Genomic DNA, 230,269 nt, shown 5'->3' with positions numbered 1-230,269 from the left:
GAAAATTTTCTGCATAAGTAATCATTATTGTATGCCATTTTCCATCTAAGTACTTTGTTGCATCTACATTTAAGCTAGTTGCATTGTCAATTGAAAGATTTAATGAATTATATCCCAAACTCAAATTAATTCCATTCCTTGATGATATGATATTATTTGTTTTTATTCCACTACCCGATGGAAATCTAACATCAAATTTCATGCTTATATTTTTAGATGGAATATCCTCACTACTAATTTCTATATTGCTATTATCACCACTAAATCTTCTAAATATTCTTCCATCTTCATTTACTACATCTGTATTATAAGCATATGCATAGTCCATTATGTTAGTTGACTTACTCCCCGTATCAATAACACGTGAATCCTTTGCATTATCGTTATCAAAATTATATTCATGTATTGGTATAACATTTTCTGCTTTAGATGTGTTTACAACTTTTACTGCTTTAGTACTTAAAGTATTCCTACCCTTGCAACCTCCCCCTAATGTATCCTTTGCAAAAACACTTGATGCACTTCCAAAAACAACAACCATAAAAGCTATACATGTACTTTTTAACTTCTTATTCATAAGTCCCCTCCATTTTAGTATATTTTTTAACTTTTTACTTATAGTTTATCGTATGTAAATTTTTATATATTAGTGACAAAAAATATAAATATGTAAAACATTTGCAAAATAATTGTAAAAAAATGTTGTAGAGCTAAACAAAATAGCTTTACAACATTTTTTTCTTAAATTCACCTTATAAACTTATCTAATTCCTTCGCCAACTCGTCTGATACAGTAACTAATGGCAATCTAACCTCAGAAGATTTTATTAAGCCTTGTTTATAAAGACAATGCTTAACTGGTGCTGGATTAGGCTCCTTAAATAGCATTGGTATTATATCTACAACTTCCTTCCAAAGCTTAAGTGCTCCTTCATGGTCATTTTGTTTTGCTTTATTGTATATTTCTATATATTTATCTGTATTTATGTGTGCAGATGCCATAACTCCACCGTCCCCACCAAGCATTAGTGTGCTGTAGAAGAAAGCATCTTCTCCTGTGAGTATAGAGAAATTTTCATCAGAAGGCTTATGAAGTAAAAGATCTGTAGTTTGGCTAAAATCACCACAAGCATCCTTTATTCCAACTATATTTTTAAGCTCTGCTAACTTTCTAACTGTATCATTTTCAATATTTCTACCTGTTCTATACGGTATATTGTATAACACTATGTCCAAAGGAGTTGCTTCAGATATTGCTTTAAAATGTTCGTATATTCCTCTTTGATCTGGTCTATTATAATATGGACATACAGATAATATGCCCTTTATGTTGAATTTTTCAAATTTTTTAATGTCCTTTGTCATCTTGCCAGTATTATTTCCGCCAAAGCCAACATATATTGGAACATTTCCTTCATTACATTCAATTGTCTTGTTTAGCACAGCTTCATACTCATAATCTGTAAGGGTTGGAGTTTCACCTGTAGTTGCAAGCGGCATAATTCCTGCTATTTTCTTTGAAGTATAATATTTTATAAGTTTTCCATAAGACTCTAAATCAACCTCTCCATTTATAAAAGGAGTAACAACTGGTATTAACACACCTTGAATTTTCATTTATATACCCACCTTCCTCTTACCTGGGAAACAAAATATCATCAAAAAAATACAGCAGCAAAGGAACACCTTTACTGCTGTTATTAACGTAATATTTAACAACCTTGCACGTGTACCTTGTAGCTCTCCACTATACTTTAGTGACAGTTTCATGCATATTCTACATAAAACCAGAAAACATCCTTGCCAAAATGCTTTCTTCGGCTGCTATTCCTTTCTTTGTTTCTAAAACGCTTGCCAGCTAAAAACAAATACTCATAATTACAGCACCTCTACCCTAGGTAAGAATTCAATTATTTTATATTTATACATAGTTTATCACATATTTATTTATATTTCAACTTGGCAAGCTACTCCAAATTGCTGTGATTTTTTATTGCTTCCTTATTGTCAAGTTTATCTTTATAGCTAAGCTTTAAACAAAGTGCATCTAAAACTATATGAAGGCTTTGATCAAATAATGAACTTAAAATTTGTATGGATTTTACATTATTATCTGACTTTACAGCTCCAGGAACTATTAAAAAGCTCGATGAAACCTTTATAAGCGATGACGCTTTCTTACTGCTCACCCCTATTATAGATGCACCTTTATCTTTAGCTTTTTTCACTAGATTTAAGACCATTGAAGTTTCTCCAGAACCAGATATGGCAATTATCATATCATTTTCATTAATTGCTGGTGTTATTGTTTCTCCAACTACGTAAACTGTGTAACCTAAATGCATAAGGCGCATTGCAAAGCATTTTCCAACAAGTCCAGATCTTCCTTCACCATATACAAATATTCTTTTTTCCCTAGATATAAGCTGAACAATATTATCTATCTCTTTCTCATCAACATTTTTTACTACACTATTTACTTCCTTTAATATTTCGCTTAGCACTTCCATTAATCTCATCTCCCGGTTGATTATCTACAAAGCTTCTTTAAATTTTCTAGCAGCTAATTCTATATTATTTGATTTTGTTATAGCTGAACCAATAACTAAAATTTCTGGATTAATAGTTAATATATCTCCTAGCATTTCTTCCTTTACACTCCCGCCAAGTGCAATTCTTTTAATTCCTTTATAAACCGTGCTCTTTTTGTTAAAATTATCAATTAGATTTCCACTTTTATTATCTTTAGGTAAATGAATAAAAAATATAGCATCATCAAGCTTCTTTAATTCTTCTATCCTATCCTCATTAGTTTCCATTAAATCTATCATAATATCTTTATTATATTTTCTTGAAACCTCATAGCATATTTCTATAGTTCCTAGTGGTGCATTTCCCATAACAGTAGCAATATCCGCTCCTGCTTCAAATGCAGCTTTAAACTCATATTCACCTTCATCACAGGTTTTTATGTCCGCTAGTATTACTTTATCCTTAAAATTTTCTTTAATGAAGTTTACAGATTTTTTTCCGTAATCTTTAATAAGTGATGTTCCAACTTCTATTATATCAATATAAGCCTGTGCTTCTTTAGCAATACTTTTAGCATCCTCTAAGTTGATTCTATCTAAAGCTAATTGCAGCTTCATTTAGCCTCACCTCTTAAAAAGCTTTCAAGCTCCTCCTTCGTTGGGTAGCCATCATTATCCCCAGGTGACATTACTGCCATAGCTCCTATTGCATTTCCACGTTTAACAGCAGCCTTTATACTTAAGCCTTCAAGCATTCCACTTATAACTCCAACCGCAAATCCATCGCCAGCGCCCACTGTATCTACTACCTTTTCTACCTTAAAGCCAGAAACTGTGTGCATTTCTTCCTTAGATTTAACAAATGCACCCTTTGTTCCAAGCTTTACTATTACAGTTTTAGCTCCTTTATTTAGATAGAAATCTGCAATTTCCTCTGGCTTATCGCTGCCAGTTAATATTAAGCCTTCACTTATGCCAGGCATTACTATATCACTCTTAAAAGCTATGTCATTTATAGTCTTTATCATTTCTTCCTTGCTCTTCCAAAGCTGCAATCTTAAATTTGGATCAAAGGTAATTCTTATGTTGTTTTCTTTAGCAAGCTCTATTAGTTTGTATGAAGCCTTTCTGCTGCTTTCAGATAACGCTGGAAATATTCCTGTTAGATGAACGTGCTTAACACCATTTAAATCCAAACCCTTAAGATCTTCTATATCAAAGTTTGCAGCTGCAGAATTTCTCCTAAAGTAAAATATCTTAGGATCGCCATCACTCACCTTTGATTTTAGCTGAAATCCAGTAAAAAATTTATCGGTAGAGTTTATATATTTCGTTCCTATGTTTTCTTTATTTAAGCTTTCCTTAATAAACGTGCCAAATGGATCTTCTCCAAGTTTTGTTATATATTCAACGGAATGTCCTAATCTTGACACACCAACGCATACATTAACCTCAGCCCCTGCTAAAAACTTCTTAAAATGCTCTACATCTTTTATTTCTTTATCAACCTCTGCTTCACCTTCTGCCGCAAAAAGAGCTAAAGGCTCCCCAATTGTTATAACTTCGCTCATTTGTAGACTTCCTTTCCTTTATATAAGCTTAATATTGAAGTAACTTTTTAATGCCTTCTTTAACAACCGAATTATTTTCACATGGATATTCTAATCCAACATTAATATCTTTAGGCAATATATCTAGTATTCTTCTCCACTCTATGTTTCCTTCATCCAGCGGAAAAGCCTCATTTCCGCTGGAGGTTTTTTTCACATCCTTTAAATGCACATACCTTGTAAAATCCTTTAATGTCGCTGCATTTTCTAGTTCATTTTCATTTACCCATCGCCAATTTCCAGCATCATATACATATCCAATATTAATTTTTTCAGCCTTACAATCGGTTAAAAATTTAATTATATTAACCAGCGTTCCACTTTCATAAGTTTGGTCGTTTTCCACATTTACATTAATACCATAATTCATAAATGTCTCTAAGGCTTTTTTTAAATTGGAATTGAAATTTTTATAGTCTCCTATGCTGAACTTTACATTTTTACAATTCATTGTTCTTGCTTCTTCAAAGTATCCATTTAAACTCTCTTCATCTACTTTTCCATTTTTGAATATGGTATCTGGAATACTATAAAAAATATTAAGCTTCATTTTTTTAGCTAAGTTTCTATATAGTCCTAACTCTTCATTAAAGTTTTTTATATACTCTCTTCTAACCTCAATATTTCTTACATCCATATTAAAAACAAAGTTAAAGAATTTATCCTGTGTATAGCCTTTATCAAAATAATCTTTAAAAACCAAAGTATTTATAACTAATAAATTCCTATCCATAATACAACTAAAGCCCTTTCATATTTTGCTTTTAGGTAATGATCATCAATTGCTATACCCTTAGATGAAAGCCTACTTTAACGCATCAAATATCTTTTTAACCCTTACATCTATATCTGATAAATTATCTTCTGTTATATTTTTTGTAAAATATCCACCCAAGCCAACTGCTACTACTCCATTATCAAACCATTCTTTTATGTTCTTTTCACTTACTCCACCTGTAGGCATAAAATTCATAAATGGGAAAGGTCCTTTTAATTCTTTTATATATGAAGGTCCAAAAGCACTTCCTGGAAATAGTTTTATAATATCTGCTCCCATCTTATACGCTTTAAATGCTTCTGTTGGAGTTGCTACACCTTGTGAACAGCATATATCATTTTTTACACAAAAATCACATACTTCTTCAACTATACAAGGAGAAACTATAAAATCTGCTCCATAGCCTACTGCTTCCTTCGCTTCTTCTAATTTTAAAACTGTTCCTGCTCCTATTAAAGTATCTGGAAACTGCTCCTTAAGATTTTTAATTAGCTTTCCAGCATCTTTAACTGAATACGTAACCTCAATAGCTTTTATTCCATCACTAATTAATCTCTTTGAAATTTTTTCAGCCAAATCAAAATCTGCACACCTAATAACAGCAACAACGCTGCCTTTCATTTTTCCTTTAACTTCATTCTTATTCATTTTCATTCTTCCCTTCGCATTTAAAATGTATTTTTGTAAACCGGTTTCTAAAAACCGTAAACTATATGTATTGTACTTTTATACAAATTCTAATTTATAGATAAACAAGCTGTAAGCTTTAAATTACTAATACCAAATTTATCCCTATAAACTGAAATTTAATTCAGAGTACAACTGACAGAGTACAGTGAATGTGGATTTACCTTTCGCTTCTCTTAGATAAATCTTAGAACTTATTAGTAGTAGCTACGCTAAATATTATATTTTAAGCTATGCGCGAACATTAAGTTTTCGATTTTTCGTAGCGCTAACGGAGAAAAATCATCCTTCACTGTACTCTGTGCTCTAAACCACATCTTAGTTTTCCAGGATAAACTTGAAGATTGTAATTTTAACATTCCAAGTTGTCTATCTATAATAAGCTTCATTTAGTATTTACAATTTTTAAGCTGCAAATCTTATATATTGGGTATAGTCGAGCCTCTTATCTCTAATTTAGAATTAAGCTGCTTATGTATTATATCTTTGGAAATCTCATTCTCAATTTTATCAACAAGCAATTTTGCTGCTTCAAAGCCCATTTCATAAGACGGCTGCGAAATAGTTGTAATTCCAGGCGGTATAAGTGATGCCCAACCCCAGTTGTCATATCCGCAAATCCCTAAATCCTTTGGAATATTTAAATTCAACTTATTTACTGCTGCAAGAGTATCTAATAATATCACACCATTTACAGCAAATACTGCCTTCCTGCCAGTGTAATTATTTAAAAACTTGCATAAATTAATTTCTAAATTTCCACCTTTACCATAATCGACTCTGCATACACTAAAATTAGCTTTACCTAGCCTTTTACTGCAAACATCTAAAAAAGCTCTTTCTCTTTCTTTTCTAGGCATTACGTTTTCATCTTTCTCTGTAAAAAAACATAAACTATCAAAACCAGCATCTATCAAGTAATTTATTGTTTCCGTAGTGCTGTCATAATTATTGCTAGTAACAGAATCTATTTTTTCTTCACTTAAAGTTCTGTCTACCATCACTATAGGAATATCTTTATTTTTAATATCAAGTAATAGTTCTTCATTATAACCTGTGCTATTTACTATAAGACCTTCTACTCGCTGATCTAAGAGAGATTTAATGTATTCCTCCTCCTCAGCTTTATCATTATCTGAATTGACGATAACCATATTATAGCCTCTTGTTTTGCACTCATCACCAATTCCCTTAATTAATATTGAAGAAAAAGGATTGGTTAAATCAGCTATAACAACACCTATTAATTTACTTTTATTTGATTTTAAACTTCTAGCTATATTATTGGGTCTATAATTTAACTTTTCAATTGCTTTGCTTATTCTTTCTCTAGTATTTTCAGACATATATTCAAATTTTCCATTTAGATATCTTGATATTGTCGCTTTAGAGACTCCTGCCATTTTTGCTACATCATCTATTACAACCTTTTTATCTCTGTCCATTTTAACCTTCCTTTAGTAACCGGTTTCTAAATATATATTACACCTTTAAATAAAGCTTTGCAATATTTTATTTAATATTTTACCATAACCCTTAGTAAGCTTGCCATATCACTTTCAGGATTGTCTGTTTTATTTACATATGTTAAAAAGCCTTACATTATTTAATTATAAAGCCGTAATAAAAGGCGACTGTAGCATTAAAAAATTATTCAACCGTATATTATGTTAAAGCTTAACTGATTACAAAGATTCATTCCTAAAATTCCGTAGGTACGAAGGAATTTTCTCCTTGAACTGCCCTTAAAAGAGAAGTAGCAGTGCTGAAGGAACAGTTTAAAAAAATCGCAAAATACTTAGATATTTCAATCTGTTTGAACATCTTCTCAGCGAGTAAACATGCACGAGGTTTGGGCTTTGCCCATTATCCTTCTATACCTTAAGCAAGCACTCGCTTAGAATCGCCACTTAGATTTATAGAATTTTTTTAATGCGACGAAGCATTGTTACTTGGCATTATTTTTATTTTACACCTGTGCTGCCAAATCCTCCACGATCAGCATTACCAAAGGATTCAACCTCTTTAAACTCTATTTCTGGCATAACTTCCATTATCCTAAATTGTCCTATTTTATCTCCTTGCCTTACCCACGTACCGTTTTGTTCTACTCCATCTAAAACTTCTTTATTCTTACCTTGAAGACAATACACTGGCATGTGCCACTGATCATTATCTCCTATATATGTATCATCAACTACACCTACTGAGTTCGTTTGAATTATTCCCCAGGTTTTAAAGGTTGAGCTTCTAGGAGCTAAATGAGCTTCCCACCCCTGAGGCAGTTCCAATGCAAAGCCAAGTGGAATCATTGCTCTTTCTCCTACCTTAACAAATACATCCTTATTTGCATACACATCAATCCAGTTACCTTTTTTTATTTTTTTTAATCTAGTCGCACCTTCAAAATATTTAACTCTAATTATCATGTTTGATCCTTCCCCTTATAATTCTTAGCATATTGGTTTTATTATACACTAATGATTAAGAAAACTCTATAAAGTAGACTCTTGTAAAAGAATTACAACTATAAAAATAATGCAATATAAATTCGAAAGTATTTACATTACATTATTTTTATAAAGCTAATTTTATATGAGCTCAATGAAAAACTCAAACACCATACTTTGTCCTTAAGCCAAATTCCACATGCATATAGTTAGTTTCACTATATTATGTTCATATGTGTAAAATAGTTTTTTTTATCTAAAATAACCTTGTAGCCGTCCTTTAAAACCTTAAGCGTGCCTTCATCTAGAGGTTTAGAAATCCATAATGGTGAAGTTATCCCAAACTCCACTTCCATGCCATCTTCATACCATGCCCTTATAGAAGTTACCCTGCCATAGTTTTCTTTTTCAACCTTTATTAATTTTCCAAAATCATTTACAAACTCCGCATCTTCAATTAACAATTTAGGTGTAGTACTAATTATGGTTAAATCGACATCGGAATCTTCCTTTTCCTCTCCTCTTGCATATGAACCAACTAATACAACTGCATTTATCATGTCATTTTCTTCTGCATATTTTTTAACCTTGTCCAAAAAATTCCAAACCGTCATAATTAAATCTCTCCTTCACCTGTCATGCTTATATAATTCTATTTTATTACTGAAAAAACATTTTTGCACTATAATAAAGTACCTTTTACTAAAATGTAACAAACTAAGCTTCTGCATTTATTTTATACTTTTTATCCAAATAGATTTAATGCCACCTTAAAGCACATCCACACTTGATAAACTTCTAAATAAGTATAAAGCTTAAAGTTCATATTTACGTAGCTACCAACGAATAATAGGATAAGTATGAAACTTCAAGGATTGGATTATGTGGCAAGCAAGTGTAGTTAGAATAGACAGCCTTCTTTATGAATATTCTAATTTAGAAAAGGGTTTCAAAAAGCTTTATAATTAGCCACAATATAATATATGATATTTCAAAGATAATATATCACTATTTTAAGTTATATATTCACTAAAACTTATACAAAAATGCAATTGGACTAGAATTTATCTCAAACTAATTTCCATATACTTATCTTCCACCTCATAGTAGTTACAATAAATCAATTCATTATTTTATTGATTTTAATTCTTTTACAAAATTGACACAACAATAACTAAACTTAGATACATATCACTTGTATAATATAAATTGTTGGTTACAAATTTTTGTTGTACTTAATAAACTACATAGTACCTAAACCCTGTTATGTAAGCTTATGCCCGAGCTTACAAGTAGAATAACAAAGTATCTTTCATCTACAAGATAAATTGTTATTCTACTTTTTTATTTATATAATTTACTAAGACAACAGATCCTTAACCTAATAAAATTACATTTCTTTGATGTTCTTTGAATATTCCCAATAAATTAGTTCGCTGTCTCTTCTTATTTCTTTCATTCCAAGCCTATCTAAAATTCTGGCAGATGGAATATTATTAATCAAACAATCTGCCTTTACTACCTTAACAGCTTCATGCGCAATAGCAAAATCCATAATTGCCCTTGCAGCTTCAAAACCAAAGCCTTTTCTTCTCTCATTCTCTACTAAACCATATCCAATTTCCACTTCACCATTTTCATCTGGCATACCGTGAAACCCTATATCACCAATTATTTCTTTACTATCTTTTCTTTCAATCATCCAGGTTTCAAAGCCACTCGGTTCATTTTCCTTCAAACTCTTCACTATTATAGGCAAAATATCATTAGTATCATTTGTGGGCCAAGCCTTGTTTGTCTTCATTCCAAGCTTTAGTATTTCACTATTGTCATTTTTCATAAGTGCCTCTGCTATTTGCAGTGTTATTGGCATTAATATCAATCTGTCCGTAACTATATTTTTTAATTTCATTTACACACTCTCCCAACTTATTAGATAATAAAGAAGCTAGATCATTTAAATAATGTACTATAAAGATTTACGCCAAAATTCTGTAGGTACGGAGGAATTTTTTCCCTTGCACTACTGTGAGAGTGAAGTAACAATGCTGAAGGAACGATTTAAAAAAATCCTAATAAATCTTAGTTCAAAAATCACATGGGCTAAACGCCCAAACCCTCATCGGTTTATGCGACGAAGCATTGTTACTTCACTAAATTCTTAACCATGATTAAACATGGATTTTCTTTACCCCATATTTCTTTTATTTCTTCTAATGGATAAAATCCAACCTTTTTATAAAACTTTCTTGTTTCATTGTAATTTTTATCTGGATGTGATTCTCCCAAAGTTTTTACCATGAGAAACTTTACTTTACTTTGAATCAACTGTTTCTCCGCTGCCTTTAACAAGCTTTTTCCAATTCCATTGCCGTGATATTCTTTAAGTATACCTACGATATAAATTTCTGAAGTATATTCGTTATTTGTTTTTATACTTATAAATCCAATAAGCTTATTTAAATCATATGCAGCATAAAAATCAGTGGTTTTTGATCCATCAACATATTCAATTAATGACTCTTCAATGCCAAACCATTCTGGAAGTCGTCTTAATATATGTTCTGTTATTCTTGACTTCTCAGATTTATCTAACACCTTAGATATTTTAATTTCTGTATTTATCATCTATTCATTCCTCTCTTCAACATGGATAAACAGCATGAAAAGATAAATCATCCTTAACTGTCAATTGTCCTCTGTCCACTGTCAACTGATTAAAGCATCCAAAATATTATTTGCAAAGTTTTAACATCAGCTATTTTAAACTTTCAGGTTGTCTATCTACAATATGATACGTATCATAGGGTCCTTCCATTACATATCCAAGCTTTTCTGCCAAATGAACAGAAATAAGATTTGCTGCATCCCAACTAGGATAAATTCCTCTATCAAGGCAATCTAAAATCAGCCCAGCCGCTGCAACGGTTGCTAGTCCCTGTCTCCTGTACCCTGGATGTGTGTCAATCTCAATTTCAATTCCATTATCATAAATACTATATGACGATGCACCACATACAACCTTGCCTTCATGTAAAATACAGAAGCCTATACCTCTATTTAAATAATCATCTATAGAATTAAATTGAGCCGTAAAATCTTCAGAAACCTCGTGAAAAGACTTATCATATGCTATAGCTTTATCTACTTTTCTTAATTCATATCCTTCAGGCAAGGTAGAAAGAAAACTTTTTATGTGATCATAATTTAAATACTTAATATCCTTTTTAAAAGCATATCGCTGAAATTTATCTGCATGCCCTTTATGAATCTCTTCTATAGAACTTTTCCATCCAACCGTACTTGCAACTACAAAGCAATCTTCTGGAAGATTATTAAGTAATTCCCCAGCAGCCTTCGCTTTCTCATCTCCAGCAAAAAACACAAACACGCCAACTATAATCTCTGCCGCTGTAGGTTTTTCAATATTATCAACATAAGCTTTCCCCATATATCCCTGCAAGCATGAAAGTATCATAGTATCATTTATACCTTTAAATATAGGAAATAACTTCTTTTTAACATCACTATTTGCTTCATAAATCATCTATACTCCACCTTACTTATAAATAAATTGCTTGGAATTTGAAGAAGAGTAGAGAGTAAGGAGTAGAGAGTAGAATGAATGTGGATTTGCCTTTCGCTTCTCTCAGGTAAATCTTAGAACTTAATAGTGTCAGCTCCGCTGAACACTATATTTTAAGCGCCTTGGGCGCAATAAGTTTTAGATTTTTCGAAGCATAGCATAGAAAAATCATCCTTCACTCTACTCTCTGCTCTCTACTCTCTACTCTTTCTTTCAACTTCCAGTTTAACAGTATACATTTGGTATTACCGATTTCAACATTCAATGTTGTTTATCCATATCAGCTCCATCTAAAATGTTGTTGTCCTAGCGCTTCATTTTTTATTTGACTGTAAAACTTAGTTCTTTGAAGTGCACTTACATATTCCTCATAGGTTCTAAAATCATCAGCTCTTACAAAAGGATTTACTATAAATCTATTAAATTTTACTCTCAAGTTTTTGGACTTAAATATACTTTTCCTTTTTTGAACACTATATTTCCTACTCAATTCTATACTTTTTAAAACTTTATCTAATTTATCAAGTTCTCTCTCATTATCTATCTTAATAACTATTCCATCATATTTTATTGTCATAATATAAAACCTCACTTTACTTTGCATCATCCGGATTTACATAGATGTGTCATCTTAACGAAAAATCATCCTTAAAATCCGGCTGAATGAATTATTTATTTTTCCGCTTATGAATCATCGATTCTGTCTTTTTGTTTTGAAACTTTCCTCCATCAATCTTGGTTAACGCTCGTAATTTTATACTCATTTTTTAATCAATCCTTTCTTTAGTGCACATTTCACAATTAATGTTGATCTTCTCCGCAAGCGGAAGAAAATCATACTTCACTGTGAACTGTAAATTGATTTTACACTACCTTTGAACTCTCTTCCTCTTTCTCCTGTAAAAGCTGGTTAGTGTACAATCTGTAGTAATATCCTTTGTTTCTAAGAAGTTCTGCATGGGTTCCACTTTCCTCAATTTTGCCTTTTCTTAAAACTATAATCTTATCTGCTGAAACTATAGTTGAAAGTCTGTGAGCAACCACAAAGCTTGTTCTGTCTGAAAGAACCTTTTCTATAGCATTTTGAATTACTCTTTCTGTTTCAGTATCTATTGAAGATGTAGCTTCATCCAAAACAAATATGGCTGGGTTTCCTACGATGGCCCTTGCAAAAGAAATCAACTGCTTTTGTCCCGTTGAAAGATTGCCTCCGTTTTCACCAACATCTGTGTTATAGCCATTTTCGGTTTCCATTATAAACTGATGTGCATCTACAAGCTTTGCCGCCCTTATGATTTCTTCATCCGTTGCATCAAGCTTTCCATATCTTATGTTATCTTTAATAGTTCCAGAAAAAAGATGTGGACTTTGAAGCACATATCCTAAATTGGATTGAAGCCACAAAAGTGAACGCTCTCTATAGTCTTTTCCATCGATTAAAATTTCACCACTTGTAGGCTCATAAAATCTACATAAGAGATTTACAATGGTGCTTTTACCAGAACCAGTTTCTCCAACTAAGGCTATGGTTTGACCGCTTTTAACCTTTAAATTAAAGTTTTCAAATACCTTTTCTCCATTTTTATAGGAAAAATAAAGATTTTTAAACTCGATATCACCTTTAATTTCTTCCCAATTTTCTTTTTTAGCATTAAATAAATCTCCATACTTTTCGATTACTTCTTGCTTATCCCATATGTCTGGCTCTGTTTCAACAAGTGATATTATTCTTTCTGCTGATGCCTGCGCCTGCTGAATTTCTGCTATAGTTCCGGCAAGCTGACTTACAGGATCGAAAAATTGTATTGTATATGATATAAACATTACGAAAACACCATAAGAAAGTCCGCCTATCATAACCTTATTTCCACCAAACCATATTGCAAAACCCGTTCCTATACTTCCAAGTGATATTACAATAGGTAAAAACAAGGATGAAAATATGGCTGCTCTTATTGATGAATACCTCATTTTATCTGCATCGTACTTAAATTCATTCAAATTTTCCTCTTCACGAACCAAAGTTTTAGTAGTTTTAGCACCTGCTACTTCTTCACTAAAATCCGTCGTAAGCTGAGAATTTAACTTTCTAACATGTCTATACGATTTTAATATCTTCTTTTGAAAGAATATACCGATTATAAACAGCGGTGGAACTACGCTCATGCTTATAAGTGTTAATTTAACGTTATAGAAAAGCATTATTGCTATGAAAAAAATCATTGTTGCAACAGACCAAACCATATCTATCATTCCCCAGGATATTAGTTCACTTAATCTTGCAACATCTGATGTCATTCTCGCCATGAGCCAACCTGATGAGGAAGTATCATAATAAGAAAAGGATAATTCTTGAAGCCTCTTAAATCCTAATTTTCTTATGTGATAAGCCAAAAAATTTTCTATTTTACCTGCCTGCCTTATAAATATCTTTACGTTTATAGCCTGAAAAATTACAATTGCAAAATATAGTACTGCAAAACCAAAAAGCTTATCTGTTGTATTTTTCACTACAAAATTATCTATAGCATAGCTAGTCAAAAGCGGCATTGCGGAATCAACTCCTGCAACTATAGCCATAAGAAGAACTAGCAATAATAATCCTTTTTTAAAATCAACCAAATATTTAAATAACCTTCTCCATATGCCAAGGTTTAATTTCTGAGTAACCTTTTCTTCTTCTATTCTTGCCACTAGTATCACCCCCTAATTTTAAACTAAGCAAGTTTTTCTTCGTTCTCTTCTTCCTTTGAATTTTGTATCTGCCATATTCTTTTGTACACTCCATCCTTCTGTATAAGCTCTTCATGTTTTCCTATAGCTTCTATTTCTCCGTGGTTCAAAACTACAATTTTATCTGCATCCATAACCGTTGAAATTCTGTGGGATATTATAAAGGTTGTAACTTCTTTACTTCTCTTTTCAAGTTCACCTCTTATTATCTTATCCGTTTCTGCATCAACAGCACTTAAGGAATCATCAAATATAAGAATAGGCATTTTCTTTATTAGCGTCCTTGCAATAGCAACTCTTTGCCTTTGTCCTCCTGAAAGTGTAACACCTTTTTCACCAACGATTGTGTCATAACCATTTTCAAAGGACTTTATAACATCATGCACCGCTGCCATTGATGTAGCTCTCACAATTTCATTATCACTGGCATCAAGCTTCGCCATTTTTATATTATCTTTAATTGTTCTTGAATAGAGAAAAGGCTCTTGAAGCACGATACCTATTTTGCTTCTTATCCATTTTCTTGATATATCCTTAAGCTCTATTCCATCTATCTTTATTGACCCATTTTTGTAATCATAAAGCCTAAGCAAAAGATGGATTAATGAAGATTTTCCCGATCCTGTAGGTCCTATGATTGCAACGGTTTCTCCTTTTTTTACTTTAAAGCTTATATTATTTAAAACAGATGAACCCTCTTCGTACTCAAAACTAACATTTTCAAAAGAAAGCTCTCCTTTAATTTCTGGCCTTAAACCTTCTCCAAATTCCTTTTCTTCCTCTTCCTCAAGTATATGGCTTACCCTTTTAAGTGAAACTGTCATCTTTCCCATGTCAGAAAGAATTCTTCCAAGCTGTCTTACAGGCCATATAAGCCTTGATACGTAGGTGTTAAAGGCAACAAGCATTCCAAGAGTTAATTGTCCATGTACTGTAAAGTAAATACCTGAAACTAGAACAATTCCTATCTGAACAGTACATAAAACGTCTGAAGATGCCCAAAAGGTTGATAATAACTTGGCTAAGTTAAAGCTTAAATCCCTGTACTTTTTGTTTTCTTTTTCAAATTTCTCAATTTCATATTCTTCTCTTCCAAAAGCCTTTACAACCCTAACTCCCGTAAGGTTTTGTTCAAGCATAGAAGTTAAAACTCCCTCCTGCTCATCGGCAATTTGAAAGGTATGGCTAACCTTGCGAAAAAATATGAAGGAAAATACAAATACGATAGGCACTGTTATGACTGATATAAATGTCATTTTTACATTCATTGAAAGCATCATGACAACTGCAAATAGAACCATAAATATTGCTCTTCCTATTTCCACCATTTGATTCGCAAAAAATCTTCTTATAGTTTCAACATCGGAAGTACATCTTTGTATTAAATCACCTGACTCAACAGCAACATGATACTTATAAGGCAAGTTCTGTATGTGATTGTAAAGCCTAACTCTAATGCTTCTTGCCATGTTCTCAGAGGCTTCAGCCGAAAGCTTTCCCTTCAAAAACAAGAACACACCTCTTAAGCTAGTTAAACAAACTAAGCATATAGCACATATCCATAAGTTTTTAGATAAAACACTTCTTCCACCCAGCCATTCCACAAAATTTACTACAGCAGCGTTTTCGTTTATTGGCTTATTCCCTATTATTGAATCTATGGTAATTTTAATAACTAAAGGTTCCAGCATAGATATAAAAGTTGCCACCCCTATTGCAAGTATTGCTAAAACGTATAATAGCCTATTCCCTTTTGTTAAATCTAAAAGTTTTTTCATTTAAATATTCCCCCTCATACTCAAAATTTTCAGTATTGCTACGCATAATGTGTAGAATCAAAGCTCCTTATCTTTCTAAAAATTTGTTTTTTACTCATTTTTAACACTCCTTTTTCTATTTTCCACAATCATATGATTGTTTTATCAGCCTTATGGCGATAAATTTATATTATAGATAAATCTCTATAAGCAAATTATATATAATGTAATATGACATCCTTATGTCATGTTTAAAGGACATAAAAAAACCATAGGATATAGATCCTACGGTTTTCAAACATAATATTGAATTTGAGTCAAACTTTTCCTCAAACAACATATAAAAAAACCATAGGCATACAACCTATGGTTTAACTTTCACAAAATCACTAATGTGTAAATTAAATTAACTCACCAAGGTCGTATATTTTTACATAATTATCCAATAATGTAGCTAAGCCATTTCCTACAAAGTTAGCTGTGCCAGCTGTTGCAATCATTATAAACTTATTCATTATTTGCGACCTCCTTTTCATTAATTTAAACTTACAATTTTCATTATACGCCTGCAATTATGATATTGCAATAAAAAATGTTAATTTTTATTATTTTTCCATAATTCACTCTAATTACTTTTAAACTGAAAATTTCACATTATGCAGTTCCTCTTATTATTAACTTAGATTTAAAGTTTATTTTTTTCTCCTTAACTTCTCCATTAATTATCTGTATAAGTAATTTAAAAGCTTCCTTCCCCATATCATAAATAGGCTGCTTTATGGTAGTAAGCTCCGGTTCTATATATTCACAAAAAGATATGTCATCATAACCTATAACTGATATATCTCCTGGAACTTTAAGTTTCTTTCTCTTTAGAACCTTTATTCCTCCAAATGCCATAACATCACTGCAATATATAATAGCATCTACTTTACTATTAAGTTTAAGTAATTTTTCTGTTGAATTTACTCCTCCTTCTATAGAGTAATTACCTTCACATACTAAATTTTCATTATATATTTCAAGTTTTTCTGCTACCTCTTTATACGCATCAAGCCTCAATTTAGATGTTTCAAGGGTCATAGGACCTGTTATAAGAGCTACATTTCTTCTACCTTTTTCATACAGGTAATTTACTGCCTCATGTATTCCTTCTCTATTTGAACAAAATACTCCACTGTACTCATCATATGGTTCTACATATCTATCTACTAAGACAACCGGAATACCATTATCTCTAAGAATTTCAAGACTTTTTTTACTGTTTCCTCCAGAAATAAAAATGCTTCCTGATACCAGTTTACTTACTAAAAGTTTAGAATACTTTTCCTCTTTAAAAGAATTACTATCAGAATTACATAACATAACATTATAATTCATCTTTCCCGCTGTATCTTCAATAGCTCTAGCTATCTCTGAGAAGAAAGGATTCACTATGTCCGGAAGAATCAATCCTATAGTTTCCGTTTTATTTGTACTTAAACTTCTAGCGATACCATTGGGAATATAATTTAATTCCTGTGAAATTTTCAGTATATTTTCTCTCGTTTCTTTACTAACATTAATTGGTTTATTATTTAGAACTAATGATACCGTTGCCTTTGATACACCAGCTTTTTGCGCTATATCTGATATCGTTATTTTTTTCATTCAATATCACATCCTGCTTAGAGTCTTTACTATTAATATTCTATCTTTGAAATAGCACAATGTCTATAGGCACAAATGCTTTAATACTCTTGCCATTTATTACTTTAATAGCGCTATCAACTGCTGTTTTACCTTCAACTACTGGCTGCTGTGCAATAGTTGCAGTCATATCACCGGACTTTACTGCTTGTTTTCCATCAAGTGTTCCGTCAAAACCTATAACAACTGCATGCTTATTAGCTGCTTTTATAGCCTTTACCGCTCCTAACGCCATTTCATCATTTTGGGCAAATACGGCATCAAAATCAGGTTTAGATTGTATTACATTTTCCATAACTGATAGCCCCTTCTGCCTATCAAAATTAGCTGATTGACTTGAAACAACTTTAACTTTTGAATTTTTATCAACAACATTGTGAAATCCCTTACCTCTATCTCTTGTTGCTGATGCTCCCGGTGTCCCTTGAAGTTCTACTACTTTTATAGTACTTTTATTTTTCAGCTTACTTAGTATAAAATTAGCTGCATCCTCTCCACCTTTAACATTATCTGATGCTATAAAACTTGTTATCTTGCCACCATTAGCCTGCCTATCAACTGTTAAAATAGGGATATTATTTTTATTAACTACCTTAATTGTGTTTGAAACAGCATCACTATCAGTTGGATTTATAATTATTGCAGAAGCTCCTGATTGTACCAAGTCTTCAACATTTGATCTTTCTTTTCCCGGATCATCCTGCGAATTAAGTACTACTAAATCATAGCCCATTTTCTTTGCTTCCTTTTCTGCTCCTTCTTTCATTGAAACAAAGAATGGATTATCTAAAGTTGATATAACCATACCTATCTTCTTTTTATCATTTTGTGCACCACAACCTGATAATAGTCCAACTACCATAGCTGAAGCAACCATAATGACTAATAACTTTTTCCTCATATTTGCACCTCCAAATTTATATTATAATTGCAAATTTACTTTGACTTTTTATCCGCAAGAACCGCTAAAAGTATTACCGCACCTTTAACTATTTGTTGATAAAATGGAGATACATTCATTAGATTTAATCCATTATTTAAAACTCCAATTATAAGAGCACCAATTATAGTTCCTATTACACTTCCTTCTCCACCTGCAAGGCTTGTACCACCTATTACAACAGAAGCTATTGCATCAAGTTCAAAGCCAGTACCTGCATTAGGCGAAGCTGAACCTATTCTGCTTGTTGCTATAATTCCACTTAAACCAGCAGCGGCACCGCAAACAACATATGCAGCAGTTTTAATTTTATTTGTATTTATACCCGAAAGTCTTGCAGAATCCTCATTTCCACCTAATGCATATAAATATCTTCCAAATCTAGTCTTAGTTAAGAAATAGTAGGCTATAACTAAAACTAATATAGTTATTATTACTGGAAGAGGTATTATTCCTATCATTTTATTACCTATAGAATTATAAGAATCCGGAAGTGATGATATTGGATTTCCATTTGTATAAACATAAGTTACGCCTCTAAAAATAGTCATAACTGCAAGTGTTGCTACAAAAGCTTGTATCTTTCCTTTAGATATAACAACACCATTTATAATACCTACAAAAATACCAATTATTATTGGAAGTACTATTGCTAAAACTATGCTTCCTGTAGATTTTATAGTTACAGCGGAAACCGCACCACAAATTGCAAGTATCGAACCAACAGAAAGATCAATTCCACCTGTTAATATAACAAAAGTCATACCAATAGCTATGATAGCGTTTACAGCTACTTGATTTAAAACATTAGTTATATTTGCTAAAGTTAAAAACCTCGGAGTTATTATTGATATTAAAATGCAAAGTACAATAAGTGCTAATATGGATTTATTTTTTAATAATTTACTTTTCAAACTTGTATTCATAATTCTTCACTCCTTTAATTATTAAGACCTACAGCCAGTTTCATAATTGATTCTTGGTTTGCAGCTTCTCTTTTTAATTCTCCAGATAAATGCCCTTCATTCATAACTATTATCCTATCACTTATTCCTAAAATTTCTGAAAGATCTGACGAAATCATTATTACTGCTTTACCCATTGACTTTAATTCATTTAACAACTCGTATATCTCTTTTTTCGCCCCTACATCTATTCCTCTCGTTGGTTCATCTATTATAAATACCTTAGGTGATAATAAAAGCCATTTCGCAATAATAACCTTCTGCTGATTACCACCACTTAAATTTTTAATTATCTGCTTTTCACTTGGAGTTTTTATAGAAAGCTTTTTTATGTAATCTTCTACATCCTTTAGCTCAGCTGACTTATTAATGCTCTTAAAAGAATTTTCATAGCTTTTAATATTTGCAATTGTCATGTTTTCTGCAACTGATAATCCAAGTATTAGGCCTTCTTTTTTTCTATCCTCCGGCAGATAGCATATTCCGCTTTTTATTGCATCTTTAATAGAATTTATATTTACCTTATTACCCTCTACAAATATCTCTCCACTGCTTTTTTTATATTCACCAAATATAGTCTTTGCAAGTTCAGTTCTACCGGAGCCCATAAGCCCCGATACTCCTAATATCTCTCCTGCCATTACCTTAAAGGATACATTTTCTATTTTTCCCTTGCAGCTTAAGTTTTTGACTTCCAAAACAGTATTTCCTTCACTTACCTTCTTATATGGAAATTGATCTTCTATTTTTCTGCCAACCATCATAGTTATGAGCTTATCATTATCCACATCCTTAATGCTGCATTCTCCTACAAACTTTCCATCTCTCAGAACTGTGATTCTGTCACATATTTCAAATATTTCTTCCATCCTATGAGAAATATATATAATAGCAAAATTTCTTGATTTTAGATTATTTATAACTTCAAAAAGCTTTCTTGTCTCTACATCAGTTAATGCTGTAGTTGGCTCGTCCATTATTATTACACTAGTATTTTTAGTCAATGCCTTTGCAATTTCAACCATCTGCATTTCTCCAACACTTATGTCCTTAACTAAAACATTAGGATCTATTTTACAGCCTACTTGATCTAAAAATGCCTTTGCTCTTTCGGCTTCAAGCTTTTTATCAATAGCTCTCGTTCCTTTATTAACCTTTTCATTGCCAAGAAATATATTTTCTGCAACAGTTAAATTTGGAAGTACACTTAGTTCCTGATGAATAATTGTTATTCCTAATTTTTCAGATTCTTTTATGCCATTTATATTTACTTCTTTTCCCGATATTTCTATTTTCCCTGTGTCCTTTGTATAGACACCACTCAGTATTTTCATTAAAGTGGACTTGCCAGCTCCGTTTTCACCTAGCAAGGCCATTACTTCTCCAGGATAAACTGTTAAATTTACATCTTCCAAAGCTTTTACACCTGGAAATGACTTTGATATACCTGTCATTTTTAATAACGGCTTTTTTTCCTCCATTTTTATCACTCCTTAAAAAAACACTCCAGATTTTAATATTATATTAGAGAATGGAGTTTGCTCTCCTGTTCTAATAACTGCTCTGCAATCTTTAAGTCTACTTTTAAGTTCTTCATGAGATATAAAATTAATTTTCACATCACCAACAGCTTCCAAAATCTTATCATAAACTTCTTTGCTTTCTTCTACTGTTTCCTTAGCTATAAAAACTTCTTCAATTTGAAGCTCTATTAAAACAGCTTTAAGTGTTTCAATAAAACCCGGCACATTTTTTATAAGTGCTAAATCTATTCTTCTTGTTTCATCTGGAATAGGAAGTCCACAATCTCCTATTGCAATAGTATCTGTATGTCCCATTTTTGATATAACTTCTGATATATCACTATTAAGTATTCCAATCTTTTTCACAATCAATCTTCCTCTCTAAAGATAAACCACCTTGAAACTTGAAATTTGTTTGTACCAAAATGCCGTCTTCTGGGCATCTTGGTGCACATAAATTTCAATAGCTGAAGCGGTTTATACATATTTATAAATTTCATTTACTTCCTTCAAATATGGAATAGATGGCTGTGCCCCTTTTCTTTGAACTGCTATAGAAGACACCTTGCTTCCAAATTTAACAGCTTCCTTTAGGTTTTCAAAAGAAATCTTTTCCGAACTTATTTTTGATACTACTGCACCTAAAAAGCTATCACCTGCAGCTGTAGTATCAACAGCTTTAACTTTATATGCTGGTATAAGTTCTGCATTTTCTTTTGTAACAATTACCGCTCCATTTTCTCCAAGAGTTGTTATCACAGCTTTAACACCCTTATCTAAAAAGAATTTTGAAGCTTCTTTAGCACTATCTATGTCTTTAACCTCTACCCCTGTAAGCTTATATGCCTCTGTTTCATTAGGTACTATAATATCTGTATTTTCTATAAGTTCATCACTTAAATCCTTAGCCGGAGACGGGTTAAGTACTGTCATTTTATTATACTTTTTAGCTATTTTAAAAGCTTCACAAGCTGCATCCATTGGTGTTTCTAATTGGGTAGCTAAAACGTCGCTATTTTTAATTGCATCCTGTGCCTGTATTATCTCAGCTTTTGATATATTCATATTTGAGCCTGGTACAACAATTATTGAATTATTGCCTTCTTTATTTACAGTTATAATTGCCATTCCTGTTGACTCATTATCATCTTTTAAAACATATTTTGTATTTATATTGTCCCCTTCAAGTCCCTTTAGTAAAGCATCCCCGTTTTCATCTCTTCCTATCTTTGCTATCATATATACTTCCGCGCCACTTCTTTTTGCCGCTATTGCTTGATTTGCTCCTTTTCCACCTGGAATCTTTTTTACATTACTACACAGTATAGTTTCTCCAACCTTTGGCATAGAATCCACTGCCACTACTATATCCATGTTCATACTTCCAAAAAAACAAACTTTATTCATTTTCTCACCTCTATTAATATTTTTAATTAGTAAAACGGTTTACTTCTCTTATAATTTAATAATAATTTATTCATGCTACTTTTACAACTGCTATTGTAAACGTTATATTGCTGTAGTAAACCGTTTTAGTCATTTAATGCTAACTTCTAGCAAGAATACTCTTTCAATCTCAATATTTTAGTTTTCCTTATAAAATCCTTATAAATACATAGTAAATTACATCATGAACAAAGAAAGGATGATTGCAATGTCAAATTATATTTTAGAAACAAAAAATCTTCAAAAACAATTTAAAAATCAATTAGCAGTAAGTAATGCTTCTCTTTCAATAGAAAAAAATTCTGTTTATGGTCTTTTAGGTCCAAATGGTGCCGGAAAATCTACCACTTTAAAAATGATTACTGGAATGCTTAGACCTACTTCCGGTGAAATTATTTTTGACAACCACTCCTGGAATAGAAAAGATCTTTTAAACATTGGAGCACTAATCGAAGCACCACCGTTATATGAAAATCTTACAGCAAGAGAAAACTTAAAAGTTCGTACTACACTGTTTGGACTCCCAGATTCCCGTATTGATGAAGTACTTGAAATTGTTGATTTAACTAACACTGGTAAAAAACGCTCTGGTCAATTTTCAATGGGGATGAAGCAGCGTCTTGGCATAGCCATTGCCCTTGTTAATCATCCAAAACTATTAATTTTAGATGAACCTACTAATGGACTTGACCCAATGGGCATTGAGGATCTTCGTAAATTAATTCGTTCTTTTCCAGAGCAGGGTATTACAGTTATACTATCAAGCCACTATTTGTCTGAAGTAAAACAAATTGCAGATCATATTGGAATAATTGCAAACGGAGTTTTAGGTTATCAGGATAAAATTTCAAAAGATCAGGATCTTGAAAAACTATTTAGGCAAGTTGTAAATGAAAATAGAAAGGTTGGTTAGTACTATGCTTAGTTGTATAATATCCGAACACATGAAATTTAAAAGAACATTTATAAAGAAATTAACCATCATTGCACCAATCATCTTAGTTTTATTTTGTGCAGCAGTAAATCAAGGTCAGTATATTGAAAGTGGAAGCTTTGGCTACTTTTATACAATAATATTTCCTGCTATTTTACCACTTATGTGCAGCGGCGTTATTAATAAAGACTTAAAAAAATCAAAATACAGGAACATTCTTTGCCTTCCTTTTGATCCAGCCAATTTGTGGACTTCCAAGCTTATTGTGTGCATGTGGTTTTCATTTTTATCCTGTATTATTTTTCTTATAACTGCTGCTATTGGTGGAGCCATATTTGGAACACAATTTTCATTTTTAACAGGTATTAAAGCAATATTTCTTATTTTTATTACAACCTTATGGCAAATACCCTTAAGCCTTTTCTTAACAGATAGATTTGGAATGATTACAGCCTTTCTACTTAATTTTATAGCTACAACAGTAGGTGTGGTTTTAGCTGTTAGTCCATCAATTTGGCTTGCTTTTCCATATGCAATTACAAGTAGATTAATGTGTCCAGTAATAAATGTACTTCCAAATTCACTACCCGTTCCAGTGGGTAGCCCATTAAAAGACAGCAGTGTATTAGTTCCAGGATTTATTGTATCCATTGCACTTTTTATAATTATCTCCGCTCTAACTGCATTATGGTTCAAGAAAAGGGAGGCAAAATAAATGGAATTTCTTTATAATTCTATTAAATCAGACTTCGAAAAAGTAAAAGGACAGCCACTATTAATAATGCATATTGTTATTCCTATCTTAGCAGTTATAGTATTTACGGTGTACTATTCACATACCCATTGGAAACCAACTTCCAAGGTTAGCGGATTTTTTCAAATGGCAGCACTTATATTTCCTGCCTTAATTGGAGTTGTTTCTGCTATGACCACAGACCAAGAATTTTCTGCCGGCAAATTTCAACAAATGCTTGCATCTCCTATGAGAACTGTAACATTTTTAAGTAAACTTCTTATAATCCTTTTGCTAGGCCTTAGTGCTATGCTAATTCTTGTATGCGGCTTTAGTGCATCACTTACTTATATTTTACATGAGAATCCCTTTGGCTTTTTATATTATATATGTGCTGCCTTTATCCTATTTTTTTCTAGTGTCTTTATTTATGTTTTACACCTTATTATAGGTTTAAAATTTGGAGGCACTGCATCTATTGGCTTAGGCATCTTTGAAACTCTTTTATCTGCCTTATTCAATACAGGTTTAGGTGATGGCAAGTGGATATTTGCTCCCTGCACCTGGGGAATGAGGTTCATTATGAATTTCCATAAATTCATGATCAAGGATAAAGACTTTTTGCAGAATATTTCAGAACTTCATTTAGGTATTATCTTATGTGTTGTAGGTACTATAGCTATTATTACACTTACCTGCCTTTGGTTTTCTAAATGGGAAGGACAACAAAGCCAGTGATAAGTTTTAAGTATTATAATGTTGTATAAAAGCTTAAATGCTATAATTAAAACAACAACAAAATAAGTATCAGTAGCCAATGGCAAGCGATAAGTATTAAGTTGCATTTGATTTTCTTCCACTCACCCGCATACTCGTTCATTCCAAAAATCTCTCAACTTATCCTCCATTTTGCCTCAGGAAAATGAAATAATTCTAAGTTGAGAAGTTTTTCGGAACTAAGTGGAGAAAAACTCACCTTTACTTGTCACTTATCACTTACCACTTGTCACTGTCTTTAAGTGGGGTGTTTATATGGCAAAAATATTAGCCGTAGATGATGACAAAGCAGTTTTAGTACTAATAAAAAATATACTTAAAAAAGACAATCATATTGTCACTATTATTTCTGATCCAAATAAGGTTTTAAGGGAGCAGTTAGGTGAATTTGACCTAATTTTACTTGATATTATGATGAGCGAAATGGATGGCTTTACTTTATGCAAAAACATCCGCAATAAAGTTGATTGTCCAATACTATTTCTCACAGCAAAATCCATGGAAAATGACATTATGTATGGACTTGGAATAGGTGCTGATGACTACATTTTAAAACCATTTGGAGCAGGAGAACTGAGAGCAAGAATTAATGCTCATTTAAGACGAGAAAAGCGTGAAAAGCGTACCACACTTTGCCTCGGTGATACTAACTTTAATTTATCTGGCAAAGAAATATCAATTAATAGCAATAAGCTCTCCTTAACCAAAAGTGAATACGAAATTTGTGAATTTCTTGCCCGTAATAGAGGACAGGTTTTTTCAAAGGAAAGAATATATGAAGCTGTGTTTGGGTTTGATGGTGAAAGTGAGCCCTCAGCAATTGTAGAACATATCAAAAATATAAGAGCTAAATTTTCAAAATTCAAAAATTGTCCTATAGAAACTGTTTGGGGGATTGGCTACAAATGGGCATAAAAAAACAGGTTAAATTACGTACAATATTTATTAAATATTTATTTGCATTTTGTATAAGTACTCTTTTTGTTATAATCTTAGCTATAACAGCAACCTTAACTTTGCCAAATTTATTCGGTACAATTCCCAATAAGGGGCTACTGCCTGCTAATTATGCTCAAAATGAACTAATGAAAGCAAAGGATAAAATTGTAGCAAGTAAAAAGGTAACTCCTAATTTAATTCCTGACTTATGTAAATATGCAGTATACACAAAAAACGGGAAAATGATTTCAGGAAATTTAAGTTCTAGAACTGCTAAAAAAGCCTGGGTACTTTCTCAAAATACTGATGACAGTAGCGATTTATTCTATCACTATCTAAAAATAAACCGAAAAGATGAAGTTTGCATTGTACAGTACTCATTTTATGTACAATTTGCCTCTTCAACTTTGCGTAAATTTTTACCAATTCCAGTAGTACTACTTATCATTTTATTTTGCTTTGGATTTATTTTAGAAACCATTATATTAACTAGAAGTTTTAGTAAAAAAATAATTCAAAAAATGAGTGGACTGCAAACTGCAGTTGATAAAATACAAAATCAAGATTTAGATTTTTCTATGGAACCCAGTGGAATACTCGAAGTAGATAATATACTTTCCTCAATAGATAAAATGAAAGAAGCCTTAAAAGCATCCATGAAAAAACAGTGGAACTTGGAGGAAGCTCGAAAAGCACAAATTTCTGCACTTGCTCATGATATAAAAACACCATTAACTATTGTAAAAGGCAATGCAGAACTACTTACCGAAACAGAGGAAAATGATGATCAAAAAGAATATACAAACTATATTATAGAAAGCAGTCATGATATGGAAAGGTATATTAAAGCATTAATTGAAATTTCAAAAGCTGAAACAGGCTACAGCATACATAAAGAAAACATTGATACTAAAAAGTACTTAGATGAACTTTTGAGTCATATAAAAGCTTTAACGTCTATAAAGAAATTGAAGCTTCAATTTAACGCTTATAATCTACCAAAAAGCTTTAGCGTTGATTGCAATTTACTTCAAAGAGCAATCCTAAATGTAGTATCAAACGCCGTTGATTATTCAAAAGAAAACAGCTCGATTGCTTTTTCTGTAGAAGGAACTACAAAACATATCAATTTTGTAATTTGTGATAGTGGAAGTGGCTTTTCAAAAGAAGCTCTTAATAAGGCAAAGCAGCAATTTTATATGGGAGACTCCAGTAGAGGTAGCAAGTTTCATTATGGAATGGGACTCTATATTGCAAATTCAATTGTAAAACAGCACGGAGGAAAAATGGAGCTCTCTAATTCAGATATTACTAAGGGAGCAGAAATAAGGATTTGCATTCCAATAGAAAAATAATTTTTTAATCCACTTAGTCTCCTATAAAACCAGCTCTTGGATATATTGAATATGAAAATCCCAATTTAGATGATTTTTTATAAGCTTAATACTTTGTCGACATTTTTCTAAATTCTCCAATTATCATGAATATGCTCATTACGCATATGATTCCATCTGTTAATGCTGGAGCTATAAATACACCATGTATACCAAGGCCATTTATTTTTGGCATTATAAATCACCTCTCTGCATAGTTAATGCTATATAATGGTATAATTTACTTAAAAAGCTTATAGATATAAAAGATATCAAAATAAATTTTTAGGGGTAATAAATTTGATTCAATTATGTATAATATTAATTATTGTTTTAATCAGAATAATAGCTGCTCATAGTATTTCTTATGGAGTAGTATACAAAACCAAACCATTCTCTAATAATATTTTTTCTAATTACAGCTGTAAAGCTAATCTTAAATAAACATCAAACAAGAATGGATTTCTTAAAAGCTCTTCTGCAATAACAACAAAGTTAATATATTCAGGTGAGCTAAAAACACATCTTTCAACTGCAATAAATCTAAAACATCCGTATTGTTCTGGATTGAAAGACAAGGAAGTATCTGTTCCAATTTTTACTTATTTAATTCACCACGAGAAGTTTGGATATTTCTTAGTTGATTCGGGTTGTGATTCTTCATACATAAATAATCCTTATGAGAGAATGAAAGTATCATTAATTAGTAGGTTTGTTCCAAAAATAATTTTAAAACCTGAAGATGCAATTGATATATTTGGTGATCATAGTTTTTGGGCAATATCTACTCCAGGGCATACAAAAGGGCATACTTCTTATTTTGTCAATATAAAAGAACATCCAATTCTTATAGCTGGTGATGCATGCTGTATCAGTTTAAGCATGGCGAAAGGTGTTGGTCCTTCAGGTTCAGATGTGACACTTGGGCAAAAATCATTTGAAAGAATTATGCAGTTTCTTAAAGATAATCCTGAGGTAAAGGTATGGATGGGACACGAATTTCCCAAATAATGTTCCTCTCCAGTTATAAATTTTTATTTAATTAAGTTCTCATTTTTTAAATTTTTCAAAGAAACAAGAAAGCATTTCTGCAAGATATTCCATATACTTTTCCTGCTTTTTAGAATCCTCTATAGAGGAAACAACTATAGCATTTCTACTGGTGGTTTCAACTATCAATTGTGCAATAACTTCTGAATCTTCACCTGAAAAATAATTCTCAATTTCTTTAATTATTTCTTCATCACGTCTTTTTATCAATTTTTTTATTTCAGGATAATCATCCATAATCCTGTCTCTCTCCATAAAAATTTTTATTTTTGATCTTATTTTTAATAATCCATCGTATAGATAGCTATAAATTTTTGTTTTTAAATCACCATCTTCGTCAAACAACCTTTTTAATAATTCTATAATTTTACTACTGTCATCATCATATCCTAGATTTAAACATTCGTAATAGATTTTACTTTTATCTTTAAAGTAATTATAAAATATTCCAATAGAAACCCCAGCTTCTTTTGCAATGTCTTTAGAAGTTGTATCATAAAATCCTTTTTTATTGAAAAGCTCTTCTGCCGCTGTAATTAACTTTTTTCTAGTTTCAAGTGCTCTTCTTTGTTTAGGTTTTTCATCATAATTTTTTTCCATAGAACCACCTTTTATATAAAAATTAATATTTAATAAGTTAATTATAAAGCTAAAAAAAATTAAGGTCAATAAATTTTGAACCGAAGTTCAATTTTGTATTGACAATAATTATTTGTGTATATATAATAAAAACTGAACTTTGGTTCAATTTTAAAAATATGTTGGAGGCTATTATGGACAATAAAAAAGATTACTTGGGTCTTGTAGGATTATTATTGGTTGGTTTCATAGGAAACCTAGATATTTCAGTAGTTAACATTGCTTTGCCATCTATAGAGAAATACTTTAATTCAGATTTAAACACTGTAATGTGGATAACATTAATATTTGCTCTAGTAAGTACAAGTACTTTAATTCCAATATGCAAATTGGGAGATATGTTTGGAAGAAAAAAAGTTCTCCTTATATGCTTAACTATTTTTTCAATAGCTTCAGTACTTTGTGCTGTTTCTAATTCTTTAAATATTTTAATATTAGGACGTGGACTTCAAGCCTTGGGTGCTTCTGCTCTGATGACTATTTCTATTCCACTCGCTTTAGATATTTTTCCAAAAGAAAAAAGGAATTTTATTGCAGGTATATGGGGAGCTATTTGTGCCTTAGCCATAGCAATAGGTCCATCTTTGGGAGGATATATTGTTCAATGCTCCAGTTGGAGATATATTTTCTTTATTAATATACCTATTTGCCTTATAAGTTTTATATTAATTTTTAGTTTTATAAAAGAAAGTTTTAACCAAAATAACAATAAAAGCATTGATTTTATTGGAACAATTATTTTAGCTGCTGCTCTCTCAACTCTTACCTATTCACTTACTGAAGGAAACACCTATGGTTTCACCTCTAAAAAAATACTTACTTTATTGATAACAAGTGCCATATGTTTTATTGCCTTTACACTTTTAGAAAAAGCAATTTCTAATCCTATAATAGATTTTTCATTGTTTAAAATAAGAAGTTTCTTTATTTCGTCTTGCACTATAGGTTTTATAACGATTATAAGCGTAATTTTTTCTAATTTTATTAATTTCTTTTTTAATGGAATATCAAATTATACCTCTTCAGAAAGTGGTAATATAATTTTCTTCTATGCTTTAGGCCTTATGCTTTCCTCAATTATTGCTGGAAAGTTAACTACAAAATTTAAAATATCCGCCGTGTCATTATTTTCCATAATCATATGTATAATTTCAATATTTTTAATAATACATATTGCTCCTAACACAACTAAAACAACTTTTATAATAATATTGTTTATTGCAGGTCTAGGTTCAGGTGCCCCTAGCAGTCAATTAGTGGCTTCTGCACTTTCTGATGTTCCAAATGAGAAATCCGGATTAGCCTCTGGTTTAACTAATTTAATAGCAAAATTATTTTTCATCGTGCTAACTGCTATTATGACTTGCAGTTTAACATATAAAGAAAATATTGCATTTAACAACACTAAGAAATATTTAATTAGCAATGTATCCTCTTCTCAAGTTTTAGATAAAAAAACAAAAGATATTATTGAAAGCAATTTAACTTCCCTAAATAAAAATAATTTTAGCTTAATACAAAAGAACATTACCTTAAAACTAAAAAAAGATGCCCAAACTATTATAAAGAATAGTTCAAGCATCAAAACAAGAGAAGCGCTTCTGAAAAAGGCAGCCCATATAAACAATTATTTAACTAAAACAATGAAAGCTACTAAAGTAGAAAGTATGAAATATTATTCTAATGCTTTTACAACTACCTTTAAGTTAAGCTTTATATTCCTTGGAATATCAATTTTATTCTGTCCTTTTGTAAATCCTAATCGTAAAAAAACTGAAGCATAAAATACAATGTGTTGGGATTGTCGTACTAAAAATTAGTGCAGCATTCTAAGCTTATGATTGAAATTTTCCTTTTTCAATATATAGTCCAACTATCCATAAAACTACAAGTACATAGTTTTCTAATGCTCCTACTAAACTCATATATTTTACGGGATTATTTAAATAAGCAATTAAATGATTTATATCAAATCCAATGCCTCCAATAATTAAAAATAGGATTGTACGCAAAAAATCTCGAATAGAATATCTATTCGAGATTTGAAATATACACTAATTAAATTGCGTTAATTTAGATAGCTGTAATATTTTCTGCTTGAGGTCCTTTTTGTCCTTGAGCAACATCAAAAGAAACCTTTTGACCTTCTTCAAGTGACTTATAACCTTCTGATTTTATTTGAGAAAAATGTGCAAAAACATCTTTTCCATCTTCTCCTGTAATAAATCCAAAACCTTTTTCTGAATTAAACCATTTTACTGTACCAGTCATATAACTGTACCTCCGAAATTTTATTATTCTTAAACTCATCGTACTAATTCACTAATAAAATTTCGATATCATCATACTATACGAAGAAAGTACTAACTGAAATATATTTTGTGGAACTATTAACTATCAATTTAAGTTATCCTAATAATAACACTCTTTTTTAGATAAAGCAAATTATTTCTTAATTTAAATTATCACGTTTATATATGGTTTCTATACTTAATTTTAACTCCTACAAGGGATTTTTCCATTCATATAACCAAGAAGCTTTAAAACTAATTACCATCTTAAATTAAGTATCGCTTTCATTTGACTTTTCAAACTATTAGTTCTCTAAAACATTTCTTAGTTTTATGTCTAACCTTTTTTATTTAGGAACGTGTCACACTATGGTAAAGTTCTCCGTAAACAATCCTAAATCTAATCGCTAATTCTATTTAAAAAGCTTTCTCCATTATCCACTTTCTCCGTACCTAAAATTTCTGCCACAGTCTGCCCTATATCTGCAAAAGTTTTTCTCGTGCCTAAATTTACATTACTCTTAATATCTTTTCCATACGCTATAAATGGTACATACTCCCTCGTATGATCTGTTCCATGCGCCGTAGGATCACAGCCATGATCAGCAGTGATAAATAAAACATCATTATCATTCATAGTGTTCATTATTTCTGGAAGCCTTGTATCAAAGTCTTCAAGTCCTTTTCCGTAGGCTTTAACATCTCTTCTATGTCCCCACTTCATATCAAAATCAACGAGATTAGTGTATATTAAGCCCTTTTTATTGGTTTTCATATAATCTATAGTCTTATCTACACCATCCATATTATCCTTAGTATGAACTGCTTCTGTAACGCCTTTTCCTTCAAATATATCTTCTATTTTGCCCACTGCCATTACATTGTTTCCAGATTTTTTTATTTTATCAAGCACTGTATCGTAAGGAGGTTCAAGTGAAAAATCCCTTCTATTTGGTGTCCTCGTAAATGCACCTTTCTTCTCTCCTACAAAAGGTCTTGCTATAACTCTTGCGACAGCATGCTTTCCTGTTAATATTTTTCTTGCTTTTCTGCATATATCATAAAGCTCTTCTGGCATCACAACAGCTTCATTAGCAGCTATCTGAAAAACACTGTCTCCAGAAGTGTATACTATAAGTTTTCCTGTTTTTATGTGTTCCTCTCCAAGTTCATCTAAAATAACTGTTCCAGAGGCCGGTTTATTCCCTATGATTTTTCTACCAACTGCTTTTTCAAAAGCATCTACTACTTCAGCCGGAAAACCATTTGGATATGTTGGAAAAGGAGTTCTTGAAATTATTCCTGCCATCTCCCAGTGACCTGTAGTGGTATCCTTTCCTACTGAAGCCTCTGCAAACCTCCCATATGAACCAAGAGGTTCGCTGCATTTTTCTATACCTTCCATGGTATCTATATCTCCAAGACCAAGCTTAACTAAATTAGGTATATTTATTCCTCCAAGGCTTTTAGAAATGTGTCCAAGTGTATTTGAGCCTTCATCTCCATACTTATCCGCATCATACATTTCTCCCATTCCCACACTATCAAGTACAATCCATATAACTCTATTTATCATAATGTCACTCAACCTCTTTCCATATACAAATATATCCCCATTATATCATTTTTCCATGAATTTCTGAATATCATCAAAAACATGCGCATTGTAATCATCATGAACAGTGACCTTACATATATCATAAAGCTTTTCAAGCTGCTTTACTATTTGTTCTAATTTATCATCATTTTTTACGAGCAAGTACATGCAACTTTCTTCTCCAGTACCTATTCTTGAACATAAAATTCCTTCAAGATTAAAGGCACGCCTTGCAAAAAGTCCCGTTATATGTGACATTACTCCCGGATGATTTACTACTACAAGTTCTATTATTACATTTTCAACACTATTCATGCATATTACCTCCCAACATTGTGCTATTGCTTCCTCCCGGTGGCACCATAGGCAGTACATTTTCAAAGGGATATATAGGAGCATTTATAAGGCATGGTCCTTGTTTTGCGAAGGCCTCACTTAAAACCTTATCATCATTTAAATTGTAGCCTTTAACACCAAAGCCGCTTGCTATTGCTGCAAAATCATGTCCCATAGGAAAATCACTTGCAATGTAGTTTTTATCATAAAAAAGCTCCTGCTGCTGTCTTACAAGACCTAAATGAGAATTATTCATAACAACTATAGTTACATTGAGGTTAAGCTCTGCAAGGGTGGACAATTCCTGAACATTCATTAAAAATGATCCATCACCGCTTATGCATACAACCTTTTTATTTGGATTAGCAAGTGCTGCTCCAATAGCTGCCGGAAGGCCAAAGCCCATAGTTCCAAGCCCACCCGATGTTAGAAAAGTTCTTGGCTTTCTAAATTTATAATACTGAGCTACCCACATTTGATGCTGCCCCACATCTGTCGTTATTATGGTGTCTTCATCAAGTAGATTATTTATAGCTTCCACTAAGTTTATAGGATGAGCTAAGCTTTTGTCCTTGTGTGGCCTATAAATTGGGTACTTCTCTTTAAGGTCATTTATGCGATTAACCCAATTTAACCTTTCATCTTCTTTTACTCTAGGTATGAGTTCTCTTAAAACCTCATTTATATTTCCTGCAATAGAATAGTCGCTTTTTCTAAGCTTATCTATTTCTGCCGGATCAATATCAACATGAACAAATGCTGCATTAGGACAAAATTTATCTATATTTCCTGTTGATCTATCATCGAATCTTATTCCAAATCCTAAAATAAGATCTGCTTCTTCCATTATTAAATTTGTATGCGCAGCTCCATGCATACCAAACATGCCTAAGTATAACGGATTTTCGGCATCCAAGGTTCCAAGTCCCATTAAGGTTGCTGCAACTGGTATATTGTTCTTATTGGAAATTTCCTTCACTAAATCTTCAGAGTTAGAATTTATTATTCCTCCTCCTATGCACATTACAGGTTTTTTAGCATTGTTAATCATTTTGGCTACCTTTTCAATTTCTGAACCCTTCAGACTGCTTTCCTTTGAATAATTGTTTAAATGTTCTGAAATTTCAAATTCTATTTCTTCCATTTGTACATCCTTAGGTATATCTACCACTACAGGTCCTGGCCTTCCCTCCTTAGCTATTTTAAAAGCTTCTGGTATAACTTTCTTTAACTCCTTTGCTGACCTCACAAGAAAATTATGCTTTGTTATTGGAAGCGTAAGTCCATAAGTATCCACTTCTTGAAAAGCATCTGTCCCAATGTCCTTATACGGAACCTGGCCTGTTATTGCAACAATAGGTATTGAGTCAAGCTTAGCATCTGCAATAGCTGTAATAAGATTTGTAACTCCTGGTCCTGAAGTTGCAAAGCAAACCGCTGCCTCTCCTGTTGTTCTTGCAATACCATGACATATAAAACCAGCCCCCTGCTCATGTCTTGCTAAAATGTGTTTTATGCTGTTCTTATGAAGTTCATTGTATATTGGCAAATTAGATCCGCCTGGAATTCCCGCTACAAGTTTCACACCCTCTCTTTCAAGAAGTCTTATTGTAATTTCAGCCCCACTACATTTCATTAACAACACCCCTTATATAATTTATATTAATATACTATCTTTAAGCTTTTTACTAGCTAAAAATTATTTTTCTCCAATTAACCCTTTTTCAGAGTAGAGAGTAAAGAGTAGAGTGAATGTTAATTTTCTGCTGCCGCCATTTCAAAATAAGCCCTGTTATATTCGTTTAGCAAAGCTGAACATCATTCTATTCTTTTATATAATATAGATTTATCTGACGAAAGGAAGATAAATCATCCTTCACTCTACACTCTACTCTATTATTTTAAAATTGCCTGTAAATACTTCATTCCTGCCCTCTAAGCATTCCCTGTAATTTCTCATATAGATAAAAAAAGCTTCATCCTAAAACAAAGGACGAAGTGTAAATTCGCGGTACCACCTAAATTCGTGTCTAAACACGCTCTCAATATAATACAGGCGCAAAGCCGATATTACTTTCCTTTTAACGGTGGAACTCCGTTGAAGTCTACTTACCACTAAGGCGTTCGGTTCAAAGCTCAAAGACTACCTTCCATGCATTCCTCATAGGAAATTTACACCCACATTCCTTCTCTTTATTTCAGAAATACACATACTCCTTCTTATCAAAGCTTTTAAATATTGAAATTATATTAACAAATATAGTTTAAAGCGTCAAGCAAGAAAATATACATTTGCTTTTTTTAAGCATAATACTATGAAATTTATTAAACTTATAAAAACAGCTTTTATTTTTTCCAAATCATGTTTTTAACTTCTATTGCATAAACTCAGGAAATTTTTTCCTCTTATAGCCTTTTTTGCGAAAAAATTTTCGCAAAATTTCATAAATGTTCCATATAATGAAGCTATATACCTTGATTTTTTTTATTTTTCCTATAAAATTTAAAATATAATAAATTTTAGAGGTGAAAAATATGAACTCAATAGGAATCGTAAGGAAAGTTGACGAATTAGGAAGAATAGTAATTCCAAAGGAAACTAGATCTCAATTAGCTATAAGCGAAGGTGACTCATTAGAAATCTTTATTGATGAGGAAGAAAACCATATCATCTTGAGAAAATACTCACCAGGCTGCACATTTTGCAATTCATTAAGTGATATCACATACTTCAAAGGCATACGTGTTTGTAAGGAATGTTTAGACAAGCTAGATTCATTACAAGAATAATCTATAATAAATTATTTACTTAAAAAGAGGTTAACAATTTAAATTGTAACCTCTTCTATTCTTATATCATTGCTTTTTCGAGAAAAATCTAAGTAATTATCTTCCACCTTAACAATAGGACTTAAAATATCATAGGGTGGTATGTACACTATTTTACCCTTTTCTCCATTACTTAGCAGCACATTGCTTCCTATATAGTATAAAGAAATATTACTTAAAAATACATTTAATACTTCAACATCGTAAAGTGAAAGACCCTCCGTTAAAAACATATTAAAGGCTCTAAATGGTGTAACCTTCCTTTTATATACTCTATTAGAAGTCATAGCATCATAAGTATCAGCTATGGCTATAACTTTTGCATATAAACTTATTCTATTCTCTGGCAAATTATATGGATATCCAGAACCATCCGTTCTCTCATGGTGAAGAAGTATTGCCTTTTTCGTATCCTCACTGATTTCCTGTGCTTCTTTTACTATATCATAACCATAAAGAGGATGCTTTTTCATTTCTTCAAACTCTTCATATGTAAGTTTAGCCGGCTTATTTAATATTTTATTGTCCACTTTCATTTTTCCTATATCATGAAGTATTCCAGCTTGAATAAGCTCCTTCATTTGCTCCTCAGACATTTTCATCCATCTTCCAATAAGCATTGAATAAAAAGCTACATTAACACTATGAACAAAGGTGTATTCATCTGTACTTTGCAAGTCCAACATATATTTCATAATGCAGTCCGTATCAAAAGCCTTATCATATATCCTATTTGTAATTGCTATAACTCTATTGCAATTAATTCCGCTCCCTGTAAATATATCAAAAATTAACTTTTGCGTAGATATAATAATATCCTCATATTCCTTCTTAAAATTAAGATATTTTATGTCTTTATTATAGTCCTCTTCATCACACTTACATATGCATACCTTAAAAATTCCGAACTCCCGAAGTCTTTTCTTTATATACTCATTTATAATTGTATTTTTGCTTACTATCTTGATACCATTATAGTTAAATATATCTTCCCCAAGCACGTCCCCAGTTTTGCACTTCGATATATTAACAATATTTTTTGCCATCACATCATACCTCCAATACTAAATGAAGTATATATATAATACACTTTATCTGAAATCTTCAATATTTTAACCTTCTGTTATATATCAGTAATTATAAATATATTGTAACATATCATGTCTAAAAAACAATTATTTTATATATTTATAAGAGTTTCACTTCACATTCAATTATAACTTATAAGCTAGTACAGGTTTAATAAACCAATATTACCTCAAAATATATCTAAAGTGGCTCTTTTTTTATTTATAAATTTATGTCACAATATATGTTGAGGTGTAAATATGATTTTTGATTTAAAGTTAAATGATAAGACTTCCAAAAAGTTGCAAATTGAAGATTATATAAAGAAACTGATTAATGAAGGGCTTCTTCAAAGCGGTGAAAAACTACCTTCAACAAGAGAAATGGGATTAATGTTAAAGGTGAGCAGAAACACCATAATAAAGGTATATGAAACTCTCTGTGATGAAGGTTTTATATCCACAACAAAGGGTAAGGGAACCTTTATATCTGGTAAAAAAATCCGTTCTAATACAGGTCAGCATCTTAAATGGGGGTCAATCATTAATGATTACACTAAAAAAGCAGAAAATTTAGACATAATAAAGCACGAAATGAGAAGTAAAAAAGGAATGATTTCCTTTGACAGCATTTCACCAGACAAGAATTTATTTGATTTAGAGGAATTTAAAAGAGATTTCTTAAACATACTTTCTCTTGAAGGAAATAACATATTAAATTACGGCTATGCAAAGGGATATAAACCTTTAATTGATTGTCTAAAAAAATATATGTCTGACAAGGGAATTGATTTTGAAAATAAAGATATACTTATAACCAACGGATTCACAGAAGGTTTTGATATTGTTTTATCCTCCATTACAGAACCTGGTGATAAAATAATTTGTGAAAATCCTACTCATAACACAGCAATAAAGCTTATGAAGCTCCACGATTTAAATATCACTGGCATAGCTATGGAGGAGGATGGAATAAATGCTTTTGAACTTGAAAAAGAATTAAAAGAAGGAAGACCACCTAAAGCCGCTTATTTAATACCATCCTATCACAATCCGACAGGCATAGTTATGTCTTCACAAAAACGTTTATCTGTGCTTAAATTATTAAATAATTATAAGGTTCCAATAATTGAGGATGGTTTTAACGAAGAACTAAGATACTCAAACTCAACTATAACTCCAATAGCAGCGTTAAATGGAAGAGGAAATAGTGTTATATATATAGGGAGCTTTTCAAAAATACTTTTTCCCGGAATGCGAATTGGATGGATAGCCGCGGACAAGGAGCTTATATCCTATCTCGAAAGCATAAAAAGGAGCCGAAACATTCATACCTCCTTTTTAGATCAGGCAATACTATATGAATACCTTATGGTAGGTAACTTCGATAAATATGTTAAAAAAGCAAAAAAGTATTACAAAGAAAAATATGAACTTGCAATAAAATATGCTAATTTATATATACCCTATACGAAACTATCTGGTGAGGGTGGACTTCATATTTTTATAGAGGTCAAAGGTGTAAACTCACGAAAGGTAATGAAAGAATGCTACAAAAAAGGAGTAATCTTTACCCCTGGTGATATATTTTTTACTAATAATAGCGGCGAAGATACCTTTAGACTTAGTTTTTCAAGAGTAAGCAAAGAAGAAATAGAACGTGGTTTTAAGATAATTGGAGATACTATTAAAGAATCTTTAAGGAGGATTTAAATTGAACTTTTCAAATAGAATTTTAGATATGGATTATTCACCAATAAGAAAGCTTGCTCCTTACGCAAAGGAAGCAGAAAATAAAGGTGTAAAGGTATACCATTTAAACATAGGACAGCCTGATGTCAAAACACCAGATACATTTTTTCAAGGTGTTACTGACTTTAAAGAAGAAATAATAAAATACTCAGATTCTCAAGGTATAGATAAACTTATAGAAAGTTTTATACAATCACTTGCAGATTCTAACATATATTTTGATAAAGACGAGCTTATGATAACTCACGGTGGAAGTGAAGCAATTCAGTTTGCAATTATGGCTACCTGCGACCCTGGCGATGAGGTTATATCTCCTGAGCCATTTTACTCAAACTACAGTAGTTTTGCAAAAGTAGCTGGAGCACATATAGTTCCTGTTGAAACAAAAATAGAAAACGATTTTCATCTTCCATCTAAAGAAGAAATTGAAGCTAAAATAACAGATAGAACAAGATGTATACTTATATCAAATCCTTGCAACCCAACTGGAACAGTTTATTCCTATGAAGAACTTAAAATGCTTGGAGAAATTGCAAAAGAGCACGACTTATTTATAATATCAGATGAAGTGTACAGACAATTTATCTTTGATAACGTTCCATATAACTCCTGTATGCATTTAACTGATATACTTGATAGAATCATACTTGTAGACAGTATTTCAAAACACTATAGTGCTTGTGGTGCCAGAATAGGTCTTGTTGCTTCTAAAAATAAAGAGCTTATGCATCAAATATTAAAATTATGTCAGGCAAGATTATGTGTTTCAACTATAGAGCAATATGCTGCTTCAAACTTAATAAACACTATGAATAGCTACATTACAGAAGTAAAAATGCAGTATAAAAAAAGAAGAGACATTATGTACAATGGTCTTTCAAGTATACCTAATGTAATATGCAGTAAACCAAAGGGAGCCTTTTATATGCTTGCAAAACTTCCAGTTGATGATGCAGAAACTTTTGCAAAATGGCTTTTAACAGATTTCTCCTACAATGGTGCAACTGTAATGTTCGCTCCTGGTTCTGGCTTTTACGCAACAGAGGGCCTTGGTAAAAATGAAGCTAGATTTTCATATTGCACAAACGTTGAAGACATACAAAATTCAATAGTTATTTTAGAAAAAGCTTTAGAAGAATACTGCGCGAAGTAACAATGCTTCGCTCCTACGGAATTTAGATATGAATATTTGTAGCCAACTAATCTTTATATTAACATCAATTTCTATTGGTTAAAGATAAACCTTTTCAATGTGGTTTATCTTTAACTATATTTACACTGTATTTTTCATAAAAAGGCCAAAAAAATTATCTTTTATAGAACTTTTTAGTATGACGAAGCATTGTTCCTTAGTATTTAACCACAGCAGTTATAATTTTAATTGCATTTGGAGAATTATTCATAATATCAATTTTTTCTTTCCAATATGAATAATCTATAAGAAATAAATCCTTTTCCTCCACATGAAACCTGTCATCCTTAATTTGAATTTCAATACTTCCTCCAACAGGATAAAAGTATTGGCTAACATTGAATCTATTCTCCCCATTTTCTAGCTTAATGCAAAGTTTATCTTTAACCTCAAAAACCTCCAAGCTTCCGCTGCAATCCTTTGAGGTCATTAAATTAAAATCCGAAGCCTTGCCAAAGCTTTTAGTAGTCCAGTCTCCCATGAAGCTATCTTTTTCAAATGTCCTTAAAGTAACCTTATGCTTACCCTCATGCTCTAAAGTAGTTTCACCATCAATAACCATGAGTTCTCTTGCAAAACCAGGCAAATGCGTAAATGTTGACTCTTCTATGTCCATTGTTGCAGAGCTTATTCTCCACATAAAATTTCTATCTTTGTATTTAGAGTTCTCTGGATAAATATAAAGCTCTGTAGTTTGTCCACCTGACCACTTAGAAATTGAATACTGGTCTTTTTTTATTATTTTTATTTTATAACCCACTGAATGCTCACAACCTTAATTTATATAATTAAAACTAATTAAAATGCCTTTCTAAGATACTGTTACTTCACCATTTTTTATTACTTTTTCAACAATATTAATTCCTGTATTGTACATAAGGTATTTATAACTTGGGTATTTTAATATGAGCATATCTGCCTTCTTTCCAATTTCAATACTTCCTATAGAGGTTTCCCTATCTAAAGCAGCCGCTCCATTTATAGTTAGCGCTGTTAAGATTTCTTCTGGTGTCATTCTCATCTTAATGCATGCCAAGGAAATTATAAGTGGTATTGAATTAGAGAAACAACTTCCAGGGTTATAGTCACTACCTAGTGCAATTGCACAGCCGCTGTCTATCATTTTTCTTGCATTTGCAAAAGGTTTATCCAGTGTAAATGCAGTAGCAGGAAGCAGCACCGATACGACTTCATTTTTTACCATCTCTCTTATTCCTTCTTCGGATACATTTAGCAGATGATCTGCTGAAATAGCACCAATTGAAGCTGCAAGCTCTGCTCCACCAAAAGCTGAAATTTCATCCGCATGAACCTTTAATTTGAAGCCTAATTTTTTAGCTTCTAGAAGCAGTCTTCTCGATTCTTCTATTGAAAACACTCCATCTTCACAGAAAACATCACAAAACTCAGAAAGCTTGTTTCTAACTATATACGGATAGAGTTTTTCAATCATAAAATCAATATATTCATTGGTCTTGCCCTTATATTCTTGTGGAATAGCATGTGCTCCTAAAAAGGTTGCTGCAATGTCAACAGGATGATTTTCATCCAGCTTTTTCATAACCTTCAGCTGCTTTGTTTCTGTATGAAAATCAAGTCCATATCCACTTTTGCCTTCTACCGTCGTTATTCCAAAGGCAAGCATAGAATTAAGTCTGTCAAAACCAAGCTCGTAAAGATCTTTAAAGGTCATATTCCTTGTCTTCTTTACTGTACTTTCTATGCCGCCATCATTATTCATGATTTCCATATAACTTATTCCATTGATCCTTTGAAAAAATTCCTCTTCCCTATAGCCACCAAAAATAAAGTGAGTATGGGCATCTACAAAGCCCGGAACTATAGCTTTATCCTTAGCATCTATAATATTATACTTACTTAGATTATACTTTTTAGTAATACTTGAAGTTGGTCCCACATCTCTAATGAGACCATTTTCAATTACAATAGATCCATTTTTTATAATGGAGATATCATTCATATCCTCTTTACCATATTTAGCTTTACTTCCAGTTGGTGTTGCTATTTCACTTGCATTAAAAATTATTATCTTATCCATTGTTCTCCTCTTTAAAATAACCTTCAATATTTTCTTTTAGTAATGTTTCATCTGTTAAATATGGCAAAGTTATGTGGCTTTCACCTTTGTATTTCTTATTAAATGTGATTACAGTTTCTATTGAATGTTCATTTCTAGCCCAGCTTCTTCTTGCTACGCCTCCCATTACATCCCACATAATAGCACTTTTTATAATTTCATCGGTTTTTTCACTTCCATCAAGTACAAGTCCAAAACCTCCGTTTATTGATTTTCCTATTCCAACTCCTCCGCCATTATGAAGAGCAACTAAACTCATGCCTCTTGCTGCATTTCCCGCATAACATTGAATTGCCATATCAGCCATTACATTACTTCCATCTTTTATGTTTGCTGTTTCTCTAAATGGTGAATCAGTTCCACTTACATCATGATGGTCTCTTCCAATCATAACTGGTCCTATCTCCCCATTTCTAACCATTTCATTGAATTTAAGAGCTATGTCTCTTCTGCCTTCTGCATCCTGATAAAGTATTCTTGCCTTAGTTCCAACAACTAGCTTGTTTTCTTCAGCATCCTTTATCCAATTATAGTTATCTCTATCTTGATATCTTCTGTCTGGATCAATACAGCTCATTGCTGCCTTATCAGTCTTTATTAAATCTTCATTTTTTCCGCTTAAACATACCCATCTAAATGGTCCATAACCATAATCAAAAAGCTGTGGTCCCATGATATCTTCAACGTAAGATGGAAGTACAAAGCCGTCTTTATCATCCACTCCATTTTTAGAAATTTCCTTAACGCCAGCATCATATACTGCCTTTAAGAAGGAGTTACCATAATCGAAGAAATAAGTGCCTTTATCTGTACATTTCTTTATGAGTTCATAGTGGTGTCTTAAGCTTTTATCTACCAGTTCTTTAAACTTCTCTCTGTCACTACTTAGTAATTCTGTTCTCTCTTCAAAGGTAAGTCCCTGCGGACAGTATCCTCCATCATAGGCAGCATGACATGAAGTTTGATCTGACATCAAATCAACTTTTATATTATTATTAACCACATATTCAAGTAAGTCAACTATATTTCCATGATATGCAATTGATATAGTTTCTTTTTTATCTAAGTATTCCTTTGCTAGCTTAAATATTTCATCTAAATCCGAAGATACCTTGCCTACCCAACCTTGATCAAATCTAGTCTTTATTCTCGATTCATCAACCTCTGCTATAATTCCTACACCTCTTGCTATTTCAACAGCTTTTGGTTGAGCACCACTCATTCCCCCAAGTCCTGAAGTTATGAATAAATGTCCTCTTAAATCTCCATCATTAGGTATGCCAAGCTTCATTCTCCCTGCATTTAAAAGAGTATTATAAGTTCCATGAACTATTCCCTGTGGTCCTATATACATCCAACCGCCTGCTGTCATTTGCCCATAGTTTGCTACGCCCATTTGCTCTGCAACTTCCCAGTCATGAAGGTTATCAAACATTCCAACCATAAGTGCATTTGTTATTATAACTCTTGGAGCTTCTTTTTTAGATTTAAATAATCCAAGTGGATGTCCAGATTCCACAACCAGTGTTTGTTCATCTGTTAATACTTCAAGATACTTTTTTATCAGCCTATACTGCATCCAGTTTTGGCATACAGAGCCTGTTTCTCCGTAGGTGACAAGTTCATAAGGATATAATGCTACTTCAAAATCAAGATTGTTATCTATCATAACCTGAAAAGCTTTGCCTTCAATACAATTACCCTTGTATTCATCTATTGACTTTCCGTATATTCTGCCCTCTGGTCTAAATCTATATCCATATATTCTGCCTCTTGTCGTAAGTTCATGTAAAAATTCTGGAATTAGTTTTTCATGATATTTAGGATTTATATATCTTAGTGCATTTTTTAGTGCTACCTCAGTTTGTTTTTTATCTAAACTGTAGCCTCTATCTGGTGCTCTTCTAATTCCTTCTACAAACTTAGGCATTTCTGGCAGTTCATCATCCAAGGTTATAGCCATAGCATCTTTAATAAGTTTATTATACTCCATTTTTATATACCTCCATTTATTTTAAAATTTTATCAAAAGCTAGCAGCGCTTTTATGAGAGCGTGGACTCCTATCTCAATTTCTTCATATGATGTGTACTCTTCTGGGCAGTGACTTTTGCCATCTTTACTTGGTACAAAAATCATTCCAACAGGTGCAATTTCATTTATGTGATTAGCATCGTGTCCTGCTCCACTAGGTAAGTACATGGTTTTTGCCACTTCCTCGCAGCTGTCCTTTAAAACCTTTTTTATACCTTCATCTATAATTACAGAACTAGATTTTGATATATTATCAAATTTAACTTTTATATTTCTTTCCTTTGATAATGCTTGAGCTTCATCTATAAATTGAGAAACAATTTCATCTATAATATCATTTTGAAGTGATCTAACCTCAAATTCAAATTCACATTTTCCGGGAATTACATTTGATGCATTAGGCTCTACATTTAGTTTCCCAACGGTTCCAACCACATCATCACGATTTTTATCTTTGCATAAACTTTGCAATTTTAATACAAGTTTACTTGTAAAAACCAGAGCATCACATCTCATATTCATTGGTGTTGTACCTGCATGGTTTGCTTCGCCATTTACTATAACCTTATACCTATGGATACCAACAATTCCAGTTACAACCCCAAGTGGACACTCTTTATTATCTAAAACAGGTCCTAACTCATTGTGCAACTCAAGATACAAAACTGCATCACCTTTTTTTCTTGCTAGTTTCTTTATGGATCTTGAATTCCCACCTAAATCATGTATAGCATCAGAAAGCACTCTTCCACAATTGTCTCTTCGTTGAAGCATTTCTTTAGTTAATTCTCCTATCATACCTTTACTGCCTATGGTGGACAATCCAAATTCACTTGGTTCCTCTGAAGTAAAATCAACTATTTCTAGTGGATGCCTAAGATTTACTCCATTTTCCTTTAAAATTCTAACTACTTCTATTCCACCTAAAACCCCTATAGTTCCATCATACATACCCCCATTTTCTACAGTGTCTGTATGTGAACCAATTATTATTGGTTTTAAGCTGTTATCACTTCCAGAAAGCCTTCCTATAATATTTGCAGCAGCATCTATAGAAGTTTCAAGCCCTGATTCTTCCATTTTTTCTCTTAGCCATACTCTTGCTTCTTTATATTCCTCTGTGAAGCTTCGCCTTGTATGTCCAAGTTTGCTTTTATCTATAAACGTAGATATTCTTTCAATATCACTCTTAAGTCTACCTATATTAGGCCTTACTCTATCCATTTTGGTTCCTATTATTCAGAGTAGAGAGTAAAGAGTAGAGAGTAGAGTGAAGGTTAACTTTCTGCTTGGGCAGAAAATTTTTAAACTTACTGCTGACGCTAATTTTTTTAAACCGCTTTGCTTAGCCATGCTAAGCCTTATTGTTTTTATAATTAAAGATTTTTCGTAGTAAAACGTAGAAAAATCATCCTTCGCTCTACTCTTTACTCTCTACTCTCTGTTCTTAACCTTTCTAATTTACTTGTAAAACATCATTAATTTACCTTTAAAAATTTCATGTAATTTTATTTTTGTAGTTTATTCATTAGCATCTGAACATTCTCTACGATTTTCTTTTCCGGTACGCTTAAAATATTTCCATTTCTAACTCTTTCTTTTCCATCAACCACAACATGATCAATTGCACATGGCTGCATTGAATAAACTATATTAGGCATAATTTGCTCACCAGAATTAAATATAGGCTGCATAGACATATCATTTTTATTAATTCCAACAAAATCTGCCTTATAGCCTTTTTCAATTTTTCCAACAGGAAGCTGAAGTATTTTTCCTCCAATTTCTGTTCCCATTGAGAAAACGTCCTTGTAATTAACACATAGTGAATCAAGCTTTGTTACCTTTTGAAGAAGTGCACACATTCTCATTTCTTCAAATATGCTTATTCTATTATTGCTGCAAGCTCCATCGGACCCAAAGCCTATTTCAACACCAGCCTTCATCATTGCTGGAATGTTAGTTACTCCGTCTGCTAGGAACATATTACTTGAAGGGCAATAAGCAAGCTTAGCTTTTGCATCTCCCATTAGTTTTATTTCATTATCATTAAGCCATACACAGTGAATTGCAACCATACTTTCATCAAGAACACCTATCTTATTTAAAAGTTCAACTGGTCTTAAACCAAATTCCTTTTGCACCTGCTCAACTTCAAAAGGTTCTTCTGCTACGTGTATGTGATAATTCGTACCAAGCTCTTTTGCTAACTTGTGACCAGCTTTAACCATATCTATTGATGCTGCATGCAAGCTGTGAGGCGCTGGCACTATTTTAACCATATCATTTCCATCATAGCGTGCAGCTAAGCTTCTAACATTTTTTACTGCCTCATCTATAGTTTCAACATATCCTTTTGGTGCTCCATCCCAATCATACATTGTTCTTGCAAGTACTAAACGTATACCTACATCCTTAGCTGCTTTTATAACTGCTTCATCACTTTCTACTCCTTCGTTATGTACATAGAAAAAATCACTTACAGTTGTAACTCCATACTTAAGCATTTCTCCAAAGGCAAATACCGCTCCAGTATATATATCCTCAGCGGAGAGCTTAGGGGAAAATGCATAAAGAGATTTATCTCTCCATTCCAAAAACGGTTTATCTGCTGCAATTCCTCTGAGCAAGCTTTGAAAGGAGTGGTTATGTATATTTGTTGTGCCTGGAACCATTATATTATCTGTCCACTCTACAACCTCTGCTTCCATATATTTTTTTGAAAGTATTTCAAAAGAAGCTACTTCTATGATTTCTCCGTCCTCTTCTACAATTCCCTTACCCTCTTGAAATTTTCCTTCATAATAAACAATGGCTGGTTTGTATATTTTTTTCATTCTATTAACCCCTTTACGATGATAATGATATTGATAATGCCTTTAACTTTTTAATTAGATAAAATATTCTTTTGACAATCAACCTTAAATCAGAGTGCAAAGTACGGAGCACAGTGAAGGTAGATTTACTTTTCGTTCCTCTCAGGTAAATCTTCGAACTTAATAGCATGAGCTGCGCTGAACTATATGTTTTACATCATGCGCAAGCATTAAGTTTTAGATTTTTCGCAGCAATAGCGGAGGAAAATCATCCTTCACTGTACTCTGTACTCTCAACCTTTATAAATTACTTGTATTCCTATTCTATTTGCACTCTTACTCTTTCAGCTATTCCCCCTATAGTAAGTGTTGTTTTCTTTTTCTATTTTTTCAAGTTTATCAAGTCTCTTATTAAGTCCTTCCATACAATTAGCTGCATCTTTTAAAAGCAAGTTGATAAGTAGCATTGGTGTACTGTATATATCGAAAATTGATGAAGTTGTTATTGGAACCGTTATTACATTATCAGCTATATCAGCTACTGGAGATATTGCACTGTCTGTAAGTGCTGCAATATAAAATCCCTCCTTTTTTAAAGCTCTTAGCTTAGAAATCAAATCATTTGGATACCTTGGAAACACTATTGTAAATATAAATGTAGTCTCTGGATTTCTAAGCTCTAAAGTATTCCATAAATGACTTTCTGCTGTAACTTCCTCAACATTGTTTCTAATTTTGCTAAGCAAATAGCCTGCGTATGGAAGAAGCGTTGCAGACATTCTAGATGACAAAAGCACTATTTCTTTAGAGGTTACTATCTTATCAACAAGCTTTTGATAAGAAGGCTCATTTAAAATGTTGTGGAGTTCATCTATATTGCTGTGTTCCATATTCAACACATTGGATAAATCTTTATTATGAGATGTATATTCAAGCCTCTGAGGTGCTGTTATTTCTTCTCTCATAAACTGCTGTAAATTATGTAAAAAATCGTTATATCCCCTGTATCCAAGTGCACTGCAGAACCTAGATACACTTCCCTGACTAACATCCGCTTCCTTGGCAACCTCTGATGCCGTCATAAAAATAATATGTTTATAATTTTTTTCTATATAATGAGCCAATTTTTCATATGCATATGACCCTTTAGATATTAGAGACATCTCTTTTTTCAATTCATCAAATTCCTTGATATTTGATCTAAATTCCATCCCTTAACATCCTTCCCCTTAATTTGATGAATAATGTTATCATTCACAATTCATGTTTCATGAATGGTTCTATTTAAATATATAATTTTATTTAATAAATGTCAATATTCTTTATTAATTTAATAATATCTTCAATTCTTAAATGTAATATTATCAAAATAGCTATTCTACTAAAAATAAACTTAGTACAACAGCTATTTTAAACAATATTAAATTTTAATGTTTTTAATTATTTGTCTTGAAAGTCTCAAAAATTCACTAGTATCTTTATCATCATGAAGTGCTTCTAAAATATCTTCATATACTATTCTTTCCATTTCTTCATGCTTGGCTTGAGCTGTTTTTCCTTCTTCTGTAAGTTCAAGAGCAAAAGATCTTCTATCCCTTTCGCTTATAACACGCTTCACAAGGTTTCTTTTTTCAAGCCTGTCTATTACCCCTGTAAGAGTACTTCTTGATACATTAAGATAGTCTCTAATCTCTTTCATTATGCTATTAGGCTTATATGTAAGTATATGCAACACTCCCATTTCAAGATCAGTAACATCCTCAAGCGTTTTAAATTTTTCATTATGCCTTACATTAAGCATTTTCGTGTAAAATAAATGATAAATTTCATCTATTACCTTTAGTTCTTCCTTTTTAAAGTTTCTACGCACTTTTACTCTCCTTTTTATTAAAATTTTTCTTGAAAAAATTAATCATAAACTTGTAGTAGCTCTTTCTTGGAAGTAAATTTAAAAATCCTATTAAAACCTTAGTTTTTTCTCCAGGTATACACACAACATTATCTTTACTTAACGCATCTAGTGAACAATCCACAATAAACTTTGGTGTATTCCACTTTATCATTCCCTTATCAACCTGCCTTGATTTATCCATTCCCATTTTTCCATGAAAATCAGTCCTTGTAAGCCCTGGGCATAGTGCTTGAAGTTTTACATTTTTTCCTTTAGTTTTCATTTCAAGATTAAGACATTCTGTAAAAGTTTTTAAAAATGCCTTTGTTGCTGAATATATAGTATTTTTAGGAGCAAGTAAAAAAGCACCATCTGAGGACACATTTATGATTGTACCATTATTTCTTCTTATCATACCCTTAAGCACAGTATGAGTAATTTTCATAGGGGCTTTGACATGTACCGCCTCCATTTTTAACAGTCCATCAATATCCTCCTCATCATAAAAAGCATTAAGTCCAAACCCTGCATTATTGACAAGAACATCAATATCTTTATTTTCCACTGTTTTAATTAATTTTTCAAGTTCATTAGCATCCGATAATTCTACAATTATAACTTCTACAGAAACATTAAACTCTTTTCTTATCTCCTCTGCGACCATATTTATTTTGTTTTCTCTTCTTCCTGTAATAATAAGATTATATGAAAGTGCAGCAAATCTCCTTGCAAATTCTTTTCCTATCCCACTTGTAGCTCCTGTTATAAGAGCTGTTTTTTCATTATTTCTCATCTTAATATCTCCTTTATTTTGTACTGTTCACGTACATTACTATATAAGTATAGTATATTATAAAGTATAATATTGTCAATGATGTTTTACCATAGCTTAATTAACGATAAAAGCAGTGACAAATTACTTGTCACTGCTTTTAAGTAGTTTAGCTGCTGCCTTATCAACTATAATATTAACATTATTGTGAAGCTGTAAAATTGAAGCTTGAACCTCTGGACATATCTTTCCATTAACAGTTTTTGCAATTGCCTCGGCTTTAGCCTCTCCATTTGCAAGAAGTACTATAACCTTAGATTGCATTATAGTTTTTATGCCCATGCTAAGTGCTGATTTGGGGACCTCTTCAATGGACTTAAAAAATCTAGAATTGGATTCTATAGTCTTTTGATCTAAATCAACAAGGTGCGTTTCTGATTCAAAATTAACGTTTGGCTCATTAAATCCAATGTGTCCATTTACACCTATACCAAGGACCTGAATATCAATTCCCCCTACCTCTTTAATTCTTTTCTCATAATTTAAGCATTCCAAAGCTACATTATCTGTTTTTCCATCAAGTATATTTATGTTTTCTTTTCTCATGTTAACGTGATTAAATAAATTATTCATCATGTAATAGTAATAGCTTTGATTATTTTCCTTTGAAATTCCATAATATTCATCTAAATTAAAGCTTCTTACATCAGAAAAATCTATTTTTTTCTCATTGTACAATTTTATAAGCTCTTTATACATACCAATTGGCGTATCACCTGTGGCAAGCCCTAGTACGCTATTATGTTTTAATATCATTTGGCTTGCAACCAAGTCAGCTGCCTTTTTACTCATTTCATCATAATTATCCACACGTATTATTCTCAATTAAAACACCTCTCAATCAATTTCACACTCTTGTTTTCATATAATCTGTATAATCATTATTAGCATTTACATTAGGATCGCATCCATTGAGCTCTGGAATAAATGCCGAAAGGATTTGAATAATAGTCGTCATTCCCAAAACCGATTCTGTTAATGGGTGATTTTTAATATTAATAGCCATCATGTCATCAATTTTATTTTCACTAGCATTAATTATTAATACTTTATCCGTTTTAGTCTTTAAATATTTAAAGGTCTTTTCCATTAATTCCGTACAAGCATGTTCACTATTAAGTATAATTACACTGCTGTTTTTATTTATCGCACGATGCATTCCATGAGAAAATTCTTCAATATCATTAAAAAGCGTTGGCACACACATAGTTTCCATCAACTTTAACTGTCCTTCTAATGCAGTTCCATAGTTCATTCCACAGCCAAGTACAAATACATTTTCCATTCCTTTGCCAAAGCCAGTTGCTTCACACCATTTAATAGTTTTTTCTATAATTTCTTCTAATTCTTCAACACAAGCTTTTAATTCACTAAGAATTTCTTCTGCTTTATTACTATTTATAGTACCTTTCTTTAGTGCAATAGCAACAGTTAAACGCATAAGCATAGCTAAAGTAGAACTATAACCTTTAGTCTTTGCATTGCTATTTTCTTCTCCACAATCAAGTCCCAATTGTACACTAGATAACTGCCCTAATGGAGAAGCTTTAAAATCTGTAATTCCAAGTATAGGGAAGCCCAGCTTTCTAGCTCTTCCAACTGCTTCTAAAGTTCCTCTGCTTGTCCCTGTCTGTGATATTGCCACTACCAAGGTCTTTGATGGATCTTCATAACTGATTGTATTGCAGTTATACAAAAAATTACCTGGTGTATAATAATAAACACGTACCTTAGCATATTTAGATAAAAAATCAGACACAACTATAGATGCGTTATAAGAACTGCCATGTGAAACAAAATAAATTGCCTCCACCTCTTGGTAAGTAGTATTAACTTTTTCCTCAATATCCTTACGTAGCAGCATATTCTTTAACACTGATGTTTCTTCGCTTATATATTTCCACATAATACTTTTTCTTTCCATAAAATTAACCTCCTATTGTAGATATAGATGAGCAACAACGTACCTTTGGCATATGGTTTATATGGTATATTATATATACCACTTATATAGGCAGAATTTATCCCTTGTAATTAAAAAATAAGAATGGTATCACTTAGCAAAGGAGATAACTACAATACCTAAAAATATAACAATTGCTCCAAATACCTTATTTTTTCTCCAGCCTTCCTTTAACAAAACAAGTCCTGCTATGCAAGTAAATACTACAGATATCTCACGCACAGATGAAACATACATAAGTTCACTATATTTTAAAGCAAATAAAACCATCAAATAAGAAACAATATATAATATTGATACTATTACAACAGATATTTTATTAGCCTTCCATTCAAGTTTAACTAATTCTTTCTTCTTCACCATTATATAAGGTGTGAGTAAGATTGAGCATATTAAAAATACAAAATACACATATGATATTGGATTTACATGTTCAACACCTAGTTTGTCCACTAGCGAGTAGCTGGCAGTAGTTAATCCTGTCAATAATGCTAATCGAGATGGCTTTTCCTTAAGTGCTGCAATTGGTGCGTACATATCTTTTAAACTTAAGGTTCTTAAATTTATAATATAAATTCCTAGTATAATTAAGATTATTCCTGATGCCCCTAATACTGTCATTCCTTCTCCTAAAAAAATAATAGCAAATATTGAGGACATGAGTATTCCAAACCCACGAGATATTGGATATACTAAAGAAATATTGCCGCATTCATAGGCGCCTCCAAGCAAAAGATGAAAAAAGGCTTCAATTACAGCAGATATTGTTATATACACCCATCCAGTAAGCGAAATGGGGGTAAAATAAAATAAAAACGGTATAAAGAAAATTACTGACATAGAAACTAGCACCAGATAAAAAAATACTTGTTTATCCCTGCTGATTTTAGCTAGTAAATTCCAAGTGCTAACAAACACTGCTGCTAATACCAATAGCAAAATAATTTTAATGTCCATTCTAATTCTTCTTCCGCTTATAAAATCAATGCACAGTTCACAGTCATCGTGTACTGTGCACTAAAAGTTCTGCTTTCTATAGTGAAGCTACTGGGAAACTTAAACTATTTATGTTCCAAAACACCAATTTTCAAGGGATTATGGTGCATAAATAGTTTGTAGTTAAGCTAGTTTCACTATAGATAAACCGCTTAAAATATTATCCTACAGAGCATCATCATCAGAATCTTTTACAGCATCAGCATTAAATACACCAATCTGAGTTTTACCTGTCTCAACTGCCTTATTAACTATTTCATCGGCTCCAGTGCCCATATTTCTGTTCATAACAGCTTCAACAAGCATTCCAAAATTCACTCCATAAACAACCTTTATACGTTCATCCTGTATTGCCTTCATAACAGCTGTATTGAAAGGGGAGCCGCTTAATAAATCAGCAAATACAACGATATTTTCACACTCTTTAAATTCATCAATCGCCTTTGTCATATTTTCTTCTAATTGAGTAGCTGTATCTCCACTTGGAAAATTAACATCAATGTACATTTCCTGTTTTCCCAAAACCAGTTCTAAAGCTGTAGTAAGACCTTGTGCAAACTTTCCATGTCCTGTTACAATTATTCCTATCATAATATTTTACCTCTCCTGAACTTCTATAATTTTTATTACATCCTTTAAAGAAGCTACTTTGTAATCCGCAGCTTCAACATCAAATTTTAGAATTGGATCTAGTACAGCAGCCACCTTTAACCCTGCTGCTCTAGCCGCTTGTACACCATAATTTGAATCCTCTATAACTAATAGTTCTTCCCTAGTTAAGCCTATTTTATTTACCGAATAATTATAAATTTCTGGATTAGGCTTAGTTTCTACAAACATTTCTCCGCTTACAACAATGCTAAAATATTTGGTGATTTTGCATTCCTCTAATACCTTAGTAATGTTGTCCATTTTTGAAGATGAAGCAAGTGCTATTTTAATGTTTTTAGAAACTAGGTATTCTAAAATTTCGTCAACATATGATTTCTTCAACTTTTCATAGTTAACAGGATGCTCATTAAAATATATTCTTTTTAATCTACAAGCCTCTTCAATGGAGGTGTTTAACTTTTTAGCAAAATACTCATTCTCAACCTTCTCGCAAGAACCCGAAAGAAAATTAAGTTCTTCTATTTCTATCTTAACTTCCTGACTTTTTAGAAAATCGTAAAATTGATCACGGTATACCACTTCGCTATTTATCAAAACCCCGTCCATATCAAAGATAACGCCTTTGATCATATTCTTACTCCTCTGGTATATGTGCTAATGGTTCTTTAAAAGGATTAATGTTAGTGTCAATTCCAATATCCTTTGCACCCTTTGCTGCAACAAATTGAAGAGGTATTGTGTACATGATTGGAGCAAGATATTTATTTGTTTTAATGCTAAATACTATATCTCTATCATCCTTGTCAATTTCCTTATAGGTTATTACATGCACTCTATCTGTATACTTTTTAAATGCTTGTCTAAATACCAGCATTCTCTCAAACTCTGCCTCATCAGAGCCAATAAAGAAAATTGTTTGACGCTTATTAAGGGACATAGTTGGACCATGTGAATATTCCTCAATTTCATATCCTAAAGTAGGAATACGAAGCATTTCTCCAATTTTAAGCATGCCTTCTAATGCAGAACCAAAATCAACTCCATAGCCTAAAACATATATTCTATCACTGTTTACAATTGTAGTTTTATTGGTTTCATACCAAGCTTCACTTTCTTCAATTATAGTTTCAAAATTATTTGCTAAAGCTTCAGCGTCAGCAATTGCAGCATTGTATTCATCCTCGCTGTAGATACCTAAAGCTTTTGCTGCAGAAACCACCCATAAATATAAAGTTAAAACTGTCACGGTATATCCACGTGTTTCAGGAGGTGTTAATTCCTTTCCACACAAAAGATGAACAACATTGTCAACGTGTTTAGTTATTTCGCTTTCTACGTTTTCTGTAAGTGCTAAAGTTATGTGTCCCTGCTGTCTTAGGCTCTCCATTACATCAACCGTTGATCTAGAAGTACCAGACTGACTAATACCAACGCATAGTATTTCTTCTTTTTTAAGGGTACCAGTCCAATCTGCCTTCTCATAATTTTTAAATACTGTTGGATAATGACCTACCGCATCAATACCCAATATTTGCTTGAAATAATGTGCTGCTATAATTGAAGCATTATAAGAGGTTCCTGATCCAAAGAATATAACCTTTTTTATATTGTGCTTCTTGAAAACTTCAACAAAAGGTGCCACAAATTCATCTTTGTTTTTTAAAGTGTCTCTTAATGCTCTTGGCTGATCTTTAATGTAGCCTATTACCGTAGCCTTCTCCATAATACCCCTCCTCCTATAAATCTTTAATTAATTGATTCAATTCCACTGGGTCTTCATTTGGAACCATCTGTGCAACCAATTTAACACTATGCTCAGATAAAACCTTAAAATCTTCCTTATCCTGCTTTGAAACATAAACAGTTCCTTTTATATGCTCAGTGTCTGGTCTGTTAGACATATTTCCAACTGTAACCTTAGAAATTGTATAACCTAAATCAACCATTTTTCTTAAAGGGGCAGGACCTGCTGCTAATATCATAACTCTGCTGCCTTTATCTAAGTTTCTTTTTAATTTATCTGCTGCTACCTCTGAGCTTAAAATTGATAATTTAACCTTTCCAGGGCAACCAAACTTTAAAGCAGTTTTGCGTACCTCATCATTACAAATCTTGTCATCAGGTATAACGATTTTCTCAACATTGTAATGAGGAATCCAAAATCCACAAACCTGACCGTGTATTAATCTATCGTCTATTCTAACTTCTACAATTGCCATAATATAAACCTCCTAAATATTATAAAATTCCAGCTACTCCTAAAATAAATCCAACAACAACTATTGTAAGTATGATATAAGTTACTTTAACATGCTTTTTAACAGCTTGGTATATTCCAAGAGTTGCAAGTAGTGGTAAAAGCTTTGGCATAATTTGATTTAAATACTGTTGAATAACTACCTTCTGTCCGGCTATACTAAATTGCAGCGGTGATGTTATAGTAATCTGAGTAGCAACCATGCATCCAATAGCCATTACTCCAACAATACCTGCGCAGTAAGTGAATAACTGCATTTTTCCTGACTCCTGTAATTCTGATAATAATTTGCTACCTTTTGTATATCCAATTTTAAGACCAAACCAACGAGTTAAGAAAGTTGGTATATTAAATAAGATTAGTAAAACAAATGGTGCTAAAACATTTCCCTGCTTAGCAAAAGAAATACCAATGGAGCAAGCAATAACACGAATAATACCCCAGAAAAAAGTATCTCCAATACCACTAAGTGGTCCCATTAATGCAACTTTAATAGCATTAATTGATGAACGATCAAATTTAGGATCAGCTTTAGCTTGCTCTTCCATAGCCACTGATATACCCATTACAAATGGAGAAGGTGCAACTGTCATATTAAAAGCTTCCATGTGGCGGTGATATGCTGCTTTTAAACCCTCATCATCGCCTTTATATATTTTCTTTAATTCAGGCATAATGGAGAACAAATATCCTAACGCCTGCATACGCTCGTAGTTAAAGGAATTCATCAAAGTAAAAGAACGCCAGAAGGTTTTTTTCAAATCTTTTTTAGTAATATTGTTTTCTTTGCTGATTACTTCATTACTCATAGTTCTTCATCCTCCTCATCACTAGCTCCTGCTTTAGCGAAGTTCTGTGCTCCAGCAATGCTATTTGTTGTAAGTAAGTATATAACCCAAGCTGCTGCTACAGCAATACATGTAACTGCTACTGTATTTAAACTTGTAAATGCAGCAATTGCAAATCCTGCAATAAAGAATGGAATCAAGTTTTTCTCTAGTAAAATATTTAATAATAACGCAAAGCCTAGTGCCGGAAGTATGGCTGCTACTGCATTTAATCCATTGTTAGCCCAAGAAGGTAATCCTTTAACTATTGCATTAATAGTGTTGTTACCAAAATACAAGGCAGCGAAAGTTAAAGCACCATACATGAAACCTGTAAGTAAACCACATGCAATGTGAATAAATATTATCTTTTTCTCCTCTAGCTTATCGATAAGACCGTCTACACGATGCATTAAAACTGAGTAGGAAGTAATTAAGAAAGTATTTAAAAACTGCATGATAACCGCAACTGGTAATCCAAAGGTAATTGCCACTTCAGGACCCTTTCCTGTTAATATAGCTACTGCAGTACCTATAGTTCCACCTGCACCTATATCTAATTGTGCTGTAGGTCCAATAGCAGTTGCCCCCATCCAAATAACCTGTAATGCTGCACCTATAATAAGTCCTTTTTGAACATCTCCTAGGATTAATCCTACTAAGAAACCAGTAATAATAGGTTCACGGAATTTCATTTCACCAAAGAAATTACCGTCTAAGTTAGATAATGCTGCTACACAACCAATAAGAATTGCTTGAACAATAGTAATATTCATGTGTCCCCCTCCTTTTATTTTGTACCAATGTATTTTAAATATTAATAGAGCATCTTATTCCTTTATCAAATCCTCAATATTGTAACCGGTTATGCAAACTTTATTAATTGGTAAACCTTTACTCTTGAATTATTAAAAAATAACTTTTAAATTATTATTAATTAATCAATTCTCAAGTTACAAAATTAAAAATAAGATAAATTGTAAGTTCTCTGCCAGTGGTAATGAGGTATATCATATATACCACTTGAGAACATTATATACCATCTATAATTCCGTTTCAATACTTTTATTTAAAATATAATAAAAATAATATATTTTTTTATTATATTTAAACATTATATGGAAAATATCCAATATAGTTAATAATATAATTAAATATTATTTCATAAATTCTACTTTTTGTGACAATAACTTATGGTATTGTAGGTATACCACTTATCAGCCATAAAAAGTGCGAAGTAACAATGCTTCGTCACATTAAAAAAATCCTATAAATCTTGGTGGTAATTTTAAACGAGTACCTGCTTGAGGTATAGAAGGATAATGGGCAAAGCCCATGCCCCGTGCATGTTTACTCGCTGAAAATAAGCTCAGACAATTGAAATATCTAAGTATTTTGTGATTTTTTTACCAAGATTTATTAGGATTTTTTTAAACTGTTCCTTCAGTATTGTTACTTCGCATTATTTTTAGTTCCACAGCCCTATTTTTATTCTATTTTCTTTGATGAAAAACGAAATGATGTATATTCTGGTTTATTATAAGAAAGTGTGTATTCAACCATTTTACCATCCTTATCAAATCCATGATAATTAAAAAAGAAGACCTTTTTACCAGCTTTAATTTTTAACAACTCCGCATACTTTTCTGGAACATCCTTAATTTGCAAATAGGAAATTAACTTTTCTGGTCTATGTCCCTGCATATCCATATAGTCATATAAGGAATCTTCCGCAAAATCATACCTTTCTGTCTCACTAAAATATGAACATGGAAGATAACACTCTTGAATGGCATAAGGCTTACCATTGGCAAAAGAAAGTCTAATTAGCTCATAGACCTCTGGAGAGTCAGGAAAGTATTTTTTTAATTCTCCAAAGGCATCAATCTTTCTAAGCGAAATAACTATTCTAGAAGGGTTCATTCCTCCTTTTCTAATGGACATGCTCAAGCTGACATCTCCACCGCCTAGCTCAACCTTGTCCTCAACATCTGGAATTTTGCTTACAAAGGTTCCTTTTCCCTGAATAGCTTTTAAGTAGCCTTCCTCTCGAAGATTCTTAATTGCATTTCTAACGGTAAGACGATTAATTCCATACATTTGAGCCATTTCTCTTTCTGACATTATTTTATCGCCAATTTTGTATTCCCCATCAATAATTTTCTTTTTTATATTGTTAATTAATTGCACATATAACGCTTCACTGTTCATGGTAAATATGTCACACTCCTAAACTTGTAGAAATCCGTAACCGCTATGCTTTCAAAGCTTTCTAATGGTTCATGATCATTTATATACGTGATTCCTTTTACTAATAGTACTTCTGAATCTTCTTTTAAATTTAATATTTCTTTTTCACTCTCATTTGCGTCCACAACTAAAATTTCTTCTTCTCTTTGATTTACTTCTAATCCGTACTCTCTTTTGAAAATTTCACAAAGAGAATCCTTAGCTAAATCTAGTTTTTCAATTCCAGGCACCTTGCTATAATTAATATAGACTTTTTCTATACATTTAGGCTCACCCTCAACAATTCTTACCTTTTGAAAATAAAGTACTTTAGAAGCAAGTGGTATATTTAATGCTTTACTAATAAAGCGATTAGCTTCCTGAACAGAACACTCTAATACCTTATATTTATATGAAAAATTATGATCTGAAATTATTTCTGTAACAGATGCAAAACTATCAATATCCCTTAAAACACAAACATCTTTTTTCACTGGTTTACCTCCCTATATACCACATATACCATTATTTTAATAAAATCTCGGTATAAACACAACAGTTATTGTAAACTTTTTAAATTTTAATTTAAATTGTTCTTGTAATTAGTATAAAAAACAAGAAATTGATGAATATAATTCTAGCCAAGAGTTATACACCCAAAAAAACAGCAGATAATTTCATGATTTCACAAAATTATCCGCTGACCTTAGAAATATAAAGAGCTTGATATTAGTAATCTCAACCTTTTATACTGATAGCTCACCCTTATCTAATTTTTTTTTTATTTCTTTATAAATAAGCTTATTTGGCACTCCGCCATAAAATCTTACAGTTTCGTTTATAGCAACTATAGGCAGCATAAATTTCTTTTTAAAGGCCTCCTGAAGATAATCATATTTATCTATATCAATGGCATCTGTATTTACAAACTCTATTTCAACTTTGTTTTTTAAATCTGTATTCTCCATATAATCCACGAGTTCTTTATACATCAAAAACATGTTCTTATTCCCCTCGCAGCTAGAGTGACCTGAACAAGAGGATGAACTCTCACACCCATTGCAGCCGCTGCAGGAGCCACCATTTTCGTGTACACATTCTCTTTCTCTGTTTAGTCCAAACACTTCTATAAGAACAATCTCATTATCCATTTGCCTCTCCTTTTTGAAGATAAACCTTCTTTGAACATAAATTTCGTTACTTAAAGTAGTTTACCTATATTTATTTTATACTCGAAATTATACAATAAAATAATGCAAATAAATAGTGCTAATAAATCAAAGTAGTTTAGCTGCTGCTTCATCAACTATAATATTAACATTATTGTGAAGCTGCAGAATTGAAGCTGGGACTTCTGGACAAATCTTACCTTTAACAGTTTTATAAATTGCTTCAGCCTTAGCTTCTCCATTTGCAAGGAGTACTATAACCTTGGATTGCATTATCGTTTTTATTCCCATACTTAAAGCGGACTTAGGCACCTCATCCATTGATTTAAAAAATCTTGAATTTGACTCTATCGTTTTCTTATCTAATTCTACAAGATGTGTTCCCGCTTCAAAATTTACGCTTGGTTCATTGAATCCAATATGACCATTTACACCTATTCCAAGAATTTGAATGTCAATTCCTCCTGATCTTTTAATCTTCTCATCGTAATTTGAACATTCCTCTTCAATATTATCTGTTACTCCACTAAGTATATTTATATTTTCAGATTTCATATTAACATATTTAAATAAATTGTTCATCATATAATAATGATAGCTTTCATGATTGTCATCAGATAGACCATAATATTCATCTAAATTAAAAGTCTTAACATCAGAAAAATCTATTTCTTTATCATTATATATTTTTATAAGCTCTTTATACATGCCAATTGGAGTATCCCCTGTAGCAAGCCCTAATACACTGTCATGTTTTAATATCATCTGACTTGCAACCATACTGGCTGCTTTTTTGCTCATTTCCTCATAATTATCTACACGTATTATTCTCAATTAAAACACCTCCAAATTAATTTTCATATACTATTCTTCCACCAACTATGGTTTCAAGAACTTCAAATTTATCGTTAAATATAGTTATATCAGCATCCTTACCTTTTTCAAGACTGCCCTTTCTACAATCAATCTTTATATCCCTTGCTGGGTTTATTGTTGCTAAATTAACAGCCTCATTTAGTGTTAAATTTGTATTTTCATATATATTTTTAATAGCCTTATTAAGCGTTAATATGCTTCCGGCAAGTGTTCCATCTTCAAGTCTTGCGGAATTATCCTTAACAAAAACCTTTTGACCTCCAAGCTCCGAAACTCCATCCTTAAGGCCACCCGCTCTCATACAATCAGTTATGAGCATCATTTTTTCTTTACCTTTAATTTTTATAAGCATGCTAAAAATTTTAGGATTTATATGAATTTTATCAGCTATAATCTCGCAGGCAACGTCACTATTAAAAGCAGCGCCTACAACTCCAGGCTTTCTATGATGTAAAGGAGACATAGCATTAAAAAGATGGGTAATGTGGCTTACTCCACACTCGATAGCTTCTATAGCCTCTTCATAAGTTGCATCAGAATGACCTATGGATAACACTATATTTGTATTTTCTTTTACCTTTTTTATAAATTGAAATTCATGGTCTTCCTCCGGTGCCATGGTTATAATTTTTATAATGTCCTTATACCTCTCAATAAAATCGTAGCTAGGTTTTATTATATAGTCTTTTTTTTGAGCACCCTTATACCTTTCACTTATAAAAGGTCCTTCAAGATGTGCGCCTATGACTGATGCTCCTGGAAGCTTTTTATGTATTGCTTCCCTTATGATGTCCAATGCCTTATATATTTTCTCTTTACTCATAGTCATAGTTGTTGGTAAAAATGCAGTAACCCCATTTTGTGAAACAAACTCACTTATAATTTCAAGTGATTTCATTTCTCCATCCATAGCATCCTTTCCATTAGAACCATGTATATGCACATCTATAAAGCCTGGTGAAACATAGTTTCCCTTTGCATCTATAACCTCTATACCTTCTTTATTAAAACTTTCATTGCTCACTATTTCATGAACCTTTTCATCAAATAGCAGTACTTTATTTTCTAATATTTCTTTCTCAGTTATTATTTTACCGTTAATTATAGCTTTCATATTTACACCTTCTTACTTATTTTAGGCTTTCTATAGCCTTTGAAATATTTCCTTGAAACTTATTTAAAAGTTCATTGGCTTTTTGAACTCCTTCTCCCATTACTATTGCAATGATTGATACTTTAGCATTATAATTGCACGCTTCAACCACTTTATTTACAGTAGAATCATCAGCATTAGTTGCAAGCTTAACTATTTTTTTTACTCTTTCTCTTAACTTTTCATTGATCGGTCTTACATTTACCATTAAATTCGAATATGTATTTCCAATTCTTATCATAGAGGTTGTTGAAAGCATATTTAATACCATTTTTTGAGCTGTTCCAGCTTTCATCCTCGTTGATCCCATTATTACCTCTGGTCCAACATTTACGCAAATAGTCACATCACATTTTTCATTTAAGCTTCCCTTGGAACAAACAACTCCAATGGTTTTACATCCAATTTCATTTGAATATTCTATAGCACTATTTACATAGGGTGTATTCCCACTTGCAGTAATTCCAACAACAACATCATTTTTGTTTACACCTTTCTCTTTAAGATCCTTTAATGCTAAATCCTTATTATCCTCTGTTTCTTCAAGCCATCCGCTTAAAGCATTATCTCCACCAGATATAATTCCCTGAACCATAGAATCATCAACACCAAAAGTTGGCGGACATTCCGACGCATCCATAATACCAATTTTTCCACTACTGCCGCTTCCTACATAAAAAAGTCTTCCTCCATTTTTAAAACCGTCTACAATCATATCTACTGCCTTCTCTATATTTAAAAGCTCAGCTTCAACGGCATCGGCTACTTTTTTGTCCTCTTCATTTATTTTTTTTAATATCTCAAATGTGCTTAAATTGTCCAAATCAATAGTATTTACATTTCTTTCTTCCATGCAACTCACCCCAATAACTTTTATGTTAAAAGTATTTCGTATTCATATTTATCACTTCTATTTATAGTATTTGTATATTCAATAGGAATATCATTTTCTGCATATGTAATTCTTTTAAACATAAGTGCTAGTGCATTCTCCTCCTGATTTAGAAGCTTAGCTTCAAATTCGGTTAGAGCTATAGGTTCAATGGTCTGCCTTGCTTTTTTAGGATGATAATTATATCTCTGCTTAAATATAGAATAAAGAGATTTTCCGTTAATCATATCCGCCGTCATTCCTTTAAATAAGTGTTCTGGAATCCACACAGTTTCAATTGCCACAGGATCCTCCTCCGTCAATCTAAGTCTTATTATTTCTATTACCTTGTTAAACTCTTCTGGCATTTTAAGCACACTTTTATTTTTCTTAGTGGCTTCCTTCACCTCAAAAGATATAATTTTAGTTGAAGTAGTTAATCCCTTTTCACTCATTTCTTCTGTAAAACTTTTAAGTCTATATATCTCCTGTTTTTCTTTTGGTTTAGCAACAAATGTCCCTCTGCCCTGCTCTCTATACAGCACTCCCTCATTTACAAGTGACATTATAGCCTTATTTATGGTCATTCTACTTACTCCCTGAATATCGCAAAGCTCTCTTTCAGTAGGTATCATATCCCCAGGTTTAAGTTCTTCATTTTCAATCATTTCTAAAAGAATTGTTTTTAGCTGATAGTGCAGTGGAATTGGATCTAATTTTGATATTTTTCTCAAGATACTACCTCCTAAGCTGAATTTATAATATTATTATATCATCATATTGACATGTTGTATATACCAATTTATGAAGTAATGTTGATTTGGGATGAATTTATTATTAGTCCTTTTTATATTGTTTCCCCATAAAAAGTTTCCCTTATCTTTACTCTCTACTCTAACTAATGTTATTATTAATTTAATAATTTACATTGGGGAGAATTTATTATGGAACAAGCAAATGAATTAAAGGTTTCTAATCAAGTGCATAACTTTGTTAGTTCTTTTAATGATACTTGGTGGAGTACCAAAAAGGACTTTCCAAACCTAAAAGGTGCTACTACCTATTGGCATAAAAAGAAGCAGGAAAAGCTAACAGATGCTTTTATAGATAAGTTTGTAAAAGCAATAGAAAGCTTTCCCTTAGGAAATGAGAACCAAAGAATATGGAAGAAAAATATAAATCTTTTAATTGATAACTTCGTAGCTAATTCGGATTTAATAAATAGTGAAGATAAAAATATTCTATTTAGCGAAGCTTTACTAAAAAACACTGAAGACTTCGTAAAGGAAGCTCAAGCTTTCGACTCGAATATTAACATTGAAAATGTAGGTCAAGCATTGAGAAATCTATGGATTATGAATATAATACAAATGCTGCTTGGGAAATTGCCTAAGCTTACCCCTTCTATATTCAGTTACAGCATGCTATATCCTTATACAGATAATTTTTTGGATGACAATGATATATCAAAATCAGAAAAAATAAAAATCAATGATACCTTTGAAAAGAAATTGTGTGGAGAAAATGTTCATCCAAGTTCACCTTATGAAAGACACCTTTTTACTCTTGTCGAAAAAATAGAAGGTGAATTTGATCGTTCTAAAAACAAAGAGGTTTTTGAAAGCTTACTTTGCATTCAAAGGGCTCAAATGAAAAGTTTAATACAACAGGGGAAACTAACCCTGCCCTACGAATCTGATATTTTAGGAATTAGTATGGAAAAGGGCGGCAGTTCCGTACTTGCCGATGCATATATTGTAAATGGAACTCTAACAGACAAAGAAGCTGAATTTTTCTTTGGATATGGAGTACTGCTTCAAATATGCGATGATCTTCAAGACGCAAGAGAGGATTTAAAGAATGGCCATATGACTATCGTATCCCAGTTATCTACAAAATGGCCTTTAGATCATATAGCAAACGGTTTAATTAATTTCACCTTTGAACTTTTAAAGCATGCAAATACCTTCGATTGTCCTAATATAAGCTTGCTTAAAGAGCTAATACAAAAGAACTGCCTTCAACTAATATTATTTGCTATTGCTAAAGACAAGCGCCTCTACAGTAAAAAATACTTTAAAAAAATCAAAATATACTTTCCATATACCCCTAGATATATGAAAAATATATACAAAAGACTAAAAAGAAAATATTCAAATATCAAGGAAAGCTATAACGGAGTGGCTACAAACGAGATTATAATGTATGCCTTAAAACCAGAATAGCTGCAAAAATAAATAACAAGCAAATAAGTAACTTGCTTGTTATTTATAATCTATTTATTACACAACTCTTTTGAACTTTCCACTATGTTTTGTATTGTAAAGCCATACTTTTCAAATAAAATATTTGCTGGTGCTGAAGCTCCAAAGTGATCTATACTTATCACTTTACCATCAATTCCAACATACTTATGCCAGCCAAATGAACTCCCTGCTTCTACAGCAATTCTATTCCTCACAGTCTTTGGCATTACCTTTTCTTTATAGTCTTCATTTTGACTATCAAATATTTCGAAGGATGGAACATTAATAACTCTAGCATCAATTCCTATCTTTTTTAGTTCCTTAGCTGCTTTATATATAAGTTCTACTTCAGAACCTGAAGCCATTAAGAGTAAATCTGGTTCATTTTTATCAGAATCCTTTAGTATATATGCCCCTTTATTTAGCTTTCCTCCAGTTTCCTCATATAAAGGTACTGTTTGCCTTGTAAGAATTAATGCTGTTGGACCATCACACCTACTAAGTGCATAGCTAAAAGCTTCCTCAGTTTCCTTAGCATCAGCTGGTCTTATGACCGTAAGATTTGGAATGCTCCTAAGTGAAGCTAAATGCTCTATAGGCTCATGGGTAGGTCCATCTTCACCAACTCCTATACTGTCATGAGTGAGAATATACATTACCGGTAGCCCCATAAGTGCTGACATTCTCATAGCACCTTTCATGTAATCGCTGAAAACGAAAAAGGTTGAAACAAATATTTTAAGTCCACCATGAATACTAATGCCATTAGCAATAGCAGCCATAGCATGCTCTCTCACACCGAAATGTAGGTTTCTTCTACTAGGGTTCTCTTTAGAGAAATCACCTTCGCCCTCCATATAGGTTTTATTTGAAGGTGCTAAATCAGCAGAACCACCTATCATGTTAGGTATAAGCTTTGCAAGTTTATTAATAACTGTATATGAAGCTTGTCTTGTAGCCACAGCCTTTTCAAATTCTTGGGTATTTATTGAGACCTCTTTACACTTACCGCTCATCCACATCTCATATTCCTTTGAAAGCTCTGGATAATCTTTAGCATAGTTCTTCTTAAGTTCATTCCATTTGTTTTCTTCTTGCTGAAGTTTGTTTTGAATATCCTTCATATAGTTCTTTACTTTTTCAGGTACGTAAAATTCTTCTTCATAATTCCAGTTTAAATTTTTCTTTGTGGCCTTTATTCCCTCTTTTCCTAAAGGTGCCCCATGAACTGCTGAAGTCCCTGCTTTTGGCGCTCCAAAGCCTATAATAGTTTTAATTTTTATTATACTTGGTTTATTTTTTTCTGCCTTTGCTTCACAAATAGCGTTATTAATTTCTTCAATATTATTTCCATCCTTAACTTCAAGGGTTTGCCATCCATAGGCTTTAAATCTCTCTAGGACATTTTCTCTAAAAGCTATATCTGTGCTTCCTTCTATTGATATGTTATTTGAATCATAAAGCAAAATAAGCTTTCCAAGTCCAAGAGTTCCAGCAAGGGATGCAGCCTCGCTCGAAATTCCTTCCATCATGCAGCCGTCTCCTGCTAGAACATACGTATAATGATTTACAATATCATAGTTTGGTCTATTGAATTTATTTGATAAATAGGCTTCTGCAATTGCCATTCCAACCCCATTGGCAACCCCTTGTCCAAGTGGTCCCGTACTTATTTCAACACCCTTAGTTACTCCATACTCAGGATGTCCCGGTGTCTTGCTTTCCCATTGTCTATAATTTTTTATATCCTCTATGGATAAGTCATACCCAAAAACATTTAACAATGAATATAAAAGCATCGATGCGTGACCAGAAGACAAAATAAATCTGTCTCTATCTATCCAATCTGGATTACTAGGATTATGCTTCATATTGTTAGCCCATAAGGTAAACGCTGCAGGTGCCGCTCCTAATGGAGTTCCGGGGTGACCAGAATTAGCTTTTTCTACACCCTCTATAGATAATATTCTAATTGTATTTATGGTTAATTCATCTATGTTCATTTTCAATCCCACCTAAACAATTAATTTATTTCCCAACTTTTTTATAGTCCTCTAAAAACTTCTCCATACCCTTATCTGTAAGAGGATGCTTTGTCATTTGTATTATTATTTTATATGGTATTGTAGCTATATCTGAACCTACTTTAGCTACCTCCAGTACTTGTATTGGATTTCTTATACTTGCTGCAATAATTTCTGTTTTAATATTGTATATTTTAAATATCTTAGCAATATCGGCTACAACCTCAATTCCACCATTACCTATATCATCTAATCTTCCTACAAAAGGACTAACGTAGCTTGCCCCAGCTTTTGCCGCAAGAAGTGCCTGCTGAGCAGAAAAAATTAAAGTCACATTAGTTTTTATTCCGATTTTATGGAGCTCTGCTACTGCTTTTAAGCCCTCTAATCCCATTGGTATTTTTACTATTATATTTTTATTTATCTTTGAGAGCTCTTTTCCTTCTTTAACCATACCTTCTGCGTCAGTACTTATAACTTCTCCACTTATAGGTCCGTCAACTATTGAACATATTTCATTTATGACTTCTTTAACATCTCTTCCTTCCTTAGCTACAAGTGACGGATTTGTTGTAACTCCATCAATGACGCCTAACTTAGCCGCTTCCCTAATTTCCTCTACATTTGCTGTATCAATAAATATTTTCATTATAACCTCTTCCTTTCGCTATTTCTTTAAAATGTAAATGACCAAGAGAACTCGGTCATTTACGTTTAATCTATGCATCAGCTTGTTTTTGTCCTTTAGCTTTTGATCCTATTGTAATTCCTATAAATACTATTGCTATTATAACTATCAAGCCATAAATGCCAGCCTTAGAAAATACTTTTCCTATATTTCCAACGACTATACCATCAAGACAAAAATCAGAATCACCGAAGGTTGAATTTGCATATCCTAAGCCTCCAAGCAATGGAAGTAAGAATGCTGGTATTGTATTTATGATTAATCCATTAACAAAACATCCTACTACAGTTCCTCTTAACCCTCCTTGTGCATTAGCAAGAACCCCTGCTGCCGCTCCAACAAAGAAGGCTGGTATCAAACCTGGTATTAGCACTGGCAATCCAACAACTGGCAATATTAAGAAGGATACTATAGCGCCTACTAAGGATGCTATGAAACCTATAATTACTGCATTTGGTGCAAATGGGAATATTACTGGACAATCAAGTGCTGGAACTGCATTTGGAACTAGTTTTTCTGAAATACCTTTAAATGCTGGAACTATTTCAGCAAGCATCATTCTAACACCTTGAAGCACCATTACAAAACCTGCAGTAAATCTAAATGCTGACATAATAGCAAATACAGTAATGTCTGTCCCACCTGAAAGTTTTGTTACAAGAGTAGTATCAGCTAAATGTAATGTAAGAACAAATAATATCAACATAACCAAAGCTGTAGATATTACATTATCTTTAAAAAAGCTTAATCCTTCTGGAACATATATATCTTCTGTAGAATGTTCTTTGTTACCTACCAATTTTGAAACTAAAGCTGTAATGGAATACGTTAAACCATTAAAGTGACCCATCGCAATAGAATCACTGCCTGTTACTTTCTTATAGAAAGGCTGAACCATTGCTGGTGTTATAACCATGGCTGCACCTAAAAGTAATGATGCTACAACTATAAGCTCAGGTCCTTTAAATCCTAAAACAGATAATATTGCTGCTAGTAGACCTGCCATGAATAGCATATGATGACCTGTTAAAAATATGTACTTCAATGAAGTGAATCTAGCAATTAAAATATTAACAATGAATCCGAATGCCATAATTAGTGCCATCTCTGTACCAAAGTTCTTTTGAACTAAAGCTATTACTGCTTCATTAGTTGGCACAACTCCTTGTATATGGAAGGCACTTTGAAATGCAGGTCCTAAAATATTGAGATTATCAGAAATTGCAGTTGAACCTAGCTGGAATATTATAAAACCAATAATAGTCTTAAATGTTCCAGTAACAATCTTGGATACTGGCTTTTTTAGGGCAATTAAACCTATCAATGCCATAATTCCTACAACGATTGCAGGTTGATCAAGAAAACTCACAATAAAATTAATCATTATTTTCCCCCCTATAGAATAGCTCTTTGCTATTTATTTAAATTTCTTATTGCTTCCATAACTGTTTCTTCTATTATTTTCTTATCAATTACATTCTTTACATAAACAGTGTTATAGCCTTTATCATCAATTTGAGACTTTAGTTCATAAGTTGTTATAACTAAATCTGCATCTTTACCTGTTAAAGACCCCAAATCACATGCCTCAACATTAGCACTTATTCCATTTTTCTTTAATATATCATCCATATTCATCTTAAGTATTAAGCTCGATCCCATTCCCATTCCACATACAGTTATAATATTCATTTTATTCTTCCTCCTTGTTTTTAATATAATTTGTTATTTCACTAGGCTCAGTTGAATTTAATGCAACTTCTACAAAATCCTTGTCCCCAAGAAATGTAACTAACTGAGACAAAGCCTTTAAGTGACTTGTATGATCCACTGCACATAAACATACTACTAATCTAACCGGATCATTGTCTTTATTTCCAAAGTTAACAGGTTCCTTTAAGGTTACAAGACTCATTCCTATCTTTTTTACACTTTCATCTGGTCTTGCATGGGGCATTGCAATTCCAGGCGCAATTACAACATATGGTCCTAATGTTTTAACACTGTTAATCATGCCTTCAATATACTCTTGCTTTACTACATCATTAGCTTTTAATATTTCTCCTCCAAATCTTATTGCCTGTTCCCAATCCTTTGCATCTACATTCAATTTTATAAAATCTTCTGTCAATACATCCTGTAACATCGGTTCAAAAACTCCTCTCTTAATGTCATTATTTATTGAAAAATAGCTTGCCAATTCTTGTGCTAAATTTTCATCATCTAAAATAGTACAGTTGCGTCTTATTATTTTCATTATTTCTTTTAGTGAAATCTTACGAGTATTATTCGTATAGCTACTATCATACTTTCTTAAAACTGAGCTTATATCATTTATATTTTTTTCTGTTAAAAAAGGATTTACTTCAATACATGGAATATTATTAATACCTAACCTTATAGGCACAGTAGTAATAATCAAGTCAATTTTTTCGCCTTTAAGTGCGTTATTTAAATCATGATATGATACAGTATCAATTATGTTTAAGTTGAAAAGGGACTGTATTTTTGATGACACAAGCCTTGAGGTTCCTATTCCTGTGGCACATACCACGATGACATTTATGTTTGAGCTATCTGCTTTCTTATTTCTTTCTATTGCTGCACCAAAATGTAAAGCTATATACCCTATTTCCTCTTCACTTAATTTACTTCCAGCATATTTTTCTATGCCATAGATAGACATCTTAACCGCATAAAATACTTTTTCATAGGATTCTTTTATTTCTTTTATCAACGGATTTTTTAGTGTAATATCATGCTTTAATCTATATATTGCTGGCCTAATATGCTGTATAAGTCCATTTAATAACTGCTTATCATAAGCCAAATTAATATTTAAAGCTGAACTAACCTTTTTAATTAAATCATTAGTAATAAATTCAATTGTTCCCCAATCTGCATCATCATTCTTTGATATAGAAACATTGCTTCCTAATAAATGAATAGTTATATATCCAATTTCATCTACTGGTATAACAATCTGGAACTTATTTTCAAGTGCCTTTGCAATGCTTGATGCAACAACAAATTCCTTTGTAATTTGAAGTGCCTTTAGCTCCTCTTTTTGCATTACAATGTCTTTTTCTTCTTTTATTCTTTTTATTGCAATAGCTATGTGAATAACTAATCCAGAATAAGCTTCATCCGTAAATTTTGTTTCTAGCTGTTTTTCTCCAAGGTGTAAGCAATCTTCTATATAAGAAATATCAATATCCTTAAAAAACTGCTTTTTGTACTTTTCTAAAGCAAATTCTGATTTTGAAACCTTGGGGTATTTTATTAAATTAAGCGCCTTATAAATATCAACATTATCTGTAAGTAGGTTCATTGCTGCCTTTCTCAAATACTTTTCTTCTCCAGCAATCATTACTCCATGCCTTTTACAAGGTTTAAGCTCTATACTTTTATCTTCTAGCCATTCTCTTACCTTGTCCATATCTTTTAAAATAGTGCTTCTACTTACAAGCAAGTCCTCTGCTAGTTTGTCCATTGTCACGTAATTCCTGCTTTCCAATAGCTCAATAAGAATCATGGTAACTCTTTCATCCTGAGATAGTGAATATTGATTTAAATCAACTTCACCAATTAAACTTAGTAAACTGCTTTTTTCTGTTGAACTGCATTTATAGGCTATGCCTTCATTAGGTTTTCTAATTAATTGTGGCAAATTACTACTTTTCAAGAAATCATCTATCTTGTCAAGATCATATCTTATAGTTCTGTTACTGACTCCAAAATTCTTTGATAAATTTGAAATGCTTATATATCCTTCAGCATTAATAACTTCATATAATAACTTTGAACAACGTTTATTCAGCATAGGTATACCATCTTTCTAACTTTAGTACTAAATTATATTTAATTTTCATTACAACCTTATTATAATATATCTATACGTTTACACAAGATTATAATCTTTCATTGAAATGTGGCAAAAAAATATTTATTTTTCCTTAGGCTCAATTTATAGTGCTATAATTTTAGTATTAAATAATATTTAGGAGCATGTGGAAAATATAGTTATCCCTTTTTAAGAGCCGCCAATAAGGCTTCATACCCGATATATTAAAATCTATAGAATACCTTTTTTCACCTCCTCCTATAAAAAGGAAGTGTATTTAATGACCGAGGACAGCAATTTAAACATATCTGAAATGCTAAAATTTTCAATGGATTTATGGGAAAAACATAAGGATGAATGGGCTCCAATGGAACCTGAAAAAGGCAAAAATTTTATATTGTATATGATTGAAGAAATAGGTGAGGTTATCGCTGTAATAAAGAAAAAAGGCGAAGATGAAATCATGAACAATCCTGCCGTAAGAGATCATTTCGTTGAAGAACTTTGTGATGTTATGATGTACTATATGGATACCCTTAACCGCTTCAAGGTATCTCCAGAAGAGTTTTCAAAAGCCTATGTTAAAAAATTTGAACATAACATGAAAAGAGACTACACAAAACAATATAAGGAAATGCCACAATAATAATTGTTGCGAACTAAAAATCAGAGAACAGAGTACAATGAAGGTTGATTTTCTTCCATTTCACTACAGAAAATCTAAAACTTATAAATGATACTATTTCAGTATAAGGATTTATATATAGTGGACTATACAAGTTTACATCCAAAATTCCGTAGGTACGGAGGAATTTTTTCCTTGCACTACCGTGGGAGCAAAGTAACAATGCTGAAGGAACAGTTTAAAAAAATTCTAATAAATCTTAGCTCAAAAATCATAAAATGCTTAGAGTTTTAAATCTGTTTGAGCTATCGGCGAGTTATTGAAATTTCTTAGTATTTTATGATTTTTGAGTCTTAGATTTATAGAGTTTTTTAACGCGACGAAGCATTGTTACTTTGCAATAAATTCTTTTCTTTTTTAGTAAGTCCTTTAAACACAAGATCATAAGAAATATCTATTAAAAACTTTACTTTCTCATCATCAAGATCTTCCCCTACCGTTATAGTATTCCAATGCTTTTTATTTAAATGATATCCCGCTTCCACAGCTTTGTAATCTCTTCTCAAATCTATAGACATAAACGGATCACACTTTAGGCTTATTTTCAAAATTGAGCTATGTATATTTGTAAGCAAAAACATTTTGGAGCCAACCTTCATAACAAGAGTTTCTCCATCAAAGGGAAAGGTTTCTGTTACACCTTTTTTTGCTTTGCAATATTTTTTTACATCCTCTAAATTCACATAAACACCACCTTATAAGGAACAAAAAATCCACTCTTTTAAGTATGCCCTAATTATAGCATCATGCCAAGCATTTTTTAACCCTTAAAACTCCCTTTTAACTAATAATAACTTTTACAGGAAATTAATTATTGATTAACTTTAAACAATATACTATAATAAAAATAAATATTTTATAATTAAAGGGGAGAATAAAATGAGTGTTAAAGAAAAAATATTAGAAGTAATGAAAGAAGCCGGCAAACCAGTAAGTGCTGGTGAAGTTCAAAAGCTATCTGGTTTAGACCGCAAGGAAGTTGATAATGCATTTAAAGAATTAAAAAAGGAAAATGCCATCGTATCACCTGTTCGCTGTAAATGGGAACCAAACTTATAAAACAATAATATTGCAGTATATTAAATAAAGGTCATAAGTCTAAGAGACCAATTACTAAAAGCCTAAGAAGTTTCAATAATACGCTGAACGCTCAGACAGATTGAAACATCTAAGGCTTTTAATAATTAGTTTCCAAGATTTATTGACCTTTATTTAAATTGTTCTGCAAAATCATAAAATCTTTATATAATATATAGGAGTATGAAAAAATAAAAATATAAATTATACTGACCTTTTGTTTCGATAAGTTGTTATACATAGTGAAAGGTACTTTTCAATTTATACAGATATACCATTTCAACTACCAAAATCAATTTGCACCACAATATCTAAAAGCCGGAATTTTAGAATAAATTAATTTTCAAGTTTCAAGAGATCTATCTCTACTACATAAGGAGGAAGCTTAGTGGACAAAGACTATTTTCTAATACGGAGAATGAAGCAGGGCGATGAAACCGCTGTTGATGATTTTGTAAAGCGATATTATAGCGATATATATAGCTATTGTTATTATAAGCTGCCCGATAAGTGGCAAGCTGAAGATATAGTGCAAGAGACCTTTACTAATTTCTTCAAGAATTTTAACAGCTATATTCATAAAAATAAGGCAAAGAATTATCTTTATGTAATTGCGGGAAACTTGTGCAAAAACGAATATAAAAAACATAAAGAAGTATCCGCCTTGGAAACAAAAGAATCACCAATAGCTGCAAAGGAAATTCAAAAGGAAATTAATCTTAAAATATCAATTGAGCAAGAAATATCTAAGCTTCCAGACGAATTCAAGGAAGTAGTCATCTTACACTATTTTCAGGAACTTAAACTTAGAGAAATTGCCAAAATACTAGGCATCAGCATTTCACTCGTAAAATATCGTCTCTCAGAAAGTAAAAAGATGCTAAAAAGCAGTATGAATAAGGAGGATTTTTATGAATACTCATTTGAATAAAAAAATTCCAGCTTATGACGAAGAAAAAATGCTTCATACAATTAAAGCTGCTAAAAAAGAATACCAAAAACAAATGCTTTTAAAACCAATGAGCGGCTTCGAGTTTCTATTTCAACAAATGTTATTCTTAAGCAAAAGATATTGGATTACACAACTTATTGTTTTTTTTGTATCAGCTTTTAGTTTGGGCTTCATGAACCTAAACAATGGAATAGGTGAAAACAAAATGATATATTGCGCGGTTTTTGCACCACTATTAATTATATTTTCAATACCTGAGCTTTGGAAAAACATCTCTTCTAATGCCTATGAAGTAGAAAATACTACCTACTATGATTTAAGAAAAATATATCTCTCAAGATTAATACTAGTAGGAATGTTCGACTTAATAATAGCAACCCTATTAACTGGAATAATAGCACATACAAATGGATTTTCAGCTTACGCGGCAATAATCTATTTCTTTGTACCGTTTAATTTTGACTGCTGCATATGCTTCTTTGTGTTATGCAGTACAAAAATGCGTTCAGAACTTATAGCAGTAAGCAGCTGCTTAATTGGAGCAGCTTTTTGGTATCTACTTGTAAGAGACTATCATGTATATGAATTATTGCAGATGAAAACTTGGTATCTACTTTTGATTCTTTCTTTCGTGTATCTTATTTTTACAGGAAGAAGAATTGTAAAATCCAGTAAGAATTATTTGGAGGTGTGCAGATGAAACTAGAAGTAAATGATTTATGTAAAAATTTTAAAGAAAATGCAGCCGTTAGTCATATAAACTTTATCCTAGAAAAAGGAGTATATGGACTATTAGGCGCTAATGGTGCAGGGAAGACAACACTTATGCGAATGCTAAGTTCATTAATTATGCCTACTAACGGAACTATACAGTATGACAATGAAAACATACAAGAAATGAATGAAAGATATAGAAGAATTATCGGCTATTTGCCTCAGGAATTTGGGTATTATCCTGGCTTCTCTGCTGAGGATTATCTATTATATATAGCTGCATTAAAAGGTTTAAGACCATTAATTGCCAAAAAACGTGTAAGTGAATTATTAGAAATTGTTTCATTAACAAAGGTCAGAAAAAAGAAAATCAAAACTTTTTCAGGTGGAATGAAGAGAAGACTTGGAATTGCCCAAGCAGTTTTAAATGATCCAAAAGTATTAATATTAGATGAGCCCACAGCAGGCTTAGATCCAAAAGAAAGAATAAGGTTTCGCAGCCTTATAAGCCATATTGCCAAAGAACGAATTGTCCTACTATCTACACATATTGTTTCAGATCTAGAATCCATAGCAAAAGAAATTTTAATCATGAAAGAAGGAAATATTATTGCACAAGGTAGCATAGAAAAATTACTATGTGAAATAAATAATAAGGTTTGGACTTGCCTCGTAGATTTAAAAAAGGCGGATGAATTACGTTCTATTTATATATTAAGCAATGAGAAAAACTGTAATGACAAAGTTGAACTTAGAATTATTTCTGAAACAAAACCATTAGCTTCAGCTATTAATGTTGAACCTACACTAGAAGACTTGTTCATATATTATTTTGGAGAGGTGAACGAATTTGCAGATTTTGAAATATGAACTTAAAAAAATATTTTATAGAAAAAGCTCAATAATTAGTTTAATACTGTTGGCTGCTTGCCTAGTATTAATGTTGTTCTTTTCTATATCAGATATAACCTATACCGATAAAAACGGAAATGACATCAAAGGAATACAAGCAATAAAGCCAATAAAAAGTGCCAAAATGGAATGGAGTGGCTATCTAACAATTGAAAAAATTGGAAAAGTATTAAAAGAAAATGAAAGCATAAATTCGGACAGTAAATATTCTGGCATGAAGGACGATAACATTAAGCTGTCAAATATGCAATATTCTAGAAAACAGGGTTTTGAAGATATACGTGATCTAATTAATTATTCTTATGGGAAACCTAATTCTTATGATTATAATGTTATTGATAAATTAAATCCTAAAGTTGCAGATACATTTTATTTAAATAGAATTAGTCAATTAAAAAACTTCTTATCTAGTAGTAAAGCAAGTAACCTTACCAAAAATGAAAAAGAATATTTATTAACTTCTGAAAAAACCTTAACTACACCACTTAAATATTCCTATGCTGACGGCTTTAGTAAGGTATTTGAAGAAAGTATATCAGTAAATTTCGCTTTAGCCTTTGTAATATGCATTTTAATAGCACCAGTATTTTCTATAGAGTATCAGACAGGTAGTGATTCAATTTTGCTCTCCACTGAACATGGAAAGAAAAAAGGAATTGTATATAAGCTTATTGCTGGATTCTTATCTACGTCTCTAGTTTACTTAATTGCTTCTGCTTTAGTATACGGCTTTATTTTTACCATATTTGGATTTAATGGTTGGGACTGTCCTATTCAAACATCTATGGATGGATGGAAGAGCTTTTATCATATAACAAATCTTCAAGCTCTTTGTATGGTATTACTGCTTGGTTATCTGGGCTGTTTATTTATAAGCGCTTTAGCTATGTTTCTTTCATCCAAAGTGAAATCATCTTTTTCAACTATTATTTTCTTAGTTTTATTTATTTTTATACCTTCAACAGTCGGGAAACAGATGTTTAAAGGAAGTGTATGGGATAAGCTCTTAAACTTATTTCCTCATCAGATGATACTGGGATGGCCCTTAATAACTTCTTATACCTTTTATGATGTAGGCAAAGTCATAACCCCTTTTAAACTTCTTCCTGTTTTATATGGTGTACTTGCAATTATATTATTGCCGCTAACTTATAGATCATTTAAGAACCATCAAGTAGCTTAAGCAGAGTACAATTGACAGTTAAGGATGATTTACCTTTTGCTTTGCTTAGGTAAATCTTAAAGCTTAATAATGTCAGCTGCGCTGAACATTATATTTTAAGCGCTTCGCGCGAATTAAGCTTAAGATTTTTATCAGCATAGAAAAATCATCCTTCATTGTACTCTGTCAATTGTTAACTGTCCACTGTTATAGCTTCGAGTTTAGTTCATCAGTCCTTTTATAGCACTATTCTTTTCATTTATATTACTTTGTATATTTTTATACGGTATACTGAATTCCGCATGATCCCCTAGTGCATGTGGGACATTTGTACTTATGACAATAGAATCCTTTGTTAAATAGCTAAACGTACTTGATGGATTAATATTTTCAACATCTGGACTATCAGCTCCATTAAAGTATTTAATTAGGTCATTCGTACTGATATTATCATTAACATACTTTATAATTTGTGCTTGCTCCTCCTTGGTATAATTACTCCCTGAATCTACATATTGACCTTTCTTAAAGGCATTTGCAAGATTTACATCTACATTAACTAAATCAGATAATCTAAGCTTTTTTGCATCCCTTATACTAATATTTGTAGTATAAAATATATTACTTGGATGGGCCGCATTAGGAGCACTTGCCACACCTAAATATTGAATGCTGAGCAAATCTGGAGTTTGTAATTTCACATTAAATTTAAGCTCCAGATTTGAATCCTCTGCAATATTTCTATTTATATATGCTAATACATCATTCTTGATCAATTGATTTATTGTGCTTTGCTTATTAGCATCACCCAAATTAGTAATCTCAGGATAATTCACGGTTATATTTTTATTTTTATATACATTCTGAGTTATACTATAAATCCTTGTTGACCCATTTGAACTTTGTGCAGTGGATTTGTTTTCATTTTCCTTACTACTAGTTGTATTTTCAGCTACACTCGCAGTACCAGGCTTCTTATTTTGTTCTACCCTGCTGCTCTGCATGTTATCCTTAGTGGAAGTAGCTTTAGTCTTCTGAGTATTTGTACATGCAACTGTAAAAAGACTTGCAGCTATTAATAATGCAATTTTAAGCTTTTTATTCATTAACATCCTATCCTTTCTATATAGTGAAACTAAACTTTACTCTTTTCTTACTATATGAATTGCGAAACCACCAATCTCCTGTTCCAGATAAATAAGCTTCATTTTTTTATCTTCACTATATTGTACTGATTCATGGTTGAATTTTATTCCTTTTCCTTCTAAATACTTAACAGCTTCTTCTACATTTTCTGTACCAAAGCCAATATGCCCATATGTTCCAAAACCCTTATACTTCATTATTTCAACCCCACTGCCAGCAAATACAGAAATCTTAGTTTCCTTATTATCAAAATCAAATATGCTGCATAACAGTGCTGCTACTTCCTTAGCCTTTGCTGCATCTTCTGTATTTATACCAACATGTGCAAGTGTAAATACTGGTCTTTTTATTTTTTCCATAAAACCACACCCCATTCTATTTTTATATATGGATAAAACCGCTTCAACTATTGGAATTCATGTTCACCATAATGCCTAGAAGACGGCATTTTGGTACAAATAAATTTCAAGTTTCAGAGTGGTTCATCTACAATTATATATTAATATTTTTATATTCACGTTTGCAATTTATTTTAACAAAGTTTTTAAATAAAAAAGCAGAGAGAACCATATAAAATATTCTCCCTGCTTTTATTTTTAGCCTTTTATTTTCTTAAAAAATCCTTTAAGTTTTGAACCACTTTCCTCTGATGCTTCTTCAATTTTTACGACCTCATAACCAGCATCTTCAACTGCAGCCTTTATTTTTTCATCTTCTACATCATTGCTTATTACTGCACATTTCTTTTTTAAATCCACCTTTACATCTGATGCTCCTATGCTTTCTAGAGCCTCCTTAGTATGCATTACGCAGTGCTGACAGCTCATTCCTTCAATTGATATTTTCTTTGCCATTTTTATCCTCTCCTTTATATATTATCTTATGGGTTTAAACCCTTTAAGTCTAAGTGCATTTGTAAGAACAGATACTGAACTAAAACTCATAGCAAGTGCTGCTATCATTGGATTTAGCAGTGGTCCATGGAACAAGTACAATATTCCCATAGCTACTGGTATTCCAAGAGTATTATATCCAAATGCCCAAAACAAATTTTCTTTTATATTTTTTATAGTTTTTTTGCTAAGATCAATAGCTGTACCAACATCCATTAAATCGCTTCTCATTAAAACTATATCGGCAGATTCAATTGCAACATCTGTACCTGAACCTATTGCCATTCCTATATCTGCCTGTGCTAAAGCTGGCGCATCGTTTATTCCATCTCCAACCATAGCAACCTTTCTACCTTCGTCTTGAAGCTTCTTAACTTCACTTGCTTTATCCTCTGGCAAAACCTCTGCAAGTACCCTATCAATTCCAACTTGTTTTGCTATGGCTTCGGCAGTTCTTCTATTATCTCCTGTTATCATTGCAACTTCTATGCCCATGTTATGAAGCTTTTCTATAGCTTTTTTACTATTTTCCTTAACAGTATCAGAAACAACTACTATACCAGCAATTTTATCATCAATAGCCTCATACATTGGAGTTTTTCCTTCTGCCGCAAGTTTATCTGAAACTTCCTTTAAAGCCTCTAGTCCCATATTTCTTTCATCCATTAATTTTTTATTTCCAAGTAAAACCTTTTTACCATCTATCACTGCTTCGATACCCATACCAGGTATAGCTTTAAAATCCTTAACCTGAAGAAACTCAATATTCTCTTCTTCTGCTTTTTTAACTATTGCCTCTCCAAGTGGATGTTCTGAATTTTTTTCAGCTGATGCGGCTATTTGAAGCAAATAACTGTTATTAATGCCTTCAGCAGTAACAATATCTGTAACCTTGGGCTTTCCTTCGGTTATAGTTCCTGTCTTATCAAAAACCACTGTCTCAATCTTATGGGTGTTTTCAAGTGCAGTTCCATTTTTTATAAGTACTCCATATTCTGCACCCTTTCCAGTTCCAACCATGATTGCAGTTGGTGTTGCTAAGCCCAGTGCACATGGACATGCAATTACAAGTACCGATATAAATATGGTAATTGTAAAAGTAATATCCTTTCCTGATAAATACCACGCTGCAGCAGACACAATTGCTAAAATAATTACAACAGGAACAAAATAACCGGATATTATATCTGCAAGCTTTGCAATTGGAGCTTTTGACCCTTGTGCTTCCTCAACAAGCTTTATTATTTGAGATAAGGCTGTATCCTTACCAACCTTAGTAGCCTCATATTTTATCGATCCGTTTTTATTTATACTAGCACCTATAATATCTGCTCCAACATTCTTTTCCACAGGGATGCTTTCCCCTGTAAGCATTGATTCATCAACTGATGTGTTTCCTTCTACAACTCTTCCATCAACAGGCAGCTTTTCTCCTGGTCTAACTACTATGATATCTCCTACTTTAACCTCATCTATAGGAATTTCTACTTCTTTATCCTGACGTATAACCTTAGCTGTCTTTGGTGCAAGTCCCATAAGCTTTTTTATTGCTTCTGAAGTTTTTCCTTTAGAAACAGCCTCCATGTATTTTCCCAAGGTTATAAGTGTAAGTATGACACCTGCAGATTCAAAATAAAGCTGAGCTGATTTGTTGGCAGCAAAAATTTCATATACCCCAAACAAGCTATATAAAAATGCTGCTGATGCTCCAATTGCAACGAGTGAATCCATGTTTGGACTTCTTTTAATAAGCGTTTTAAAACCAACCTTAAAAAACTTTCTGCCCTCAAACATTATTGGCAAAACGAGCAAAAGCTCTATAATTGAATAAGCCTTTTGATGCATCATTGGATCAATTGCTTCTGGAAGCATCATGCCAAAACCTTGAAGTATCATTGGCCCCATAGCTATAACTAAAAGTGGTACAGCAAATACAGCCGATATAACAAATCTTCTCCACAGTGAAGTTATATTCTTTTCCTTTGCTTCTCTATCCTCATCAACTGAAATTACATCTTCCGATGCCTTATATCCTGCTTTCTCTATTGCTTCCTCTATATCCAAAACACTTACTTTTGATGTATCAAAGCTTACACTTAATTTCTCCGTTGCTAAATTAACATTAGCTTCAGTTACTCCTTCCAGCTTTCCTGTAACCTTTTCTACAGTTCTAGCACAAGCTGCACAGGTCATTCCCTGTATGCTCAGAGTTTTTTTCGTTGTCTCTATAATTGCCTTATATCCTGCTTTTTCTACAGCCTTCTGGATATCTGGAATACTTAATTTGCTTTCATCAAAATCTATATTAAGCTTTTCTGTGGCTAAGTTTACATTTGCTTCTTTTACTCCATCTAATTTCCTGGATGCCCTTTCAACAGCTCTTGCACAAGCTGCACAGGTCATTCCTTGTATGTCTAATGTTTTGTTCACTATACCTCACCACCTTTACTTACTTGTCACTAATTTTAGAAAGTAATGCTATTATTTCATCAACCTTTTCTTCGCCATTATTATGCAAAAATGCTTCCTTAACGCAGTGATTAAGATGCTGTTTTAATATCAACATATTTGCTTTTTTTAACAGCGAACCGGCTGCAACTATCTGATTTGAAACATCAACGCAGTATCTTCCTTCTTCTATCATTTTTATTATTCCCTCAATTTGTCCCTTTGATGTTTTTAATGCTCTTATTGCAGCTTCTTTTTCTTCATTCATGTATACCCCTCCCCCGTACGGTGGTCTGCATCTTTAAAATACCACTTATTATTTTAAAAGTCAATAGATATTGATTATCTTTTTCATTAAGTATTGTTCCAAAATTATATTAATATATTCGTATGTAGAAGTTATGAAGAAATAATTGTAGGTAAACAACATGAAAGTGGTGATTCTAAGCGAGTGCTTACTTGAGGTATAGAAGGATAACGATCATATACGGGGTTTGGGATGTAATCCCATTATCCTTCTTTAACTTGTATTAATCATCTATATATTAGCCCAAGCCCCGTGTATGTTTACTTGATATTATATCACTAAGTTACTCAATTACATTGCCATATCTTCTATCTCTTTTAGAAAAATCATAAATTGCTTTTTTCAAGTCATCCTTTTTAAAATCTGGCCATAATACATCAGTGAAATATAATTCCGTATAGGCCATTTCCCAAAGTAAAAAATTAGATAATCTTTTTTCTCCGCCCGTTCTAATAAATAAATCTGGTTCAGGAATATCAGTTGTATCCATGTGTGAAGCAAACAAATCTTCGTTAATTTCTGAAGCATCTAACTTGTTATTTAAACATTCTAATGCTATTTTTTTAGTTGCACGTATAATTTCATCTTTTCCACCATAATTTAATGCAAGTTGAAGCTTTAGCCCTGTACAATTTGCTGTTGCCTTCTCTAAATTATTTATTAAACTTTGAAATTCATTATCCAAACTTTTCACATTTCCTATTATTTTAACTTGCATATTATTACTTATTGACATTTTAACAATTTTATTCAAATATTCCTTCAATAAAGTCATCAAGCCTTCAACTTCATCTTTCGGACGTCTCCAATTTTCTGTTGAAAAAGCATATACTGTCAAATATTCTACTCCCAAATCATATGTATCTTTACATATACTTTCTAATGTTTTGGCACCTTGTCTATGTCCAAACGTTCTTGGCATGAATCTCTTTTTTGCCCAACGACCATTTCCATCCATCATAATTGCAATATGTTTTGGAATTTTTATAGTATTCATCGTTTATATTCCCCCATCGTTTATTTTATATAAATAATCATTACTTCGCGCTTATCTACTATTGTTTATAAATGTAATAATAATATACTCCTGTATTTCAGTCTTAACTAATTCACATATAAAAATCTGATACATCTTATGAATATACTTCTAGTGTTCATTTTAAATCCCAACAAATATGACGATATATTAGATATTGGTTTTGTTTACACAGAATTAAAATCCAATAAATTTCAAATCACTCATTTTTCAGAGGATGAGATTATTTTAATTACATGTCCTAATAACAAATCAAAAGTTTTTTATAAAGAAGTATCAAATCTACCACTGCTCTATACAGATCTAGGCGAAAATTTCTTTGAATGGTTAAGCTCTATATTTGGAGATAGTCCATTATTAAAACTATCAACCGATGAAACTTCATATGTAATTGATTTTGTTAAAGCTGGCTTTGGCTATGCATTTGTCACTAAATCTTCGGTAAAAAGTGACCTTCTATCTGGGGAATTAATACAAGTGAAAATAGAAGGTTCTTTACCGCCTGAAAGACAAATATATATGATTATTAATAAAAGCAGAAAAGATTCTATTGCTGTAAAAAACTTTTTAAAAATAGTATAATATGAATTATTCTAATGAAGCTTCTAATAAATGCTTTCCAGTTTTATGAACAGAGCTAACCTCTCTATACATGCTTTCATAAAAATCAATGCTTGCCTTTCTACGCTTCTCCGCAATTGCCTTTGCACGATCAGTAAAAAATTTATCATACACATTTTTTAGTTTCCAATTATACTCTTTAAAAAATGACGGTGGCTCATCACCATTTCCATCAAGAACCTTGTCATTGCTATCAACAGAATACAGCGGCTCTGACACAATCCCCTTGTACATCATAGTTCTTGCTATTCCAATAGTTCCTGTAACATCTAGCTTGTCTGCATCAAATAAAATTTTTGCTTCAATTGTTCTAGGCAAATTATCATTTCTATATCTATGAGCAAATATGCAATTCCTCACATGATTAGCTTTGCTTTCCTTCCACCCTATTTCACATAAATACTTGTATGCCATATCAGCGCCAACAACAGCATGATCACATTCTGGATTTTTAAACTGTGCTTCACGCCCAATGTCATGCAAAAGACAAGCAGCAATTAATACGTCCTTATCAATATTGTACTCACTTGCTATATCTAAAGCAGAATACAGCACACGATAGATATGATGGCAATCATGTGCACCATCTCTCATGCACGTAAGCATATAATTTTCGATTTTTAAATACATTTCTTTTTCCATGTTTAACACTTCTTTTTTAATTATTTTTTTCTTTATCAATTTCACGCTTATAAAAATCAATCTTCCCATCTAATTTCATCAAATGTTCCTGCAATTTTTCTATTTCTTCTTTAAGTGCAAGCCTATGCTTTATGAGCATTTCCATTCTCTCATTCATTGTAGTCTTACCCATGGCACGCAGCTTTGCATATTTCTTAATTTCCTTAATGGGCATTCCTGTATCCTTTAATCTTTTTATGAATTCTATCCAGCTTATGTCGTCTTCACTATAAACTCGCCTGCCATTTTTCTTATGCTGGGGAGCAATCAATTCTTCCTTTTCATAATATCTCAGTGTAAAGGAACTTATACCTATAAGCTTTGAAAATTCTCCAATTGAATAATCCATATAAATTCTCCTCAATAAACACTTGACTTAGAGTTTACTCTAAATTGTACAGTATAAGTATATTATATAATTTTTATTAGTAAATCGCTATTTGCTTTCACAAAATTTAGATTTTACTCAAAATTTTATGAATATAAAGCAGCTGATTTACTAAAAAATTTAAGGAGGCATTTCAAATGAGAGATGATAATAAAAAATATATAACTATTACAGGTGCTAGTTCTGGTATTGGCTATGAAACAGCAAAGGCTTTTGCTAAGCGTGGAAAAAATCTAATCATTGTTGCCCGTCGTAAAAATAATTTAGAAAAGTTAAAAGAAGAAATCTTAAAAGAAAATTCAAAACTGGATATAATAATAAAAGCAATAGATTTATCTATAACAAAAAATATCTACAAGTTATATGAGGAGCTAAAAACCTATGAAATCGAGGCTTGGATTAATAATGCAGGCTTTGGTAACTATGATAGTGTTGCAAATCAGGATTTAACTAAAATTGAAAATATGCTTCATTTAAATGTAGAAGCTTTAGCAATTTTATCTTCACTTTATACTCATGACTACAAAGATGTTCAAAACACCCAATTAATTAATATTTCTTCCGCAGGTGGTTATACTATTGTACCAAATGCAGTCACTTATTGTGCAACTAAGTTCTTTGTAAGTACTTTTACTGAAGGATTATCACGAGAACTAAAAGAATGTCATGCTAAATTGCAAGCAAAGGTTTTAGCACCTGCTGCAACAAAAACAGAGTTTGGAAAAGTTGCTAATAATACCACTGAGTATGATTATGACAAAACTTTTGGTACTTATCATACCAGTAAGCAAATGGCTGATCTTTTACTTAAATTGTATGATAGCAATGAAAGTGTGGGATTTGTAGACAGAGAAAACTTTGAATTTAAACTTAGCTCGCCGCTGTTTCCTTATGCGGGAAATTCTATCCATAACCAAAAAATAAGTGATAAATAATGTGAAGTAACAATGCTTCGTCACATTAAAAAGATTCTATAAATCTAAGTCTCAAAAATTATAAAATCCTAAGAGTCTTCAATAACTCACCTATGGCTCAAACAAATTTAAAACTCTAAGTATTTTATAATTTTTGAGGCAAGATTTATTAGAATTTTTTTAAACTGTTCCTTCAGCATCATTACTTCACTCCCACGGTAGTGCTAGGAAAACGGAGAAAAATATACCTTGCATTTCCGGTTTAGCGAAGTAACAGTATTGAAGAGATGATTTAAATGAAAGCTAATAAATCTTAGGTGACGATTGTTAAAAGGCTTAAGACAAGAAGGATAATGGGTTAAAACCCAAACCCCACATATGTTTACTTTCAATCTGTTTGAGCCAAAGGCGAGTTATTGAAACTTCTTAGAATTTTAACAATCTTTAAATTCCATTATACTTATTAATATCATATTCACATATGAACAACATCTTTCAAAAGGTACTCCATAAGTTACTATATTATACATTAAATTTCATAAATAGTTCACAAAAAACACCTATAAATTATATCTACTATTCTAAAATGCTAATGCTTTCATTGTCATCAATTGTAAAGAGTGGAAGCTTTTCTATGTATATTATATCATCTCTGTTAGCTGCATCTCCCTCTGCAAGTATAGCAGCTTTTGCAGCAATTATGCCACCAGCTTTTTTAACTAAATCTTCTATTGTCTTAAGTGATTCACCTGTGCTTATAACATCATCTACTATAGCTACTTTTTTGCCTTTTATAGCCTCTCCATCACTTTTATCCAAGCATAGTACCTGCTTTTTTTGAGTTGTAATAGAAAAGACCTCTTCCACAATAGGGTCTTTCATGTACGGTTTTATGCTCTTTCTTGCCACTACATAGCTTTTCATATTAAGCTGTTTTGAAACCTCATAAGCTATTGGTATACCTTTAGCTTCTGCTGTAACTATAACATCTACATCTTTAAGCTTTTCTGCAATTAATGGAGCAACATTTTCTATAAGTTCAGTATCTCCCAAAATAACAAAACTGGCTATAGCAAGATCATCCTTTATCTTCATTATTGGAAGTTCTCTCTCTAAATTTCCTACTTTTAATTTGTACGTATTCATTCATGCACCTCGTAAAATATATTTACTACTATTATACAACGTACAAAATTAAATTTATAGTGCTTAATATTCGTATTTTAACTATTCAACACCAACATAATAACTGCTATTAACATTCATTTCATTTCCATTTATAAGAACTAATTTATCATCCTCCCATTTAACATTAATGTTTTTGGAATTTATACTCCATAATATATTACGTGAAGTTCCAGTTTCTTTGTTATATATTTCAACCCTTGCTGCATCACCATATAATACTGAATTACATTTATAGACTTTCATTATTTTCGTACTATCTTTAGAAGCAATCTGAGATAAGCACACGCCCTTTGGCAACCCAACCATTCCATTTGAACTCCATATTTTAATTGAATACATTAGAACTATAATTGCTATAATTGGAAATGCTATAATCAATTTCTTTTTACACTTCATAGTTTTAAGCACCTTTCTTAATATACATTTTTATCATAATTTAATTATATATTAACTTAATTAAATTAACAATTAAGTTAATATATTCAATAAAATTAGATTTTGTTTGTTATTCCGCAAATTTGTTTTATTTTTTTAATTATTGTTACTAAAAATAATTTGCACTTCTCAATCTCAAGTTTTCTTTTAAAATCTAATTCTAGTATTATTTTTCTGATTTTGACTTTCTTTGACCTTTAAGCTATTATATACATGTAAACAGAAATGAGGCAACAACATAGTGAAGCATATATGCTTTACTATGATTATATAAATAAAAAATATAAAATTATTAGGAGGTTGTTAACATGTTTGGAATGGTTCCTTTTAGAAGAAATAACAATAGTGTAGCAAAAAGAGGTGATTATTTCGAAGATTTCTTTAATAACTTTTTCTCAGATGATTTCTTTGCACCAGCAGTATTCAATAACAGCAGTTTTAAAGTAGATGTTAAAGAAGATGACAACCAATATTTAGTTGAAGCAGATTTACCAGGAATGAAGAAGGAAAATATTTCTCTTGAATATGAAAATAATTACCTAACTATATCAGCAAAAAGAGAAGATGTATTAGAAGATAAAAGAGACAACTATGTAAGGCGTGAAAGAAGCTATGGAGAATTTAAAAGAAGCTTCTATGTTGATAATGTAGATGAAAGCAAAGTAGATGCTTCATTTACTGATGGAGTTTTAAAAATAACTCTTCCAAAGAAAGAAAAAGGAAAAGAAAATAGAAGACAGATAGACATACACTAGAAAAGTAATAATGCTTCGTCATGTTAAAAAGCTTCTATAAATCTAAGGCTCAAAAGTAATAAAATCCTAAGATATTTCAATAACTCGTTGAAAAAACACTCAAGCAATTGAAATATCTAAGTATTTTATTACTTTTGAGCCAAGATTTATTAGAAGCTTTTTAAATCATTCCTTCAGCATTGTTACTTTTCCCTCACGGTAAGTGCAAGAAAAAAACTCCTCCGTATCTGCGGAATTTTGGATGTAAACTTGTACAGTCATTATATATAAATTCGTATAATACATTATATAAAAAACATTATTGTTGACCGAACAAATGCAATAATATCTTATCTACAAATGGTGCCAAAAATAAATTTTAAATTTTCTGTAGCAAAGCGGAAGAAAATCATCCTTAGCTGTGAACTGATTTAATTTACTTCTTGTTTGGATTCTTAGGAAACCAGCCTTTTTCAACTCTCTTTTCTTGGTTAAAAATTTCTCCAATGCTCCAAAAACAAGAAAATCCGATCACTCCAATTATGGCAGATAAAACTGTACTTTTAATATACAAAGAAGCTGCGGCAAATATTATTCCCAAGACCAAAAACAGCGGCCATATCTTTTTTGTAAAATAATATTCACACTTTATCACAATAGGGTGAAAAACTCCAATTATTAAAAACGAAGCAATTCCAATTATAATTCCATCTTTATTCAATATATCCTCTCCCCAAATTACTCATACATAAAAACGTATGAATAAATAATAATCAATTTAATTATACTGTAAATATCAAATAAATATTAAGCTTCAATAAAATTCTATTGAAATATTTTTTGTAAGTGGTAATATATAACTAAAGATAATATTTATTAAATAATATTAATTATTAAAGTTAGGTGGTGTATTCATGTTCGAAAATATATCCCAAAATAATGTTTATAAAAATCTCATTAACGGAAAATGGGTTGAAGCTAAAAATAAAAATACAATAGAAATATCTTCACCAGTAGATGGAAAATTCATAGGAAAACTTCAAGCACTCTCAAAAGAAGAGGTTGATGAAGTTTTTGAAGGTTCAAGAAAGGCGCAAAAGGCTTGGGCTGATACCCCTGTAAATGAGCGTTCTAAAATACTTCATAAAGCTGCAGATTTATTAGAAGAAAATGCAAAAGAGCTTGCAAAAATTTTATCAAGAGAAATCTCAAAAGACTTAGATTCATCACTATCAGAGGTTGTAAGAACTGCAGATTTTATAAGATTCACTGCTGATGAAGGGATGCATCTTGAAGGTGAAACCATAGGCTCCGATAGTTTTCCTGGTTTCAAAAAAAATAAAGTATCCTTAGTAACGAGAGTACCTTTAGGCGTTGTTCTAGCTATATCTCCTTTTAACTATCCTGTTAACTTATCTGCTTCAAAGATTGCCCCTGCTTTAGTTGGAGGTAATAGTGTTATATTAAAACCTCCTACCAATGGTGCTATAAGTGCACTTCATCTGGTAGAAATCTTTAATGCCGCAGGACTTCCAGCAGGAGTTTTAAATACTGTAACAGGAAGAGGCTCTGAAATAGGCGATTATCTAGTAACTCACAAGCTAGTTAACTTTATAAACTTTACAGGAAGCACAGAGGTAGGAAAGCACATATCAGAAATTTCAAAGATGGTTCCTGTACTTATGGAGCTTGGCGGAAAGGATGCTGCAATTATTCTTGAAGACGCCGACCTTGAAGAAGCTGCTGATAATATAGTTTCGGGAGCATACGGATATTCTGGTCAGAGATGTACTGCTGTAAAAAGAGTTTTAGTTTTAGATAAAGTTGCAGATAAGCTTACAGCACTTGTTTCCGAAAGAGTTAAAAAACTAAAGGTAGGAAAGCCAGAAGATGGAGGAAAAGTAACTCCACTTATAAGTAATAAATCCGCAGACTATGTTCAAGAACTTATTAATGATGCTTTAGATAAAGGTGCAAAGTTAGTTGTTGGAAATAAACGTGAAGGAAACTTAGTATATCCAACACTATTTGACCATGTTACAACAGATATGAGAATTGCGTGGGAAGAGCCTTTTGGACCTGTACTTCCTATTATTCGTGTAAGGGACATTGATGAAGCAATTAAAATAGCCAATGAATCAGAATATGGTCTACAAGCTTCAATATTTACTAAAAATATGGATGATGCTTTTTATATCGCTGGTAAACTTGAAGTTGGAACCGTTCAAATTAACAATAAACCAGAAAGAGGACCAGACCATTTTCCATTCCAAGGTGTAAAATCCTCTGGCATAGGAAGTCAGGGAATACGTTACAGCATTGAGGCTATGACAAGACTTAAAGCTATAGTACTAAATATAAAATAAAGAAATTATATGGATTATCACCCTGCCTTGTTATATAGTGTGTAACAAGGCAGGGTGATTTACAAGGAAACGCTACAATTTAATAACTTTGTTTAATCAAAGTGCCATTAAAAATATTCTAATACCCGCTAAAGCAAGAGCTGCTGCAAGACTTTTTATTATAATTTCTCCCTTAAGCCTCTTTGAAAGCTTTGCACCAATTGGAGCTCCAAAAACAACACCTATTGCTAAGGCTGCAATTTTTAGAAATCCCGGCGTAAGCACTCCACTAAACAAGTGAACAAGACTTCCTGATAAAGACATCATAACCAAAATAAAATGGGAGGTTGCCGTTGCTATATGAACAGGAAAGTTTAGAAGATTAACAAGTGCTGGTACATGTATTATACCTCCACCTATCCCAAGAAAACTCGATATGAATCCAACAATTACACTTAAGGCTATTCCTACTGTAGGATTATATGAATATACATACTTAACTCCATCAGCATCAATTAATGTCCTAGTAGTATAATTTTTTTTGCCTTTAAGCTCCTTTTTTTCATTGTTTCCTTTCTTAAGCATTAAAAACACACCGATTATAACCATCATTATTCCAAATATCTTATTAAACATTCTCCTTGGCACATACGATGTAACAAGAGAACCTACTATAGAGCCTGGCAGCGTTGCAATAGCAAATATTATACCTGATTTATAATCAATTTTTTTAAGTCTAGCATAGGTTATTGAACCAGAAAGAGAATTAAAAAATACTACTGCTAACGATATACCCGTTATTACATCTGCTTTTTCATGAGGATACAAAAGCAGTAAAACTGGTACAAGAATGAAGCCTCCACCTGCACCTATTAAAGTCCCAAATCCTCCAACTAATAACCCTATGGGGATTAAGAACAAAAAATTCATCATAAAGGTCACCTCTAAATATGGAATAATTTCAAAAATACTTACAAGCTTATAATCACAACATATTTAACCTTTTATTCCTTACTTATTAATTATCTGCTTTTGCTATGTTTTCACAAAACGCTCCTAAGTATACATTTAATAAAATAACAAACATATAAACTTAAACATAAAATTGTAAATATAGATAAACAAGCTGAAAGGTTGAAATCACTAATGTTATAATTTTACAAGTGATTTTTGAATACTTTAATCAGAGGACAATTGACAGTTAAGGATGATTTATCTTTCACTTCTCTCAGATAAATCTTTAATTATAACTAACGATTCTTAGCTTTGCTAAGCGAGAAAAGCAGGTAATTTTAAAAAATTGGCGCCAGCATAAGTTTAAGACTTTCTATAGTGAAACGGAAGAAAGTCAACCTTAATTGTACTCTGTACTCTAAGTTAAATTATAAGTTCTAAGGATAAACCTACAAACTGGAATTTAGCGAGGTGATATTGATTTGAGATATTAAATAAATCTAAGATGATAAACCCTTTAAATAATGGACTATAAAGATTCACACCTAAAATTCCGTAGATACGGAGGAATTTTTTCCTTGTTTTACGCCTAAAGAGAAGTAATATTGATGAAGGAACAATTTAAATAAAGCTTTATAAAGCTTAGATGATAAATCGTAAAAGTCTTAGAGATTTTAATCTGTTTGAGTGATAGCGAGTTATTAAATTCTCTTAGAATTTTAGGATTTATCATCTTAGATTTATTAGCATTATTTAATGTTCCAAGTCAATGTTACTTCTCTTTTTTTATTCCTTATTAAGCATAATATCTAAAATAATCTTATCTGCTTGTCTTGTACCTTCGTTAGCTAGCATACATACATTATCAATAGTTTTTTCCACATCATTTTCTATGATTCCGTCCGTTGACTTTATAGTATTTCCTCTAAGTGCAAGAATTGCAGATTGCATAGCTGCATTTGTACAAGTTGATACCTTTAATGCACAACCTGCTTTTGCCCCGTCACATAAGGTTCCTGTTATATTGCCAAGCATATTTTGAATAGTTGATTTTATTGTAGCTTCATCTCCACCGTAAAGATAAACTATTCCACAGCTTGAACCAGTTGCTGCAACCGTAGCACCACAAAGTGCAGATAACCTTCCAAACTTTATCTTTATATAAATAGTCATAAGATGGCTTAAAGCAACAGCTCTTATAAGCTTCTCATATGGCATGTCTAACTTTTCCCAAGCGGCCACTACAGGGAGCGTAGCAGTAATGCCTTGGTTTCCACTTCCAGAATTACTCATAACGCTTAAAGTACATCCAGCCATTCTTGCATCTGAAGCAGCAGCGGTTAGCGCCATAGCATAGTTTATTATATCATTTGAAATAATTCCGCTATCTATTTGATTTTTAATAGTCCTTCCAACTTCAAGACCATAAGAATTTTTAAGTCCTTCTAAGCCTATAGCCCTGTTAAGTGTTATACTTTGTTTTATCAAATCAAATTTGTCTATATCAAAATTATTTACAAAGTCATATATAACATCAATACTAAGCTTACTTCCTATTTCATCTTCCTCAGATGAGCAATTATTTGAACGATTATCTTTTATTACCTTTCCATCTACCTCAACAAATGCTATGTTAGTATGAGAATCCTCTATTATTACCCTAGCATAGGTTTTTGTAGTATGTACAATTACCTCAATATACAATTTTTTAGTGCTATCTGATAAATCAGCAGATATTATTCCATTCCTTATCATAGTTTTTGCAGCTTCTATCTGCTCCTTTGAAAGTCCACTGAGTACTTCAAGTCCCTTTTCATCATCAGAGACAACAACCCCAAGTGCTGTTGCAAGCTTTATTCCACAGCTCCCCGTGCCAGGAATATTCACAGACATTGCATTTTTTATTATATTACCACTAGCTAAAAGTTTAATATTTTCAATGTTATTTTCCTTTGTATTAGCATATTTAGCAGCAGCGGCAGCAGCAAGTGCAATGGCTATAGGTTCTGTACAACCAAGTGCTACTACAAGTTCTCTTCTAAGTAATACTGATATTTCTTTTTCTAACATGAATTTTCCCCCTTTGTTAAAAGCTACAAAAGACATTGTTTGATAATTTATAAGCAAATGTGCTTTTAAATTGCAAATTATCCATTATAACTAATTATATACTAAATAAATATTAATTGTTCAATAATCATTTATTTGCATGATAATTATTTATCACATAATTTAAATATATCATACTAGTAGGACATATTCAATGAATACTCCTTAACTTCACTTAATTAGGGGGTGCCATACATTCACAGTTGTTCCGCTGCCGTATTTACTTGAATATTCTATTCCATATTCGTTTCCATAGGTTAATTTTATCCTTGCATTTACATTAAATATCCCGTATCCCAAAGAACTATTATTTAAGCTGACAGTGTTTTTAATTACAGCATTTATTTCTTTTAGCTTCTCTGACTTAATGCCGATCCCATTGTCCGTAATTACAAAATTCAGCTTATTATTTTTAATTTGCCCTTTAATATAAATCATGCCTGCTCCTCTTTTTTCCTTTATTCCATGATATATAGCATTTTCTACTAAAGGCTGAAGGGTTATCTTTATTACCTTTAAATCTAGTATTTCCTCAGAAATATCCATTTCATAGTTTAACTTATCCTCATATCTCACCTTTTGAATTGCGAGATAGCTTTTAACGTGCTCTATCTCTTGTCTAACCTTAATAATTTCAGCTCCGCTGCTAAGTCCAATTCTTAAAATATTACTTAAATTGTTAACCATGAAAACAACCTCTGATGCCCTATGCTCCTGCGCCATCCACTGTATTGTGTCTAGGGTATTATACAAAAAGTGAGGTTTTATTTGAGCGTGTAGTATACTTATTTCTGCCTTTCTTTTATTTTTTTCCTCTATTTGAACAAGCTTTATAAGCTTTTTAATTTCTTTTACCATGTGATTAAAAGCACTTCCAAGCTCCCCCACTTCATCTTCATATTTGGGATTAAAATAAACATCAAAATCTCCGTGCTCTGTCCTTTTCATAAGCCCCTTTAATTCCGTAATTGGATTTACTATTGATTTGGTAAAAAATATAGCAAGCATTTCAGCAGTTATAAGCGTGATTAAAGCAATTACAAGTGATGAATATTTTATATTTTTAACTATCCTTTCCACACCTTCTATAGGAAAAACTCCTACTGTTCTCCATTTAGTATAAGGTGAAACTACACTCATAATTTCGTACTGATTTCCTTTTATATTCTTAACTAATATTTTATTTCCATCATTACCTATCCAAGCATCCTCTATTCTATAAACAACCTTATTTACAGGAGAATATATTATCTTATTATCCTTGTCTACAATATAAACGAATCCATTTTGACCAAGCCTTATATTTTCTATAACACTCTTTATAACATTAACCTTTATATCTACCAATATTACTCCAATGCATTTATCGTTTGTTTTATCAACTATAGCCTTAGATACAGATACCACATCATCCTCGCAGTATTGAAAAACATTATTAACATTTCTTCCAAGCGGCCTATTAAATATTTGAAGTTTATCTGGATTTTGAGCTGCTTTTGTGTACCATTCTTCATTTACAAGTGGATCCCTCGATATTCTATACATTATGTCGCTGGCGTAAGTGTCCTTGCTAGAAACAACCATTATACCTGCTATCTCCGGATGAAGGCAGGAAAACTTTAATATAGTCCTATTTGCCTCATCTTCAACTTCGTGATTTGGGGCCTTTAAATTTATAAAGCTTAAAATCCTAGGATCATCGGACAAATATGTAATTATATTTTCATTGTTCTTTATGTAAAAATCAATATTATTACTTATCTCTCGTATCATTTGTTTTGTGCTTGCATTTTGCTCTTCTATTATTGATTTTCTATACATCAAATTACCAAGGGTTGTTATGGTAACCGTTGGCACTAGTATTACCAATAAAAAATATATTGCAAGCTTGTTTCCTATTTTGCCGTTTAAAAATACTCTCCTAACAGTACTCAATTTAATCCTCCCAAATTTAAATAAATATGTATAAATACAGCTGAAAGATTAAAATTACATATAATACAATTTCACAAGTAATTTTTTAATATTAAGAGCAGAGAGTAGAGAGTAAAGAGTAGAGTGAATGTGGATTTACCTTTCGTTTCTCTCAGGTAAATCTTAGAACTTAATTGGTTCAGCTGCGCTAAGCACTGTTTTTTATGCCATGCGCAAGCATTAAGTTTTAAATTTTTCTAAGCATAGCGGAGAAAAATCATCCTTTACTCTACTCTTTACTCTCTACTCTAATCTTTTACGTATGGATTTCCTTCTTTTTTTCATTTCTAATTACTATAACTCTTTGAAGAGCAATAAATATAAAAAGAAGCATTCCTACTGCTATCTTTGTCCACCAAGAATTAAGTGTTCCGTTGAACATTATTAAGCTTTGTATTATTCCTGTGGTAAGTACACCAAATAGAGGTCCTATGACATATCCAAATCCCCCTGTAAGTATGATGCCACCTATAACACAGGCTGCTATTGCATCCATTTCGGTACCATTACAGTGAAGTCCATAGCCAGATAAAGTATATATGGTAAATAAAAGGCCACCTAAAGCGGAACAAAATCCAGAAAAGGTGTAAACAAGAATCTTGGTTTTTGCAACTGGAAGTCCCATAAGCATAGCTGAGTTCTCGCTGCCTCCAATTGCATACACTGTTCTCCCAAACCTTGTATACTTCAAAAGATACATAGCTCCTATTAGAACTACTAGGCTTATAATTACATTTATTGAAATAAACGCTCCAGGTGCAATTGGAATTCTAAGTCTTGAAATGGTTGAAAAAGTATAGTTATTTATAGTTATTGTGTTAATACTTATGAGATAACTTGCGCCTCTTGCAAAAAACATTCCTGCCAAAGTAACTATCCAAGGATGAAGTTTAAATTTTTGTATTAAAATTCCCTGTACCGTTCCAAAAACAATTCCTACTATTAATACAAACACTATTACCACAAAGGGATTGACTCCATTTTTTAGCATAGCTGCTGTAATCATGCTTACAAAAGCAATCATTGCTCCTACGGATAAATCTATTCCTGCTGTAAGTATTGTAAAAGTTTCCCCTATAGATATTACTATAAGGTAAGCATTATCTATGAACAAATTAGAAAATACCTGAAAGGAAAAGAAGCCTTGATATAGTGCAGAGCCAATAATAAATAATACTAAGAATAAAGCAACTGTAGCATAAATAGGTATATACGCAGTGTTTAATTTAAATCTCCTTTTTTTAATTGAAACCTCACTCATACTTGAGCCACCTTCTTTCCATTGTAATTATTACTTTTAGGTTTTGACTTTTTGGTAAGCATCTTTCTAAAGTCTGGCGACTGTATAAGGCACACTACAATTACAACAATGGCCTTAACCACAAGAATAACCTCTGGTGCTACTCCCATGCTGTACACTGTAGTTGTTAAGGTTTGAATAAATAAAGCACCTACTACTGTACCTCCAAGATAAAATCTTCCACCATTCATAGAGGTTCCACCTATTACTGTTGCCAAGATTGCATCAAGCTCCATCCAAAGTCCAGCATTGTTTGCATCTGCACTCTTAATATTGGAACATATTATTATTCCTGCTATCCCAGCAAGGACACCGCATATAACATAAAGTGAGAAAATAATTTTTTTTGAATTTATTCCAGAATATCTACTGGCAGTGTTATTTATACCTATGGATTCAACAAATAGTCCCAATGCAGTTTTTCTCATGATGTAGTACATCAAAAGTACACATACAATGGCTATATATACTGCAAAAGGAACTACAATATATCCAGTTCCAATGAATATGAAAGACTTATTAGTAAAGGTTAATATCTGCCCTCCTGTTATAAGCTGGGCAACTCCTCTACCAACAATGTACAGGATTAAAGTTCCTACCATAGGCTGAACTCCTATAAAAGACACCAGCATTCCATTCCACATGCCGCATATTATACCAACTATAATTCCTGCTATAACTGCTGCAAATACATTGCTAGTGCTTGCAAGTACCGTTGCCGCAACACAGGCACTAATTGCTATTATGGAGCCTACAGAAATATCTATTCCTTGTGTTGCAATAACTATAGTCATCCCTAAAGATATGAGCATTAAAGGTACAGAATGGTTTAATATATCGATAAGGTCTCCAAATAAATGCCCATTTTTAATTTTTATATTTAAGAAGCCAGGGTTTATAATAAGGTTAAATATAAGAAGTAGAACTAAGCACACTAAAGGCCAAAACACAGATGATTTATAGAATCTTTTAATAATACTAATTTGTTTTCCTTCCTCCATTTTATTTGCCTCCCTCTGCAATAGTTTCCATGATGTTGCTCTCTTCTATGTCATCGCCTTTTAATTCTCCAATGATTTTTCTGTCTCTTAGTACCAGTATTCTATCACAGCATCTTATCATCTCCTGCAGCTCTGATGATATAAATATAATTGTCATTCCTTCTTCTGCTAGCTTTAAAATGATATTTTGAATTTCACTCTTTGAACCTATATCTATTCCTCTTGTTGGCTCATCTAATATTAAAATTTGTGGGTTTGTAGCAAGCCATCTTGCAAGAATAACCTTTTGCTGATTACCTCCGCTTAAGTTATTTATTCTCTGTTCCATGCTTGGGGTTTTTACTCCTAAAAGCTTTATATACTTATCCGCTATTTCCTGCTGCTTTTTCATAGGTAAATACTTAAATATTCCCCTGTTTGCCTGAAGAGCTATTATTATATTTTCCCTTATGGTTAAATCTCCAACTATTCCTTCTACCTTTCTGTCTTCAGGACAAAAACCAAAGCCCTCCTGTATTGCCTTTTTGGGATATATATAAGAATACTTCCTTCCCCCTACGTTTATATAACCATGATCGGCTTTATCTATTCCAAATAAAAGCCTTATAAGTTCACTTCTCCCAGAACCAAGGAGCCCGGCAAGCCCAAGTATTTCCCCTTTTTTAATCTCAATGCTAAAGGGTTCAATGGAGCCTTTCTTTCCAAAGTCTTTGCTATCAATTAAATTTCCACTTTCAAATTTTCTATTTAGCTTCTTTGATATGTCATTAAGTTTTTCTATCTCCTTAATGTCCTTTCCTATCATTTTTGAAACTAAATCTATACGGCTTAATTTATCTGCCTCATATGTTCCAACTAGCTGACCATTCCTAAGCACCGTAATTCTATCTGAAATTTCGTATACCTGATCAAGAAAGTGTGTTACAAATATAATAGACATTCCCTCAGACTTTAATTTTCTCATTACATTAAAAAGCTGCTTTACCTCTTCACTGTCAAGACTAGAGGTTGGTTCATCCAGTATTAATATTCCTCTTGAAATATCTACTGCACGTGCTATGGCAACCATCTGCTGAATTGCAACAGAGTAAGAAGAAAGCAGTTTTTTTACATCTATCCTCAAATTTAATCTTTGAAGCAAAAGCTCTTCAGCATTCTTATTCATGGTACTCCAATCGATTCCAAACTTCTTCCTTGGCTCTCTTCCAATATAAATGTTTTCTGCCACACTTAAATTAGGGCATAAATTAACCTCCTGATATACTGTGCTTATACCATTTTTTTGAGCATCCTCCGTAGAATTTATAACTACATTTCTTCCATTCAACTCTATAGTGCCAGCATCTATTTTATAAACCCCTGTGAGAACCTTTATTAAAGTCGATTTTCCCGCCCCGTTCTCTCCCATAAGTGTGTGTATTTCACCTTTATTCAACGTAAAATCTACAGATGCTAAAGCCTTAACCCCAGGGAAAGACTTACAAATTCCCCGCATTTTTAAAACTTCTTTACTATCCATAAAAATTTCCTCCCTATATTTATTTAATAAAAGGACAATTGATTCAGTTCACAGTGAAGGATGATTTTTCTCCGCTACGCTTTGAAAAATCTTAAACTATAGTGCTCAGCGCAGCTGACACTATAAGTTCTAAGATTTAGCTGAGTGAAACGAAAGTTAAATCCCCCTTAATTGTGCATTGTGAACTGTGCATCATAAAATTTTCCACCCAAAATTCCGTAGGCACGGAGGAATTTTTTCCTTGAACCCCCGTGGGCGCGAAGTAACATTGCTGAAGGAACGATTTAAAAAAATTCTAATAAATCTTAGTTCAAAAATCATAAAATACTTAGATATTTCAATTGTCTGAGCATCTTTTCAGCGAGTATAAACATGCGCGGGGTTTGGGCTTCGCCCATTATCCTTCTAGAACCCAAAGCAACCACTCTTTTTAAATAACCACCAAGATTTATAGAATTATTTAAGAGAATACTTTTATCTAGTTCAAGAATCACATGGGCTAAACGCCCAAACCCCTATTGGTTTATGTTACTTCGCACTTTTAGTATTTTCTATTTGGCAATTCCTTTGCTGCTTGATCAGGTAAATATACACTCTCCTTAGATTTTACAAACTTCTCTACATGCTTTCCGTTTACTATAGCTTTAGCAGTTTCAGCAAGCTGAGGTCCAAGCAGAGGGTTACATTCAACTATACCGTTTGTCTTTCCGTCCTTCATCATCTGGAACATATCTTTAATACCATCAACAGATACTATAAAAATATCCTTTCCAGGCTTCTTGCCGTACTCCTCTATTGCCTGAATAGCACCAACACCCATATCATCATTGTGAGACCATAAACAATTTATTTTATTACCATCGGATTTTAGAAAAGCTTCCATTACTTCTTTTCCCTTAGCCCTTGTAAAATCTCCAGATTCTGATTTTATAATTTTAATATTTGTATAATCCTTAATGGTTTCATTAAAACCTTTTTGACGTCCTACCATTGCACTAGAACCAACAGTTCCCTGAAGTTCTGCAATATTGCATGGTTTATCCTTTCCAAAGTGATCTATAACTATTTTAGCTGCCTTCTTGCCCTCCTCTTCCATGTCTGAACCTAAAAATGCAGTGTACAGGGACTTAGAGGCATTTACACTTCTATCAACAATTATTACTGGTATCTTTGCATCCTGAGCTTCCTTTAAAACAGTATCCCAACCAGTTTCAACTACAGGATCTAACGCTATAACGTCTACTTTCTGAGCTATAAAGGATCTTATTGCCTTTATTTGATTCTCTTGTTTTTGCTGACCATCAGAAAATCTTAACTGTATGTCAGAATTATTTTTAGGTATGTCCTTTACAGAATTTGTTTCTGCAGTTCTCCATCCACTTTCTGCACCAACCTGAGCAAAGCCAAGAACTATTTTTTTCTTTCCTCCAGAGCTTGCACTTGTGGATGCACTTCCACAGCCCGTAAACAAGGCAGTGACCATAATCGAAGCAGTAACAAATGCCATTATTTTTTTTAATTTCATTGTAATTCCCCCTAATTTTATATTTTATTTGCAACGTTTACAGTTTCTATTATAGTCATCTGCCAAATTTTGTATTTGCAATATTCGGTGATTATTTATACTTTTCGTTTAAATATTTGTACACATTGCTTCTAGTTATTCTTTCACTTTTTAATATTACTGTTTTGGGTACATTGGACCTCCCCATCAAAATATTCATGGCGTAATCCACCGCTTCTTTTCCTCCTGTAGAACATGTAAAAGTACCCTCCAGTACTCCCTTTTCAACTAAGTCCAGTCCTCCATCCTTACCACTAAGCGCATCTACCCCGATAATCTTCACATTGTTTAAGCCATTGCTTTGTGCAGCTTTATAGGCTCCCAATGCCATATAGTCATTTTGTGCAAAAATAACGTCAATATCTCTATTGTCTCTTAATAAATTTTTCATATCATCTTCGACTTCATCTCTTTGCCATTCCCCTATAACTGTGTCTTCTATCTTTATGTTTGGATGCTTTTTTATTACCTCCCTAAAGCCCTGGCTCATCTCAAGTGAAGGTACGGAATCCAGCACTCCTTGAACTTCTATTACATTGCTTTTTTTATCTCCAACTAACTCAGCTACAAATTCTCCAGCCTTTTTTCCTATGCGCTTATTGTCAGGCCCTATGTAAAGAGTATAATCGCAACCTTCAATACCTCTATCAAGCACAATAACTGGAATCTCTTTATGTGCCCTGCTAACTACAGGTTCAAGCTTTTTTAAGTCATTTATAGATACTATAAGTAAGTCAACTCCACTGTTTAAAAGTTCATTTATATCATTTTTTTGCTTTTCTGCATCCCCTCCACCATCCTTATATATAACCTTTAAATCCTTGTACTTTTTTGCCTCACTTATTATTTCCTTATTCATCGATATTCTCCAAGGCTCTGTTAAATTTGCCTGAGACATTCCTATAACAAATTTAACGCCCTCAGCTTTTCCTTTAACCTTTACAGCTATAAAAGCGACCCCCATAACAAAAAACAAAATCATGCAAAGTACCTTTATGTGCATTTTACTTAAAAGTTTATTTAACACTTTAAAAATCACCCACTCCTATATTCTGTTGGAGAAAGACCTGTAACCTTCTTAAACGCCTTACAAAAATAATGCTGATTACTATAACCCACAAGCTCCGCCACCTGATAGATTTTTACCGTAGGATCATCCATAATGCTTATAGCCTTCTTTATACGTATACTTGTAACATAATCCACAAAAGAAAGGCCTGTCTCTTCTTTAATCAGCTTACTTAAATAAGAAGAACTTAAACAAAATTTCTTTGATATTATCTCCAAACTCAAATCATTTTTGTAATAATTGTTATCAATAAATCTTATAGCTAGAAGAACCACAGGCTTAAATTCAATTTTTTTGCTTATTTGTTTTACCATGTTCTTATACACAGCTCTAACCTTAAAAATGCCTCCCGTTACATTCCTCTGTTCCGTTACAATTGTATAGTGAAGATACTTAAAAAACTTTTCCTCAATTAAAGTTCCAACATTAACCCACTTGTTCATATTACTTATATTGACTATTACAATTACATTATTTTCATCATCAGTAAAGGTATATACAGGCTTAAACTTTTGAAGAAGCTCATAAGCTATGTTCTTTATTGCAAAGTTTAAAAGCATGCTGTCCCATTTCTTTGAAATAACCTCTGAATTGAGCTTTTCAATAACCTTTATTATTATTATTCCTATGTTTTCTCCAAGCTTAATCCTAAAGAAATCCATTTCCCGCTTTGCCTCTAAATCATCAATGCTTCCAGTAATTAGATTGTTAAAAAAATTCTCTATAAGTGAACTTAAGTTTTCATGAAGCTGTCTATTTGCCCAAGTGATATAGCTTGTCCTTTCATTGTTTTTACTCAGCTCCTGCAAAGCCTTTTCAATTATATTTTTTAACTCTTCTTTATTTATGGGCTTTAAAAGATAATCAAAAACCTTAAGCTTTAGTGCCTCATGAGTATACTCAAATTCATCATATCCAGTTATTATTATGATGATAAAGTTTTTATCTATATCCTTTATCTTTTTTATAAGCTCCAATCCATTCAAAAATGGCATGCATATATCCAGCAGTATTATATCTGGTCTAAGAGTTTCTACTAATTTTAAAGCTACTTCACCATCCTCTGCTTCTCCAGCTACCTCTATGTCTAATTTATTCCAGTCAATAACATTTTTTAGGCCTTTTCTTATTATTGCTTCATCATCAGCAATCAAAAGCTTATACATTACACTTTCCCTCACACAAAAATTGGCTTATAATAAATTTAGTTATTTTACTCCTTAATTTTATATTATATACATTTATTTACATTTTTCAATGATTATAATTTTAACCTTGCTAAGTCATAAAAAATTTTGATGCTGCATAGTATAATTAATTATAGATAACCAAGCTGGAAGATTGAAATTACCAATACCAAATTTATCCTCACAAACTGGAAGTTGAAGAAGAGTAGAGAGTAAGGAGTAGAGAGTAGAGTGAATGTAGATTTGCCTTTCGCTTCTCTCAGGTAAATCTTAGAACTTAATAGTGTCAGCTCCGCTGAACATTATATTTTAAGCGCCTTAGCGCAATAAGTTTTAGATTTTTCGAAGCATAGCAGGGAAAAATCATCCTTCACTCTACTCTCTACTCTTTCTTTCAACTTCCAGTTTAACAGGATAAACTTGGAGATTGTAATTTTAGACTTCCAAGTTGTATACCTATAATACGGAGGTGTTTTCATGTCATTTATTTATTCTTCTCAATTTGAATATTTAATTAGAATTTTAATCGCTGGATTTTGCGGAGGAATTATAGGCTACGAAAGAAAAAATAGGATGAAGGAGGCTGGAATTAGAACGCATTTTATAGTGTGCTTAAGCTCAGCTCTTATTATGATTGTATCTAAATATGGATTTCAAGACCAAGTAGGTATAAGTAATATATCCCTAGACCCATCGCGTATTGCAGCTCAAGTAGTAAGTGGAATTGGTTTTCTTGGTGCTGGCATGATATTTATGAGAAGGCAGTCTGTAAAGGGACTTACAACCGCTGCCGGAGTTTGGGGTACCGCTGGTGTTGGCCTTGCTATTGGCGCTGGGCTTTATTTTATAGGACTAATATCTGCAATTGTAATTGTAATAGCTCAAACTATCTTACATAGGGATTTTTCCTGGCTTTCAACACCAAGAACAGAGGAACTAACCTTAAAAATATCCAATGAATCCGAAGTATTAGAGTATATTGAAGAAATTCTAAAAAAAGAAGATATTGAAGTAATGAACTTTAAAGCAAAGAGGGGAAAAACTCACAGCGATATTGAAGCAAAATCAATTGAACTTGAATTAATATTAAAAGTACCAGAAGCTTATAATATATCTAAACTACTAACCTTAATGCAAAAAAACCCAAATATAAAGTACCTAGAAATTTAAAAAAATGCGAAGTAACAATGCTTCGTCGCATAAACATATGCGGGGTTTGGGATGTAATCCCATTATCCTTCTTTAACTTGTATTAGTCATATATATTAGCCCAAGCCCCGTGTATGTTTACTCGCATACGCTCAGACAATTGAAATATCTAAGCATTTTACAATTTTTGAGCCAAGATTTATTAAGACTTTTTTAAATCGTTCCTTCAGCATTGTTACCTCGCTCCCACAGTGGTGCAAGGAAAAAATTCCTCCGTACCTACGGAATTTTAGGCGTGAATCTTTGTAATTAATTAAATTTTAACAATCATCATGTTAGATTTATAGTTTTCATTTAACATCTCAAAATACTGTCACTTCGCACTTTTCCCTCTTATTTAATATTATTTTTATCCCTTTACTCCTCCAACGGTTAAACCAGATATGAAGGATTCCTGATTTGCTAAGAAAATTATTATTATAGGTAAAACCGATAATACGGAGCCTGATAATACTGCAGCATAGTTATTTCCATAAGGTGTAAGGAGTGACATAAGCCCTACTGGAAGGGTAAATTTGCTTCCTTCTCTCATTTCAATAAGTGGCCACAAAAAGTTATTCCAGCTTCCAACAGATATAAGTATTATCATAGCTCCAAAGGCTGGCTTCATAAGTGGTGCCATAACTCTAAAAAATATACCATATTCTGAGCATCCATCTATACGTGCTGCATCCATAAAATCCTTTGGTATACCTTCTGCATATTGTCTAAAGAAAAAGACAGCCGATGGTGATATTGCAAAAGGTAATATTATACCTGCATAAGTATTTATTATGTGCATTGATACTGTCAATTTATAAAGTGGAAGTATTAGTATTTCTACTGGTACCATCATTATAAACAGAACTAAAATAAATATAAGATTTCTTCCCTTAAACTTGTATTTTGCAAGTCCATAACCAACCATAGCAGATAGGAGCAAGGATAAAACTGTACTTATGAGAGTTATAAGTACACTATTTTTATACCAATCAATATACAAAATACTGTCATCATTAAAAAGAGGCAAGTAATTTTTAAAGTTCATGATATTAAAATCGAGTCTTAAATTGAGCCCATATCTAAAAAGTTCTGTTGCCGGTTTAAAGGATGCTAAAAGCATAGCATAAAAAGGAATAAGAGTAATTATGGCAAGTATTACGAAAAATAAAAATAGCAAAACTGATACTAGCCTATTTGAGCCTTTTCTTTTTTTCTTTATTTTTACTACAGGAGTTTTAGTTTCCAAAGGTGAATCCATTTATTCATCCTCCTTTTTAAATAAACCAAAGAATTTAAGTTGGATTAAATTTATTATAAGAACTATAGCTAAAAGCACTATACCAATTGCAGAAGCAAGCCCCATGTTGCTTGTCTCAAAGCCTTGTTGATATAAGTATCCTACAATGGTAAGCCCAGCATCACTTGGTGAATGATTTGACCAGAAAACATAACTTTGAGTAAACATTGCAAACCCACCATACACACTTATTGTTAAAACATATATTATAACAGGTCTAAGCATGGGTATAGTTATATATAAAAAACGTGATATAGGTCCAGCCCCATCTATTTGTGCCGATTCATACAACTCTTGAGGTATGTTTTGTAATCCGGATAAATAGTATATAATATTTATTCCCATCCAAGTCCAGGTTGCAAGTGCTACCATGAGCGTCATTGAATATCTCGAATCTCTTAACCATGCCTTAGCCCCAACGCCAAACATTGCCATAAGTGTATTAAATGGTGCTGCTGCTGTCTCTCCAAATATAAGTCTGAATACTATACCTGCTACTACAACAGATGTAAGTGTAGGCATAAAAAGTGCTGCCCTAAAAAATTTCTTTCCAACAAGTTTTTTAGAATTTAAGAAAACTGCAAGTACTATTGGAATAGGAACTAATATGAGAAGTGTCCAAAATGTATATCTAGCACTGTTCCATAATGCCGTGTAAAAATGTACATTTAATAAATCTTTATAGTTTTTTAATCCTATAAATTGAGATCCACCTGCTGGTTGAACATTTTGAAAACTCATTATAACTGTACTTATTAGAGGATAAAGAAAAAACATTAAAAACACAATTATAAATGGTAAAACAAAAACATATGGTGCTATCCTTTTAGAATACAGGAATCTATTTAAAATTCCACCTCTAGTCTTTTCCACGCTGCTCCCCCCCTATCTTAATTTTATGTAGCTTTAGGAGGTATAGCTAGGAAGGTTCAAAGCTATAATTTAAGCTTCAATTTCCAAGTCTATACAGCTCCTACAATTTAACTTTTAATTGGCTTTACCTTTTTTTCTAAGCTCATTAGCTGCAGCTTTTAAAGCAGTTGCTGGATCCTGTGTATTCTTCTGAAGTACTTTATAAAAGGCTTGAGTATTAAGAAGGTCATTCGCTGTTGGTGATAAAGACGTGCTTCTTTGAATATTGACACTGTCCTTCATTGGAACTAGCACTTTAAACAAGTCCTTACCGTTTGCAAAATACTCTGTATACTTACTATCCTTCATATTACTTGATATTTCATTCCAAGCATCCCATCTAGGTGGATCGAAACCAAGCTGTTCCCATATCTTTATACTTGCTTCTTTAGTTTCCTTAGCAAATTGCAGAAACTTTTTTGCAAGCTTAATATTCTTACCTTGTGACGGAATAACTGTCCCCGTTCCACCAAGCCCTGCTGTCATGTATTTACCACCCTGCTCTGCTGTAAATTGTGGTGGTGCGGTTACCAACATTTTTCCTTTTAAATCAGGCATATTCTCTAAAAATCTACTTGTATACCAGAAAGGCATTACAACGGCTGCTACTTTTCCTTTGTTTACAGCACCGTAGCCTTCTTCTGTATCAACTTGTCCTCCAGGCGATACCGCAGCAATTTTATCGACATATATCATGTCATGTAATTTTTTAAGTATATCTATGTTTGTTTGATTATCTAATGTTACATTGCCATTTTCATCAAAAACATCAGAGCCTTTTTGTGCAGTCATAAGAGTAAATTCCCAGGTAGCAGTTTGTGATACATAGCACATAAGCTTGCCAGTTTTAGCTTTAATTGTCTTACCTGCTGCTTCAAAATCATCCCACGTTTTTATTTTTGTAGGATCTACGCCTGCTTGTGCACATATATCTTTGTTATAAAAGGCTACTGTAGCACCAACATGAAAATCAAGTCCATAAAGCTTTCCATCCTTACTGTAAAGCTTAAAACGTGACTGTACAAACTTATCCTTATCTGCAGAAACAAGATCACTTAAATTTGCAATTTGAGGAGTTCCTTTTAAAAAATTTGGAAATTGTCCTAATTCAACATCCGAGATATCAGGCGCCCCTACTCCTGATTGCAGTGCAACTAAAAGCTTATTATGCATATCTGCATATGGATATGTGGTAACCTTTAGATTTATTTTTTCATTTGGATGAGCTTTATTCCATCTTTTTGCTGCATCCTTATAAAAGTTTCCATGAAGTCCTACAAATGTCCAAAGCTTTAACTCTGTTCCACTACCACTTGAACTGCTACTGCCGCAGCCAGTGAGTAATGTTGTAACCATCATCGTAAGAATCACAAGCAAGCTAATAACTTTTTTCATATAAGATCCCTCTTCCCCTATAAATAATTTATTTTCTTACAAGCAAATTAGAATATAATATCTAATTCACTTTGCATAGGCTTTTTAATTTTATACTTTATTTTAAATAAACATTAATTTTTACATTTATTTAAATCGGGTATAGCAATAAATTGTTTTATTTTTTAGTAAAACAAAGCTTACACATAGTTCTCTATAAAGTGCCTTTAGTAAACATTTACAACAGGGCCTTTTTTATAATATAAAATTATAAAAAGCTACATGGTAATTTTAAATGTAAAACAGCTTTTCCAAATAATTTAGTTTTCAACGCACAAGTTACCTAATATGAACTATTCATATTAATAGACATTTTTTAATTCGGGCAATATTTATTTTTGCTACCGTAGAGAACACACATAATTCGCACCTTTAATATATGTTTTCTTAAATCGTTTAACTAATATCTATAATCATATTATGCCATCTATTGTAATATATGTCAACAATTAAATCAATCTTTATTAAAATGTTTTACATTTATTTAAATGAATTTTTAGTATTTCTATAGATAAACAAAGTTTTAGATTATTACTCCAAAAAATAAGAACGCACCTTTAGTGCGCTCTTATCAAAAATAAAAAAGGAAAGGACCTTTAATATTGTCCCTTCCTTATTTGTTACTATAATCCAGCTTGAAACAAATTAAAAACAACCTTCATAGGATGATAATCTATCATACCCAGATTATTTCCAGTTCCTAAAGTTGCAAATAATCCAGCAAATAAAGCCAATGCTCCTACTGATAATATTAATGTTTTATAATTTTTCTTTAACATAAATATACCTCCTCTTAATTAAATTTTAAAGCATAATTAGTAATTTCTGAAACTATATGATTACTAATTTTATTATAAAAATTTATTAGCTTATACATAAGTATATTGCTAATTTTATCTTGCTTATTAGATATTAAAAACACTCTTTCCTTAAGCTTATTCATACTGCTTAAATCCTTTGTCATTTCGTATATATCTACCAAATCACAGAGTATGTCATTTGCCAGTACGAAATTTTTACATTTTTCGCAAAAATCTAGAGCTTTTAAGTAATAGCCTTTTGCCAAATCCACCTTATTTAACCTCTTATAGGCCCTTCCTATTTCAAAATGAATTTCTGATATATACTTACTATTATTACTTAAATTAGACAGTTCGTTAATTATAACATTAAGGCTCTCTACAGCTTTAGTTCTATTATTATTTTCAGTATATACATCAACTATATTAACTAAATTAATTAGATATTTCTCTATATCACCCTTATCTATTAATTCTGAAATTTTCATAAATACCTTTAAAGCTTCCATATACATTTTCATTTCAAAAAGACAAACTGCCTTATTATTTAAGATTTTAATATATGAATTTATATCTTCTTTATCAACTAGTTCCTCTGCAACTTTAAGATTATCCAATGCAATTTGAAAATTTTCTATTTTTTTATAGCTCAAGGCATTGTTATACCTAAAAATAATAACCTCCTCATCTGTCATGTCTTCGAAACGATTTAATGCAAATTCACAGCACCTAATGCTTTCCCTATAATTACCTACATATTCATAAACCATAGATAATTTTCTTAAAACATTCACTAATGTTCTGCTAGGAAATAACTTGCCAATTAAATCTATTTCTTTCTCATAGTAAATAATACTCTTATAGACCTCATTATTATTACAAAAATAATCTCCAGCTAACTCATAAATTATAATTTTTTTTTCTTTAATATCCCATTCCATTAAAAAGCTTTCTGCTTCGTTAAGAGTATCAATAAAACTACTGCCCTTTGCTATACTTAAATTCCTCAATTCATTTATATAGTTATCTAATATCTTACCAGCTTGTACGTCCTCACCTTCCATTAAATAATCAAGGGTTTCAGTAACCTCCAGCTTCTTGTTCTTAGCAATAGTTTCTAAGTTCCTAAAAATTATCTCGGCAGTATTTTTCGTTAAATTTGCTTTACCTGTCTCAATTTCACTTAATAGGTTTCTAGTAATTTCTTTTCCTGCTAGATCCTCCTGCTTTAACTTATACTTTTTTCTAAGTGCTTTTAGTTTATCCCCACACGACAATAATACATATTTTCTCATACACCAATCTCCTAACCGTATAACATAACAATTATTAATATTATAGCATTTATAACAATTTATGTAAATATCGTCTGTTACTGACTACAAATTTTTTTATTATTATAATTATTGTCAATCAACATGCATTATGATGCCTTCTTTTCTTCTTTATTCATAGTACTGTGCCTCATGCCGTATAAGAAATATACAACCAAGCCAAGCGCAAACCAAATTACAAATCTAAGCTGTGTCGCTAAATTAAGTTTGTATATAAGATAGCCACAAAATACAACTGCGGCAGCTGGAACAACTGGAACAAGTGGACACTTAAATGGTCTTTCTAAATCCGGTCTATTTTTTCTTAGAACTACTACACCTATAGAAACTATGATAAATGCAGCAAGAGTTCCTATATTAGTAAGCTCTGAAACAATTCCAATTGGCAAAAAACCGGATATAATTGCTGCTGCTATGGAAACTATCACAGTACTTGTAATTGGAGTTTTAGTCTTTTTATTAACTTCACCTAAAAACTTAGGTAAAAGTCCATCTCTTGACATTGCAAAAAATATTCTTGTTTGACCAAACATCATAACAAGCAGAACTGAAGTTAGTCCAAATAATGCTCCTACAGAAACCAAAACCGAACCCCAATTAATTCCTATTTGCTGTAATGCAAAAGCTACTGGAGCAGAAACTCCCTTGTACTTGTAATAAGGTACAACTCCTGTTAAAAATAAGGATACAACCATATATATAATTGTGCATATTAAAAGTGAAAAAATAATTCCCTTTGGAAGATCCTTCTTAGCATCTTTAACCTCCTCAGCTGCAGTAGAAACAGCATCAAAACCAATGTATGCAAAGAACACATATGCAGCTCCCTGAAATACTCCACCCCATCCATAAGGCATAAATGGGTGCCAGTTAGAGGTTTTCACATGTCCAAATGCTAAAATAACAAACAAAGCAATAACTGTAAGCTTTATGGCAACAACAATGTTATTTAACTTTGCACTTTGACTCACTCCTTTAATTAAGAGTAAACCTATAGCCAAAACTATGATTATAGCTGGCAAATTCATAATACCACCCTCAAAAGGCGATTTCAAAAGTTGTCCCGGCAAATTAATTCCTATGCTTCTTAAAATACTGTCTACATAACCTGACCAACCAATTGCAACAGTACCAATAGACACCGTATACTCCAGAATTAAATCCCAGCCTATAATCCACGCCCATACTTCACCAAGTGCCGCATACCCATACGTATAAGCACTTCCTGCTACTGGTACAACTGAAGAAAATTCAGCATAGCAAAGTGCAGCAAAAGCACACGCAAGTCCAGATACTATAAATGACAATATGAGTGCTGGTCCAGAAAAATTAGCTGCTGCTACTCCAGTTATAACAAATATTCCTGCACCTACTATTGCACCAACTCCCAGCATAGTAAGTTCGAAAGCTCCTAAAACCTTGTTTAGTGATTTTTCTCCTCTCGTTTCTTGGATTAAATCACTTATGGATTTTGTTTTAAAAATATTTCTCATAGTATCCCCCCAACATAATATATTGATATTAATATAGCCAAACCTATAATAAAGTCTCATGAAATTTTTGTTAAATATGATATTTTATTAATAATTATACTCAATAATGTAAAAAATATCAATACAGTCAATATTAATTATGAAAATAAAAAATTATTTAAATAGTTTAGTAGAATTTAGTTTTTGGAGATTATATAATAATGATATGTAAATTGACGCACTATGGAGGTTATACTGTTGCAGGAAGAATATATAAATAATAAAAAAAATATATGTATAGATATAAATGAAGACGCTTGGAATAAAGAAACTTATAATGCCTGGATTGAAAGATTTGGAACCCCTCAAGAAGAAGCTTGTAAAATCCAAAAAAATCCAACCAAAATTTTATCTGTACTTTACAATAAATTTGGAGATGTAAAGGGGAAAAAAATAATGAATCTCATGGGCTCCAACGGAAATAGAGCTGTAGCTCTTGCTGTGCTTGGCGCCGATGTTACTGTAGTTGATTTTTCCGAGGGAAATAAAAGATATGCTCTAGACTTAGCAAAAGAGGCCAATGTAAAAATAGAATATATATTAAGCGATGTGCTTAAACTTGATAACAACTTAGATAGTACATATGACATAGTTTTTGCAGAAATGGGGATAATTCATTACTTTTTAGATTTAAAACCATTTATGAGTTTAGTTTATAGGCTTTTAGCTCCAAATGGAGTGTTTGTTTTGAGAGATTTTCACCCTGTTTCAACAAAGCTTATAACTTCAAGGGGTTCAACCGCAAAAGTGAGAAAGCACAAGGTAACGGGAAATTATTTTGACACAACCTTGGAAGAAAAAGATGCCGCTTATTCAAAATACCTAAATTCAGGTGAAGCCACAAAAGTTTTACTTAGAAAATGGAATCTTGGAGAGATAGTTACAGCTGCCGCAGAAAGTGGGCTTATAATAAAAAGCTTAGATGAGGAACCTAACTTATCCTGTGAGAATTACGATAAGGGGATTCCAAAAACCTTTACGCTTGTGGCAGAGAAAAGATACTTTTGACTTAAAGTTTTTGACTTAAAATTTTTGACTTAAAGCCAAAAACTTTAAGTCAAATAAATTTGAAATAGCCATTGACAGTTAGATATCTAATTGTTATAATCAAATATAGTTAGATATCTAATTGTTAGATTATTGGAGGTATTATAATGGATAAATCTAATTTTTCATTTCAAACTCCTTATTCGGATTTAATAAGATCCATTGGTTTGAAAACAAAGTTTATCGCTGATAAAAAGATAAACGAATTAGGATTAAATTCCCAGCAAGGACGTATGATAGGTTATATATATGAGCATCAAGATGAAGGAATAATTCAAAAGGATTTAGCAGATGCTTTTCAACGTAAAGGTGCAAGTATTACTAGTATGCTTCAGGGATTAGAAAAAAAGGGATACATTGATCGCAGGATTCCCAAAGATAATGAAAGACAGAAAAACATCTATGTATTGCCAAAGGGTGTAGCTTTAATAAATGACTTTAATAAAATATTTTCCGAAGTAGAAGAAAACATAACTAAAAATCTGTCCAAGGAAGAGAAAGAAAGTTTATTATCTTTATTAATGAAAGTAAATAGCAATTTAACTGCAAAGTAACAACACTTTGCTCTAGTGGGCTTATGGCTAAGCCCCAATTTATTTATCCATATAGTTAGAGTTCTAATAATTAGATATTTAATATTTTTATATTGGAGGGATATGAAATGGAAGAAAATATATCAAATGAATATTATTTAAAAAGTGCCTCAATCGGAAAAACAATTGCTCATTTAGCTATTCCTATGATGATTGGTATGTCTGTGAATACAGTATACAATGTTATCAACGCATTTTTTATTGGACTACTAAAAAATACAGAGATGTTAACTGCTGTTACCTTGGGATTGCCTATTTTTACTATCCTAATGGCTTTTGGAAATATGTTTGGAGCAGGAGGCGGAACCTTCATAACTCGTCTTATTGCAAAAAAAGAAATACAAAGAGCGAAAAAAGTGGCGGGATATACTTTTTATAGCAGCCTTATATCTGGAGTCTTACTTGCCATTCTTTCTTTTCTTGCAATCACTCCTATTGTTAAAATCATGGGGGCAGATACTTTAGCCGTTATGAACTACACAAAAAACTACTCCTTAACTATGTTCTTTGGTGGATTTTCAATTGTACTCAACTTTGCTTTAGAGCAAATCGTTAGAGCCGAAGGAGCTTCAAAGGAGTCTATGTATGGAATGTTTATAAGCACAGCTTTAAGCCTAGTTTTTGATCCACTATTTATATTAATATTAAAATTTAATGTTATAGGCGTAGCTCTGTCAATGGTTTTAGCTAATATAGGTTCATCTATATATTACATTTATTACTTAGAAACAAAAAGTGAGCATTTAAAAGGATTTATTAAGCATTTTAAGATTTCTCTTAAAGATAAAATAGAAATATATAAAATAGGTGTTTCTGAATTATTGCTTACGGTTTTTCTCATTATTACAACTCTTCTTTTGAATAATTTTTCAATTGGATATGGCGATAGCGTAGTAGCTGGCTTTGGTATAGCTTTGAGAATTGTACAAGTCCCAGAATTTCTTTCAATGGGTCTGTCACTAGGAATTATCCCTTTAATTGCATATAACTTTTCAAATAATAACTTAACTAGATTAAAGGAAAGCATTAAACAAGCAGCATTATGGGTTTTACTACTATCAGGCACCTTTGTTACTCTAGCTTATATTTTCAGAATGCAAATTATTCATTTATTCTCAAAGGATGCTTCTGTAATTAATATAGGACAATATATTATGCTTGCTATGCTAATTTCTGCATTATTTAACGGTTTTACTACACTATTTACAGGAATTTTTCAAGCTTCGGGTCAAGGAATTTCTTCTACAATTATGTCCGTTACACAAGGTATTCTTTATATACCTACAGTCATTCTACTGCATAATTTCTTTGGACTTCATGGAGTTATCTGGTCCATGACTATCACTGAAATTATAACTTGTATAACTGGATTGATATTATACATCATTTTTAGTTACAAAATAAAAAAGAATAGTTTAAATTAACTACTCTTTTTTATTATAGGTTTATATTTTATTTTCCAGAATCGCTAGAAGTTTTTTGTGAAAGAGCATCAGCTGCTTTTTCCAAATTACCAGTTATAGCATTGGCTAAAGCATCACTTGATTTAATGCGCCATTCTTTTTTATTAGCATCCTTTACTAGCTCTATATTAACCTCATTTGATGTCATAGCCACATTTTTTGCTGAAAGACTTTTAATATAGTAATCCTCAACTAATTTTTTTTCTTTATTTTCATCTACATTTCCACTCATGGCATCTTCAAAAATAGTTGGCATAGTATCATTAGCCATTTTATTCGTTATCTTTACCAAATCTGGTGCTGTAATACTTGCTTTTACTTTAGCTGTGTTGCCTGAAATAGTTGAAGATATAATTTTGTATTTAACTTTTGGAAAAATCTTTTTAATAATTTTACTTCCATCTTCATTATCATTAGAAAGCTTTTTACTATTGTTATTTAAAAATGTAGCTACGGTTTTAAAATCATTTTTATTTAATGCATTAAAAAATCCTTTTACAGCTTCATCGGGCTTTTGTCCACCACATGCAGTTATAGACATAAGCAAGCAAAAACAAGTCATTAAACCTATAAATTTTTTTAAAAATAATTTCATCATATTTCCCCCTTTATTGCTTTTAAAGTATATCACTTTCCACCTTTTATTTGCAAATGAGGAAATTTAATTATCATTTTAAGTTCATAGTAAATACTGTAATCAGTTGACAATGGACAGAGGACAGCGCAGCTGGCACTATAAGTTTTAAGATTTACCTAAGCAAAGCAAAAGGTAAATCCACATTCACTCTACCTTTCAGTTTGTTCATCTATGTTACTTTAATCAATCAAAAAAGTTACCAGCCTTAAACTCATACTGGTAACTCTATATTCCCTTTAATTTAAGATTTTCTGCAGCAACGCGGAGGAAAATCAACCTTAACTGTCAACTGTTTAAAGGCTTCTTCCTTCCAGAACATCTATAGTATTCATTTTTGAAAGAAACCTTAAAGAAGGTATAGAGGAGAAAACTCCAACTGCAGTAGGCACAATAAGGCTTAGAACGATATACCACTTACTATAAACCTCTACAGGAGTACCCTTTGCCTCGCAGTAAACTTGATTAAATATATTCCCACCTATAAAGCTTATTATAATTCCTAAAATAAAGCCCAAAACTATAACAATTAACATTTCCTTAGCCAGCTTAAAGAATATATTTAACTTAGTGTATCCAACTGCGTCAAGTATTGAAAACTCGCTAACTCTATCAAAAAAGTGTATATAATTCATATTACATATGGTAAAGGTTAAAACAGCAATAGTAATAACAAGAACTATAACTGCAAATATATTAAACATAGGAAAAAAACCGCCTATATCAAAATATAGATCTTTATAACTTACTACTGTTATATTCTTATTACTAATTGAATCAAGATAACTATTAACCTTGCCAAGCTTTCCATTCTTAGGAACTATTATTATTGAATTCACAGTACTCTTTACGCTCTGTAGATTTTTAATATGACCAAACGCAATAATGTTTTTTCCAAGGTAAAGTCCTACAATCTTGCATTTTCCTGTTATGCCCTTGTCCACATTTTCATCCAAGTAACTGCCTATTTTAAGGCTTCTACTTTTTGCGTATTCACTATTTACCAATATTTCATTGCTATCTCGTGGAATTCTTCCTTCCTCCAACTTAAAACCAAACTTTTTCATGAGATAACTGGTATCACCTTCACTTACGAAAAATCCTGGTGATCCACAATCAGATATAAGCATCTTCATCCTTAAATTTCTAACTCTATCAGAATATATAATTCTATCTATATCCTTATTAACCTTAAGTTTGTCAATATACTTCTGTTCATTTACTGAAGCTGGGTCTATATTTACATAGGACAGTTTTTCATAAGGACTTAAAATATTATCCTTCATTTGATTTTCAATTCCACCGCCAATTATACATATAAAATACATAAGAAAAACACCGAGTGCCACTACCAAAATTTGTGGAATAAACTTTTTAGGGTTTCCTTTTAGATATAAAAATACACTTAAGGACTTTAACTTCATAAAGCATTCACCCTGCTTTCCTCCACACTCTTTATACTTCCATCCCATACCCTTATTATTTCTTCAGCTCCAGATAATATTGATTCATCATGGGTTACCACTAGAATAGCCGCTTTACCTTTAAACCCCTCCAGCACCTTCATCACCTCAAAAGCATTTTTGTGATCCAAGGATGCTGTTATTTCATCTGCAAAAATTATTTCCGGGTCATTTATAAGTGCCCTTGCAATTGCAACTCTTTGTCTTTGTCCACCAGACATTTTTGCTGGTCTTTTATTGATTTCTCTTTCAAGTCCAAGCTTTATTAAAAGCTCTTTTGCCTTATCTATATCTTCTTTTTTGTTTGAATTTAGCGGAACAAGAACATTTTCAAGAGCAGTAAGATAATTCATTAAGAAATGTCTCTGGAAAATAAATCCAAACTGTTTATTTCTTATTTGAGCCATTTCTTTACCTCTTATATCTTTATATGCTTTTCCTTTATAAATCACCTCACCTGAACTCGGTTTTCTAAGTCCACTTAAAAGATAAAGAAGTGAACTCTTTCCGCTTCCAGATGGTCCAAGTATGCCATAAAAACGGTTTTCTTTTATATTAAGATTTATATTTTTAAGTGCATATGTCTCCTCGTCGTGACCAACATCATAAACTAAATTTACGTCCTTCATTTCTATAAGCATTTTATCCCATCCTCTCTATTATTGATATAGGTTCAACTTTTTCCAGTAGCCTTGAAACTGGTATTATAGAAAAAATAGCTATAAAAAGTGGTATAGACAAAAGCTTTGGGAACAAATCCCACGTAATGAGAAACAAAGCTATTCCTCTTGGATATAAATAAAGTACATTATATATCTTTGCAAAAACAAACAATGCTAAATATCCAAAACCAAAACCAAAGAGAGACGAAATTGCTATTTCTTTAACCATTCTTAATACAATCTTTTCCTTTGTATAACCCATAGCCTTTAAAATCCCTATTTCTGGCCTTCTTCTCATATAGCTTATATATGATGAATTGCCTAAAACCGTTGACATCACTACAATCATTATTATTATTACTAAGTTGAATATTGTATTAAAGCCATTTAAATTATTTATTTCTTCCTTCTGCAAACTTTCATAATTTGAATTTTTAATTCCATCCTTTGAAATAGAATTTATATATTTGTTCATCTCCTTCATTTTTCCCTTTTTAGGGAACACAAAACACATATAATTTTCTTTTTCCAAAGCCTTTGAGTCTACAGCTATAAAGGACACAATATTATCTCCCTTAAGTATTCCATTAACCTTATATTTGCCCGGGAAATAGTCATCTCTTCTAACATCATAGCCAACAAAACTCCCTATGCTTGCATTCTTACATCTTGCTGTATTTTCATTTATCAAAATTTTTTTATCTCCGTTTTTTATATAACTTCCTTTATCAAATTTAAGTCCCATTTTGTTTATCATATACTTTATATCATTTTCATCAGCATAAAAACCTTCATAATCTGCATCTGTACCAAATACACTCCTAATCATATACCGAAAGCTCTCTACTTTTACAACTCTTTCAACAGACGCCTCATTTTCCAACTTCTTTATTACAGCTTTATCTAGAGCCTTTTTATTTTTATATACCAACGTTGCATACTTATATTTTTCATTATTTCTTGCATCGCTGTCATTCATATTAAAGGTATAAAGCTGAATAGCTCCAATAAGCAGTATTGCAAGTCCAATGGAAATCATTATAGCTAGTGAACTTTTTTTATGGCTCTTAAAGTACATTCCATAACTTAAAGGCTTTCTCATCATAATCACTCCTTTATATTTAAATAATACAAAAAATACTTCATATAAAAAAGTAACCGCGGTCATAAATTATATATGACTGCGGTAATATAGTGCAAGCTTAGTTCTATCCTTTATACCTAATTTGCTATAAATGCTACTTACGTAATTTTTTACTGTCCCGTCGCTTATATAAAGTGCGGAAGCTATCTGTCGGTTTGTAAAACCATCGGCTATCATAGAGGCAACCTCCGCTTCTCTTTCCGTAAGAGGAAGTTTAAGCTTTTTCTCTTCAACCTTCTTTTCTTCTTTTACTACTTTTTTGGCAAGAACCTCTGCGACCTTAGTTGGCATTATAAAGGTTCCTTTAATGCAATCCATTATTGCTTGTCTTAATTTCTCTTTTTCAATGTCTTTAAATATATACCCAGACACACCTAAACTAAGAGCATTTAATATATATTCTTCATCATCAAAGGTAGTAAGAAGAAGTATTTTTACCTTTGGGAACTTTTCTCTAATTATTTTTGATGCAGTAACCCCATCCATAACCGGCATCCTTATGTCCATAAGTACTAAATCCGGCATAAACTCTCCAACCAACTTTAAGGCTTCCTCACCATTTTCCCCACATGCTAAAACCTCAATATCTGAAAATGAGTTTAGAATAACCTCAAGACCATCTCTCATTAAGTTTTGATCGTCAACTACAATAACCTTAATCATACTTCGCCCCCATATAGATGAACAACATAAAATAGTGAACTGTGCACTAAGCTAAATTTAGTTTATCGGAATAACCTTAAATTTTAGTTTTCCAGTGACTTATCTACTTCAAAATTTATATATATATTAAACCCCTCATCAATATCTGTAAAAATATCCAGGCTTCCGTTTGCTTCTTTAACTCTTTCCTCCATAGCCGTAAGTCCAAAGCCTTTTTTAAAGTTACTTAACCCTTTTCCGTTGTTTTCAAGAGAAAATCTTAATAACTCCTTATCATACTTAAGCTTAAACAAAAATGCGGTTGCAGCTCCATGTCTTATACCGTTACTTATTCCTTCTTGAAGTGCTCTAAAAATACATCTTTTAACTATTTCTTTTTCTCCGTTAAAATCATCTATGTCATACCTTATTATAACATTTGTATGAAGAATTGTATTTTTTATGAGTTCAATAACTTCATTATAATAATTAATTTGACTTTTATCCAAGGCTCTAACAGAAGTCCTAACCTGTCTTAAACCCTTTCTAACCTGCTCCAATGCAGAGGTTAATTTATTTGAAGCTTCTTTCTTATCTTCCTCCATAAGTACCTTGCTGGCTTCCATTTCAACAAGTGCTGTGGTAAGAGTATGTCCCACAGTATCGTGAATTTCCCTTGCAAGCCTATTTTTTGTATCCATAACAATATAGTCTTCGTTTTTCCTATATGCCTCACGAATTTTTTCAAAAGAAGCTTCAAGTTCAATATTCTTTATACTAAGGCCATCCTTTGCTGCCTCCAGTTTGTTGTTAATATTGCATATATACTTTAAAAGGTACAAAATCGTAACTACAAAAAAATATATCACAAAATTATAAAACTCAAGTTTATACACAGTTACTATACCAATACCCTTAAATTTACAGTAATTAATATAAAAAGTTAAAGCATACAGCATTCCAGAATAGAATAATGAATATATGCCATACACTCTAAAAATAACATCATATATTATTACGAAATAAAAAAGCACAAAACTAGTACCATTATCAATTTGTCCAAGCATAAAAATGAGTGCTGTTTGAACCAAAACATATAAAATATATAGTTTTTTTCTTTGCCCCTCTCCAATTATCTGCCGGATTGTAAAAATCAGGATTATAGCAAAGCTAAAAAACATTGTATTCCATGGATTTTCTATATCTTCTATAGAACACACCAAAAGCCCTGTAGTTAATATTATGTATGCAATAATAACAAGATAATTTTTTATCTTATTATTCATATAATTACTTCCTTTAACCTATAGGTATACAACCTGAAAGATTTAAATTCACAATACCCAAATTTATACTGTTAAGTTATGGTTTCACTCAGAGTACAACAACAGAGTACAGTCACTGTCCTCTGCCAATTGTACTCTGTACTCTAAGTTAAATTATAAATTTTAAGGATAAACTTGGTATTATCAATTTTAACATTCCATTTTGTCTATCTTTATATAAGCTTCAGCTTTTCCATAACCTCAACGAATTTTTTAGTATCTATAGGCTTAGATGCATACGCGTCACACCCATACTCAAAGGCACTTTTAACTAAATCCGTTTCACCTAAAGCTGTGACCATTATTATTTTAGCACATTTTTCAGCTTCCAGCCCTCTTTGAGTTTCTAAATCCCTAATGGCTTTTAATACCTTAACCCCATCAACCTTAGGCATCATTATGTCAAGACAAATAAGATCATATGGTTTATTTTCTTTAAGAGAAAGCATATAGGCATCTATAGTTTCCATGCCATCAACTACAATATCACATTCCCCATATTCCGAAAGAAACCTACTTAAAAACTTACGACTAGCAAAATCATCTTCTGCAATCAATATTTTTAGCATGCTTATTCCTCCTTTAACAATTTCTTACAAGATTCAAATTTATTAAGAATTTCTTTTGTATACTCATTAGCTTTTTCTACATCTTCACGCCTAGCCGCCAGCTCTATTTTAAAAGCCACATCCTTCATATCCTGATTATCAATGTCATTGCACATATTTTTAATATCGTGAGATACATTTTCTATTTCCTCAAAATTGCTGCTTCCTAAAGTTTGTACAAGCTTCTCCAATTTTATAGATATGTCTTTAACCTTGGAATTTAGCTTTTCTTCCTTAACCGCCTGGATTTTATCCACAAACTCGATTTCTCCAGAATTATTTAAAACTACTTTTTTGCTGATATTCTTAAAGAATATTTTTTCTATTGCACCAAATAGTTCATTCATCTTTATAGGCTTTGCAACATAATCATCCATACCTATAGATATAAATTTTTCCCTATCCACTCTTAGCGCAAAAGCAGTAATGGCTATAATAGGAGTATGCGCTTTTGTACCCTCCATTTTTCTTATCTGCTTTGTAGCCTCTATTCCATCCATTAAGGGCATTTGAATATCCATGAGTATAACATCATATTTAACCTTTTCCACCATACTTACAGCCTCTAAACCATTGCCTGCTTTATCAACCTCATAGCCTTTTTCCTCAAGCATTCTTGAAATCACAGTTAAATTGACAGCAGCATCATCAACAACTAACAAATGCATTCTTTTATTGTTTCTTACTAGCTTGTACTCTATTTTATCATGTTCAATAATCTCAGTTCCCAATTTAAATTTAGCGGTAAAATAAAATGAAGTTCCTTCACCTTCTGTGCTCTGAAACCATATGTTTCCCCCCATTTTATTTATAAGCTTTTTGCATATTACAAGTCCTAACCCGCTACCTCCAAATCTTCTTGTTATGGACCCATCTACCTGACTAAAGCTTTTGAAAAGCTTGCTCCTCCCGTTAGAACTTATTCCTATTCCAGTATCGGAAATGATAAATTTAAGCTCTACTGTATCCCTTTTAATTTCAACGGGTTGTACAGTTAACTTAACGGATCCCTTCTCTGTAAATTTAATTGAATTGTTTATAAGATTATTCAAAACCTGCCTTAGTCTTGTTGGATCTCCTATTATGTACTTTGGTATTTCATTAGAAAAGTTATATTTAAAATCTAAGCCCTTGCTTGCAGCCTGGATTATATGAGCCTTTAATGCCCCATTTATCATTTTTTCTATATTAAAATTGATTTTCTCCATCTCAAGCTTTCCTGCTTCTATTTTTGAAAAATCCAGTACGTCATTTATGACCTTAAGCAAAGAATCTGAGCAATCCTTTGCAATTTTAAGATTTTCTCTTTGTTCTTCATTGAGGTTTGTAAGCAGCGTAAGATCTATCATTCCTATAATACCATTTAGCGGTGTTCTAATTTCATGGCTCATATTTGCTAAAAATTCGCTCTTAGCTTTATTTGCGGTTTCTGCTGCTACCTTTGCCTTTTGCAAGTTGATTTCTATCATTTTTCTATTGGTTATATCTGCAATTGATAAGATAGCATTATTTACGCCATTTATAATGATATTAGACGCACTTATACTTAAATATAATTCTACTTCCCTACCATTATTCCAGAACACCTTGCTAAACTCACCATCAACATTTTTTTCTCCCTTTAATGCACTTCTAATTGCCTGATTAAGGTTACACATTATACACTTAGGTGTAGAACCGCATCCATATTTATTTAAAACGGCATCCTTGCAGCAAATACCTTCACCAAACTTTTTATTGATTATGTCTTCTCTGTTTTTACCAAATAACCTAAGTGCGGAATCATTAATCATAGTTACCATCATATCCTGATCTATTAAAATCATACCCACAAAGCTAGAATAAAATATTAATTTTAAGTTATTTCTTTCCTCTTCCATTTTCTTTTCAATACTCATTATTCTAGATATGTCCCTAAAAACTATGACAACGCCCTTAATTTTGCCGCTCTTGTCCCTTATTGGTGAACTATTTGCTGACAAGTACTTTCTTAAGCCTTCTTTAGTTATTAACATTGTATTTTTGTTAAGTCCTACAGAACCTTCCTTCTTTAGTGCAAGATCAACAGGATTTTCCTCTAAAACACCAGTATAAGCATTAATGAAATGAAAGGTATCTTGAAATCTTGCACCACTGACTTCTTCACTTTTCCATCCTGTTAATCTTTCTGCAGAAGAATTCATAAATTCAATATAACCATTTATATCTGTAATAATTAATCCATCACCTATACTAAATAATGCTTCTTCGATTAAATCCATATGATTCACCTACTCTTTTCTATACACTGCGGGCCTAACATACTTATATTTGCTTTCGTCTCTGCTGATTGATTCCGAATGACCTATAAAAAGATATCCTCCTGGTTCGGTTAAATCATAGAACTTATTTATTAGCTCTATCTTAGTCTTATTATCAAAGTATATCATTACATTTCTACAAAATATAGCGTGAAACTTTTTCCTAAAAGGGAAAGCCCTACTCATAAGGTTTAGCCTTCTATATATAACTTGATTTTTAATGCTATCCATAATACTGTAGTTTTCAGCATCAAGTTTCTTTAGATAATTCATTTTCCATAGACTTGGCAAAGGCTTTACACTTTCACTGCTGTATATTCCCTTTTTAGCAATACTAAGAACCTTTGTTGATAAATCTGTAGCCAATATCTTTGTATCCCAGGTTGCTTTTTCATTACCAAAAAACTCATCTAGTATCATAGCAATTGTATAAGCTTCCTCACCAGAAGAACATGCCGAACACCAGATACGTAAATCATTATCCTTTATTTGTCTTTTTAAATACGGTAGAACTTCATCCTTAAAATAGTAAAAATGGTCTTGCTCCCTCATGAAGAAAGTGTGATTGGTAGTAATTGTATTGACAAAACTTACTATTTTGTCTCCAGACTTGTCCTCTAAAATTTTTCTATAATACTGTGTAAAATTATCACACTTTTCTTCATATAAATTTTTTTCAAGTTTACTTTCCAATATACTTTTCTTTTCTCGTTTTATAGATATACCAAAGTTTTCTTTTATAAATCCGGATAGCTTTTGAAATTCCATTTCAGTCATATGCATAAAAATCGCCACCTTTAGTACTTTCCAAACTCCCTGTCACTTAAATCTATACTGTCAGTTTTTGAAACAGCAGCTTCCTTTGCAGCCCCATTATTTTTGTTCATAGCTTTTAACATATTTAAAACTTCTGGATTAATATCTTTTTCACTATGTTTCTCCGAAAAAACATCTAACTTTTTCAGCTTAAATTGCAAAACTTGTTCCTGTAAAAACTTTGCTTGCTCTGCAAGTTCCTCACTAGCCGCAGCACTTTGTTCTGAGGTTGCTGAATTTTCTTGAACTACCTGAGATACTTGAATTACCCCTTGGTTTATCTGCTGAAGTGCTGATGACTGCTCTGTAGATGCTACAGATATTTGATTTATAAATTCTGATACCTTTGCAATGCCTGTTACAATTTCATCTAAAGCCTGTGCAGTTTCATTTGCAATTTTAGTACCACTCTCTACCTTTTTAATAGAATTCTCTATCATTTCTGTTGTCTCTTTAGCTGCACTTGCAGATCTAGCTGCTAAATTTCTAACCTCTTCTGCAACTACTGCAAATCCTTTACCATGCTGCCCTGCCCTTGCTGCTTCTACAGCGGCATTTAATGCAAGAATATTCGTTTGAAAAGCAATATCATCTATTACTTTAATTATCTTTGATATATTTCCTGAAGAAGCATTTATCTCTTCCATGCTTACAAGCATCTGCTGCATCTGCTCGTTTCCATTTTCAGCATTTTCCTTTACAGATGAAGATAATTCATCAGCTTCTTTAGCATTATCAGCATTAAGCTTAGTTTGAGAAGATATTTCTTCAATTGAAGATGTCAACTCTTCTACTGAACTTGCCTGCTCAGCTGCTCCTTGAGAAAGAGCAATACTTGAGTCCGATACCTGTTTAGAACCTATTGCTACTTGATTAGAAGAAACATTAATATTATTTAACACTTCATTAAGTTTATTGGCCATTGTTTGAAATGATCTTGCTAAAGCTCCAATCTCATCCTTAGACCCTAAATTTATATTTACATCGAGATTACCAACTGCTATTTCATCTGCTTCCTTAATGAGTTTCTTTATAGGTTTGCTTATAGATTGTGATATGATTACTCCAAGAATCATTGCTAATATTATGCCTACCACCATAAACACTAAAGTTATCATCCTATTTGTACTTGCAGTTTTATCATTATTTTCAGAGGTTAATTTAGCATTTTGGCTTTTTAAAGTTGAAATCTTCTTTAATGCTTTTTCAACATTATCTTGAGCCGTTCTAAGTGTAGAATATGTCATTACCATTGCTTCTTGATCTTTTCTATTTTCCTTTAATTCCATAACCTGCTGTGCAGCGTCCATGAACTTTTCTTTAGAACTTTTGAGTTCGTCAGTGGCTGTTTTTCCAGCCTGAGTAAGTAAATTTTTATAAAATTCATTAAGCTCTCTATCAAAATTTGTACTATAGCTATCAACTTCTGTCTTATATTTTTTTATGTCTTCTAGCTTACTTGATAAAAGAACATCCTTTACTCTAGATCTAATAGCCCCAAAATCATATGCCATTGTAACAAGCTGATCTAATGGTTGAACATTTTTTTCGTACATCTGTATATCTGCTTTGTTAAGATTATCTATATTTATAATACCAATAGTACCTATTACCGCTGAAATCAAGGCAACAATTATAAAACTTACTAAAAGCCTTACACTTATTTTCAAATTCCTAAAAAAGTTCATTATTAGTCCCCCAATACTATTTATTTATATACTGCTTAGACTTTTGATGTCATTGTACTTAAGTAATTTATTACAATCTAATATAAGCTTTATCCCATTGTTTGTTTTTCCAATAGCTTTTATATATTCATTGTTATACCTACTTATATCAGGAGGATCTACTATTTCAGAATCTGGTATACTTACCACCTCTGATACACTATCTACAATAAGCCCCATAAAAATATCTCCCATTTGAATAATTACAATGCACGTCCTATCATTATATTCTTTTTCTTCCTTTTTAAATCTTAACCTTACATCCATTACAGGTATAATTTTCCCCCTAAGATTTATTATACCTTTTATGTAATCAGGTAACTCCGGAACTTTACTTATATCCTGTATTACAATTATTTCTATAACATATTTTATCTCTATGCCATAAAACTCATTTTGCAGCATAAAGGTTAAAAACTTTCCCTTTTGTGTATCTTCTTCATCTAACAAGTCAATATCATAAACTTCAGGCATTTCTATCCCCCCTTTAAGCGCGCTGTTGTATTATTCCAGCAACATCTATTATTAGGCTAATACTCCCATTACCTAAAAGCGTACATCCAGACAATCCATCTATCTTTTTTATATTTTTTATATAGCTTGGCAATGCCTTTATTACTACTTGCTGCTGTCCTACCAATTCATCTACAAATAAGCACGCTATCTTATCATCCTGCTCAACAACAATAATTATGCCACGGCTCAAATCATCTATATCAGTCTTAATATCATATATCTCATGAATACGAAAAACCGTATAACATTCCCCTCTTATCATCACCATTTCATTACCATTTAAGTCTTTTATTATATCTTCATTTTTGGGTCTAAAGGACTGTCTTATGTTGCTTATTGGTATGGTATAATATGAATCTCCAACCTTTACATTCATTCCATCTATAATCGCCAAAGTAAGTGGTATTTTTAGCGTAAATATAGTTCCTTCTCCCTCAGTACTATTAACGTACGTATATCCACCAATCTCCGAAAGATTTCTTGAAACTACATCCATTCCAACACCCCTACCGCTGAATTCCGTTACATTATCGTTAGTAGAGAAACCTGGTAAAAATATTAGATTATAGATCTCGTTATCACTCATTTCTTCTTGTGACTTTGTGAGCATATTATTTTTCACTGCCTTTTCTAATATTTTTTCCTTATTTAGCCCTGCCCCATCATCACTGATGGTTATAATAACGTAGCTTCCAAGATTTTTTGCCTCTATTGTAATTAATCCTTCTTCTGACTTTCCAGACTTTACTCTATCCTCTTTTGTTTCTATTCCGTGATCCACACAATTTCTAACAAGATGCATCAACGGATCGGATATGTGCTCTATTATATTTTTATCAACCTCAGTATCTTCACCTATAAGCTTTAATTTAACCTCTTTATCAAGCTTCTTTTTCATATCTCTAACGACACGATTCATCTTATTTAGTGTTGGAGCAAGAGGTACCATTCTTATGGACATTACTATGTCCTGCAATTCACTTGTTATCTTATGTAATTGGCGTGCAGATTTTTTAAAGTTTTCTAACTCAAGCCCATATAAATCAGGATTTTGAATTACCATAGCTTCTGCAATAACCATTTCTCCAACTAGATCCATAAGTTTGTCCACTTTTTTAATATTAACACTTATCATTTCCTGAACACCGCTGTTATGAGCTTCTGAAGAACTTTTCTTCTCTACCACCACAGGCTTTTTTATAGGACTCTCTTTTATATTTTCCTTAACACTTTTATTGAATTGCTTAAACTCATCATCATCTTCAAGCTTCACTAATTCAAGCTTTCTTAACATCACAGTTTGATTTAAAATTTCGCTTACTTCCTCATAGGCTTTATCTGTCTTAAAGATAACTTGAAAACCACTTTCTCTTATTACTTTAGCGGTATCATCATCTTCTATAATATCTTCTGGCAAATAATGTACTTCGTCAGTAAACTCTTTAATACTGCTTATAACTGTGTATGCCCTTATGTTTTCCATTTCGCAATCATCATCAAAGAATATTACTGCTTTATAAGTATTATTGCTAAGTAAAACATTCTTTTTATCTGATTCTATATAGTACTGCTGTTTAGTATTGCTTTTTTCTGTTTTTTCTTCAACAACCTCAGTAGAATTTCCTTTTAACTTTTCTAAGAACTTATGATTTTGGTCTATAAGCTCACTGCTCTTTCCATCAACTTCATCACCATTCTTTATCTTTTCTAACTCAACCTTTATGAAATCAATACTTTCAAATAGTAAATCCGCTAAAGCTGAATAATCAACATTTTCAGGATTATTTTCCCTAAAAAAATAAAAAATATCTTCCATTGAATGAGCGAGAGTAGATACATCATTAAAAAGCATCATTGCTGACGACCCTTTAATGGTATGCATTATTCTAAAAATTTCATTAATGTCTTCATTTGAATAACCGTTTGAATTTTCATTGTCTAAAATTATTGCCTCTAGTTGATCTATAAATTGGGATGTTTCAAATATATACATCTCCAGCATAGGCTCATTTGAAGATTCTGACAATTATCTCACCACCCATTGAGCCAATATTACATGGCCATCACTTTATTTAGCGTATCTACCAACTTTTCTTCTTTAAATGGCTTTACAATAAATGATTTTGCTCCACTTATTACAGCTTCTTTAACTATCTTTTCTTGTCCCATTGCTGTAACCATAACAATTTTAGCCTTAGGATCATATTCTTTAATCAATTTTAATGTTTCAACTCCACCCATTTTAGGCATTGTAACATCTAAAGTTACTAAATCAGGGCTAACCTCTTTATACTTAAGTATGCCAACTTCACCATTTTCAGCTTCTCCAACAACTTCAAATCCATTTTTTTCAAGCATAGATTTTAAAGACATCCTCATAAAAGCTGCATCATCAATAATAAGAACTTTTGCCATAATAATCACTCCTCATTAAAAATTAATTTATAATAAATTCACTATATAATAAGTTTTTTAAAATTTTAGAGTTTTCAGTCATTATTACCTAATTCTAGGTTATAAAAATTTAAATTATAAAGTTTACAAATAACTTATAATAATTATCGTTCAATGGCTGCTTTATTATAATATCTTTAGTGTAAACATTTATATAATATATATGGAAATTGTACTAAAACTAATTTACTTTGTCAATTATTATAACATTATATGTGTTTATGTTTTTTTGATTATCATAATACAGTAATTTGTCATATTATAAACAAAACTTTATACTATTTCTTGTCCTTTAACATTGAAAATAAAACTTGTGGTATATTAGAAAGAGATACTTGTTTTTGAACCGCTCCTATGTCATAGGCAACTTTGGGCATTCCATATACAACACAAGATTTTTCATCCTGTCCTATGGTTTTTGCTCCGCTTCTTCTCATAGCAAGCAATCCTCGTGCTCCATCATATCCCATTCCCGTAAGTATAATACCTATAGATTTGTTTTTTGCTTCTTTTGCTACAGATTTAAATAATACGTCTACAGATGGACAATGTCCATTTACTCTTTCTCCTTGAAAAACTTCCACACAATACCTGCCAAGTTTCTTTTTTATTGTCATATGTTTACTTCCAGGTGCAATAAGAACCGTTCCTTTTTCTATGTAGTCTCCATTCTCAGCTTCTTTCACCTTTAGCTTTGTTTGATTGTTAAGCCTATTTGCGAACATTTCAGAAAACACAGGTGGTATATGCTGTGTAATTACAATTCCTGGCATATTCTCCGGCAGTGAATTTAGTATATTATATATTGCTTCAGTTCCACCTGTCGAAGCACCTATTGCAACAATTGTATCTGTACTTATGCTACTTTTACTATCAAAGCTTTTTATTTTTAATTCTGATTTTTCTACAACATGAGAATGTGCAGCTACTTTAATTTTTTTTATCAATTCGTTTATGAAATTTTCCACGCTTTTAGGGGATTGTGTATTTGGTTTAGGAATAAAATCTACAGCTCCTGCATTTATGGCTTCAAACACAACCTCACTGGCAGAGCTAACAACTATTATTGGTAAAGAGTATTGTGGTAGCAGTCTTTTTATAAATTCAATTCCATTCATTTTGGGCATTTCTACATCGCAGGTCATTATGTCGGGTTTAAATTTTAAAATTTTATCTGCTGCCTCAAATGCATCTCCTGCCTTTGCAACCACCTCTATATCAGGTGATGAAGAAATACCCATTGAAATTATTTCACGAGAAAGTAGACTATCATCGACAATTAAAACTCTTATTTTGCTATTCATAAAATCTACTCCCTTCTATTAAACTATATAAGTTAATCTTAAGTATTGTAGACTCTTATTGAATTTCCTGCTATTTGTTAATCTTGATCTGTTTAAAATTATGATAAGTTTAATGTATGAATAAATGGTTGGATATAATTTAATAATATTATTTATATCCAAATTATACTAAATTCTAAGTAAAATGTCAATCATTAGACCTTTGCTTACATTTATTTTAATAATATTTAAATTCATGACTAAAAATACAAAAAATGAATGGAGAAGGCTTTTACGCTCTCTCCATTAAATTATTTTTTCATTTACTTCTTCGTCTTCTTCTTTGTTTTTAAACTTTTGGTTTTTTTTACTATTAAAAAATCTAAAAGCTGTTATTATAACGCCAAACAAACATAAGGCACCAGCACATATATAAACAAACTTCATTCCATAAATAAATACTTCATCTCTTCCTCTTATATAGTCTGTTACTCTATAATGAACCTTAGCACTCATTCTGCTATACAAAATAAGAGTTGATACGGAAGTACCTAAAACGAATCCTAAATTTCTAATTAAAGCATTAACGCTTCCTGCAATTCCTAACTTGTTTTTTGATACTGTAGACATAACCAAAGAATTGTTAGGAGATTGGAACATTCCATTTCCCATAGTCATTATTACTATATATAAAAGCAATAAAATTACTGAAGACTTTGCATTTAAAGTGCTGATTAAAAACAAACCCAAGCTTGTAAATGAAAGTCCTATAAGTGTCAAAATTTCTGAGCCTACTTTATCTGATAAATATCCACTGAAAGGTGCAACTACAGATAACACAATAGGTGATACCATCATAAACATTCCTGTTACTGCTGCTGAAAACTTCAATGTATCCTCAAAATAAAATGGCAGTATTATATTAGAAGCACTAATTGCTACAAATGATATAAATGCGCAAATTATACTTATTGAAAACAAACTATTTGAAAAAATACTTAAATCCAAAAGAGGCATTTTTATCTTCTTTTCCGCTATAATAAAAAGCACAAACGCTACAAACGCTACAATAAATGCTCCTATCATAACAGGATTATTATATCCTGTAGTCTGTCCTTGAACTACTGCCCAGAAAAAGGCTACAGTAGCTATCATAAATAGTGCTGCTCCTCTTGCATCAACTTTTTCATTAGAAATCTTATTTGTCTTAGGAAATACTTTAATAGTAGCTATAAATACTGCTATACCAATTGGCACATTTATTAAAAATATATATTCCCAACTAAATGCAGAGACAATAAAGCCTCCAAGTGGAGGTCCTGCCATTGAACCTAGTGCTACAAAAGTTCCCAAAACACCAAGTGCTCTTCCTCTTTCATTTGCGGGAAAAACCTGAGTTATAATTCCTTGATTAGTTGCCATGGTAGCTGCTGCACCTATTGCTTGTATAACTCTTGCTATAACAAGTACTAAAAGTGAATTAGTAAAGCCACACATTAAAGATCCAAAGGTAAAGAGAACAACTCCAAAACTAAAAACCTTGGTTTTCCCAATTATATCACCTATTCTTCCAAATATTAAAATCGTTGCAGCAACAGTTATTAAAAAGCTGGTTACAACCCATGTAACTCCTGACATTCCAACCTTAAGATTCACAGCCATATTAGGAAGAGCTACATTTACAATGCTTCCATCTAGCGTTGCCATAAAAGTGGCCGAAAGAACTGTAAATAGTATTATCCATCGCTTTTTATATATCTGATTTTCTTTATTATTCAAACTTATTCCTCCTTCCACAGCTAGCTACTTTACATTCTTTTGCTTTCCTTAGTACATCCTCTAAAAACTTTATAGATGTTTTTACTTCCTCTTCATTATTTCCTTTAATTAAAATATTAATCCACTCCTGAACTATTTTTCGAATTTCGGGCAGCAGGCTTCTACCTTTATCTGTTATATACAGCTTATATGCCCTTATATCTTCCTCATTTTCTTCCTTTTTTACATACTCAAGCTCTATCAATTTTTTCACAGTTCTAGCGGACATTGCTTTATCTACACTTAATTCCTTGCTTATATCATTTTGACTTATGCCTGGGCATCGGTTAAGTACAAATAAATATGGGTATGTTCCTGTTGTAAGTTTAAATTTGCAAAGCTCTTTATCAAGATAACATTGAGTACACCTATATATATTGCTGGTAAGCTTAATTAACGTTGAAGTGCTTTCATCCATAATAATTCTCCTTTATTCATTGCATAAATATAATAGCAAAATATCGTTGATTAGTCAACTATATTTATAAATAATACGAAGTAAGTGCATCACAGGATATTAAATAAAATTAATAAATCTAAGATAAATCATCCTGCAATACACTTACCTCGCATTATACAGTGTTTAAGGAAAATTTTTCTCCGTTTCTCTGCGAAAAATCCGTTATAAACATAGTTGATAAATAAAGGTAGTATATGGTACTAGTATTTAATTAATTACAAAGATTCAAGCCTAAAATTCCGTGGGAGCGAAGTAACAATGCTGAAGAAATAGTTTAAAAAACTCTTAATAAATCATGATTTAACAATTTTTAGTACGATAGCCCCATGTGCAAATTATCCTAATTTAAATTCTCTAATCAAATTTATAAGTTTATCCGCGCCTTCAAGATTTCCTTTGGACTCATTTGTTATTGCCTCACTCTTATCTTTAACTTCACCAACACTTGCAGCAATATCTGTAGATGACTTTGCCACCTCTGTTACGGAAGCTGCAACCTGCTCCATAGTCATTGTTATTTGATCAATGGAGCTAGATATTGTATCCGAAACTTCAGCAAATTTTTCTATTATATCTTTTACCCTAATTCCATCTTCCTTATACTCATGGCTAATTGAAATTAAACTTTCATAGTCCTTAAGAACATTCTTTTCCATAAATACTAATATGGATTTAGCTGAATCGGATAGCTTTTCAACAGCTCCAAGCACTGTTCCAATTTCATCTTGTATCTGAGAAACTGCACCTGCTGATTCCTCGGCAAGCTTTCTAACCTCTTCAGCAACAACTGCAAAGCCTTTTCCTTGATCTCCCGCTCTTGCTGCCTCTATAGCTGCATTTAGTGCCAATAAATTTGTCTGCTCTGCAATGCCATTTATACTTTCAGCCATTTCAGATATTTTATTTACAACCTTAACCTCTTCCAAGGATTTTTCCAAATTATCTTTAGTTTGTTTGTATATTTTTTCTGCACTTTCCTTTGAGTTTAAAGAATCATTGTTAATTACCTTAGCCTTATCCTGTATATTTAAAGCCACCTTCAAACCTTCTTTAGCCTTTTCTGCAGTAACATTAATTTCTTCTTTTACTGTAATTGTCATTGAGGTAACTTCCTCTACAGAAGCCGAAGATTGTTCCATTCCAGCTGATATTTCCTCTGTAGCTGCTGATACCTGCTCAATTTCACCATTTACAGCCTGGAGCATTCCATCGGATGTTTCTATGCTTTTAATAATACCTTCGCTTTCACTTCTTACCAGCTTCATACTATTATTAAGCTTTTCTACAGCATTGTTTAAGGCATTAACCGTCTTACCTATTTCGTCCTTTGAAACCACCTTCATTTTAAAATCAAATTCCCCATTTGCTAACTTTTCTGCACCTTCAAAAACCTCTCTAATCTGACTTACAATACTTTTTCTTATTAAATATGTAAACAAAATACCTAATATAACGCTCACTATAAGAACAACTATAATTATATTTGATGCAGCTATTGTAGTATCTCTAGACAATACCCCCTTCTCCTGTGTAGCATCCTTTTGAGCTTTTACAAATTTATCTATGCTTGAGGTAAGGTCATCCTGAGGCTTTTTTAACTCCGAAATAATCTTAGTAAGCTCTTCATTAGATACATCTGTTTTCATGCCTATTTTTATCGCCTCATTAAAAGCATCAAAGGCTGCATCATCCTTTTCATCAACTTCCTTGTTTAACTGCTTTCCCAAAGCTGTATAGGTCAAGCTTTGAAGCTGCCTCTTGTTAGAATTGTACTCTTTTTGAGCAGCTTTGTATTCATTTTCCTGTGTTCTCATATATGCTACGTCACTTGATGCACATATATTCCTCACTGCTATAGCCATGTTATCCACATCACTTTTCATTTCATAGGCTAAAGTTAATTTTCTATCCTCTGTAATCGTTAAATCCTTAACAGTACTATCAATTTTATTCAATTTAATAATTGATAAAACTGATATGCCTACTATTAAGACAATCATCAGAGAAAAACCTGTTATTAATTTGGTAGATAGCTTCATCTTGTTAAAGTTCATGTTGTAAATGCCCCCTCAATAATTTTGATCCTTAGTAAAAGTTTTAAGTAATGCCTTATTCTTACTTTAGCTATTGTACTGAATTTTTTACATATCGCATATTAATGTAAATTATAACATATATTAATTTGTAAAAATACAAGCATTTTAAAATTTGTACATTAAATATTTTACTTTTAATTTTATTTTTACTTTTAAAAAACAAGCTAAAAAAAATGTGAAATAGAATAACCACTTTATAGTCCTATCTCACACTTTTATAGTTTCATTTATTAATTATATTTTAAACTAAATACTGAACTTCTTTTCCATTGTCATCAATATAATCTATAACAGTTTTATTTGTTTTTAAATCTATAAATAAACTGCATTTTTTATTGCCCTTGCTCCAAGCAAGTCTTATTTCGTCTTTAGGACAATCCATAACTTCAAAATCACCGTCAAACGCATCATATTCATTTCTGAATTTAATAACCTTCATTAATCTTTTAACTACTTCCCTTTGAAGTGACTGTTCTATCTCTTCCATAGTGTAATTATGGCGGTTAACTTCACGTCCATCACCAGTTTTCTTTGCATTTTCATAATCATTTTCACCTGCAAGTAAACCTACATAATATATTTGAGGCACCCCTGGTGTAAAAAGCTGAATAGTCCTTGCTGCTATATATGCATCATCATCACAATTTAAAGCTGAATAATACGAGCATTGAATTTGGTGAACATCAAAGCCGTCTTTGTCTTTATATTCATCTGTTAAAATACGGCTTACAGTTGCTCCTCTTTCAATACAAATATCAACTACCTTTTTTGCCCTTTTGCTATCAATAAGATCATCCATATCAGGTTTTACAGGAATACCATCATGGCAGTCAAGGGTTGTAAACTGATTTTTAGGACGATTTTTTAAATACTTGCAAAGATCTTCGCTGGATTTATTTATCAAAGTATCAAGCACTGTATATGGCAAAATAAAATCATAAATCCAGAAGCCATGTTCTGCAAGCTTGTACTGAGTCTCATATTGTGAATGAACCTCAGGAAGCAACTCAATTCCTAAAGATTTTGCAAGTTCCATTATCCAATCTAAGAATTCATATATTTCTGGTTCTACAAAGAAGCAGCTTGTTCCAAGTTTCTTTACAACATAGCCTACAGCATCTAATCTTACTATTTTAATGTTGTTTTTGCTAAAGTTTGCAAAAAAGTCCTTAAGCAGCTGTTTTACCTTTTCAGACTTAACATCCAAATCTATCTGTTCTGACTGTTCTCCATGTCCAAATGTTGTCCAAACTTTTTCTTCCTTACCAGTCTCCTCTATCTCAAAAGTAGAATATGGCTGCTTTCTGCGTAGGAACATCTTGTCTATATCTTCTTTAACTGGCTCTCCATCCTTCCAAACCTTATCTAAGGTAATAAACAAATCAGCATACTTAGATTCTCTACCCTTTTTTAAAAAATCTTGAAAGTACTTTGATTGTTTTGATATGTGGTTAACCATCAAATCAACTACTACATCAAACTTTTCACCTATTGCCCTTATATCTTCCCAAGTACCAAACTTAGGATCTATTTCAAGATAAGTAACAGGTGCAAAGCCTCTATCTCCTGAAGATGGGAACGGCGGCAAAATATGAACTCCTCCACTGCAAATGTCTGAAAAATGCTCTGTTAGAACCTTGTTAAGCTTTTTTAAATCTCCACCTAAAGAATCTGCGTAAGTAATAAGCTGTACTTTATTTTTTACTGCCATGTAATGCACTCTCCCTCTTTAAATCTTATTTTAAATTTTTATATTAACGCTAGATATTTCGCTTTTCTTAACTACTATTCTACATCGTTTACATGTGTATGTCAACCGGTTTCATATTTGTCCTATTTGTAAAAAAAAATTCTAGATAAATGCTTTTATTTGCATTTATCTAGAACCGCCTCTACAAATGTATAGATTTTTTTGCATCCATTAATATGCTTGGTTTATCTGTTATAATGCCATCTACGTGCAGTTTAAGCATATTGTCCATATACATAGGTTTATCAACGGTCCAAGAATATATATTCCTATGTAACTTATGAATTTGCATAACCAAATTTTTCGTTACCGCTCTCTGTTCCACACTATAAAAATCAACATTTAACGCAGTAAGATTTGTCATAGGTCTATAAACTATATAACCTGTTTTAATTTTTGGATTTAACTGCTTAACCTCTAACAAAATTCTATAACTCATAGAATGTACTAGACACTGTTTAACAAATTTGTTTTTGTTTATAATTTCTACAACCCTTCTAGTTAAATCGTTAGTATTACCATAAGGTTTAATTTCTATAATTAATTTTAATTTTCCTTTTGATCTTTTTATAGCCTCATTCAAGGTTGGAATCTTCTCCCTCTTATGCCCTGATGGATAACGGGAAGCTATATTTAATTTTTCTATTTGATTAAAATTTAAATTGCTAACTTCTGAATCTAAACCTGTAAGCCTTTTTAAATTCTTATCATGCATTAGTACAACTACTCCATCCCTAGTTTCCTGAACATCTATTTCTGCATAATCTACTTTATGTCTTATGGAATCGTTAATTGCATTAAGAGAATTTTCTGGTTCACTAAAGTAGGTTGCCCTATGAGCAATAATTTTTATTCTTCTTGCTTTAAGGTCATTATCTAAATACTTATAACTGCTTTCCATGTGCTTGTTGCCCTGTTTTGCTTTAATAGTAATATTCTTATCTGTTGTATATAAAAACGTAATGCATATGAAAGCAGCAATAATCACATACGCTGGCTTAAACCTTTTAAATATTTTATTAATCATATTAACTATTACCCCTTCCCTTAACATATTATTAACATTATATATCAAAAAATAATATTAATAATTACAATTGCATTACAGTTCCTATACAGATAATTTACTTTTTATTATTTCACTTAGTTTTTTATTACATATAATGATTAATTATGTTGTGATAACATTTAAAGGGATATAAAGGATAAATGTGGAATATATATCTTGCATTATATGAATAACATGGGGGGATAAAAGTGGAAATTTTAAAAAACGATAATGAACTAATAAATGAGTGGGACAAATTTATTAGAGCTGTAAGAAAAAATCCTACGATTAGGGAAGTAACTAAAGAAGCATGGAAAAGATGTAAGGATGTAGGGCTAAAGCCAGAGGACCTAAGCTTTAAAGTTCTAAATGATGCTGATTTAAAGCAAAAGATTTCAGACAATTCTCAATTAATAAACATTGCAAAGCCATATTTGGATCATCTGGCTTTAAGTCTCACAGGGATTCGATATTTAATTACGTTAACAGATAAGGATGCTTGGGTAATTGATTTTAGAGGTAATCCAGAGGAGTTTGGTGGAGAAGACTGCGGAATTTGTCTCGGAGCAAGCTGGAATGAAAAATACGTAGGTAATAATGGTGTAGGAACATCAATAGCAATTGGCCAGCCCGTAATGATATATGGAATGGAGCACTTTAGAAAATCATATGGTCCCTTTACTTGTATTGGCGTTCCAATTAAAATAAACGGGAAAATAATTGGTGGAATTGATGTATGCGTTCCTAATAGATATGCTCATCCAGCAAGATTAAATCTTACTACCGCATGTGTACGTTCTATTGAAACAACTATAGAAAATAAGTCTTCTTCTACATTTAACGAATCTTGTGATAAAAACTTATATGCAACTTCTGAGTTAATTGCGACAGCAGTACATGATTTAAAAAATCCACTAGCTGTAATAAGAGGTCTTGGACAGCTTGGAAAATTAACTTCAGATAAAAATAAAGTTAATTCCTATTTTGATAGAGTGATAAAGCAGGCAGATGAACTTAATACTATGGTTGTTGAGCTTCTTAGCATATTTAAGCCTCAAAAAATCTCTCCAGCAAAGGCAGGTCCTATAATAAAGGAGGTATTAGATGAGTTTGCGCCAGAATGTGAAGCAAACGGTATTAAATTAAAAATGATAGATAACTATAATAAATATATAGCCATATCTGAACCACTTTTTAAAAGAGCAATTAGAAACCTAATAGCAAATGCAGTCCAGGCAATGGACAACGGAGGCAGCATCGAAGTTAAGCTTGAGCAAAAGGAAGACTTTGTAATAATTTCTATTACTGATACAGCCGGTGGAATACCAGAAGAGCTAAAAAGTAACTTGTTTGAGCCCTTTACCTTTAGAAGAAATGGTGGTACAGGACTTGGACTATTCATGGTATATCATACAATAACCAATACTCATAACGGAAGTATATGGTTTAAAACTAAACCCGGCAAGGGAACTACATTTTTTATAAAACTGTCCACAGCAACTTATACTGATTGCAATGATATAACCAGATACAAGTTAGTCTAGTTAAAACTTATAAATAAAAAGGCTCTAGCATTTTGCTGGCTAACATTATGCCAAAGCATATGCTAGAGCTTAATATAATATATATGTGCCCCTTTAAAGCATCAAAAATTCCTTTAATACCTCAGTAAATTCCTCTGGTCTTTCTTTTTGAGCCCAGTGCTTACACCCCTTCATTATATAAAGCTTACTATTTTTAATGGCCTTACTGGCAGCAACCGCAAATTTAACAGGAACGCCAGAGTCCTTTTCTCCATTAACTATTAAAACTGGCATGGTCAATTCACTTAGATGTACTGCTAAATCTGTAGTCATCCTTTTCTTTCCCAATTCATAGCGTTGAAAGCTTTGCCATGCCTTACTACATTCAGGATCCCCAATAAGCTTATATATTTTATCGGTCAATTCATCAGAAACTTTATTTTTATCCCGAAATAAGGAAGAATTTATAGTCCATCTTACTAAACTTTTACTTTTTCCAATCCATTCATAAGATTTGGAATTAAACCTTGAATTTACAAACCATCTGCAAAATGAATGAAAAGGCATTCTGCTATATAGCCCCATTGATCCTATTACAGTAAGTTTGTTCACCATTTGAGGGAAACTTAAAGAAAAACCTATGCTGATTCCTCCCCCCATAGACAATCCAACCAAATTAGTTTTTTCTATATTTAGCTGTCTTAGAATATCATATAAAAATTCTACATAAACAGGAATTGAGTACTGAATATCCGGCTTATCACTTTCACCAAAACCAAGCATGTCCACAGCATAAATATCATATTCCTTGCCCAGGAGCTCAATTACCTCTTTCCAGGACATCATGGCATTGTCCAGTGCCCCACCATGTACAAATACTATTTTTTTATCAGTTTCTCCTTTACTGTGATAAACTGTTACTCCATAGGACTTATATAATAATTTAATTTTCTCCAATTACAACACTTCCTTATAAAATCCTCGTTTCAGTATTTTCATATAGTCATAAATTTCCTCTTTAATTTCTTCTAGCTCTAGCTTTCCTTCTGCCATTCTTTCCTTTATAAAGCCTTCACTAAGCCATATTATCATTTTAATTGCCTTGTTAATATCCTCTTTATTTTTAAACTTACTGGTATCAATATTTTCATTAAGCTTAGCATAGGCATCCTTTAAAATTTTCTCATTGATTAGCTTTATATCCTGTGCAACTGAAATATCCTTCTCGTAATATGCTTGAAGTGAAAATGCAAAGATATAAGGACAATCCAGCATAGCAGCTGCTCTCGCCTCCACTATTTTTATATTTCGTTCAAAAAAATCTCTCTCTTCCATTGCCTTCACTTCATCAAGCTTTTCATATATTTTTTTACAGCTGTATTCATACAAATAACAATACAGCTCTCTTTTGTTTCTAAAATAATAAAACAAGGCTCCTTTTGATATACCTGCTATAGCTGCTATATCTACCGTTGAAGCTTTATTGTATGAGCTTTCTGAAAACACCTTCATAGCTGCATTTATAATTTTCACTTGTTTTTCTCTATTTAAAGCGTGAAAAGCTTCGCACATTATACCACCTCCACTTTGACCAAACTGGTCAACCATAATTTATATTCTAGTTAATTGACCCAGGTTTACAAGCCCCCTTAATAAAATAAATAAGACGTTACACTTTTATTTTAGTATTCTTTTTTTGTATTCTTTATTTAGTATTATTCCTACGCTCTACATGTCCAATCTCATCAGGTACTTTTGACACCTCTAATACGACACTCCCTTCGTCAGGTTATAGATTATAATACTGAACCTTAGGATTTAATTCAATATGGCAAAAAATAACATGCCCCCATCCCTAATTTTAAGAATGGAGGCATGCATTATATAGATAAACCGCTTGAAAGTTTGAAATGACTAACACTAAATTTATCCCATAAATCTAAGATTTTGCTTAGAGTACAGAGTACAATTGACAGAGGATAGTAAAGGATGATTTTTCTCCGCTATCGCTTTGAAAAATCTAAAACTTAACGCTGGGGCGTATGGCTCAAAATATAATATTCAGCGCAGCTGATACTAATAAGTTCTATGATCTACCTGAGAGAAACAGTGTAAATCCACATTCACTCTACTCTCTACTCTGTTTTTCAAGTTGTTTGCCTTTATTCATTTTAGGCAATCTTCATAAGACATGTTTCTATTATTACCTAGAAGCATGTCCTCTAATTTTTTATAATCATAATTTCTCTGGTCATATGCGTTAAAATTTGATGCTTTTTTACCAAATTTAGCTTCAGTCTTATGAGTTTTCAGCTTTTCTTTAAAAAATCCCTTCAGCTTTGAGACAGTGTTTTTGTTAGTTTTATCAACTATCTCGTATTCATTGCTTATGGAGCCTCTTCTCCTTTTTCTTATAAGTCCCTTTGATATGAGTTCTACTAAATATCTTTGAATGGTTCTTACACTTTTTTTAAGCTTAGCTGCAAGGGTATTTTGTGAGGGAAAGCAAATAGACTTGTCCCCAAAACAGTAGCTAGAAAGAGTTATGTATAATCTTACGGCTCCATCACTTACATCTGCCTCAAGTATATCATTATCCACCATAGTAAAATTTTTCATATTTATCACCCTCCTAAATAGTTAATATGCAATTTTTTGAAAAATGCTAAGAAAAAATAAATTTTTTTTAATAAGGCAGTCTTAGCATGACGGAAGCTGCGTTAAACTAGTGACTTTGCAAATCCTTCTGCAAATGTGTAATATAATAATTAATTGTGTAATTAGCAATTTAATACATAAATCACAAAAATAGAGGGTGAATTATAAATGGCAATAAACACTATGAAAACAGAAGTATTAGACGTTAAGAATTTAAAGATTAACTATAAAAATGTTATAAAAGGTGCAGAATACTTAAAAAAAGGTGAAGTTGTTGCAATTCCAACAGAAACTGTTTATGGATTAGCTGCAGATGCTTTTAATGAAAATGCAGTAAAAAAAATATTTCAAGTTAAAGGAAGGCCACAGGATAATCCACTATTAGTTCATATATATAAACTAGAACAAGTCTATGATATATGTAAGGATATTACCAAAGAATCAGAAAAAGTATTTGATGCCTTTTGGCCAGGCTCAGTAACTTTGATTTTCAACAAAAAAGACTGCATTTCAGATAGAGTTAGTGCAGGAAGAGATACTGTAGGAGTTAGATTCCCCAAAAGTGAAATAGCAAGAGCTATAATTAAAGAAAGTGGAACTCTATTGGTAGCTCCTTCTGCAAATTTATCAGGCAAGCCATCAACCACCAGCGCTGAGCATTGCTATAATGATTTAAATGGAAAGATACCTTGTATTCTAGACGGAGGCCCATGCTTAATTGGACTAGAATCAACCATTATAGATATGTCTACCCAAACACCAGTACTTCTAAGACCGGGGGCAATAAGTTTAGATGACATACTTAAGGTAATTCCAAACCTTATATATAAAAAAGATTTATTAAGTGTTAAAGGAAATGAAATTCCAAAGGCGCCAGGAATGAAATACAGACATTACGCACCAGATGCACCAGTAACTCTGGTTGAAGGAAATTATGAAAAAACTTCTAAATGGATTGAAGAAAATGCAGATAAAAATAATGCTGTAATTTGCTTTGAAGAATTTCTAAAGGATTTTGAGAACTACAAGCATGTATATAATTTAGGAAGTTTTAAAACATTAAATGTAGCTGCACAAAAAACATTCGATTTACTTAGGGAATGTGATAAATTGGATGTAAGTCACATTTATGTACAAGCTCCTAAAGACATCGGTTTAGGGAATTCCATAATTAATCGCTTAGAAAAAGCAAGTGCAGGAAATATTGTTCACATATAAATTATATACAGTGAAATTAACTCAACTAAAACCACCATCACTCGTGAACATAAATAAATCATAGATAAGGTGTCAAATTTGCTATTTATTTAGTAGTTTTGGCACCTTTATTTTAGGAAAACTTTATAGTCTCTATTAATAATTTTTTCTATTTACCAAGATAAAATTTAAAAATTGGCAAAAATATTTTTTTAAAAATTGCACTTTTAACAGAATATGATTGTAGTACGCGTACAAATATGATAGAATATAGTTAAATTTTTTCAAATAAAAATACCATTATCGGCTATATCTAAAATTTATAAAAAAATATATACATACGTATGTATGTGAACAGCATACACTTTTCAAATTTCTTGAATATTATCAAATTATCAATAAAATTTAATTTTTAAATCATTTTTTTAATTTAGAGACTTTATACTAAGTGAGGAAATTTATCATGGAATTAAACCTAGAAAAAATTAAAAAGGCTCAAGAAAACATTAATGCAGTAGTAAGAAAAACTCCCTTGTTCTACACAAGTACCTTCTCAAAAAAATGCAGCTGCAAAGTATACTTAAAATGTGAAAACAAGCAAAAAACTGGTGCTTTTAAGTTAAGAGGTGCCTATAACAAACTAGTTAATTTAACGGAAGAAGAAAAGAAAAAAGGAGTTATTGCCTCCTCCGCAGGAAATCATGCTCAAGGAGTTGCCTATGCTGCAACTGCTTTTAAGGTTAAATCCACCATAGTTATGCCATTAACTGCACCTCAAGCTAAAGTAGATGCAACAAGGGGCTATGGTGCAGAAGTTATTCAAGCTGGTCAAGTATATGATGAATGTCATGATAAAGCCGTAGAAATACAAAAGGAAACAGGTGCAACCTTTTTAGAACCTTTTAATGATGTAGATGTAATGGCAGGACAGGGAACTATAGCTCTTGAAATATTAGAAGAGTTACCCGATACTGATGTTATAGTTATTCCAATTGGCGGGGGCGGGCTAATATCTGGCATTGCCACAGCAGCAAAAGCCTTAAAGCCTTCAATAAGGATAATAGGCGTTGAACCAGAAATAATCCCATCTGCCAAGACTTCAATTAAAAATGGAAAAGTCACCACTGTTCCAGGTGCAAAATCTTTAGCTGATGGCATATCCGTCAGTACAATCGGCGATAAGTGCTTAGAGTATCTCCAAAAATATGTAGATGAAATAGTTACAGTAAGCGAAGACGAAATAGCTCACGCTATGTTTCAGCTGATGGAAATAAGCAAGCTCATAGTTGAAGGTTCAGGAGCCGCACCTTTAGCAGCCTTATTAGCTAAAAAAATAAAAGGAATAGAAGGTAAAAATGTAGCTCTTTTAGTTAGTGGAGGAAATGCTGATATTGCAACTACAGCTAAGATAATCGAAAGAGAATTGGTTTTAGAAAAAAGAACAATAAGATTTGAAGTAGAGCTTCAGGACAAAACAGGAGCCTTGGGCACTTTAATATCAAAGATAGGAAAAATGGGAGGAAACGTCGTTACAGTAAGACAGGACAGCAACTGGAATGAAAAAGGTCTTGAATATGCTGATGTATCCTTTGAAATCACAGTTCAATCCAAAACACATGGTGAAAGTATACTAAATTGTTTAGAAAAGGACGGATATGTAGTAAAATTAATATAGACATAAATTAAAATATTAGGAGGACTATTTTATGGAAAAGAAAATAATAAGTACAAAAAACGCTCCAGGAGCAGTAGGCCCTTATTCACAAGCTGTTAAAGCTGGAAATTTAGTATTTGCATCAGGTCAAATTCCACTAGATCCAACAACTGGAGAACTAGTTAATGGAGATGTACAAAAAGCAACTGAAAGATCTCTAGAAAATGTAAAAGCTATTCTTGAGGCAGCAGGAACTTCCCTTGACAAAGTAGTTAAAACAACTGTATTTGTAAAAAACATGAGCGATTTTGCTGCTGTCAACGAAGTTTACGCAAGATACTTTAAAAAAGATATGCCTGCAAGATCATGTGTGGAAGTAAAGCTTCCTAAAGATGCTTTAGTTGAGATAGAAGTAATAGCATTAGCAGAGTAATTAAGTCCACTTACGGAGTAAATTGTTACTAAAAATCAGCAGCAATTCACCCCGTAATCAAATCTAATTTTATCTTTCCAGTTTACAACTACGGGGTTTTCATATCTCCCTTTTTCTAAATTGGATAAAGCTTCTTTCATAATCTATATGTAATCTTTCATTTTTAATTTTCCAACAAAAAATAATTATACAATTGAAATCCGATCCAATTCAGTGTATTATTTTTTATATATCATAATAGTACACTTATTGAAAAATAAGGTCACAAAGCTATGGGTCTAAGGGAATTCAATTCTTATGATTGCCAGGTTGCTAAAGATAAGGAAAAATAATATCTTTTTGTGCGTCTATTATTATATAATAGACCTTTTATTTTTTATAATTATATATTGAACCATATATTTATAATACATATACCTATTTATCACCGGTTGCATAAGCAAAATTAAAAGATATTAAACTATATATTATAAACTTATAGATAGGAAGTTATGATATAGCAACATTACGTAAAATATTTTAAAACATAACTAAAGATAAAAGAGGAGTAAATAAAAATGAATACTGGTAAAACCTTCAAAACAAATTTTTACGAAAAAATGCTTAAAGTAATACTGGCAATATTTATAATTTGCTGTATTGTGGCATTTACATTTTATTCTGCTTTAAAATTATTTGGTTTTAATGATAAAATACACACTAATTCATTAATTATCCTTGGGATACTTACAGTCACCTATGTTGTAATACTATGGTCATGCTACAAGCATACAGTTTCAAAAAATGGTTTCAATGTTAAATGGTTTAACATAACTAAATATGTTTATTTATTTATAACTTATTTTCAATATTTATATTTAAACTTTACAATGCATTTAAATTCTACATGGCTTATAATTTTCTTTTTTATAACCCTAGAATCTCTATTTTTTGATTTAAAATTAATTATTACCGCAATAGCAGTAAGTATTGCTTGCCAAATATCTGTATACATATATAATCCATCCATTTTAAATTACAAAACTTTATTACCAGCAGAATTAATGTTAACTTCTGTAACAATCATAATAGCCTTGATTTTAACTAGTCTTGTTGTATATTTTTCTTCAAATTTATTAGATTCAATTTCTGAAAAAGAAATAAAAATTAATGAAGAAAATCAAAAGCTATTGAATTTATTCAAAAATATATCACAAACTTCCAATACTGTTTTAGCTTCAAGTGAAAACTTAAGTGCTGCTATTGAGGAGCAGACAAGTACCCTTTTAGAAGTTTCAGAAACAAGCCAAAATATATCAAATTCCTGTGAAGAAATGTTAAATAAATCAAACAAAAATAGTGAGATATTAAAAACTTTGCTAAATGCTAATGAAACTGTTTCTAAGAAAACAAATGCTAGCGAATCACAAATAAAAGATTTTATCACAGTTACGGACAAGAATCAGCAGTCTCTAAATAATGCTTTAACAATTATTACTGATATAAATAAAAATATTAAAAATACTTTCCAAACTACAAAAGCTTTAGAAGAAAAATCAAAGCAGGTAGATACTATATTAAATCTTCTCGGAGATATCGCAGAACAAACAAATCTTCTTGCATTAAATGCATCTATTGAGGCAGCAAGAGCAGGTGAATATGGTAAGGGATTTGCAGTTGTAGCTGATGAAATACGCAAACTAGCAGAAAACACAAGACAGTCTCTTAACCAGGTAAGTTCAATGCTAGATGAATTAAAAGCTAATATAAATCTTGTTGAAAAGCAAATGACTGAGAACAACGAAAAATCTCAAACAGGAAATAATATTATTAACGAAACAGTAAATGATATAAAAATTATGACTGATAAATTAAAATTATTTAGCAGCAATATAATAGAAATAAACACGGCTTCCACAACGCTACTTACAGAAACTCAAAATGTAGTTGAATTTAACAAACAGGTTAACAGCTTAACGGAGGATACTATATCTAAATACACAACGGTATCGCAATCAATATCTCAAAGTGCTGCTACCAACGAAGAAATAGAAGCTAATATTAATGAACTAAAAAATATTGCTGAAAACATGAATGAACTTGTAAAATAGTTATAGTTTAATGAATTTCTGCTACTGCAGAAACTCATTAAACACCTGAACAAATTCTTCTGGTCTCTCCTTTTGAGCCCAATGTTTACATCCTTTCATCACATGAAGCCTACTATTCTTAATAACCTTACTTGCCGCTATTGCATATTTTACAGGAACCCCAGAATCTTTTTCACCATTGACTATTAAAACTGGCATTGATAGTTCCCTTAAATGCACCGCTAAATCTGTAGTCATTCCTTTTTTGCCAAGCTCATAACATTGGAAGGACTCCCAAGCTTTATTACAATTAGGCTCATGAACAAGCGTATATAAATCATCAACTAACTCATCAGAAATTTTATTTTTATCTCCAAACAAAGAAGAACTTATTGTCCATCTTACCATAGCTTTGCTTTTTCCAATCCATTCATATGATTTAGCATTAAACCTTGAATTTACAAACCACCTATTAAACCTATGAAATGGCATTTTGGAATACAAGCCTAATGATCCTATTAAAGATGGAACTTTATATGTAGTTTTAAAAAGATTAGAAAAAAACAATCTGATATCTCCTTATTGGGATGATACAGAAACTGGCGGTGGCAGACGTATATATTATAAAATTACAGAAGATAAAAAAAATTATCTTGTTACTAAAAAAGAAGAGTGGTTTTTCTTTAAAAATATCATTGATATATTTTTTAAGTGGGTATGAAAAATGAAAGAAGTAGACAATTACATTGATTCTATCTATAAAAATATTCACGGAAACGAAAAGGAGTAGCTATATAATGGTACATTTCATTTTTATTAACTTTTTATAAAAAAGGCTACTGCCTTATTCAAATTTTTGCTAATGCAATAGTCTTTTTTAAGCTATTAATATTTACTCTACATTCTTCTCATAGCAATAAAATTCACCTTTTCTAAACTGAACGCTTCCCACTTTTTCATATCCATTCTTTTCATACAGTCTCAAAGCTCTTTCATTCTGGGTAAAGGCATCTAATCTTATAGCCCCATATCCACCCTTTACTGCAAATTCATCTGAATATTTAAGGAGCTTCCTTGCAATTCCACCGCCTTGAGCCCTTGGATCAACGCATAATCTATGAATAACAAGCTGTTTTCTAAAGTTATATTTCCAGTTTAAAGCTTTGTATTCCTCTGCTTGCTCCTCATTTAATACCACGATGGCATTTATAATATCATCTTCAACATTGACATATAAATTACCATTTGCTAAGTCTTCATTTAAAACTGTCTTGTCTGGATAAATCTCGTCCCATTGATGTATGTTTTTTGATTCCATGTCTTTGATTGCAGCTTTAATTATGCTCATTATGGAGTCAATATCCTGTGGCTTACCTTTTCTTATCATACATATTCCTCCAGTATAAATTTTATCTATTGTGGCAATAATATAAGACAAGGCTGTACTCTAGTATTAAAGTACAGCCAATGCGTAATTACTTATTGTATTTTTATTCAACTGTAACTGATTTTGCAAGGTTTCTTGGCTTGTCAACATCACAGCCTTTTTCTACGGAAACATAATAAGCTAATAATTGAAGTTGGATAACTGAGAGTACGGGTAAAAGTATGTCGTTTACCTTTGGTACATATATAACTGAATCAACAAATTCATCCATTCCAGTTCTACCTTCAACTGTAATTCCAAGAACTTTTGCTCCTCTTGTAGTTACCTCTTTTATATTACTAACCATTTTTTCATATAAATCATTTTGAGTTGCAAGTGCTACTACAACTGTTCCATTTTCTATTAATGCTATAGTTCCATGCTTTAATTCTCCACCAGCATAAGCTTCAGAATGTATATATGAAATCTCTTTAAGCTTTAATGCACCTTCCATAGCTACTGCATAATCAATACCTCTACCTAGATAAAACATATCTTTATGCATATAAGTGTTTGAGGCAAACTTTTGGACTCTTTCTTTATTGTCTAATACTTCCTTTGCCTTTTCTGGAAGCTTAAGCATATCAGCTTTTATATTTTCTATTTCTTCATTAGTTAAAGTATTTTTATTTTGTGCAAAGAATAATGCCAATATATACATAGTTATAAGCTGAGTAGTATAAGCTTTTGTAGATGCAACTGCAATTTCTGGTCCTGCCCATGTATATAAAATATCATCTGCTTCTCTAGAAACCGAACTTCCAACAACATTTGTTATAGCAATAACTCTTGCTCCAAGTGACTTTGCCTCTCTTAATGCAGCTAAAGTATCGGCTGTCTCTCCTGATTGACTTAAAACTATCATCAAAGTATTCTTTGTAATTATTGGATTTCTATATCTAAATTCAGATGCTATATCTACTTCAACTGGAATTCTAGCTAATTTTTCTATTGCATATTTTCCAACTATTCCAGCATGATATGCAGTTCCACAAGCTACTATATATATTTTCTCAATATTTTCTATTTGTTCTTTTGTTATATTTATATCATCTAATTTTATAGGCTGATCTTCTATAATTCTAGAAGTCATAGTATCTTTTATAGCTTTAGGTTGTTCATAAATTTCTTTTAACATGAAATGCTCGTAGCCACCTTTTTCAGCTGCATTAGCATCCCACTCTATATGATTAAGCTCTTTTTCTATTTTTTCTCCTTCATTAGAGTAAAATTCTACTCCCTCAGAAGTTAAAACAGCAAACTCTTTATCTTTTAAATAATATATATCTCTAGTATGATTTAATATAGCCGGAACATCTGATGCTATAAAATTTTCATCTTTTCCAGCTCCAACTATAAGAGGACTATCTTTTCTTACTGCAACGATTTTATTAGGTTCATTTGAACAAACTACGCCAAGTGCATAACTTCCTTCTACTTTTGATATAGCTTTCATAACCGCATCTAATAAATCTCCATTGTAAAAATAGTCTATAAGATTAGGAATAACCTCTGTATCAGTTTCTGAAACAAATTTATATCCTTTTGATTTAAGCCATGACTTTAACTCCATATAGTTTTCTATTATACCATTATGCACTACACTTATTGTATTATCATTATTATTATGAGGATGTGCATTCACATCTGACGGCTCACCATGTGTAGCCCATCTAGTATGTCCAATTCCTACATTTCCTTTAAGTGGACTACTCTTCAATTTATTTTCAAGATTTACAAGTCTTCCTTTACATTTTGAAACATTTATTTTTCCATCATCTAGTATAGCAACTCCTGCTGAATCGTATCCTCTATACTCAAGTTTACTTAATCCCTCAACTAAAATTGAAGAAGCTTCATTCTTACCACTATAACCTACTATTCCGCACATAAAAAATCTTCCTTTCGTATTTTTAATTCAACACTAATAACACCTAAAATAACTTCATTTTTTAAGAGATTCTAGGTATATTAATAAATTATTAAGGTTTTAACACCAGATTGATTTTGTAACAAAAATCACTTTCTGCTTTTATCAATCGTTAACGGTAGTGCGTTTACCGTGGGGCATCCGCCGAAGATTTCGATACTCCCCATCCTCGTCAACTAAAATAATCATATTACCTTAGTTCTGGCGCTTTAAATATAATTAATAATTTTTTATCTAATCTGATATCCCTCCTCAACTTTACTTAATATTTACACATGCCATTATACTATTGCTTTTCTTTATATGTCAATCAATATAAAGAAAACATTTATTGAACTTTTTGTTTTTATATAAATATACTATGCAAATAGCGACTTTAAGTTTATAAAAGTTGGGAAAATATTTTAAGTTAGTATTCAATGTGAATTAAATTTAAAATACTTTCCACAATTAAATTTTCTAAAATCTTTTCGGATTAATTAAGAAAATTTTGAATATTCTGAATTCTATAATTAACTTTTTAGCTCCTTATACTTATTTACTATCATACTATTCAAATATTCTCCTTCTCTTATTTGAGATATATTTGAAATAGCTTTACTAGTACCATCGTTTTTTATTATCTTTTGAATTTCTTGTGCCTTACCATCATTTTTATAGTCAAATAAATATCCTGCTGCAATACCATATAAAATATCATTAAAATCTATTTTCAAATTATAGCAAAGTTTTAATGGAGTTACTAACCTATCATTTGATGATAATTTTCTTACTGGATCGCGCCCTACACGCGTTACATCATCTTTAAGGTATTTATTTTCAAATCTTTTTAGAAGCTTATTTGAATATTCCTTTAAGATATTTATATCTATTTTGTGCTTAATGCTAAGAGCTTGTACTGCCTCCTTATGAAAACCAACTATAACCTTTTTAATTTCCTCATCTTTTATAGCTTCATGGATAAATTTATACTTTTTAAGATACCCTAAGTACGCAATCGTTGCATGTGCACCATTTAAGAGGAACAATTTTCTCTCGAGGTAAGGATCCAACTTTTCAACATATTCTGCACCTTTTATGTTATTATTAACTTTTATCTTATTCTTTTCTATATCCCACTCATAGAAATCTTCTACAGCTACATCTATAGGCAATTCTTTTTCTATATCTACATTCGGCACAATCCTATCAACTGCGCAATTTGGAAACCCTACATATTTTTCTAAATATTCTTGAAATTTTTCATCTGTTTTATCAAGTATAGCCCTTTTTAACACATCAGTTGCAAATAAGGCATTTTCACAAGCTATTATATCAAGCGCTTTCTTACTGACTTTTGATCTCTTTTTTAAGAATTCCCTTAAAAGTTCTCCTGTACTCTTTAAATTATTTAAGCCTAATGATGTTGTAATTAAATCTGCTTCTAAAACTTCTTTTTCAAGATACGCACTATCCTTTAAATTAACAGCTTTCACATTTTCCACTTCTTCTTTGTTTGAAGAAGTACTTAAGGTTATTACCGTATATTTCTTATATTTATTTATGTCCTCCACCACTTTATCGAATATATCAACAAAAGTGATTTCATAATTAGACTTATATAATAAATATCCAATAAACCCCCTTCCTATATTTCCTGCACCAAAATGAACTGCCTTCATATCAGTCATCGCCTTCCTCTATTATTTTAATAATTTCTTTATTAGTTTTTGCATTTTTAAGCCTTTCAACATTTTCTTCATATTGAACAGTGAGTGCTATTTTTGATAATATATTCATATGTTCTTCGCCTTTACCAGCAATTCCTATTACTATATAAGCTACATTTTCTTCTCCAAAATCTACCCCTTCAGGATATTGAGCTATAACTATGCCTGAATTTAAAATTTCTTTTTTATATTCATTCATTCCATGAGGTATAGCAACTCCATTTCCCATATATGTTGAAATTTCTTTGTCTCTAGCCTTCATTCCATTTATATAATTTTTATTTACATAGCCTTTTGATACCAGAAGCTTTCCCACCCTTTCTATAGCTTCATCTTTTGATTCTGACTTTAAATTTAATAAAATATTATCCTCTTCTAAAATCTTTCTACCCATTAACATCATCCTCCTTATTCGCAATACATATCAAAGAGCTCCTAATTTTCCTAATGTTCCCTGTCTTTAAAGTTTCAACAAATCCCTCTCTTTCAATTAGCGATATGCTTATTTTTCCTAAAAACTGCAGTACATAATCACTTTCATTATTGCGCGCTAAAAGTACCAAGAAGGCATTTACGTTCTCTGTAGAGAAACCTTCACTTGACATTGGAAAATATTTATCAACATAATATACCCCAACAAAAGGTTTAATCATTTCATCACTTCTAGTATGAAGAAGCGCCATCCCACTTTTAGGTACTACAACATTACCTTTTTCTTCTCTTTTTAATATTAATCTCTTTATTTCCTCTTTACTCCTGCTTATGTTACTTTCATAAATATCATCTGCAATACAATCTATTAATTCATTAAAAGTATTAACTTTGAACTTTTTTAATTTTAGATTCTTGAAAATTTCATTTATAAGCTCGTATTCTTCATTCAATTCATTAAAGCTTAAATTATCTGAATAATTTACAGTTAAATTTTGTTTTTTCATCTTAATCCTAAAAATAAAATCCTTTACTTCATCTACATTTTCTTTTGTCATAAATGGTGAAACAACAATCACATTGTCCATACCTAAACTAATCGGTACTGTTGACAAAATCAAATCATATTCATTTTTTGACAATTTATCATAAAGATCGTGTATAGAAGTAATATCTGTATTACCTATATCTGAAAAAAGATTTTTCACCTTGTTATTTAATATTTTTGCAGTGCTTATCCCACTTATGCAAACAATAAGCACATCTAATTTTTTTACAAATGCCTGCTTTCCTTGTATAGCAACCTCAATATGCATTGTAATATATCCAATTTCCTCCTCAGGAATTTTGATATTGTATCTGGAAAAAATCAATCGACATTCATTGTTTATTATGTCAAACAGTTTAGAATAATGTTCTTTTATTTCATTTACTAAAGTGTTTATAATATCCAGTCCTAAATTAAGCATATGAAATGTTTGTTTTAAGTGTTGTGATAAATCTTCAAGTAATTTTTTATCCTTCGTAATATCTATTTCTATTTTTTTTGATACAGCGTTTATCAGCTCTTTACTAATACACTCATAGTTAATATCTGATTCTATAATACTTTTATTGCAGACATTATTATATTTATAATCGTTTAAATATAAGCATAGATATGCTAACTCATCTTCTGGCAGTGTTATATTACTTTCAGATAATTCTTCTTGTAATAATTTTAATTTTTTATATATCTTGCTATTTTCCATGTCTTGCTTAATTTTATCTGGTAAAGATATATTACTTCCGTCTTCTGTTTTCTTTATAGCGAGAAGTGTTAGAATAAATAGATTAAAATACTGAACATCATTGACCTTGATATCTCCAAAATCTAATTTGTGGAAGATTTCTTTGACAATATCAATTGTCTTAACTTGAAATATATCCTTAAAAAAAGATTGTACGATATTATCTACCTTATCTCCATAAATAAATGAAAATAAATATTCAAAAGGTTTAAAATTAAAAAACATCTCAATAAAAGCATTTCTTTTATTCCATTCTGATCCATTTATCTTTATCCCGTAAGTTCTTTTTCTCATTAAATATAAGTTTTTAGTTAAAAGCATTTTTTCAATACTATCTAAATCTTGACTTATGCTTCCCATTACTACGTTAAACTTATAGCTAAAATAAGATTCTTTTAAATAACCTTCTTCAAGTAATAACTCACACACAATTACTATCTTTCTCTGTTCTTTATTGTATAACCACAGAATAGGAATGGAACTTATTAAATTCTCTAGCTTTTTAATATTTTGCTTTTCTCCTGATATAATTAAATTCATATTTTCATAATATAAGATTGTCAATTTATAATCTTTAAGAATTTTATTTATAGAAGCAATTTCTCTCAATATAGTTCTTACACTTATAGCAAGTTCGTTATGAAGTACCTCAGCATTACAAGATTTTTTATTTATTAACTCGCTTAATATAAATTGCTGCCTAGGAGTTAAAGTATTCATAATTATCACCCAGATATTTTTTCCATGAATTCTACATATTTTGAACGATCTAAGAAATTCTTTACGGTTATTATAACTGCTTCTGGTACACAACTTCTTGCTCTTTCGCTTAAATTTTCTTGAACAAATACTACATCTGCATCTTTGGGAATGCTGTCAACTGAATAGTGCTCAACCCTTATCCCCTGAATATTTGCGTTTTTCAATTCTTTTTTTAATATTGATTCTCCCATTGCAGAAGATCCCATTCCTGCATCACAAGCAAAAATTATCAAATTAATATTTGAAAAATTATTTTCTTCATTATTATTTTTATTAACTACGTCTGTAGTACTAGCAGCTTGGTTTTTACTTTGACTTTTCATCTCCTTCATCTTATTTTGAGCTTTTTCAAAATCATCTGTTTTTTCTTCATCACTCTTGTCTCTCTTGAGTATTACTGATGCAACTAAAAATGATATTACTGTTCCAACAGCTACACCTGCTAATACAGACAATTCCTGACCTTTAGGGCACATTGCCATTAATGCTATTATACTTCCTGGTGAAGATGCTGCAACTAATCCTGCATGCAGTAAAGAAAACGTTAAATCTGCGCAAAATCCTCCAGCAATTACTGCTAGAATTAAAAATGGTTTCATCAAAACATAAGGAAAATAAATTTCATGTATTCCACCAAGGAATTGTATTATTGCTGATCCTGGAGCAGAACTTTTAGCTGAGCCCTTACCATATAAGCAGAATGCTAAAAGAATTCCAAAACCTGGTCCTGGGTCTGCTTCAAGTAAGAAGAATATTGATTTTCCAAGACTTTGCACTTGCTGAATTCCAAGCGGTGTAAATACACCATGATTAACTGCATTATTTAAGAACAATATTTTTGCTGGTTCTACAACTATTGCTATTAATGGAATCAGCCCTTTTTTAGTTATTGATAAAGCTATTGCTCCTAAACCATTTGATGCGCCTGCAATTATTGGCCCCATCAAAACAAAGGCAATTATAGCAAGTATTCCTCCTAAAATTCCTGCTGAGAAGTTATTTACAAGCATCTCGAAACCCATTGGAACCTTTGATTCTATAAGTTTATCAAACCTTTTTATTAGGTATCCACCTAAAGGTCCCATTACCATTGCCCCAATAAACATTGGTATAGAGGTTCCAACTATCATCCCCATAGTAGCTATCACCCCTACTACACCACCTCTAGTATCATACACAATTTTCCCACCTTGATATGCTATAAGCAGTGGAAGCATGTAATCGACCATAGGATTTACAAGTTTTGAAAGCTGAGAATTAGGAGTCCATCCTGTCTTAATAAATAATGCTGTTATTAACCCCCAAGCAATAAACCCTCCAATATTTGGCATAACCATTTTACTTAAGAAAGCACCAAAACTTTGAACAGTCTTTTTTAATGAGGATGATTTTAAACTTTGTTTGTCGTTTTTAATTATCTCCATATTATATCCCCCATATCCTTCACATTATTTCTTATTTCCCTCAAGTAAAATGATAAGCCAAAATACTGTCATTTTCAATTTGTACAAGTTTATTTTTGGTATACGTTTTCAATGACAATTTTAAAAATAAGATATTTCTAGAATTTACATTTCATGCATATACATTTTAAAATGTAGCAATTCCTAACTCAAAAATACAACTCGTATACTGTTTTGTTCAATCTAAAAGGCTATTGCACTAACTTTTTAGTGCAATAGCCTAAAATTTATTTCTAAGAAGCATAACTTTTAAAACGCTTATATGTATTCTTAATTTAACTCATAAGCTAATATATAAGACTAGCTGCTGCACACTAATCATCATAGGCAAGTTCAGACATTTGATCTAATGTAAGATAGAAGTGTTTTTCATGAATTCCATTAGCAACATGATGCATTGCTCCAAGCTTATGTGCCATTTTTTCTCTAGCTTCAATATCTACTTTTTCGTTCTCAGTAATAAAAATGTTCTTAAATTCATCAGTATAGGTGATGCCCTTCTCACTTACATTCCTAACATATCTATTTTGGGATAATATTTTTATTTTTTTGTAAATAGCTTATTACTCATTCGTATTCTTCTAATGTTATTTACTTTATTATACACAAAAATACCCTATAGAGTAGACTTCTTTATAATGTCTACTCTATAGGGTACATTTTAGTCTTTTTAAGCTTCTTTTTTCATTTTTTGAAACAATTTTTTGTAAAGATAATTTATTATATCACTTCTTTTTATTATTCCTATAAATACATTATTATCATCTATTACCGGAACAAAGTTCTGATTCATAGCCGTAGATACTAAGTCTTCTATATCAGAATCTATATGAACAGCTTTATTTGTAATATGCCTTGGAATGTCGTTTATTGAAACCTTATTGGTATTTTTAAAATCAAGCCCAGGTGTATTCTTCATCATCCAAAGCAAATCACCTTCAGTTAGTGTGCCTACATATCTACCCTTATCATCTAATATAGGAATTGCTGTGTATCTATGATACTCCATTCTTTCAAGAGCTTGTCTCATAGTTGAAGTTATCTTTTCACATATTACTTCACTTTTTGGAGTTAAAAAAAATGCTATATTCATAAGTCTATTTGCCCCTTTTCACTTTAACTATTATTAGAGATAAACCATCTGAAATCAGCATTTATTAATAAACCTTCTCTTGTTTTCCAAATGGTACCCCCTGTACCCTCATAAAATATTATATAACCTCTTTTTTTCAATGCCATTAAATAACTTTTAACTTTCTGTAAATTACGAGTTATGTATAGTAAACGTATACAATATTATTATACATGTTTTTCTATAATTAATCAATTTGTTATTTGAATTACAAAATTTTAGTGTATAATGAAAAATAAGGGCTATCCACGTTCTGTTAGGGGTTTAGGTAGTTAAAGAAACTTAAAAATCAAAATTTTCTATGAGTTTACAAATAAAGTTTACAAATAAAATTTACATATTACTAGCCTATGCTTTTGGATAGCCCTTAACTGCGTATTTATAAATTTAATAACACTAGTTGCATTTTTTTATTAAATTTATATCACAATTTGATTTTATCATTATTATGTTAAAAATCAATACTTATTTTTAAAAAAATATTGTTTTATTGGATTTTTTTTCATAATTTAAAAAAGCTCTGTTTTAAATAAGTGTAAAAATAAACATTTATCTAAAACAGAGCCTTTTTATTTAAGGCCTTCTAATTTATGTGTTAATTTTAAGTTTTCACTGTAATCAACACAGCAATCAATAACACTTGGAACCTTCTGCTTAAATGCATCCTCTAAAGTTGGAAGTAGTTCTTCCGCCTTATTAATCCTATATCCCTTAAGTCCCATGCTTTCTGCCAGCATTTTAAAGTCAGGATTAGTAAAATCTACGCATGCACTCTCTCCATATCTTTCTTCCTGCTTCCACTTTATAAGTCCATAATAGCCGTCATTAAATATTAAAGTTACAAATGGAGTTCCAACTCTTCTTGCAGTCTCAAGCTCCTGTGAGTTCATCATAAATCCGCCGTCACCTGTAACTGCTATAACCTTTTTATCTGGATTTATAAGCTTTGCAGCAAGTGCTCCTGGTATTGCTATACCCATAGATGCAAAACCATTGGATATTATGCAGGTATTTGGCTTTAAACAGTGATAGTGCCTTGCTATCCACATTTTATGTGCCCCAACATCGGAAATAACAATATCATCTGCACCCATCACTTTTCTTAAATCAAATAAAATCTTTTGAGGCTTCATTGGAAAAGCGTCATCATTTGCGTATTCTTCATAATCCCTTTGCATATCTTCTCTAATTTTTAACACCTGTTTAGGTGCTTCCTGTCTAGATGAACGTCTTACTATTTCATATACTGAGTCTGAAATATCGCCTATAACCTCAACCTCTGGGATATAACATCTATTAACTTCAGCCTTTTCCTCGCTTATGTGAATTATTTTTATATCACCTTTTGCATTCCACTTTTTAGGTGAGTATTCTATGATATCATAACCAATAGTTATTACTAAATCTGTTTTTTCAAATATGCGGTTTACATAATCCTTTTGAGCTAACCCCATACTCCATATTGATAGTGGATTTGTATATGGTATTATTCCTTTTCCCATAAAAGTATTTGCTACTGGGATATTTAATCTTTCTGCCATCTCAAGAACAGCTCTGCTTGCATTGGAACGTATTGCTCCATTTCCTGCAAGTATTAAAGGATTCTTTGCTCTTGATATTGCCACTGCTGCCTTTTCTATGCTGCTGTAAGATGCAAAACTTTTTTCGCATAATGCATGCTTTAACGGCTTAGCATCTGCTGGCATGCTTGCAATATTTTGAGGCAAATCTATGTGACAAGCTCCTGGCTTTTCTGTTGTTGCTGTTTTAAATGCTTTTCTGACTATTTCTGCTGCTGTATCTGGCCTTACAATCTGCTTGTTCCACTTTGTAACTGGTGCAAACATTGCAACTAAATCTAAGTTCTGATGTGATTCTATATGCATTCTATCCGTTCCTACTTGTCCAGTTATTGCTACAAGCGGTGCTCCATCAAGATTTGCATCGGCAACTCCTGTCATTAAATTTGTTGCCCCTGGTCCCAGTGTAGATAAACAAACTCCAGGCTTTCCTGTAAGTCTTCCGTATACATCGGCCATAAATGCAGCTCCCTGCTCATGACGCGTAGTTATAAATTTTATAGAAGATTTCTTTAATGCATTTATTAATGCTAAATTTTCTTCTCCTGGTATTCCAAATATGTACTTTACACCTTCATTTTCAAGGCATTTAACTACAAGTTCTGCTGTAGTTCCAACTTTAGATGTTTCATCCTCTGTTTTTTCTTTCTCCTTAACCGGCATATCATTATTCATTTGATTTTCCTCCCAAAAATGATAGTTATAATTTTTACCCTAAAACTATAATAGTATTTTATATATTTGATTACAATAGAAAATGAATAATTTTTAGTCATTTTTAAAACTTTTCGAAAAAAGTATGTCATTTGTCGCAAAAAAATCTCTAGTTTTCCTGGTTTTTTCGTAGAAATCGGAGTTGTTTTTGCATAATCAAAATTAATATCATTCATTTTGGTTATATGTATGCATAATTTTTTTCATAAATTGCATAAACAGCATAAAAAAACAAGCTTTAACCTAATATTTAAATATATTAGCCTATAAAGTGCCACTGCCATGCAAGTATTTAAAATTTAGTTGCACACATTACCCCTGTATTGCTATTTTCAAAGAAACTTATGTAATCAGCCATTTCTAATTACATCTACTGGGTCTAACCTAGAAGAATTTTTTGCCGGTATTATGGCTGCTATGCATGCTGATAGTACAGCAATTAAAGCAGAAAACATTATGAATTTATAATTTACGTATAGTGATATTATTGGAGTGCCATCTTGATTGCGGGCAAACCTTGTGAAAAAATACATCCAGGTTAGTCCAAGTAAAATACCCATTATGCTTCCTATAACACCAAGTATTAAACCCTCAGCGAGAAATATTAAGCTTGAAATTCTATCCTTTATTCCCATTGCCTTAAGTATTCCAATTTGTTTTGATTTTTGAAGTACTGTTATGGCAAGCACACTAGCTATCCCTAGAATTACAGATATAAGTACAAATACCTGAATCATTACGCTAGATACTGTATGTCCACTAAGTGCGCTTAATAAAGATGCATTTGTTTCCTTCCAGTTCGTGATTTTGAGATTATTGTCCTTTAACTTATCTTTTATATCTGTAAGTACGCCATCAACATTAAAAACATCCTTTACCTGCATTTCTATTGAAGTTGCCTTATCTCCAAAATTAAAGGTATCCTGAACTGTCTTCATAGTTGTGAGTATCCAGGATTTATTAATATTAGATGATTTTAAATCATAAAAACCTGTTATTATAACATCTCTTTTAATTCCTTGAGGGGTAAATATGGTAACTGTATCTCCCAGCTTTGCTCCTGACTCCTTTTGCAAATCAGTTCCCATAAGTACCTCATTATCAAACTCAGGCTCTTTTCCATAAATTATATTGTTATTTATCTTATAGATTGTATCTGCATCCTCAAAATTAAAACCTCTCAATAAAATTGGATAAGTTTTTTCCTTTCCGTATATCTTAACAAAAGCTGGAAAGTCCGCAGCAGCTGAAATACCTTTAACCTCGTTCTTAAGCTCTTTAATTTTTGTAACCTTACTTTCCCATGAAGCTATTGCCTTATCATCATTTTTTGAAGCTATTGTTATTTGAGAAGAGCTGCCTATAGTTTTATTTATAAGGTTATTTTGAACTCCTTCAATTAGTGTTCCTATGAATACCTGAATTGACACACCTACAGCAATGCCTAAAAAAATTATAATAGTTTGAACTTTAGTGTATTTTAAAAATCTAACTGCAATTTTAAATGCTAATCTCATTTTATTACCCCCAATTAAACCCATACTAAAATGTATTATTGTTCAACTACGAGTATACTTATGAAAATAAAAAATTTGCCACTTAAAAAAATCCTAATAAATCTAAAATTCCAAGATTTATTAGGATTTTTCAAATTATCTCCTATGCATTTGTTTCTACTTTTTTTACACTTGCTACAGCGAAAAACAAAACTATAAATATTGCTATAATGCCAATTTCCTTGCTCACACTCATAATTGAGCCTCCGCTTATAATCTTACCTGCCGCTTCCTTTGCCCAGGTTGTTGGAACAAAGTCACCTATTCTCTGAAGCAGCGGTGGCATAATTTCGCTAGGCCAGAAGCAACCCCCAAGCATTATGATTGGTGTACTTATTAACATTACTAAAGAGCTTGCCTGTTTTAAGGTTTTTGATCTGTTGCAAATGGCCACGCCTAACGTAACACACGAAATTCCAAATATAAATAGTACAATAAGCAAATTAAGAATTGATGAACCTAAATAAATATTCATAGCATATTTCATTATAAGTAACACTGCTGATATTTGTATGAAGGTTACCACAACAAAGCTTAATATGCACTGTGCAATGTAGTTAAAGGACTTTATTCCAAAACCAAATATTCTTCTATAAACTCCATCCTTTTTATCCTGAAGAATAAGAGTAGTTACCATAGTACTTAAATATACAACGCTCATTATTAAATATCCAATAAAATTAGAGGATGCTTCCTCTTGATTCTTTTGATTACTTGCATATCTAATCTCTGATGAGAAACTTCCTTTTTGATACTCCTTAATTCCAGCATAAAACTTATCACTGTCTCCATTAACTGCTTTTGCTATATTTTTTGCAGCATTAGTAAAACTGTTAATGTAGTATTTTAAGGAGGAATCATTAGTGATACCCTTAATTCCATACATCTCAATTTTTAAGCTGCCTGAATTGCTCATTATGTCTTCTGTAAAACCTTTTGGAATAATGACTGCTGTATCAATTTCTTTATTTATAATTTTATCCTTAATTTGATTCCTTGAAATAACTTTAATTTCTTCTCCATTTTTTTCAAGGTTGTTCTTTATAATTGCAGTAAGCTTTGAATTATCATTATCAACTAAACCTACTTTTATGCCTGGGGCTGCACCGTTTGTAATACCTCCCATCAATGTAATAAAGCCTATAGGTAGTACAAACATAACCACTAAGTTGAGTTTCTTTCTAAATATCCTCTTCAAATTATTAAAAAATATGGTCATACTAATTTCCTCCTTGCAAAGACTGAAGCTCCAATCAAGATTACTATGGACATTATAATAATTATTAATATGGATTTTTGTGCCTCAGCTATTGAACCTCCATAAATGGAATTAAATAAAGCAGATTGTGCAAGCTGATTAGGAACGTATTTTACAATTGGACTATCCGAAAGTCCAACTTTAAAGTATCCCCCAGATACAAATGTGAATATAGGCGTTACAATGCTTATAAGTGCAGAAGCCTTCTTATCATCACCTGTAAAAGACATAAATAAGATTCCCATTGACGTTGTAAATATTGACATTGCTCCCATTACACCCACTACAATTAGAGGATTACTTCCCCAGTTTGAACCATATGCATACTTTGTAAATAATACAAGAACTAAGGCTTGAAGCAGCAGTGTAAAAATAGCACCAAATACAACTCCAATTAAATGTTGAAAGGTTGTTATGCCTGTACCCTTGATTCTTTTTCCAATTCGATCATAAAATAAATTCTGAATTTCTGAGGCTCCATAATTAGCACCATACATTAATATCATTACAAGCATAGTTACAGAATAATAATCTATTGCTCTTGGACTTTTTCCATCCACGCTTATATAGTTTTCAGATATATTGCTGCTTTCTACATAATTTGTTCTTGATCTTGTTATTTTAGAAGTCGTCATAATGGTATTAGCTGCGTCATTATAGCTATCTACTATGCTTTTTACAATTTCATTTCTTAACGTACTTTTTTCATTCTCGTAAATTTGAATTTTGCTCTTTTTATCATTGGTAAAATTATGTGTATAACTATGATCTATATATAGCATTGCTGATACTGTACCATCATCTACAAGCTTTTTACCATCAGCATAGGAACTTACGCTTTTGATTTTCAACAGTTTTTTTATTTCGTTATTTTTTAGAAAATTATCAAAGCTTTTAGAAGCCTCTCCACTATCTTTATTTAAATAGCAAACTTCAGTCTTACCAGCATCCTCAACCGAAAAGTTACTGGCATTTTTTAGTGCACTTCCAAGAATCAGTATTAAAACTATAGGCAAAAGCATCATCATTAAAAGAACTTTTCTATCTCTTAAATTTATTTTAATTACATTTAAAGCTATATAAATTGCATTCATTACTTTTCCCCCTTAATCTCTAAGCTTTCTTCCAGTTAAGGTTAAAAAAACACCTTCAAGCGTAGGTTTTTCAACGTTTATTGAAACTAACTTACTCTTGAATTCAGCAATTTTAGCTGTAATAGCACTTATATTTCCGCTGTTTTTTTCTGAGGATATCTCTATAACATTATTTGTAACCTGGCACTTTTTAACACCTTGCACGGATTTAATTGCACTTATCAAATTATCATCAATATAGGATACTTCAAGCTGTACTCTTTCTTCATGTGAAATCAATTCCTTTAGTTGTTCCTTTGTACCAGTTGCTATTTCTTTTCCATGATCAATTATTGTTATTTTGCTGCATAGCACTTCTATTTCCTCCATGTAATGTGAAGTATATATTATTGTTGAACCCATCTCGTTAAGCCTTTTAACGGATTCAAGTATATGATTTCTTGACTGAGGATCTATTCCGACCGTTGGTTCATCCATTATTATCAGCTTTGGATGATGCACTATGGCACATGCAATATTAAGCCTTCTCTGCATTCCTCCAGAATACTGTCCTGGCTTATCCTTTCTTCTATCCCAAAGCTCCGTAAAATCAAGTGCTTCTTTAATTCTCTCTTTAAGAAGTGCTCCTCTAAGTCCGCTTAGTCTTCCAAAAAACTGTACATTTTCATATGCTGAAAGGTCTTCAAACACTGCAATATCCTGTGGTACAACTCCTATATTTTTCTTTATTTCCGTTTCATTAGTTTTTAAATCCTTACCGAATACAAGTATCTGCCCTGCATCTATTTTGTTCAAGCCTATTATAGTGTTTATTGTTGTGGATTTTCCTGCACCATTTGGTCCTAAAAGCCCATATATTTCTCCTTCTTCTATATTTAAATTCAAATTATCTACTGCTAAAAAATCTTTATACTTCTTTTTAAGGTTCTTAATTTGTAATATCATACATAGTACCTCCGCATCTCCATTTATCTCTATGCATCTATAGTACTAATTTTTAGCTTTATGAAATAGTGAGATTTAACACTTTGTGATGTGACATTTGTCATAAAAGTATATTATTAAAATTACGTTTTACAGTTATACGGATTATTGTGATATAATTTATTATTATGTAAAATTATACATTTCGGAGGCCAAATTGAAAGGAATTAACAATTATGAAAATTAATACGCTAACTTTATTATTTAAGGATGCGCTAAAAAGTATTAAAAGAAATGCTGTTATTAGTATCGCCTCCATTGCCACGGTAATGGTAACATTATTTGTTTTAGGCCTGTTTTTAATATGTCTATTAAATATAAAACTAGAGATTATTGCTTATGCTAATCCAAAGCTGGAAATGCAGGTGCTTTTGAATAATAATATAAAAATTGCAGAACAGAAAAAAATATATAATAAGATAAAATCAATACCCTGTGTAACTAGTATTTATTTCCAAGATAAAAAGCAAACTGCAATAAACTTAAAAAAGAAATTAGGCGATAAATCCAAATTTTTATTATTATCTTATGTAAAAAACAATAATACACTACCAGCATCATATGTAATTAAAGCAAATACACCAGATAATGTAACTGCCATAATTTCTGAACTTAATGGTATACAGGGTATAACTGAAATTGATAGTGGAGAAGAAATTATAAAGAAGCTTTCAAAGATCACTAAAGTAGCACAACAAATAGGTACAACCATTTTTATTATATCTGCAATAACAACAATTATTCTAATTAGCAATACAATAAAACTTGCAGCATATTCAAGGCGTGAAGAAATCAAAATAATGAAATCTATTGGTGCAACTGATTGGTTTATTACATGTCCATTTATTTTTGACGGAATGATAATTGGTTTCTGTGGGTCAGCCATGGCAATACTAGAAATTTATCTCTTATATAATTTTATATATAAAAAAGTAACTTCTTATTCAATATCAACATTTCTAAGTCTTGTAAATCCATCTTTCATACTCACAGCTATGTCCTGGAGCTTTATACTTATTGGAACATTTATAACTGCAATGATAAGCTATTCTTCTATACAAAAATTTTTAAAGGTACAATAAATTAATTTAACTACTGTAATTATAAAAAGTGCGAACTAAACCCTCTCGTTGTGTATAGTTCGTACTCTTTATACTTATTCACTAAAAATTCTTCAAATAAAATATAGCAAGCTGGGTTCTATCCCTAAGCTCAAGTTTTTCAAGTAAATTAGTAACATAATTTCTTATAGTTCCCTCTCCCAAATGGATTTCCGCTGATATTTCCTTGTTTGAAAGACCTTCCCCTATAAGCTTTAATATGCCTATTTCTCTATCAGTTAAATTGTATTTACTAATATCTTTTTTATTTTCATTTTTGATTAGAGAAGACAAAGTTTCTGCAACATTTTTTTCAAGAACCATATTGCCTTTTACAACCGCTTTAAGGCTGTCCACTATACTGTCTGAGGACTGATTTTTTAGTATATACCCCTCAGCACCATTTTTAATTGCTTCTTTTATATACTCATCATCTTTGAAGGTTGTTAATATAACCACCTTTATATCCTTAAAGCTTGATTTTATAAGTTTTGTCCCTAAAACACCATCCATAACCGGCATCCTTACATCCATAAGTACAATATCTGGACCAAGCTTCTGGCAGTTGTCGAAAGCCTCCTGTCCATTGGAAGCCGTCCCCACTATTTCTATTTCATCATCTAACCCAAGCAGTATGCTTAAACTCTCTCTTATTAAAGCGTCATCATCAACTATTAGTACTTTCAAAAATTTTACCCCCTTTTATATCATGTGGAATTATAAAAACTATTAAAAATCCATCTTCTCCGCTTACATTTAGACTTCCTCCAAAGTTTTTCACTCTTTCCCTCATTCCGCTTATACCAAGTCCTTCTTTAAATTTGTCACTGCCAGCCCCATTATCCTTGATATATACTCTTGTGTAATTATCAGTTATATCTATAGATATTTTAATCTTCGATGCATCAGAATACTTTGACGCATTTGTAAGAGCTTCTTTAATATTAACTGCTATAAGCTCTAGCTGCTCTGGTAAAATTAAGTTAACATTTCCACTGTAATCAAATTCAACTTCACAAAACTTAAATTCGTTAATTATATTTGCTATGTACTCTATTCCTAAATCCTCTTTCGGTTTTATATTATGTACAGTGTCTCTAAGCACATTTAAAGAGTTTGCAAGACCAGCTACACTTCTCTTTAACATTTCTTTAGCCTTAGCTTCATCCTTATCATAAAGCTTATCTACCACTTGAAGCTGCATATATATTCCGGCAATGCTGTGGCCTATGTTGTCGTGTATGTTTCTCGCAATCCTGTTTCTTTCCTTAACTTCAGCTATGTGTGCAGTTTCTTTAGCAGAACCTAAAAGCTTAACCTTGGCACTTTCAAGTTCATACCTAAGTCTTCTTTCACTATCCAAAGTTTTTTTATAAATTTCTGTCTTAAGCTTCATTTTCCTGGATACATAGGCTAATATTCCAACCAGTGCATAGAAAATAAATATATTAAAATCCTCAAGCTTTAAAAAGTGTACCGTTCCCCAAGCCAAGAGGATAATCCCTAAATAAAACTCATCATATATAAGATCAAAGAAAACTATAGCATATAAAAACACAAATTTAACATTTACATAGGCTGCTAAAGAAATAACGACAAATTCAAATATATCAGTATATTTAGATGTATAAAATCTTTCCTTTAAAATGCAAACAGCCGCAGTAAACAAAATCCATACAACAATATGGTAACCTTGAACATTCTTAATCCCAAGTTCAATTAAAACATATATAAAAAATAATACTTTTATAGCATAAGAAAATATCTTATTCATAATATCTCCTTTATCAATTTACTATGTCCTTTTTAGTAATTACGCCAAGCAGCAAAAATACCAAGGAAAACAACAAAAGTACAGATAAATCAGCTACAATTTCAGTATAACTTTTTTGTTCTAATACATTCTTAGTAGCCTTTACAATCCAAGTTGTAGGAATAAATTGAGCAATGTACTGGAATACTTTAGGAGTGACAGAAACATCCCAGAAACAGCCTCCAAGCATAACAAGTGGGACAATAACTACAAATTCAATAATATTAGCCTTAAAAAAAATCTTACTTATATAATTAAAAAATAATGCTAAGGCCACAGCTGTAATGGAAAATACACTGTACAATAAAAGTAATTCAAAAACATAGTTCAGCATAAGTGATTTATATTGAAGGATAAGCACAGCAAAATTTACAATTACTTGAGAAATCTCTAATATAAATAATGTAAATATATTCTGAAGCATATAACTTTTTACCGTTATCGGAGCGGCAAAAAATCTAAGCTTCTCCTCCTTGTCCCCCATAACTTTTCTTGTCATACTAAACGCATTATATATCATAAAAACAACTAAAAACTTAAGTGCTAGATATATGTCTCTCTTTTTATTTGATTCCAGCTGCAAAACCTTCAAATTTTTCTTTTCCATAAGCTTATTGATATTTTTATAAAATACACTAGAATTTTTCTTAGCTTTTACTGCTGCAGTATTAGCCATATGTATAAATGATGATATATTTAAATTTATTAGCTTTGAGGAACTGTCTTCTTTATCGTAAAAAGCCTCTACCTTAGGTACATTTCCATGAATTATTTCCTTTGTAAAGCCTTTATGTATAACAAAAGCATATTCTATTTCCTTACTTAAAATTTTATCATTGATTTCATTTTTATGTATATATTCAATTTCATAAGAACTACTTAAGCTTTTTATCATAACATCAGTTAAAGGAGTATTATCATAATTTACAACTGCCACCTTAAATTGGCGAGAATCAAAGCTAATTTGTGTTACTAAAAGTGATATTATAATGGGCGCTATATACATGGTTAAAATTTCTCTTTTTCTATTTAAAATTCTCTTTATATTAAATATAAACACTGTCATCTTGTGCGCCTCCTAGTTAAAAGCATTGAAATTCCAAATAGCAGCGTAGCTAATGCTATAAGCTCTAGATAAAATAAGCCTATATTTTGTCCATATCCATAAATTATTTTAAATACTATATTCTGCTCTGCATAGCTTGGCGAAAATATACTCATTTTCCTTAAACCTTGGCTAAAAAAGCTTGTTGGAATATATCCTCCTCCCAAAAGCGTAAAGATTATGGCGAAGGTCTGTATGATATATGAAGCTGTTGCTCCATCTCTAACTATGAGACAAGTTGCCATACCAAAATTCACAGCCAAAAATGAAAATAAAATTATTGGGAACATCAGCGAAACATAATTTTCTCCCCAATAGGCCTTGTAAAACACCCTAGAAATTGCAATTATAATAACAACTACTAAAAACATCATCATAATTACTCCAAGCATTTTTCCAATAATAATTTTCTCTCTTTTAACAGGAAGCCCTGCAGTCCTATTTATAATCTCCTCTTCTTCACTTATAAGCCCTATGCCGTACTCTGCTGAATATAAAATAATCATTATTAACATGGTTACAGAGTAATAATTTATGGCTGAGTTTATCCTTTTATTTGAAGTTATTTTAACACTTTTTATACTATTATCATTAATAATTGTATTTCCCGAGAAATTATAAGCATTTATGAAGGTTGTAATTAAAGACTCATCAGCATTTTTCTCAGAATCAATATATAATTTTATGTTGCCTTTATTTTTAATTTCAATAAAACCATTATATTGTCCTTCTTTTAAGCCCTCCACAGCTTCTTTCCTTTGCTTTACTCTAACAAGTTTTATTTCTTTACTAAAGTCTCCGTTTTTCTTTAAAAAACCATCTATTGCTTGAAACTCCTTGTCACTACTTGAGTAAACTACTACACATTCATTAAACTTAATGTTACCTTCATGCATAATATTTAATGAATTTCCTAAAATAAGTATTAAAATTAAAGGAAGAAATATCATTTGTGGAACACAACTTTTAAATTCCTTTTTGAAGACATAATAGGCTATATGCAGAATTCTCACATTTTTTCCTCCTCTAGTTTCTAAGTGTTCTTCCCGTAAGTGTCAAAAATACAGTTTCAATATTAGGCTTATCTATATCTATGTCCATAATTTCAATTCCATCGGTCACAAGCATGTCTATTATTTTTCCAAGATTTTTGCTATCCTTCTTAGAAATTATATAAATATATTCTTCATTTATACTGCATTCCTTCACACCATATATTTGTTTTATTTTATCTACAATTGTGTAATTTAAACTTGAAACCTTTATCCTTACTTTTTCTTCTGTTGATATCATGCTTTTTAGCTCATCCTTAGTTCCTCTTGCAATTATTCTGCCATGATCCAGTATTATTATGTGGTTACATAGCCTCTCCACTTCCTCCATATAATGAGAGGTATATATGACAGAGGTTCCTTTCCTGTTAAGCTCCTCAATCCCTTGTATAATATGGCTTCTAGATTGTGGATCTATTCCTGCTGTTGGTTCATCCATAATTATAAGCTTGGGCTTATGTACAATTCCACAAGCAATATTAAGCCTTCTAAGCATTCCACCTGAAAAAGCTTTTGGTGACTTTTTTCTTTCCTCCCAAAGCCCACAAAAATTTAAGGCTTCCTCTACACACTCTCTTAGATATTTTCCTCTAAGTCCATATATTCCCCCAAAATACATTACATTATCATAAGCATTTAAATCATAATATATGGATATATTTTGCGTAACTATACCAATATGCTTTTTTATATCAAGCTCGTTTGTTTTTAGCTCCTTTCCAAATACCTTAATGTCTCCTGAATCTATGCTTTTAAGACCAATTAAGCAATTTATAATGGTAGTCTTTCCTGCTCCATTGGGTCCCAAAAGTCCTAGTATTTCTCCTTCTTTTACACTAAAGCTGACATTATCAACTGCTAAAAACTCATCATAGCGTTTTACCAAGTTTTTTATTTCTAATAGCATGCTGTATCCCATCCTTAAAGTTTTGCATTGATAACTCTATTTTATCAAACAGTATTAAAAAATCATACATTAGAAAAATTATTTTAAATGAAATAATTTAAGAGCATCAGCTTCATGCATTATTTAAAATAAAGAAATAATGCATATAAAGCCGATGCTCTTAATAAAAATAAACTATTTCAGCTAACTAAACTTTATAATATTCTATATTCAATATACAAGCCTTCTCTGAGTAGCCAATTTACTTATATGGTAACTATCTAAGGTACATTCAAAAATTGCTTTGCATAGTCTACAATAGCTTGTCCTTTTGTTCCTGATGGAGTTGGAACTGCATCAGATAGCCACACATGTATTTTAGTTGTAGCACCGCCATAATCATAGAAACCTGCTATTCCTGCTGGATTATTAGGACCTTGAAAAAGTCCTGCTACAACTCTTCCTGTGAGGTTATTTGCATTATAACTATTTCCCGTTAGCCAATCAAAACTGTCGTTGTGTGAGAAGGAACTTCCTGTAGATTGAAACATATATTCTCTTGTAGTGCTGCTGCCTAAATCATAAAATACTGATATGTCATCTCTACCAGTCCCAGTAAAGTCACCTGCTACAACTCTTCCTGTAATTTTGTTAGCATCAAAAGAACCTGCATCACTCTTCCACCATCCACTATTAGAAGCATAGGAAAAGGAGCTTCCACTTGAAAGCCATGTGTGTATACTTGATGTAGCACCACCATAATCATAGAAAGCTGCTATTCCTTCTGGCTTATCTTTACCTTGAAAATATCCTGCTACAACTCTTCCTGTGAGCTTATTAGCATCATAACTGTTTCCTGTTACCCAATCAAAATTGCTATTGTGTGTAAAAGAACTTCCTGTAGATTGAAAAACCATTAATTTAGTTGATGTATTTCCACAATCGTAGAATACAGCTACATCATCACGTCCATCTCCTGTAAAATCACCTGCTACAACTCTTCCTGTAATTTTATTGGCATCAAAGGAACCACTTCCTGATATCCAATCGAAGCTATCAACATGTGTAAAGGAACTTCCATTAGAAAGCCATACAAACATTCTAGTTGTACCGTTTCCATAATCATAAAATGCAGCTATATCATCATAACCATCACCATTAAAGTCACCTGCAACAACTCTTCCAGTAATTTTATTAGAATCAAAGGAACCACTCCCTGATGTCCAATCAAAGCTGTCGACGTGCGTAAAAGAACTTCCGTTAGAATTCCAAACGATAAGTTTTGTTGTACTATTGCCGCAATCATAAAAAGTTGCTATACCTTCTGGCTTGTCCTTTCCTTGAAAATGCCCAGAGACAACTCTTCCTGTTACTTTGCTTGCATCAAAGGAACCAGAATCACTAGCCCACCATCCATTATTTGACACGTAATGCATAGTACTTGCATAGGCGGGCTTATTGCTAAGAAAAAACACCCCGATAATTACGGCCATAGCCGAAACTACCTTCAAGATACTTCCTTTAAAGACCTTATCCATATCAATACCTCCCCCAAAAATGTAATTTAATATATTTACATGTCTATTGTATACTATTTACATATACTAGTAAATTATACTTTTTGAGTATTTAAGACCACTATATTCATATATTTAGCCTTTAGCTTGAATTTTCATATTTTATTGAATTTTTTGTCAATTTACTTTTAAAATCATATAAAAATTAATAATAAAAGCAAAAAAATTAGCAGCCATTTTAAATTAACTGCTATCCTACATTCTCGTTTCTGCAAAATTTGTAGTATCTATTCATTTTATTATATTTTCTTACAGTATTCCTTCACCTTATTATAGGAAATCAATGTATCTTCCTGTAAAGCAGGCATAAATAAATCTAATCCTTCTTGTCCTTTATCTGGCAAAAAATATTCTTTTCCATATTGCTTAATTACCCATCCCTTAATTCCTACTGGAATAAATCCAAATTTACCTTTTTTTAATGATTCAACTGACGGTAAATAACTTCCGCTAACATACAACTTATTAATACCCATTACAGGACATTCTTTTGTAACTTCGACTCTATAAATCTTTTCTCCCTTAAAAAATCCCATAATATCACCTTCATATACTTACTATTATAGCAAAATTAAAAACTTTAGAATTATATTTTTATGAATGCCAATACTATTAATAAATCTAATATATTTGGAGGCATTAAAATATGAATGATCAATTTTATTTAAATTTTCCAAAGTCAGTTCCAGAACAGCATCAAAACAAGCAGCCTGGAATAGAAGCTCAAATGAATCCAAGACCGATTTTTGAAGATCCAGCTTATAATGGTTCCGAAAAACTGAAGGATAAAGTTGCATTAATTACTGGAGGAGATAGTGGAATAGGCAAAGCTACTGCTATAGCCTTTGCTAAAGAAGGTGCAGATGTAGCAATAGTTTACTTCGATGAAAAGGAAGATGCTGAGGAAACAAAAAAAATCATAGAACAGCATAAGAGAAGATGTGTACTTATTCCCGGAGATGTTGCCGATGATAATTTTTGCAAAACTGCAGTTCAAACTACTATAAATGATTTAAAGAAAATAGACATATTAGTGAACAATGCCGCTGTTCAATTTTCTCAAAACAGTCTTGAGGACATAACAAATGAGCAGCTTGAAAAGACCTTTAGAACAAACATCTTCAGCATGTTCTATATGACAAGAGCAGCACTTGCTCACTTAAAACCAGGAGCAGCTATAATAAACACTGCATCTATCACAGCCTACAAGGGAAACCAAACCTTAATAGACTATTCATCAACCAAAGGTGCCGTTGTTGCTTTTACTCGCTCACTTTCACAATCTCTTCTCACTAGACAGATAAGGGTAAATGCCGTTGCTCCAGGACCTGTATGGACTCCACTTATTCCAGCTTCCTTCAGCCCTCAAGTTGTTGGAAAGTTCGGTTCAGATTCTGCTATGGGAAGACCAGCCCAGCCTGTTGAACTTGCACCAGCTTATGTATTTCTTGCCTCTCCTGATGCTTCTTACGTTACAGGGGAAATAATACATGTAAATGGCGGGGATTTTATAGGAGGCTAAATTTAATTTACTATTGTACTTTTTAATAAAGGCTATATTTTAAATAACTGCTGGTTTTCCAGTTTACTTAAAATATAGCCCATTTTCTTAAATGTACTCTCCAGCATCAATCTCATGCTGAAGAATCTCACTAATACGCTTTTCAGTTTTTTCTAAATCAAAGCCAGCTTCTTTTTTAATACTCTTTCTAAGCATTGGCCCAATCTGCTGTATATCATCACTAATATCATATAATAATTCTAAAGCAGCTGTAGCCTCTAGCTTTTCCCTTGGTACCTCTACCATGTTTGCTAAAATTGAATTTTCCGATCTTGAAGCTATTATAGGAGATCTAACATCTTCAACATATACAAGTGTTCTTCTTCCCGGACCTCTTTCGTCTTCAATACGCTCCAAGGTTATAATTTTATCTGATCTTGCAAATTTTCCATATCCAAGTGGAATCATGAGTCCTTCTCTTATTTCCATAATTCTTTATCACCGCCTTATATAACTATAGTTTTTATATAAGTTTTTGCTTATGATAAAGAAGTTATTCAACAAATTTAAAGCTGCCAGTAATTTAAAAACATTTTTATAAACTCTAATATATCAATGTATTCTCCTCTACTTAAATGGTATTCCTTCCCCATCCAGCAGCAGTGAAGCCTTTCTCCTTTTCTATCATTCAATTTTTTCAAATTATCTATATGAATTTTAATCTCTGGAAGAAGCTTTTGTCTTTCTTCTTTAGAATTTGTATATAGTCTTCTCTCACATTTAAGCCAAGCAAGTTCAAGCTCACACATAACAATTAAGTGATATTTATTTTCCTCCAGCTTAAAATTAAAAAATTCCTATGCACCCTGTGGTAAATTTTCTTTTACTGAAGCTATAAGTTCAAGGCTTTTATTTGCTTTTAAAAGTGCTTCTTTATAACTTTCTTCTTTTCTTCTAATGCTCTCTGGTTCACCACGTCTAAGCTTTCTATAAACATTAATAAAGCTTTCATCCCATCTAAACAAAGACCAATTATAATAAAAAGGATTCCTCCAAACTTTATCCTCATTATCATCATAAGCCCTTGCCGTTCCTCCTTCTTTGACATCAAAAACATACCTTGGATTATCGCTACCTTTATATTCCTGCATAACATTAATTGCTGGCACCTTATCTCTTGTATCTCCAAAGGTTTCCCGCTCAACACAAAGACCTTCTGCAATTACTTCTCCTGTAGTCTTTAATGCTTCTATCATTACAGCTGCACATTTTTTCCCGAAGGTATTGCAAGCATAATCCCACCAAGCCTTATCTGGATCACGATCTGTAGAAATATATCCGAGAAACCAAAGATTTACCTCCTGAGCCTCATTTAACACTACATTTTGATAAACCTCTGGCTGCCAACCCCTATCTACTCTTACAGAAATACCATCACACCCCTTTTCCCTCCATGAATTATATTGTCTATACAATATATCTGTAAAACAATTTGCCACATGATCCATTCTAAAATATTCCCCTGCAATATCTAGTTCTACATATTGATTTTTACCTCCAACCTTTCCAATAAGAGGCTCATCAATTGAGCGCAAGTGCCAGTCCTGAGGTACATTTTTTGTCATAATTATTACATCATCAGGAATATTCTTTATGGCCTTTTGAAAGTTATAAAGTTCAGAAGGATGCCATACAAAAGAACGTAAAATAAGCTTTTTGTTATTTTTTCTACACACTTTAAGTATGGTAGCCACTAGCTTTTCCAACATTGAAGCATCTGTAAGCTTTATTTCTGTTTCTACCGCAGTTAAAACAAGATAATCTATCTCTGGAAGTAATGATGTTAATATGTAATTATAGCGTTCAGCAAGTTTATCCCAAACAAGCTTATTTTCTAAAGTCACAGTTCCCCAACTCTTATCGTAATCCTCAAGTTCATGCACCCACACACTTATGGTCATTCCAAGTTCTTTTGCCAGCTTAAAATATCCTTTTTCATTAGCTCTTTCCCTTAGTTCTTTTAGCGGTTTTAAAGTACCTCCTTCAGTTTGAAAACATATGTCATTGAAGCCAAGCTTTGCTCCCAATTTTACTAATTCAATATTTGGATGTGCTTGATGAAAAGACATAGATCTGTAATTCATCATTTTTTAAACCCCTTTCTCTTTTGCTTAATTGAACAATAAAATATAGCCCCTAGCATTTTTAATTATACCAATTGCTTCTCCTGAGGTTCCATATTTTTTTCTAATTTTTGTATGGACTTATGGCATCAAAGTAATATATTTTTAATATTAGCATGGTTGTAAGATTATTGAATAAAAAGAATTGTCTTTCAAAAAATAATGTAATATACTAAGTATATAATTTAAGTTCTACACTTAAAAGAAAGAATAAAGCTTTGCCTATAAAACAAACACAGCCTAGGAGAGATGATAACCAAAATCATATGATAAAGTAGCTACATGAGCTTTAAAGTAAACGTTGTCAGGTTTGTAAATCTCAATTAAAAAACAAAAAAGTTTTGTGCAAGTAATAATATTCGTATTCTAGCTATAAGATAATAATTTTTAACATATAGTCTTAATATTTAATGACTTTGAGCGTCTCTCAGCAAAATGAATAGTTTGAACTGTGAGCTAATTAGTTTTAGACCTTGTTTTATAAGTATAGTTAGGGAGGTCTTAAAAATGAATATTAATTATTTAAAGACATTAGATATTATGGAAGACACCAAGACTAAATTAGAAAAGTTACTTGATACTACTGAAATTAGTGATTTCGAAGATGAAGAGGCTTCTTACATATTGCAAAAAATAATTAAAAAATTAGAGGATACAGAAATAATATTAGAATATTTAAATGCCACACCTAAAGATGGTATATTGAAAAAGAATACTCTAACAGGGAAATTCTATATAGAATATAATAATACTACTAATAGCCACCCATTAAATTATGGTAACATCTTAGAGTTATTTTATGAAAATGAATGGCATATAGGAAAAATAGCTTGTACAACTAAACATGGCGAAAACCTATATTATTTTCATGGCGATCAAAAGCTATTCTTATGCCCTGGAATGGTTGTTAGGAGAAGATTATAAATTAAAAGCTTAGCTATAGATAAACTACCTTGAAACTTGAAATTTATTTGTACCAAAATAACGTTCTCTGGACATTTGGGTGCATATGAATTTCAAGTTTTAAATAAGAATGCATCCAATAGCTGATACACAAGCTATCATTACTGTGACTTTCACCTTACCAAACTTGCCCAAAATCAATACAACAGGTAAAGCTAACATGGCTATATCCCTTATTTCTTTTTCATGTTTATATTTTATTGAATTTTCTCTATACATATGTTAATACTAATTAAAAATCACTCCTACTATTAATATTAGTTCTTTATGAACAAAAGTGCTATCATTAATACTTGAATCATTGAACAAAGAGCTATGACTATTATAGCTCCCTTTTTTATTCTTTTTATTTTCTCTTTATCACCTGTCATACAAACCAATTTATAGCTAAATACACACCCTAGGCCCCAACTCCCTGGTATCGGTACAGCCAAAACATAACTGTCATAATGATAGCTAAGAATAACTAAAATAGTTCCAATTGCTAAAGAGAAAAAAAATGCTCCACCTAATTTTAGTCCCTTATAAATACAATAGATACCAAAAGATATAAGAAATAGAGAACATACATAAGCTATCATTATTTCAATTTTCACTTTACCTAACTTGCCCAAAATTAGTACAATGGGTAAGGCTAACATTGCTATATTTCTTATTATTTCTTTTTCATGTTTATATTTCATTAGCTTTTCTCCTCATATACATTACTACCAAACGTGTAATAACCTCTTTATTTTATTTGTAGCCCAATTTGCTCCAACTCCAACGACAACAACAGTACCTACTACAACTGTAGCAACCTCAGGCGCTGCAACCGCTGTACATACCGTGTCAGCGACTCCAGCAAGAACATCACCACCAACATAAGATGCACCCGTCATACTAATATCAATGCCAGAAGCTTCAGCCTTTTGTGCTATCGTTTTATTATTTTTAATATCGCCAATAACAGATGCTCCAGTTAACCCTACTGTTAGAATTCCTGTTCCTTTTCCAGGATTTAAAACTCCAGGTATATCTACATCAACATCTCTTACTCCTTTTGGTATATTTCCTGCTTGCTTATTTTTTGTGTATTTAAAAAGCAAAACTTTAACAGACACTATTTTAACATCCATTGAAGTTTTGTTATTAGCTTAAGACAGACACCAAAAGAAACTTTTTAGAGTATGTTTACTACTTAGTTTATATGTTTTAAATTATTGCTCTTCAATATCTATTGCTCCACATGCTATACATAACCATTCCAGAGCCCCCCACGGAAAAGGCCACCCTTCAATTGCAACTACAAGTTTTATTGTATTGTTATCAACTATTTTAGAACTCCACCAGTACCATTCTCTTTGGTCAGGTTCGAACCAATAAAGCCAGTTGCTTAAAACCCAGCCCTTTCCTTCAGTAATTTTCTTTCTTTCTTCAATTGGTAATTTTGAATATTTATCTATCTCTTCCTTAGTACGTTCTTTGCTACATTTTTTAACAAACCACTTAGGAAGTAATTTTCTCCATTCATCAAGTGGAAGTTCTAAGTTTTCATTATGTTCTAAAACTATTTTTAAAACTTCCTTACATTTTGATAAAACTTCAAATGAATTTCCATCACATTTTACTACAAATACAGTTAACATATTACTATTTGTATTATCATCCAAATTATCTCCATTAATCAAACGGTAAATCTCGTCATTATTCATTATTCTATTCTCCTCCCTCTATTGCACCCTGGTAGATTTTATCGATGAATCTTTCATTCCTTGTCCTAATCTTTTAGCTAAAAAATCATTAGCCCTACCTATTTGCCCAAAATTTAAAAATAGTGTTTTGTTCTTTCCTATAATAGCTACTTCTCCATTATCTCCAATAACTATTCTCTCGTTAATTTTACCTTCAACACGAAATACACGGACATTTCCTCGCTCAACTGAAGTTACGCTACCCAAACAATAAAATCCTTTAGATTTACTTTACCTACAACTGCTTCAATATCAAAACCTATGCGTTTATCCAATGCAGCTGTTAAAGCAGATGTTGTTACATAAAAAAGAACCCCGTTGAGAGTTCTTTTTGTTTCTAAATTAGTTTTATATAAGTATTACTAACTATTTACTTGTATTTTCATCTAAAACAAATTTATTAAACTCCATTTGTTCTTCATCCTGCATACCAATAAAGAATATCCTATCAATTTGGTCATGGTTAAATAAGTATGTATGCTCTGCGTCAATATTTCCCTCTGGAAAAAGACAGGCAATATAATCGTATTCTTTTTTAGTTTCTGCAGCAATCTGTTTAACTCCATATATCATTAATCTTTTGTTACTTTCTTTTAATAAAACCACTGAACCTATTGGTAAATATTTGTTCATACATTAGTCACATCATATTCTATTATTTTTTCAATCTTAGGGTCGATACTGATGTCTCTTTTCTTACATTCGGCTACTACTAGTTTAATAAGTTCTTTGGAGTTTTTTGTCCAATTAGATATTTTAATTGATTTAGAAGTATCTGTTATTATTATAGAATACTTATATACAAAAGTACCCGCATCATATGAATAAATGCCTTGTATGTTGTTCCATTCTATATAGTTGTCAATTTTTAATGTTTTACTAACAATCCCATTATCATCAATTCCTATATAAATAAAGAATCTTATATCGATTAGATTAAAAAGTTGAAATATAATTAATGGAGTACACAATATATATGCTACAAATCCAAACACACCCAATTTGAAAATAAACATAACTATTAGGAAAGTAATTATAATTGCTAGATATGGTTGATAACCTAATCTGTATTTTTTCAAAATATCACCACCACGAATTATTTTATATCCCATTTTTTATAGAGCCAATCTTCACCCCAAGCGACTCCGGCAGAAACTCCGGTATCAATACCTACAGCTAATGGAATTAAAGCCCATCCCCCAAATTCTGGATTTGCAAAACCTGATACTGCCATTGCACTAGTTGCTTTACCAGTTCCATAGCATATTAATCCTCCACCTACTTGTATAGCTGTTTTTTCAAGTCTTTTCTCGTTTGTATTGCCACTATCTACTGTCCAAGTGTTTGCCACATCAAGTCCAAGTGAACCTAAAGTTAAACCTTTTGCCATATTTCCAGTTACTTTAGCAGATTTCTCATATGGGTGAATTTCTTCCAATGAACCTTTAGGAGATAAATCCGTAATAACTCCCTCTTTATTAACATGACCCCATGTTTTTTTTGCTATTCTATCTGAATTTCCAACAACTGTGCCTAATCCCGAAAGACCCAAACCACTTAATGAATATGCATATATATCTTTCACTATTGGATTATCTTCTAGTTTCCTTAAATCACTGTCTACCTTCTCTAAACAGCCAGCTATTACATCAGAGGTTGAAGGAACTACAGGAATTTTATGTCCAGCTATTGTATAATCGGATAACGGGGTTGTATCGTCTAACCAATTAGCAACAGTTATCTCGCCTATCAACTTATACTTTTCTAAAAATGGTAGGTTGCTATCTAAAATTTCTTCCTTCAAATCGATATATGTTTCAGTGTGTTTTGAAGGGTCTTCACCAATTGCTACAACGCCATCACCTAAAATTGACACTGAACCCTCTGGCAATGTATAGCTCCCAGTTTTTACATTGACAACTGTCTCATTCAGTACTGCTACAGTCTGCACAACAAGCTTAAAATTATTCAAATCATCATTAAATAGCCCATTCACTGCCGAATTAAATTTGTAAAGTTTTCTCAATTTATCCTCAATTTTATCCAAATCTTGTTGGAGGCTTTCAGAATAATTTTCAAGAGACTGGGCGGCTTCGTTAAGCGATGATGCAACAGAGAACAAAGACGCCGCATCAGCTGCTGAAGCCATTGCCCTCAAAGTGCTAGCTGTGTTATCTGTTTCTGCTTTAATTGCTTGTGTTGAACGCTTCTTCGCATTGAGCTTGTCTTCATCCAGCACACCCTCGCCACTCACTTCTTCATTTGCACTCTCGTACTGACTAAGATGCTTTTTCGTGTCATCAAATACAGCGGAAGCTCGATGAATCGTTGGAATAATCAACGCCGAAAATAAATCTTTTCCTGCATTAAACGCAGAACCATCTAAGGCTTTACCTGAACCAATAGAACTTGTTAGACTCTGACTTGCACTGACCAAATCCTCTAGCGCTGCTTTTGCCGTGCCAACGTTCGCGCTTAAACCATTAATTAAATTTTCAGAATCTGAACTTGAATAAATTAATCCCACGGTAGTCCATCCCTTTCTTTTTGAAGTATTTCTCGCTTTTCTTCTAACTGCTTACTTTCTTGTGAAAAAGAATAGGTAAAATCATCTTGTTGTTGTGCTATCAAGTTCTTGATATACTGCGCTTTTCCTTGGCTTTCTTCAAAATCCCATTGGGCTGAAAAACTCCCACGCTTCATCATATCATCATCAATTTCCAAAAGCTTCTGAAACTCTCGTGAAGTGGTTGTTTCAAAGTTATCTAACAGAACTTGGATTTGGCGTTTTTGATCTTTAAGCTCCTCCATCTCTCGCTCTGTTTGGAGAATTTTTTGATTATAGTCATAGCGCTCCTCAGCACTTTTATCTTTCACCATTTATCACTCCTCACTTTTTGAATAGACTTTGATCTGCTGCGTCCATTTCCTGCTTGATGGAAGCAAGCTGTGTAAACTTTCCAGCTTGTGTCTTTACACATTTTATCAGCTTGTCTAAATCATTCAACATTTGATTTGCAACATTCTCTCCAGCTTTCATTCCAGAGATGTTACTTTGACTAAAATGTACGGTTGTTTTTCTACTTATGTTAACATTTTTAGCGGGTGAAGTTGCCACTTCGGCAGCTCCAATATCTGAACTAATTCTAGCCATAACTTCCTCCTCTCTTATACTCTAAATTTATAAAATGGGTCATCATCTAATAAACTCTGTACATCCTCATGTTGTTCCTCGCACTAAAAGGAATAGATTCAGAATCAACTGGACTTGTTAATTAAATTATGAGGGAACTAATTTTTATTCCAATGTTATACAAACCCCTTACATCTACTTTAATCTAATACATTCATATAAATTAACATATATACTATTTAGCAATATTATTTATTAACTGAAATTCTTTTCTTGTATATTTTATTCCTATAATTATATTATTTCCCATTAAATTTTTCAAGTATATTTTAATAATATTAAACTTTACATTAATGTTGAATTTCATTAAATAAATATATAAGCAGAGAGAGCCATTATTCTGTCAAACTAGCTGTATTTTATTACATATAAAAAATACCAAAGCTCCAAGAGCCTTGGTATTACTAATTTTAAATTGGTGCTCCAGATAGGATTTGAACCTACGGCCAACTGATTACGAATCCGTGTATATAGATTTTATGTAGTAATTTATGGTTATATTGTGTTATATTTTATCTATGTTCATAGACTTTTTTATTATATTATATACTATACAATTATATTATTCTCAATTGTATTAGGTGTATAAATAGGTGTATTTTTATAGCTTTAATATGCCTATATAATTGGTCTTATACTTAATTTTCACTTTAAAAATTTGCAATTAGTATTAATATCTAATATATCAATTAAATCGTCTTTATTAATTTTTTTATCCAACCCTATTTTAAATGTATTTTTACCTGAATAATAAACATCCAGATGATTTAATGGATGTACTATTGGATCTTGTCTTTCTAAATCATAATCATACCTTAAATATCCGGGTTCAAATGATAATAAATACAAAAGTATTTCCCAACACAATTCGTTATAAATTCCACTTTCAGCTTCATATTCTTTCATAGTATTATAATATACTTCTGCCATAGATTCTAAGGATTCATTAAATTCAATTTGATGATTAAATATATCAGCTAGAATTGTAGTAATTTTACTGTCTAATTCATATTTATCGTAATATACTTTTAATTTTTTATCTTCCTCTAAAATTGAAAACGGAAATTGAACTGTATGCATTTTTTCATTCTGACAATAAAATATTCTGCTCATTTTATTTACATATATAATTACTGTAATATCATTTTCAAGCCTAGAGTGTAAATCATCTAGTGTTACCGAGCTAATATATTTAATAGTGCCTATCAACAGTTTTATAACATCAACTTTTTCTCTAATAGCTGTACTACCACCGATCAAATACTCATTCACTTTGAATTGATATGATTTCATAGTATTAATCCCCCAAAATAACTTTTATCATTCCTCTTGTTTTAGTCATAACCTCTTCTTCAGATTCATTTTCAATAATAGTTGGTATAGTGTTATACAGCATTATTACATATTTACGTGATAATTTGGGATAATCTTCTTTACATACTTGATTTATTATATCCTCAACAGATTTCTTTTTAGCTTGAGCCATAATTTTAATTTTTTCTTCCTGCTCCTCTTTTTCTTTCTTATCTGGTTCCCTTAACTTCATAAAGCCATCTTTATTAATATTATCAATTGCATTTTTATATATTTCTATAAATTCAGTATTATCACTATTCACAATAAAATATGACGTTAAAAATGAACGAGTTAGAATCATATATATAGAATTTCTTTGATGTATACGATCTGTTATTTTACTTGTTTCTACACAAATTACAAATGGAAATTCTAAACCTTTTATATTATTAGTATTACTTACAAATAATTGATCTTTTACTTTAGTCTTTGTTATATAGCCCTTATTAATTTCCCAATTATATTTTTTATCTATTTCAACCATCAAACTGTCTGCTATTTCATAATTATTTTTTGTATTACCTACAAAAACCACCGCAATATCATCAGGTGAAACAGTAGAATTATTTTGTCTTATTTCATCAATGCATGTTAAAATTTCTTCCGTAAAATAATCAATGGAACAACCTCTAAGTTGTATACTATTTATGGATTCAACATCCTCAAACCGTCTAATTGGTGTTCTGCTAAGTATAAATTTTCCATTCTTTCTTTCGTATTCGTACCCACAAGATTCCCATTCTCTATCTTCCAACCAACGTATTACAGGTTTTTCATACAATCCCATACCTATGGAATGAGCAAACATTAAAGTTTTAGGATCTGTACGATAACATTTATTAAGTAAATAATCACATTCTACAGAATTTTCAATATTCATATCAAAAATATTTTGAAATATATCTCCTGCAATATAAATTCTTACTTTTGTTACTAAGCTACATAAATCAAAAAAACTCTGTGAGAAATCTTGACTTTCATCAATAAAAATATAATCAAAACAAGGTTCAAGGTTTTCTATCAACTTAAGTTGCTCACAAGCATCCTCACATACCTTGTCAAAAGTATTAATATAAGAAAATCTTTTGAATTGCAAACCATACTTTGAACATATATAACTGTATAGTCCTGAATTTGGTACACTCTGTGACCCCCAACTTGAAAAAACCCAAAGGCGACTATCCCATTCAATCTGCTCCTCAACCTTCATAAAATTAAAAAATCTAGGAATTCTATTTTTCATATCATCTGCTAAAACTTTATTAAAACAAGTAAATACAATTCTACTATTTTTATTTTCAATATATGTTTCACGTAATTTATGTAATAACAATTCTGTTTTTCCAGTGCCTGCTAAACCCTGTATTACTACTTGTGGTTTATCAACTTTTTCATAAATAAATCTACTTTGCATACCATCAAATAGTATAATTTTCTTTTTTACTTTGTCCAATAAGGTTTCAGGATTTTCTAATCCTAATTTTTCTATGTCATTTATACTTCCTATTAATAAAGATATAAGAAGATCTATCTTTCTTTCATCATCAGATTTTACTGACTTATCTTCTAAGAAACCTGAAATATCGTCAATCATATCCTCATGAAAGTCTTCACTTGTAATTAATTTTTGCCATTCTCTTGGTCGTCCCAATATTTTCTTGTAACTAAACTTATCAGATAGATATCCTAAATCCTCCGTGAAATCTTCCAAAAAATGCTCAAAATTTTTACTATCACTTATGCCATAATTCATTACAATAATTTTATGCTTTGGAACCAAAATAATAGCTTCATCATCGTAATCATAATCATTGTCATTAGTTGTTCCTAATGCTTTTTTTATTATATATGCTTGTTTTGATTCCTTTTGAGAGTATTCCTCAAATGCTGAAATAAATCCTGATATTTTACTATCATTTTCTATATCACAATAAAATAAACTATCTGACATATACAATTCTCCTTCTTACTCAATTTTAAAATTCTAATTAAATATTACATATTTTAATTAACAACCTTTATGTATAATAATAATGTAATTCCATCATCTCTTCTTAATTTTACCATAAATTTTTTTACAAATCTCTAATAAAAGCACCTTATTAAAAATCCTAATACCATTTAATATTTATTTTTCTCAATCATATGTCGTATTTTTAAATCTATTTCAAGTACTTGGCATATCATTTCTATACTACTTTAATCTCTTTGCCGTTTTATATCTACTATTATTTACAAAAATACTATTTTAAAACATTTTCTTGTTGTTTATATAATAAAATTTATTTCTGTTACGATCTTTACAATTATATATATCATAAAATTTATCCTTATTTGTAAATTTCACCACCATAAAAAAGGAATTAAAAAAATATTATAGAATTTAATATTAATTATATTGAAAGTAGGTGATATTTACTATGGATGATTTTGATACAATCGGAGAAGAGGTTGAAGCTTTTTTAACATTTTGCAATAATATCTCTTAACCATAATGGTCATCATATTGAAAAATGTTCTAAAACTCCATATAAATCCATATAAAAGTGAGTGGTAAAGCTATTAATCCTAATTTAGTAGCTTTAAATCCACTCATCTATATAATTATACTTTAACTTATTAAATTAAACTTATTTTACCTTTTTCTTATGATATTCCAATTCTTTTATATGATACACTTCAACTTTATTGCACTTAAAATTCTTTTCACTAAAAATAGCAAAATTATTTCCATCCGAGCTAAGAGTACTTTTATACTTTATTCCATCATATCCCAAATGTTTAACAAAATCACTTATATATTGAGTTGGCAAATAATCCAAAATACTATCCTGTCTTCTAAGAGGCTTGGCTATTTCTCTTCCAATCTTCTTCAAATGTTCTATATTTACCGCTACCCATGTAAGCGCATATTCAGTTGAAAATGGGCTAAAGCTTTCCAATGAACCTAAATCAACTACTTTAATATTTTTTTTAAGTTCAAAGCTTCCTATTGATATATAATCTAAGTCACGTGCTCTTATTTCATGAATTGTTGTATTAATATTATCAGACAAATATAAACAACATATTCCTTCTGAATTTGCTCGTCCTGCAGATGTTAATCTAGGAGGAGGTGCCCCCATATCTTTTGATTCATATCCATTTTCATCAGAAATTCTTGCCCTATATAATATAGTTCCCTTTTTATATTCTAAATACATATTGCTAAATAATTTGCTTAAGACTTCCGTATTAATATGGCTTGAATGAAATCTATTTACATTAGTTATTGTATATTTAAAATCTTCCCATTGATAAGTTTTTAATATACAATTTTTCTCTAAATAGTCCTTATCATATAATTCTAATATACCTACAGGCTCAGTAAATAATTTTGATTCTAAATCATATTTTTCTTTGCATATATTTATAATTAATTCTCTTACACTTTCTTCTGGTATATTAAACAAGCTCCATCTTTCAATAAGCTCCTTACCAAGATTACTCAATAATTTTTCTGGATAACCATATGGTAGTCTTTCTTTACAAGTATACACATCTAATAATTCATCTAAATATTCCGTTAAATAGTTATCTCTTTCGGTATCATAAGTATATACATCTTTAGCCCCACAAATTTCACAATTTCCTTTTTTCCCAGAAGAAGAAATCATTGACTTTAACTCCGAGTCCTTAAAACACTCAATACAGCATATCATAGCTTATATTTCTCCCTCTAAATATTTATTTACCAATTCAATATGATGCATTATTGATAATTTTTTTACTGTGCCCAATCCTGGATACTTACCCGTATAATAAAGCTCCTTAAACTGCTTTAATGCTTCTGTTAAAGGAATATTATTATCATCTACCCACAAAACTAATTTTCTCAGGGCCTCTCCAAACTTTCCTGCTGGATCTTTAATATCTTCATTAGAATCTGATACAAAATGCCTTATTCTTAAATTTTTTTTATTATCAAAATAAACTATGTGAATAGCAACAGCTAAAGGTGCAAATCCTGAATCATTAAATTCTTGTCCTACTACTGAATAATCAGAAAATCCCTTATATCCCTCCTCACTAAAGAACAAATGATCGTCTGAAAAAAATTCATCTTCTTCTTTTATATAATCTACATTTCTTTCTCGCTTTTTATATCTATCTGAAAATAATACTTTGCCATTTCCTACACTTCTCTTAAAAATTCTATCATCTGGAATCAATGTAAACATTGGAAATACATCGCTATACACATCCAAATAGTAATCTATGGCATCCCTATCATAATTTATTATAATAAATTTATTCTTACCCTCTTTATATTTTATTTTTTGTGATATTTTACCTGTCATAATATATGCTTTAATAGCATTTTCTTTCTTCATACTATCAGATAACAATTTCACAATATTATTATCTTTATCATCTTCTTGCATCTTCCTTAAATCTGATATAAACTTACCAACTTTAGGATTCATAATTATTGCTAAATTTCTTTTGTTTACTGTATATAATTTAAGTGTCTTTACTAGTGTTGATGTAGGTTTTATAGGCTCAATAATAGGTATGATTTTATTGCCAATTAGTTTCTTTTCTAAAAGCTCTCTTAGCGCAAGTAATTCAAACTGTCTTCCTCTTAAATATGGTAAATACATAAATTCATCCCCCAAATTCACTTTGTAAAAATATTTTTAGATTTTCATAGTCTTTCTTTTTATATTGTGAGAAATAAATTAAAAATTTTAATTCATAAGGCACATAATTTTTATAATCTTGAATATCAATATTTATTCTCTTTTTTAATTCATTTAGCATACTTTTATGTATAACTTCTATACTTATCTCATCAAATAATTTGTAGCATTCACTATAGTATTTAAATTGAGAGGTTTTAGGCAAGTATCCAATATTATTGAAAATAATTTTCTCATATTCTTTCTTTCTTAATACTTTAAAAATCACTTTTTTATCTAAAAAAGATTCTTCCTCTTCTGGTTCTTTTTTTACACTAATTGTATTTCTCTTAGTTAAAACATAAATTCCTACTTTTGTATTTAATAATTTTTTTCTTAATTTTTCATAATGCTCTTCACATGTAACAACACATACATATTTAAAAACTTTATAATAATCTTGTATCTGATTTTCAAGCCTTTCCAACGTATCTAATTCAGTCTTTATTTCATAAACAATACCTTTTCCATTAATCATTACAAAATCAGCTTTAGATTTACCTATAGCTAACTCTGTTAATGCAGTCGTAGTTTTCAAACTATGCTTTCCCAATAACAACTTGTTTAACAACGTATTTTTATAGAAATATTCCATTCTGTATTGCTTTCCTGATAATTTATATATTTTAGAAATTAAATCATTATATTTTTGAGCTTTAGTTTCATTCAGATAGCGATTAATAGCATATGTGAATGTATCATTTTTTCTGTTTTTTACAAGATCATTTATGGTATTCTTGGTAAATAATCTCTTTAAAATCAGATTATTCTCATATTCCATTTTATCACCAACCCGTACTTTTATAATAAAATTTATTTAAATTATACTATAATATATTATATCCCAATTACTTTCGTTATTAAACTAAAAATAAAAGTTATATTCAGCTAGCTAGAGAATAATTAATTCTCTATTACTTATCCATATCTTAGAATTAATCGTCTTTTTTAAAAATTTCAAATATATATTATATCCTTGAATACCAATAAAATTATTAAATATATTTGAAAGGAATGATTAAAACATGTCAAAATCACTATATTGTATAGGAAAACAAACAGGACATCAAATGGTAATGGAGGTGTGTAATAAAACCAGCCCTACTCCTGCAAAAAGAATAAGTATAGTATCAATAAAAATGATAAGAGAAGGTAGTATTTTATATAATACAAGAAAAATACTTTCACCTTCAGACGCAGTAAACTTAGGAAAATATTTTCTTGAAGATGCCGATAGGGAAAAGTTAATTGCTTGCTGCATGGATACAAAAAATCAACCTATATCTATTAATATAGTAAGTATTGGATCATTAAACAGCTCTATAGTGCATCCAAGAGAAGTATTTAAAGCAGCCATATTATCAAATGCCGCAAGTATATTGATATTTCATAACCATCCTTCTGGAAATACTGAACCTTCCCAAGAAGATATAACTATTACTAAAAGATTAAAAGAAGCAGGCAAGTTAATCGGAATAGAATTACTTGATCATATTATAATTGGATCGAAAGGTAAATACTGTAGCTTAAAAGAAAATGGAACGCTATAAAAAATAATTGGAGAGGTATATAAAATGAATGATATCAAAACATCTGTAACCATTAATATAACTATAAATAATATTGAGCTTATATCAGAAGTAAACACTATATGTAATGAACTTTCATTATCCTTAGAACAATTTATAAGTTATTCAGTAAATAAGCTAATTTATGATATACATTTTGTACATGATATAAGAAATATTCAGAACAAAGGACTCTGATTTACTTTTCATCTAAATGTGAAAACATTACCTTTAAAATATCTAATGCCATTTGTTTTTGATTAGTATTTCTACCATCAAGCAATTGTTTTAACTGATCTATAAAATTATCATTTTCTAGTTCTATTGATTCTTTTAAAAGGTAATCAACAGTTACACCTAATCGTTTTGCTATTTTAACTAAGGTTTCAAGGGTGACACTTCTTTCCCCTCTTTCTATTAGTCCAATATACGAATTACTTACATCAATACTTTCCGCAAGCTGCTCTTGTGTTAAATTTAATTTTAACCTTTCTTCCCTAATTCTTTTACCTAAAGCTGTGTAATTCATATATTATCAACCTCCACTTATTAATGTATATGTAAAGTAAAGATTTCGTAATATACTATTAGTGTTATTTATATTGACTATTAGTATCTTTCAGGTATAAAATTTTACATGAAGGTAAAACTTTCATAATTTATTCACATTATTTTATAAGGAGTGATACAATGTCAAAAATGAAATTATGCAAAATATGTTCAAAAGAAATAGCTAAATCAGCAAAAATTTGTCCATACTGTGGTGCCAAAAATAAAAAGTCAAAATTAAAAATCATTATGATAATTGCAGTTATATTCATAATATTTATTTCTGCAATAAACTCTTTTAGTTCTAAACCTAGTAATAACAATAATAGTGATAATGCTAAATCTAATAGTTTTATTAATGTAGTTAAAACAGGGTATCTTGGCAACTATAAATCAGTTTCTATAGAAACAGTATTTGATAAGATGTTTTCAAAATGCAAATGGGATTCATTTGAATCAAAAGGTAAAAATATAGTTGAACTTGATGTAAAGGATAGTACTGATACACCATTAACCATTCAATTTTCAGTTGAAAAAAGCAATAAATTTAGTGTTGTATTTATTAAATCTAAAAATCGTATAGCAAAAGATGCATATGAAGCAAAAACAATTCTAGATACCATTTATGATGAATATGGCAAAAAATTTAATAGCTCTATTGTTGGTGATCCTAACACAAGCAATGATACTGTATCCGGTACACCTAATGATAAATATAAAAAATAAAACTACTCTAAGTTAATTCAAAGGGGGTAAAAAAAATTATTATTTTATATATAATTATCGCTTATTGCTGCCTTACATCTTTACAACGAAGATTAGGCTTTTTCTATTTTGGAACTTTAAGTAACTACTTTTTTACTAAAGTATTCATTGCTTTATTCTTAGGTTGGATTATAGTCCCTGTTTGGATTATAGCAAAGCTGCTAAGAAAATTCTAAAAGTTTAAACATCAAATCATTATTATACATATAATACAAAACTATAATATAATATATTTAAAGTTTTGTATTATTTTTTGTCTAACTTTAAAAAAATATATTTTGTACGTTCCTCATGAATGTTTGTGATGCATTCACAACATGTATATACATTTATATAATATATATTTAGTTATTTTTCCATTAACTGCTTATTCTGTGAATATTTAAATAATCAACATAAATATAATCATAATTTATAGAGGAGGTAGAAAATTTTGTTTAATGAATATAGTGACTTAATAAATGTAGATGAACTGTGTGAGATATTATCAATAGGAAAAAATACTGCTTATGAAATATTAAATAGTGGTGAAATTAATGCCTTCAAGACAGGGCGCATATGGAAGATTCCTAAACTGTCAATAGAAAAATATATATTAAAAAAAAGTGGATTAACTACTCAATGAATATACGGTAATAATTTTTAGCCATTTCTTATCGCTTACTTGTAGTATATATTTGATTTGTCATGTCAAATGGAATTGTCACAATCCTATATAAGATGTGCTTAACTTTGTATAAATGAAGGAACTTTATAAAAATTTATTTAAGTCATTTTGTCTTTATTAATAATTAAAAGTCATTATTTATTTTTTAATGCACTAACATATAAGTAATATCTAAAAGTAAAGGCGATAGCCTTTACTTTTTTAGGGGGAAGGGATAGATAGACGGAAAATCCATAGGATTTTTCGTCTTATCCCTTCCCCCTAATACCCCTATCCCTTATTTATATTATCTTTATTATTTTTATTATTTTTATATATAGAGTATATTGTATTTTGTGGAAAACCCAAATTATATCCTCGAAAATCGTATTTACAATTATTATGTATTAGATTACTAGAATCATGATCCAGTTCTTTTACTATATTAATTATATTTTCCCAACCGTTTTTAAAATCAATCCTTCCTTGATTATAATTATAAATAATCTGAGTTATATTAATTTGAAATGCCTCTCCAAGTTTTTTTTCAAAGCTTTTTCTATTCCCTAAACTAAATTTTCTATAATCATAGGTCTCAAAATTTTGTTTAATATAATTTTGTAAAATATCCTTAATGTTAATCTTATATTTATTAACATAAGCAAATAAAATATAATAAAAAACTCTTCCTAATAATGGAATTATATAATAATTAAGATAATAAAGATCACATTCTAATTTTAAATCTTTATTAATTATATTATTATTTTTTTCACATGCTGCACTTATTTTTTTAATATATTTGCTTCTAGAGAAGACCATAGGAATAGATGCAATTTTAGACAAAATTAGCAGTAAACTTGCTAAATAAGAATTATATTGATTTAAACATGAAAATGTATCATTTATATTTTTATTTAATATTCGTTTTTTAGCCTTATCACTAAGTTTTCCTTTAACTCCATTTTCATTTATATTTTCATTTATATTTTCATTTATATTTTCTTTATTATTCTCCTTATATTCCTCTATTTTATCTTCATGTTTTTTAACTCCTTGCTTCACTAATTCACTCATATGGTCGGTTAATTCTGATATAAATGAAATACTAAAAAGCCTTTCTAATGAATATGCCCTTATAACCTTTTCAACTTCATCATCTGTTTTTCTTATTATATCTTCTAACTTATTATAAAACTTATACAATTTTTTAAAATCAATTCCAAACTTATGCTCACCATTATACGGACACTCGTCCCAATTCTTAATCACACTAGCAAAAATAAGTGAATCAGCATATATTAATATATCACTATTTTTTTTATTCCTATTAATAAATTCTTCCCAAAAACAATAATATAAATCTGAATCCATCATACCATCAGAATAATCGCCAATATTCATAAAAAATAACCATTCTTTGAATTTATCAATAATAAGCTCCTCAACCTTTTTAGGTTCCTCTTTTTCTAGCATACATATATTTTCATAATATTCATCTGCAACTTTTTCTATAGTTTTTCCCTTTACTTCTCGTTCTATAATAGATAAATATATATTAAAAATAATATGAAACTTAATATCTTCAAGTATTTCGTTTGTTTCTATGCCCCAATTTTGAATTCTATCAATTTCAATACGTTTTTTACATATGTCTTTAGTTTTATTCCAAAGATTATCAACAAAACATAACCTATTATCATTTATAATATCACTATTAGATATATGAATATCACCTAACTTTACCAAAATATCTTTTGGTAATTCATCAGCAATATCATCAAATTCTAAAATCATATCATAAAACTTCATAATATATTACCTCATCTTTCATTATTTAAACTTTTATTATACCTTATAAATTTAAAAAGTGTCAAATTTATGTAATTTTTTTCCTATTTTATACACTTCACAATTTTTATGATAAATTAACGTTGATATTTAACAAGAAATTAGTTTTATAATTTTCAATTTATACTAAAAGGAAGTGATACTGTCTATATTTTTTAAGTAAGTATTGGAGGTGAATTTAACCTTGGAATTAAAAGTCGAATTAATTAATGAGCCATATAACTTTATTGAAGATTCCATAGTTACAGAAAAAAAATTAATATCTAAATATGTTAGTGATGGTATTGGAGAGGATTACCTATATTGGAAAAGCCAAAATCCAGTACTTATTTCAGCACAAACAGGAATGGGAAAAAACACATTTATAGAAACTATAATTATAAAGCATTGCGTTGAAAACAATAAAAAAATTTTGATTATTAGCAATAGAACTGCCAACAATCGTCAGCAAAAAAAAAGAGTATCCTCAATTGTTGGATGCGAATACATTCTAGAAAATTTTACCCCTAAGGGCCTAGATGAACTTGAAACATTTAAAAATGTTAGAATAGTCACATATCAAAAATTAGAAAAATACTTATATAATTATTGTGAGTCAAAAAAACTAGAAAAATTTGATTTTGTAGTTTTTGATGAGTGCCACTACTTTGAAAGCGATTCTCTTTTCAATAATGGTACTGGAAAAACATTGTATAAAAGTTTATCTGTATTCAAAAACTCAATACGAATATTTATGACTGCAACACCTGATGAAATTTTTAAAATAATTATACAAAAAGAAAAGGCACTTGGACTAAGCAGTATTAATAAAATATATTACATAAATCATCCAATTGAAAGTTTTTTTTATCCAAAAACAGTTTTATATTATAATTTTCAAAGAAATTATAATTACATCTCTCCAAAATATTTTAATAATAAAGATACACTTTTAGAATTAATAAAAAATGATAATTCAAATTTTAAATGGCTCATTTTTGTTACCAATAAACAAGATGGTGAGAATTTTGTAAATAACATTGGGAAAAACTCTACTTTTATCACATCTGAATCCAAAAATTCAAAATATGAAGATGGCAAAATATATTCTCAAGTTGTTACTACAGAAAAATTTACATGTAAAGTATTAGTATCTACAAGTGTTATGGATAATGGTATTAATTTCAAAGACCCTCTTTTGAAAAATATTGTTATATTCGCATATGATAAAACTGAATTTATTCAAATGCTTGGCAGAAAACGTGTGATAAATGATGAAAGTATCAATCTTTATCTTTATGGTAACAACGTAAAAACAATAAGAAATAAGTTATCTGGAATTAATAAACAAATTGAAGCTATATGCTTATTAAAAGACAATCCTTCGCTTTTTCTAAATCAATATTTTAGAAATTCAGAATTAATAAGTGGACTTATATATTTTAATAAAAACTTAGAACCAAAAATTAATGAGTTTGCTGAAAAAAAATTATATTTTTTAAAAAACTTCTATGAAAACTTAATTAGTAACTTCATCTTAATTGGTAAACAAGCTTTTATTCTTGAACAACTTGCTTGGTTAAGCTTAGAAAAAACTTATAATCCAAAGCTTTGGATCGACTATATAGATTCTGATAAAAACAAAAGAAAGTTAATTGAATTTCTTAATTCTAATTGCAATATACCATTATCAGATAAAGCACTTGAAAACTTTCAAATCAATTTTAAAGAATTATTTGTTGCAACCTATGGGAAACAATCGGGTGATAGAAGTGATCGAGTTTATAAGGAAACAAAAATGCGTAAATTACTTGAAAAATATGATTTACCTTATAAAATAACTATTAAGAACAACGCATTCACTTTATGTAAGATGTAAATTTGTTACATTTAATTTATATATTATATCTATGAGGAGGTACTTGTTATGACATTCTCTGATGATGAAGTACTTACTGTAAAGGAAGTTGCATCATTCTTAAAAATTTGTAGAGTCAATGCTTACAATTTATTTAATGAAAAAAATTTTCCTTGCATTTACATTGGCAAATCTAAAAGGGTACAAAAGTCAGACTTGATAAATTACATTAATAATAATTTAAAAAACAATAATTAATTATAAAATGCTTGATTTTACTATTAAAATCAAGCATTTTAATAACTTAAGAAAGGATGATATTATGTCAAGAATAAAGAAAAAAGCTTCAAGTGGCGAAGGTTCAATATTTAAAACTAAAGATGGAAAATGGCGCGCTTCAATTACTATAGGCAAAGATTCGCTAACTGGTAAACAGAAAAAACAATGGTTTTACGGAAAATCCGAAAAAGAGGTACGTGAGAAAAAACTAAAAGCTTTATCTCAAATCCAAAATGGAGATTACATAGAACCATCAAAAATAACAGTAGGACAATGGCTTCACACGTGGTTATGGGAATATAAAAAAATGAAATTGCAAAGAACAACTTTTGAAAGCTATGAATATATAATACGAATTCACATTTTACCCCTGCTTGGAAAAAAGCAACTCTTAAAACTAAATGCTGATGATTTGCAAAAACTTTATAATAATAAACTGAAATCAGGAAGAATGGATGGACAAGGTGGTTTATCTAAAAGAAGTGTTAAATATATTCATATAATTATGAGACAAGCCTTATCTCAAGCAATAAAAAATGGTTTGCTTATAAAAAATGTTGCTGACGCAACAACTCCACCAAAATTAATTAAAAAAGAGATGAGAGTTTTATCCCTTGAAGAGCAAAAAAAATTTACTGCTGCCATAGGTAATGAAAGATTAAGAGCATTGTTTATATTAGCTCCAAATTGTGGTGCTCGTGAAGGTGAAATATTAGCTTTAAAATGGAATGATATAGATTTTGAACAAAACAAAATAAAAATTGATGAGACAATGAAAAGAGTAAAAAACTTTGACCCATCAAAAAACAAAACAGAAATTATATTTAAAACACCAAAAAGTGCTTCTAGTAATAGAATTATAGATGTTCCTAAATTAGTTATAAATGAGTTACTTCAACATAAAATAAGGCAGAATAAAGAAAAACTGAAATTAGGAAGTTCATACAATGACAAAAATTTAGTATTTTGTACTGAGTTAGGAAACCCAATTGATATTAGTAGTCTTATGCGCGTTTATAAAAGAATATTAAAACGATCTGGTATCAATACCAAAGGAGTTACATTTCATACTCTAAGGCACGTTTATGGAAGCAGATTAAATGATTTAAATGTAGACCCTAAGACTATTCAATCACTTATGGGACATAGCTCTATTAAAACAACTATGGATATATATGTCCATTCATCAGAAGAAAAACATAAAGAAGCCGCTGAAAAAATGAATTCACTATTAGATAATCAACTAAAACTATTAAAATAAAAAAATCAAGGTATGTATAATACTAGATTACACATGCCTTAATTTTTTATAAAACTCTTTATCTTTTCACCAATAGGTGTATATTTAGGTGTATTTATAATTATTTTTAAATATAAAGTTCCTAAAACCATTGGTATTTATAGTGCTCCAGATAGGATTTGAACCTACGGCCAACTGATTACGAATCAGCTGCGCTACCAACTGCGCTACAGGAGCAAACTAACATATAATATTTTACTACAATAATTAAATTCCTACAACTGCTTTTAACTATAAAGTTACATTTAACCAAAATTCCTCTAATCTACTTAAATATTTTTATAGCAATAGGAAAAAATAAATTTCGTAATAGTTCTTTTCTCCAGCTTTACTGCTGATACTTAAATTCAAAAAATTATTTTAGGAGGCTGATATCATGTTCGGTATGGTTCCTTACAGAAAATATAATGGTAACATCCAAAGAAATGAAGACTATTTTAATAAGTTTTTCCAAAGCTTCTTTTCAGATGATACATTTGAGCCAGTAATATTTAAAAATAATAATTTTAATGTAGATGTAAAAGAAGACGAAAATCAATATACCGTAGAAGCTGACCTTCCTGGAATAAAAAAAGAAGATATTACCCTTGAATATCAAAACAATTACTTAACTATATCAGCTAAAAGAAATAACGCAACCGAAGACAAAACTTCAAGTTACGTAAAAAAGGAAAGAAGCCATGGAGAATTTAAAAGAACTTTTTATATAGATAATGTGGATGAAAATTCAGTAAATGCATCTTTTAAGGATGGAGTTCTTAATATCTCTATACCTAAAAAAGATAAAACTGTGAATAACAAAAAAAGATTTGATATTCACTAAAGTTTATCCACAAACCCTATTTTTTTTATTTCTTTATCCACAGTTAATAACTTTTTATAGTTATGATTGTGAATAAATTTTATAAAAAGAACCTGTGAATTATCCACAGGTTCTTTTTATTACATAACGTTTTTGTAAATAATAAGTTTTATATAATTCATGCTATTTTTTTAATGATATTTTATTTACTTAAAATAATTTTTATTAAATATATTGCCATTTATGTAATATAATGATATAATCCACTTAAATACAGTATTTTAACTATTTGTAATAATAAGTAAGTTAAATGTTCTATATTACTTATCAGTGCATTTTAAAATATTGTACTAGACATAAGTTCATTTGCTCAATAATATAAAAAAGGGGGATTTATCATGAACAAATCATTAAAAAGACTTCTCTTGTTGGGGCTTATTTCTTCCACACTACTATTGCCTGAAAGTGCTTTTGCTAGTTCAACCAATAACCTAGCTAATTCAAAACCACACACACATTGGGACGGCAGAACAACAATTAAGGTTAAGAGGTCTTCAGCCTCGGGACCTGTTGGTTACACACCTAATCAAATCAGAAAGGCTTATGGTGTAAGCAATGTTTCCGATACAGGAGCTGGAGAAACAATAGCTATTGTAGATGCATACGGAAGTCCAACCATGCAAAGCGATTTAAACGCGTTTTCATCAAAATTTGGTCTTCCAGCTGCAAGCTTAACTATCGCTTATCCAAATGGAAAACCTACAAAAACTGACGGCGGATGGGCACTTGAAACCTCTATGGACGTTGAATGGGCTCATGCAATTGCTCCAGGTGCTAAAATTCTTTTAGTAGTTGCAAAATCTCCTTCCGATACTTATCTAATGAATGCTATTAATTATGCAACTTCTCATGGGGCCGAAGTTGTATCAAATAGTTGGGGTGGTTCAGAGTCATATGACCAAAATAATTATGATTCATATTTTAATCACTCAGGTATAACTTACTTAGCTTCCTCAGGTGATAACGGCTCAGGAGTAGAATGGCCAGCATCATCTCCTTATGTTGTCTCTGCTGGAGGAACAACACTAAATCTAGATTCAACTGGAACATATGAAAGTGAAACTGGTTGGTCAGGCTCTGGTGGTGGTTTAAGTTCCTATGTATCCGCACCTGATTATCAAAACAGTGTATCTAGTGTAGTAGGAGATTACCGCGGAAACCCTGATATATCATGGGTATCTGATCCTAATACTGGAGCAGCTGTTTATGACACTACACCAGAAGAAGGACGAACTGGTTGGTTCCAAGTTGGTGGTACAAGCCTTAGTTCTCCAAGTTTAGCTGGTGTTGTAGCATTAATTGATCAAAGTCTTGGACAAGCTCTTGATAGCTATGACTTCTTAACAGATCTTTATGCTGCTACAAGCTCAGGCTATAATACTGACTATCATGATATAACTAGTGGAAGCAACGGCGACTATACTGCCCAATCTGGTTATGATCTCGTAACAGGAATAGGAAGTCCAAAAGTAGACAAGCTTATAAATTATTTTGACAGCAACCGCTAAACATAAAAAATTGCTAAGTAATACTGCTGAAGGAACATAAAAAAATCCATATCCATAAATCTTAAAGGCTAAATCATAAAAAGCTTAGAAATTTCAATTTGCCTAAAACAATGTAGAATTATTGAAAGTTCTTAGAATTTTATGATTTAGCCTCTTAGTTTTATTAATTTTGTTTAATATTCCAAAATAATGTTACTTCGCAATCTTTATTCTTGATGAATTATATCTAACCTACCAAATTTACTGTATTGACCAATCCATGCCAAGTTAACAGTTCCAGTAGGACCATTTCTTTGTTTTGCAATTATACATTCAGCAACGTTCTTTTGCTCAGTTTCCTTATTATAATACTCATCTCTATATAGGAACATAACAAGGTCAGCATCCTGCTCTATAGAACCAGATTCTCTAAGGTCAGATAACATAGGTCTGTGATCATTTCTCTGCTCAGGCGCACGAGAAAGCTGAGAAAGTGCAATAACAGGACACTGCATTTCCTTAGCAATGGCTTTTAAGGACCTTGATATTTCTGATACCTCCTGCTGCCTGCTCTCTCCGCTTCCAGTCATAAGCTGCAAATAGTCAACTATTATAAGATCTATTCCATGTTCTATCTTCATTCTTCTGCACTTAGAACGCATTTCCATTACACTTATTCCAGCAGTATCATCTATATATATATTTGCCCCTGCAAGAGGACCAGAAGCCTTAGCTATGTTATCCCAGTCTTGATCCTCTAGATTACCAGTTCTAAGCTTTAACATATCAACATTTGCCTCTGAGCATAAAAGCTTATATGCCAGCTGCTCCTTTGACATTTCCAGAGAAAATATAACAACACTTTTTCCAGCTCTAAGTGCCGCATATTCGCCTATATTAAGTGCAAAGGTAGTCTTACCCATAGATGGTCTTGCTGCAATAAGCACCATATCTCCCTTTTGAAAACCAGATGTCTTTGCATCAAGTTCAGGGAAACCAGATGGTACTCCAGTGATCTCACCCTTATTATTGTAAAGTCTTTCTATCTCCGCAAAACCTCTTTCAAGCACCGCATTCATTGGCTCAAAATCGCTTTTAACCCTGTTCTGCGCTATATCGAAGATTCTCTTTTCTGCTCCATCCAAAACCTTTGGAACGTCATCCTGCTTATTGTAACTTTCCTCTATTATTTCACTTGATGATTTTATAAGCTTTCTTAGAATAGACTTATCCTTTACAATCTTAATGTAGGACTCAAGGTTAGCAGTAGAAGGAACAGCATCTCTTAGCTGAGTTACGTAAGTTATTCCCCCTGCTGCCTCAAGCCTTTCTGTAGATTTAAGATTTTCAAGCAAAGTTATTAAATCAACAGGGATATCCTTTTGAAATAAGTTCAAGATAGCTTCAAATACTATTTTATGATTTTCTCTATAGAAATCTTCTCCTCTTAAAGTTTCTACAGCCTGTGCAATTGCATTTTTATCGATAATCATTGAGCCTAAAACAGACTGCTCTGCTTCTATGTTTTGAGGCATCATTCTAAGAGGTGTTTCCATTTTTCATCTCTCCTATTTTTTATAAACTATATCCATAAGCTCCTCTATGGTTGAAACACTTTTTACTTGTATATCTGTAAGGTCTTTTGGTGCATCCTTAAAATTTTCCTTTGGTACTGTAACAAGCTTTATTCCTTTTCTTCTTGCTCCATAGATTTTTTCAAATACTCCACCAACAGGTTTTATTTTTCCCCTTAAGGATATTTCACCAGTCATTGCTACATCCTGCCTTACTGGTTTATTTAAAAGAGCACTAATTATGCATATAGTAATGGCAGCTCCTGCAGATGGTCCATCTATCTTCCCTCCGCCAATTACATTTACGTGTATATCATAGTCCTTTATATCCTTATCCGTTAATTTTCTTATGACAGATGCAGCATTGAATACAGAATCCTTTGCCATACTTCCTGCTGTCTCATTAAATCTTATGCTGCCTTTTCCCTTTTCCTTTGCTTTAAACGCAGCTGCTTCTATTTCTATAGTGGAACCTAAGAATCCACTAACTCCAAGTCCGTATACGTGACCAACTTCATACTCTTCTTTGGCTTTTTCTTCATCATATGGTGTTAATCTACTTATACCTATTATTGTTTCCACATCTTCCACTTTAATTTCAATATTATCCGTTGGTAAAGATTTTTTGCTGTAAAGAACATAGCCATAGGTATCTGCAAGTATATTTATTGCTCTTCTTCCCTGGATAGTGTACCTGCTTATAAGCTCAGCCACTCCAGCTTCAAGCTTCACGTTAAGCTTATCTGAAGCTTCAATTATTATATTTTTAATATCGCTTGATGAAAGAGGTTCAAAATAAACTTCTGTACATCTTGATCTAAGTGCTGGGTTAATTTCTGATGGTTCCCTTGTAGTAGCCCCTATCAAAACAAAATCTGCTGGTGCTCCATTTTCAAATAAATATCTTATATATTTAGGTATGTTCTCATCATCTGGATCATAATAAGAAGATGAAAACTCCACCTTTTTATCTTCAAGAACCTTTAAAAGCTTGTTTTGAAGCATTACATCTAGTTCACCAATTTCATCTATAAACAAGATTCCACCATGTGCCTCTGTAACAAGTCCAAGTTTAGGCTCTGGAATACCAGTTTCAGCTAAATCCCTTTTGCTTCCTTGATATATTGGATCGTGAACTGATCCTAAAAGTGGATTTGTTATTTCTCTAGGATCCCATCTTAAAGTTGCACCATCTACTTCAACAAACTTAGCATTGTCACCAAATGGTGTATATTTAAGCTTTTTTACCTCTTCAAGTGCTATTCTTGCCGCAGTTGTCTTTCCAACTCCAGGAGGCCCATAGAGTATAATATGCTGGGGATATGGCGACGATAATTTTGATACAAGCGATTTTACAGCTCTTTCTTGTCCTATTATTTCTGAAAAAGTTTGAGGTCTTAACCTTGCCTGTATACTTTTAGATAATTTAACCTGTTCAAGCTCTTTTAAATCCTCATACCTTTTTAAAGTTTTCTTATTTTCAGGACCCTTTTTCTTTCTTATTATTCCAAGTCTAACCTCATCGAGATACTTATCTTGTCTTTCTATAAGAGCACTTTCAACTTGACTTTCTATATTATTTTGAACATACCTTTTAGCTACACTTTCTATAACCCATCTTGTTGTATCTTCAAAAGCCTCATATAATTCTTCATCTGTTGATGGCACTACTTTTATTCCCTTATTGTCACTTATTACTTTGTTTAAAGCATATATTTTCTTATTTATATCTTTAGAATTTATATGTTTATTTAACTTATACTTTATAATTCTAGATTTTATAGTATTTTCGTCCACAATGTTTTTTATTGTGTCGTTTATTACATCAATCTGAACTTCTAACGGAATAGACTTAATGTCATCCTTTTTAATATTCTTTAAATCTTCTTGTAATTTCACTGATTAGCTCCCCTCTACTTAGCTTCTGAAATAGCTACAACTATCTTTGTAGAAATTTCGGGATATAATTTAAGCTCTATTTCATAATTACCAAGCTGCCTTATTGTTTCAGTATTAATTTTCTTTTTATCTACATCTGTTTTTAATTGACTCTTTATTTGTGCTGCTATTTCTTTACTTGTTATAGCTCCAAAAAGCCTTCCATTACTTCCTGCTTTAGCTGAAATCTTTACAACTTTTCCTTTTAGTTCATCTGCTAATTTTTGTGCTGCTTCTGTTTCTGCTACTTTTTTTCTTCTTTCAGCTTCTTTTTGCAAATTAAGTGTGTGTACATTAGATGCATTAGCTTCCTTGGCTAAATTTTTAGGAAGCAAGAAGTTTCTTGCATAACCATCAGATGCTTCTATTACATCTCCCTTTTTTCCTGATCCTTTTATATCTTTCAATAATATTACTTTCATTTTATTCACCTTCCCTTAAGTATTTATCAATTGCTTCATTTAAATCTATAAGAACATCCTCTATAGAAGATGATTTTATCTTAGCACCAGCCATAGTAATATGGCCTCCTCCACCAAGCGCTTCAAGTATTAATTGGACATTCACATCTCCAAAAGACCTTCCACTTATTAATATTTCATTTTTTATTTTAATAAGTACAAAGGATGCTTGAATTCCAGTTATATTTAAGAGTTCATCTGCTGCCTGTGCTGCCAATATATTGTCCTGTATATCCTTGGGGCATATTGCAATTGCAACCTTGTCATGAACAATCTTAGCAGACTCTATTATTTGTGACTTCTTTATATAACTTTCAAGATCACTTGAGAAGAGCTTTTTAACATCTATTGTGTCAGCTCCATTTTTTCTTAGATAAGCTGCCGCTTCAAATGTTCTTACACCTGTCTTAAAGTAAAAGTTCTTCGTATCTACACAAATTCCTGCAAGAAGAGCTTCTGCTTCAACAGGTCTTATATTATAATCTTCGTCCATATACTGAATCATTTCAGTTACAAGTTCAGAAGTGGACGATGCATATGGCTCTACATAACTTAAAATAGCATTTTCAATGTAGTTAACAGACCTTCTGTGGTGATCAATTATAACAATCTTCTTAGCCTTATCAAGAAGCCTTTCACTTAGTACATAGCTTCTACTGTTTACGTCGTCTAATATTAAAAGGCTTTTTTCATCTATAATCTCCATAGCAGCTTCACTCTTTATAAATGCATTATTGTATTCCTCATATGCCTTTAGCTTTTCTACAATGTAGGTTACGCTTCTATTCGCATTATCAAGAACAATATGGCATTTATCATTGACGTTTCGTAAAACACTGTATAATCCAATTCCTCCGCCTATACAATCTATATCAGGGTTTATATGTCCCATTACTAAAACATTGCTGCTTTCCCTAACAAGGTCTACAAGTGACTGACCTATAACTCTAGCACGTACCTTAGTTCTCTTTTCAACTTCTTTTGTCTTTCCTCCATAGAAAGATAACTTTTCTTTATTTTTAATTACAATCTGATCTCCACCACGACCTAATGCAAGTTCTTTAGCTATAGAGGCATATTTATATTTATCAATTGGGGTATCCCCTGCACTTCCTATTCCTATGCTTAAGGTTACTGCAAGAGTATTGCCCATATCTATTTCTCTTATTTGATCAAGAATTTCAAATTTCTTTCTAACTTCATCCTTTAATTTGTCATTTTGAACTACGAGCACATATTTTCCCATAGCATACTTTTTAAACATAGCATTTAAGTTCTGTGCATAGCTGTTTATATATCTTTCAATTTGAGCTATTAACAAAGGCTTCTTATCTTCCGGCGTACTTTTTACAACTTCATCAAGATTATCAACCTCTAGTAAAAATACAGACCATTCTAACCTAGATATTTCTTCTTTAAGTTTATATTTATCTGTAACATCATAAAAATATATAAGCATAATTTTTTCATTTTTATTTTCATAAGTACTTATTATGCTAGTATGAATATTATAATACCTATCATTAAGCTTTATATATTCATACTTATCAATCTTTTTGCTTAAAATTTTTGTTACAATTTCTTCTTGTATAATTTCAGATATATTACTGCCTAAAATATTTTTCCCAGCTACATCTGATATTCCTTGGTTGTGCCATAATACATTACCACTCTCACTAATAATAATAAGTGGAAATGGAAGCTTAATAAGGGTACTTCTTGTTGCATTATCTAAATTGGAAGAAAAACTTTCTACAAACTTCCTCCATTCATCCTTTTTTAATCTTAAGTTTTTTATATTATAAGCTAGGAGAATTAAAAATATAATAAGTGAAATGGTTCCAATTACATAATGCTTATAGAAAATCAAGCATACTATAAGTATTGAAGTTATAATCATATAGACTTTATTACTGCTATAAAAGTTTTTGTACCTATTATCCATATTAACCACCCGTTATTTCTTATTAATGCTATTATTATATGCAACCTTTCTAAAATCAACAAAAGCATCTACTAACCCTAAAAATATATATCCATATGCTGTTATTGGAATTATTAAAGTTAGTATAATTATTATAGTCATTAATGCATTATTAATATGAACCCTATTTTTCAAAACACTTACTATTAATGAAATTCCACATATTAATAGTGCTCCATCACCAACAATCATTACTGTAGTATATATTATATCTCCAGGACCAATATTAAAAGAATCCATTATAATTCCAATAGAGATACCAATGATTCCAAATGCAACCAATACATTCGGCATGTGTATCTTAGTAAATTGTATCATTTTAGGAACTTGTAGTTTCATTCTTCTTAAGAAATATATAGTTATAGCACATTCAATATATGCATACACAGCAGAACCAACAATAATTAATGATGGAATTAAGTTTCTCAAAGCTTCTTTGCTAAACACATCCTTTAAAGGATCAATGACCGAATTTATCTGGCTTTGACTCATACCATTATTAAGATAAATAGTTTTTACATCATCAATTGTATGCTGAAACATTTTGGAAATACTCTCAAGTAAGGTGGAATAATCTATTCCAATAAAAATATTAATTAACACTGTAAAGTAAATTATCCAAAATACAATATAAACTACAGATATAATAGCAAAAGTAATAGATGTTTTAACTTTATTCTTTATACAGTAGCCCAGAATAGTACTAATAACTGCTATTATAATAAAAATCGATATTGCACTGGTCATATCCATACTCGCCATACAAACTATAAAAGCAGCCAAAAGAAGAGCACCAAAATATTTAAAATCGTACTTTACATATACATATACTGCTGGTAACGGTAAAACAAAATTAATTATCAAATTAAGCGGTACAGATGTACTTAAATAAATAAGTATTGATAATATGACTACAGAGCTTCCCATTTCTATGAGGCCTTTTTTATTAAAATTTTTTTCCTGCATTTTTCCTCCACAATAAGCTAATTTCTTTCTTTTAAATGATTATATAGTTTTGTCAAATCCTTTCCATCCTTTTCTATACTATCTTCTTCAATTATGCCCAATTTTAATTTTTTTTTCATATTTTCATCTATTTCTATGTGGGAATATCCAAGTCTATTTCCTAATATATATAATATTATTATTGCCCCAGAAATACAATCTAAAATTGCATCCTCTGCAGCATTTGCACCTTTAGTTAAAATTTTAAATAAATCTCCTATAACACATATCAAATCAGCTTTTAAATTTTCTATTATTTTTATATCAGACATTATTTTAAATTCTTCTTTTTTCATCTACATCCCCCCAAAGTCCATACATATATTTTAGTTATTTTTAAATACTTATGCAACATATCTTGGCCTATAAATAATAAATATCCCTCTCACAATGTTATTGCAAGAGGGAAGCTACTATTTTCCTTTTACTGGATTTCCTTGAGCATCTATCTTAGTTATGCTCTTTGTTTCTATCTTAAATATTTTCCATTCTCCATTTACAATTCTAAGATGATAATATCCTACAATTTTTGAATTACTATAATCAGAATGCTTAGTATCTATGCATGTTTGTTCAAAATATATGGATGTATCTTGATCTGTACTCTTCTGCTTTGTACTTCTTGTTGCTTCTAATAGTGTATATTTTACATCGTATTTATTGAAATTACTTAACATAGTATCCTTGATTTTTTCATAAGCATCTTCATCACTTGAATCAAATGTACTCATATAATCATCAATCTTCTTATTATTAGCCGCCTGCGTATTTTTATATAAAACATCAAATATTTTATCTTCATACTCAGTTTTTACTTGTTCTTCATTTTCTATTTTCCATTTTCCATCAATTTTCTTCAAATAATCTACATAAAGTATTCTATTATTTAAAAATCCAGGACCATTTTCCTTTTGAGAATTTTTAGGGTTATCTTTAACACTATTTTTCTCTACAACTTGAACCTGTGCCTTATCCTTTGTCTTATTAAGTACTGTAGCCTTAACTACATCTGAAGTTACAATATATTGATCAGAAAAATATACCTTTTTATCACTTTTTATCTTGTCATATATAGTTGAGCTGCTATCATAACAATCCATATAAGCATCAATTTTATTACTGTTAACTGCTTTAATCTTATCATTAACAACTGAAATTATATCTGAATCCCCAGTAGAAACCTTGGTTCCCTTATTACTGCTTGTCTTACTTCCGCTTGAACTACTACATCCAACAATAGAAATGCATAACATGATTGCTACAATGAATGAAGAAATCTTTTTCATCAAATATCCCACCTAATTTATTATAATTTGTTTTCAACTACTGCTTTTTATTTTAACACATTGACATAATATAAATCAACAATATAACCAAACTGCAAACTTATTCACTATGAACAATGTTATACACTCTTGCCAAAATCACCTAAGCTGCCTATATTTTAAAGATAAATCACCCTGAAACTTAAAATTTATTTGTACAAAAATGCCATCTTCTGGTCTTTATGATACAAATGAATTTCCATAATTGACACTTTTCATCTATAATTATAAATCAACGCAAAAATAAAAAATAGGCTATCTAAATTTATAATTTAAGATAGTCTATTCTTCTTATACTAAAAGATTAATTACTCTGTTGTAAATGGTAATAAAGCTATGTTTCTTGCTCTCTTAATTGCTATAGTCAATTCTCTTTGATGTTTTGCGCAATTTCCAGAAATTCTTCTTGGAAGAATCTTACCACGTTCTGTAACGTATTTTCTTAATTTGTTTATATCTTTATAATCTATAGATTCAGATTTCTCCATGCAGAAAGCACAAATTTTTTTCTTCATTCTTCTGTTCTTTCCACCAGCTCTTCTGTTATCTCTTTCTTTATTTCCGTTATCTCTACCCATTTTCTTTCCTCCTTACCTTAAGAATTAAAATCTAAAAAGGAATGTCTCCATCATCAATTGGGGTGATATTATCATCCGGGAATTGAGCTGGGCCACTTCCATTTCCTTCACCAAATTGTGGTGCTGAATTAGATGCATTAGCATTACCTGAGTTACCCCACTCTAAAAATTGTACCTCATCTGCAACAACCTCAGTTACATATCTTTTGGTACCATCTTTAGCATCATAAGATCTCGTTTGTATTCTTCCACTTACTCCCATAAGTTTGCCTTTGCTCATATAGTTAGCTGTAGACTCTGCTTGCTTTCCCCATACTACTATAGGAATAAAATCAGCTTCCTGCTGACCTTCTTTTTTAAAACGTCTATCTACTGCTAAGGTAAATGAAGCAACAGCCGTTCCATTACCAGGAGTAAATCTTAATTCTGGATCTTTAGTTAATCTACCTATTAAGACAACCTTGTTCATACAAAACCACCCTTAATATTATTTTTCTGTGTTAATTATTAAGTGTCTTACAATGTTATCAGTAATTCTAAATACTCTGTCTAATTCTTTAGGTAATTGTGCGTCTGATTTAAAGTTCATTAAAACGTAAAAACCTTCGTTTAATTTATTTATTTCATAAGCAAGTTTTCTCTTGCCCCATAAATCTACGTTTTCTACTTCTCCACCACCATTTTCAACTATACCTTTAAATTTTTCTACATTAGCATTAATAGCCTCTTCTTCTAATGATGGATTAAGTATAAATAAAGTTTCATACTTATTCATTATTTCACCTCCTCCCTATGGTCTAACGGCTGTGACTACAAAAAAACTCACAGCAGGGACTCACAATAGTATATTATACATAATATTGTGAATAAAATCAAATATTTTTTTCTTTTTTCTCCAATATATTTTTTAATCCTTTTACAAATTTAGTTCTTGGAAGCATAATGATTCTCCCGCAATTTACACACTTTATCTTTACGTCAGCACCTGTTCTTATTATTTCCCACTTATTTGTGCCACATGGATGCTGCTTTTTCATTTCAACTATATCTCCCAAATCAAATTCTTTATTCAACTTTATCACCTCTTATAATTTCAACTTTATTATATGGTATTTCTATTTTTGCATAATCTAGTCCTTCTTTTATAAGTTTTCTAAGCTCGTTTTCATTTTGCCATTGTTTCATATTCTTTACCTTTCCAACGACTTTAATAGTAATTCCACTAGCTGTAAGCTCAGTCACTCCATTAACTTTAGGCTTTTCAATTATGTCCTCATTTTTTTCTGAAAACTTATCACAAACACTATTAATTACATTTATTGCTCTATCTATACTTTCTTCGTATGCTATTCCAACATTCACTGTTATTGTTTTTGGACCCTTAGAATGGTTTGTAATAGTAGTTATTTTGCTGTTTGGGATTATATGTAAATCGCCATTAAAATTTCTTATTTTCGTTATCCTAAGTTCTATACTTTCAACTATTCCAGAGATATCATCTATTGTAACATAGTCTCCTACAACAAATTGATCTTCAAGTAAAATAAAACATCCATTAATTATATCTTTAATTAAACTCTGTGCTCCAAAACCTATAGCAACACCTCCGACACTTGCAATTCCAAGACTTACTGTGCTTAAAAGCTTAGAACCAAAAAACTGTGTCAATATACCTATTATACCAAAGAAATATATAGCATACTTAACAATACTTTTTAATATAGCACCTAACGTTTTAGATCTCTTCTTATCCAAAGAAAATCTAAACTGCTGCTGCTTTTTTATTGTCTTGTCTATAAGCTTGTTTGTTATTTTTATTGCTACATACATTATTACAAATATAAGTATAATTTTTATAGTAATATACATTCCATTATATACATTTAAAGTTATACCATTTACGCTTAATATCCCTTTTTCTACGTCAAAGTCAATTTTTAAAAATGAGCCTATAATAATCAAGCAAAATCCTCCTAAATAACATATTCAAATATGATTATAATATTTTCTTTTAGTACATTGCAATAATTTTCATAAAATCTTAACATTAAACACATTCACAGCATATACTACAAAATAAACTTATTTATAGATGAGTAGCATGAAACTTAAAAATCAATTGAATCCTCTATTTTGTAACATGTTGGTTATAGGTTATACAACGAACATGTTAATGTTAACTTCATTTTTTTAATCGCCTATTTTTTCGCTTAAAAAGTCTAGGTATCAATCTATCTGTGAGAAAAGTAAAATATAAATTATCCTTAATGTCAATTGTCCTCTATCTTTTTGTCCCCTTAATAAGTTCTAATTTACAAAAATAAATTTATAATTTATAATTTTCACGTTTCAAGTTATTTATGTATAATAATTCTAAATTATGGCAATCCTTATAACATAAGGAGGTTTTTATATGGTTGAAAAAACTATCTTTAATTGTGAAGATTCCAAATCCATTTTTGAAATAAGGGATTGCTTAAGTAAAGAAATAATTAATATAATAAAAAATAATAGAGATTTAATAATTTTATGCATAGGTACAGACCGCTCAACAGGGGACAGTTTAGGTCCTTTAGTTGGTGATAAATTAAAGTTTCTTTTGAGAAATAAAATTGTATTACTAGGTAATTTAGAGAATCCGATTCACGCAAAAAATATATGTAAGGCACTAAAAAAAATCAAAACGTCTTACAATAATCCTTATATAATAGCTATTGATGCATCGCTTGGCAGCATTCAAAATGTCGGCAACATCATCATAGAAAGCAAACCTATTTTACCAGGATCAGCTATGAATAAAAATCTACCTCCTGTAGGAGATTTAAGTATAACTGGAATAGTTAATGTATCTGGAACTCTAGAATTTATGGTTTTACAAAACACACGCTTATTTACTGTTATGAAAATTGCTGATATAATTTCAAAAGGATTATATCATTCAATAATAAAAACAATGGGTACTATAAACTTAAACATTACAAAACCACTTGATATTGATGATATTTTTGAAGTTTAGTTATATTTACCTATGAAAAAAAAATAGAGGTAACAACATACCTCTATCTTATTAATTATTTTGTTTCTACTTTAGAACTAACTTGCTTTAAAACCGCTTTTTCCTCTTCAGATAAATCATATCTAGATAATCCTTTATTTATTGGCTTAGCATATGTAAAACTTTCGTCTCTACCATATATACTAGTTACAATTACACCATCGTCATTGTCATCTAAAAGTGCTAGCGAGAAACTCAAATCGCTTCCAACATTATCGAAAGCTTTGTATCTTACTATAGCTACTTTTTGTATTGATTTCTTTACTCTTTCATCTATATTCTTATATATTTCTCTAACTTCATTTGATTCTTCTTTAACTTCATCTATTTTATCCATGTAAGTTGTTATAATTTTTTCTAAGTTTTCTCCTTCAACCCCACGCATAAGCTTTTTATATCTCTTTTGCAACTTTGCTGAAGAATGCATACATGAGATAACTAATATAATCAATATAATTACTATAACTACCAAAGCCATAATTATATAATCACTAATGCTATTAAATATTTGTAAAAAATCCTGCATTTAAATTCGTCCTTTCACCCCCAATGTTTCACGTGAAACATTGATTAAATTTTTAGTATATCTATTATTCTTTGTAAATCCTCATTTGAGTAATATTCGATTTCTATTTTACCTTTATTTTTTCCATTTTTCAATAATACCTTAGTACCAAAATAACTTTCCAACTTAGATTTAATATCAGAAACATATGGATTGTTAAATTCTTCCGTTTTTTTCTTATCGTTATTTTGGGATTTTTTATAATAATCTTTTATTAATTTTTCTGTATCTCTAACACTTAAATCTTCATCTATTATTGCTTGTGCCAACTCATACTGTAAATTCTTATCTTCTACAGCAAGAAGTGCTCTTCCATGTCCCTCAGATATAACTTCATCAATTAAATAATCCTGAACTCTTGTATCTAAATTTAAAAGTCTCATACAGTTAGTAATAGCAACTCTAGATTTACCAACTCTTTTTGCTAATTCTTCTTGAGTTAAATTAAAATCATCTAAAAGTCTTCTGTAAGCCTTAGCTTCTTCAATAGGGTTTAAATCTTCCCTTTGAATATTTTCTATAAGAGATATTTCCAGCAAATCTTTTTCTGTAGCATCTATAACTACTGCTGGTACTTCACTTAATCCTATACTTTTAGCAGCTCTCCACCTTCTCTCGCCAGCTACAATTGTATATACCCCTCCGTCCTTTTTTAAAACAAGTGGCTGTATTATACCATGCTCCTTTATTGATTCAGCTAATTGAGAAATCTTTTTTTCATCAAAATACTCTCTTGGCTGTTTCTTATTAGGTTTTATCATATTTAAATTTATCTTATCAACAGATTTATTTTCTTCCTTAGTAAGATTATTATCTTGTATTAAAGCTCCCAAGCCTCTTCCTAATCCGCTTTTTTTATTCACCTTTTTCACTTCCTTTTTGTCTCTTTAAAAACTCTTCTGTTAAATTATAATAGCATTCTGCGCCCTTACATTTATCATCATAAAGGACTATTGGTAATCCATAGCTAGGAGATTCCGCTAGCCTAATATTTCTAGGTATAGTTGTATTATATAATTTATCACTAAAATACTTTTTAACTTCATTAGCAACTTCATTAGATAATTTTGTCCTATTATCATACATAGTTAAAATTATACCTTCTATTTCTAATTTACTATTTAAAGATTTCTTAACAAGCTGAACAGTATTAACAAGTTGTCCAACTCCTTCTAAAGCATAAAATTCAGCTTGGATTGGAATTAAAACACTTTGAGACGCCGTTAATGCATTTACAGTTATAATACCTAATGATGGTGGACAATCAATAAATATGTAATCATAGTCCCCTTCTATTGATTTTATCTTTTCCTTTAAAATCTTTTCTCTTCCCTGAAACTGAATCAATTCTACTTCTGAGCCTGCTAGTTCTATAGTAGATGGTGCTATATAGAGATTCTTTATAAGCTGGCACTCCTGCACTACCTCTTCTATAGAAGCATCATTAATTAAAACATCATAAACAGATTTTTCTAAAAGATTTTTATCAATTCCAAGACCACTTGTAGTATTGCCCTGAGGGTCTATATCTATTGTTAAAACCTTATATCCCTTCATCGCTAAATATGTACATAAATTAATATTGGTAGTTGTTTTGCCAACCCCACCTTTTTGATTAAAAATACTTATTACTTTCAAATTTATCACCACCATTTTATTTTCTACAACTTTTAATATTGCCATTTTTACAATAACGTAATTATTCTTATATATATATTATAATCGCTTAATCATATTAAATAAATACATTTTATTTCTCAAACACAAAAAATCAGTGTTAATTATGTAAATTTTAGTTTAAAATTATACCTTTAACCCTTATCCTCTTATATAAACTGATTTTATAGCGAACACTCATGCTTACAATATATAGTTTTATTAAAAATAAAAACTCTAAATGATATTTAATCATTTAGAGTTTTTGATGTTTCACGTGAAACATTATTCTATTTTTTCGGTATCAATACAGTCACTTCTATTTTATCATCCAAATCTTTAGATTTATATTTTGCATCAATCCCATATTTATCAAAAACCTGTTTTATAGTGTTAATATAAATTTTAGGACTAAACACACCTTTAATCCTCTTTTTTCCATCTCCACCTATATTATTTTCCTTATCATAAATCTCCTGAAGTTTATCTTGCACTAATTCTTCAGTCTTTTTTACGTTCAAGCCCTTCTTTACAACAACTTTAATTACCTCTAGTTGCATATTTTCATCATTCAATTTTAACAAAGCTCTTGCATGCCTTTCAGTTAAGTTATTGTTTAATAAAATTTCTACAACCTTTGGACTTAATTTTAGAAGCCTTAATTTATTAGCTATAGTAGATTGCTTTTTACCTATTCCCTCTGCAAGTTTTTCTTGAGTATATCCATGCTGCTTAATTAGATTATAATATGCTTCTGCTTCTTCCATATAGTTGAGATCTTCTCTTTGCAAATTTTCAAGTAGAGCAATAGCTGCAGATTGTTTATCCGTTATATTAATAATTATTGTTGGAACTTCTTTTAATCCAGCAATTTGTGCAGCTTTTAGTCTTCTTTCACCTGCAACAAGTTCGTATTTATTTTCTGAGGATTTTCTAACTGTAATTGGTTGTATTATTCCATAGGTTTTTATTGATTGTGCTAATTCCTCTAATGCAGTTTCATTAAAATACTTTCTTGGCTGATATGCATTTGAATATATATTATCGGTTGATACATACACAATATTATCCATAATAAAAAATCATTCCTTTAACGCTAATTTATATAGAAAGTGAGTTTAGGTTTAGCAACATACATTAATAACCCACTATAGTTTTTTCACTGGCTTGTTGTTCTGTTTCTTGTATAGTTTTCTATTTAATTGGCTTTTTGCTTACCGTTCCTGCTTTTCTAGGATATTGCTTTGGTGTAGGCTTAATCTTCTTGACTATAACTAAATTATGCTTTAAGTCACTATCTTTAAAATTGACCTGAATTACATCTTCTATTTTGCCACCAAGTAAACTAATTGCCTTCTTGGCTTCACTTAATTCTTCTTGAACAGCAGGTCCCTTTAAAGCAATAAAATACCCATTTTTCTTTACAAATGGCAAGCAAAATTCAGTTAATACTGCCATATTTGCTACTGCCCTTGAAATCGCTATATCAAACTTTTCTCTATAATTTAAATCAGCTCCTAAATCTTCCGCTCTGCCATGAATTGTTTTTATGCCATTTAAATTAAGTTGAGTTATAACTTCATTTAAAAAGTTAATTCTCTTTTGAAGTGAATCTAAAAGCAAAACCTCTGCACTATCGTTTATAATTTTAATAGGAATTCCTGGCAGTCCAGCTCCTGTACCAACATCTATAATCTTAACAGAATTATTCAATTCTTTAAATTCAAAGGCTTTTATTGAATCAACAAAATGCTTAATTATAATCTCTCTGTCATCAGTAATCGCAGTTAAATTTACCTTTTCATTCCACTCTTTCATTAAATCTTTATATTTAACGAATTTACTATACTTTTCTTCATTTATCTGCAAGCCAATATTTTCACATTCCATCTTTATTATATCAAAATATTGCATATCTTTCCTCCATATATTTAAAATTTACTTTTTTCTTAAAAGCTGTTCAATGTATATCATAAGTACAGAAATATCCGACGGAGAAACTCCAGAAATTCTAGATGCTTGACCTAAGTTGACTGGTCTAGCCTTCGACAACTTTTGAATAGCTTCTGTTCTTAAATTTTTAACTTCATTATAATCTATTCCATCAGGTATTAATCTCTTTTCGAACTTTTTAAATTGTTCTACTTGTTCCATCTGCTTTTCTATATAACCTTCATATTTTATCATTATATCAATTTCATCAATAACATCATCGGATAATATATCTCTTTCTTTATCTAATTCATCAACTTTTCTATAATTAAGTTCCGGTCTTTTGATTAATTCGTATAAAGAAATTGGTTTCTTTAAAGTAGTAGAATTTAAGCTCTCAAGAAAATCATTTACTTCTTTTTTATTTGTAATCTGAATAGCTTTCAGTCTTTCAATTTCATTTCCTATTTGTTTTTTCCTATTTAAAAACTTATTATACCTGTCATCTTTAACAAGTCCTATTTTTCTTCCTATTTCAGTAAGTCTTAAATCCGCATTATCTTGTCTTAAAATAAGTCTATACTCAGCTCTTGATGTCATCATTCTATAAGGTTCGTTTGTCCCCTTTGTAACTAAATCATCTATTAAAACTCCTATATATGCATCCGCTCTACTTAACACTAAAGGTTTTTCTCCTTTTACCTTTAATGCTGCATTTATACCTGCCATTATACCTTGTGAAGCTGCTTCTTCGTATCCTGAACTTCCATTAAATTGTCCAGCTCCAAATAAGCCATCAACATTTTTAAATTCTAGTGAAAGCTTTAATTGTGTAGGATCTATTGAATCATATTCTATCGCATAAGCAGTTTTAAGAATTTCAACATTTTCAAGTCCTGGAACAGTTCTTAACATTTTAATTTGAACTTCTTCCGGAAGGGAACTTGACATCCCCCCTACATATAGCTCATTAATGTTTTCGCCTTCTGGTTCTATAAATACCTGATGCTGCTTTTTATCTGGAAATCTCATTACCTTATCTTCTATTGATGGACAGTATCTAGGTCCTACACTTTTTATTGATCCATTATACAAAGGTGATCTACCTATATTATCCCTTATAACTTGATGTGTATTTTCATTTGTATATGTCAAATAACACGATATTTGATCTCTTTCGAGTTTTTCATTCATAAATGAAAATGGGACTATTTTTTCATCACCTTTTTGCTCTGACATTTTAGAAAAATCAACACTTCTCTTATTTATTCTTGCTGGCGTTCCAGTTTTAAATCTTCTTAACTTTATTCCCGCTTTAATTAATGAATCAGATAACTCATTTGCAGGAAATAAGCCACTTGGCCCACCGCTATAATTAATTTCTCCTATAATTATCCTAGACTTCAAGTAAGTCCCAGTGGCAAGAACTATAGTTTTTGCAGCAAAGTACGCTCCATTTTTAGTAAGTACTCCTTTAACTTTTCCATCTTCTACATCTATACTTATAACTTCTATTTGCCTCAAGTATAAATTATCCTGATTTTCAATTGTTTGTCTCATAGTTATTGAATATTTTTCTTTATCAGCTTGAGCTCTTAAAGAATGCACCGCAGGTCCTTTTGATAAATTAAGCATTCTTGATTGAATAAAAGTTTTATCGATATTTCTTCCCATTTCACCACCTAAAGCATCTAGTTCTCTTACCAAATGTCCTTTAGCTGTTCCTCCTACATTAGGATTACATGGCATCATTGCAACGCTATCAAGGTTCATTGTACACATTAATGTTTTGCATCCCATCCTTGCCGCAGCAAGTCCTGCTTCGCATCCTGCATGGCCGGCGCCTATTACTATAACGTCATATTCATCAGAAAAGTACTTTATCATAATATCACCTCTATTTTCCTAAACAAAAATTTTTAAATATCTTATCTATTAAATCCTCTTCTAACGTATCTCCAGTAATTTCTCCAAGATACGTCCAAACATTTCTAATATCAATGGATGCTAAATCTATGGCATCTGTATTTTTCAAGGCATCTAAGGCTGCCTCACAGCTTCTTTTTCCTTTTATTAATGCTTCCTTATGTCTGGAATTCGTAATTATAAGCTCCTTTGAACTAATGTCACCTTTAAAAAATAATTCTTTAATTAATTCTTTTAGCTCATTTAATCCTTGACCAGTTTTAGTAGAAAAATTTATAACATATTCTTCATTTAGACAACTTAGTTGATTTTTATCCGTACATTTGCCTATATCACATTTATTTAATAAAACAATATATTTCTTACTTTTGATTGCATTAATTATTTCAACATCTTCAGAATCAATTCCTTTGCTAGAATCCACCATAAAAATTATTAAATCTGCAGCTTCTATTTTTTCTTTAGATTTTTCAACACCTATTTTTTCAACCTCATCTTCAGTCTCCCTTATACCTGCAGTGTCTACTATTTTTATAGGCACACCAGAAATATTTATATACTCTTCAATAACATCTCGAGTAGTTCCTGGAATGTCAGTAACAATAGCTCTTTTTTCTTTTAATAATAAATTAAGAAGTGATGACTTACCTACATTTGGTTTACCTACTATTACCGTACTAAGTCCTTCTCTTAAAATCTTACCTTCATCAGCAGTATCTATCAGCATATTTATCTCATTTAAAATATTTTCTAATTCAATCGATACCTTCTGCCCTGTCATTTCTTCAAGATCATCTTCTGGATAATCTACAGTAGCTTCTATATGTGCTATAAGTTCTAACAATTTTTCTCTTAGTTTAGTTATTTCCGAGGAAATTTTTCCTTTAGACTGCTCAACTGCCGATTTCATGCTTATTTCAGTCTTAGAGTTTATTATATCCATTATAGCTTCTGCCTGACTTAGATCAACTCTTCCATTTAGAAAAGCTCTTTTTGAGAACTCTCCAGGCTCTGCAATTCTAGCACCACTCTTTAATACCTCTTCAAGCACGCTCTTTGTAGGATATGCTCCACCATGACAGTTTATTTCCACCACATCTTCTGCTGTAAAACTCTTAGGTCCTTTCATGTAACTAACTATAACCTCATCTATTACACTTCTATCTTTTAAACTCACTATAGTTCCATATCTCATTGTATAAGAATTCATATCTTTAATACTCTTATTATTTTTAGATACAAATATTTTATCAACCACGTCTAAAGCTTTATCTCCTGAAACTCTTATTATAGAAATTCCACTGTTTCCAACTGCCGTTGATATTGCTGCTATAGTATCAAATTCTTTCATATATTTAAAAGGCTACAGATAAACAATATTATAATTAAAGTTTATCTTTACTTAAGTTTAAATTATCAAACTTTATAAAATCAGCCCTTATTCCTCCCTTCTATTCTATTAATTTAATAAAAAACACCTTAATTAAAAAGAAAGCCTCAAAAGGCTTTCCCTGTCAAAACTCTAAGATTTCTCCAAATCAACTACAACTCTTCTGAACGGTTCTTCACCTTCACTATACGTAGTTACACTTTTATCATTTTGTAATTCAGCGTGAATAATTCTTCTTTCATAGGGGTTCATAGGTTCAAGTACAAAAGATTTCTTTTCAACTTTAACTTTATGAGCAATCTTATTGGCTAATCGTCTTAATGTCTCTTCTCGCTTTGCCCTATAATTTTCCGTATCAATTACAACTCTTTTATATTGCCCATCATTATCTCTATTTATAACCAAACTAACAAGATATTGAATTGAATCAAGAGTTTCTCCTCTATATCCTATAATAAGGCCCATATTATGACCTGCTAAATTAATATTTAAACAGTTATCTGATTCTTTTATTCTTATTTCTACCATCATGTTCATATCACTAAATATCTTCTTCAAAAATTCCCTAGCTTCTGAAACATAATCTTTTTTTAGAGTAACCTTAACTTTTGCTTCTCTTTTTCCAATTATATTTAAAATTCCTTTACTTCCTTCATCTAAAACTTCTATTTCTACTTTATCTTCAGTTGTTTTAAGTTCAAGTAAAGCATTTTTAACAGCTTCATCAATACTTTTTCCTACAGATTCAATACTCTTCATAATTCAACATCCCCCCCAGCATATAATTATTTTTTATTTTTCTTTTTATTATTTTTATTTTTTCCTGAACCTTCAACTAAATCAATTCCTACAGCTTTATCAACTCCGCCTTCAGTAATTATTTTAGATTCTTCTGGCTTCTTAGAAACTAGTGCCATTATTATTTTAGTTTGAGCAAACTGAAATATGTTACTTACAACCCAATACAATACAAGAGCAGCTCTAAAGTTCCAGCTCATCCAAAGAAGCATTATAGACATACCTATGTTCATAGTGGTTGACTGTTTAACCTGTGCTGCATCAGCATTTTTAGGTGTCATCAGTATACCTGAAAAATATGTTGTGGCTCCAGATAGTATAGGTAGTATCCATGTAGTCCAGTTACTGAAAGTAGCTTTTTGTGACAAATCACTAATCCATAAAAAACCTACACCTTTTATATTTAAGCTATAAAACACGTAGTAAAGCGCTACTAATATAGGCCACTGCAAAAGCATAGGCAAACATGAACCAAAAGGACTTACATTATTTTCTTTATAAAGCTTCATGGTCTCTTGGTTAAGCTTTTGAGGATCATTCTTATACTTTTTTTGTAATTCCTTAATAACTGGTTGCAATTCTGTCATACCTACATTAGATCTTATCATCTTTATATTAAATGGGATAAGAACTAATTTTATCAATATTGTAAGTGTAATAATTGCTAAACCATATGAATAGTTTTTATTAGGGATAGCACTAAAAATTACATTATTTATGTTATTAAAAAATTGAACAAACAAATTGTTCAAAAACTCTATCTTCATTAAACTAAAAGCCTCCTAATATTATTTAACGGGATCATATCCTCCTTTAGAAAAAGGATTACATCTTAATATTCTCCATGCAGCCATTAGGCTACCTTTAAATGCTCCATACTTTTCTACAGCTTCTATGGCATACTGAGAACATGTTGGTGAATACCTGCAAACATGCTGCCCTCTTATAAAAAAAGCCGAGGATAGCCCTCTAAACATTGGGGAAGAAGAACATTTTCTATAAAATTCTATAAGTTTAATTATAATTTTTTTCATCATTAATTATCAAGCCTGCCTTACTAAATAACTCCAAAAGTGAATTATTAACATCTTTATAGTTTTTACCATTGCAAGCCATTCTAGCTATAATTACATAATCATAACCTAATTTAAATCTATCACTATTTAAACGATAACTTTCATTAATCAATCTCTTAACTCTACTTCTAATTACACTTTTACCTACTTTTTTACTAACAGATATACCAATTCTACTTATATTTTTGTTATCGTTATTTCTATACATATATAGTACCAATAATTTATTAGAAAAAGATCTTCCTTTTTTATATACTTTTCTAAATTCAGCATTTTTTTTTATACCATTTTGTTTCATTAAAATAATAGCTCCTTTTTTTCCGCAAATTGCAGAAAAAGGCCACAAAAGCGGCCCTTATGCTGTCAATCTTTTTCTTCCTTTATTTCTTCTTCTCTTAAGAACTTTTCTTCCTGATAAAGTACTCATTCTTTTTCTGAAACCATGTTCTCTTTTTCTTTGTTTCTTCTTAGGCTGATATGTCATGAACATCTCTATGCACCCCCTTCAAAAGTATACTACTACCTTATTTATTAAAAATACGATATTTCAAAATTAAAGTTTTACTTTATAATTATATATTCACCTTTATTCAATGTCAAGACAAAGGATTTTGTTAATAATTTTTTATATTACCATGATATTTTTGTGGATAACTTCTTGAATAGCTTATTCTGTTCTGTTATTATTATTGTTGAACTGTTAATAACTTTTTTAACAATAAAGTTATACACATTTTGTGGATAAACCTGTTGATAACTTATTTTTTTTTCTTCATTTTTACATATACAGTATTATTTTTGCACATTTAATACCATTTTATTCATTGTTTATATGTTAATATATATTTTTTTTTTTATTGTTAATAACTTTTACGCTTAAATTATTGCTAACATAATTATACACATGTGAATATTTTATAATATATTTGTCAACAACCTACAATAGACTATATTTTTTGTTTATATGTGTGTTAATAACTTAATTATGCTTAATTAATTATGTTCAAAATTTTTTTAGACTGGAGGATTACTATGGGAACCCAACTTAAAGAATTATGGGAAAAAACCCTAAAAATAATAAAAGGTGAATTAACCGAAGTTAGTTTCAACACATGGATAAAAAGTATTACTCCTATATCTGTAAGTAAGGATATCATACGCTTTGGTGTTCCTAATCAATTTACTAAAGAAATTCTAGAAAATAGATATAAAGATCTTATAATTAATTCATTAAAGATAATAACTACAAAAAAGTATGACCTAGTATTCTCAGTTGTTTCAGAAGAAACTATTGATATTGAGGAAAGTAATGAGAATAAAAAGCAAAAGGATTCCTCCAATAATTCAGAGGATACTTCAACTATGCTCAATCCAAAATATAAATTTGATTCTTTCGTTATTGGTAATAGCAATAGATTCGCACACGCAGCTTGTTTAGCTGTTGCCGAAGCTCCTGCAAAAGCATATAATCCGCTATTTATATACGGGGGAGTTGGTCTCGGTAAAACCCACTTAATGCATGCTATTGGACATTACATACTTGAAAACAACCCTAGAGCTAAGGTTGTGTACGTTTCATCTGAAAAATTTACAAATGAACTTGTAAATTCAATAAAGGATGATAAAAATGTTGAATTTAGAACAAAGTATAGAAATGTTGACGTCTTACTGATTGATGATGTTCAATTTATTGCTGGAAAAGAACGTACTCAAGAAGAGTTTTTCCATACTTTTAACGAACTACATGAAAATAATAAACAAATAATCCTTTCAAGTGATAGACCACCCAAAGAAATTCCAACGCTTGAAGATAGGCTGCGCTCAAGATTTGAATGGGGTCTTATAGCAGATATACAGCCACCTGATTTTGAAACTAGAATAGCAATACTAAAAAAGAAGGCCGATGTTGAAAAATTAGACATCCCAAACGAGGTAATGGTATACATAGCAACAAATATAAAATCGAATATAAGAGAACTTGAAGGTGCTCTTATACGAATAGTAGCTTTTTCCTCACTAACAAATAAGGAAATAAGTATAGATTTAGCCTCAGAAGCTTTAAAAGACATTATCTCTAACAAGCAAAATAAGCAAATAACAATAGAATCAATTCAAGATGTTGTTGCAAGCTATTTTAATATAAAGATAGATGATTTTAAATCTGCAAGACGTACAAGAAATATAACTTATCCAAGACAAATTGCAATGTATTTATGCAGAAAATTAACTGATATGTCGTTACCTAAAATAGGCGAAGAATTTGGAGGTAGAGACCATACCACAGTAATTCACGCATATGAAAAAATATCTGCTGGGTTAAAAGAAGATGAGGAATTAAAATATACTATAAAAGAAATAACAAAAAGATTCTCTCAAAAATAATAACATATGTTTATTATTTGCTATGGACAAATTGTGGATACTTTTATATTTTACTTTTCGTGTTAATTATGTTGATAACGTTGAGTACTTATTATTAAATTATCCACAGTTATTTTTTTACTGAATTTATTGAATATAGCCAGTTTGCTAGGTTATCAACAAATTCACAGCCCCTACTACTATTACTATTATATTATTATTTATATATATCTAACTTATATAAGAAGTTCTGTGTTAATAAAGGAGGTTTATTATAAATGAAATTTTCATGCCAAAAAAACATATTACAAGAAGCAATCTCAATAGTACAAAAAGCTGTTACTGGAAAATCAACTATGCCAATTCTTCAAGGAATATTAATAAATGCTAAAGATGATACTTTAACTCTTATAGGATCAGACATTGATCTAAGTATAGAGACAAAAACAAATGTTGATATAGAAGAAAATGGAAGTATAGTCGTAGATGCAAGGTTATTCGGAGAAATAATTAGAAAGCTTCCCAATGCAGCTGTAGAAGTAAAAACTACTGAGAATAATTGTATAGAAATTGTATGTAGTAAGAGTAAATTTACACTTGTTCACTTGCAGTCAGAAGATTATCCTAAATTGCCTGAAATAAATGAGGATAAAATTTTCACTATAAACCAAAAAACCTTAAAAAGCATGATAAAGGGAACTATATTTGCTATAGCTCAAGACGAAACTAGACCAATACTTACGGGTGTATTATTTGAGATAAAAAATAAAAAACTAAATTTAGTTGCGATAGATGGATATAGATTGGCCTTAAAGAGTGACTTTGTGGATAATGAAGATGTTATTAGTGCAGTAATTCCAGGAAAAACTCTTAATGAAGTAATAAAGATACTGGAAGATGATGGTGATGTAAATATTACATTTAGCAATAATCATATGTTAATTAATTTAGGTTCTACTAAAATAATATCAAGATTACTTGAAGGCGAATTTATAAAATATAACTCCATAATTCCAGAAGAATTTAATCTAAATGTCACAGCAAAACGTGAAGAATTATTGGAAGCTATCGAAAGAGCCTCCCTAGTTGCTAAGGATGGAAACACAAATCTTATTAAGCTAAATATCGAAGAAGAGCTTATGGTAATAACTTCTAATTCTCAATTGGGAAACGTAAGAGAAGAAATAAATATAATTTTGCAAGGACAGCCGCTTCAAATTGCATTTAACTCGAAATACTTAATTGATGTACTTAAAATAATGGATCAGGAAGAAATTGTAATGGAATTTTCAAGCAGCATAAGTCCATGCATAATGAAAAATAAGGAAAATGATAATTGCATATATTTGGTTTTGCCTGTAAGATTGGCTAATGAGTAAAAATTGTTAATAAGAGGTGATAAACTATTATGGAAATTGAAGAAGTAAGCATAAATTCAGAGTTTATAAAATTGGATTCTTTTCTTAAATGGTGTGGAGCCGTTTCACTAGGTTCAGAGGCAAAAATGTATATTTTAGATGAAAAAGTAAAAGTCAATAATGAAATAGAGACGAGAAGGGGCAAAAAACTTTATAAGGGTGATGCTGTAGAGTTTGATAATAAAATTTACAAAATTATATAGTGTTAAATTACTTTATGATATAATATAGGTGTAATCATGTATATAAAAAACTTAAAATTACTTAATTTTAGAAATTATGATATTTTAGATATAGATTTTAATAGCAATGTGAATATTATAACTGGAGATAATGCCCAGGGTAAAACTAATATACTTGAAAGCATATATTATTGCAGCTTAGGTAAATCCCATCGTACAAGTAAGGATAAAGAGCTTATAAAATGGGAGAAGGATGAGGCGTATATTAGTCTATACGTATGTAAAAAACGCCTTGATAAAAAAATAGAAATAAAAATATTCAAGGGTGGAAAAAAGGGTATTAACATTAATTCTATAAAATTAAAAAAAATCTCAGAGCTTTTTGGGATTTTTAATGTTGTGATGTTTTCTCCAGAGGATTTAAAAATAGTAAAGGATTCTCCAAGTTACAGAAGGCGTTTCTTAGATATAGAATTGTCAAGATTAAATTCCAATTACTATTATAACCTTGTTCAATATCATAAAGTTTTGGAACAAAGAAATATTTCACTTAAAAACAAAAGTCTTATTAAAAGTGGTATCATTGAAGTTTATGATAATCAATTAAGTAAGCTTGGGGCGTACCTTATAAAGCAAAGAGATGGCTACTTAAGAGATTTAAATAAAAAAGGAAAGTTAATTCATAGAGATATTACTGATAAGAAAGAAGATATAGAGTTTCAATATCTTACTAGTGTGAAAAATGTATCGAAAGCTTCAGAAGAGCTTCAAGATGAATTCGAAAAAAATAGGCAAAAGGATATTGAAAAAGGAAATACTTCTGTTGGTCCACATAGAGATGATTTTAGTATAAAAATTAATGGCATTGATACAAGAAGTTTCGGATCACAGGGGCAACAACGAACGGCTATTCTAACTATAAAATTTGCATCAATTGAAATAATTAAAAGCATAACAGAGGAAGCTCCAGTACTTCTTCTTGATGATGTTTTGTCTGAACTTGATATTAAAAGGCAACAATATATACTGAATGCTTTAGATGGAATACAAACTTTAATTACGTGTACTGGAATAGGAGATATAAAAAGTTATATAAAAAAAGACTTTAAAATTTTCGAGATATCAAATGGTGAGTTAGTTTAATTAGTTTTTAAGGAGGCCTTTTTATATGTTTTTGCATTTAGGAGAGAATGTTGTGGTTCCTATAAAGGATATTATAGGAATATTTGATATTGAAACGACTATGTACAGCGCAGACACAAGCCAATTTTTGAGAATGGCTGAAGAAGATGGATTTGTAGAAAGAATAACAAAGGAACCACCCAAATCTTTTGTTATTGCAGAGGTGGATAAAAAAAGCAAAATATTTTTATCTCCAATTTCTTCATCGACATTAAGTAAAAGGTCTCAGGTTATTTATTTAGAGCCATAAAACTTTAGAATAGGAGGATTTTAATGTCAGAGAATAATGAAGTATACGATGAGAGTCAAATACAGGTATTAGAAGGTCTGGAAGCGGTAAGAAAAAGACCAGGTATGTATATAGGCAGTACTAGCAGTAGAGGGTTACACCATCTCGTATATGAAATAGTGGATAATAGCATAGATGAAGCTCTAGCAGGATTTTGTAAAAATATAGATGTTATTATACATAAAGATAATTCAATAACTGTAGTAGACGATGGAAGAGGAATGCCAGTTGGTATTCATCATAAAATGAATAAACCTACCGTAGAAGTAATAATGACAGTACTTCATGCAGGCGGAAAGTTTGGAGGAGGAGCATACAAGGTTTCTGGAGGACTTCATGGAGTTGGTGCTTCGGTTGTTAATGCTCTTTCAGAAACCTGTGAAGTTGAAGTAAGGTCAGAAGGACATATATGGAAACAGGTATACCACAGAGGAAAAGTAGCTTCACCTTTTGAAAAGATAGGTGATAGTGACGAGCATGGTACTAAAATATATTTTAAACCAGATAGTGATATATTCGAAGATACAGAATATGATTATGACGTATTATCACAAAGATTAAGAGAATTAGCATTTTTAAATAAAGGAATAAGAATAAGCCTTGTTGATGAGAGAAGTGATAAATCAGATGATTTTCACTATGAAGGTGGAATAAAGTCTTTCGTATCTTATCTTAACAGAAACAAGGAACCTATATTTAATGAGCCAATTTATGTAGAAGGCCAAAAAGAAGATAAATGTTATGTTGAAGTTGCTATTCAGTATAATGATGGATACACTGAAAATATTTTTGCTTTTGCCAATAATATAGATACAGTTGAAGGCGGTACTCATTTAGCAGGATTTAAATCTGCCCTCACAAGAGTATTTAATGATTATGCTAAAAAGTATGGATTTATAAAAGAAAATGATAGAAACTTATCTGGAGACGATATAAGAGAAGGTCTTACAGCTGTAATTTCTGTAAAACTTACAGATCCACAGTTTGAAGGTCAAACTAAAACAAAGCTTGGAAATAGTGAAGTTAGAGGAATTGTAGATAGTATTGTTGCAGAAAAAGTAAGTACGTTCTTAGAAGAAAATCCTCAAATAGGTAAAATAATAATAGATAAATCAATGGTAGCTGCAAGAGCGAGAGAAGCAGCAAAAAAAGCAAGAGAGCTTACTAGAAGAAAATCTGTACTTGAGAGCACAGCACTTCCTGGTAAATTAGCAGATTGTGCATCAAGGGATCCTTCGGAATGTGAAATATATATAGTCGAGGGTGATTCAGCCGGAGGTTCAGCAAAGCAAGGAAGAGATAGAAAATTTCAAGCTATTCTGCCTTTAAGAGGAAAAATATTAAACGTTGAAAAGCAAAGAATAGATAGAATACTTGGTTCAGAAGAAATAAGAGCTATGATTACCGCCTTCGGAGGGGGTATAGGAAAGGACTTTGATGTATCTAAAATAAGATACCATAGAGTTATAATAATGACCGATGCCGATGTTGACGGTGCTCATATAAGAACCCTCATTCTTACATTCTTTTATAGATACATGAAACAACTGATAGAAGAGGGCCACGTGTATATAGCACAGCCTCCATTGTATAGAGTTGCCAAGGGAAAAAATGAAGTTTATTCATATAGTGATAAGGAACTCGAAAGTGTTTTAACTGAATTTGGTGGAAAAGATAGCAATGTTGATATACAGAGGTATAAAGGTCTTGGAGAAATGAATCCAGAGCAGCTTTGGGAGACAACAATGAATCCAGAGCATAGAATTTTAAAGAAAGTAAACATAGAAGATGCTATGGCTGCAGATGAAACATTTACCATTTTGATGGGAGATAAAGTTGCTCCAAGAAGACAATTTATACAAGATAATGCTTCTAAGGTTGAAAATTTAGATATTTAGTTATTTATTGGTCACATGAAAAAGAGGTGTAAGTATGCAAAATGAAGGTAAGATTGAACTAGTAGATATAAACAAAGAAATGAAAAGTTGCTATATAGATTATGCAATGAGCGTTATAGCTAGTCGTGCACTTCCTGATGTAAGGGATGGTTTAAAGCCAGTACATAGAAGAATTATATACTCTATGTATAATTTAGGCATAACACCTGATAAGGGATACAGAAAGTGTGCAAGAATAGTAGGAGATGTTTTAGGTAAATATCATCCTCACGGAGATACAGCTGTTTATGATGCTTTAGTGAGAATGGCTCAGGACTTTAATCTCAGATATACACTTGTTGATGGTCATGGAAACTTTGGATCTATTGATGGAGATTCTGCGGCTGCTATGAGGTATACTGAAGCAAGGCTTGATAAGATAGCTTTGGAAATGGTAAGAGACATTAACAAAAATACTGTGGATTTTGTACCAAACTTTGACGGCGAAGAAAAAGAACCTTCAGTTCTTCCATCAAGGTTTCCAAATCTACTTGTAAGTGGTTCTGCAGGTATAGCTGTTGGTATGGCAACTAATATACCACCACATAATTTGTGTGAAGTAATTGATGGTATAATTGATATTATTGACAATCCTGAAATTACTATTTTAGACTTAATGGGTAAGATTAAGGGACCAGATTTTCCTACAGCCGGTATAATAATTGGAAAGTCAGGAATAAGAGAAGCTTATGAAACAGGAAGAGGCAAGGTAACAGTAAGAGCTAAATCTGAAATTGAAGTTGATAACAATGGAAGACAGAGAATTATAGTTACAGAGATTCCTTATCAAGTAAATAAAGCAAGGTTAATTGAAAATATGGCAGACCTTGTAAAAGATAAAAAGATAAATGGAATAAGCGATCTTAGAGATGAATCTGATAGAGAAGGTATGCGAATTGTAATTGAGATTAAAAGAGATGCCAATGCAAACATCGTTTTAAATCAATTATACAAACACACAAGACTTCAAGATACCTTTGGAATAAATATGCTTGCATTAGTTGATAATAAGCCAGAAACACTAAATCTAAAGCAAATTTTAGAGCATTATGTTACATTCCAAAAAGAAGTAATAAGAAGAAGAACTCAATTTGATTTAGATAAGGCTTTAGCAAGGGCACATATTTTAGAGGGATTAATAATAGCTTTAGATCACATAGATGAAGTTATAAGACTTATAAGGTCTTCTAAAACAACGCAGGAAGCTAAGCAAGGCTTGATGGATAATTTTTCACTTTCAGAAAAACAGGCTCAGGCAATACTTGACATGAGATTGCAGAGATTAACAGGTTTAGAAAGAGAAAAAATAGATGCAGAATATAATGAACTTATGAAAACAATAGAGGAATTAAAATCAATATTGATGGATGAAGTTAAGGTATTAAATATAATTAAAGAAGAGCTCATAGAAATAAAATCAAAATATGGTGATGAAAGAAGAACAAGTATAGAAAAAGCAGAGAATGAAATTGATTATGAAGATCTTATACAGGAGCAAGATGTTGTTATAACACTTACACATGCTGGATATATAAAGAGAATAAGTGCAGATACATACACAGCTCAAAAAAGAGGGGGTAGAGGTATACAGGCAATGTCTACGAAGGAAGATGACTTTGTAGAACATATATTTATAACTTCAACCCATAATCATATCTTGTTCTTCTCAAATCAAGGAAGAGTTTATAGATTAAAAGGATATGAGGTTCCAGAAGCAGGAAGAACAGCTAAAGGTACTAACCTAGTAAATCTTCTTCAGCTCAATCCAGATGAAAAAGTACAGACAGCGATATACTTCAAGGAATTTGATGAAGATAAGTTTTTAGTTATGTGTACTAAGAGTGGAACTATAAAAAAGACTGCTCTAAGCCAATATAGCAATATAAGAAAGAGCGGATTAATAGCTATAAACTTAAATGAGGGAGACGAGTTAGTTTCTGTTAGAATGACAGATGGAAATGATGATATATTTATAGCTACTAGGAACGGAATGGCGATAAGATTTAGTGAGAAGGATGCTAGACCGCTTGGAAGAAATGCAAGTGGAGTTAGAGGTATATCTCTTAATGAGGATGATTTTGTTGTTGGAATGGAAATAGTAGATGAAGAGCAGAGCGTGCTTGTTGTAAGTGAAAATGGCTTTGGTAAGAGAACATCTGTAAAAGAATATAAGTGCCAATATAGAGGAGGAAAAGGTCTTATAACTTATAAAGTTACAGAAAAGACAGGACCTCTAGTTGGAGCAAGAATGGTTAAAGAGACGGATGAAATGATGCTTATTAATAGTGAGGATATCGCTATAAGAATAAGTGTTAGTGATATTTCAACTACTAGTAGAAATGCAATGGGAGTTACTCTTATGAAGAATAAGGGTGATGAGAAGATACTTGCTATAGCTAAAATAGATAGTGATGGTCAAGAGGAAGTAGAAGAATCAGAAGAGTAAATAAAAAAGAACTTATTTTTAAGTTCTTTTTTTATTTGAGTTTTACACACAAACTATATATATTGCAGTATGTCTACTTTGCTATACAGCGTAAAATTATAATATTATTGAAATAAACCCAACCTAGAGTATCAATATAAGAAATTTAAAGATAAATAGAGAAAAAACTAATAATATTAGGATAATTGAGCAAGATAAAGTATTATATTATTTACTTAAGTTAAAAACATGTTATTATATTAAACGTCGTCGCAAGACGAAAGCAATTAATGAGTTCTGAAAAAACCTTAAAAAAAAGTGTTGACAGAGCAAATTAAAAATGATATTATATAAAAGCTGTCTCGTGCAGCACATTGAACTTTGAAAATTAAACAGAGAAAAGATAATGAACCAGCAATTCTTTTGAATAGAAGAAATTCTATTTAATAAAATAAAGCGATGAGCTTAAATCAAACTTTTAAATTGAGAGTTTGATCCTGGCTCAGGACGAACGCTGGCGGCGTGCTTAACACATGCAAGTCGAGCGGGAAACTTCGGTTTCCAGCGGCGGACGGGTGAGTAACACGTGGGCAACCTGCCTCACAATGAGGGATAGCCCTCCGAAAGGAGGATTAATACCTCATAACACAAGAGAAACGCATGTTTCTTTTGCCAAAGAATTTCGTTGTGAGATGGGCCCGCGGCGCATTAGCTTGTTGGTGAGGTAAC

Annotated in this window: 221 protein-coding genes, 1 tRNA gene, 1 rRNA gene, 2 riboswitches and 1 other annotated feature; of the genes, 52 read left to right on the top strand and 171 right to left on the bottom strand. The window is 31.2% G+C overall.

The annotated features are described in order from the left end of the window. The 22 genes from ACJDT4_RS07730 to rbsK form a co-directional block, all read right to left on the bottom strand. On the bottom strand, window positions 1-577 hold a 577-nt coding region (locus tag ACJDT4_RS07730), incomplete at its 3' end, for a hypothetical protein (protein WP_406786974.1). Window positions 578-747: 170 nt separating this feature from the next. Continuing rightward, window positions 748-1,617 carry a 4-hydroxy-tetrahydrodipicolinate synthase gene (gene dapA, locus ACJDT4_RS07725; RefSeq protein WP_406786973.1) on the bottom strand — a complete coding sequence of 290 codons (870 nt, stop codon included), beginning with the start codon at window positions 1,615-1,617 and terminating at the stop codon, window positions 748-750. Between the two features lie 112 nt (window positions 1,618-1,729). Continuing rightward, window positions 1,730-1,900, bottom strand: a riboswitch (Lysine riboswitch). Window positions 1,901-1,967: 67 nt separating this feature from the next. Next, the gene (gene hxlB / locus ACJDT4_RS07720; protein ID WP_406786972.1) at window positions 1,968-2,510 is read right to left on the bottom strand and encodes a 6-phospho-3-hexuloisomerase; all 543 of its coding nucleotides are present in this window, start codon (window positions 2,508-2,510) and stop codon (window positions 1,968-1,970) included. A gap of 24 nt (window positions 2,511-2,534) precedes the next feature. Further along, on the bottom strand, window positions 2,535-3,149 hold the full coding sequence (locus ACJDT4_RS07715; RefSeq protein WP_406786971.1) for an orotidine 5'-phosphate decarboxylase / HUMPS family protein: 615 nt from the start codon (window positions 3,147-3,149) through the stop codon (window positions 2,535-2,537). After that, a complete protein-coding gene (locus ACJDT4_RS07710) occupies window positions 3,146-4,102 on the bottom strand; it encodes a sugar kinase (protein ID WP_406786970.1) in 957 nt (318 codons plus the stop codon). The genes ACJDT4_RS07715 and ACJDT4_RS07710 overlap by 4 nt, the downstream gene beginning before the upstream one ends. A 28-nt stretch (window positions 4,103-4,130) precedes the next feature. After that, the gene (locus tag ACJDT4_RS07705) at window positions 4,131-4,874 is read right to left on the bottom strand and encodes a sugar phosphate isomerase/epimerase family protein (RefSeq protein ID WP_406786969.1); all 744 of its coding nucleotides are present in this window, start codon (window positions 4,872-4,874) and stop codon (window positions 4,131-4,133) included. 72 nt (window positions 4,875-4,946) lie between these two features. Then, window positions 4,947-5,567 (bottom strand): bifunctional 4-hydroxy-2-oxoglutarate aldolase/2-dehydro-3-deoxy-phosphogluconate aldolase, encoded by a 621-nt coding sequence (locus ACJDT4_RS07700; RefSeq protein WP_406786968.1) that lies wholly within the window; start codon window positions 5,565-5,567, stop codon window positions 4,947-4,949. Between the two features lie 458 nt (window positions 5,568-6,025). Next, window positions 6,026-7,051 (bottom strand): LacI family DNA-binding transcriptional regulator, encoded by a 1,026-nt coding sequence (locus ACJDT4_RS07695; RefSeq protein ID WP_406786967.1) that lies wholly within the window; start codon window positions 7,049-7,051, stop codon window positions 6,026-6,028. 519 nt (window positions 7,052-7,570) lie between these two features. Continuing rightward, window positions 7,571-8,035, bottom strand: a complete 465-nt coding sequence (locus ACJDT4_RS07690; RefSeq protein WP_406786966.1) for a dUTP diphosphatase — start codon at window positions 8,033-8,035, stop codon at window positions 7,571-7,573. A gap of 239 nt (window positions 8,036-8,274) precedes the next feature. Then, entirely contained in the window at window positions 8,275-8,670 is a 396-nt protein-coding gene (locus tag ACJDT4_RS07685; protein ID WP_406786965.1) for a nucleotidyltransferase domain-containing protein, read from the bottom strand. A 776-nt stretch (window positions 8,671-9,446) separates the two neighbouring features. Next, window positions 9,447-9,968, bottom strand: a complete 522-nt coding sequence (locus ACJDT4_RS07680) for a GNAT family N-acetyltransferase (RefSeq protein WP_406786964.1) — start codon at window positions 9,966-9,968, stop codon at window positions 9,447-9,449. A 233-nt stretch (window positions 9,969-10,201) separates the two neighbouring features. Continuing rightward, window positions 10,202-10,684 (bottom strand): GNAT family N-acetyltransferase, encoded by a 483-nt coding sequence (locus ACJDT4_RS07675; RefSeq protein ID WP_406786963.1) that lies wholly within the window; start codon window positions 10,682-10,684, stop codon window positions 10,202-10,204. 130 nt (window positions 10,685-10,814) lie between these two features. After that, the gene (locus ACJDT4_RS07670; RefSeq protein WP_406786962.1) at window positions 10,815-11,603 is read right to left on the bottom strand and encodes a GNAT family N-acetyltransferase; all 789 of its coding nucleotides are present in this window, start codon (window positions 11,601-11,603) and stop codon (window positions 10,815-10,817) included. A 319-nt stretch (window positions 11,604-11,922) separates the two neighbouring features. Next, window positions 11,923-12,219, bottom strand: coding sequence for a hypothetical protein (locus ACJDT4_RS07665; protein WP_406786961.1), 297 nt, complete (start codon window positions 12,217-12,219; stop codon window positions 11,923-11,925). Between the two features lie 287 nt (window positions 12,220-12,506). Further along, window positions 12,507-14,336 carry an ABC transporter ATP-binding protein gene (locus tag ACJDT4_RS07660; protein ID WP_406786960.1) on the bottom strand — a complete coding sequence of 610 codons (1,830 nt, stop codon included), beginning with the start codon at window positions 14,334-14,336 and terminating at the stop codon, window positions 12,507-12,509. A 23-nt stretch (window positions 14,337-14,359) separates the two neighbouring features. Further along, a complete protein-coding gene (locus ACJDT4_RS07655; RefSeq protein ID WP_406786959.1) occupies window positions 14,360-16,153 on the bottom strand; it encodes an ABC transporter ATP-binding protein in 1,794 nt (597 codons plus the stop codon). Between the two features lie 633 nt (window positions 16,154-16,786). After that, complete coding sequence (locus tag ACJDT4_RS07650; protein ID WP_406786958.1) at window positions 16,787-17,782, bottom strand: LacI family DNA-binding transcriptional regulator; 996 nt, start codon at window positions 17,780-17,782, stop codon at window positions 16,787-16,789. Between the two features lie 40 nt (window positions 17,783-17,822). Beyond that, a complete protein-coding gene (rbsB, locus tag ACJDT4_RS07645) occupies window positions 17,823-18,722 on the bottom strand; it encodes a ribose ABC transporter substrate-binding protein RbsB (protein ID WP_406786957.1) in 900 nt (299 codons plus the stop codon). A gap of 35 nt (window positions 18,723-18,757) precedes the next feature. After that, window positions 18,758-19,687: an ABC transporter permease gene (locus ACJDT4_RS07640; RefSeq protein ID WP_406786956.1), complete on the bottom strand. Its 930-nt coding sequence runs from the start codon at window positions 19,685-19,687 to the stop codon at window positions 18,758-18,760. 14 nt (window positions 19,688-19,701) lie between these two features. Further along, the gene (locus ACJDT4_RS07635; RefSeq protein WP_406786955.1) at window positions 19,702-21,207 is read right to left on the bottom strand and encodes a sugar ABC transporter ATP-binding protein; all 1,506 of its coding nucleotides are present in this window, start codon (window positions 21,205-21,207) and stop codon (window positions 19,702-19,704) included. Between the two features lie 12 nt (window positions 21,208-21,219). Beyond that, the gene (rbsD, locus tag ACJDT4_RS07630; protein WP_406787014.1) at window positions 21,220-21,564 is read right to left on the bottom strand and encodes a D-ribose pyranase; all 345 of its coding nucleotides are present in this window, start codon (window positions 21,562-21,564) and stop codon (window positions 21,220-21,222) included. 162 nt (window positions 21,565-21,726) lie between these two features. Next, window positions 21,727-22,656 carry a ribokinase gene (gene rbsK, locus ACJDT4_RS07625; protein ID WP_406786954.1) on the bottom strand — a complete coding sequence of 310 codons (930 nt, stop codon included), beginning with the start codon at window positions 22,654-22,656 and terminating at the stop codon, window positions 21,727-21,729. Between the two features lie 247 nt (window positions 22,657-22,903). Here rbsK and ACJDT4_RS07620 point away from each other — a divergent pair, with 247 nt between their 5' ends. The 5 genes from ACJDT4_RS07620 (at window position 22,904) to ACJDT4_RS07600 (ending at window position 27,433) form a co-directional block, all read left to right on the top strand. Continuing rightward, the gene (locus tag ACJDT4_RS07620) at window positions 22,904-23,608 is read left to right on the top strand and encodes a lantibiotic protection ABC transporter ATP-binding protein (RefSeq protein WP_406787013.1); all 705 of its coding nucleotides are present in this window, start codon (window positions 22,904-22,906) and stop codon (window positions 23,606-23,608) included. 4 nt (window positions 23,609-23,612) lie between these two features. Next, window positions 23,613-24,344 (top strand): lantibiotic immunity ABC transporter MutE/EpiE family permease subunit, encoded by a 732-nt coding sequence (locus ACJDT4_RS07615; RefSeq protein WP_406786953.1) that lies wholly within the window; start codon window positions 23,613-23,615, stop codon window positions 24,342-24,344. Further along, a complete protein-coding gene (locus tag ACJDT4_RS07610) occupies window positions 24,345-25,100 on the top strand; it encodes a lantibiotic immunity ABC transporter MutG family permease subunit (RefSeq protein WP_406786952.1) in 756 nt (251 codons plus the stop codon). It abuts the gene before it with no gap. A gap of 294 nt (window positions 25,101-25,394) precedes the next feature. Next, window positions 25,395-26,054, top strand: coding sequence for a response regulator transcription factor (locus ACJDT4_RS07605; protein ID WP_406786951.1), 660 nt, complete (start codon window positions 25,395-25,397; stop codon window positions 26,052-26,054). After that, window positions 26,045-27,433, top strand: a complete 1,389-nt coding sequence (locus ACJDT4_RS07600) for a sensor histidine kinase (RefSeq protein ID WP_406786950.1) — start codon at window positions 26,045-26,047, stop codon at window positions 27,431-27,433. Before ACJDT4_RS07605 ends, ACJDT4_RS07600 begins: the two co-directional genes overlap by 10 nt. A gap of 85 nt (window positions 27,434-27,518) precedes the next feature. Here the strand turns inward: ACJDT4_RS07600 and ACJDT4_RS07595 are convergent, their stop codons facing one another. Beyond that, entirely contained in the window at window positions 27,519-27,647 is a 129-nt protein-coding gene (locus ACJDT4_RS07595; RefSeq protein ID WP_406786949.1) for a hypothetical protein, read from the bottom strand. 371 nt (window positions 27,648-28,018) lie between these two features. Here ACJDT4_RS07595 and ACJDT4_RS07590 point away from each other — a divergent pair, with 371 nt between their 5' ends. Then, a complete protein-coding gene (locus ACJDT4_RS07590; RefSeq protein WP_406786948.1) occupies window positions 28,019-28,462 on the top strand; it encodes an MBL fold metallo-hydrolase in 444 nt (147 codons plus the stop codon). A 39-nt stretch (window positions 28,463-28,501) separates the two neighbouring features. Here ACJDT4_RS07590 and ACJDT4_RS07585 read toward each other — a convergent pair whose 3' ends face one another. Further along, window positions 28,502-29,101, bottom strand: a complete 600-nt coding sequence (locus tag ACJDT4_RS07585) for a TetR/AcrR family transcriptional regulator (RefSeq protein ID WP_406786947.1) — start codon at window positions 29,099-29,101, stop codon at window positions 28,502-28,504. Between the two features lie 173 nt (window positions 29,102-29,274). Here ACJDT4_RS07585 and ACJDT4_RS07580 point away from each other — a divergent pair, with 173 nt between their 5' ends. Further along, complete coding sequence (locus tag ACJDT4_RS07580) at window positions 29,275-30,924, top strand: DHA2 family efflux MFS transporter permease subunit (RefSeq protein WP_406786946.1); 1,650 nt, start codon at window positions 29,275-29,277, stop codon at window positions 30,922-30,924. Window positions 30,925-31,213: 289 nt separating this feature from the next. Here the strand turns inward: ACJDT4_RS07580 and ACJDT4_RS07575 are convergent, their stop codons facing one another. The 4 genes from ACJDT4_RS07575 to ilvB all read right to left on the bottom strand — a co-directional run bounded on the left by ACJDT4_RS07575 (window position 31,214) and on the right by ilvB (window position 35,000). Further along, window positions 31,214-31,411, bottom strand: coding sequence for a cold-shock protein (locus tag ACJDT4_RS07575; protein ID WP_406786945.1), 198 nt, complete (start codon window positions 31,409-31,411; stop codon window positions 31,214-31,216). Between the two features lie 420 nt (window positions 31,412-31,831). Further along, window positions 31,832-33,007, bottom strand: coding sequence for a phosphopentomutase (locus ACJDT4_RS07570; protein ID WP_406786944.1), 1,176 nt, complete (start codon window positions 33,005-33,007; stop codon window positions 31,832-31,834). Window positions 33,008-33,052: 45 nt separating this feature from the next. Continuing rightward, the gene (gene ilvN / locus ACJDT4_RS07565; RefSeq protein ID WP_406786943.1) at window positions 33,053-33,343 is read right to left on the bottom strand and encodes an acetolactate synthase small subunit; all 291 of its coding nucleotides are present in this window, start codon (window positions 33,341-33,343) and stop codon (window positions 33,053-33,055) included. Continuing rightward, window positions 33,336-35,000, bottom strand: coding sequence for a biosynthetic-type acetolactate synthase large subunit (gene ilvB, locus ACJDT4_RS07560; RefSeq protein WP_406786942.1), 1,665 nt, complete (start codon window positions 34,998-35,000; stop codon window positions 33,336-33,338). The genes ilvN and ilvB overlap by 8 nt, the downstream gene beginning before the upstream one ends. Before the next feature lie 350 nt (window positions 35,001-35,350). Then, window positions 35,351-35,600: a binding site (T-box leader), on the bottom strand. 299 nt (window positions 35,601-35,899) lie between these two features. Between ilvB and ACJDT4_RS07555 the strand changes: the two genes are divergently transcribed. Continuing rightward, complete coding sequence (locus ACJDT4_RS07555; protein WP_406786941.1) at window positions 35,900-36,154, top strand: AbrB/MazE/SpoVT family DNA-binding domain-containing protein; 255 nt, start codon at window positions 35,900-35,902, stop codon at window positions 36,152-36,154. A 38-nt stretch (window positions 36,155-36,192) separates the two neighbouring features. Here the strand turns inward: ACJDT4_RS07555 and ACJDT4_RS07550 are convergent, their stop codons facing one another. Next, window positions 36,193-37,239 carry an HD-GYP domain-containing protein gene (locus ACJDT4_RS07550; protein WP_406786940.1) on the bottom strand — a complete coding sequence of 349 codons (1,047 nt, stop codon included), beginning with the start codon at window positions 37,237-37,239 and terminating at the stop codon, window positions 36,193-36,195. Between the two features lie 282 nt (window positions 37,240-37,521). Between ACJDT4_RS07550 and ACJDT4_RS07545 the strand changes: the two genes are divergently transcribed. Then, window positions 37,522-38,973, top strand: coding sequence for an aminotransferase-like domain-containing protein (locus tag ACJDT4_RS07545; protein WP_406786939.1), 1,452 nt, complete (start codon window positions 37,522-37,524; stop codon window positions 38,971-38,973). Between the two features lies 1 nt (window position 38,974). Continuing rightward, window positions 38,975-40,165 (top strand): pyridoxal phosphate-dependent aminotransferase, encoded by a 1,191-nt coding sequence (locus ACJDT4_RS07540; RefSeq protein WP_406786938.1) that lies wholly within the window; start codon window positions 38,975-38,977, stop codon window positions 40,163-40,165. A 196-nt stretch (window positions 40,166-40,361) separates the two neighbouring features. Here ACJDT4_RS07540 and ACJDT4_RS07535 read toward each other — a convergent pair whose 3' ends face one another. The 24 genes from ACJDT4_RS07535 to ACJDT4_RS07420 form a co-directional block, all read right to left on the bottom strand. Then, a complete protein-coding gene (locus tag ACJDT4_RS07535; RefSeq protein WP_406786937.1) occupies window positions 40,362-40,964 on the bottom strand; it encodes a HutD/Ves family protein in 603 nt (200 codons plus the stop codon). Window positions 40,965-41,015: 51 nt separating this feature from the next. Further along, window positions 41,016-42,263 (bottom strand): imidazolonepropionase, encoded by a 1,248-nt coding sequence (gene hutI, locus ACJDT4_RS07530; protein ID WP_406786936.1) that lies wholly within the window; start codon window positions 42,261-42,263, stop codon window positions 41,016-41,018. Continuing rightward, complete coding sequence (locus ACJDT4_RS07525) at window positions 42,256-44,295, bottom strand: urocanate hydratase (RefSeq protein ID WP_406786935.1); 2,040 nt, start codon at window positions 44,293-44,295, stop codon at window positions 42,256-42,258. The genes hutI and ACJDT4_RS07525 overlap by 8 nt, the downstream gene beginning before the upstream one ends. A gap of 16 nt (window positions 44,296-44,311) precedes the next feature. Continuing rightward, a complete protein-coding gene (locus ACJDT4_RS07520; RefSeq protein WP_406786934.1) occupies window positions 44,312-45,559 on the bottom strand; it encodes a M20 family metallo-hydrolase in 1,248 nt (415 codons plus the stop codon). 284 nt (window positions 45,560-45,843) lie between these two features. Beyond that, window positions 45,844-47,172 (bottom strand): amidohydrolase family protein, encoded by a 1,329-nt coding sequence (locus ACJDT4_RS07515; RefSeq protein ID WP_406786933.1) that lies wholly within the window; start codon window positions 47,170-47,172, stop codon window positions 45,844-45,846. 323 nt (window positions 47,173-47,495) lie between these two features. Then, window positions 47,496-48,362 (bottom strand): MurR/RpiR family transcriptional regulator, encoded by an 867-nt coding sequence (locus tag ACJDT4_RS07510; RefSeq protein WP_406786932.1) that lies wholly within the window; start codon window positions 48,360-48,362, stop codon window positions 47,496-47,498. Between the two features lie 209 nt (window positions 48,363-48,571). Further along, entirely contained in the window at window positions 48,572-49,021 is a 450-nt protein-coding gene (locus ACJDT4_RS07505) for a MarR family winged helix-turn-helix transcriptional regulator (protein WP_406786931.1), read from the bottom strand. Then, complete coding sequence (locus tag ACJDT4_RS07500) at window positions 49,014-49,835, bottom strand: SDR family NAD(P)-dependent oxidoreductase (RefSeq protein ID WP_406786930.1); 822 nt, start codon at window positions 49,833-49,835, stop codon at window positions 49,014-49,016. The genes ACJDT4_RS07505 and ACJDT4_RS07500 overlap by 8 nt, the downstream gene beginning before the upstream one ends. Before the next feature lie 123 nt (window positions 49,836-49,958). Further along, window positions 49,959-50,699, bottom strand: a complete 741-nt coding sequence (gene nagB / locus ACJDT4_RS07495; RefSeq protein ID WP_406786929.1) for a glucosamine-6-phosphate deaminase — start codon at window positions 50,697-50,699, stop codon at window positions 49,959-49,961. Between the two features lie 22 nt (window positions 50,700-50,721). After that, on the bottom strand, window positions 50,722-51,798 hold the full coding sequence (locus ACJDT4_RS07490) for an SIS domain-containing protein (protein ID WP_406786928.1): 1,077 nt from the start codon (window positions 51,796-51,798) through the stop codon (window positions 50,722-50,724). A 129-nt stretch (window positions 51,799-51,927) separates the two neighbouring features. After that, entirely contained in the window at window positions 51,928-52,794 is an 867-nt protein-coding gene (locus ACJDT4_RS07485) for an EamA family transporter (protein WP_406786927.1), read from the bottom strand. A gap of 204 nt (window positions 52,795-52,998) precedes the next feature. Beyond that, complete coding sequence (gene agaF, locus ACJDT4_RS07480) at window positions 52,999-53,424, bottom strand: PTS galactosamine/N-acetylgalactosamine transporter subunit IIA (protein ID WP_406786926.1); 426 nt, start codon at window positions 53,422-53,424, stop codon at window positions 52,999-53,001. A 6-nt stretch (window positions 53,425-53,430) separates the two neighbouring features. Then, on the bottom strand, window positions 53,431-54,075 hold the full coding sequence (locus tag ACJDT4_RS07475) for an HAD family hydrolase (protein WP_406786925.1): 645 nt from the start codon (window positions 54,073-54,075) through the stop codon (window positions 53,431-53,433). A gap of 4 nt (window positions 54,076-54,079) precedes the next feature. Further along, window positions 54,080-55,168 carry an SIS domain-containing protein gene (locus tag ACJDT4_RS07470; RefSeq protein WP_406786924.1) on the bottom strand — a complete coding sequence of 363 codons (1,089 nt, stop codon included), beginning with the start codon at window positions 55,166-55,168 and terminating at the stop codon, window positions 54,080-54,082. A gap of 13 nt (window positions 55,169-55,181) precedes the next feature. Further along, on the bottom strand, window positions 55,182-55,664 hold the full coding sequence (locus ACJDT4_RS07465) for a PTS sugar transporter subunit IIB (protein ID WP_406786923.1): 483 nt from the start codon (window positions 55,662-55,664) through the stop codon (window positions 55,182-55,184). Window positions 55,665-55,683: 19 nt separating this feature from the next. Next, window positions 55,684-56,511, bottom strand: a complete 828-nt coding sequence (locus tag ACJDT4_RS07460) for a PTS system mannose/fructose/sorbose family transporter subunit IID (protein WP_406786922.1) — start codon at window positions 56,509-56,511, stop codon at window positions 55,684-55,686. Then, complete coding sequence (locus tag ACJDT4_RS07455) at window positions 56,508-57,305, bottom strand: PTS mannose/fructose/sorbose/N-acetylgalactosamine transporter subunit IIC (protein WP_406786921.1); 798 nt, start codon at window positions 57,303-57,305, stop codon at window positions 56,508-56,510. The genes ACJDT4_RS07460 and ACJDT4_RS07455 overlap by 4 nt, the downstream gene beginning before the upstream one ends. Before the next feature lie 712 nt (window positions 57,306-58,017). Further along, window positions 58,018-58,740 (bottom strand): GntR family transcriptional regulator, encoded by a 723-nt coding sequence (locus ACJDT4_RS07450; RefSeq protein ID WP_406786920.1) that lies wholly within the window; start codon window positions 58,738-58,740, stop codon window positions 58,018-58,020. After that, the gene (locus ACJDT4_RS07445) at window positions 58,737-59,252 is read right to left on the bottom strand and encodes a GntR family transcriptional regulator (protein ID WP_406786919.1); all 516 of its coding nucleotides are present in this window, start codon (window positions 59,250-59,252) and stop codon (window positions 58,737-58,739) included. The genes ACJDT4_RS07450 and ACJDT4_RS07445 overlap by 4 nt, the downstream gene beginning before the upstream one ends. Window positions 59,253-59,504: 252 nt before the next feature. Further along, window positions 59,505-59,909, bottom strand: coding sequence for a hypothetical protein (locus tag ACJDT4_RS07440; protein ID WP_406786918.1), 405 nt, complete (start codon window positions 59,907-59,909; stop codon window positions 59,505-59,507). Window positions 59,910-60,035: 126 nt separating this feature from the next. Then, window positions 60,036-60,761 (bottom strand): glucosamine-6-phosphate deaminase, encoded by a 726-nt coding sequence (nagB, locus tag ACJDT4_RS07435; RefSeq protein ID WP_406786917.1) that lies wholly within the window; start codon window positions 60,759-60,761, stop codon window positions 60,036-60,038. Window positions 60,762-60,777: 16 nt separating this feature from the next. After that, window positions 60,778-61,917, bottom strand: a complete 1,140-nt coding sequence (gene nagA / locus ACJDT4_RS07430) for an N-acetylglucosamine-6-phosphate deacetylase (RefSeq protein WP_406786916.1) — start codon at window positions 61,915-61,917, stop codon at window positions 60,778-60,780. Window positions 61,918-61,933: 16 nt separating this feature from the next. Then, window positions 61,934-62,809 (bottom strand): N-acetylmuramic acid 6-phosphate etherase, encoded by an 876-nt coding sequence (gene murQ / locus ACJDT4_RS07425; RefSeq protein ID WP_406786915.1) that lies wholly within the window; start codon window positions 62,807-62,809, stop codon window positions 61,934-61,936. Window positions 62,810-62,829: 20 nt separating this feature from the next. Continuing rightward, complete coding sequence (locus tag ACJDT4_RS07420; RefSeq protein ID WP_406786914.1) at window positions 62,830-63,561, bottom strand: GntR family transcriptional regulator; 732 nt, start codon at window positions 63,559-63,561, stop codon at window positions 62,830-62,832. 210 nt (window positions 63,562-63,771) lie between these two features. Here ACJDT4_RS07420 and ACJDT4_RS07415 point away from each other — a divergent pair, with 210 nt between their 5' ends. After that, window positions 63,772-65,052, top strand: a complete 1,281-nt coding sequence (locus ACJDT4_RS07415; protein WP_406786913.1) for a hypothetical protein — start codon at window positions 63,772-63,774, stop codon at window positions 65,050-65,052. A 50-nt stretch (window positions 65,053-65,102) separates the two neighbouring features. Here ACJDT4_RS07415 and tkt read toward each other — a convergent pair whose 3' ends face one another. From tkt to ACJDT4_RS07390, 5 genes are all read right to left on the bottom strand, one after another. After that, entirely contained in the window at window positions 65,103-67,076 is a 1,974-nt protein-coding gene (gene tkt, locus ACJDT4_RS07410) for a transketolase (protein ID WP_406786912.1), read from the bottom strand. Window positions 67,077-67,101: 25 nt separating this feature from the next. After that, window positions 67,102-67,746 (bottom strand): fructose-6-phosphate aldolase, encoded by a 645-nt coding sequence (gene fsa, locus ACJDT4_RS07405; protein WP_406786911.1) that lies wholly within the window; start codon window positions 67,744-67,746, stop codon window positions 67,102-67,104. Window positions 67,747-67,816: 70 nt separating this feature from the next. Continuing rightward, window positions 67,817-69,169 carry a PTS ascorbate transporter subunit IIC gene (locus ACJDT4_RS07400; protein ID WP_406786910.1) on the bottom strand — a complete coding sequence of 451 codons (1,353 nt, stop codon included), beginning with the start codon at window positions 69,167-69,169 and terminating at the stop codon, window positions 67,817-67,819. 29 nt (window positions 69,170-69,198) lie between these two features. Next, on the bottom strand, window positions 69,199-69,477 hold the full coding sequence (locus ACJDT4_RS07395; RefSeq protein WP_406786909.1) for a PTS sugar transporter subunit IIB: 279 nt from the start codon (window positions 69,475-69,477) through the stop codon (window positions 69,199-69,201). Between the two features lies 1 nt (window position 69,478). Continuing rightward, on the bottom strand, window positions 69,479-71,608 hold the full coding sequence (locus ACJDT4_RS07390; RefSeq protein ID WP_406786908.1) for a BglG family transcription antiterminator: 2,130 nt from the start codon (window positions 71,606-71,608) through the stop codon (window positions 69,479-69,481). Window positions 71,609-71,909: 301 nt separating this feature from the next. Between ACJDT4_RS07390 and ACJDT4_RS07385 the strand changes: the two genes are divergently transcribed. Continuing rightward, window positions 71,910-72,275 carry a MazG nucleotide pyrophosphohydrolase domain-containing protein gene (locus tag ACJDT4_RS07385; RefSeq protein WP_406786907.1) on the top strand — a complete coding sequence of 122 codons (366 nt, stop codon included), beginning with the start codon at window positions 71,910-71,912 and terminating at the stop codon, window positions 72,273-72,275. A 350-nt stretch (window positions 72,276-72,625) separates the two neighbouring features. Here the strand turns inward: ACJDT4_RS07385 and ACJDT4_RS07380 are convergent, their stop codons facing one another. Further along, complete coding sequence (locus tag ACJDT4_RS07380) at window positions 72,626-72,997, bottom strand: MmcQ/YjbR family DNA-binding protein (protein ID WP_406786906.1); 372 nt, start codon at window positions 72,995-72,997, stop codon at window positions 72,626-72,628. A gap of 196 nt (window positions 72,998-73,193) precedes the next feature. Here ACJDT4_RS07380 and ACJDT4_RS07375 point away from each other — a divergent pair, with 196 nt between their 5' ends. The 5 genes from ACJDT4_RS07375 to ACJDT4_RS07355 all read left to right on the top strand — a co-directional run bounded on the left by ACJDT4_RS07375 (window position 73,194) and on the right by ACJDT4_RS07355 (window position 77,152). Beyond that, entirely contained in the window at window positions 73,194-73,373 is a 180-nt protein-coding gene (locus tag ACJDT4_RS07375; RefSeq protein WP_406786905.1) for a transcriptional regulator, read from the top strand. Window positions 73,374-73,779: 406 nt separating this feature from the next. Further along, window positions 73,780-74,322, top strand: coding sequence for an RNA polymerase sigma factor (locus ACJDT4_RS07370; RefSeq protein WP_406786904.1), 543 nt, complete (start codon window positions 73,780-73,782; stop codon window positions 74,320-74,322). Then, window positions 74,303-75,043 carry a hypothetical protein gene (locus ACJDT4_RS07365; RefSeq protein WP_406786903.1) on the top strand — a complete coding sequence of 247 codons (741 nt, stop codon included), beginning with the start codon at window positions 74,303-74,305 and terminating at the stop codon, window positions 75,041-75,043. Before ACJDT4_RS07370 ends, ACJDT4_RS07365 begins: the two co-directional genes overlap by 20 nt. Then, on the top strand, window positions 75,040-75,927 hold the full coding sequence (locus ACJDT4_RS07360; protein ID WP_406786902.1) for an ABC transporter ATP-binding protein: 888 nt from the start codon (window positions 75,040-75,042) through the stop codon (window positions 75,925-75,927). Before ACJDT4_RS07365 ends, ACJDT4_RS07360 begins: the two co-directional genes overlap by 4 nt. Then, window positions 75,908-77,152: an ABC transporter permease subunit gene (locus tag ACJDT4_RS07355; protein WP_406786901.1), complete on the top strand. Its 1,245-nt coding sequence runs from the start codon at window positions 75,908-75,910 to the stop codon at window positions 77,150-77,152. The genes ACJDT4_RS07360 and ACJDT4_RS07355 overlap by 20 nt, the downstream gene beginning before the upstream one ends. Before the next feature lie 200 nt (window positions 77,153-77,352). Here the strand turns inward: ACJDT4_RS07355 and ACJDT4_RS07350 are convergent, their stop codons facing one another. The 6 genes from ACJDT4_RS07350 to ACJDT4_RS07325 all read right to left on the bottom strand — a co-directional run bounded on the left by ACJDT4_RS07350 (window position 77,353) and on the right by ACJDT4_RS07325 (window position 82,922). Beyond that, entirely contained in the window at window positions 77,353-78,237 is an 885-nt protein-coding gene (locus ACJDT4_RS07350) for a polysaccharide deacetylase family protein (protein WP_406786900.1), read from the bottom strand. 36 nt (window positions 78,238-78,273) lie between these two features. Beyond that, entirely contained in the window at window positions 78,274-78,636 is a 363-nt protein-coding gene (locus tag ACJDT4_RS07345) for a VOC family protein (RefSeq protein ID WP_406786899.1), read from the bottom strand. Between the two features lie 237 nt (window positions 78,637-78,873). After that, window positions 78,874-79,131 (bottom strand): heavy-metal-associated domain-containing protein, encoded by a 258-nt coding sequence (locus ACJDT4_RS07340; RefSeq protein WP_406786898.1) that lies wholly within the window; start codon window positions 79,129-79,131, stop codon window positions 78,874-78,876. Window positions 79,132-79,152: 21 nt separating this feature from the next. Then, a complete protein-coding gene (locus ACJDT4_RS07335; RefSeq protein WP_406787012.1) occupies window positions 79,153-81,603 on the bottom strand; it encodes a heavy metal translocating P-type ATPase in 2,451 nt (816 codons plus the stop codon). 16 nt (window positions 81,604-81,619) lie between these two features. Beyond that, window positions 81,620-81,886 (bottom strand): metal-sensing transcriptional repressor, encoded by a 267-nt coding sequence (locus ACJDT4_RS07330; protein WP_406786897.1) that lies wholly within the window; start codon window positions 81,884-81,886, stop codon window positions 81,620-81,622. Between the two features lie 322 nt (window positions 81,887-82,208). After that, window positions 82,209-82,922: an isoprenyl transferase gene (locus ACJDT4_RS07325; protein ID WP_406786896.1), complete on the bottom strand. Its 714-nt coding sequence runs from the start codon at window positions 82,920-82,922 to the stop codon at window positions 82,209-82,211. A 138-nt stretch (window positions 82,923-83,060) separates the two neighbouring features. On the opposite strand from ACJDT4_RS07325, the gene ACJDT4_RS07320 reads away from it, so the two are divergent. Then, entirely contained in the window at window positions 83,061-83,543 is a 483-nt protein-coding gene (locus ACJDT4_RS07320) for a LysR family transcriptional regulator substrate-binding protein (RefSeq protein ID WP_406786895.1), read from the top strand. A 6-nt stretch (window positions 83,544-83,549) separates the two neighbouring features. Here the strand turns inward: ACJDT4_RS07320 and ACJDT4_RS07315 are convergent, their stop codons facing one another. Beyond that, window positions 83,550-84,224 (bottom strand): HD domain-containing protein, encoded by a 675-nt coding sequence (locus ACJDT4_RS07315; RefSeq protein ID WP_406786894.1) that lies wholly within the window; start codon window positions 84,222-84,224, stop codon window positions 83,550-83,552. A 16-nt stretch (window positions 84,225-84,240) separates the two neighbouring features. Beyond that, window positions 84,241-84,612 (bottom strand): MerR family transcriptional regulator, encoded by a 372-nt coding sequence (locus ACJDT4_RS07310; RefSeq protein WP_406786893.1) that lies wholly within the window; start codon window positions 84,610-84,612, stop codon window positions 84,241-84,243. A gap of 176 nt (window positions 84,613-84,788) precedes the next feature. On the opposite strand from ACJDT4_RS07310, the gene ACJDT4_RS07305 reads away from it, so the two are divergent. After that, complete coding sequence (locus ACJDT4_RS07305; RefSeq protein ID WP_406786892.1) at window positions 84,789-85,586, top strand: SDR family NAD(P)-dependent oxidoreductase; 798 nt, start codon at window positions 84,789-84,791, stop codon at window positions 85,584-85,586. A 555-nt stretch (window positions 85,587-86,141) separates the two neighbouring features. Here the strand turns inward: ACJDT4_RS07305 and ACJDT4_RS07300 are convergent. Continuing rightward, window positions 86,142-86,711 (bottom strand): phosphoribosyltransferase family protein, encoded by a 570-nt coding sequence (locus ACJDT4_RS07300; protein WP_406786891.1) that lies wholly within the window; start codon window positions 86,709-86,711, stop codon window positions 86,142-86,144. A gap of 81 nt (window positions 86,712-86,792) precedes the next feature. Next, entirely contained in the window at window positions 86,793-87,149 is a 357-nt protein-coding gene (locus ACJDT4_RS07295; protein ID WP_406786890.1) for a DUF5412 family protein, read from the bottom strand. Between the two features lie 347 nt (window positions 87,150-87,496). Between ACJDT4_RS07295 and hsp18 (ACJDT4_RS07290) the strand changes: the two genes are divergently transcribed. Continuing rightward, window positions 87,497-87,943 (top strand): heat shock protein Hsp18, encoded by a 447-nt coding sequence (gene hsp18 / locus ACJDT4_RS07290; RefSeq protein ID WP_406786889.1) that lies wholly within the window; start codon window positions 87,497-87,499, stop codon window positions 87,941-87,943. A gap of 415 nt (window positions 87,944-88,358) precedes the next feature. On the opposite strand, the gene ACJDT4_RS07285 is transcribed toward hsp18 (ACJDT4_RS07290), so the two are convergent. Beyond that, a complete protein-coding gene (locus ACJDT4_RS07285; RefSeq protein ID WP_406786888.1) occupies window positions 88,359-88,643 on the bottom strand; it encodes a DUF4491 family protein in 285 nt (94 codons plus the stop codon). Window positions 88,644-88,836: 193 nt separating this feature from the next. Here ACJDT4_RS07285 and ACJDT4_RS07280 point away from each other — a divergent pair, with 193 nt between their 5' ends. After that, on the top strand, window positions 88,837-90,288 hold the full coding sequence (locus ACJDT4_RS07280) for an NADP-dependent glyceraldehyde-3-phosphate dehydrogenase (protein WP_406786887.1): 1,452 nt from the start codon (window positions 88,837-88,839) through the stop codon (window positions 90,286-90,288). Window positions 90,289-90,384: 96 nt separating this feature from the next. Here the strand turns inward: ACJDT4_RS07280 and ACJDT4_RS07275 are convergent, their stop codons facing one another. The 9 genes from ACJDT4_RS07275 to ACJDT4_RS07235 form a co-directional block, all read right to left on the bottom strand. Then, on the bottom strand, window positions 90,385-91,200 hold the full coding sequence (locus tag ACJDT4_RS07275) for a sulfite exporter TauE/SafE family protein (RefSeq protein ID WP_406786886.1): 816 nt from the start codon (window positions 91,198-91,200) through the stop codon (window positions 90,385-90,387). A gap of 807 nt (window positions 91,201-92,007) precedes the next feature. Continuing rightward, the gene (locus ACJDT4_RS07270; RefSeq protein ID WP_406786885.1) at window positions 92,008-93,291 is read right to left on the bottom strand and encodes an L-cysteine desulfidase family protein; all 1,284 of its coding nucleotides are present in this window, start codon (window positions 93,289-93,291) and stop codon (window positions 92,008-92,010) included. A gap of 210 nt (window positions 93,292-93,501) precedes the next feature. Next, window positions 93,502-95,265, bottom strand: coding sequence for a cache domain-containing sensor histidine kinase (locus tag ACJDT4_RS07265; RefSeq protein ID WP_406786884.1), 1,764 nt, complete (start codon window positions 95,263-95,265; stop codon window positions 93,502-93,504). A gap of 295 nt (window positions 95,266-95,560) precedes the next feature. After that, on the bottom strand, window positions 95,561-96,565 hold the full coding sequence (yjfF, locus tag ACJDT4_RS07260) for a galactofuranose ABC transporter, permease protein YjfF (RefSeq protein WP_406786883.1): 1,005 nt from the start codon (window positions 96,563-96,565) through the stop codon (window positions 95,561-95,563). Continuing rightward, window positions 96,562-97,605 (bottom strand): ABC transporter permease, encoded by a 1,044-nt coding sequence (locus ACJDT4_RS07255; RefSeq protein ID WP_406786882.1) that lies wholly within the window; start codon window positions 97,603-97,605, stop codon window positions 96,562-96,564. Before ACJDT4_RS07255 ends, yjfF begins: the two co-directional genes overlap by 4 nt. 1 nt (window position 97,606) lies before the next feature. Then, window positions 97,607-99,124 carry a sugar ABC transporter ATP-binding protein gene (locus ACJDT4_RS07250; protein ID WP_406786881.1) on the bottom strand — a complete coding sequence of 506 codons (1,518 nt, stop codon included), beginning with the start codon at window positions 99,122-99,124 and terminating at the stop codon, window positions 97,607-97,609. 541 nt (window positions 99,125-99,665) lie between these two features. Next, window positions 99,666-100,607: an ABC transporter substrate-binding protein gene (locus tag ACJDT4_RS07245; RefSeq protein ID WP_406787011.1), complete on the bottom strand. Its 942-nt coding sequence runs from the start codon at window positions 100,605-100,607 to the stop codon at window positions 99,666-99,668. A 133-nt stretch (window positions 100,608-100,740) separates the two neighbouring features. After that, on the bottom strand, window positions 100,741-101,715 hold the full coding sequence (locus ACJDT4_RS07240; protein ID WP_406786880.1) for a substrate-binding domain-containing protein: 975 nt from the start codon (window positions 101,713-101,715) through the stop codon (window positions 100,741-100,743). Between the two features lie 8 nt (window positions 101,716-101,723). Then, entirely contained in the window at window positions 101,724-102,923 is a 1,200-nt protein-coding gene (locus ACJDT4_RS07235) for a response regulator transcription factor (RefSeq protein ID WP_406786879.1), read from the bottom strand. A gap of 498 nt (window positions 102,924-103,421) precedes the next feature. On the opposite strand from ACJDT4_RS07235, the gene ACJDT4_RS07230 reads away from it, so the two are divergent. Beyond that, the gene (locus ACJDT4_RS07230) at window positions 103,422-104,114 is read left to right on the top strand and encodes an MgtC/SapB family protein (RefSeq protein ID WP_406786878.1); all 693 of its coding nucleotides are present in this window, start codon (window positions 103,422-103,424) and stop codon (window positions 104,112-104,114) included. A 388-nt stretch (window positions 104,115-104,502) separates the two neighbouring features. Here ACJDT4_RS07230 and ACJDT4_RS07225 read toward each other — a convergent pair whose 3' ends face one another. From ACJDT4_RS07225 to bcaP, 6 genes are all read right to left on the bottom strand, one after another. Continuing rightward, the gene (locus tag ACJDT4_RS07225; RefSeq protein ID WP_406786877.1) at window positions 104,503-105,393 is read right to left on the bottom strand and encodes a carbohydrate ABC transporter permease; all 891 of its coding nucleotides are present in this window, start codon (window positions 105,391-105,393) and stop codon (window positions 104,503-104,505) included. Next, window positions 105,394-106,305, bottom strand: coding sequence for a carbohydrate ABC transporter permease (locus ACJDT4_RS07220; RefSeq protein ID WP_406786876.1), 912 nt, complete (start codon window positions 106,303-106,305; stop codon window positions 105,394-105,396). 114 nt (window positions 106,306-106,419) lie between these two features. Beyond that, complete coding sequence (locus tag ACJDT4_RS07215) at window positions 106,420-107,739, bottom strand: ABC transporter substrate-binding protein (protein ID WP_406786875.1); 1,320 nt, start codon at window positions 107,737-107,739, stop codon at window positions 106,420-106,422. A gap of 662 nt (window positions 107,740-108,401) precedes the next feature. Continuing rightward, on the bottom strand, window positions 108,402-108,557 hold the full coding sequence (locus ACJDT4_RS07210; protein WP_406786874.1) for a hypothetical protein: 156 nt from the start codon (window positions 108,555-108,557) through the stop codon (window positions 108,402-108,404). Between the two features lie 14 nt (window positions 108,558-108,571). Beyond that, the gene (locus ACJDT4_RS07205; RefSeq protein ID WP_406786873.1) at window positions 108,572-109,873 is read right to left on the bottom strand and encodes a transcriptional regulator; all 1,302 of its coding nucleotides are present in this window, start codon (window positions 109,871-109,873) and stop codon (window positions 108,572-108,574) included. A gap of 128 nt (window positions 109,874-110,001) precedes the next feature. Next, window positions 110,002-111,405, bottom strand: a complete 1,404-nt coding sequence (gene bcaP, locus ACJDT4_RS07200; RefSeq protein ID WP_406786872.1) for a branched-chain amino acid transporter BcaP — start codon at window positions 111,403-111,405, stop codon at window positions 110,002-110,004. A gap of 237 nt (window positions 111,406-111,642) precedes the next feature. Here bcaP and ACJDT4_RS07195 point away from each other — a divergent pair, with 237 nt between their 5' ends. From ACJDT4_RS07195 to ACJDT4_RS07185, 3 genes are all read left to right on the top strand, one after another. Beyond that, window positions 111,643-112,452, top strand: coding sequence for a class I SAM-dependent methyltransferase (locus ACJDT4_RS07195; RefSeq protein ID WP_406786871.1), 810 nt, complete (start codon window positions 111,643-111,645; stop codon window positions 112,450-112,452). 146 nt (window positions 112,453-112,598) lie between these two features. After that, the gene (locus tag ACJDT4_RS07190; RefSeq protein WP_406786870.1) at window positions 112,599-113,045 is read left to right on the top strand and encodes a MarR family winged helix-turn-helix transcriptional regulator; all 447 of its coding nucleotides are present in this window, start codon (window positions 112,599-112,601) and stop codon (window positions 113,043-113,045) included. A gap of 107 nt (window positions 113,046-113,152) precedes the next feature. Further along, window positions 113,153-114,508 carry an MATE family efflux transporter gene (locus tag ACJDT4_RS07185; protein ID WP_406786869.1) on the top strand — a complete coding sequence of 452 codons (1,356 nt, stop codon included), beginning with the start codon at window positions 113,153-113,155 and terminating at the stop codon, window positions 114,506-114,508. Between the two features lie 28 nt (window positions 114,509-114,536). On the opposite strand, the gene ACJDT4_RS07180 is transcribed toward ACJDT4_RS07185, so the two are convergent. The 19 genes from ACJDT4_RS07180 to ACJDT4_RS07090 all read right to left on the bottom strand — a co-directional run bounded on the left by ACJDT4_RS07180 (window position 114,537) and on the right by ACJDT4_RS07090 (window position 137,272). After that, window positions 114,537-115,142 carry a hypothetical protein gene (locus tag ACJDT4_RS07180; protein ID WP_406786868.1) on the bottom strand — a complete coding sequence of 202 codons (606 nt, stop codon included), beginning with the start codon at window positions 115,140-115,142 and terminating at the stop codon, window positions 114,537-114,539. A 335-nt stretch (window positions 115,143-115,477) separates the two neighbouring features. Further along, window positions 115,478-116,605: an ABC transporter permease gene (locus tag ACJDT4_RS07175; RefSeq protein WP_406786867.1), complete on the bottom strand. Its 1,128-nt coding sequence runs from the start codon at window positions 116,603-116,605 to the stop codon at window positions 115,478-115,480. Then, window positions 116,602-117,285 carry an ABC transporter ATP-binding protein gene (locus ACJDT4_RS07170; RefSeq protein WP_406786866.1) on the bottom strand — a complete coding sequence of 228 codons (684 nt, stop codon included), beginning with the start codon at window positions 117,283-117,285 and terminating at the stop codon, window positions 116,602-116,604. The genes ACJDT4_RS07175 and ACJDT4_RS07170 overlap by 4 nt, the downstream gene beginning before the upstream one ends. Before the next feature lies 1 nt (window position 117,286). Continuing rightward, entirely contained in the window at window positions 117,287-118,408 is a 1,122-nt protein-coding gene (locus ACJDT4_RS07165) for an ABC transporter permease (protein ID WP_406786865.1), read from the bottom strand. 69 nt (window positions 118,409-118,477) lie between these two features. Further along, window positions 118,478-119,113, bottom strand: coding sequence for a response regulator transcription factor (locus ACJDT4_RS07160; RefSeq protein WP_406786864.1), 636 nt, complete (start codon window positions 119,111-119,113; stop codon window positions 118,478-118,480). 83 nt (window positions 119,114-119,196) lie between these two features. Further along, window positions 119,197-120,378 carry a sensor histidine kinase gene (locus ACJDT4_RS07155; RefSeq protein WP_406786863.1) on the bottom strand — a complete coding sequence of 394 codons (1,182 nt, stop codon included), beginning with the start codon at window positions 120,376-120,378 and terminating at the stop codon, window positions 119,197-119,199. A 212-nt stretch (window positions 120,379-120,590) separates the two neighbouring features. Continuing rightward, window positions 120,591-120,986 carry a response regulator gene (locus ACJDT4_RS07150; protein ID WP_406786862.1) on the bottom strand — a complete coding sequence of 132 codons (396 nt, stop codon included), beginning with the start codon at window positions 120,984-120,986 and terminating at the stop codon, window positions 120,591-120,593. 2 nt (window positions 120,987-120,988) lie between these two features. Next, on the bottom strand, window positions 120,989-123,286 hold the full coding sequence (locus tag ACJDT4_RS07145) for a response regulator (protein ID WP_406786861.1): 2,298 nt from the start codon (window positions 123,284-123,286) through the stop codon (window positions 120,989-120,991). A gap of 9 nt (window positions 123,287-123,295) precedes the next feature. Further along, window positions 123,296-124,108, bottom strand: coding sequence for a CheR family methyltransferase (locus tag ACJDT4_RS07140; protein ID WP_406786860.1), 813 nt, complete (start codon window positions 124,106-124,108; stop codon window positions 123,296-123,298). A 14-nt stretch (window positions 124,109-124,122) separates the two neighbouring features. Next, the gene (locus ACJDT4_RS07135) at window positions 124,123-125,829 is read right to left on the bottom strand and encodes a methyl-accepting chemotaxis protein (RefSeq protein WP_406786859.1); all 1,707 of its coding nucleotides are present in this window, start codon (window positions 125,827-125,829) and stop codon (window positions 124,123-124,125) included. A gap of 24 nt (window positions 125,830-125,853) precedes the next feature. Then, entirely contained in the window at window positions 125,854-126,342 is a 489-nt protein-coding gene (locus ACJDT4_RS07130; RefSeq protein ID WP_406786858.1) for a chemotaxis protein CheW, read from the bottom strand. Window positions 126,343-126,355: 13 nt separating this feature from the next. Continuing rightward, window positions 126,356-128,386 (bottom strand): chemotaxis protein CheW, encoded by a 2,031-nt coding sequence (locus tag ACJDT4_RS07125; RefSeq protein ID WP_406787010.1) that lies wholly within the window; start codon window positions 128,384-128,386, stop codon window positions 126,356-126,358. A gap of 50 nt (window positions 128,387-128,436) precedes the next feature. Beyond that, window positions 128,437-128,799 (bottom strand): response regulator, encoded by a 363-nt coding sequence (locus tag ACJDT4_RS07120; protein WP_406786857.1) that lies wholly within the window; start codon window positions 128,797-128,799, stop codon window positions 128,437-128,439. Window positions 128,800-129,116: 317 nt separating this feature from the next. Continuing rightward, window positions 129,117-130,142, bottom strand: a complete 1,026-nt coding sequence (locus ACJDT4_RS07115; protein WP_406786856.1) for a protein-glutamate methylesterase/protein-glutamine glutaminase — start codon at window positions 130,140-130,142, stop codon at window positions 129,117-129,119. A 285-nt stretch (window positions 130,143-130,427) separates the two neighbouring features. Beyond that, on the bottom strand, window positions 130,428-131,900 hold the full coding sequence (locus ACJDT4_RS07110; RefSeq protein ID WP_406786855.1) for an MFS transporter: 1,473 nt from the start codon (window positions 131,898-131,900) through the stop codon (window positions 130,428-130,430). After that, a complete protein-coding gene (locus ACJDT4_RS07105) occupies window positions 131,893-132,357 on the bottom strand; it encodes a MarR family winged helix-turn-helix transcriptional regulator (protein WP_406786854.1) in 465 nt (154 codons plus the stop codon). The genes ACJDT4_RS07110 and ACJDT4_RS07105 overlap by 8 nt, the downstream gene beginning before the upstream one ends. A gap of 377 nt (window positions 132,358-132,734) precedes the next feature. Then, window positions 132,735-134,453 (bottom strand): methyl-accepting chemotaxis protein, encoded by a 1,719-nt coding sequence (locus tag ACJDT4_RS07100; protein WP_406786853.1) that lies wholly within the window; start codon window positions 134,451-134,453, stop codon window positions 132,735-132,737. Between the two features lie 283 nt (window positions 134,454-134,736). Continuing rightward, on the bottom strand, window positions 134,737-136,206 hold the full coding sequence (gtfA, locus tag ACJDT4_RS07095) for a sucrose phosphorylase (RefSeq protein WP_406786852.1): 1,470 nt from the start codon (window positions 136,204-136,206) through the stop codon (window positions 134,737-134,739). A gap of 181 nt (window positions 136,207-136,387) precedes the next feature. Next, window positions 136,388-137,272 (bottom strand): glycerophosphodiester phosphodiesterase, encoded by an 885-nt coding sequence (locus ACJDT4_RS07090; RefSeq protein WP_406786851.1) that lies wholly within the window; start codon window positions 137,270-137,272, stop codon window positions 136,388-136,390. A gap of 230 nt (window positions 137,273-137,502) precedes the next feature. On the opposite strand from ACJDT4_RS07090, the gene ACJDT4_RS07085 reads away from it, so the two are divergent. Beyond that, window positions 137,503-138,837, top strand: a complete 1,335-nt coding sequence (locus tag ACJDT4_RS07085) for an ATP-binding protein (protein ID WP_406786850.1) — start codon at window positions 137,503-137,505, stop codon at window positions 138,835-138,837. Between the two features lie 93 nt (window positions 138,838-138,930). Here the strand turns inward: ACJDT4_RS07085 and ACJDT4_RS07080 are convergent, their stop codons facing one another. The 3 genes from ACJDT4_RS07080 to ACJDT4_RS07070 all read right to left on the bottom strand — a co-directional run bounded on the left by ACJDT4_RS07080 (window position 138,931) and on the right by ACJDT4_RS07070 (window position 141,435). After that, complete coding sequence (locus ACJDT4_RS07080; RefSeq protein ID WP_406786849.1) at window positions 138,931-139,773, bottom strand: alpha/beta fold hydrolase; 843 nt, start codon at window positions 139,771-139,773, stop codon at window positions 138,931-138,933. Next, window positions 139,774-140,388, bottom strand: a complete 615-nt coding sequence (locus ACJDT4_RS07075; RefSeq protein ID WP_406786848.1) for a TetR/AcrR family transcriptional regulator — start codon at window positions 140,386-140,388, stop codon at window positions 139,774-139,776. A 594-nt stretch (window positions 140,389-140,982) separates the two neighbouring features. Next, entirely contained in the window at window positions 140,983-141,435 is a 453-nt protein-coding gene (locus ACJDT4_RS07070; protein WP_406786847.1) for a helix-turn-helix domain-containing protein, read from the bottom strand. Window positions 141,436-141,642: 207 nt separating this feature from the next. On the opposite strand from ACJDT4_RS07070, the gene ACJDT4_RS07065 reads away from it, so the two are divergent. The 4 genes from ACJDT4_RS07065 (at window position 141,643) to ACJDT4_RS07050 (ending at window position 146,848) form a co-directional block, all read left to right on the top strand. Next, a complete protein-coding gene (locus ACJDT4_RS07065; RefSeq protein WP_406786846.1) occupies window positions 141,643-142,692 on the top strand; it encodes an L-threonylcarbamoyladenylate synthase in 1,050 nt (349 codons plus the stop codon). 442 nt (window positions 142,693-143,134) lie between these two features. Continuing rightward, on the top strand, window positions 143,135-144,346 hold the full coding sequence (gene ilvA, locus ACJDT4_RS07060; protein WP_406786845.1) for a threonine ammonia-lyase: 1,212 nt from the start codon (window positions 143,135-143,137) through the stop codon (window positions 144,344-144,346). A 31-nt stretch (window positions 144,347-144,377) separates the two neighbouring features. After that, window positions 144,378-144,758 carry a RidA family protein gene (locus ACJDT4_RS07055; protein ID WP_406786844.1) on the top strand — a complete coding sequence of 127 codons (381 nt, stop codon included), beginning with the start codon at window positions 144,378-144,380 and terminating at the stop codon, window positions 144,756-144,758. 229 nt (window positions 144,759-144,987) lie between these two features. Then, window positions 144,988-145,075, top strand: a riboswitch (cyclic di-GMP riboswitch). 240 nt (window positions 145,076-145,315) lie between these two features. Next, the gene (locus tag ACJDT4_RS07050) at window positions 145,316-146,848 is read left to right on the top strand and encodes a methyl-accepting chemotaxis protein (RefSeq protein ID WP_406786843.1); all 1,533 of its coding nucleotides are present in this window, start codon (window positions 145,316-145,318) and stop codon (window positions 146,846-146,848) included. Window positions 146,849-146,869: 21 nt separating this feature from the next. On the opposite strand, the gene ACJDT4_RS07045 is transcribed toward ACJDT4_RS07050, so the two are convergent. Continuing rightward, window positions 146,870-147,394, bottom strand: a complete 525-nt coding sequence (locus ACJDT4_RS07045; protein ID WP_406787017.1) for an alpha/beta fold hydrolase — start codon at window positions 147,392-147,394, stop codon at window positions 146,870-146,872. On the opposite strand from ACJDT4_RS07045, the gene ACJDT4_RS07040 reads away from it, so the two are divergent. After that, a complete protein-coding gene (locus ACJDT4_RS07040) occupies window positions 147,321-147,548 on the top strand; it encodes a PadR family transcriptional regulator (RefSeq protein ID WP_406786842.1) in 228 nt (75 codons plus the stop codon). The two genes, ACJDT4_RS07045 and ACJDT4_RS07040, sit on opposite strands and share 74 nt — an antisense overlap. 171 nt (window positions 147,549-147,719) lie before the next feature. Here the strand turns inward: ACJDT4_RS07040 and ACJDT4_RS07035 are convergent, their stop codons facing one another. The 12 genes from ACJDT4_RS07035 to ACJDT4_RS06980 form a co-directional block, all read right to left on the bottom strand. After that, window positions 147,720-148,214 carry a GNAT family N-acetyltransferase gene (locus ACJDT4_RS07035; protein WP_406786841.1) on the bottom strand — a complete coding sequence of 165 codons (495 nt, stop codon included), beginning with the start codon at window positions 148,212-148,214 and terminating at the stop codon, window positions 147,720-147,722. Between the two features lie 103 nt (window positions 148,215-148,317). Further along, on the bottom strand, window positions 148,318-150,144 hold the full coding sequence (gene glmS / locus ACJDT4_RS07030; RefSeq protein WP_406786840.1) for a glutamine--fructose-6-phosphate transaminase (isomerizing): 1,827 nt from the start codon (window positions 150,142-150,144) through the stop codon (window positions 148,318-148,320). A 551-nt stretch (window positions 150,145-150,695) separates the two neighbouring features. Further along, window positions 150,696-151,844 (bottom strand): mannitol-1-phosphate 5-dehydrogenase, encoded by a 1,149-nt coding sequence (locus tag ACJDT4_RS07025; protein ID WP_406787009.1) that lies wholly within the window; start codon window positions 151,842-151,844, stop codon window positions 150,696-150,698. A 1-nt stretch (window position 151,845) separates the two neighbouring features. Next, window positions 151,846-152,286, bottom strand: coding sequence for a PTS mannitol transporter subunit IIA (locus tag ACJDT4_RS07020; RefSeq protein WP_406786839.1), 441 nt, complete (start codon window positions 152,284-152,286; stop codon window positions 151,846-151,848). Beyond that, window positions 152,279-154,333 (bottom strand): BglG family transcription antiterminator, encoded by a 2,055-nt coding sequence (locus ACJDT4_RS07015; RefSeq protein ID WP_406786838.1) that lies wholly within the window; start codon window positions 154,331-154,333, stop codon window positions 152,279-152,281. Before ACJDT4_RS07015 ends, ACJDT4_RS07020 begins: the two co-directional genes overlap by 8 nt. A 5-nt stretch (window positions 154,334-154,338) precedes the next feature. After that, entirely contained in the window at window positions 154,339-155,799 is a 1,461-nt protein-coding gene (locus ACJDT4_RS07010) for a PTS mannitol transporter subunit IIBC (protein ID WP_406786837.1), read from the bottom strand. Between the two features lie 709 nt (window positions 155,800-156,508). Beyond that, on the bottom strand, window positions 156,509-156,931 hold the full coding sequence (locus tag ACJDT4_RS07005; RefSeq protein ID WP_406786836.1) for a CBS domain-containing protein: 423 nt from the start codon (window positions 156,929-156,931) through the stop codon (window positions 156,509-156,511). Between the two features lie 608 nt (window positions 156,932-157,539). Beyond that, window positions 157,540-159,213 carry an acetolactate synthase large subunit gene (locus ACJDT4_RS07000; RefSeq protein WP_406787008.1) on the bottom strand — a complete coding sequence of 558 codons (1,674 nt, stop codon included), beginning with the start codon at window positions 159,211-159,213 and terminating at the stop codon, window positions 157,540-157,542. A gap of 401 nt (window positions 159,214-159,614) precedes the next feature. Further along, complete coding sequence (locus ACJDT4_RS06995) at window positions 159,615-160,781, bottom strand: ABC transporter permease (protein WP_406786835.1); 1,167 nt, start codon at window positions 160,779-160,781, stop codon at window positions 159,615-159,617. A gap of 142 nt (window positions 160,782-160,923) precedes the next feature. Further along, complete coding sequence (locus ACJDT4_RS06990) at window positions 160,924-162,039, bottom strand: ABC transporter permease (RefSeq protein WP_406786834.1); 1,116 nt, start codon at window positions 162,037-162,039, stop codon at window positions 160,924-160,926. After that, window positions 162,036-163,172, bottom strand: coding sequence for an ABC transporter permease (locus tag ACJDT4_RS06985; RefSeq protein WP_406786833.1), 1,137 nt, complete (start codon window positions 163,170-163,172; stop codon window positions 162,036-162,038). Before ACJDT4_RS06985 ends, ACJDT4_RS06990 begins: the two co-directional genes overlap by 4 nt. 12 nt (window positions 163,173-163,184) lie before the next feature. Continuing rightward, window positions 163,185-164,117 (bottom strand): ABC transporter ATP-binding protein, encoded by a 933-nt coding sequence (locus ACJDT4_RS06980; protein WP_406786832.1) that lies wholly within the window; start codon window positions 164,115-164,117, stop codon window positions 163,185-163,187. A 215-nt stretch (window positions 164,118-164,332) separates the two neighbouring features. On the opposite strand from ACJDT4_RS06980, the gene ftsX reads away from it, so the two are divergent. Then, window positions 164,333-165,238, top strand: coding sequence for a permease-like cell division protein FtsX (gene ftsX, locus ACJDT4_RS06975; protein ID WP_406786831.1), 906 nt, complete (start codon window positions 164,333-164,335; stop codon window positions 165,236-165,238). 81 nt (window positions 165,239-165,319) lie between these two features. On the opposite strand, the gene ACJDT4_RS06970 is transcribed toward ftsX, so the two are convergent. From ACJDT4_RS06970 to ACJDT4_RS06940, 7 genes are all read right to left on the bottom strand, one after another. Continuing rightward, the gene (locus tag ACJDT4_RS06970; protein ID WP_406786830.1) at window positions 165,320-165,943 is read right to left on the bottom strand and encodes a response regulator transcription factor; all 624 of its coding nucleotides are present in this window, start codon (window positions 165,941-165,943) and stop codon (window positions 165,320-165,322) included. Then, entirely contained in the window at window positions 165,924-167,030 is a 1,107-nt protein-coding gene (locus ACJDT4_RS06965) for a sensor histidine kinase (RefSeq protein ID WP_406786829.1), read from the bottom strand. Before ACJDT4_RS06965 ends, ACJDT4_RS06970 begins: the two co-directional genes overlap by 20 nt. A gap of 13 nt (window positions 167,031-167,043) precedes the next feature. Then, entirely contained in the window at window positions 167,044-168,135 is a 1,092-nt protein-coding gene (locus ACJDT4_RS06960) for an ABC transporter permease (protein ID WP_406786828.1), read from the bottom strand. After that, on the bottom strand, window positions 168,132-169,187 hold the full coding sequence (locus tag ACJDT4_RS06955; RefSeq protein ID WP_406786827.1) for an ABC transporter permease: 1,056 nt from the start codon (window positions 169,185-169,187) through the stop codon (window positions 168,132-168,134). The genes ACJDT4_RS06960 and ACJDT4_RS06955 overlap by 4 nt, the downstream gene beginning before the upstream one ends. A gap of 13 nt (window positions 169,188-169,200) precedes the next feature. Then, window positions 169,201-170,133, bottom strand: coding sequence for an ABC transporter ATP-binding protein (locus ACJDT4_RS06950; RefSeq protein WP_406786826.1), 933 nt, complete (start codon window positions 170,131-170,133; stop codon window positions 169,201-169,203). 260 nt (window positions 170,134-170,393) lie between these two features. Continuing rightward, window positions 170,394-171,650, bottom strand: coding sequence for an FG-GAP repeat domain-containing protein (locus ACJDT4_RS06945; RefSeq protein ID WP_406786825.1), 1,257 nt, complete (start codon window positions 171,648-171,650; stop codon window positions 170,394-170,396). Between the two features lie 278 nt (window positions 171,651-171,928). Then, window positions 171,929-172,225, bottom strand: a complete 297-nt coding sequence (locus ACJDT4_RS06940) for a hypothetical protein (RefSeq protein WP_406786824.1) — start codon at window positions 172,223-172,225, stop codon at window positions 171,929-171,931. A 110-nt stretch (window positions 172,226-172,335) separates the two neighbouring features. On the opposite strand from ACJDT4_RS06940, the gene ACJDT4_RS06935 reads away from it, so the two are divergent. Further along, window positions 172,336-173,211 (top strand): SDR family oxidoreductase, encoded by an 876-nt coding sequence (locus ACJDT4_RS06935; protein ID WP_406786823.1) that lies wholly within the window; start codon window positions 172,336-172,338, stop codon window positions 173,209-173,211. 87 nt (window positions 173,212-173,298) lie between these two features. Here the strand turns inward: ACJDT4_RS06935 and ACJDT4_RS06930 are convergent, their stop codons facing one another. The 3 genes from ACJDT4_RS06930 to ACJDT4_RS06920 form a co-directional block, all read right to left on the bottom strand. Continuing rightward, window positions 173,299-173,679: a hypothetical protein gene (locus ACJDT4_RS06930; protein WP_406786822.1), complete on the bottom strand. Its 381-nt coding sequence runs from the start codon at window positions 173,677-173,679 to the stop codon at window positions 173,299-173,301. 77 nt (window positions 173,680-173,756) lie between these two features. Then, on the bottom strand, window positions 173,757-173,999 hold the full coding sequence (locus ACJDT4_RS06925; protein ID WP_406786821.1) for a hypothetical protein: 243 nt from the start codon (window positions 173,997-173,999) through the stop codon (window positions 173,757-173,759). A gap of 48 nt (window positions 174,000-174,047) precedes the next feature. Further along, a complete protein-coding gene (locus ACJDT4_RS06920; RefSeq protein ID WP_406786820.1) occupies window positions 174,048-175,337 on the bottom strand; it encodes a hypothetical protein in 1,290 nt (429 codons plus the stop codon). 543 nt (window positions 175,338-175,880) lie between these two features. Here ACJDT4_RS06920 and ACJDT4_RS06915 point away from each other — a divergent pair. After that, window positions 175,881-176,297, top strand: coding sequence for a hypothetical protein (locus ACJDT4_RS06915; protein WP_406786819.1), 417 nt, complete (start codon window positions 175,881-175,883; stop codon window positions 176,295-176,297). Window positions 176,298-176,593: 296 nt separating this feature from the next. On the opposite strand, the gene ACJDT4_RS06910 is transcribed toward ACJDT4_RS06915, so the two are convergent. The 14 genes from ACJDT4_RS06910 to ACJDT4_RS06845 form a co-directional block, all read right to left on the bottom strand. Then, window positions 176,594-177,019 (bottom strand): hypothetical protein, encoded by a 426-nt coding sequence (locus ACJDT4_RS06910; RefSeq protein ID WP_406786818.1) that lies wholly within the window; start codon window positions 177,017-177,019, stop codon window positions 176,594-176,596. A gap of 24 nt (window positions 177,020-177,043) precedes the next feature. Beyond that, window positions 177,044-177,439: a hypothetical protein gene (locus ACJDT4_RS06905; RefSeq protein ID WP_406786817.1), complete on the bottom strand. Its 396-nt coding sequence runs from the start codon at window positions 177,437-177,439 to the stop codon at window positions 177,044-177,046. 96 nt (window positions 177,440-177,535) lie between these two features. Beyond that, entirely contained in the window at window positions 177,536-178,030 is a 495-nt protein-coding gene (locus ACJDT4_RS06900) for a hypothetical protein (RefSeq protein ID WP_406786816.1), read from the bottom strand. A gap of 18 nt (window positions 178,031-178,048) precedes the next feature. Then, entirely contained in the window at window positions 178,049-178,276 is a 228-nt protein-coding gene (locus ACJDT4_RS06895; RefSeq protein ID WP_406786815.1) for a hypothetical protein, read from the bottom strand. A gap of 159 nt (window positions 178,277-178,435) precedes the next feature. Further along, window positions 178,436-178,702: a DUF4176 domain-containing protein gene (locus ACJDT4_RS06890; RefSeq protein ID WP_406786814.1), complete on the bottom strand. Its 267-nt coding sequence runs from the start codon at window positions 178,700-178,702 to the stop codon at window positions 178,436-178,438. Continuing rightward, the gene (locus ACJDT4_RS06885) at window positions 178,699-179,148 is read right to left on the bottom strand and encodes a hypothetical protein (RefSeq protein WP_406786813.1); all 450 of its coding nucleotides are present in this window, start codon (window positions 179,146-179,148) and stop codon (window positions 178,699-178,701) included. The genes ACJDT4_RS06890 and ACJDT4_RS06885 overlap by 4 nt, the downstream gene beginning before the upstream one ends. 17 nt (window positions 179,149-179,165) lie before the next feature. After that, the gene (locus ACJDT4_RS06880) at window positions 179,166-180,596 is read right to left on the bottom strand and encodes a T7SS effector LXG polymorphic toxin (RefSeq protein WP_406786812.1); all 1,431 of its coding nucleotides are present in this window, start codon (window positions 180,594-180,596) and stop codon (window positions 179,166-179,168) included. Further along, a complete protein-coding gene (locus ACJDT4_RS06875) occupies window positions 180,587-180,949 on the bottom strand; it encodes a hypothetical protein (protein ID WP_406786811.1) in 363 nt (120 codons plus the stop codon). Before ACJDT4_RS06875 ends, ACJDT4_RS06880 begins: the two co-directional genes overlap by 10 nt. A gap of 10 nt (window positions 180,950-180,959) precedes the next feature. Next, complete coding sequence (locus ACJDT4_RS06870) at window positions 180,960-181,223, bottom strand: hypothetical protein (RefSeq protein ID WP_406786810.1); 264 nt, start codon at window positions 181,221-181,223, stop codon at window positions 180,960-180,962. Window positions 181,224-181,907: 684 nt separating this feature from the next. Then, window positions 181,908-182,555: an STM2766 family helicase-associated protein gene (locus ACJDT4_RS06865; protein ID WP_406786809.1), complete on the bottom strand. Its 648-nt coding sequence runs from the start codon at window positions 182,553-182,555 to the stop codon at window positions 181,908-181,910. Window positions 182,556-182,559: 4 nt separating this feature from the next. Beyond that, window positions 182,560-184,569, bottom strand: a complete 2,010-nt coding sequence (locus tag ACJDT4_RS06860; RefSeq protein WP_406786808.1) for an STM2767 family DEAD/DEAH box helicase — start codon at window positions 184,567-184,569, stop codon at window positions 182,560-182,562. Window positions 184,570-185,248: 679 nt separating this feature from the next. Next, window positions 185,249-186,274, bottom strand: coding sequence for an RES family NAD+ phosphorylase (locus ACJDT4_RS06855; protein ID WP_406786806.1), 1,026 nt, complete (start codon window positions 186,272-186,274; stop codon window positions 185,249-185,251). A 48-nt stretch (window positions 186,275-186,322) separates the two neighbouring features. Beyond that, window positions 186,323-187,261: a sce7725 family protein gene (locus tag ACJDT4_RS06850; protein ID WP_406786805.1), complete on the bottom strand. Its 939-nt coding sequence runs from the start codon at window positions 187,259-187,261 to the stop codon at window positions 186,323-186,325. A 4-nt stretch (window positions 187,262-187,265) separates the two neighbouring features. Continuing rightward, entirely contained in the window at window positions 187,266-188,120 is an 855-nt protein-coding gene (locus ACJDT4_RS06845) for a sce7726 family protein (protein WP_406786804.1), read from the bottom strand. Between the two features lie 244 nt (window positions 188,121-188,364). On the opposite strand from ACJDT4_RS06845, the gene ACJDT4_RS06840 reads away from it, so the two are divergent. After that, window positions 188,365-188,889, top strand: a complete 525-nt coding sequence (locus tag ACJDT4_RS06840; RefSeq protein ID WP_408918297.1) for a JAB domain-containing protein — start codon at window positions 188,365-188,367, stop codon at window positions 188,887-188,889. Between the two features lie 24 nt (window positions 188,890-188,913). Continuing rightward, window positions 188,914-189,105, top strand: coding sequence for a hypothetical protein (locus ACJDT4_RS06835; RefSeq protein ID WP_406786803.1), 192 nt, complete (start codon window positions 188,914-188,916; stop codon window positions 189,103-189,105). Window position 189,106: 1 nt separating this feature from the next. Here the strand turns inward: ACJDT4_RS06835 and ACJDT4_RS06830 are convergent, their stop codons facing one another. After that, window positions 189,107-189,436 (bottom strand): helix-turn-helix domain-containing protein, encoded by a 330-nt coding sequence (locus ACJDT4_RS06830; protein WP_406786802.1) that lies wholly within the window; start codon window positions 189,434-189,436, stop codon window positions 189,107-189,109. Window positions 189,437-189,597: 161 nt separating this feature from the next. Here ACJDT4_RS06830 and ACJDT4_RS06825 point away from each other — a divergent pair, with 161 nt between their 5' ends. Then, window positions 189,598-190,182, top strand: coding sequence for a hypothetical protein (locus ACJDT4_RS06825; RefSeq protein ID WP_406786801.1), 585 nt, complete (start codon window positions 189,598-189,600; stop codon window positions 190,180-190,182). A 472-nt stretch (window positions 190,183-190,654) separates the two neighbouring features. Beyond that, window positions 190,655-190,846: a helix-turn-helix domain-containing protein gene (locus tag ACJDT4_RS06820; protein WP_406786800.1), complete on the top strand. Its 192-nt coding sequence runs from the start codon at window positions 190,655-190,657 to the stop codon at window positions 190,844-190,846. 312 nt (window positions 190,847-191,158) lie between these two features. Here the strand turns inward: ACJDT4_RS06820 and ACJDT4_RS06815 are convergent, their stop codons facing one another. After that, window positions 191,159-192,679, bottom strand: a complete 1,521-nt coding sequence (locus tag ACJDT4_RS06815; protein ID WP_406786799.1) for a hypothetical protein — start codon at window positions 192,677-192,679, stop codon at window positions 191,159-191,161. Between the two features lie 223 nt (window positions 192,680-192,902). Here ACJDT4_RS06815 and ACJDT4_RS06810 point away from each other — a divergent pair, with 223 nt between their 5' ends. From ACJDT4_RS06810 to ACJDT4_RS06800, 3 genes are all read left to right on the top strand, one after another. Beyond that, complete coding sequence (locus tag ACJDT4_RS06810) at window positions 192,903-194,576, top strand: DEAD/DEAH box helicase family protein (protein WP_406786798.1); 1,674 nt, start codon at window positions 192,903-192,905, stop codon at window positions 194,574-194,576. A 48-nt stretch (window positions 194,577-194,624) separates the two neighbouring features. Then, window positions 194,625-194,813: a helix-turn-helix domain-containing protein gene (locus ACJDT4_RS06805; protein ID WP_406786797.1), complete on the top strand. Its 189-nt coding sequence runs from the start codon at window positions 194,625-194,627 to the stop codon at window positions 194,811-194,813. Between the two features lie 64 nt (window positions 194,814-194,877). Continuing rightward, entirely contained in the window at window positions 194,878-196,095 is a 1,218-nt protein-coding gene (locus ACJDT4_RS06800; RefSeq protein WP_406786796.1) for a tyrosine-type recombinase/integrase, read from the top strand. Window positions 196,096-196,238: 143 nt separating this feature from the next. Here ACJDT4_RS06800 and ACJDT4_RS06795 read toward each other — a convergent pair. Then, window positions 196,239-196,311 (bottom strand) — tRNA-Thr (locus tag ACJDT4_RS06795). 199 nt (window positions 196,312-196,510) lie between these two features. On the opposite strand from ACJDT4_RS06795, the gene hsp18 (ACJDT4_RS06790) reads away from it, so the two are divergent. Next, on the top strand, window positions 196,511-196,957 hold the full coding sequence (hsp18, locus tag ACJDT4_RS06790; RefSeq protein WP_406786794.1) for a heat shock protein Hsp18: 447 nt from the start codon (window positions 196,511-196,513) through the stop codon (window positions 196,955-196,957). 377 nt (window positions 196,958-197,334) lie between these two features. Continuing rightward, on the top strand, window positions 197,335-198,504 hold the full coding sequence (locus ACJDT4_RS06785; RefSeq protein ID WP_406786793.1) for a S53 family peptidase: 1,170 nt from the start codon (window positions 197,335-197,337) through the stop codon (window positions 198,502-198,504). Window positions 198,505-198,710: 206 nt separating this feature from the next. On the opposite strand, the gene ACJDT4_RS06780 is transcribed toward ACJDT4_RS06785, so the two are convergent. From ACJDT4_RS06780 to ACJDT4_RS06725, 12 genes are all read right to left on the bottom strand, one after another. Next, window positions 198,711-200,039, bottom strand: coding sequence for a replicative DNA helicase (locus ACJDT4_RS06780; RefSeq protein ID WP_406786792.1), 1,329 nt, complete (start codon window positions 200,037-200,039; stop codon window positions 198,711-198,713). A gap of 12 nt (window positions 200,040-200,051) precedes the next feature. Then, window positions 200,052-201,956 (bottom strand): Lon family ATP-dependent protease, encoded by a 1,905-nt coding sequence (lonC, locus tag ACJDT4_RS06775; protein WP_406786791.1) that lies wholly within the window; start codon window positions 201,954-201,956, stop codon window positions 200,052-200,054. A 14-nt stretch (window positions 201,957-201,970) separates the two neighbouring features. Beyond that, complete coding sequence (gene rplI / locus ACJDT4_RS06770; protein WP_406786790.1) at window positions 201,971-202,417, bottom strand: 50S ribosomal protein L9; 447 nt, start codon at window positions 202,415-202,417, stop codon at window positions 201,971-201,973. Between the two features lies 1 nt (window position 202,418). Continuing rightward, window positions 202,419-204,401 carry a DHH family phosphoesterase gene (locus ACJDT4_RS06765; RefSeq protein ID WP_406786789.1) on the bottom strand — a complete coding sequence of 661 codons (1,983 nt, stop codon included), beginning with the start codon at window positions 204,399-204,401 and terminating at the stop codon, window positions 202,419-202,421. Window positions 204,402-204,413: 12 nt separating this feature from the next. After that, a complete protein-coding gene (locus ACJDT4_RS06760; protein WP_406786788.1) occupies window positions 204,414-205,406 on the bottom strand; it encodes a DUF2232 domain-containing protein in 993 nt (330 codons plus the stop codon). A gap of 17 nt (window positions 205,407-205,423) precedes the next feature. Continuing rightward, window positions 205,424-205,741, bottom strand: a complete 318-nt coding sequence (locus ACJDT4_RS06755; protein ID WP_406786787.1) for a MazG-like family protein — start codon at window positions 205,739-205,741, stop codon at window positions 205,424-205,426. A 117-nt stretch (window positions 205,742-205,858) separates the two neighbouring features. Beyond that, window positions 205,859-206,731, bottom strand: coding sequence for a hypothetical protein (locus ACJDT4_RS06750; RefSeq protein ID WP_406786785.1), 873 nt, complete (start codon window positions 206,729-206,731; stop codon window positions 205,859-205,861). A 347-nt stretch (window positions 206,732-207,078) separates the two neighbouring features. After that, the gene (gene rpsR / locus ACJDT4_RS06745; RefSeq protein ID WP_406786784.1) at window positions 207,079-207,348 is read right to left on the bottom strand and encodes a 30S ribosomal protein S18; all 270 of its coding nucleotides are present in this window, start codon (window positions 207,346-207,348) and stop codon (window positions 207,079-207,081) included. A 31-nt stretch (window positions 207,349-207,379) separates the two neighbouring features. Further along, window positions 207,380-207,817, bottom strand: a complete 438-nt coding sequence (locus tag ACJDT4_RS06740) for a single-stranded DNA-binding protein (protein ID WP_406786782.1) — start codon at window positions 207,815-207,817, stop codon at window positions 207,380-207,382. A gap of 18 nt (window positions 207,818-207,835) precedes the next feature. After that, window positions 207,836-208,123, bottom strand: coding sequence for a 30S ribosomal protein S6 (gene rpsF / locus ACJDT4_RS06735; protein WP_406786781.1), 288 nt, complete (start codon window positions 208,121-208,123; stop codon window positions 207,836-207,838). 97 nt (window positions 208,124-208,220) lie between these two features. Continuing rightward, on the bottom strand, window positions 208,221-208,421 hold the full coding sequence (locus tag ACJDT4_RS06730) for a DUF951 domain-containing protein (protein ID WP_406786779.1): 201 nt from the start codon (window positions 208,419-208,421) through the stop codon (window positions 208,221-208,223). Further along, the gene (locus tag ACJDT4_RS06725) at window positions 208,414-209,310 is read right to left on the bottom strand and encodes a mechanosensitive ion channel family protein (protein ID WP_406786778.1); all 897 of its coding nucleotides are present in this window, start codon (window positions 209,308-209,310) and stop codon (window positions 208,414-208,416) included. The genes ACJDT4_RS06730 and ACJDT4_RS06725 overlap by 8 nt, the downstream gene beginning before the upstream one ends. A gap of 451 nt (window positions 209,311-209,761) precedes the next feature. Between ACJDT4_RS06725 and yyaC the strand changes: the two genes are divergently transcribed. Continuing rightward, window positions 209,762-210,364 (top strand): spore protease YyaC, encoded by a 603-nt coding sequence (gene yyaC, locus ACJDT4_RS06720; RefSeq protein ID WP_406786777.1) that lies wholly within the window; start codon window positions 209,762-209,764, stop codon window positions 210,362-210,364. Between the two features lie 55 nt (window positions 210,365-210,419). Here the strand turns inward: yyaC and ACJDT4_RS06715 are convergent, their stop codons facing one another. From ACJDT4_RS06715 to rpmH, 12 genes are all read right to left on the bottom strand, one after another. Then, window positions 210,420-210,929 (bottom strand): DUF4446 family protein, encoded by a 510-nt coding sequence (locus tag ACJDT4_RS06715; RefSeq protein WP_406786776.1) that lies wholly within the window; start codon window positions 210,927-210,929, stop codon window positions 210,420-210,422. Window positions 210,930-210,973: 44 nt separating this feature from the next. Further along, window positions 210,974-211,831: a ParB/RepB/Spo0J family partition protein gene (locus ACJDT4_RS06710; protein ID WP_406786775.1), complete on the bottom strand. Its 858-nt coding sequence runs from the start codon at window positions 211,829-211,831 to the stop codon at window positions 210,974-210,976. Beyond that, entirely contained in the window at window positions 211,824-212,606 is a 783-nt protein-coding gene (locus ACJDT4_RS06705; RefSeq protein WP_406786774.1) for a ParA family protein, read from the bottom strand. The genes ACJDT4_RS06710 and ACJDT4_RS06705 overlap by 8 nt, the downstream gene beginning before the upstream one ends. A 308-nt stretch (window positions 212,607-212,914) precedes the next feature. Continuing rightward, on the bottom strand, window positions 212,915-213,700 hold the full coding sequence (gene noc, locus ACJDT4_RS06700) for a nucleoid occlusion protein (protein ID WP_406787006.1): 786 nt from the start codon (window positions 213,698-213,700) through the stop codon (window positions 212,915-212,917). A gap of 118 nt (window positions 213,701-213,818) precedes the next feature. Continuing rightward, window positions 213,819-214,538 (bottom strand): 16S rRNA (guanine(527)-N(7))-methyltransferase RsmG, encoded by a 720-nt coding sequence (gene rsmG / locus ACJDT4_RS06695; protein ID WP_406786773.1) that lies wholly within the window; start codon window positions 214,536-214,538, stop codon window positions 213,819-213,821. A 24-nt stretch (window positions 214,539-214,562) separates the two neighbouring features. Then, window positions 214,563-216,443, bottom strand: coding sequence for a tRNA uridine-5-carboxymethylaminomethyl(34) synthesis enzyme MnmG (gene mnmG, locus ACJDT4_RS06690; RefSeq protein WP_406786772.1), 1,881 nt, complete (start codon window positions 216,441-216,443; stop codon window positions 214,563-214,565). A gap of 10 nt (window positions 216,444-216,453) precedes the next feature. Next, complete coding sequence (gene mnmE, locus ACJDT4_RS06685) at window positions 216,454-217,833, bottom strand: tRNA uridine-5-carboxymethylaminomethyl(34) synthesis GTPase MnmE (protein WP_406786771.1); 1,380 nt, start codon at window positions 217,831-217,833, stop codon at window positions 216,454-216,456. A 171-nt stretch (window positions 217,834-218,004) separates the two neighbouring features. Then, window positions 218,005-218,631, bottom strand: a complete 627-nt coding sequence (gene jag / locus ACJDT4_RS06680) for an RNA-binding cell elongation regulator Jag/EloR (protein WP_406786770.1) — start codon at window positions 218,629-218,631, stop codon at window positions 218,005-218,007. A 26-nt stretch (window positions 218,632-218,657) separates the two neighbouring features. Continuing rightward, complete coding sequence (locus tag ACJDT4_RS06675) at window positions 218,658-219,437, bottom strand: membrane protein insertase YidC (protein WP_406786769.1); 780 nt, start codon at window positions 219,435-219,437, stop codon at window positions 218,658-218,660. A gap of 21 nt (window positions 219,438-219,458) precedes the next feature. After that, window positions 219,459-219,707, bottom strand: a complete 249-nt coding sequence (gene yidD, locus ACJDT4_RS06670; protein ID WP_406786768.1) for a membrane protein insertion efficiency factor YidD — start codon at window positions 219,705-219,707, stop codon at window positions 219,459-219,461. Continuing rightward, window positions 219,685-220,044, bottom strand: coding sequence for a ribonuclease P protein component (gene rnpA / locus ACJDT4_RS06665; RefSeq protein ID WP_406786767.1), 360 nt, complete (start codon window positions 220,042-220,044; stop codon window positions 219,685-219,687). The genes yidD and rnpA overlap by 23 nt, the downstream gene beginning before the upstream one ends. Window positions 220,045-220,101: 57 nt before the next feature. After that, entirely contained in the window at window positions 220,102-220,236 is a 135-nt protein-coding gene (rpmH, locus tag ACJDT4_RS06660) for a 50S ribosomal protein L34 (protein WP_053242846.1), read from the bottom strand. A 542-nt stretch (window positions 220,237-220,778) separates the two neighbouring features. Between rpmH and dnaA the strand changes: the two genes are divergently transcribed. From dnaA to ACJDT4_RS06620, 8 genes are all read left to right on the top strand, one after another. Continuing rightward, a complete protein-coding gene (gene dnaA, locus ACJDT4_RS06655; RefSeq protein WP_406786766.1) occupies window positions 220,779-222,128 on the top strand; it encodes a chromosomal replication initiator protein DnaA in 1,350 nt (449 codons plus the stop codon). 257 nt (window positions 222,129-222,385) lie between these two features. Beyond that, window positions 222,386-223,486: a DNA polymerase III subunit beta gene (gene dnaN, locus ACJDT4_RS06650; protein WP_406786765.1), complete on the top strand. Its 1,101-nt coding sequence runs from the start codon at window positions 222,386-222,388 to the stop codon at window positions 223,484-223,486. 35 nt (window positions 223,487-223,521) lie between these two features. Next, on the top strand, window positions 223,522-223,728 hold the full coding sequence (gene yaaA, locus ACJDT4_RS06645; RefSeq protein ID WP_406787005.1) for a S4 domain-containing protein YaaA: 207 nt from the start codon (window positions 223,522-223,524) through the stop codon (window positions 223,726-223,728). 36 nt (window positions 223,729-223,764) lie between these two features. After that, the gene (recF, locus tag ACJDT4_RS06640) at window positions 223,765-224,850 is read left to right on the top strand and encodes a DNA replication/repair protein RecF (protein ID WP_406786764.1); all 1,086 of its coding nucleotides are present in this window, start codon (window positions 223,765-223,767) and stop codon (window positions 224,848-224,850) included. 25 nt (window positions 224,851-224,875) lie between these two features. Next, window positions 224,876-225,139 (top strand): extracellular matrix regulator RemB, encoded by a 264-nt coding sequence (gene remB, locus ACJDT4_RS06635; RefSeq protein WP_053242851.1) that lies wholly within the window; start codon window positions 224,876-224,878, stop codon window positions 225,137-225,139. Window positions 225,140-225,162: 23 nt separating this feature from the next. Continuing rightward, window positions 225,163-227,076 carry a DNA topoisomerase (ATP-hydrolyzing) subunit B gene (gene gyrB, locus ACJDT4_RS06630; RefSeq protein ID WP_406786763.1) on the top strand — a complete coding sequence of 638 codons (1,914 nt, stop codon included), beginning with the start codon at window positions 225,163-225,165 and terminating at the stop codon, window positions 227,074-227,076. Between the two features lie 34 nt (window positions 227,077-227,110). Continuing rightward, window positions 227,111-229,561, top strand: a complete 2,451-nt coding sequence (gyrA, locus tag ACJDT4_RS06625) for a DNA gyrase subunit A (RefSeq protein ID WP_406786761.1) — start codon at window positions 227,111-227,113, stop codon at window positions 229,559-229,561. A 458-nt stretch (window positions 229,562-230,019) separates the two neighbouring features. Next, window positions 230,020-230,269: ribosomal RNA gene (locus tag ACJDT4_RS06620) — 16S ribosomal RNA — on the top strand; the annotation flags it as partial.

Origin of the sequence: Clostridium neuense (assembly GCF_045310695.1) — a bacterium.
Classification (GTDB): Bacteria; Bacillota; Clostridia; order Clostridiales; family Clostridiaceae; genus Clostridium_S; species Clostridium_S neuense.
This window is presented reverse-complemented; position numbering and strand designations above follow the sequence as displayed.

What these genes read in the sequence shown, in the direction of transcription:
- gyrB (WP_406786763.1), top strand. Translation starts at nt 225,163, where the DNA reads ATGTCAGAGAATAATGAAGTATACGATGAGAGTCAAATACAGGTATTA.
- ACJDT4_RS07230 (WP_406786878.1), top strand. Translation starts at nt 103,422, where the DNA reads ATGTCATTTATTTATTCTTCTCAATTTGAATATTTAATTAGAATTTTA.
- ACJDT4_RS07475 (WP_406786925.1), bottom strand. Translation starts at nt 54,075, where the DNA reads ATGATCAAAGGCGTTATCTTTGATATGGACGGGGTTTTGATAAATAGC.
- ACJDT4_RS07070 (WP_406786847.1), bottom strand. Translation starts at nt 141,435, where the DNA reads ATGAAAAATTTTACTATGGTGGATAATGATATACTTGAGGCAGATGTA.
- ACJDT4_RS07455 (WP_406786921.1), bottom strand. Translation starts at nt 57,305, where the DNA reads ATGAATATTACTATTGTTCAAGCAATTCTTATTGGTTGTGTAGCAGCA.
- ACJDT4_RS07595 (WP_406786949.1), bottom strand. Translation starts at nt 27,647, where the DNA reads ATGCCAAAAATAAATGGCCTTGGTATACATGGTGTATTTATAGCTCCA.
- ACJDT4_RS07050 (WP_406786843.1), top strand. Translation starts at nt 145,316, where the DNA reads ATGAATACTGGTAAAACCTTCAAAACAAATTTTTACGAAAAAATGCTT.
- ACJDT4_RS06860 (WP_406786808.1), bottom strand. Translation starts at nt 184,569, where the DNA reads ATGTCAGATAGTTTATTTTATTGTGATATAGAAAATGATAGTAAAATA.
- ACJDT4_RS07100 (WP_406786853.1), bottom strand. Translation starts at nt 134,453, where the DNA reads ATGAACTTTAACAAGATGAAGCTATCTACCAAATTAATAACAGGTTTT.
- ACJDT4_RS07105 (WP_406786854.1), bottom strand. Translation starts at nt 132,357, where the DNA reads ATGGATGAAAGCACTTCAACGTTAATTAAGCTTACCAGCAATATATAT.
- ACJDT4_RS06990 (WP_406786834.1), bottom strand. Translation starts at nt 162,039, where the DNA reads ATGACCATATTTTTTAATAATTTGAAGAGGATATTTAGAAAGAAACTC.
- ACJDT4_RS07250 (WP_406786881.1), bottom strand. Translation starts at nt 99,124, where the DNA reads ATGGATAGTAAAGAAGTTTTAAAAATGCGGGGAATTTGTAAGTCTTTC.
- ACJDT4_RS07130 (WP_406786858.1), bottom strand. Translation starts at nt 126,342, where the DNA reads ATGCCTGAAGTTTATGATATTGACTTGTTAGATGAAGAAGATACACAA.
- ACJDT4_RS07360 (WP_406786902.1), top strand. Translation starts at nt 75,040, where the DNA reads ATGAAACTAGAAGTAAATGATTTATGTAAAAATTTTAAAGAAAATGCA.
- jag (WP_406786770.1), bottom strand. Translation starts at nt 218,631, where the DNA reads ATGAAGAGTATTGAATCTGTAGGAAAAAGTATTGATGAAGCTGTTAAA.
- ACJDT4_RS07640 (WP_406786956.1), bottom strand. Translation starts at nt 19,687, where the DNA reads ATGAATACAAGTTTGAAAAGTAAATTATTAAAAAATAAATCCATATTA.
- ACJDT4_RS07275 (WP_406786886.1), bottom strand. Translation starts at nt 91,200, where the DNA reads ATGATGAATTTTTTGTTCTTAATCCCCATAGGGTTATTAGTTGGAGGA.
- ACJDT4_RS07170 (WP_406786866.1), bottom strand. Translation starts at nt 117,285, where the DNA reads ATGCTTATAGAAATGAAGGACGTAAATTTAGTTTATGATGTTGGTCAC.
- gyrA (WP_406786761.1), top strand. Translation starts at nt 227,111, where the DNA reads ATGCAAAATGAAGGTAAGATTGAACTAGTAGATATAAACAAAGAAATG.
- ACJDT4_RS07400 (WP_406786910.1), bottom strand. Translation starts at nt 69,169, where the DNA reads ATGATTAATTTTATTGTGAGTTTTCTTGATCAACCTGCAATCGTTGTA.
- ACJDT4_RS07680 (WP_406786964.1), bottom strand. Translation starts at nt 9,968, where the DNA reads ATGAAATTAAAAAATATAGTTACGGACAGATTGATATTAATGCCAATA.
- rbsD (WP_406787014.1), bottom strand. Translation starts at nt 21,564, where the DNA reads ATGGGACATACAGATACTATTGCAATAGGAGATTGTGGACTTCCTATT.
- ACJDT4_RS07065 (WP_406786846.1), top strand. Translation starts at nt 141,643, where the DNA reads ATGGCAATAAACACTATGAAAACAGAAGTATTAGACGTTAAGAATTTA.
- ACJDT4_RS07210 (WP_406786874.1), bottom strand. Translation starts at nt 108,557, where the DNA reads ATGTTAAAGAAAAATTATAAAACATTAATATTATCAGTAGGAGCATTG.
- ACJDT4_RS07575 (WP_406786945.1), bottom strand. Translation starts at nt 31,411, where the DNA reads ATGACTGGTACAGTAAAATGGTTTAATTCAGAAAAAGGTTTTGGATTT.
- ACJDT4_RS07675 (WP_406786963.1), bottom strand. Translation starts at nt 10,684, where the DNA reads ATGATAAATACAGAAATTAAAATATCTAAGGTGTTAGATAAATCTGAG.
- ACJDT4_RS07620 (WP_406787013.1), top strand. Translation starts at nt 22,904, where the DNA reads ATGTCAAATTATATTTTAGAAACAAAAAATCTTCAAAAACAATTTAAA.
- ACJDT4_RS07525 (WP_406786935.1), bottom strand. Translation starts at nt 44,295, where the DNA reads ATGGAGTATAATAAACTTATTAAAGATGCTATGGCTATAACCTTGGAT.
- ACJDT4_RS07120 (WP_406786857.1), bottom strand. Translation starts at nt 128,799, where the DNA reads ATGGCAAAAGTTCTTATTATTGATGATGCAGCTTTTATGAGGATGTCT.
- ACJDT4_RS07375 (WP_406786905.1), top strand. Translation starts at nt 73,194, where the DNA reads ATGAGTGTTAAAGAAAAAATATTAGAAGTAATGAAAGAAGCCGGCAAA.
- ACJDT4_RS07695 (WP_406786967.1), bottom strand. Translation starts at nt 7,051, where the DNA reads ATGGACAGAGATAAAAAGGTTGTAATAGATGATGTAGCAAAAATGGCA.
- ACJDT4_RS07650 (WP_406786958.1), bottom strand. Translation starts at nt 17,782, where the DNA reads ATGAAAAAAATAACGATATCAGATATAGCGCAAAAAGCTGGTGTATCA.
- ACJDT4_RS07665 (WP_406786961.1), bottom strand. Translation starts at nt 12,219, where the DNA reads ATGACAATAAAATATGATGGAATAGTTATTAAGATAGATAATGAGAGA.
- murQ (WP_406786915.1), bottom strand. Translation starts at nt 62,809, where the DNA reads ATGGAAGAAAGAAATGTAAATACTATTGATTTGGACAATTTAAGCACA.
- dapA (WP_406786973.1), bottom strand. Translation starts at nt 1,617, where the DNA reads ATGAAAATTCAAGGTGTGTTAATACCAGTTGTTACTCCTTTTATAAAT.
- rpsR (WP_406786784.1), bottom strand. Translation starts at nt 207,348, where the DNA reads ATGGGTAGAGATAACGGAAATAAAGAAAGAGATAACAGAAGAGCTGGT.
- ACJDT4_RS06865 (WP_406786809.1), bottom strand. Translation starts at nt 182,555, where the DNA reads ATGAAATCATATCAATTCAAAGTGAATGAGTATTTGATCGGTGGTAGT.
- ACJDT4_RS07655 (WP_406786959.1), bottom strand. Translation starts at nt 16,153, where the DNA reads ATGAAAAAACTTTTAGATTTAACAAAAGGGAATAGGCTATTATACGTT.
- ACJDT4_RS06850 (WP_406786805.1), bottom strand. Translation starts at nt 187,261, where the DNA reads ATGTATTTACCATATTTAAGAGGAAGACAGTTTGAATTACTTGCGCTA.
- ACJDT4_RS07700 (WP_406786968.1), bottom strand. Translation starts at nt 5,567, where the DNA reads ATGAATAAGAATGAAGTTAAAGGAAAAATGAAAGGCAGCGTTGTTGCT.
- ACJDT4_RS06740 (WP_406786782.1), bottom strand. Translation starts at nt 207,817, where the DNA reads ATGAACAAGGTTGTCTTAATAGGTAGATTAACTAAAGATCCAGAATTA.
- ACJDT4_RS07115 (WP_406786856.1), bottom strand. Translation starts at nt 130,142, where the DNA reads ATGAATAGCAAAATAAGAGTTTTAATTGTCGATGATAGTCTACTTTCT.
- ACJDT4_RS07160 (WP_406786864.1), bottom strand. Translation starts at nt 119,113, where the DNA reads ATGATTAAGGTTATTGTAGTTGACGATCAAAACTTAATGAGAGATGGT.
- ACJDT4_RS07245 (WP_406787011.1), bottom strand. Translation starts at nt 100,607, where the DNA reads ATGGTCACTGCCTTGTTTACGGGCTGTGGAAGTGCATCCACAAGTGCA.
- ACJDT4_RS06785 (WP_406786793.1), top strand. Translation starts at nt 197,335, where the DNA reads ATGAACAAATCATTAAAAAGACTTCTCTTGTTGGGGCTTATTTCTTCC.
- ACJDT4_RS06925 (WP_406786821.1), bottom strand. Translation starts at nt 173,999, where the DNA reads ATGTGTGAGCTTGAACTTGCTTGGCTTAAATGTGAGAGAAGACTATAT.
- ACJDT4_RS06890 (WP_406786814.1), bottom strand. Translation starts at nt 178,702, where the DNA reads ATGAACAAATATTTACCAATAGGTTCAGTGGTTTTATTAAAAGAAAGT.
- ACJDT4_RS06855 (WP_406786806.1), bottom strand. Translation starts at nt 186,274, where the DNA reads ATGATTTCTTCTTCTGGGAAAAAAGGAAATTGTGAAATTTGTGGGGCT.
- ACJDT4_RS07490 (WP_406786928.1), bottom strand. Translation starts at nt 51,798, where the DNA reads ATGGAAAGAAAAAGTATTATGTGGAAATATATAAGCGAAGAAACATCA.
- ACJDT4_RS06825 (WP_406786801.1), top strand. Translation starts at nt 189,598, where the DNA reads ATGTCAAAAATGAAATTATGCAAAATATGTTCAAAAGAAATAGCTAAA.
- ACJDT4_RS07140 (WP_406786860.1), bottom strand. Translation starts at nt 124,108, where the DNA reads ATGCATATGACTGAAATGGAATTTCAAAAGCTATCCGGATTTATAAAA.
- ACJDT4_RS07385 (WP_406786907.1), top strand. Translation starts at nt 71,910, where the DNA reads ATGACCGAGGACAGCAATTTAAACATATCTGAAATGCTAAAATTTTCA.
- recF (WP_406786764.1), top strand. Translation starts at nt 223,765, where the DNA reads ATGTATATAAAAAACTTAAAATTACTTAATTTTAGAAATTATGATATT.
- ACJDT4_RS07205 (WP_406786873.1), bottom strand. Translation starts at nt 109,873, where the DNA reads ATGAGAAAATATGTATTATTGTCGTGTGGGGATAAACTAAAAGCACTT.
- ACJDT4_RS07550 (WP_406786940.1), bottom strand. Translation starts at nt 37,239, where the DNA reads ATGGCAAAAAATATTGTTAATATATCGAAGTGCAAAACTGGGGACGTG.
- ACJDT4_RS06830 (WP_406786802.1), bottom strand. Translation starts at nt 189,436, where the DNA reads ATGAATTACACAGCTTTAGGTAAAAGAATTAGGGAAGAAAGGTTAAAA.
- ACJDT4_RS07310 (WP_406786893.1), bottom strand. Translation starts at nt 84,612, where the DNA reads ATGGATTATTCAATTGGAGAATTTTCAAAGCTTATAGGTATAAGTTCC.
- ACJDT4_RS07010 (WP_406786837.1), bottom strand. Translation starts at nt 155,799, where the DNA reads ATGGAGATAATTAAAAACGACAAACAAAGTTTAAAATCATCCTCATTA.
- ACJDT4_RS07715 (WP_406786971.1), bottom strand. Translation starts at nt 3,149, where the DNA reads ATGAAGCTGCAATTAGCTTTAGATAGAATCAACTTAGAGGATGCTAAA.
- ACJDT4_RS07570 (WP_406786944.1), bottom strand. Translation starts at nt 33,007, where the DNA reads ATGATAAATAGAGTTATATGGATTGTACTTGATAGTGTGGGAATGGGA.
- ACJDT4_RS06815 (WP_406786799.1), bottom strand. Translation starts at nt 192,679, where the DNA reads ATGAAGTTTTATGATATGATTTTAGAATTTGATGATATTGCTGATGAA.
- ACJDT4_RS07710 (WP_406786970.1), bottom strand. Translation starts at nt 4,102, where the DNA reads ATGAGCGAAGTTATAACAATTGGGGAGCCTTTAGCTCTTTTTGCGGCA.
- ACJDT4_RS07225 (WP_406786877.1), bottom strand. Translation starts at nt 105,393, where the DNA reads ATGGATTCACCTTTGGAAACTAAAACTCCTGTAGTAAAAATAAAGAAA.
- hutI (WP_406786936.1), bottom strand. Translation starts at nt 42,263, where the DNA reads ATGGATAAGATAATAATTTTTAATGCAAGTGAAATAGCAACACCAACT.
- ACJDT4_RS07055 (WP_406786844.1), top strand. Translation starts at nt 144,378, where the DNA reads ATGGAAAAGAAAATAATAAGTACAAAAAACGCTCCAGGAGCAGTAGGC.
- ACJDT4_RS07600 (WP_406786950.1), top strand. Translation starts at nt 26,045, where the DNA reads ATGGGCATAAAAAAACAGGTTAAATTACGTACAATATTTATTAAATAT.
- glmS (WP_406786840.1), bottom strand. Translation starts at nt 150,144, where the DNA reads ATGTGCGGAATAGTAGGTTATAGTGGTAAGAATGAAGCTTCTTCAATT.
- ACJDT4_RS06755 (WP_406786787.1), bottom strand. Translation starts at nt 205,741, where the DNA reads ATGAAAAAAGAAGAATTTAAAATAATGTCTGATATAAAAATAATAGAA.
- ACJDT4_RS07005 (WP_406786836.1), bottom strand. Translation starts at nt 156,931, where the DNA reads ATGAATATAGCATTTTTTTTAACTCCAAAAAGTGAAGTAATATGTGAA.
- ACJDT4_RS07305 (WP_406786892.1), top strand. Translation starts at nt 84,789, where the DNA reads ATGAGAGATGATAATAAAAAATATATAACTATTACAGGTGCTAGTTCT.
- ACJDT4_RS06950 (WP_406786826.1), bottom strand. Translation starts at nt 170,133, where the DNA reads ATGCTATTAGAAATAAAAAACTTGGTAAAACGCTATGATGAGTTTTTA.
- yjfF (WP_406786883.1), bottom strand. Translation starts at nt 96,565, where the DNA reads ATGAGTGAGGTTTCAATTAAAAAAAGGAGATTTAAATTAAACACTGCG.
- ACJDT4_RS07465 (WP_406786923.1), bottom strand. Translation starts at nt 55,664, where the DNA reads ATGGCAATTGTAGAAGTTAGAATAGACGATAGATTAATACACGGTCAG.
- ACJDT4_RS07580 (WP_406786946.1), top strand. Translation starts at nt 29,275, where the DNA reads ATGGACAATAAAAAAGATTACTTGGGTCTTGTAGGATTATTATTGGTT.
- ACJDT4_RS07315 (WP_406786894.1), bottom strand. Translation starts at nt 84,224, where the DNA reads ATGGAAAAAGAAATGTATTTAAAAATCGAAAATTATATGCTTACGTGC.
- ACJDT4_RS07235 (WP_406786879.1), bottom strand. Translation starts at nt 102,923, where the DNA reads ATGTATAAGCTTTTGATTGCTGATGATGAAGCAATAATAAGAAAAGGC.
- ACJDT4_RS07395 (WP_406786909.1), bottom strand. Translation starts at nt 69,477, where the DNA reads ATGAATATTATAACTGTATGTGGAATGGGAATGGGATCGAGCTTAATA.
- mnmG (WP_406786772.1), bottom strand. Translation starts at nt 216,443, where the DNA reads ATGATAAAGTACTTTTCTGATGAATATGACGTTATAGTAATAGGCGCC.
- ACJDT4_RS06800 (WP_406786796.1), top strand. Translation starts at nt 194,878, where the DNA reads ATGTCAAGAATAAAGAAAAAAGCTTCAAGTGGCGAAGGTTCAATATTT.
- rnpA (WP_406786767.1), bottom strand. Translation starts at nt 220,044, where the DNA reads ATGAAACAAAATGGTATAAAAAAAAATGCTGAATTTAGAAAAGTATAT.
- ACJDT4_RS06920 (WP_406786820.1), bottom strand. Translation starts at nt 175,337, where the DNA reads ATGATGAATTACAGATCTATGTCTTTTCATCAAGCACATCCAAATATT.
- ACJDT4_RS07615 (WP_406786953.1), top strand. Translation starts at nt 23,613, where the DNA reads ATGCTTAGTTGTATAATATCCGAACACATGAAATTTAAAAGAACATTT.
- ACJDT4_RS07330 (WP_406786897.1), bottom strand. Translation starts at nt 81,886, where the DNA reads ATGAATGAAGAAAAAGAAGCTGCAATAAGAGCATTAAAAACATCAAAG.
- rsmG (WP_406786773.1), bottom strand. Translation starts at nt 214,538, where the DNA reads ATGCAATATTTTGATATAATAAAGATGGAATGTGAAAATATTGGCTTG.
- ftsX (WP_406786831.1), top strand. Translation starts at nt 164,333, where the DNA reads ATGAAAATTAATACGCTAACTTTATTATTTAAGGATGCGCTAAAAAGT.
- ACJDT4_RS07555 (WP_406786941.1), top strand. Translation starts at nt 35,900, where the DNA reads ATGAACTCAATAGGAATCGTAAGGAAAGTTGACGAATTAGGAAGAATA.
- ACJDT4_RS07020 (WP_406786839.1), bottom strand. Translation starts at nt 152,286, where the DNA reads ATGGGTAGAAAGATTTTAGAAGAGGATAATATTTTATTAAATTTAAAG.
- ACJDT4_RS07135 (WP_406786859.1), bottom strand. Translation starts at nt 125,829, where the DNA reads ATGAACTTTTTTAGGAATTTGAAAATAAGTGTAAGGCTTTTAGTAAGT.
- ACJDT4_RS07185 (WP_406786869.1), top strand. Translation starts at nt 113,153, where the DNA reads ATGGAAGAAAATATATCAAATGAATATTATTTAAAAAGTGCCTCAATC.
- ACJDT4_RS06995 (WP_406786835.1), bottom strand. Translation starts at nt 160,781, where the DNA reads ATGAGATTAGCATTTAAAATTGCAGTTAGATTTTTAAAATACACTAAA.
- ACJDT4_RS07690 (WP_406786966.1), bottom strand. Translation starts at nt 8,035, where the DNA reads ATGATAATTAGAGTTAAATATTTTGAAGGTGCGACTAGATTAAAAAAA.
- ACJDT4_RS07585 (WP_406786947.1), bottom strand. Translation starts at nt 29,101, where the DNA reads ATGGAAAAAAATTATGATGAAAAACCTAAACAAAGAAGAGCACTTGAA.
- ACJDT4_RS07520 (WP_406786934.1), bottom strand. Translation starts at nt 45,559, where the DNA reads ATGGATAGAGTAAGGCCTAATATAGGTAGACTTAAGAGTGATATTGAA.
- ACJDT4_RS06910 (WP_406786818.1), bottom strand. Translation starts at nt 177,019, where the DNA reads ATGAAATATAAACATGAAAAAGAAATAATAAGAAATATAGCAATGTTA.
- ACJDT4_RS06945 (WP_406786825.1), bottom strand. Translation starts at nt 171,650, where the DNA reads ATGGATAAGGTCTTTAAAGGAAGTATCTTGAAGGTAGTTTCGGCTATG.
- ACJDT4_RS06780 (WP_406786792.1), bottom strand. Translation starts at nt 200,039, where the DNA reads ATGGAAACACCTCTTAGAATGATGCCTCAAAACATAGAAGCAGAGCAG.
- ACJDT4_RS07215 (WP_406786875.1), bottom strand. Translation starts at nt 107,739, where the DNA reads ATGAAAAAAGTTATTAGCTTGCTTGTGATTCTTACGATGATGGTTACA.
- hsp18 (WP_406786794.1), top strand. Translation starts at nt 196,511, where the DNA reads ATGTTCGGTATGGTTCCTTACAGAAAATATAATGGTAACATCCAAAGA.
- ACJDT4_RS07470 (WP_406786924.1), bottom strand. Translation starts at nt 55,168, where the DNA reads ATGGAGAAGGCTACGGTAATAGGCTACATTAAAGATCAGCCAAGAGCA.
- rbsB (WP_406786957.1), bottom strand. Translation starts at nt 18,722, where the DNA reads ATGAGGAAAAAGTTATTAGTCATTATGGTTGCTTCAGCTATGGTAGTT.
- ACJDT4_RS06675 (WP_406786769.1), bottom strand. Translation starts at nt 219,437, where the DNA reads ATGAAGATAGAGTTTTTGAACAATTTGTTTGTTCAATTTTTTAATAAC.
- ACJDT4_RS06875 (WP_406786811.1), bottom strand. Translation starts at nt 180,949, where the DNA reads ATGGTGAAAGATAAAAGTGCTGAGGAGCGCTATGACTATAATCAAAAA.
- ACJDT4_RS07145 (WP_406786861.1), bottom strand. Translation starts at nt 123,286, where the DNA reads ATGGATTTAATCGAAGAAGCATTATTTAGTATAGGTGATGGATTAATT.
- agaF (WP_406786926.1), bottom strand. Translation starts at nt 53,424, where the DNA reads ATGATAGGAATAATTGTAACAGGACATGGAAAGTTTGCACAAGGTCTT.
- ACJDT4_RS07685 (WP_406786965.1), bottom strand. Translation starts at nt 8,670, where the DNA reads ATGACGGTTTGGAATTTTTTGGACAAGGTTAAAAAATATGCAGAAGAA.
- ACJDT4_RS06900 (WP_406786816.1), bottom strand. Translation starts at nt 178,030, where the DNA reads ATGAATAATGACGAGATTTACCGTTTGATTAATGGAGATAATTTGGAT.
- tkt (WP_406786912.1), bottom strand. Translation starts at nt 67,076, where the DNA reads ATGAACATAGATGAATTAACCATAAATACAATTAGAATATTATCTATA.
- ilvA (WP_406786845.1), top strand. Translation starts at nt 143,135, where the DNA reads ATGGAATTAAACCTAGAAAAAATTAAAAAGGCTCAAGAAAACATTAAT.
- rpmH (WP_053242846.1), bottom strand. Translation starts at nt 220,236, where the DNA reads ATGTTCATGACATATCAGCCTAAGAAGAAACAAAGAAAAAGAGAACAT.
- ACJDT4_RS07025 (WP_406787009.1), bottom strand. Translation starts at nt 151,844, where the DNA reads ATGAAGGCAGTTCATTTTGGTGCAGGAAATATAGGAAGGGGGTTTATT.
- ilvN (WP_406786943.1), bottom strand. Translation starts at nt 33,343, where the DNA reads ATGAATAGTGTTGAAAATGTAATAATAGAACTTGTAGTAGTAAATCAT.
- ACJDT4_RS07670 (WP_406786962.1), bottom strand. Translation starts at nt 11,603, where the DNA reads ATGATTTATGAAGCAAATAGTGATGTTAAAAAGAAGTTATTTCCTATA.
- ACJDT4_RS06935 (WP_406786823.1), top strand. Translation starts at nt 172,336, where the DNA reads ATGAATGATCAATTTTATTTAAATTTTCCAAAGTCAGTTCCAGAACAG.
- ACJDT4_RS07460 (WP_406786922.1), bottom strand. Translation starts at nt 56,511, where the DNA reads ATGAGTAATGAAGTAATCAGCAAAGAAAACAATATTACTAAAAAAGAT.
- ACJDT4_RS07320 (WP_406786895.1), top strand. Translation starts at nt 83,061, where the DNA reads ATGAATATACTTCTAGTGTTCATTTTAAATCCCAACAAATATGACGAT.
- ACJDT4_RS06980 (WP_406786832.1), bottom strand. Translation starts at nt 164,117, where the DNA reads ATGATATTACAAATTAAGAACCTTAAAAAGAAGTATAAAGATTTTTTA.
- ACJDT4_RS07390 (WP_406786908.1), bottom strand. Translation starts at nt 71,608, where the DNA reads ATGCTGAATAAACGTTGTTCAAAGTTATTATATGAAGTTATTAATGCT.
- ACJDT4_RS07510 (WP_406786932.1), bottom strand. Translation starts at nt 48,362, where the DNA reads ATGGAATTTAGATCAAATATCAAGGAATTTGATGAATTGAAAAAAGAG.
- dnaN (WP_406786765.1), top strand. Translation starts at nt 222,386, where the DNA reads ATGAAATTTTCATGCCAAAAAAACATATTACAAGAAGCAATCTCAATA.
- ACJDT4_RS07515 (WP_406786933.1), bottom strand. Translation starts at nt 47,172, where the DNA reads ATGAAAAAAATATACAAACCAGCCATTGTTTATTATGAAGGAAAATTT.
- ACJDT4_RS06985 (WP_406786833.1), bottom strand. Translation starts at nt 163,172, where the DNA reads ATGAATGCAATTTATATAGCTTTAAATGTAATTAAAATAAATTTAAGA.
- ACJDT4_RS06940 (WP_406786824.1), bottom strand. Translation starts at nt 172,225, where the DNA reads ATGGGATTTTTTAAGGGAGAAAAGATTTATAGAGTCGAAGTTACAAAA.
- ACJDT4_RS07295 (WP_406786890.1), bottom strand. Translation starts at nt 87,149, where the DNA reads ATGAAGTGTAAAAAGAAATTGATTATAGCATTTCCAATTATAGCAATT.
- gtfA (WP_406786852.1), bottom strand. Translation starts at nt 136,206, where the DNA reads ATGGCAGTAAAAAATAAAGTACAGCTTATTACTTACGCAGATTCTTTA.
- ACJDT4_RS07545 (WP_406786939.1), top strand. Translation starts at nt 37,522, where the DNA reads ATGATTTTTGATTTAAAGTTAAATGATAAGACTTCCAAAAAGTTGCAA.
- hsp18 (WP_406786889.1), top strand. Translation starts at nt 87,497, where the DNA reads ATGTTTGGAATGGTTCCTTTTAGAAGAAATAACAATAGTGTAGCAAAA.
- ACJDT4_RS07180 (WP_406786868.1), bottom strand. Translation starts at nt 115,142, where the DNA reads ATGAAATTATTTTTAAAAAAATTTATAGGTTTAATGACTTGTTTTTGC.
- ACJDT4_RS07165 (WP_406786865.1), bottom strand. Translation starts at nt 118,408, where the DNA reads ATGAGAAAGCCTTTAAGTTATGGAATGTACTTTAAGAGCCATAAAAAA.
- ACJDT4_RS07340 (WP_406786898.1), bottom strand. Translation starts at nt 79,131, where the DNA reads ATGGCAAAGAAAATATCAATTGAAGGAATGAGCTGTCAGCACTGCGTA.
- rpsF (WP_406786781.1), bottom strand. Translation starts at nt 208,123, where the DNA reads ATGAATAAGTATGAAACTTTATTTATACTTAATCCATCATTAGAAGAA.
- ACJDT4_RS07300 (WP_406786891.1), bottom strand. Translation starts at nt 86,711, where the DNA reads ATGAATACGTACAAATTAAAAGTAGGAAATTTAGAGAGAGAACTTCCA.
- ACJDT4_RS07325 (WP_406786896.1), bottom strand. Translation starts at nt 82,922, where the DNA reads ATGAATACTATAAAAATTCCAAAACATATTGCAATTATGATGGATGGA.
- ACJDT4_RS07485 (WP_406786927.1), bottom strand. Translation starts at nt 52,794, where the DNA reads ATGGACATTAAAATTATTTTGCTATTGGTATTAGCAGCAGTGTTTGTT.
- ACJDT4_RS07350 (WP_406786900.1), bottom strand. Translation starts at nt 78,237, where the DNA reads ATGAATAAAAAGCTTAAAATTGCATTATTAATAGCTGCAAGTCTTTTT.
- ACJDT4_RS06845 (WP_406786804.1), bottom strand. Translation starts at nt 188,120, where the DNA reads ATGGAATATGAGAATAATCTGATTTTAAAGAGATTATTTACCAAGAAT.
- rbsK (WP_406786954.1), bottom strand. Translation starts at nt 22,656, where the DNA reads ATGAATAAAGTTTGTTTTTTTGGAAGTATGAACATGGATATAGTAGTG.
- remB (WP_053242851.1), top strand. Translation starts at nt 224,876, where the DNA reads ATGTTTTTGCATTTAGGAGAGAATGTTGTGGTTCCTATAAAGGATATT.
- rplI (WP_406786790.1), bottom strand. Translation starts at nt 202,417, where the DNA reads ATGAAAGTAATATTATTGAAAGATATAAAAGGATCAGGAAAAAAGGGA.
- ACJDT4_RS07015 (WP_406786838.1), bottom strand. Translation starts at nt 154,333, where the DNA reads ATGAATACTTTAACTCCTAGGCAGCAATTTATATTAAGCGAGTTAATA.
- ACJDT4_RS07500 (WP_406786930.1), bottom strand. Translation starts at nt 49,835, where the DNA reads ATGAGAAATAATGAAAAAACAGCTCTTATAACAGGAGCTACAAGTGGG.
- ACJDT4_RS07090 (WP_406786851.1), bottom strand. Translation starts at nt 137,272, where the DNA reads ATGATTAATAAAATATTTAAAAGGTTTAAGCCAGCGTATGTGATTATT.
- ACJDT4_RS06840 (WP_408918297.1), top strand. Translation starts at nt 188,365, where the DNA reads ATGTCAAAATCACTATATTGTATAGGAAAACAAACAGGACATCAAATG.
- bcaP (WP_406786872.1), bottom strand. Translation starts at nt 111,405, where the DNA reads ATGAGAAATATTTTTAAAACAAAATCCATAAGTGATTTAATCCAAGAA.
- ACJDT4_RS06765 (WP_406786789.1), bottom strand. Translation starts at nt 204,401, where the DNA reads ATGGATAATAGGTACAAAAACTTTTATAGCAGTAATAAAGTCTATATG.
- ACJDT4_RS07440 (WP_406786918.1), bottom strand. Translation starts at nt 59,909, where the DNA reads ATGGATAATGAGATTGTTCTTATAGAAGTGTTTGGACTAAACAGAGAA.
- ACJDT4_RS07705 (WP_406786969.1), bottom strand. Translation starts at nt 4,874, where the DNA reads ATGGATAGGAATTTATTAGTTATAAATACTTTGGTTTTTAAAGATTAT.
- ACJDT4_RS06965 (WP_406786829.1), bottom strand. Translation starts at nt 167,030, where the DNA reads ATGAATAAGATATTTTCTTATGCTATAAAAGTATTATTTTTTATATAT.
- ACJDT4_RS07635 (WP_406786955.1), bottom strand. Translation starts at nt 21,207, where the DNA reads ATGGAGGAAAAAAAGCCGTTATTAAAAATGACAGGTATATCAAAGTCA.
- mnmE (WP_406786771.1), bottom strand. Translation starts at nt 217,833, where the DNA reads ATGAAAGAATTTGATACTATAGCAGCAATATCAACGGCAGTTGGAAAC.
- ilvB (WP_406786942.1), bottom strand. Translation starts at nt 35,000, where the DNA reads ATGAAATGTAGTGGGGCTGAAATTACAATAAGACTTCTTGAAAGAGAG.
- ACJDT4_RS07035 (WP_406786841.1), bottom strand. Translation starts at nt 148,214, where the DNA reads ATGATAAGAAAAGGTAAGCCACAGGATATTGACTCCATAATGAGCATA.
- ACJDT4_RS07280 (WP_406786887.1), top strand. Translation starts at nt 88,837, where the DNA reads ATGTTCGAAAATATATCCCAAAATAATGTTTATAAAAATCTCATTAAC.
- hxlB (WP_406786972.1), bottom strand. Translation starts at nt 2,510, where the DNA reads ATGGAAGTGCTAAGCGAAATATTAAAGGAAGTAAATAGTGTAGTAAAA.
- ACJDT4_RS07415 (WP_406786913.1), top strand. Translation starts at nt 63,772, where the DNA reads ATGGAACAAGCAAATGAATTAAAGGTTTCTAATCAAGTGCATAACTTT.
- ACJDT4_RS07365 (WP_406786903.1), top strand. Translation starts at nt 74,303, where the DNA reads ATGAATACTCATTTGAATAAAAAAATTCCAGCTTATGACGAAGAAAAA.
- ACJDT4_RS07190 (WP_406786870.1), top strand. Translation starts at nt 112,599, where the DNA reads ATGGATAAATCTAATTTTTCATTTCAAACTCCTTATTCGGATTTAATA.
- ACJDT4_RS07000 (WP_406787008.1), bottom strand. Translation starts at nt 159,213, where the DNA reads ATGCCGGTTAAGGAGAAAGAAAAAACAGAGGATGAAACATCTAAAGTT.
- ACJDT4_RS07125 (WP_406787010.1), bottom strand. Translation starts at nt 128,386, where the DNA reads ATGCTGGAGATGTATATATTTGAAACATCCCAATTTATAGATCAACTA.
- ACJDT4_RS06805 (WP_406786797.1), top strand. Translation starts at nt 194,625, where the DNA reads ATGACATTCTCTGATGATGAAGTACTTACTGTAAAGGAAGTTGCATCA.
- ACJDT4_RS06750 (WP_406786785.1), bottom strand. Translation starts at nt 206,731, where the DNA reads ATGAAAAAGATTTCTTCATTCATTGTAGCAATCATGTTATGCATTTCT.
- ACJDT4_RS07450 (WP_406786920.1), bottom strand. Translation starts at nt 58,740, where the DNA reads ATGAACAGTGAAGCGTTATATGTGCAATTAATTAACAATATAAAAAAG.
- ACJDT4_RS07610 (WP_406786952.1), top strand. Translation starts at nt 24,345, where the DNA reads ATGGAATTTCTTTATAATTCTATTAAATCAGACTTCGAAAAAGTAAAA.
- ACJDT4_RS07150 (WP_406786862.1), bottom strand. Translation starts at nt 120,986, where the DNA reads ATGCTAAAAATATTGATTGCAGAAGATGATTTTGCTAGTCGTAAGTTT.
- ACJDT4_RS07605 (WP_406786951.1), top strand. Translation starts at nt 25,395, where the DNA reads ATGGCAAAAATATTAGCCGTAGATGATGACAAAGCAGTTTTAGTACTA.
- yyaC (WP_406786777.1), top strand. Translation starts at nt 209,762, where the DNA reads ATGGTTGAAAAAACTATCTTTAATTGTGAAGATTCCAAATCCATTTTT.
- ACJDT4_RS06915 (WP_406786819.1), top strand. Translation starts at nt 175,881, where the DNA reads ATGAATATTAATTATTTAAAGACATTAGATATTATGGAAGACACCAAG.
- ACJDT4_RS06835 (WP_406786803.1), top strand. Translation starts at nt 188,914, where the DNA reads ATGAATGATATCAAAACATCTGTAACCATTAATATAACTATAAATAAT.
- ACJDT4_RS06715 (WP_406786776.1), bottom strand. Translation starts at nt 210,929, where the DNA reads ATGCAGGATTTTTTACAAATATTTAATAGCATTAGTGATTATATAATT.
- dnaA (WP_406786766.1), top strand. Translation starts at nt 220,779, where the DNA reads ATGGGAACCCAACTTAAAGAATTATGGGAAAAAACCCTAAAAATAATA.
- ACJDT4_RS06960 (WP_406786828.1), bottom strand. Translation starts at nt 168,135, where the DNA reads ATGACAGTGTTTATATTTAATATAAAGAGAATTTTAAATAGAAAAAGA.
- ACJDT4_RS07270 (WP_406786885.1), bottom strand. Translation starts at nt 93,291, where the DNA reads ATGTTAGAAAAAGAAATATCAGTATTACTTAGAAGAGAACTTGTAGTA.
- ACJDT4_RS07075 (WP_406786848.1), bottom strand. Translation starts at nt 140,388, where the DNA reads ATGTGCGAAGCTTTTCACGCTTTAAATAGAGAAAAACAAGTGAAAATT.
- nagA (WP_406786916.1), bottom strand. Translation starts at nt 61,917, where the DNA reads ATGAAAGCTATAATTAACGGTAAAATAATAACTGAGAAAGAAATATTA.
- ACJDT4_RS07255 (WP_406786882.1), bottom strand. Translation starts at nt 97,605, where the DNA reads ATGGAGGAAGGAAAACAAATTAGTATTATTAAAAGATTCTATAAATCA.
- yidD (WP_406786768.1), bottom strand. Translation starts at nt 219,707, where the DNA reads ATGATGAAAAAAATTATAATTAAACTTATAGAATTTTATAGAAAATGT.
- ACJDT4_RS07155 (WP_406786863.1), bottom strand. Translation starts at nt 120,378, where the DNA reads ATGAATAATAAGATAAAAAATTATCTTGTTATTATTGCATACATAATA.
- ACJDT4_RS07345 (WP_406786899.1), bottom strand. Translation starts at nt 78,636, where the DNA reads ATGGAAAAAATAAAAAGACCAGTATTTACACTTGCACATGTTGGTATA.
- ACJDT4_RS06760 (WP_406786788.1), bottom strand. Translation starts at nt 205,406, where the DNA reads ATGCAGGAAAAAAATTTTAATAAAAAAGGCCTCATAGAAATGGGAAGC.
- fsa (WP_406786911.1), bottom strand. Translation starts at nt 67,746, where the DNA reads ATGAAAATATTTATTGATACAGCAAATGTAGAGGAAATTAGGGAAGCG.
- ACJDT4_RS07175 (WP_406786867.1), bottom strand. Translation starts at nt 116,605, where the DNA reads ATGAAGTTAAAGTCCTTAAGTGTATTTTTATATCTAAAAGGAAACCCT.
- ACJDT4_RS06870 (WP_406786810.1), bottom strand. Translation starts at nt 181,223, where the DNA reads ATGGCTAGAATTAGTTCAGATATTGGAGCTGCCGAAGTGGCAACTTCA.
- ACJDT4_RS06930 (WP_406786822.1), bottom strand. Translation starts at nt 173,679, where the DNA reads ATGGAAATAAGAGAAGGACTCATGATTCCACTTGGATATGGAAAATTT.